Genomic DNA, 230,686 nt, shown 5'->3' on the forward strand with positions numbered 1-230,686 from the left:
CGCTCGCCGTCCACCGCGAGGCGCTCGCCGATGTCGCGCAGGAACGCGATGCCGTACTGCGACATCCTGATGTTGATCGCCGACGAGAACTGCTGGCGGATCGAACTCGCGGACAGCGCCGACGAGGCACACGCGTAAGACGGGTCGCGCTCGATGACGGTAACCGCCACGTCGCGGTCGTCCTGCGTCAGGAAGCAGGCAATCGCGCTGCCGATCACCCCGCCGCCCACGATCACGACCTCCGCCGCCGGCCGCGGCGTCTTCGTTCCGGTATGCATCCCGCTCACCTCGCCGAGTCAGACATCGAAACGCACGCCCTGCGCCAGCGGCAGCCGGTTGCTGTAGTTGATGGTGTTGGTCGCGCGGCGCATGTAGGCCTTCCAGGCGTCCGATCCGGATTCGCGGCCGCCGCCGGTTTCCTTTTCGCCGCCGAAGGCGCCGCCGATCTCCGCGCCCGAGGTGCCGATGTTGACGTTGGCGATGCCGCAATCGCTGCCGGCCGCGGACAGGAACCACTCCGCCTCGTTCAGGTCGCGCGTGAAGATCGCCGACGACAGGCCCTGGGGCACGCCGTTCTGCAGCGCGATGGCCTCGTCCAGCGTCCGGTACGTCAGCACGTACAGGATGGGCGCGAAGGTCTCTTGCTGCATCACCTCGGTCTGGGCGGGCATTTCGACGAGCGCGGGCTTCACGTAGTAGGCCTCCGGGCCGGCCTCCAGGTGCGTGCGCTCGCCGCCGTGGACCCTGCCGCCCTGCGCGCCGGCCCGCTCGAGCGCATGCGCCATCGCCGCGTACGCGCCGGCATCGATCAGCGGACCAACCAGCGTGCCCTCCTGGAGCGGGTTGCCCACCGTCACCGAGCCGTAGATGCGCTTGAGGCGCTCGACGAGATTCGCCGCCACGCTCTCGTGGACGATCAGGCGGCGCAGCGTCGTGCATCGCTGTCCGGCCGTGCCCACGGCCGCGAAGGTGATCGCGCGCGTGGCCAGCTCCAGGTCCGCGCTCGGCGCGACGATCATCGCGTTGTTGCCGCCCAGCTCCAGGATCGCCCGGCCGAGGCGCTCGCCCACCCGCGCCGAGACCAGGCGGCCCATCCGCGTGCTGCCGGTCGCACTGACCACCGGCACCCGCTTGGACTGCACCAGCGCCTCGCCCGCCTCGCGGCCGCCGACGAGCAGGGCATGCAGCCCGTCGGGCGCGGTGCCCGGATGGGCCTTGCTGAACGCAGCGACCGCTTTGCGGAACAGGGCATCGCAGGCCAGCGCGGTCAGCGGCGTCTTCTCGGACGGCTTCCAGGCCACGCTGTCGCCGCAGACGAAGGCCAGCGCGCTGTTCCACGCCCACACAGCGGCCGGGAAATTGAAGGCCGAGATCACGCCGACCACGCCGACGGGATGCCAGGTCTCCATCATCCGGTGGCCCGGGCGCTCGGAGGCGATCGTCAGGCCGTACAGCTGGCGCGACAGGCCCACCGCGAAGTCGCAGATGTCGATCATCTCCTGGACCTCGCCCAGCCCTTCGGACAGAAGCTTCCCGGCCTCCAGCGTCACCAGGCGCCCCAGGGCCTCCTTGTGCCGGCGGAGCTCGACGCCCAGCAGGCGCACCAGCTCGCCGCGCACGGGCGCGGGCACTCCGCGCCAGTGCAGGAACGCCGCGTGGGCGCGCTCGATGGCCGCTTCGCTCTCCTTGGCCGAGACCAGCTTCACGCTGCCGATCAGGGTGCCGTCGATGGGGGAGCGCACCTGGTGGCCGCCCTCGACGCTGGCAGCGCCATCGATGGACAGAGACGACAGAAGTTCGGAAACGCGCATGGTGGGGGGATAGGGGTCAAGTGAGATCGCCGGGCGCGGCGACGGGCAACCAAGGGCAGCGGGAGGAAGAGGCCATCAGGACCCCGCCACGCGAACCGCCTTGCCATCCTGATACGTGAAGACCGTGAAGCCCGGGGTCTTCAGGTTGCCCTTCTCGTCGAAGGCAACGGGGCCGGTCGTCCCGTCGAGGCTGATCTTCGCCAGCGCGGGCAGATACCGGGGCGGCTCGACCGAATCGGCGGCCTGCATCGCGGCCGCGATGGCCATCAGCGAATCGTAGAGATACGGGGCGTAGTTCAGCACCTCGGTGCCGAAGCGCGCCTTGTAGCGCCGCGCGAAATCGCTTCCGTTCGGCATCGTGTCCAGCGCCTTGCCGCCGCGGGTGCAGTAGAGGGTGCCGTTGACGGCGCCGGCGCTGATCTTCGCGACCGCGCCCGTGCAGAGGCCGTCCGTGCCGAGCAGCTTGGCCCCGATCCCGAGCTGCTTCATCTGGCGCGCGATCAGCCCGCCTTGGGCGTCCATGCCGCCGTAGAAGATGACATCGGGCCGCGTGCGCTTGATGCTGGTGAGGATGGCCATGAAGTCGGTGGCCTTGTCGCTCGTGAACTGCTGGCTGACGACGCTCGCCCCCAGGCCCTTGACCCCGTTTGCGAACACCTCCGCGGCGCCCTGGCCGTAGGCCGTGCGGTCGTCGATGATCGCGACCTTCTTCGCGTTGAGCGTCGTCACCGCGAACCGGGACAGCGCGGCACCGACATCGTCGTCGCTCGCGATGATGCGGAACGTGTTCCGGAACCCCTGCTGCGTCAGCTGCGGGTTGGTCGCCACCGAAATGTCGGGGATGCCCGCCCGCGCATAGATGGCGGACGCCGGAATCGCCGCGCCCGAATTGAAGTGCCCCAGCATCGCCTTCACCCCGGAATCCACCAGCTTGTTGGCGACGACCATCGCCTGGCGCGGGTCGGCCTGGTCGTCCTCGGACAGCAGTTCGAAGCGGACCTTCCTACCACCGATCACGAGCCCTTTCCGGTTCAGGTCTTCGACGGCGAGCCGGGCGCCGTTCTCGTTGTCCTTGCCCCAATGCGCGGCGCCCCCGGTCAGGGGCCCGGCGTTGCCGATGCGGACCGTCTGCTCGGCCTGGGCCCACCCCACGGCAGGCACGGCTGCCGCGACGATGAAGACAACCGGCAGCATGGATTGCTTGCAACGAAACCGCATGGAAGACTCCTTTGGCTGATGGGTTCCCGTGAACGGTCGGCAACGGTTCCGGGAAGTTCCGGGGGAGGTGGTGGCACGCGCATCGGCGGTCCGGCCGCTCTGGGTTTTGATCGGGCGAATCGGCGCGCGGCCGGCGCGCGATGCAGCGTCCCGCGCGGAGGCGCACCGTCCGACCCATCGCCCCGGATCGGCCGACCTCTGTGGATCTCGCCGCCGCGCGCTGGTGCGTCAAAGCATAGGAGCCGCGCAATCGACGCACCAAGCGCTAATTGCTCACAACATTGTGCGCATGCCGCAGGTTCACCGGCGATGGCCGATGGGCGATGGTGTGCATCGCGGGCGCCAAGGAAACACCCCGGACGACACTGCCATCGGCACGGCCTTGCCGCTCGCTTGCCGAACAGCCCCTGGGGTGGCCGGACGGCGGACAACGGCCGGGCCGACGGTACACTTTCCGGCGCGAGCCCGACGGCCCCGCTCGCCAGACCTGTTACCCGACACGGCATGATGAGTCATGAGAAAAGACATACCGAACCTCGGGGCGCTGCAAGCGTTCGAGGCTTCCGCGCGGCTCGGGAGCTTCACCCGCGCGGCCGACGAACTGGCGCTCACGCAAAGCGCGGTCGGCCGCCAGGTCGCGGCGCTGGAGCGGCGCCTGGGGGTGCCGCTGTTCACGCGGGTGCGGCGCCGCCTGGTCCTGACGGATGCCGGCAGGGAATACGCGGCCCGGATCCGGCGCCACCTGGAGCAGATCCAGCGGGACACGCAGGCGCTGAGCGCAGGCCGGCAGATGGGGTACATCCTGGAGATCGCCGTGGTGCCGACGTTCGCGACGCACTGGCTGATTCCGCGTCTGGCGGAGTTTGCCCGGCTGCGTCCCGACATCACGGTCAACCTGGCCTCGCGCACGCTTGCGTTCTCGTTCCAGGAGTGTGCATACGATGCGGCGATCTATTTCGGAGACCAGTTCTGGCCCGACACGAAAGGCGCCTTCCTGTTTCCGGAAGGCCCGATGGTGCCGGTGTGCAGCCCGGCCTATCTTGAAGCGCACGACGTGTCGTCCGAAGCCGGCTTCGCGCAGTGCCGGCACCTGCATCTGAGCACGCGGGCCAACGCCTGGCGGGAGTGGTACACCGCCCAGGGCTGGGACTACACGGTGGGGGCATCGCGCGGGCCGCGCTATGAGCTGCACACCATGGTGGTTGCCGCGGCCGTCGCCGGACTCGGCATGGGCCTGGTGCCCAGGCTCCTCATCGGAACGGAGCTTGAGACCGGCCAGTTGGTGGTCCCGGTCGAGCGCAGCCTTGCGGTGACGCAGGGGTACTACTTCGCGTATCCGGAGCGCGTCAGGCCGTCGGATGCCCTGGGGGCGTTTGAGCGGTGGATGTTGTCGGTTGCGCGATGAGGCGGCGTGCTGATTCAGCTGGCTTCCGCGCGCGTTCTGAGTGTTGTCCCAGATGAGCCGACCGATACTGCCCAACTCGATGCGCCAAGCTTCGACGTGGCGGATGTGGACAGCCGTTGCGATCGGCAATGCGCAGCATGGATACTGCCCGGCAAGCCGCTATCCGTTCGCGCTGCCGTGCGAAGTGGATGTGCCTTGTCCGCTTGGATCGTAGCTCTTGAGCGTCCACACGGTGGCCGCGTTCCAGACAGGCCGCTCACCCTTGACGCGCTGCCACAGAGACGGAGTGCCCGCGACGGCAACCTTGGGCATGATCTGGCCCTCGCGGATGAACTGGTGCCGCTCGCTGGTGATGGCGTCCGCTTCGTTGCACTGCCACCAGCCCGTTTGCGGGCAGGTGTAGCCGGTGACAACCGGTTCTACGGACGCGACGGATGGGTCTCGCTGCGGGTAGGCTAGCGTGCGGTCCACGCCGGGCGGTGGTTCGCCCGGTTCGGGCTGGTGGCCCTCGTCGTTCTCCATGAAGTATGGGTCGCTGTATTTCCAGTCCGCCAGCGTCTTGAGATAGGCCCAGTAAGCGACATCGGTGTAGCTCTGGTTCAGGCCCAGCGCCAGGTCCCACGCCATTACGCCGCGCACCACGAACTCGTTTTTTGGCAAGGTGCTGTGATTGGTCAGGTTGTGCGCGGTGTTGACCAAATCCTGCTGCGCTTCGGTCACCGTCTTGTAGACCGGGTAGCGCTTCCCGTACACGTCCACCTCCATGCGCACCACTTCGTAGTTCGGGCCGTACACTTGGCCGTAGGCGGCTACGTCGCGGGCGTCGTCGCCTTTGTCTTGAGGCTCAAGATAGCCTCGGTACTGGTGGAAATTCTTAAGACGGCCGTCCCATCCGGCCAGATTCTCCCAGGCGGCGTCCCCCTTCGTGTTCTGCGCCTGCTCCATGTGCTGCCGCAGCGCTTGGTCCGTCAGCCACGGCACGGTGGGCGCGTTGATGTAGACGGCTTCCTCGGCCTTGTCCGGGGGTGAATAGATGCCATAGACACCCGCGATTTTTTCGGACGGCGGAATCCAGAACTCGGTGCGCTCCCGGCCGATCTCCTTGCCCTCGTCGTCTCTGGTGATGGCAAAGCTCTTGGCGCACATGGCGTAGCTGCATTCACCCTTGCCCGCCTCGATGTTCTCCGCAAACATGCGCACTCGCAAATTGGCCGCGCCCACGCGCCCCTGTTCGGCCTGCGTCAGCCCGCGCCAGCCGATGGAGCGCAGCACGCTCGCGCCCATCACGCGGTCATGCGGGTTGGCGTAGATGTGGAAGTTGCCGTATTCCTCGCTCGTCAGCAACGACATGCGCGCAGGGGTGCAGAGGCACATCTTCTGCTGCTCTTCGTCGGTCATGGCATCGGCGTGTTCGCCAGCCTCCTTGACCACATCGGCTACAGCCTTGAGGGTGGCGAAGCGCGCCGCCTGAGTAACAACGTATTTATCACCGAACTGCGCGCACTCCATCAGGCCGCCAGGTTCATTCAAGCTGAACGGGCTGTTGCACACGAATAGCCCCTCCGGGCCACGCACGCCTTGTTCCTTGAGCATCAGGGTAGCGAGCATCGACACCATGGTGCCCTGGCTGTGGCCGACGATGTTGATGGTTTCGTGTGGGCTGTTGCGGCGGATGGTGGCGATCAGGTGGGCCAGTCGGCTGGCGGCGTGGACGTAGTAGGTGCGCGGCGGGGATTCGGTGAGGTAGCGGTCGGTAATGGTGTTCAGGTGCTGGAAATCCAGCGTGAAACCCTTGTCCTTGCGGAACATGTGCCACAGCCCCGAAGTACCGTTCTGAAACGGGCCGCCGCCCCAGGCGTCGTCCTCGTCCAGTGCTACGGGAAAGTCGCGTAGCTCGGTCTTGTGGTCGTTCCGGTCGCGCGCGCTGGGGCGGCTGTAATCGCCTTTGCGCGCCTTGAAGCCCCAATAGAAGCGGATCACCGGGGACTTGGTGTGCAGATAGTTGCTGTTGGCGGCATTCTGCACGCCGTCGAAGTGGGGGCGCGTGCGCTTCAGCGGTCGGTCGATGCTGTAGGTGTAATTGGGGTCATCTTCTTTTTCGACCGACGTTCGTAACTCGACCTCTGTTCCCCACCGGCCCAGCCGGTCATTAAGGCCCGCACAAAGATGGCGCTCGGCGTCGTTGTACCACTCGCCCTCGCTGTTGACGCCATGCACGAAGATCACGAGGCATGGCGGCGGGTTGGTCTGGCGATACACGGGCTTGCCGTCATGCTCGGGGCCGTCGATAGGACGGCCAAGTTCGAGTACGAGCGGGGTCGATTCGTACCTCAGCGGTACCTCCTTCAACGATTCGACCTTGGGTTCAAAGTGCTTGAACTTGGGGGCTTTCATTAGTTGGCGCTCCGATCTGCGGTGGATGGGTTCTGCTGCGTCTTCTGCAGTTGACGCTCGCGGTTAATCGATGGACGCCAGTGCAAGTCCTCTCTACAGGTGAAATACTCCGCCGGACTCAACGGAAAGGGGAGTTGCGCGCGGGCGACCTTGCGAATGCGGTCGCCTTCGGGCTCATGGGCCTCCTCCCGATATCTCAGCGTGATTTCCTGCTTGACGGGATCAATAACAAACCATCGGGCTCCCCTCCGCTCGTTAAATGCCCCACGCGGTCCGTCACTCCCTCCGCCTCCTGCATAGATATCGTTCCCGACAACAACAACGTCGCCGCTACCACTAACCTGCGGACGGAGTGACTTGAACGTCCGCCCTTGGTCGAAAGAAACGCGAACGGCCGCATCGCTTCTGACGACTACGTAAGGCGAATTGACCACCTTGAACAACCCTTTCGGATTGTGTTCGCTGTTCCCGCCGAACTGCGTGCGGATGCCCAGCTTCTCATCCACATAGAACAACTCCGCCTGACACGGCAGGTTGTACCCTGGCCCCGGATCGTTCTCGATATAGCGGTGGTCGTCGAAGCGATACACGACCTGCTTGGGCGGCCGTGCCATGTTGTTCAGCGTCTTCTCGCTGATCGTGTCACCGAAGCCGACCGACGCGGCGGCTTGGTCAGCGAGTGAGGAAGCGCAACCAGCCAAGGACAGCAGCGCGGAGATGGCGCCCGCCAGCAACGCGCTGCGCATGCCGACACCTTGCCGCCGAAAAAAGGGGCGATTCTTGTGTTCCAACGATACCTCCTTGAGTGGTTTTGAATGGATGCCCATGTTTAACCTCGCCGGGGGCGCCAGCACCGAATGATGTGGTGGTCGAGCGATGCGTCGGGAGCAACCTTCCCGCCCTCAATAGCCGTGCGCGTTTCGTCCTGACCGGGCCGCACGATGACACGGCTATCCGGAACTCTGTTGCCCAACGCATCAACCACCGGCAAGGGTTCGTCAGGCTTCAGCGCTGACGTCACCGCATGCGGTACCACCGGCCGGCTATCCGGCCCCGCGAACGAATGGTTGCCCGCATGCACCTGGAAAGCACCATTGGTGCCGTGCACGATTCCCGCCGCGCTCACGTCGATATAGCTGCCGCCCCCGTTGATGCGCACGCTATCCGTTCCGTTGATGTCCACCCGCTTGCCCTCCATCCTGATCTCCAGCTTCGCCAGGATGTTGATGCCGTTCTTGAGCGCTTGCATGTCGATGTCGCCGCTCGCGGCCACCAGTTTCAAACCGAGCCGGTAGGCAAACAGCCGGATCGCATCCTTGGCACTGGCGAGGAAGCTGCGCCCCGTGGCAATGCTGGCGTGCCCGCCGCTGGTGATCGCGTGATGCGCGTTGCTCTGCTGGTGCGTGCTGCCCGCCGTGCTGCTCTCGATGCCGGCCGGGCTGGCCAGCATCAGGTGCGGTTGCTGGAACTCGGGGAACCGCCCCTGCGTCGGGTCGCCGCCGTTGCCTTTCAGGTCGGCATTCTGCCGGTGCAATTGCTTGGCCACCTCGCCCTGGTCGTCGGCCTGTTGTGCCCCCGCTGTACACGCCGCTTTGGACAAGCGCTCGTGCATGTCATGGGCCACCGTCAGTCGCGCTACCGGTGCACCTACGTCCATCATGTTGCCCTGTCCACCGGGCGAGGCTTCCGTGGTGACTTGCATCCCGCCAGCGGCGCGGCTCGCGCCGTGCCCCTCGGTGTCCAGCGCGAAGCCTTGGCCGCGCGGGTTCTGTCGGCCTGCCGTGCCGTCGATCCGCGTGATGTGCCCCAGGCTCAGCGTGCTATTGAGGTGGTCGCTCCTGAGCTGCGCCTGAATCCTGCCCGCCGTGTCGTCCAGGACGAGGTGGTTACTGCTGCCTCCGGGGTCGTTACCGCCGTCCGGGGTCAGTTCCCGGCTGCGGATGCCCATCAGCGCCCCCTGCGCCGGCAATTGCCACGGCGGCATGCGGTGGGCGTTGTGGACGACGCCGATGATGAGGAAGTGGTCTGGGTTGCCGTCCAGCGTGATCACCAGCACTTCACTGCCCGCGCGCGGCCACGACACCATGCCGGTTTCGCCACCGGCCCAATTGCTCGCCACCCGTACGCGCGCGCTGTACTTGCCTTCCCGGTCCCAGTGGAAACGAATCAGGATGCGACCGTATTCATCAACGTCCAGCGACCCCAGGCCGTTGCGGCCGACCACCATCGCCGTCTGGTGTCCGTCCACCTTCCATTCGATGCTGTTTCGTCCCCGGCCAGGGCGCCAGGGCACCGCGCGCTTGATTGCGGTAAAGCGGTTGCAGTATTCACCCTTGCGGCCGGCAAACAGCGGTGCCTCATGGCCGCCCTGTCGTCCGAGTTCCGCAAGGTAGTTGTTGCTCGCACTGTGGCTGGCTTCCACGATCAGGTATTGGTTGTCCTCCGCGCGCTCCGTGTTGCTGAAGTGCCCGGACAACTCGAACCAGAGGCCGCTCGCCACGCTGGCGTTGTTGCCTTCGGCTTGGTATTGCTGCGCATGCGTTTCGATTTCCTCGCGGCGCAGGTTCAGCAGCCCAATGCCCCTGGGGTCCTCTTTCGGGAAGCCGTAGTGCCCCGCGTATTCGTGCGCTTCCAGCTCCGGGACACTGCCCTGCTTGCGCTGCGTCGATTCCGTATGGTGCTGCGGTTTCGGGTGCTTGAAATCGAATGCGCTCCCCGCGAACAATGCGGCCACCGCTGTCTGTACCGGTGTCCAGCGCTGGATGGCGTTTTCCTCCTGCGGCCCGCCCTCGGCTTGGAAGGGTATCCGCTGGTCGCCCTCCACGGGCGGACACTGGCTGCTTCTGTCGAAGATGACCAGCCGGTGGCCGGTCACGTCGTGTTCGTAGCCGCTGATACAGCCCCGCGCCTCCAGTCTGCGGTAGATGTAGTTGTGATCGCTCTCGCCCTGGCCGCCGCCCTGCACGGCCATGGTGAAGGGCGCATCCTCTCCGGCCACGGCCCAGCGCCATTGCGCCCAGGCTCCATAGTCTTGCAGGATTTCGGCGATCTGCTGATACAGGCTCCGGTCGCGGAACACGCGGTCGTTGATCCGAGCCCGCGCAAACCATAGCCACGGCCGCAGCACCGCCCGGTAAGTCGCCACGCCGGGGTCGCTGCCTACCAGAGAGAATTCCGCCACGTGCCCGGTGAACCAGCGCAGGGTGCCGTCTGGCTTGACCAGGGACACCGCCAGCAGCTTGCCAAGCATGTCCGCCAGCACGAGACCCGCATTGTCGGCCAGCAGGATCAACTCATATTCGAAGTCCAGGCCCAGGCCCTCACGCGCTTCCAGGCGCTCGATCACCATGCGCACGGAGACGGAGCGGCCGCGGTGGTCAGCGGCCACAGGAGCATCATCGTTTGGAAACGACACACCCAGCAGGCGATTGTGCTGCTGGAAAAAGCAAACCTTATGCAGACGCGTTCGGTCTGACTCGACCACTGTTCCACCTCCTGGAAAGTTGCGACACAAGCGGATACAGCCACGGACTAAACGAACGTGGCCGAGGGCGCGAATTCAAGGGGAGGCAACAAAATAACGGGGGGATATTCAATGCATGAAACCCGGATATTCAATCAGCATTTGAATACCCGCCCCGACCGTGAGGAGAAACACCCTCATTTTTTTGCGATCGAACCCCGTTCCTCTTTTTACGGCGGGGCAGCTTACAGAGTGGGGCGCGTTCTCGCAATGGTACTTTTGTACCTATTTCCATGGGGAGTTCAGGACTCAACCACGCAAGCCCCGAAGCATTAACAAACGACAACAAATATCAGCCGATCAACAACAGCGAGCCGCCAGCGAGATACCCCATAACGCTGGAAATCCTGCCCGCATTCACAGCAGCACAACGGGTGTGCGAAGCGACCCCGCAAACAGCACGATGCCGCCATCGGGTATGGCGGCATCGTGCACCCTCAAGCCACTCGAACTAAAACGCGTGCCGCATCCCCACCATCACACCAAGCTGGCTCATGCCCCGCCCCGGCGTGGTGCCGCCGCCGCCACCGCTGACGGTGTATTGCGCGTTGGCGCTGTTCCACAGGTAGCCGGTCTGCGCATACAGCGCGGTGCGCCTGGACAGCGCGTACACCCCGCGCAGCACCGCCATGGTGGCGCTGCGGCCCTGGTCGGTGTTGATGATGCGGATCAGGCCGGCGTCCAGCGTGAGTGCGCCGGTCAGCGGGTAGCTGCCGTTGATGAAGTAGAGATTGGAGCGCACGTCGCCGGCCGCGCTCATGAGTGCGCGGCCGATCCAGCCGATGCCGAGCTTGGCCTGGCCCAGCCTGGCGTAGCCGTTGGCGATGATGCGGCGATCCTTGTCGCTGGCGCTGGTGAAGGGGATGGCCGCGCTGCCGTTGAAGAACGATGCCGTCGCGCCCGTGCCGCCGCGCTGCTCCTCATACGCCCCGGCCACGCCGAAGCTCGCGGCATCGTACTTGAGCATGGCCGAGACCGTGCGGCAGGACGATGCGCTGCCCGCCTGCTCGCCCGCGCAGGTGCCCGAGGCCGGCACTCCCCCGACGGCATCGTGGCCGAATGAATAGGTGGCGCCCACCGTCAGCCCGCCGAAGGTGCCCTTGTAGGCCACGGTGTTGTCGGTGCGGGCGTTGGGGATGTAGGTATCGAGCGAACCGAGCGCGTACTGGCTCGGCCCCAGGAGGTCGGCATCGCCGAGCGACAGGAAGGCCATCGAATACTGGCGCCCCAGCGTGAGCGTGCCGTAGCGGCCCGACAGCCCGACCCACGCCTGGCGGCCGAACAGGCGAGCGCCCTGGCCGGAGGTGCCGGTGTCGGTGTTGAATCCGCTCTCCAGCGTGAAGACAGCCTGCGTGCCGCCGCCCAGGTCTTCCGTGCCGCGCAGGCCCCAGCGCGAAGGCAGCGTGCCCGTGACGGACGGCATGCGCACCAGGCCGTTGCCGCTGCTGCTGGCATGGCTGACGTATTCGATGCCGGTGTCGACCAGCCCGTACAGCGTGACGCTCTGGGCGCCGGCCGCGCCGCTGGCCAGCGCCAGCATGGCCGGCGCGATGCCGCGCAAGATGATTTGCCGCATGGTGCTCCCCTCCTGGAGTCGAGCCGGTCCCGCCCTCCCCTTTTGCCGGCGGGCCGGTGGTGTTGAATGGGTGGAGACGCCGCCCGGAACAGGCGGCGCGATCGATCGGTCGGGCGGTGCGCTAGTCCTGCGCGCGCGGCCGATTCAGCAGCAGCAGCGCGGCCAGCGCGGCGACGATCGTCACGGGAATGCTCGCGCCGATGATGGTGGCCGAGTGGTGCCCCATCGCCAGCAGCTGCCCGGCGAGCAGCGGCCCGGCGATCGAGCCCAGCCGGCCGACCGCCACCGCGGCGCCCACGCCGGTGCCCCGCACCGACGTCGGGTAGTACGCCGCGGCCAGCGCATACAGCACCGACTGCGCGCCGACCACGAACAGCCCCGCCATGAACGCGCCCGCCGACATCGATGCCATGCCGCCGGCCGCCGCCAGCAGGGCCAGCGCGGCGATGATGCCGACGTACATGCCCGAGACCACCAGGCGCGGGCGCGCCGCGTCCATCAGCGTGCCGATGCCCAGCGCCCCGGCACCGCCGCCGATGTTGAACAGGATCTGCACCAGCCCCACCTGCGGGCGGGTCAGACCCTGCGCGGCCGTCAGCGAAGGCAGCCAGTTGAGCAGGAAGTACAGCACGATCAGCGTGAAGAAGTAGCTGATCCACAGCCACGCCGTGGCCGCCACGCGCCGCTCGCCGAACAGCGCCCAGGCGACGGGCGGCGGCTGCACGGTACCGCCGTCGCCCTGCGCGGTGCGCTCGAAGCGCCGCGACTCCCGCAGCGTCAGCAGCAGCGGCACCACCAGCAGCGGGCCGAACCCGCCCACGTAGAAGATGTGGCGCCAGCCGGTATCGCCCGCGCTCAGCAGGCCGACCACGGCCGCGATGGCGCCGCCGAACGGAATGCCGCAGTACATCACGCTCACGGCGGTGTTGCGCAGGCGCGGCGGCACGGCCTCGGCGCACAGCGCGATCAGGTTGGGCATGGCGCCGCCGAGCCCGATGCCGGTGGCCACGCGGATCACCAGCAGGCTGGCGAAATCCCACACCTGCGCGGTGGCGATCGAGAACACGCCGAACAGCGCGGTAGCCAGGATCAGCACGCGCTTGCGGCCGATGCGGTCGGCCAGCCGTCCGCCCAGCATGGCGCCGGGCAGCAGGCCGAAGGTGCCGGCGCTGAAGGCCAGGCCCATCTGCCCGACCGACAGGCCGAACTCGCGCGCCATGCGCGGCGCGGCCACGCCGATCGATTGCAGGTCGAGCCCTTCGAGCAGCGCGACGATGAAACACAGGCCGAGTGTCGTGGCGACGCCGGGGCCGGCCTCGGCCCGGGTCAGGGTGGTGCTTTGCATGGCGTTTCCTTGCGGATGGCGGAAAGGGGAATCGGGGTTGGCGGACATCATGCGCAGCGCAAGCCGGACGCATCGTTGAGATCGCCGGCGCCGGTGCGGCGCGCCACCTTGGGGTAGCGGCACAGTGGCCGGGTGCGGCCGTGGCCGGCGACGTTCCGGTCGGCGCAGCCCAGCGACGGGACGAACGCGGCCAGCGTCATGCCGTGGGCCATGACGGTCTTCATGTTTCTCCTCCTGGTGGGCCGGTCTGTGCCGGCTGGGTCCCGGGTGCGCGCGGGGCCGGCCCGCACGCCTCAGACAGATACCCGGCTCGCGGTGGTCATGCCGCGTTGCGCGGCGGACGCGCTGCGCAGTCCATGGTCGTTTCGGTCTCCTCTCTGGTCGGCGCGCGTGCCGCCTGTGCCTCACGCGCGTCAGGTGTCCATTTAATATCAGGCAACCTGATACAACAAGGAGATTATGCCTGCGGTAAACCCTAGCCGGCCCGCGAGCGGCGCATTGCCCTCATCCGCAGGTACCCGGCCCCTCCACGCTGACATGGCAGCGACCCGCACCGGTGCCGCGCGGCGCACCCCAGCCCGACCGCACACGCTGGCACCTCGCCGGGCGCGGCCCCGAAACCCGCGCCGGCAGCCATGTCTGCCCGGCAACGCGGCCTTCAGTTGCCCCGGCAACCGCCGTTATGCACTGTAATAAAGGCAGGACGTCAGGACATGCAGACCGGCATCCCCCGGCGCTAGAATGACTGGTCGCCGCCGGTTCGGGCGGCTCCGCGCCCCATCTCGCTCCGCAGCACCCAACACCTCCATGTGGATCGTCCAACTCGCGCTGCGAAGGCCGCTGACCTTCATCGTCCTGGCCCTGCTGATCCTGCTGGCGACTCCGTTCGTGCTGATGCGCATGGCCACGGACATCTTTCCGGAAATCGACATTCCGGTCTGCAGCATCATCTGGAACTACAACGGCCTGCCCGCCAAGGAGATGGCCGACCGCATCGTCTCCGTGACCGAGCGCAGCCTGACGACCACCGTCAACGACATCGAGCACATCGAATCGCAGTCGCTCAACGGCGTCTCCATCATCAAGGTCTTCTTCCAGCCGACGGCCAACATCCAGACCGCGCTGGCGCAGATCGTGTCGGTCTCGCAGGCGCAGCTGCGCCAGCTGCCGCCCGGCATCACGCCGCCGCTGGTGATCAAGTACTCGGCCTCGAGCATCCCGATCCTGCAGCTCGGGCTGTCGAGCAACACGCTGTCGGAGCAAGAGCTCAATGACGCGGCGCTGAACTTCCTGCGGCCCCGGCTGATCACGGTGCCCGGCATCGCGGTGCCGTTTCCGTACGGCGGCAAGAGCCGGCAGATCACGGTGGACCTGGATACGCAGAAGCTGCTCGCGCAGGGCCTCACGCCCACCGACATCGTCAACGCCGTCAGCGCGCAGAACCTGATCCTGCCGGCCGGCACGCAGAAGATCGATGCCTCCGAGTACGCCGTGGCACTCAACGGCACGCCCGGCACCATCGCCCAGCTCAACGCGATGCCGGTCAGGACCCGCAACGGCGCCACGCTGGTCCTGGGCGACGTGGCCAACGTGCGCGACGGCTTCTCGCCGCAGACCAACGTGGTGCGGCAGGACGGCCAGCGCGGCGTGCTGCTGTCGATCCTGAAGAACGGCGGCGCCTCCACGCTGGACATCGTCAGCAACATCTACAAGCTGCTGCCGGTGGCGGCCACCGCACTGCCGCAGGACATCAAGATCACGCCGCTGTTCGATCAGTCGCTGTTCGTCAAGGCGGCCATCGAGGGCGTGATCCGCGAGGCGCTGATCGCCGCGTGCCTGACCGCCGCGATGATCCTGCTGTTCCTCGGCAACTGGCGCAGCACGGCCATCATCGCGGTGTCGATCCCGCTGTCGATCCTGTCGTCCATCATCGTGCTGCATCTGCTGGGCGAGACCATCAACCTGATGACGCTGGGCGGCCTGGCGCTGGCGGTGGGGATCCTGGTGGACGATGCCACCGTCACCATCGAGAACATCGAGCGGCACCTGCACGAGGGCAAGGCGCCCATCACCGCCATCCTGGACGGCGCGGCGGAGATCGCGGTGCCGGCCTTCGTCTCCACGCTCTGCATCTGCATCGTGTTCGTGCCGATGTTCTTCCTGACCGGCGTGGCGCGCTACCTGTTCGTGCCGATGGCCGAGGCGGTGATCTTCGCGATGCTGGCCTCGTACGTGCTCTCGCGCACGCTGGTGCCGACGCTGGTGATGATGCTGATGACCGGCCACACCGAAGACGCGAAGAAGCCGGGCCCGATGCGCTACATCTACCAGGCCTTCAACGCCCGGTTCGAGCACATGCGCGGCAACTACGCCGCCATCCTGGGCGGGCTGCTGGAGCGCCGCCGCGCCTTCGCACTCTCGTTCCTCGGCTTCTGCGTGGCCTCGTGCGGGCTCTACCTGGCGCTGGGGCGCGACTTCTTCCCCGACGTCGATGCCGGCCAGATCCGCCTGCACATGCGCGCGCCGTCCGGCCTGCGCATCGAGGAGACCGCGCGCCTGGCCGACGAGGTGGAAGCCGCCATCCGCACCATCATCCCCCGCAACGAGCTGGCCACGCTCCTCGACAACCTGGGCGTGCCCAACTCCGGCATCAACCTGTCGTACAGCAACGCCGGCACCATCGGCACGCTCGACGGCGAGATCCTGATCGCGCTGCGCGAAGGCGAGCGCAAGCCCAGCGCGGAATACGTGCGCCGCCTGCGCGAAGAACTGCCCAAGCGCTTCCCCGGCGTGGAGTTCGCCTTCCAGCCGGCGGACATCGTCAGCCAGATCCTCAACTTCGGGCTGCCGTCGGCCATCGACGTGCAGTTCTCGGGCGCCGACGTGGCGGCCAACCAGCAGCTGGCCGGCATCCTCGCCAACCGCATCCGGCGGATCCCCGGCGCGGTGGATACGCATGTGCACCAGCGCTTCGACCAGCCCACGCTGGCCGTCAACATGGACCGCACCCGCATCCAGCAGGTCGGCCTGCAGGGGCGCGACGTGGCGCAGAACCTGCTGGTGTCGCTCAGCTCCAGCTTCCAGACCTCGCCCACGTTCTGGCTGAACCCGGTCAACGGCGTGGTCTACCAGGTGGCGGTGCAGAGTCCGCAATACCGCGTCGATTCGCTCGATGCCCTGCTGCGCACGCCGGTGGCCGGCGCGGGCGGCGGCGCCACGCAGCCCGGCGGCCCGCAGTTGCTCGGCAACCTGGTGCAGGTGGGCCCCGCCGTGCAGCCGCAGGTGGTGTCGCACTACGACATCACGCCGGTGGTGGACGTCTACGCCGCCGTGCAGGGCCGCGACCTGGGCGCCGTCGCCAAAGAGGTGCAGAAGGCCGTCGACGAGATCCGCCCCAAGCTGCCGCGCGGCGCGCAGATCACGGTGCGCGGGCAGGTGCGCACGATGGAGTCGTCCTTCGTCGGGCTGGGCGTGGGGCTGGTGATGGCGATCGTGCTGGTCTACCTGCTGATCGTGGTCAACTTCCAGTCGTGGATCGATCCGCTGATCATCGTGACGGCCCTGCCGGCGGCGCTGGCGGGCATCGCGTGGATGCTGTTCGTGACGGGCACCACGCTGTCGGTGCCGTCGCTTACCGGCGCCATCATGACGATGGGCGTGGCGACCGCCAACTCGATCCTGCTGATCTCGTTCGCGCGCGAGCGCCTGCATGAAGGCATCGCGCCGATGCAGGCGGCGCTGGAGGCCGGCGCCACGCGCCTGCGCCCGGTGCTGATGACGGCGCTGGCGATGATCATCGGCATGGTGCCGATGGCGCTCGGCCTGGGCGAAGGCGCGGAGCAGAACGCGCCGCTCGGCCGCGCGGTGATCGGCGGTCTGCTGTTCGCGACCGTCTCGACCCTGTTTTTTGTTCCGGTGGTATTCGCCAGCGTGCACGGAAGACTGCAGCGGCGCGCCGGCCGGCGAGGCACTGATCCACGGGGAAGCGAAGGACATGTCTGACCAAACCACCGATACGCATTCCGGACACCTGGCCGAAGGGCCGCCGCACCACGTCGTCACGGTCGACCCGATCGAGCCGGTCGACCGTTCCCGCGCGATGCGGCGCGCGCGCTGGGTGCTGATCGTGGTGGCGGTGCTGCTGGCGCTGGGCGCCGTCCGCACGCTGGTGAGCCGCTACGACAACGCGCACGCGCTGGAGCGCCAGATGGCCTCGCAGGCCACGCGCTACGTGAACACCGTCGCGCCCAGGCCCGCCGCCGGCAACCGCGAGCTGACGCTGCCCGGCACGCTGCAGGGCTTTGTCGAATCGCCCATCTATGCGCGCACCAGCGGCTATGTGCTGCGCTGGTTCAAGGACATCGGCGCGCACGTCGAGAAGGGCGAGGTGCTGGCGCTGCTCGACACCCCCGAGGTGGACCAGGAGCTCAACCAGGCCCAGGCCGCGCGCAACCAGGCCGCCGCCCGCCGCGCGCTGGCGCAGACCTCGCTCACGCGCTGGCAGAGCCTGCGCCAGAAAGACGCCGTCTCGCAGCAGGAGCTGGACGAACGCACCAGCGCCGCCAACCAGGCCCAGGCCGACCTTGCCGCCGCCGAGGCCAACGTGCGCCGGCTGCAGGAGCTGCAGGGCTTCCGCCGCATCGTGGCGCCGTTCGCGGGCGTGGTCACCAAGCGCAATGTCGATGTCGGCACGCTGGTCAACGCGGGCAACGCCGGCGCCAACCGCGAGCTGTTCACGCTGGCGCAGACCGATCCGCTGCGCATCTACCTGTACGTGCCGCAGGCGTATTCGCAGCAGGTGAAGGTCGGCCAGGATGTGGCGGTCACGCTGGCCGAGCTGCCTGGACAGGTCTTCCATGGCGCCATCGCGCGCATGTCGAGCGCGATCGACCCGGCCACCCGCACCATGCAGGTCGAAGTGTCGCTGCCCAACCAGGCAGGCCGCCTGCTGCCCGGCGCCTATGTGCAGGCGCAGATCGCCGGCAAGGCCGCGGACGATCCGCAGACGGCGTTCGTGGTGCCGACCAACACGCTGCTGTTCCGCAAGGAAGGCCCGCGCATCGCCGTGGCCGAGAACGGCCGCGTGAACCTGCGCCCGGTCGCCATCGGCCGCGACTATGGCCGCACGGTCGAGATCCTCTCGGGCCTGCAGGCCGGCGACGCGCTGATCCTCAACCCGGCCGACTCGATCGAGCAGGGCGAGGCGGTCACCGTCACGCCGGCCTCGGCACCGGCGGCTTCCGCGCCGCACGCGTCATGAACACGCCCACGCTGCGCGGCACCGCGCTGGCCGCATCGCTGGTCGCGCTGCTGGCCGGATGCTCGCTAGCGCCACCCTACGCGCGCCCGGCCATGGACGTGCCCGCCCACTGGCAGACCGAGGCCCCCTGGCGCGCCGCGCAACCCGCCGACGACGCGCCCAAGGGCCCATGGTGGCAGCGCTTCAACGATCCGCAGCTCGACCGGCTGATGGAGCAGGCGCTGCACGAGAACCAGTCGCTGAAGGTGGCGGTGTCCAACCTGGAACAAGCGCAGGCGCTGACGCGCGTGGCCCGCGCCGGCCTGCTGCCGCAGGTGACGGCTTCGACCAGCGGCGCGCGCCTGCGCACCTCCGCCGACCGTCCGCTGTCGTCGTACAGCAGCCCCACCATGTCGACCGTGCAGAACGACTTCGTGGTGCGCGCGGATGTCAGCTACGAAGCCGACCTGTTCGGCCGCGTGCGCGGCAACATCGCCAATGCCGCCGCCAGCGAGGAGCAGGCCGCGGCCAACCTGGAGAATGTCCGCCTGCTGCTGGCCGCGCAGGTCGCCACCACCTGGTACAGCCTGCGCGAGACCGATGCCGAGATCGACGTGGTGCAGCAGGGCCTGGCCTTGCAGCGCAAGGCGCTCGATTTCGTCGCCTCGCGCCATCAGGACGGCGTGGCCTCGGGGCTGGATCTGGCGCAACAGCAGGCGCTGGTGGACAGCACCGCCACGCAGGCCGAGCTGCTGCAGAAGCAGCGCACCCAGTACGAGCACGCGCTCGCCACGCTGATCGGCACGCCGGCGCCGGCCTTCCATATCGCACCGGCGCCGCTCGCCGGGCAGCCGCCCGTCATTCCGGTCGCCCTGCCTTCCGATGTCATCGAGCGCCGGCCCGACGTGGCCGCCGCGGAACGCGGTGCCGCCGCCGCCAACGCCTCGGTGGGCGTCGCGCGCGCGGCGTTCTTCCCCAGCATCATGCTCAATGGCGGCGCCGGCTGGGAAAGCCGCGACCTGGCGCTGCTGTTCTCCGCGCCGTCGCTGCTGTGGTCGTTCGGCACGCAGATCGCGCAGACGGTGTTCGACGCCGGCCGCACGCGGGCGCGGGTCGACTTCGCCAATGCGGGCTACCAGGGCGCGATCGCCAACTACCGGCAGGCCGTGCTCGGCGCGCTGCAGGAAGTGGAGGATGGGTTGTCCGGCCTGCAGGCGCTCGATCGCGCCGCGGCGCAGGCGCGCGCGTCGGTGGAGAGCGCGCGCAAGGTGTACGACATCGCCAGCGCGCGCTACGAAGGCGGCCTGGCGACTTCGCTCGATGTGATCACGGCCCAGCAGTCGCTGCTCAACAACCAGCGCACGGCGGTGCAGATCCTGGGCCAGCAGCTGACGACCAGCGTCTTCCTCGTCAAGGCGGCCGGCGGTGACTGGAGCCACCCCGCCGAGCCGCCCACGGCCCGGCGCTAGGCGGTGCGCTGCAGGAAACGCGCGCCCAGGAACAGGCCGCCGAACCAGCTGAGCAGCAGCACCAGCAGGATCGGCGCGCCGATGCCCTGGACAATGCCGCTCGGCACCAGGAACAGGATCGCCATCACCCCGGCCACCAGCGCGACCGTCGCCACCAGGCTGATCAGCAGCGCGCCCAGGCCGGACGCAAGCGTGGGCCGCCGCAGCGGCTGAGCGGGCCCGCGCGGGCACAGTACCGCCATGCGCGCATGTACGTAGGCGGAAGTCCGCTCGCTGTCGCTAGCCTCGGCGTGATCTCGGGTCACCTGCATCCAGGTGGCGGTGTCGAGCATGCCGGAGCTCAGTTCCTGGGCCACCCGGCGCAGCGCGGCACGTTCGCGCGCGACCCCGATGGCATCCGTGAGCGTGACGTTGAGCTGGGGCAGATCGAATGCGGCAGGCGCCGCGGCGGGATCATCGCCGCGCACCTCGTGCCGATAGGTCACGCGCACGGTGCGTGAGCGCACGGCGTACACCATCGTCACAACCGGCCCCAGCACCTGCAGCAGAAACAGCGGCGCCATCACCAGTTCGATGGGCGACCAGGTATTGAAACGCGACACCCACACAACGCCCCCGGCGGCCATCATCACCGCGACCGGCACCTGGAGCAGGCCATACGCGAACAGCACGGCGGGAAACCAGCGCAGGCGCAGAAACGCCACCGTCACCAGCCCCAGGGACAGCGCTGCCCACGTCAGCGCGACGAACGATGTCGCCGAGGCCGCTCTCCAGCCGTCGGCCACCATCGGCGCGATCGCGCTCATCACGCTGGTCAGCACCGGCAGCGTATTGAGCCAGAGCACCGCGAGCAGCCAGCCCCGTACACCATACAGCGGATGCGCCTGTGCGCGTGCCGCTGGAATTGCAATCCATTTTCCGGACATAAAAATCCCCTCGCCTGATGCGAGACAACCCACCGCCGCAAACTCAGGGCAGTTTCAAGTTTTTAGGGGCGTGGATTTTGTCACCAATAGCAAGGCAAACCATCCCCCTGCTAGTACGGGGACGGCCACAAATACGTTCATGACACCCGCAAACCCAATGCCAGCAAGGAACCTCTGGCGAGATTCCTTGTTTTAAATTCTGATATTCGCGACTACCAATGTTGTTTTGAGACTTTTTTTGAAATTTCCAGATCAGGGCCATCGCTATAATTTTGGCCGCTAATTTCTGAGCAACAAGAAATCGCCGCATGCGCTTGCCGGATGGTGGCCGGCATCGGCCCGGGGCGGGCGATGCGCCGCGCGGCAGGACGGGTCGGATCGCCCGTCACCAGTCGAGCTGCGGATCGTTGACCAGCGGAATGGGTGGGCGCTTCTTGGCCTTTCCGTTCTGCATGTCGATCCATTCCACCGCAACGATGAGCCCGTGCCGCTTCAGGAACGCGGCAACCGCTTCCAGTTGCGATGGATCGCGATCGGGGTATTCGCTGAATCGCCCGGAGTCGTTGTTGAGGATCAGGCGTCCCGTCTCGTCCGCATAGAGCATGCCGCTGATGCGCGCCTCCGGTATCCGGCGACCGCCGACGAGCGTCGGATGCCCCAGATGATGCACACCCTTGCCGTCCGGCTTCTGCACGTGGATGTTCCCGATGATGAAGGTGCCATTGACGGACATGTCCCACTTGTACTGGAACTTGCGCGGCTCGTTGCGCAGCCGCGCCACGTCGATCAGCTGGTCAAGGCTGCGGGGCTCTGCCTGCGCATCCTTGGTCAGGCCGCAGTGCTCGATATCGGCCTGGGTCTGGATGCCGGTCGATGTCACCAGGATGCGGGTGGGATTGACCCGGGTACGCCACCAGCCATCGGGCAGCTTCTCCCGTTCATCGGGCTGGATCGCTTTTTTGCCGGACTTGGCGCGCGCCGGCTGCCGGCTGCCATACTTTTCCGTCAGGGTCTTGCCGTGCCGCGCCCGGTACTTCTGCGGATCGAAACCGAAAGGCGCGCGCTGCAGCGACCCGGCACAGGACAGCGTGCGCTCGAGGCGGCGAGGCTCGGCGTCATCGGAAACCGCCATGCGAACCGATGCGGTCCGGCGGAGCGACGGCTGGGTTGGCTCCAATGTATCGGCCCCGGGCTTGAGTCCGGCGAGCGCCGGGGCACGCGATTTCCCGTTCGATGCCGTCTCCGATTTGGGCGGCGACACGCTTGCCGTGTCGCCGCCGTGCAATGCAAACCCCGTGATACGACCGATTTTCAACATACCTGCTTGTTGCGGAGGCCCTCCGACATCAGGCCCGATGATCATTCCGGCAGCCTATCAGCAGGATGTGCATGGACGAAAAGCTGCTTCGTTTTTCGACCCGGCATTTCGGCTGCATCAACCCGCCGGCTGCGCCAGGGGCCTTCGCTGGCGACTGCAGCGCCTCCCGGGCGGGCCCGTGGGGATCCAAGATCGGTCGTGTACGTCAGCAGCCATGCGTTCGGCCAAACCCAGGATTCGATCAAACGAAATTCAGTCAGAAGAAAAATTCATTAGACAGTAGAAACCGCCCCAACTATCACCGTCAATGCTGTTCCACGATCCGCGGACGTGAATCCCGGACGATGGAAGGCAGCTGGGCCATGGCACATGGCACCCGTTCCGCGACCATGGACGCGGAAAACCAACCGAGGGGGGAAGTCGATGCAGATTCAACCGCTGCAGATCCGCGCTTCGTGCGACCGGGCCGTACTGTCCGTGGCCGCACCCAAGCCCGCGCCCCGCCAGGGCAACCGATTCCAAGCCGATTGCGCTGCAGACACCGTGCCTTGAGCCTGTGCAGCGCACAACGCAGTCATTGCTGTCGTACCCGCCAGCGTACCGGTTGCGGCCTTCCGGCATGCGCCAGCCGATCCGGTCTTTCGCTCCGGCCCGTCAGTTCAGTCCATCCACGTAAGCGCCCGCAGTGATTCAGCCGACGCTGTGTCACCGCGAAGGGAGACGTCGTGCGTCCGGTCAACAAGCCTGCAAACAGCACCCACTACAACCCGCCGGCGAACGTCATGTTCGCCGGCAACAACGCCGTCATCCTGCAGAAGATCGCGGCGGTTGTGCCGCCCTACCTCAGCAACTACACGATCTCGCTGTCGGACGCGTTGCTCGCGTTGCTGAAAATCGCCAAGGGGCAAAGCCTGCCCAACATCACGGCCGATGAGCAGAAAACGATCGTGAAGGCAATCGCCGACCGGGTGGCCGACATCTACAAGACCGCCTCGGCGCCCCTCACCCAGGACCTGGGAGACTACTGCTCCTACTGCGGAACGCCGCTGCCGGGTCTGCTGGAAGTCGAGCACACGGTTCCCAAGTCGCCGTACCCGACGTTCGCCACCGACTGGACGAATTTCCTGCTGTGCTGCGGGCCCTGCAATACCGCCAAGAGCAATACGCCGAGCCGCGCCACCGCGACCCCCTGGACCAGCAAGCCCTCTCCGACCGAACAGGAGCTGTACGACGCCATCCGCGACGATCACTACATCTGGCCGGATCTGAACAGCACCAGTTGGGACGACCTGCCCCTGTACCTGGAATATGTCGATCCCGTGACCGGCCAGTGGACGGTGCTCTCCGATCCCTTCGATACGGACGCGAACAACAAACTCACGGGCTACGACGTCGTCAATCACAAGGTGTCCGCAGACCTCCAGATCAGCAGCACGCAACTGCTGAGCAACGTGCAGGTGGCCGTCACCGTCAGCAGCAGCAACACGCACAGTTTGCAGGCGCGGGCGGATGCCATGATCGACCTGATGCAGTTCAACAACGACGTCACAAGCCCGCTGACCGGCACCTACGACCGGCGGGTCATGAACCGCACGCGGGCGTGGTTCTATGCCCTGGAGAAATGCAAGCTGCTGGAGACCGCGACCACGCAGGCGGAGTTCGATCTGCTCTGGCCGCAGGTGCCGATCATGGGCGCGGCATCGGGGTTCTATTCGGTCTGGGTCACGGTCCTGGGCAATTTCGAGGACCCTTCCGGCACCAATTGCGCCAGTCGGTTCGTGACCGATACCAACGGTCCGATGCTCTACCCCAACACCAATACGACCAATCTTCCGTGAGCGAGCTACCCGCATGAGACCTCTAGTCCGGCCTGTTCTGCCCGCTGCGGCGGCAGCCATGCACGCCCCCTCCGGCCTGCTGATGAACGCCTTCGGGCATTTCTGCGCGTTCTGCGAGCGCCCCCTGCTGGATGAATCGTGGGTCTGGGACGCACGCACCGGCCGCTGTGTCGACGACGCGCCCGGTTCGGCCGCGGATTGGACGCATCTCTATCTGCTCGACCGCAATTGCTATGAAGCGCAATTGGCGGCCCCCCCGGTCGATCCCGCCGCCCTGCTGCTGCCGGATCAGCCGGGGGCTTTCGACCCGTCCAGGCCGGACAGCCCGCTGGCCTACACCCTGCAGCGCCTCACGCGCGTCCTCACCGATGAAGCCGGCCGCCACACCGGGCAGGCCGAAGCGGTCGACTGCGTCGTCGTGACCGGCAAGACCCCGCAGGCGCGCGCCACCATCGATCATTTCGCGCTCAACACGGCCTACTACCGGGCGGACGCGCGGTTGCTGACGATTCCCGAGGAAGCCGTCCTGCAGCTCGCCGACCGCAGGATGGAGCAACGCACCCTGGCCTGGCAGCGCGCGGCGGACGTCGCCGGAAAGATGCGGCAGGTGCCACGCGCCGCGCTCGGCTACGCGCTTGCCGAGCAGCTGCGCTTGCTGGTCGGGGCGATGGGATTCTGGTCATCGTGTGTCAGCGCCGCCTTCCCCGTGATCGAGAACCGAGGCGTGATGGGCCAGGTGTTCGTCGAGCCGCCGGAGGCCGAGCGCGCGCCACTGCGGGCGGCCGGCGCGATCAGCGGCATGGCTGCGCGCGAAGCCGCCTTGTTCGGCGGCAACGGGCCTTACCACACCTTCCCCGGCACCCGCGACATCTTCCAGCGGTGACGCCGGCCTGGCGACCGATCCTTGATCCGTTCGTGGAGCAGCGATGACTGAATTGGCACTCTCGGCCCTCGAGCCCGTCCTGCAATCGCTGTACGACCGGCTGGACGCCGCGCATCGCACATCGCCGAACGGCAATGTGCCCTTGAACGGGACGACGCTCGGCACCGACGGCAGCGCCATCCTTGCCGTCCTGCCGGAGGCGTTCGTCACGGCGTCGGTGACGTTCCTGGGCGACGGCCTGACGCTCGACAGCAACCCGGTCGCGCAAACGATCACGCTGGCCGGAACCTGCAGCAGCACCGCCCTCGGCCTGGACCAGCCCGGTCTGCATGCGGTATTCAGCCTGGATGCCGCCACCGGCGCCCTCGCCATGACGATGACGATCGGCGCCGACGACGGGTGGAGCCTCGACCAGAGTTTTCCGCTACTGGCGCAGACCTGGTTTTCCAATATCGGCTATGTGCAGGACACCACGCCACCGCCATGCCTGGTGCTGACCAGCCTCGCCGATGCGCAGCAGCGGTATGTCAAGGGGCTCAATGTGCGGGGCAGCCTCCAGACCGCGCAGTGGCCGCTCAATGCGCTGCCGCGGCTGATCAGCGGCGTATCGCCCACGCTGCAGACCACGGGGTCGGCCGAATCGGTGCACAACGATCAGCAATCGGTCGAGTCGCTCGTCATCATCACGCCGCTGCCGGATTTCAGCCTGCCGGCGACCATCCTGCCGGCCTTGGATTTCCGCGGCAACCGGCTTGCGCTTTACGCCAGATACAGCGTCACCACCAACCAGCAGGACCTGGTGACCGAGCAGTCCATCGACCTCTGTGCGGAAAGCGAAGTGACGGTCAACGGCGTGGCCCTGCCCCTGGCCGTGTACCTGCCGGTGCCGGGCGCCAACTGGGGCGTGGGCCTGGTGCCCGGCGCCCGGGTGCCGATCGGCCGGCTCGCGGATTTTCTGGCGGGGTTCGCCGGGGTCTCGCTCGGCACGGCGCTGCCGGATGCCGTCCGCGCGCTGAACGTGTTCGAGCTCAGGACGATGCAGGTGCGCCTGAATTCCGATCGCACCCGCTTCTCGTCGTTCTCCCTCGCGCTCGGCACCGTGCCGGCCGACGCGTCGGGTTCGGTGTGGAAGATCATCGATGGCGTGATCGAGCTGCACGCGCTCGATTTCAACCTGAACGTCGTGCGCGACAAGCAAGGCGCCCTGCAGATTTCCGGCTTTATCCAGGGGTCGGTCGATCTCGGCGCCAGCCTCCGGGTCAGCGCCAATATCGCCCTGCCGATCGGGCAAGGGCCATGGACGTTCTCCGCGCGCAGCACCCGGCCCATCAATGCGCTCGACGCGATCGGCGGCCTGTTCGGCAGCAACGACCTTGCGCAGTCCCTGCCGGCCGGCCTGGGCGCGCTGGCGTCCTACGTGCTGCAAAATCTGTCGTTCACCTTCGATCCGGCTCCGGAGCAACGCCAGCTCACGCGCGCCAATCTGGCCATTGCGACAGCGCAGCCTTGGGCCATCGTGACCGATCAGCTGGTGCTCGAGTCGCTGTACGTGGATCTCACGGTCGACCATCCGCGGCAGACGGGCATTTCCCCCTATGGGAAGGTCGGCGGCGCGCTGCGGATCGGTTCCGTCTATCTCACCGCGCAAGTGACCCGCGACGGCCCGGCCGCGCCGTGGCTGATCGCCGTCTCCGCCGCGCCGGTACCGCTGCCGTCGCTGGCCGAGATGACCCGGCTGCTGGCCGGCCAGAGCGTGGCCGATGCACTGCCGGACACGCTGGCCGGCAACCGTTTCTCGCTGTTCGGCGTGAGCGTTTCCGCCAACCTGACCACCCGCAAGGTGCAGCAGGTGACGTTCGGGCTGACCACCACCGGAAGCTGGACGGTCATCACCGACATCCTCGTGGTCAACGGCGTCGAGACGTATTTCGAATTCGACTGGACCGGCGCGGGCGGCGCACTGGCGATCACCGGCTATATCAGCGGCAGCGTGGCGTTCCTCGGCGCCAACTTCATGCTGAGCGCGACCAAGCGTGCCGGCGGCTGGGACCTGTCCGCCCAGCTCGACACCAGCACGCCGTTCACCCTGCAGAACGGCATCACCCGTTTCGGCAGCGCGGACCTGTGGAACAGCGTCGCCGCACTGGGCGTGCCCGATGTGTCGATCACGCGCGGCGGCCTCACTTACGCCACGGATACCCGTGACTACGCCCTGCAGGCCACGGTGGACTTTTCCGACCCGAGCCAGAACCGGCCGTGGACGGTGAGCATCGGCATCACCAGTCTCACGATCCGTTCGCTGGGCGCGGATATCACCGCCGTGCGAGCGGGCGACGGCACCGCCAAGGACAAGACGATCTGCGTCACCGGCGCGTTCGACATCGGCAGCGTCGGCTTCAAGGTCCTGTATGACACGAGCAAGGGCGTGGTGGTCGACTGCACCCTGGTCTCGGCCGACCATCCGGTGTCCGCGCGCGATATCGCCAGGTCGCTGCTGGGCGACAGCGCGGTGACCGCGGTGGAATACACCAGCGGGTTCATGCCGCTGGACCAGATCCTGTTCTCGGACGTCCATGCGCAGCTGGTGGTCGGGACGCGCGGCAGCACGTCGTCGTTCCGGCTCTACGGCACCATCACCGTGCAGGGTGCCAAGGTGAATGCCGTGCTGGCGATCCAGCGCGATGCCGCGGTCGGCTGGGGATTCGTGGTCGGCATCAAGGTCGACAGCCACTGGAGCCTGCCGGGCTTCACCGATGTGCTGGGCAGCTTCAATTTCGACAAGCAGACCTGGCTGGTGGCGGTCAGCTCGTTCAACAGCCCCGACTTCGCCTATCCCGCCGCGTTCAATCTCCCCGACTACAAGGGCGCGCTCAAATACCTCAACTTCTACGCGTCGTTCTCCACCGCCAGCACCGACCCGGCCGTCGGGGGCGTGACCAAACTCCTGCCGAGCAAGACCCTGCCGCCTTCGCTCACCGTGGCGGGCCTGGTTGCCGACAAGCTGGCCAATTCGTGGCTCAAGTGCACGCTCTACACCGACGCGGACGGTGTCCCCATCTTCGGCTGGGACACGATGCGGCTGATCAGCGTCGACTTCGTGATCAGCGGCAAGCCGGCCCTGGCGCTGCAATCGACCTTTCTCTACAAGGGCATCTACAACGTCGACCCGAACACCAAGCAGAAGCGCTATCTGCGCCTGCAGCTGTCGACGGGCGTGACATCGACGTATGCCTTCATCATCGCGTCCGGCGAGAACGGCCAGCCGATCTTCACCTGGAACGACGCGCTCGGCCTGGGCGGCTTCACGCTGCAGCTCGACTGGATCAAGCTCGGGCTGGTCTTCACGGGCCTGGGCATCGAGGGCGGCTTCGAGGGCATGGTGAGCTTCAGCAATCCGCCCAGGCAGGACGCGGTGCCCACGCTGATGCGCAACGTCCGGCCGCACCCGGCGGAGGTCGCCGAGACGCGCGGCCGCATGCGGCGCATGCGGGCCGTGCGCGCCTGCGGGCCGATCACGCTGGAGGCCGGCAATCCGGCCATTCCCGGCGTGCCGACCGACCTGAGCGCCTTCTGCGCGGAGCACCAGCCACCCGTGGACGATGCCGCCTACGAGCGCGCATTCGATCCCGACCAGATCATGGTCAAGATGCTGGCGGTCGTTGCGGTCACGGCGGCCAGCGAGGGCGTGCCGGTCCCCAGGCAGCTGGGCGCGCATATCGTCAACGTGACGATTCCCTACCTGCTCAAGCAGTTCGTGCGCATCGACGTGCCGTCGATCATCCAGCCGATCCAGCTGCCGGACGTCTGCTTCTACATCGCCATCGGCGACAGCCCCAGCGTGTTCGAGTTCTACTTTCACGGGGTCATCGTCATCTTCTACTGGCGCGGCGAGGTCGAGGCGCTGTTCCAGCTGCCGCATATCCGGTTTTCCGCCCGCATGGACCCGATCCTGATCGGGCCCAGCGCAAACAATCCGCTGATCGTGCTCGCCAAGGCCAGCAACGATCTGACGCACGGGCCCGACATCCTGGTCGACAGCCAGCCGCCGTCCGGCCAGCCCATGATCCGGGGCCACCTGTACTGCTCGTTCCTGACGATCTTCAATTTCGAGGCGGACATCGAGGTGTCGGCCGGGCCACCGCCGCTGATCCATTTCTCCGTCACGCAGAACCTCGGCTCGCTGCTGAACTACCACCTGACGTTCACCTACAGGGACCTGCTCTACATCCATGCGGAAGGCGGCTTCAGCATCAATCTCTCGACCCAGCAGGGCGCGAACAGCATCAGCGGCTTCTCGGTGACCAAGAACGGGCAGCCATACCGCATGGCCGATCACATCGATCTCACGCGGGTGCAAACCGCCACGGCCAACGCGATCGGGCTGATGATGTCCGCCAACACGGTGTTCACGCTGGATGCGAGCCCGAATCATCCGGTCTTCCAACTGCAGTTCCACGGCGATTTCGAGGTCGATCTCGGCGCGCGCTGCCAGATCACCTGCCGCCTGAATTTCGACTACAACGTCGATTCGAACACGCTGGAACGCCTGCCCGCCATCATCATCAGCCAGCTCGGGAGCAATGCCGCGCAGGTCTTCGGCGCACTGGTGCAGACGGCCGAATGCTTTGTCTGGTTCCTGGAGCAGGGGCTGCTCGTCCTGCTGGAAGCGGCGGATGCGGCAAAAGCGCTGGTGGGCGTGTTCGCGGTCGCCATCGACCGGTTCGTCGACCTGCTCAACACGCTCGGCAACGGGCTGGACACGCTCTCGAACTGGCTGTGGGACATCTTCGGCAGCCACGACTCCGAGCGCAACACGCGAGCGCTGCGCAACAACACCGACAACCGCTATTCCAGCAGCCAGGTCGCCAGCGCGGTGAAGCAGACGCAGGACAAAAAACAACCGAGCAACCCCTACACCGCGAGCGCGCTCATGCGAGACCAGGCCAATGCAGGTTATTCGTCCAGCGACGCGCTGAAGGCGCTGATCCACGTCTTCAGCCAGTACGCGCCCGGCGACATGGCCGTCGCGGCCGGCCGTCTGGCCGCGAACCCCACGCTCACCAGCTATACCCCCGGCGCGGTGGCCGTGGCGCTCAAGGCAAACTACGGCAGCGCGGTCGGCACCGCCGCCCAGATGCGGGCCGTGCTGGCGCAGGTCTATGCCGGGGCCGCGTCGCTGAGCGCGCAGCAGATGGCCAACGCGCTTGCCGCCGCCGGCTATCCGATGGGCGACGTGGCGAAGGTGCTGCACGACAACTATGCGCCGGACGTGCCCACGGCCGCGGCGATGGCCACCATCCTGACCCAGGCCTACCAGAGCCCACCGCCCGGGCCGGACGCGCTGGCCGCCGCCCTCGCTCCGTTCTACGACGCGCCGCCGGTCGGCAAAGCGCTCTTCGATCGTTTCCAGCCGACGTACCAGAACCAGCCGGGCGCGATGGCCACGACGCTGATCAGCGCGTATACGGCGGCCGGCAAGCCACTGACCGTGCAGGTCCTGCTGAGCGCGCTGGCAGGCTGCGGCTACACCGCGACGCAGTCCGCGCCGGTGGCGCACCAGCACTACCCGCAGCAGACCGCGACCGCGCCGGCGATGGCCGCGCTGCTGCGGCAGGTCTGGACCACGCTGCCGGTCGGCGACATGACCGCCGCCCTGGTGGCATGCCAGTACGATGCGACCGACATCGGCCGGGCGCTGCAGCAGTACTACGGCGTGGACGTCGGCACGCCGCAGCAGATGGCGGCACTGTTCGCCGCGCATGGCGTGGCCCTGGCGCAGACGGCCAAGGCGCTCAAGGCGCTGTACAGCGCCGGCATCGCCGATGCCTCGGCCATGGTTGCGCTGCTCAACGCAGCCTATGCCAACCCACACCCGACCGTGCAGGCGATGGCCGCCGCGCTGGCCGGCGCCCCCTATGCGCCAGCGGAATCCGCGCCGGCCCTGAAGAAGGCCTATCCCACGGACACGGCCACCGCCACGCTGATGGCCGGGATTCTCCGCGCCGCCTACGACGGCAGCGCGCTGAGCGCCGCGGTCATGGCGCAGGCGCTGGCGGCATCGCCGTTTGCCGCAACGGACACGGCCGGCGTCCTGCGCACCGACTACCCCACCGAAAGCGGTACCGTCGCACTGCTGGCCGGCCTGCTCAAGAACGCGCCCTACCCCGCGGCGGCCAATGCGGCAGCGCTGCGCCAATCCTTCCCGCAGGACACCCAGCACGCCAATCAGCTCGCGCCCGTGCTGGCGGGCGTGGGCTATGCGCTCGGCGATGTCGCGCCGGTGCTCAAATCCGGCTATCCGACCGAGGCCGGAACCGCCGCGCAGATGTTCACCGTCCTGAGCGCGGCCTTTACCCAGCCGGCGCCCACGGCGGCAACCATGGCCGCGGCGCTTGCCGTGTCGCCGTTCCCGCCCGCCGAGGCCGCGCCCGTCCTGAAGACCCACTATGCCGGCGCGACCGCCACCGCCGCCGACATGTATGCGCTGCTCAACAGCGCTTACCAGGCGCCGGCGCCAACCGCGCAGGCCATGGCGGGAGCGCTCGCGGCCTCGCCCTACGCCGTCGCCGATGTCGCGCCGCTGCTGCGCGCCCGCTACCCGACGGACGCGGGGACCGCGCCCAAGCTGGCCGCCATGCTGAAGACGGTCTACCAGGGGCTGGCGCTGGCCGACTGCCTCAACGGGCTGGCGCATGCCGCCTTCTCCGCGTACGACAGCGCGGCGGCCATGCCGGCCCTGTATCACCCGTTGCCCGAGGCGGCACTCTTTGCCGCCGCGCTGGACGCGGGCTATACCGGGCCGGCGGCGCTCAGCGGCGTGCAGATCGGCGTCGGCCTCGCATCGGCGGCCTACGACGCGGTGGGGCAGAGCAAGGGCATCCGCGCCGTCCGCGCGAACACCTCCGCGGGCCTGATGGCGGCCTACCTGATTGCGCTGTCCGATGCGAAGATGGCCCCGGCCCTGGGCGCGGCCGACAGCAGCCGGCAGGCGGGCGACGCACTGAACGCGGCAGCCACCAAGACCGTGGCGGCGGTCGCCTCGGTCAACGGTGAAATCCTGTGCATCGCGCTCGACAGCACGTATGCGCCGCCCAACCAGGGCATGCCAGCGCTTTGCACGGCGTGCGCCGGCGCCCTCGGCACCCAGGCCGCTGCCGCCGTCGCAACCGGCCTGCTGCTGACGGCCCCGGCCACCACCCCGGCGCAGTTGCTCGACACGCTCGCCGCCGGCTTCAGCGCGGCAGGCAAGGCATTGGACCCGCAGACCGCCGGCGCGGCCGTGGCTTCCGCGTTCGCGGCCATCGGGGCGGCGCCGGCGCAATCCGCGCTGGTTGCCCTGATGCTGGCGAAATACGGTGCGCAGGCCACCCCGGCGCTGCTGGCGCACCTGCTGATCCAGGCCTATGGCACGGCGGCAACCGTGGGGTCGGTGATCGGCGCGCTTGCCGGCGGCTATGCGCAGGCGGGGCTGACGCTGGGCGCCGTGATCGCGGCGGTGGCCGTGCAGCAAGGCTTCAGCCTGTCGGCCAAGGACACGGCACCGACTCTCACGGCGCTGGGCCAGGCGTTCTCGCTCACCCGCGTCCCCAACGATGTTGCCGCGCTGGGTGCGGCCATGAGCGCGGCGCAGTTCGACCTGCCCAGCGTCAGCGCCGCCATGCGCACCTTCTACGGCTCGAACTGGACCGTCTCGGCCTACGCGCGGCTGTCCGAGGTCTACTCGCAGCCGATCTTCCAGACCGCGATCCAGCGCGCCGGCGCCGGCATGACGGTGCAGCAGGCCGGCCCCAGCCTGAAGGGGCAGTACGGCAGCACCTCCGCCACGGAGATGGTCCACGTGCTGGCCTCGGCCTTCACGCTCGTCGCCACCGCAACCGGCGTGGTGCCGGTCGCCCAGGCGATGAAGGCGGCGGGCTACACGCTGGTCGACACGGCGGCCGCCATGCGGGCCCAGTACATGCCCGACTGGACGGTAGCGGACTACCAGAAGGTCAGCCAGGTCTTCACGCAGTCATGAACAACAGTGATCCCACACCCGATCCCAACAAGGAGGCGACGTGCGCAATCCCCAAGTCAGTGAACGCATCGGCCAGTTGATCCAGAGCGGCGTCACCACGCTCAAAGACACGCTGACAGGATGCCGCGTGGCGGGTTTCGGCCCGCTGGAATGCGCGCCGGTCAGCTATGGGCAGTTTCCGTCGACCAGCGCGAACGAGATGGCCAATACCATCGTGCGTGTCTGGCCCTGCCTCTATTCGGCCGACACCCTCACGCAGGCGCTGCAGGCCTGCACGAATCCGAGCACCAAGGCGCCCGCTTTCGATGCGGCCACCATCAGCGCCGCCGTGGCCCAGGCCGTGAGCCTGGCGTGGAGCGCAACGGGGGTCACCCAGGACTTCTGTCACGAACTGGGCCTGTACCAGGGCGACGTGGCCCATATGAAGGCCAACGCCGAGAACGTGGACTACCTGGTCATCTCTTGCGTGCCGGGCGACTACACGCCGTCCGCGGGCTCGGTGCTCGCGGCGCTGCAGGCGATCGGCGTCAACGTTGCCGCGCTGGCGCAGAACAAGGCGGCCGACTATCGCTCCACACATCACTGCTGGATCAGCCAGCCGATCGCCAACCAGGCGTTTGCGCGGCTGGTGGTGTTTGAATCGACCGGCGCCGCCGCGCCCGCCGCCATTCCCGGCGTCTTCGACGGCATCCGGCAGTTCCAGCCCACCGTGCCGGCGGTCCCGGCCGCGGGCATCGTCGTGGCCACCACGCTGCTTTCCACCGGATCGGCCGGTGCCAACCCGAATGCCGTGCTGACGGCGCTGGTCGGCGGCGCCATGTCGGCGATCAACGGCGGCTACAACCTGCTCGGCGTGCGGGTGGTGGTGTTCACGCCGTCCTGGCTGGCCGGCCTGACCACCCAGTTCACGCAGCTCAAGCAGCAGTACGGCCTGCAGTGATCCCCGTTCATCCGCTCTCCCCTCTGGAGGTGCTTTCATGGCAATGACCCTGCTCGACAGCGTGGCGATCGACCACCCCGGCGCCATCGCGCGCAATTTCAACCTGTACGTGGGCGACGTGGCCGACATGACCGGCCACAACGTGGACGTCCTCGCGGTCTCGTGCCTGCCCGGAGACTACACACCCTCGCCCGGCTCGGTCCTGGGTGCCCTGGCGGCGCGGGGCGTCAGCGTGCAGGCCATGTCGGGCAACAAGGCCGCGAACTACGAGCCCGACCTGCCGTGCTGGATCTCCAACCCGGTGTCCAACCCGCAGCCCGGCATCGCGTTTTCCAGGGTGCTGGTCTACGAGCCGGCCAGCCCGGCAACCAACAGCGTGAACCTGGTGTCGGCGATCTTCACGGCGCTGAGCGCGTTCCGGGGCAGCGCCCAGACCTCGGTGGCGATGCCGCTGGTTTCCACCGGATCGGCCGGCGCCGATCCCTCGCTGATCATGCGGGCGCTGTTCTTTGCCGCGGTCTCGTGGGGCTCGCGGGCGGCGTTCCCGCTGTCGACGATCAATCTGGTGCTGTACCAGGGCAACCCGCAGCTGAATGCCCAGTTGCAGGCGCTCTTTGCCGACCTGAAGAACCGCTACCAGCATGTCGACACCATCCCGCCCAGCAACTATGTCAGCCAGGCCAAATCCATTGCCGACAGGGGCGGCTTCCCGTCTTACCTCACCTACCGCCAGGTTTGGGGCATCGCGCTGTACACCACGAATTACGCCTACACCGTCAACCCGGTGCTGCGCGCATCCAACATCACGAACGCGGACTATCAGGCATTGATGCCCGTCTTCGAATGGATCGATTCGGGCCTGGCAAACATACCGAGCTGGGCCGGACAAGCCAACCGCGGCCAAGGCTTCTACGCCGGCGCGTACCAGGAATACCAGGTCGGGAATATCCTTCTGCATCTGGCCTACATGAGCTATTCATCGGGTCAAGGCTTTCCCGGCGCCATGCGCATTCACACCACGAGTGGCACGGCAAAGCCGATCAGCGCGTATTCGGCATTCCCCAGCGAGCAGGAAGTCCTGTTCGGCCGCAGCATGCGGGACCGCGTCACGCAGGCGAACTGGAACGCCAGCCACAACGGCGGCGAGTTCTACACGCAGCAACTGGTCCCGCGCTGGGGTGCATTGTTCGATGAACAGCAGCCGGCACTCATCGCTTCCGAGGCATAACGACAGGAGATCATCATGGCGCTGCCAACCATCAGCCGCGAAGCGGTTGCCAAGGTCCTCGACCTGGCTCCGCACATCGACACCGTGACCGCCATGGCGGGACCGGTGGAGCCCCATCCGGACCTGCGCACCATTGTCGATACGCTCGACGAGACCGGGTTCATCGCCCCCTTCGACTGGCCCGCCGAATTCCGGGATCGCCTGGACGACCTCACCAACGACGATCTGCTGAGGGCGGCAGACCTCGAGACGCTGCGCAAGGTCCTCACCGCGCAGATCCGGCTCAACCGGTTCAGCGAAGGCTACCTGGACGAAGTGGTCAAGCAGGGCAAGTGGGCGACGATCATCGGCCGCCTGCGCTGGCTCTACGACAACAACCGCGTGTAACCGGGCAAACAAGGGAGACGACATCATGAACAAGCACGGAGGCGCACGCCGATTCCTGGCCGCGCTGGCACTGAGCCTGGCCTGCACGGTGTTTCCAACGCTGGCGCTCGCCCAGGCCGCGCCGCCGCTCGATCCGCCGGCCACCGGCGACACGCGGGCTCCGGGCTTCTTCGGCGCACTGTCCGACATCCATTTCAACCCGTTCTATGATCCCGCCCTCGTCGACAGGCTGGCCGCCGCGGAGCCGTCGGCGTGGGACGGCATTTTCAAGACGTCGTCCATCACCGAGCCGGCCGGCCCCGGCAACGACACCGACTACCCGCTGCTCAAGACGACGCTGGACGCCATCGCCCCCCAGGCGCGGAGGCTGGACTACGTGATCCTGCCCGGCGATTTCCTGACCCACGATTTCCGCGAGAACTACATGCTGTACGCGTCCGACAAGTCGGATGCCGCCTACCGCAGCTTCGTGCTCAAGACCATCCGCTACGTGGCGATGGGGCTGAAAGCGCGGTTTCCCGACGTGCCGGTCGTCGCCACGCTGGGCAACAATGATTCATTCTGCGGCGACTACCAGATCGAGCCATCCAGTGAATTCCTGTACGACCTCACGGCCACCATGGCGGAAGCGGCCGGCAGCCCGGCCGGTTTTTCCGCGTATCCCGAGCTGGGCGCCTATGTGATTCCGCACCCCCGGACGGCTCGCCATTATTTCGTGGTGCTGGAAAACACGTTCCTGTCTGCCAAGTACCGGAACACCTGCGGGCTCACTTACACCAATCCGTCGCAAGCCCTGCTGCTGTGGCTGGAATCCACCCTCTATCGCATGAAGCGGGAAAACGCCACCGCCACGCTCGTCATGCACATCCCCTCGGGGATCGACGCCTACAGCTCGACCCGGGCGTGCGGTTTCTCTTCCTCGCCCGTACCCTATTTTGCGGCCGGGAGCGGGGACGCATTGGCAAACATCCTCCAGCGCTACCCGGACCAGGTCCGTGCGATCTTTACCGGCCACAGCCACATGGACGATTTCCGGGTGCTCTCGGACAGCGGCGGCAAGCCCTTTGCGTATGAGCGCGTCATTCCGTCCGTCACGCCCTTCTTTCGCAACAATCCGGGCTACCAGATCTACAGCTACGAGCGCGCCACCGGCGCCCCCCTCGACTACTGGGCCCGCACCTATGCCGCATCGGGCCAGTCGAACACGCGCGCCTGGCGATGGGAGTACGGGTTCCAGCAGGCGTACAACGTGGGAGAGCTCTCCCCGGACAACCTGAACACGCTGGCCGCGGCCATCGCCAAGGACCCGGCAACGCGCGCCAAGTACATCGCGTTCTATACCGGCGGCGCCAACTCCGGAACGATCACCAATCGGAACTGGCCGGCGTTTGCCTGCGCACTCACCAACCTGAGCGCGAAAGCCTTTTCGACGTGTTTTTGCGGGGGAGCACAGTGATGGCCGCGTCCGCAAGGCAGGCTGCCCGCTGCGCCGATGCACCGCCCGTCGCGTTCGAGGCACGCCGGGCGTTCTGAGGTTCCCGGCGGGGCGGCCCGGGCCAGGCCGAACGGCCTATCGGTGGCGGCCCGCACCGCCCCGGCCTCGTCGGTGGATGGATCGCGGTCATGACGGGTGCGACGCCCGTCGTGAACGTTCCATGCGAAGCGGTAGCAGGCGCCGCGACCCGGACGGCTCAGGCAGCGAACGCCCAGCCCCGCAACGGGACCGCGCGCCATCCGGACAAGCGCGACGGCCGCGCGGCGATGGTCTTCAGTTCGACCGCTGGCAAGCCGCCACGCGATTGACGGCAATCGTGCCGCCGCCATCGCTGTGGGCCCAGACCACGTCGCCGCTGCCGGTGGTCACCATCTCCTGGAACGCATCGATGGACAGCGCCGTCTTCACCGGCCCTTCCAGCATCTTGCCCGTGGCGGCATCGGCCACGGCCAGCACCAGCTTGCCGCCGGACTTCCAGCCCATCAGCAATTGGTTCGTGCCGTAGGCCGCCATGTACGGCCGGAACGGATAGGCGGTGTCGAGCGAGGTCGCCGCCGCGACGGTGCTCAGCGGGGTCATGGCCGTCCCGCTGTTGGGCAGCTTCGCCAGCTTGAGCGACAGCTTGCCGCCGGCCGGCTCGATGTAGTTCAGCCAGAAGCCGTTGCCGGCGGGAACCAGGCCGCCCAGCGCGCGCCGTGACGGATCGGTATTGCTCAGCCACTGCAGCGTGTCTTGCCTGGCGGCAGGCGCGGCCATGTGCACGTATTGCATCGCGTTGGGATACGCGTCGCCATGGCAGGCGGCGGCCCATTGCGCACCGTTGTAGCCCGCGCGCACCGACCAGCTATGGCTGCACCCCCAATCCCAACCGCCGGGCACCAGGGCACCCGTATCGGCACGCACGAACTTGAGGGTATCGCCGGCGTGAATGTCCACCTCGCCCGCCACGCCCGGCCGGGCCGTCGACATGGCCGAGCGGAAGTAGACCTCGATGGTCTTGCCGTCGGTCGCCAGCCGCGCGGTATGGCCGTACCACCAGATAAACTGGGCGCCGACGCTGTCGGCATTGGCCTTCTTGGTCAGCGTGGTGCGCGCGATCTGGCTGCCGTTGCCGCGCAGCAGCACGAGATCCATCTTGCCGCAGACCGCGTTGTCCGGCGTGCTGGCGCTGTAGCAATACTTGGGCGAGTAGATGTCCGGATCATCGGCGACCACGGCCAGCGCGAGCCCGCCATTGGCTGTCGCCAGCGCGGCATGCACCTGCAGTCCGTCCACGCTGGGCAGCGATTGGGCGGGCACATCGTTGGCCGTCAGCGTCGACAAGCGGATGCGCTTGGAGACCGTGTCCGTCCAGGCCAGCACGGCGGTGCCGTCGGCGCGCGGTGCGATCACCGTCGGCGTGTATTCATCGCTGGGCGATACGTTGCCGCCCACCGCGACGCGGGTTGCGCGCACGCGCTGATCCAGCGGGTCGCAGGCGGTCGCGGTCTCGGCCGACACCGCCACGCCGGAGCACGCCAGCGCCGCAATGCCCGCCATCCGAGAAAGAACAGTCTTCATGGTCGGTCCTTCTTCGTCGGCAAAGTACTGGGCAAGGTAGTGCCCCGGTATCCCGGACACCCTCAACTTTCCTCAACGGACCCGCCCTCGTGACCCGCCCGACCGACCGCTCCGCGGGCCGGCGTGGCGTGCCGCCGGCCCCGATGAACCTGACCCTGTTGCGAGCTCCCGGCATGCGCCGGCGCGGCGCCGTGCGGCATGCGTCGCACGGTTCCCGTCCGCCATGCCGGGAGGTGAAACTCAGGCCAACCCGCCCTGGCACAGATATTTGATCGACAGATAGTCGTCGAGCCCGTACTTGGAGCCCTCGCGGCCGTAGCCCGATTCCTTCACGCCGCCGAACGGCGCAGCCTCGCTGGCGAGCGCGCCTTCGTTGATGCCGACGATGCCCGCCTCCAGCGCGTGCGCGACACGGTCGATGCGGCGCACATCCTGCGAATAGAAATACGCGGCCAGGCCGAACGGCGTGTCGTTGGCGGCCCGCACCGCTTCGGCCTCGTCGGTGAAGCGGAACAGCGGCACCACCGGGCCGAAGGTCTCCTCGCCGCACAGCGCCATGCCGGGGTGGGCGTCCGCCAGCACGGTCGGCGCGTAGAAGTGCGTGCCAACTTCCGGCAACCGCTTGCCGCCGGCCAGCACGCGGGCGCCGTGTGCGACGGCGTCCTGCACGTGGCGCTCGATCTTGTCGACGGCGCGGGCGTTGATCATCGGGCCGATCTGCGCGTCGGGGTCGGTGGCGGGCGCGACTTTCAGCGCCGAAACCCGTGCGGCCAGCATGGCGGCGAAGCGGTCATACACGCCGGCCTGCACGTAGACGCGATTCGGGCACACGCAGGTCTGGCCGCCGTTGCGGAACTTGGCGGACAGCAGCCCCGCGATGGCCGCATCGAGGTCGGCATCGTCGAACACGATGAACGGCGCGTTGCCACCCAGCTCCAGCGACAGCTTCTTGAGCGTGCCCGCCGATTCGCGCGCGAGGTGCTTGCCGACCGGCGTGGAGCCGGTGAAAGTGATCTTGCGCACCCTGCCGTCCTGCAGCCAATCCGCCACCGCCGCCACGCCGCGCTCGCGCGAGGCGGCGATCATGTTCAGCACGCCCGGAGGCAGGCCCGCCTCCTGCGCGAGCTGGGCCAGCGCCAGCGCGGTCAGCGGCGTGTCCTCCGCCGGCTTGGCGACCACCGTGCAGCCCGCCGCCAGCGCAGGCGCGATCTTGCGCGCGATCATCGCCAGCGGGAAATTCCACGGCGTGATGGCGGCAACGATGCCGATCGGCTCCTTGATCGCGCTCATGCGCTTGCCGCGCTGCTGCTGCGGGATGAGGTCGCCGTAGATGCGCGTGGCTTCGTCGGCGAACCAGGCCACATAGGATGCACCGTACATCACCTCGCCGCGCCCCTCGGCAAAGGGCTTGCCCTGCTCCAGCGAGATCAGCCGCCCCAGCGCATCGGCGTTGGCGACGATGGCCGCATGCCAGCGGCGCAGGATGGCGGCGCGCTCGGCCGGCAGCGTGTCGCGCCACGCCGGGAGGGCACGCGCGGCGGCATCGGTGGCGGCGCGCGCATCGGCGGCGCTGCTGTCGGCCACCTGGGCGATGATGCTGCCGGTGGCCGGGTCGGTGACGGCGTAGCGCGCGCCGTCGGCGCCGGCGCTCCAGCGGCCGTCGATCAGGTTGTCGGTGCGGATCAGCCCGGTGTGGCGGAGCTGGTCGAATGTGAGGGCCATCGGTCGGCTCCTTGAATGCGTCGGATCGGGATCAGGCCAGGTGCGAGGCGATCGCCTCGCCCACCTGCGTGGTGTTGGCCGAGCCGCCCAGGTCAGGCGTGCGCGGCCCGCCCTTGAGCACGGCCTCGATGGCCGCGACGATGGCGTCGTGCGCCGCGCGGCCCGCGCCCTGCCCCTCGGTGAGGAAATCCAGCATCAGCGCCGCCGACCAGATCATGGCGATCGGGTTGGCGATGTTCTTGCCGTAGATGTCCGGGGCCGAGCCGTGCACCGGCTCGAACAGCGAGGGGAACGTGCGGTCCGGATTCAGGTTGGCCGAGGGCGCGAGGCCGATGGTGCCGGTGGTCGCGGGGCCCAGGTCCGAGAGGATGTCGCCGAACAGGTTGGTCGCGGCCACCACGTCGAAGCGCCCGGGCTGCAGCACGAAGCGCGCGGTGAGGATGTCGATGTGCTGCTTGTCCAGCGTCACCTCGGGGTAGTGCTCGGCCACCTCGTCGGCGCGCGCGTCCCACCAGGGCATGCTGATGGCGATGCCGTTGCTCTTGGTGGCCAGCGTCACGTGCTTGCGCGCACGGCTGCGCGCGAGGTCGAAGGCGAACTTCAGCAGGCGTTCCGCACCCTTGCGCGAATACACGGATTCCTGGATCACCACCTCGCGGTCGGTGCCTTCGTACATGATGCCGCCGAGCGAGGTGTACTCGCCCTCGGTGTTCTCGCGCACCACGTAGTAGTCGATGTCGCCGGGCTTGCGGTTGGCGAGCGGGCACGGCACGCCCTCGAACAGGCGCACCGGGCGCAGGTTGATGTACTGGTCGAACTCGCGGCGGAACTTCAGCAGCGAACCCCACAGCGAGATGTGGTCGGGCACGGTCGCGGGCCAGCCGACCGCGCCAAAGAGGATGGCGTCCGCGCCCTGCAGCTGCGCCTTCCAGTCGTCGGGCATCATCCGGCCGTGCTGCAGGTAGTAGTCGCAGCTGGCCCATTCGATGTGCTGGTATTCGAGATCGATGCCGAAACGGCGCGCGGCGGCATCGAGCACGCGCAGGCCTTCGGGCATCACTTCGCGGCCGATGCCATCGCCGGGGATCACGGCGATCCGGTACGTCTTGCGGGTCATGTCGATTACGTGTTGGAAGAGGAGAAAAAAGCGTTATGCCGGCTGCGGCGCCAGGAACTCGCGCGCCAGCTTGCGGGCGCCGTTGGCGAACAGCAGGATGTCGATGCCGGTGGCGACGAAGGTGCAGCCCAGGTCCAGGTAGTGGCGCGCCAGCGCCGGATCGGAGGTGAGCGTGCCCGCCGCCTTGCCCGACGCGATGATCGTGCGGATCGCCGCGTCGATGGCGCGCTGCACGTCGGGATGGCCCGCGTTGCCGCGATGGCCCATCGACGCCGCCAGATCGGCCGGACCGATGAACACGCCATCCACGCCCTCCACCGCGCAGATCGCCTCGAGGTTCTCCAGCGCCGTCACGGTCTCGGCCTGCACCAGCAGGCAGGCTTCGTCGTCGGCAATGTGCAGGTAGTCGGTGCGGGCGCTCCAGCGCGAGGCGCGGCCCACCGCGCTGCCCACGCCACGGATGCCGTACGGCGGATAGCGTACCGCGCGCACCAGCTCGCGGGCCTGCTCCGGCGTATCGACCATCGGCACCAGCAGCGTGCGCGCGCCGATGTCGAGCAGGCGCTTGATGAGGGCCGGGTCGCCGTTGACCGGGCGCACGATGGGCTCGGCGCGGTACGGGGCCACGGCCTGCAGCTGCGCGAGGATGCTGCGCAGGTCGTTGGGCGCGTGCTCGCTGTCGATCAGCAGCCAGTCGAAGCCGGCGGTGGCGCTCACCTCGGCCAGGTAGGGGTCGCTCATCGCCAGCCAGAAGCCGATCTGGCGCTGCCCGGCGGCCAGCGACGTCTTGAAGCGGTTAGGCGCGGGCGTCTGCATTGCTTCGTCCATGCGAATTCGGATTCAGGGTTGTGGTGTTGGGCTCGAAGGCGATGGGTTCGACCTTGCCGAGCAGGAAGAGGTAGTTGAGGATGGCCAGGCCGATCAGCGCGGCGGAGAACACCAGCGCCGGAATGAACGAGCCGGTGGCGCCGACGATGGCACCGGTGACGATCGGGCCGACCACGCCGCCCATGTTCGAGACGCTGTTCTGCAGCCCGGCCACCATCGACACCGTGTTGCCCGGCGCCACGTCCGCCGGCAGCGCCCACACCTGCGAGGCCGCCACCGTGGTGCCCGACTTGGCGATGCACAGCAGGATCACCGCCACCACCGCCGACTGCGCGAACGCCGCCAGCCCGATGCTCGACGCCATCACCAGGCCGATCACCAGGAACAGCTTGCGCGTGGCGGTCAGCGACAGCTTGCCCGACGCATACACGCGGTCCGACGCCCAGCCCGCGAACACCTCCACGAACATCGACACGAACAGCGGCAGCGAAGCCATGAAGCCCATCTCCATCAGCCCCATGCCGCGCTCCTTGACGAGATACGTCGGCAGCCAGGTGATGAAGAAATACGAGTTGTAGTTGATCATGAAGAAGCCGATGCACATCGCCCAGACGTTGCGGTGCGTCAGCAGCTTGGTCCAGGGCATGGCCGGCGCATCGGCGCCGCGCGCGGGCGGCAGGCCCTTCTGGATGTGCGCGAGCTCGGCCGCGTTCACGCCCTCGTGCTCGGCCGGAGAATCCCTGAACACCAGCGCCCACACCACGCACCAGACGATGCCGAGCGAGCCGGCCACGGTAAAGGTGATCTTCCAGTCGAACGTCACCAGCAGCCATGCGATCAGCGGCAGGGCGATCGCGCTGCCGAGCTTGGAACCGCTGTCGAAGATGGCCGCCACGGTGGCGCGCTCCTGCTTGGGGAACCAGCGCGACGTGATGCCGGCATTGCTGGGATACGCCCCCGCCTCGCCCACGCCCAGCGCCACGCGCAGGCCCACCAGCGACTTGAAGCCGGTGGCCAGCCCCGTCACCGCCGTCGCCAGCGACCACCACAGCACCGCGAAGCCCAGCACCTTCTTCTGTCCGAAGCGGTCGGCCAGGATGCCCGCCGGCAGCTGCAGCAGCGCGTACGACCAGAAGAACGCCGACATCACGATGCCCATCTCCACCGCGCTCAGGTGGAACTCCTTCTGGATGTGCGGCGCGGCGGCCGACAGCACGGTGCGGTCGATGTAGTTGATGGCGATCGCCGCCCACATGAGGCCGGCGACGAGCCAGCGCACCTTGGAGCGCTGTCCGCGTTGTGGGGTGTCCTGCATGGTTGGTCTCCTGTATGTGTGATGTCGTTCTGTCGGGCCGCGCGTCGAGGCGTCAGCTCACGATGCCCATATGCCAGGGCACGAATTCATGATCGCCCAGACCGAGCAATTCGCTCTTGGTGCGCTCGCCCGAGGCAGCGCGCAGGATGTGTTCGAAGATATCCTGCCCCATCGCTTCCACCGAGCGCTCGCCGTCGAGGATGCGGCCGCAGTTGATGTCCATGTCCTCCTCCAGCCGCGTGAACATCGGCGTGTTGCTGGCGAGCTTGAGGGTGGGCGCGGGCTTGGAGCCGAACATCGAGCCGCGCCCGGTGGTGAAGCAGATCAGGTTGGCGCCGCTGGCGATCTGGCCCGTCACGGCGACCGGGTCGTAGCCCGGCGAATCCATGAAGACGAAGCCGGCGCGGTCGATCGGCTCGGCGTATTCGTAGACGGCCTGCAGCGGCGTGGTGCCGCCCTTCATGGCCGAGCCGAGCGACTTCTCGAAGATGTTGGCCAGGCCGCCCTGCTGGTTGCCCGGGCCCACCACGCCGTTGAACTGGCCGTTGTGGCCGTGCGTATAGCGCTCCCACCAGGCCAGGCGGTCGAGCAGCTTCTGGCCGACCTCGGGCGACACCGCGCGGCGCGTCAGCATGTATTCCACGCCATGGATCTCGGGCGTCTCCGACAGGATGGCCGTGCCGCCGTGGCGCACCAGCAGGTCCATCGCCGCGCCCAGCGCCGGGTTGGCGGTGATGCCCGAGAAGCCGTCCGAGCCGCCGCACTCCAGGCCGATCTTCAGGTGGCTGGCGCTCACCGGCTGGCGCGCCACGTCGTTCGCCTGCGGCAGCATCTTCCGGATGGCATCGATGCCCGCCTCGATGGTGGCACGCGTGCCGCCGGTCTCCTGCATCACCAGCGTGTGCATCAGCTTGCCGGTCTCCAGGCCCTGCGAGGCCATCAGATCGGCCACCTGGTTGCGCTCGCAGCCCAGGCCGACGATCAGCACGCCGGCCAGGTTCGGGTGCCGCGCATAGCCGGCCAGCGTGCGGCGCAGCACATCGAAATGCTCCGACGGCGAAGACATGCCGCAGCCGCTCGTCTGCGCGAAGGCGACCACGCCGTCCACGTTGGGAAACGGCGCCAGCCGCTGCGGCGTGAACCACGCGGCGATGTTCTTGATGACGCTGGACGAGCAGTTGACCGAGGCCAGGATGCCGATGAAGTTGCGCGTGGCCACGCGCCCGTCCGGCCGCACGATGCCCTGGAAGGTGGCGCGCTGCGCCTCGGGCAGGTAGTCGACGGGGCGCACATCCTGGCAGAAGCCGGGGTCGCGCTCGAAATCGATCAGCTCGACGTTGTGCGTGTGCACGTGCTCGCCCGGCTCGATGTCGCGCGCGGCGCGGCCGATGACGGTGTCGTACTTGCGGATCGCCTCGCCGCGCGCGATGCGGCAGGCGGCGATCTTGTGGCCGGCCGGCACCTGGGCCCGCAGCCGCACCGTCGCGCCGCCCAGCGACAGCGGCTGCCCGAGCGACAGTGCCGCGCGGGCGATCAGCACGTTGTCGGCCGGGTTCAGCCGGATCAGCGGGCCGTTGTCGGTCACGCGATCGGCCTGGGTTGCCTGCAGCATCCTTGCTCCTCCGTGGCTGTCTTCGGTGCAGCCGTTCTTGATGGTGGGGTTTTGATGTTACCGGTTTATGTAACCGGTAACATTCGGGCAATCCTAGACGGCTTTTGCGATAATTGCTAGCCCTCCTTTTCCCTAGCCGGCCGACAACCACCCGTGACCAAATCCTCCAACGCGTCTGTCGCAGAAACCGCGCCCGCCCCCGCGCGCCGCGCGCGCAAAAGCACCGGGCGCATCACATTGAGCGATCTCGCCAGGCTGGTCGGCGTGACCAAGGTCACGGTATCGCGGGCGCTGAACACGCCGGAGCTGGTTTCGGCCGACACGCTCGGGCGCGTGCGCGAAGCCGTGCGCCAGACCGGCTACACGCCCGACCTGGTGGCCGGCTCCCTGGCATCGAACCGCAGCCGGCTGATCGTCGCGCTGATCCCCACCATCGCGGGCAGCGTGTTCCAGGAGACCATCGCCGCGCTGACCACCAAGCTGGCGGCGGCGGGCTACCAGTTGCTGATCGGGCAGAGCGGCTATGACGAATCGCGCGAAGACGCGCTGCTCGACGCCATCGTCGGACGGCGCCCCGCGGGCATCGTGCTCACCGGCGTCGCGCACTCGGCCAGCGTGCGGCAGAAGCTGCAGGCCGCCGGCGTTCCGGTGGTGGAGACGTGGGACATCACGCGCACGCCGCTCGACATGCTGGTCGGCTTCTCGCACCAGAAGGTCGGGCAGGCGGCGGCCCGCTATCTGAAGCAGCGCGGCGCGCAACGCCCCGCCGTCATCACGCCGAACGACCGCCGCGCGCAGGCGCGCGCGCAGGCCTTCGTGAAGGCGTTCGGGAACAGCGCCGGCATCCCCGTGATCGCCGCGGAATCGCCCGCCGGGCTGGGCGACGGCCGGCGCGCGCTGGGCGAGCTGCTCGATCGGCATCCCGACATCGACGCCGTGTTCTGCGGCGCCGACATCCTCGCGCTGGGCGTGCTGATGGAAGCCGGCCACCGGGGCCTTGCCGTGCCGGCACAGCTGCGCGTGGTGGGCTACGGCGACCAGGCATTCGCCCGCGACACCACGCCCGCCCTCACCACCATCCGCATCGACGGCACGGGCATCGGCAAGCTGGCGGCCTCGCTGCTGATCGAGCGCATCGAGCACGGCGACGCGGCGCGCCGCACGGTCGACGTCGGCTTCACGCTGGTGGAGCGGGACAGCGCCTGAAGCGCATGCGACCGTCGCGTCGGCGAACGCCTCCGCCCGGATGGCGGCGCTGCGCAGTCTCCCGGCTCAATCCCATGACATGGAGTAGGGGCGATCCCGGAAAAGCTCCGGCAGGCCCGAGACCTGCTTGAAGCGGAAGACTTCTTCGCTGTCCATCCCCAGTTCCGCGGCGACGTCGCTATCGCTCCACCCCGCGCGCAGCAGGGCGATCACGACCTCGGTCATCGGGCGCACGCCGTGCACGCCGCGCGCGCGGTTGTGCCGGATCGTCGCCGCGATGCGATCGTCGACGCCGCCCCGATCGGCCCGGATCGCCACGATCGGCAGGTAGCCGTGCAGCCGCGCGCGGATCGCCACCGACTCCGTGCCGATGCGCTGGCGATGAAAGCCGTCCACCACCTCGAAATACAGCGGCGCGCGATGCGTGACGATCGGCTGCGTGTAGCCATCGGCCCGGATCGAGCGCTCCAGCAGCGCCATCTCCGGCGGCGCGATCGCGTTCGGGTTGTACGTGTTGCCATGCACCAGGTCCCCCTGCACCCATTGCACGCAGTCGGTCGGCTCATCGCGAAACGGGCTGTGCGCATGCAGGATCCGGCGCAGCGCGTTGAGCGCCGCCACCCTCTCCGGGAGCGGCATGTCACCGAGTTCGCGGAAGAGGGCTTCCGCCCGCGGCAGCAGATCATGGGGTTTCATGCGGCGCTTTCTCCAGGATGACCCAGCGGCCGCGCGTGCCGCTGACGATGAATCCGTAGGGTTGAAGATGTTCGGCGGCCGCCGCGGGCAGGCGCGCGACCGCCGTCGCCTGCAGCTGCTCGATGTGTGCCAGGACCCGCCCGCGCAGTTCCCGGAAGAGCCCGCGCCCGCGCGCCTCGGGCCGCACATAGCCTTGGCGGATGCGCACGACGCCCGGTTGTTCTTCGATGCTGATGAAGGCGAGCGCGCGCCCGTCACGCCGGCACTGGGCCACGAACCAGCGATAGCGCGGGCCGTCGTTCAAGGGATAGCCCCCACACGCCCGCCGGACACCCGGGCTGGCGAAAAACCGCCCCAGGAGCGCGAAGAAGGCGGCTTCATCGTCGAGCGACCGCAGCGTCAGGACATTGCATTCGATGCGCATATCGCCTCCGCCCGTGATGCCATCGCCGTCAGCACATCGGTATCCCCTCGGGCACAGCCGAACGACAGGGAGCGCGCCATATCCTGCTTCAGAAGCGACAGGGCAATGCGCCGCCACGAAGGCTGCTTCTTGCGGTTTTCCAGCGCGGGCAGGCCTGCGTCGGGCCAGCGCGCCAGCGGGTAGCCGCGCTCGCCCCACCACGCGATGAACCGATCGATGCGCCGGCCGTAGACCCGCTGCAGCGGCACCGGCAGGCTGCGCAGCAGGAACTCGCTGTACTGCCGCCACGAGCTGAAGGTCGGCGGCAGGCCCAGGCCACCGCGATACCCCAGCAGCTTCTGCCGCGAATAGCGGGCCGCGAAGTTGGCGCCCGACACGCGCCGGACCACGCGGAACCACGTGCCCGGCTCGATGCGGTGGTAGAGATCGAGGCCCCTGCGCTGATCATCGCCGTAGGGCTGGCAGATGCGCATCTGCGAGTGGGCGACGCCGGCCCGGTACATCTGGTCGTAAAGGCGGTTGTAGGCAAGGCCGCGCTCGGCCACGTAGCGCCACAGGTCTTCGAAGCGCCAGTCGTAGATCGGGAAGAAGGTCACCGCACGGCTGCGCGCATGATCGCGCGCGCTCCAGGGAATCGGCCGGTCGGTGCCCGGCGGCGTCCAGGCGCACTTCTTGAGCTTGGCGCGGCGCTTCACGGCGAGATAGCGGTTGAGCGATTCGTCCGAGCGGATGCCGACCAGGACGGCGGTCGGCGTATCGCGCGACAGCCACGCATTGAAGGCGGGGACGAACGCTTCGAACTCCATCCGGAAGCGGTAGAAGGGAAAGTACGCCGGGTCGCTGATCACCGCCGGATGCGTCGGCATCGGGCGGATCCAGTCTGCCTCGCGGCCCGGCTCCCACGCGCACCAGAAAGGCTCCAGCGCGCTGGACGCATTGCGCAGGTTGATCGGCAGGCACACCCACCATGGGCGCACGTCGTCGCGGCTGAGCATCTCCGTGACGTGATCGATGGTGGCGCGGTATTGCCCCTCCAGGTCCAGAAAGAGCACGTGCAACGGCCCGTGCCCCACCTCCTTCGCCACCTCTAGCGCCAGGTGCAGCGTGACCGAACTGTCCTTGCCGCCGCTGAACGCAACGCAGACCTGCGTGAAATGCGTAAATACCAGCCGGAGCCGCGCCTTCGCCGCTTCATAGACATTGGTGTCGCAGTAGTTCTTTTTCATCTCATCGGGACGACTTGCGCCGTGCGATATGGGAGAACCCGGGGCCCGCCGCGCCGAAGCGGGATGCCGATCGGCGCCCGAACCTTGCCACTGAGCGGCCCACGGGTTCACATGGACTTACCACTGATACGACGCGCCCATGCCGACCGTCGTGCCTTCGCTGCTGTAGCCCACGCCCATCTTGGCCTTCAGGTTGTGCGAGATGCGTGCCGAGGCGCCCAGCGCAACCGCCTGATAGCCCTTGTAGGTCGCGCTGCCGATACCGATCGCGATCGACTTGCCCTGATCGACGTCCGGAATCATCGTCAGCGCGGTCGCCGCTGCGATACCGCTGTAAGCGCCGCGCGCCACCTGGTTGATCCCCTGCCGCACCATGCCGATCTGCTCATCCGTGTACTGCCTGGCCGTCGTTCCCGCCGGCAGATCGCCGACGGCCGCATAGACCGCCTGGCTCAGCTGGCTCACGTTGACCGCATCGGTACCCTGCACACCGGCCGCAACATTGGTGATCTGGCGCTCGTTGCCCGCCGAGCCCACCGACATCGTGTTCGCGCGGTTCGCTACCGAACCCGAGCCCACGGCAACCGCATGATTCGCCGTCGCCTTCGCATTCGCGCCCATCGCGACCGAGCTGTCGCCGCCCGACTGCGCGTTGTGGCCCGTCGCGACCGACTGGTCGCCGCCCGCGCTGGCCGCGGCACCCATCGCCGTGGCATGCGTGCCCTTGGCGCTCGCGCGCTTGACAGCGCGGTCGCCGTCCGCCGCGAACATCGGGTCGTTGGTGTTGCTCACCTTCTGCACGCTGGCAATGGCCGCGTTCATCTGCCTGACGTTCACCGCGTCGGTCTCGGCCGTGCCGGCCGCGACGTTGTGGATCGCCGTGCCGGCCGGCGCGTTGCCGCCGCCCAGCGTCACGTTGCCGTAGTCCGCCGAGCCGTCTGCGTTGGTGCCGTACGTCACCGTGGCGTTGGTCCTGCCGCTGCCGTTGATGATGCCGGCCGCCTTCAGCTGGGCAACGTTCACGGCATCCGTGTCCGCCGTACCGGCCGCCACGTTGGTGATCTGGCGCTCCTTGCCCGCCGAGCCCACCGACACCGTGTTCGCGCGGTCCGCCACCGAACCCGCGCCCAAGGCCACAGCGTTGCCCGCCATCGCCCGGGCATTGCCGCCCATCGCCATCGAGTTCATACCGGCCGCGACGGCCGCGCCGCCGAACGCGATCGACTCGAGGCCCATCGCCTGCGCATCGTCCAGCGTCGAGTTCGCGTGGAAGTACTTGAGCCCGCCGCCGTTCACGATGGTGTTCATCGTGTTCTTGATGTTGGTGACGCTATCACTCACGTCCGTGACGTTCGCCGACAACTTCGACACATTCTGGTTCGTCGTATAGAGCTGCTTGCCGCTCACCGCATCGGTACTCGTCGCCGACAACGTCCCCTCCGCCACACCCGTCAGCTTGCGCGAGAACGTCGTGCTGTCACTCAGCTTCTTGCCGCTGAAGTCCACCGCCTCACCGTCCAGGTCCTTGGCCACCGTGATGTCCTTGCCCGCTGCCGACTGCTGCACCAGACCCGCCGAGCCGCCGCTGATGTTCTTGATGGTGTTCTGCAGGTTCGTGATGTTGGTCGTGGTCGCCGACACGTTCTTGTTCGTCTCGGCCAGGCTCTTGTTCGTGTCCGCCAGATTCTGGTTCGTCGTGCTCAGGTTCTGGTTGGTCGTATAGAGCTGCTTGCCGCTCACCGCATCCGTGCTCGTCGCCGACAACGTCCCCTCCGCCACACCCGTCAGCTTGCGCGAGAACGTCGTGCTGTCGCTCAGCTTCTTGCCGCTGAAGTCCACCGCGTCACCGTCCAGGTCCTTGGCCACCGTAATGTCCTTGCCCGCTGCCGATTGCTGTACCAGACCCGCCGAACCGCTGCTGATGTTGTTCACCGTGTTCTGCAGGTTCGTGATGTTGGTCGTGGTCGCCGACACGTTCTTGTTCGTCTCGGCCAGGCTCTTGTTCGTGTCCGCCAGATTCTGGTTCGTCGTACTCAGGTTCTGGTTCGTCGTATAGAGCTGCTTGCCGCTCACCGCATCCGTGCTCGTCGCCGACAACGCCCCCTCCGCCACACCCGTCAGCTTGCGCGAGAACGTCGTGCTGTCGCTCAGCTTCTTGCCGCTGAAGTCCACCGCGTCACCGTCCAGGTCCTTGGCCACCGTGATGTCCTTGCCCGCTGCCGATTGCTGCACCAGACCCACCGAACCGCTGCTGATGTTGTTCACCGTGTTCTGCAGGTTCGTGATGCTCGTCGTGTTCGACGACAGGTTGCCCTCGGCCGTCGTCAGGCGCGTGTTGGTATTGGCCAGGTCCTTGTTGGTACTCGCCAGGTTCTGGTTCGTCGCATAGAGCTGCTTGCCGCTCACCGCATCGGTACTCGTCGCCGACAACGCCCCCTCCGCCACACCCGTCAGCTTGCGCGAGAACGTCGTGCTGTCGCTCAGCTTCTTGCCGCTGAAGTCCACCGCGTCACCGTCCAGGTCCTTGGCCACGGTGATGTCCTTGCCCGCTGCCGATTGCTGCACCAGACCCGCCGAACCGCTGCTGATGTTGTTCACCGTGTTCTGCAGGTTCGTGATGTTGGTCGTGGTCGCCGACACGTTCTTGTTCGTCTCGGCCAGGCTCTTGTTCGTGTCCGCCAGATTCTGGTTCGTCGTGCTCAGGTTCTGGTTGGTCGTATAGAGCTGCTTGCCGCTCACCGCATCCGTGCTCGTCGCCGACAACGTCCCCTCCGCCACACCCGTCAGCTTGCGCGAGAACGTCGTGCTGTCGCTCAGCTTCTTGCCGCTGAAGTCCACCGCCTCACCGTCCAGGTCCTTGGCCACCGTGATGTCCTTGCCCGCGGCCGACTGCTGCACCAGACCCGCCGAACCGCTGCTGATGTTGTTCACCGTGTTCTGCAGGTTCGTGATGTTGGTCGTGGTCGCCGACACGTTCTTGTTCGTCTCGGCCAGGCTCTTGTTCGTGTCCGCCAGATTCTGGTTCGTCGTGCTCAGGTTCTGGTTGGTCGTATAGAGCTGCTTGCCGCTCACCGCATCCGTGCTCGTCGCCGACAACGTCCCCTCCGCCACACCCGTCAGCTTGCGCGAGAACGTCGTGCTGTCGCTCAGCTTCTTGCCGCTGAAGTCCACCGCGTCACCGTCCAGGTCCTTGGCCACCGTGATGTCCTTGCCCGCGGCCGACTGCTGCACCAGACCCGCCGAACCGCTGCTGATGTTGTTCACCGTGTTCTGCAGGTTCGTGATGTTGGTCGTGGTCGCCGACACGTTCTTGTTCGTCTCGGCCAGGCTCTTGTTCGTGTCCGCCAGATTCTGGTTCGTCGTGCTCAGGTTCTGGTTCGTCGTATAGAGCTGCTTGCCGCTCACCGCATCCGTACTCGTCGCCGACAACGCCCCCTCCGCCACACCCGTCAGCTTGCGCGAGAACGTCGTGCTGTCGCTCAGCTTCTTGCCGCTGAAGTCCACCGCGTCACCGTCCAGGTCCTTGGCCACTGTGATGTCCTTGCCCGCTGCCGATTGCTGCACCAGGCTCGCCGAACTGCTGATGCTCTTGATGCTGTTCTGCAGATTGGTGATGTTCGTGTTGGTGGCGTTCAGTTGCCTGCCAGTCACCGCCTCGGTGCTGGTGGCCGACAGCGTGCCGTCAGCAAGGTTTTTGATGGCGGAATTATTCATATCGACACCGCCGTGAAAGCCGCTGGCTCCCCATACGTCGAGATGGCCACCGATATTCATCGAATCGAGGGGTGTCACTTCGTCATTCATACCAGCACGGAGCGTCGACCCGTAGACGAGAATGTTCGTACCAGGCGATAGTTGACCCAGGCTATTGCCGAATGCTGTGCCCTTTGCCAAATTTTTTGCGGCTTCGTAACCGACCTTACAACCCGAATACCCATCGCCTCGCGCCCAGGCATATGCATCACCCACGCTTCCACAATTCGTTCCCGGATCGTTTTGCAACAACATTTCTGCGCAAGCGTATTGCGGCATGGCGCTGAAAACCACGATCGCAAGTCCGAACAAAGCTGCAGCACCTTTATTCGACCGGCCAGGGGTATCAGCCTTTGGTTTGCCAAAAATGTACGTAACGCCATTATCTGGCGTGCTACCTACTGTCAAAGTTCTTGAAAAAAAGGGGAGATGATCTACAAATATTCTGTTCATTTCTATGCACTCCAAATATGGTGTATTGGCATGCATAGATATTCATTTGTAGCGGTTCAACCTCCCATGATCGGCTGCCCAAAGAAGCATGGGCATCTGCCTAAATTTCATTTCCTTGATATGCGCCCCCGGCTAGATTCACCGGCGTATCATGCCGCCTTGTGCAAGTCACCAGACGGAAAGCGGGGAAATCATGTCCAGAATCAAGGTAGGCATCGCAGATGACCATCCGATCGTCCTCCTTGGCGCAACCAGCATGCTCAAGGATCACCCGGACATCGAAGTCCTATTCACCTGCGAAACGATCGAGCAGTTGTTGAAGCAACTTGCCGAGCACCCGGTGGACGTCCTCCTGTGCGACTACGAATTCGAAAGTGATCCGCAGGCCGACGGCCTGCACCTGCTGCAGCGGCTGCGACGGCTGGTGCCGGACACGCGGATCCTGCTGCTCAGCGCCCATTCCACGCCTTCCATCGTCTCGGCCACCCTCGGCCTGGGCGCATCCGGATTCATCGGCAAGAGCCGTGCCGATTTCGGCAACCTGGCAGCCGCCGTCCGCAAGGTGGCCGGCGGCAGCCTGTATGTGCCAGGTTCGCTGTCCGCGGCCCTGCTCTCCGCCCGCTACGGCAAGCACGGCATGGTGGGCGTGGAGGCCCTCTCCACGCGGGAAGTCATCGTGGCGCAGATGACGGCGGACGGGCTGACGATCGGAGAAATCGCCGACCGGCTCAAGCGCAGCCCCAAGACGATCAGCAACCAGAAGGTCGCGGCAATGAAGAAGCTCGGCGTCAAGAACGACGTTGAACTGGCGGCCGTGCTGCGCGAATTGAGCGGACGCGTGCCACCGGCCTAGCCGCGAATCTCCGGAGCAAGCCATCCCCCGGGGCGGAGCACCAGCGCGACCGGGAAGGCCGCCCGATGGGCCTTCAGCCCACTGACGCGTCCACGTGCGCCAGCAGCTGGTGGCAGCGGATGGCGATCAGCGCCCAATCCGCCCGAGAATAGATGTCCTGGAGGCCGCGCAGCTCCTCGACCAGTGCGTCGGCGCCCAGTGCCATCAGCGCACCCTGCAACCGGTGCACACGCCGGCGCAGCGCATCCATGTCCTTGCCGGCCAGCGCCTGCTCGATGGATTTGCGCTCCTTGTTCCATTCGGTGCGGAAGGCCTGGCGCAGCAGGGCATCGAGCGCGTCCGCGCGCACCGGTTCGGCCACGGCCGGCGTGGGCGAAGCCGTTCGCGACAGCATCTCCTGCCTCAGGATGCGCCTGAGATCGCCCAGCGAGACCGGCTTCTGCAGCAGACTCGAGAACTGCTCGACATCGGCCTTGATCTCCGCCGAGACCGAAGCCGAGGTGGCGATCACGCGCGCCCGCGGGTCGAGCTCGCGCAGCTTGTGCAGCAGGCCGATGCCGTCCAGCCGCGGCATGCCCAGATCGGTGATGACCAGGTCCGCGCGCCGCTCGAGCCACATCTCGAGCGCTTCCACGCCATCCACGGCCACCCGCACGCGCTGGCAGCCCAAGGCGGCCAGCTGGTGCCGGATCAGGGTACGGTTGACCGCATCGTCCTCGGCCACCAGGATATCCAGATCCGCTCCGAGGCCTTCGTCGACGGCCATGGACACCGGCGTCTCGGCCGGTCTCGCGGCGGCGCCGGTCAATTCCGTCAACGCGGCCAGCAGCCCTTCGCGCGTGAACGAGCTGACTTCGATCTTCTGCCCATCGCGGTGCGCATGCAGCGGCCCCTTGGCCGTGACGAATACCGTGCCCAGCAGCGGCACCGTGCCCAGGTCGGCCGCATGCCATGCGCGGCCGTCCGCCTCCACGGCCAGGCGGATATGCAACGGCTCGGCGGCCGAAGCCTCCGCCGGCCGGACGGTCGCCCCCCAGCGCCGCAGGCGCTCGGCCAGCATGCCGCGCCACTGCGAAACCGGGCACAGCAGTTCGACCGATAGTCCGGTCAGCACCGGGGGCGGGGGCGCCGGCGCCCGCGTGTTCTGCGCGAACGGCAGGTCCACACGGAACGCGCTGCCGATGCCGGGCTCGCTGCGCACGCTGATCCGCCCGCCCATCAGATGCGCGAGATTGCGGCACAGGAACAGGCCGAGGCCGGTACCGCCAAAGCGCCGGCTGATGCTGTCGTCGGCCTGCGCCAGCGGATTGAAGATGGTCGACTGCATCGCGGCCGGGATCCCGATGCCGGTATCGGCCACTTCGAAGCGTGCCCAGACCTTCCCGTCCTCCCGTTTCAGGCAACGCGAGGCGATCGTGATCGTGCCCCGTTCGGTGAACTTGGCCGCGTTGCTCAGCAGGTTCTGCAGGATCTGCGTCAGGCGCTGGTCATCGCCGTCGACGACGAGGTCGAGGTCCGGATCGGTGATGCAGTGGAAGGCGACACCGCCCTGAACAATCGCCGCACCGAAGCTGCGCGCGCATCGTTCGAGCACTTCGTTCGGACACATCGGCACCGGACTGATCTGCAGCGCGTTGGCCTCGAGCTTGGTCGAGTCGAGCAGATCGTTGACGAGTGTCAGCAGGGCATCGAACGAGCGGCTGGTCATGTCCACCCATTCCCGCTGCTCCAGGCTGAGCGCGCTGCGCGCCAGCAATTCCAGATGGCCCATCGCGCCGTGCAGCGGCGTCCGGATCTCGTGGCCGACGATGGCCAGGAACATCGACTTGGCCCGGTTGGCCTCGTCGGCGGTCTGCTTCGCCTCCATCAGCAGGATCTCGTTGGCCTTGCGCTCGTTCATGTCCACCAGCCCGAGGAGGACGGCCGAGCGTCCGCCGAACCGGGTCCATGACGACGCCACGCCGATATAGCTGCTCTGCCCTTCGGCGCGCTCCCATCGCACCTCGATGAAGGAGTGCCGTGCGCCCGGCACCGGCTCGGCATCGCGTTCGTGCATGACGTGCCGGTAGAAGCGCAGCCGCTGCTCGTTGGAGACATTGCCCAGCATGCGAACCGCCACGCTGTTCTCCAGCAGGATCGAATCGGTCTCCGGCGAGTAGACACCGATCCCGATCGGCAAGGTATCGATGATGGCCTTGCTGAAATGCTCGGCTTCGATCAGCTTCTTCGCGTCGCTGAGCAGGGGCCGGGTCACACGCAGATCGAAGTAGGCGGCCGTGGCCCACAGCAACCCGAGCACCAGCACGCAGAAGACCATGCCGGCGAAGAATTCATGCTGGAGGTCGGACCACACGTCCTGCCATCGATACGCATACACCGCGATCCAGTCGGGCCCGGCGATACGCCGGCTCACAAAGAAGACGCCATCCTTGTAGAAGGTGGTCGGCTCGGCGCCGGCCTGCCGCGACCAGTCGGCATTCGCCAGAACCGTGTCCAGCAGCCGCCTTTCCTCCAGGTCGGCCGGCAGATCGCCCAGGCTCCGCTGGCCGGTCTGGCTCAGCAGGAAGAACCCCGGCCTGCGGCTTTCCTTGCGCAGGAAGAAGCGCGTGAACTGCGCATCCGGCAACGTGAGCGCGATCGTTAGAACGCGCGCGTTGTCGCGGTACATCGGCACGATGAGCTGCGATACCGAGGCATGCCCGTTGGTCTCGTCCGCCGGATACCACAGCGGACGGCGGCCGCGGACGGCCTCCGGCGCCGACGACGCAATGCGCTGCTCCACGGCGGCGATGCGCTCGCGGATGAAGGGCTGCGGCCCCTGCTCGCGCGCGCTCCGCAGATCGGCCGGACGCAGCGCCGGAAAGGCCGCCAGAAACGTCGCATCCGGCGTGTACAGGAACCCGTCGAGCGTCACGCCCAGCTTCTGCGCATCCATCAGCGGCGCGCCGGAAACGTCGCGCAGCACCCGCAGCGCCATTGCCAGGCGCGCGCCGTCGGCCGGCCTGTCGAGCGAGCTGATCAGCGTGACCGGCGTGGCGGTCAGGTCCGCTCCGGTCACGGTCGCGCCCCGGTCGGCGGCAAGCTTGCCGGCATAGCGCCGTGTTGGCACCACGTCGTTCTGGCGCAGATTCCAGACCCCTTCGTAGAGATCGGCGAACTGCGCCAGCCTTGCGGACAGTCCGTCCACCTCGGTCCGCACCTCGCCGCTCGTCCTGACGAACCGCGCGACCTGCCTGTCGCCGTACTGATCGATGATGCCGCGGCCGAGCAGCAGCACGGCCCCCACGATCGCGATGGACAGCGCGGCCGTGCACCCGTAGAGCACACGCCTGGAATATCGGCCGGTCTTGGTCAGTAGCCTTTGGGGCATATCAACGTGCGAAGCAAGCGGCGGGAAGAAGACAACGGGACATGGAGAAGCGCCGGCCGGCCGAGGCGCGCGGCATCGGCATCACCTCGGCGGCGGCACGCAGCGCTGCGATGGTCCCTGCCTGAAACACTTTTGGGCGATCGCCCAAGCGTCATTGGGCCGACCGCCATCGTCCCGGAGGATGCCGGCCACCACACTGTCGATTATCCGCGAACCCATGTCCGTTCGCATCATCGACCAGGCCTCATATGCATACCGGCAATCCCCAGGCACCCTTCGTCAATATCGAGCACGCGCTGATCGCCTGCGAGAACGAACTGCAGCGCTGCTACGTGAGCCGGCTGCTGCAGCGGCTGGGCATCACGGCCGTATCGAGCGTGTCCACTACCGCCGACCTGCTCGCGCAGGTCCGCGAGCGGCCGTTCAAGCTCTTTGTCATTTCCTCCTGGCTGCCGGGCACGCCGATCCTGCAGCTGATCGACGCGCTGGCCGACAGCGGCCGCGGCGGATACATCATCGTGAGCGGCCTGTCGGACCGGCGGATCCAGCACGCGATCTCCGAATACGCACGGCTGAGGAACGGCGAGAACGTGCGGCTCATCTTCGCCGGTGAACCGCTGCGGCTGTTCGACTTCACCGACATGCTCTGCCTCGCAGGCGCGCCCTCGGCCCGCCACCGCGAGGGCGCGCTGCCGGATGCCGTTGCGCAGCGGTTCTCGGCGCAGGCGATCTTGCGCGCCTATCGCTCCGGCGAGATCTCGGTGTTCTTCCAGCCGCAGTACTGCCTCGCCACCGGCGTGCTGCTCGGCGCCGAGGGATTGGTCCGCTGGCGGCATCCCGATCTGGGCGTGCTGGGCCCGGACCATTTCCTGCCCACGCTGGAAGACCTCGGCCTCGGCCAAGACCTGATCGATCAACTGATCCGCGCCGCCGCCGACATCAGCCAGTCCTTGCAGAAGACGCCGACCCCGCTCAAGCTCTCCATCAACATCCCGAGCGCGCACATCGTCTCCGCGGCCTGGGCGGAAACCATCGTGCAGCAGATCAACGCAGCGGCCGGCACCTGCGCCGGCATCACGATCGAAGTCACGGAAGACAGCGCCCCCGGCATCAGCGACAGCAACATCGCCGGCGCCGTCGCGCACTGGCGGCTGAACGGCATCGACTGCGCGATCGACGATTTCGGCACGGGCGCCTCGACGCTGCGCCGCCTCTGCCTTGCGCCCTTCAATATCCTGAAGATCGATCGCCGCATGGTATGGCGCTCCCGCCTGGCCACGCACGTCTGCCGCATGCTCGAAGCCGTGGTGGACATGGCCCACGGGCTCGGCATGCGCGTGATCGCCGAAGGCATCGAGACGGAAAGCGATCTGGCCCGCATGCGCGGCATGAAGTGCGACGCGGGTCAGGGCTACTACTTCAGCCGGCCGTTGCCGGATGCGGATTTCCGCGCTCTTGCGATGGCTTCGTCCAATAATGCGTTTAGGCAGCGTGCGCCTGTCCTTTCCCACTAGCGCTGCACCGGCCGCGGAGCCCCGTCTTTACAGGCTCGGGAGTTGTGACCCTACACCAGGAAGCAGTACCGCAGAGCAGTAGGGAATCCGGCATGATTTTCACGAATTGAAAAGGAAGACATGCCATGAAGACGAGCAAGTTCACCGAAGCGCAGATAGCGTTCGCACTGAAGCAAGCGGAGCTGGGCACGAAGGTCGAGGAGGTGTGCCGCAAGCTGGGGATCAGCGAATTCGGAGCTACGCCGGATGCGGCAACTCGAGGAAGAGAAAGCGACTCGTCGGCATTGCTTGCACGCATCAAAGAGATTGCGGCCGCTACGGCTATCACCGTGTGCACGTGATGCAGCAGCGGGAGAGCTGGAAAGACAATCACAAACGCGTCTATCACCTGTATCGAGCGGAAGGCTTGTCGCTGCGGCATAAACGCCCCAAGCGCAACAAGTCGGCGCGGCTACGCCAGCCCAAGAGCATTGTCATGGGCATCAACGAAATCTGGAGCATGGACTTTGTATCCGACGCGTTGTTCGACGGCCAGCGCTTGCGCGCGTTGACCGTGGTGGACAACTACACCAGGGAAAGCCTGGCCATCGAAGTCGGCCAAAGCCTGAAGGGGAAAGACGTTGTGCGAGTGCTCGATGCCGTTGTTGCCCAGCATGGCACGCCTCAAACCATCAAGGTGGACAATGGCACCGAGTTCATCTCGAAGGCGATGGACCGATGGGCATACGAGCACGGCGTCGAGCTCGACTTTAGTCGGCCAGGCACGCCCACCGACAATGCCAAGGTGGAAAGCTTCAACGGGCGGTTCCGGCAGGAATGCCTGAATGAGCACTGGTTTTTGTCCCTGGAGGATGCTCAGAGCAAAATCGCCGACTGGCGGCGGCACTATAACGAAAGTCGCCCCCACTCTGCATTGCAGTGGGCGACACCCGACGAATTCGCCCGTCAGGCAAGGAAGAGCGCCTCGATGGACGATTCAACGACGCCGGAAATCTCTACTTCTGGGCGTTACTAATTCCGGTGTAAGGCCACAGGGTAACTTTTTGATCACATATTGACATTTGATGTGCCATTTTGACACCGATGGTTGCATTTTGGCGCCAGTCGCCCTATGCTAGACCTTCCTGAAAAGGGAGGCGTCGATGACGTCTCAGTGGGCCGGTGGCCCTAACAACCCGGATGAGGCTGTCCGCCGAGAGGCGCCAGCGGATATCCGCTAGGAACACAACGAGGTAGGAAATGGCTATCAAGCACGAGAGCGCTCCGGAAGCCACGGCGCGCGGGCGTATTACCGCCCGATTGAGTGCAGACAAGCAAGAGTTGCTGCAGCTGGCTGCAGATCTTTCGGGTAGTACCCTCAACCAGTTCGTTTTGCAGTCCGCGCTGCGTGCGGCCGAACAGGTTATCGAGCACGAAGAAACCATCAAGGCAATCAAGCTGACAGTGGAACAATCCCGGCGCTTCGTTGCGCTACTCGATGAGCCTGCCAAGCCAAACGAGGCCCTGCGGCGCGCGATGGAACGCTTTAGGAAAACCAAACTTGGAACTGCAGATTCGACCTTTAACCTCGAACGACGACCGCAACACGTTTGATTGTGGGAACAGTTCGTTGAACGACTGGCTGCGCAGAACAGCCAAGCAGCATCAAGAAAAGGATTTGTCGCGCACGTATGTCGCGATTTGGGCCGGCGATTCGAAGCGGATCGCTGGCTACTATGCCCTGAGTGCCACGTTGATTCAAACGGAGGGGATGCAGGACCAGAAGCTTCCTCGAGAAGTATCCGCAGTGCTCCTGGGTCGGCTTGCCGTCGACGAGAAAGACCAGGGCCAGGGCCTAGGCGAATACCTCCTGATGCATGCGCTGGAAGCCGCGCTCAAGACAGCAGACATCATCGGCGTTCGATGCGTCGTAGTGGACGCCATTGACGACCCGGCGGTTCGCTTCTATCAGAAATACGGTTTCGTTTCGCTCACGACCCAGCCCATGCGACTGGTCCTAGCGCTGGACACGGTTCGTCAACTTCTTGCGTGACTGGTTGACCAAGCGGCCTCGGGCAGAAGGAGAGCAACCCATGACGACCAATCGATATGAGATTGCCTCGCGATCGGTCCATCGCCTTCGAGATGAACTCGGTGCCATTGTCCACCTTGATGGTTTGAGGCGTGCCATGCTGGGCAACAACGGCATCGAGCACTCGCACAACGTCTTTCCCCTTCAGGCTTTGGCCGACTTCGATGGCCAGGCTTTCCCTGGTGTAGTTGTCCACCACGGTCAACGCGCGCAAGCGCTGGCCGTCGAGCAACGCGTCGGATACAAAGTCCATGCTCCAGATTTCGTTGATGCCCATGACAGTGCTCTTGGGCTGGCGTAGCCGCGCCGACTTGTTGCGCTTGGGGCGTTTATGCCGCAGCGACAAGCCTTCCGCTCGATACAGGTGATAGACGCGTTTGTGATTGTCTTTCCAGCTCTCCCGCTGCTGCATCACGTGCACACGGTGATAGCCGTAGTGGCCGCAATCTCTTTGATGCGTGCAAGCAATGCCGACGAGTCGCTTTCTCTTCCTCGAGTTGCCGCATCCGGCGTAGCTCCGAATTCGCTGATCCCCAACTTGCGGCACACCTCCTCGACCTTCGTGCCCAGCTCCGCTTGCTTCAGTGCGAACGCTATCTGCGCTTCGGTGAACTTGCTCGTCTTTATGGCATGTCTTCCTTTTCAATTCGTGAAAATCATGCCGGATTCCCTACTGCTCTGCGGTACTGTTTCCTGGTGTAGGGTCACAACTCCCGAGCCTGTAAAGACGGGGCTCCGAGAGTTTTGGCTAGTGTTTCGCCAGACATAAATTGCTAGAACTTCCCACTCATCACGATCCGCACCCGGTCGCCCTTCGGGTCAGGCTCGCGCGTCAGGTCCATGCTGAAGTCGATCGCGCTCATGATGCCGTCGCCGAATTCCTCATGGATCAGCGCCTTGAGCGTGGTGCCGTACACGTTGACCAGCTCGTAGAAGCGATAGATCAGCGGATCGGTCGGCACGGCGCTCGGCAGCGAACCCTTGTACGGCACCACCTGCAGAAGGGCGACGGCCTCGTCGGGCAGGTCGAGCGCCTCGCCCACCGGCCTGCGCTGCGGTCAGCGTCATCTGGCCGAGCAGCGCGGCGGTGCTCCATTCCTTGCTGCGGCCGATCGTCTCGGCGAGCCGCGCCCAGCTCAACTGCTTCTTGATCTTCTGCAGGACGATCAGGTCGGTCACGTCTTCGCGTCGCATGGTCGGGCTCCTTCGGTTGGATAAGGGATCGCGCCCGCGCACCTGCCGGGCGCGCGGGGGGCCGCGCTGCAAGAGCAAGGTTGATGCCAATCGCCGGATACCGCGCCGGCCGGGCGGCTTGCACCGGCGCCTGGGTTTTGCGCGCCGCATCAATCGCCCGGTGCCCCCGCATCGCGTTCTGACATCGGGGCTTGCATGTCCTATCTCTATCCAGAGATTAGGGCAAACCCCCAGATTGACAGCGCTGTCAATTTTGCCCATTCTTGCGACCGTCGGCCCGCCGCACGATCGATAACAAACGCCGACACCGCCCTGCCGCAACGCGACAGCCGGTCCAAATCAGGAGACAGTCCATGGAGCTCGAGAGCCGCTTCGGCATCGAATCGAAGCCTGCGCGCCGGCAGGCCGCAGCCGTCAAGCAAACCGCCGGGCGCCTTGGCGCATCGGCCATTGCCGCCGCCGCGCTGGCGCTCTGCGCCGCCAGCGCCCACGCCTACGACGTCACCACCAGCCCCTACCTGCTGGGCGACTGGGGCGGCCTGCGCACCCGCCTGGCCGACCAGGGCGTGACCTTCAACCTAGGCTACGGCAGCGAAGTCGCGCACAACTTCAGCGGCGGCACCGACCACCTGACGCGCTACACCGATCAATGGGTCATGGGCACCACCCTCGACCTCAACAAGCTGTGGGGCTGGAAGGGCGGCACGTTCCAGGCCACCGTCACCGACCGCAACGGCCGCAACCTGGGTTCGGACGCCAACATCGGCAACAACATGCTGATCCAGGAAGTCTACGGGCGCGGCCAGACCTGGCACCTGACGCAGTTCTGGCTGAACCAGAAGCTGCTGGACGACCGCCTGGAGATCAAGGCCGGCCGCGTGACCGTGGGCGAAGACTTCTTCTCGTTCTCGTGCGACTTCCAGAACCTGACCTTCTGCGGCTCGCAGCCGGGCAACCTGGTCGGCAGCTACTGGGTCAACTGGCCGACCAGCCAGTGGGGCACGCGCATCAAGTACCACACCTCGCAAGAGACTTACGCGCAGATCGGCGTGTACCAGGTCAACCCGAACTATGTGAACGACAGCTGGGCAAGCCACAACGGCTGGAAGCTGAACAACCCGAGCGGCACCACCGGCGCGCTGATCCCGCTGGAATTCGGCTGGCTGCCGAACCTGGGCGGCCGCCCCGGCTCGTACAAGGTCGGCGTCTGGTACAACACGTCCGACGGCAAGGACCTGTATGAGGACGTGAACGGCAACCCGCGCGGCATCACCGGCCTGGACGCGCGCACGCGCAACGGTCAATATGGCGCCTATCTCAACCTGCAGCAGCAGGTCACCGGCACGGCCGGCGGACGCGGCGCCACGGTGTTCCTGAACGTCTCGCAGGCCGACCGCAACACCGCGCAGACCGACCACCAGATCTCGGTGGGCGTGCAGTACAAGGGACCGTTCAACCGCCTCGCCGACACGGTCGGCTTTGCCGTGGGTGCAACGCACAACAACGGCCGCTTCGCCGACTTCGTGCGCCAGACCAACGCCCGCACCGGCCAGAACACGATCGCGGGCGACGGCTACGAATACGTGAGCGAACTGTATTACAGCTGGTCGCCCGTGCCGTCTGTGTACTTCCGTCCTAATCTGCAGTACATCATGCATCCGGGCGGCACGAGCCAGAACAAGAATGCGTTCGTGGTCGGCCTGAAGTCCGGCATCACGTTCTGACGTTCCGATTCCGATCGCAAGCAGCAAGCGCAAGCACGCACCGACAAGACCCCTACGCATCACAGGAGACCTTCATGATTTCCCGCGTACTGAACACCCTGGCCGCCGCCGCGGCACTGACCCTGGCCGGTGGCCTGGCCGCCACCCCGGCGTTCGCCAGCAAGGAAGCCCCCGTGATCGGCTTCTCGATCGACGACCTGCGCGTCGAGCGCTGGACGCACGACCGCGACTACTTCGTCGACGCCGCCAAGAAGCTGGGCGCCACCGTCAACGTACAGTCGGCCAACGCCAACGAAGCCAAGCAGATCGCCCAGATCGAAAACCTGGTCGCCCAGAACGTCGACGTGCTGGTGATCGTGCCGTTCAACTCCAAGGTGCTGGGCAACGCCATTGCCAGCGCCAAGAAGAAGGGCATCAAGGTGGTCTCGTACGACCGCCTGATCCTCAACGCCGACGTGGACGGCTACGTGTCGTTCGACAACGAGAAGGTGGGCGAGATGCAGGCCCAGGGCGTGGTCAAGCTGGCGCCCAAGGGCAACTACTTCCTGCTCGGCGGCGCCTCCACCGACAACAACGCCCGCCTGCTGCGCGACGGCCAGATGAAGGTGCTCAAGCCGCTGGTCGACAAGGGCGATATCAAGATCGTCGGCCAGCAATGGACGCCGGAGTGGGATCCGTCCAAGGCGCAGAGCATCGTCGAGAACGCGCTGACCGCCAACAGCAACAACATCCAGGGCATCGTCGCCTCCAACGACGGCACGGCCGGCGGCGCGATCCAGGCGCTGGCGGGCCAGAAGCTGGCGGGCAAGGTGCCGGTGTCGGGCCAGGACGCCGACCTGGCCGGCGTGCGCCGCGTGGCCGAAGGCACGCAGGCCGTGACGGTCTACAAGCCGATCAAGCAGATCGCCAACACCGCCGCCGAGATGGCCGTCGAGCTGGTCAAGGGCACGTCGCCCAAGTTCAACACCAAGCTGAACAACGGCAAGAAGGACGTCGACACCATCCTGCTGACGCCGACCATGCTGACCAAGGACAACCTGGACGTCGTGATCAAGGACGGCTTCTACACGCACCAGCAGATCTACGGCAAGTAAGCGCCGCTTTCATTGCAGTTGAAGTAGGAGGTAGGCCATGGACAACAGCACCCTGTTCGAGATGCGCAGCATCGTCAAGGCATTCTCCGGCGTGCGCGCGCTCGACGGCGTCAGCCTGGCCGTGCGGCCGGGCGAGTGCGTCGGCCTGTGCGGCGAGAACGGCGCCGGCAAATCGACCCTGATGAAGGTGCTGTCCGGGGTCTACCCCTACGGCACCTACGAGGGCGAGATCCTGTGGGACGGCACCCCGCTGCGCGCGCATTCGGTGCGCGACAGCGAGCACGCGGGCATCGTCATCATCCACCAGGAGCTGATGCTGGTGCAGCAGCTCTCGGTGGCGGAGAACATCTTCCTCGGCAACGAGATCACCAAGCCGGGCGGGCGCATGGACTACGACGCCATGCACCGCAAGGCCGAAGAACTGCTCGCCCGCCTGCGCCTGACCGACGTGAACGTGGCCGCCCCGGTGATGAACTACGGCAGCGGCCACCAGCAGCTGTTCGAGATCGCCAAGGCACTGGCCAAGAACGCGCGCCTGCTGATCCTCGATGAGCCGACGTCGTCGCTGTCGGCCAAGGAGATCGAGGTGCTGCTGTCCATCATCGAAGACCTCAAGCGCGGCGGCGTGGCGTGCGTCTATATCTCGCACAAGCTCGACGAGGTCAAGCGCGTGTGCGACACCATCACCGTCATCCGCGACGGCAAGCACATCGGCACGCGCCCGGCCGCCGAGCTGGACATCAACGGCATCATCACGATGATGGTCGGCCGCGAGATGACCTCGCTGTTCCCCAAGGTCGAGCACACCGTGGGCGACGTGGTGCTGGAAGCGCGCAACGTCACCTGCTGGGACGTCACCAACCCCAACCGCAAGCGCGTCGACGACGTGAGCTTCTCGGTGCGCCGCGGCGAGATCCTCGGCGTGGCCGGGCTGGTGGGTGCGGGACGCACGGAGATGGTGTCCGCGCTGTTCGGCGCCTACCCCGGCCGCTCCTCCGCGCAGGTGCTGGTCGAAGGCAAGCCCGTCAAGGTGCATTCGCCCGCCCAGGCCATCGCGCACGGCATCTGCCTGGTGCCCGAAGACCGCAAGCGCCACGGCATCGTGCCGCTGATGGGCGTGGGCGAGAACATCACGCTGGCCACGCTGGCCCAGTACGCGCGCGGCCTGCGCGTCGACAAGGGCGCGGAGCTGATGACCGTCGATCGCGAGATCAAGCGCCTGCGCATCAAGACCGCCAGCCCCGCGCTGTCGATCGCCAGCCTCTCGGGCGGCAACCAGCAGAAGGCGGTGCTGACCAAGATGGTGCTGGCGTGCCCCAAGGTGCTGATCCTCGACGAGCCCACGCGCGGCGTGGACGTCGGCTCCAAGTACGACATCTACCAGATGATCGCCGACCTGGCCGCCAGCGGCGTGGCGATCATCATGGTCTCTTCCGAACTGCCGGAGATCCTGGGCATGAGCGATCGTGTCCTGGTGATCGGCGAAGGCGAGTTGCGCGGCGACTTCGCCAACCAGGGCCTGACCCAGGAACGCATCCTGGCTGCCGCCATCCATGCTGAACCGCGGCTTCGCGCTGCCTGATTGCCATGTCGAACCTTCTGCATACCGAACTCGCCCGCAACGGCGGCAGCGGCCCGCGCCTCGATGGCCGCACCATCCAGCAACTCTTCGTGCGCTACAAGGTGCTGGCCTTGCTGCTGGCCGTGGCGCTGATCTGGATCTTCTTCTGGAGCCAGACCAACGGCACCTTCCTGCGGCCGAACAGCATTTCCAACCTGTTCCTGCAGATGTCCGTCACGGGCATGCTGGCCTGCGGCATGGTGTTCGTCATCATCGCCGGGGAGATCGACCTGTCGGTCGGCTCGCTGCTCGGCCTGCTGGGCGGGCTGGTCGCCATCCTGACGGTCAACCACGGCTGGAACACCTGGGTCTCGGTGGGCGTGGTGCTGGCGGCGGGCGCGGCCATCGGCGCGGCCAACGGCTTCATCACCACCAAGCTGCGCGTGCCCTCGTTCATCGTCGGCCTGGGCGGCATGCTGGCCTTCCGCGGCCTGCTGCAATGGAGCACCGACAGCGTGACGATCGCACCGGTGCCCGACGACCTGGGCAACATCGCGCAGAGCTTCGTGCCGGCCTGGCTCGCGTGGAGCCTGGCCGCCGCCATCGTCGCGCTGTCGGTGGTGCTGACGCTGCGCCGGCGTGCCGAGCGCGCGCGCCTGTCGCTGTCGCTGCCGCCGATGTGGGCCGACGCGCTCAAGCTGCTGGCCATCGCGGCCGCCTCGTTCGGCTTCGTTGCGGTGCTCAATCAGGCCAACGGCGTGCCGCTGCCGGTGCTGATCCTGCTGGTGATGCTGGGCGTGTTCTCCTACGTCGCCACGCAGACCGTGTTCGGCCGCCACGTCTACGCGGTGGGCGGCAACATGGAAGCGACCCGCCTGTCGGGCGTGAACGTGGCGCGCGTCAAGCTGCTGGTGTTCGTCCTGATGGGCCTGATGTGCGCCTTCGCGGGCATCGTCACCACGGCGCGCTCGGCGGCGGGCTCGCCCTCCGCGGGCGTGGGCGGTGAGCTCGATGCCATCTCCGCCTGCTTCATCGGCGGCACCTCGATGCGCGGCGGCTCGGGCACGGTCTACGGTGCGCTGATCGGCGCGCTGGTGATGGCCAGCCTCGACAACGGCATGCAGCAGATGAACGTCGATGCCTCGTGGCAGATGATCGTCAAGGGCGTCGTGCTGGTGCTGGCGGTGTGGATCGACGTGCTGTCCGGCTCCAACCGCGGCTGATGTAGCACCGCGTACCCCCGGGCCCGGATGGGCCCTTCCCGATGGTTTGCGTGACACGGCGGCGCGGCCCGCGCCGGCTGCCGATGGCCCCCTTCATCCCTTTTTTCCCGAACGGAATCCGACATCGTGGCTGCTTCCCAAACCCCCGCTCGCATTCTCGTCACCGGCGTGGCCGGCAACCTGGGCCGCAAGGTCGTCGAAGCGCTCGCCTCCACGCCATGGTGCACGTCGATCATCGGCGTCGACTGGGTCGAACAATCGATGCAGTTCTCGCCGCAGGCCGCGCAGCGCCTGCGCTGGGTCGTCGCCGACCTCACGCAGGCGGACGGCGCGTGGACCGCGCTGCTGGACGAGGTGGATGCCGTCATCCACCTGGCCGCCATCCACTCCACGCCCGACGCGACGTGGGAACAGGCGCTCGCCTCGTATGGGATGACGCTCAACGTGCTGCAGGCTGCCGCCACGCGCGGCGTGCGCCGCTTTGTGTTCGCCTCGTCCAACCATGCGATGGGCGCCTACAAAGACCAGCCGCTGGCCGGCACCATCGGCCCCGGCCGGCTCATCGCCGAACTGGCACCGGCACCGGGCACGCGCTGGCACAACGGCATCGAAGAGGTCTATTCGCTGGCCTACGGTACCTCGAAGGCGATGGGCGAGCGGCTGTGCAAGGCCGTCGCGGCCGTGTCGGGCGGCCGGCTCTCGGTCGTGGCGCTGCGCATCGGCTGGGCGCTGCCCGACGACAACGACCCCAACGACATCAACCACTCCGGCACCGCCGACACGCCGGTGCCCGGCTCGGTGCCCGACGAAGCGAGCCGCATCGCGCTGCGCTGGTTCCGCAACATGTGGCTGTCCAACGATGACCTGCGCCAGTTGTTCATTGCGGCGGTCACGGCCGATCCGGCGCGCTGGCCCGCGCCCGCCATCGTGGTCAACGGCGTGTCGAACAACAGCGGCATGGACTGGGGCCTGGAAACCGGCCGCGCGCTGATCGGCTACGAACCGCAGGACGACCTCTACGCGCGGCTGACGCAGCCGGCCTGAGCCCGCAGACGGCTCGCTCACCGCCGCCGCTTGCGCCTCAGCGCGGCGGCGGGCAGGTGGAATCGCGGATCACGAGTTCGTACTGCAGGCTCTCGTGCTCCGAATGAGGCCGCAGGCCCGGCAGGTGCGGGCGATGAATGGCGATCAGTTGCTCCACCGCCGCATAGGCCATGTCCTGGATGGGCTGGCGCACGGTGGTCAGGCTCGGCCACAGCTGGCGCGACAGCGGCGTATCGTCGTAGCCGGCGATCGACAGTTCTTCGGGCACGCGGATGCCGTGCGCCTGCGCCACCCGCAGCACGCCGGCGGCCATGTCGTCGTTGCCTGCGAAGATGGCGGTCGGGCGCGGCTCGTGCGCGAGCAGCCGCTCCGCGCACGCCATGCCCGACTCGAACGAATGCTGGCCCTGCTCCACCAGCCGCTCGTCGACCGCAATGCCGGCCTGCGCCATCGCATCGCGATAGCCGAACACGCGCGAATAGGCCGCACCGTGGTCCGGGTCGCACACCACGAAGCCGATGCGGCGATGGCCCAGGCCGATCAGGTGCAGCGTCATGTCGCGCGCGGCGGCGCGATCTTCCGTATGGACCGACAGCCCCTTGTGCTCGCGATCGGCCGGCGCGAGGCGGACGTAGTCCACGCCGGCCTCGTCCAGCGCATGGATCAGCGCCGGCACATCCGACACCGGCGGCGTCAGGATCAGCCCGGCCAGCGCGCGCTGGCGCACGCTCTGGATCATCTGCTCGGCCAGGTGCGGATCGCGGTAGTTGCAGGGACTCAGCAGCAGGCTGTAGTCGAGCGCCTGGCAGGCCTCGAGCGCGCCGTGCTGGATGTTGACGATGTAGTTGTCGCTGGGGTTGTCGTAGACCAGCGCGATGATGTCGGCGCGCTTGCTGGCCAGCCGCCGCGCGGCGGGGTTGGGACGATAGTCGAGCACCTGCATCGCCTCGACCACCTTCTGCCGCGTCTTCTCGCTGATGTTCGGCTCGTGGTTCAGCACACGCGAGACGGTCTTGATCGACACGCCCGCGTGCGCGGCAACATCATCAACGGTAACGGCTCCGGCGCCCCTCTTCATGCTCTGGCGGATGTGGTTCTGAAACACGCGGCGGGCCGTACGCAGACGCCCGCCAGTGCTTCGATTCTACCGTCATCCGCCTCGCCGCGAAGGCAGGAAATCACTGAGTCCGCAGACGATCGCGCCCCATCGGCAGGGTCACGATGCCCTGCACCAGGCTCACGCCCAGCAGGATCAGCCCGCCGCCGATCCAGTGGTAGCCGTGGATGGTCTCGCCCAGCATCGCACTGGCCATCAGCGCGGTGAAAACCGGCAGCAGATTCATCATCACCACGGTGCGCTCGCTGCCCAGGCGCGCCAGGCCCAGCATCCACCAGTACATCGCGACGATCGACGCCCCGATGCCCGCGAACAGCACCATCCCGATGCCCTGCTGCGGAATCGCCAGGCTCCGCGCGGTGAACGCCAGCGGCAGCAGCATGACGACGGCCAGCAGCGCCTGCAGGTACAGGTTCAGCCATTGCCCGAACGGCGGCGCCCAGCGGCGATAGAGGATGTTGTACAGCGCATAGGCGGCCGAGCCGATCAGCACCAGCACGTCGCCCCGATTGACGCCCCCGTCGAACAGGCTGGCCGGATGCCCCCGCCCCAGCAGGTACAGCACGCCCAGCAGCGACACCGCGATGCCCGCCACCGCCGGCGCCCCGACCGGCTGGCGGAACACCACGCCGTTGATGATGAGGCCCAGCATCGGGATCAGCGCGCAGATCACGCCGATGTTGGTGGCGCTGGTGCTGTACGCCGCGTAGTACGACAGGCACTGGTACATCACCAGGCCCAGCAGCGCCAGCACCGACAGGCGCGGCAGCCACGGCAGCACGTCCCGGCGCTGGCGCCACAGCGGCCGCGCCCAGAACGGCGTCAGCACGGCGGCCGCGATCACCCAGCGATAGAGCGAAATCGCCGCGGGATCGAGCACGCCCGCGGCCGCCTTGGAGACGATGGTGTTGGCGGCCCACACCAGTACCGCCAGCAAGGGGTAAAACACAGGCACGACGGCCTCCGTTTGCGATCGAAGGTCGCAGTGTAGGACTGTCGGTTTCGGACCATATAATGCAAACCCGACAACCTGACCGATCGAAGCCGACAACGTGAAAGCGCTGGCCGACTACCGCGAAGCCGACCTTCGGGTTCCGAAGGGCGCGCCCTTCTACTTCCGCTATGGCCGCCTTGCCGCCGAGACCGATATCGAGCTCCACACGCATCCGTGGGGCCAGCTCAGCCGGATCAGCCTGGGGCTGCTCGAAATGACGGTGGAATCGCGCCGGCTGACGGCGCCCGCCGAGTACCTGATCTGGGTGCCGGCCAACCTGCCGCACGCCTCGTCGATCCGGCAGGCGACCGACTACATCTCGGTCTACGTGGCCAAGCCGCTCGCCATGCGTCTGCCGGCAACCTCCTGCCTGATTCCGCAGACCCCGCTGGTGCGCGCGCTGTTCGAAGATTTCGCCGCGCGCCGCGTCACCACCGTGGCCGACGACTGGGACATGCGCCAGTTCGAGCTGATGATCGAACTGCTGGCCCGCGCCGGCCACGCCGACAGCTACCTGCCCGACAGCAGCGACCGCCAGCTCGAACCGATCCTGCACGCCATCCGCCTGGACCCGGCCGACGACACCACGCTGCAGGCATGGGCCGAACGCGTGCACAGCACCGAGCGCACGCTCGCGCGCCGCTTCCAGAGCGAACTCGGCATGAGCTTCGTGCAGTGGCGCAACCGCGTGCGCCTGCTGCGCGCGCTGGTGTGGCTCAAGGAAGACCGCCCGGTCCACGACATCGCGCTCGCGCTGGGCTACGGCACGGCGTCGGCCTTCATCGCGATGTTCCGCAAGCAGATCGGGTTTTCACCGCAGCGGTATCGGCGGCAGATGCGGTCGGAAACGGCGGAGCGCAGAGAGCCCGTTTAAAGACGCCGAGCCAATGTCATCCAATCTGCGAACTAGCCAAAACGACATCCCGGCTTGCCTCGGCTTGAAGCGTCCTGCTAGGCAAGCCATTTGAATACTGAGAGGGCCGGAGCAGTAAGAGGAGATCACTGTGGAGGCGACCAATAACGTACAGACGGTACTTGTTCTAAACGACCGGGCTCGCACGGTACTTCCGTATAGTACGGACGCTTTCAAGGTAGCAACCGGACCCAGAAGCCGCGTGCTGAGCCATCACCTGGATGAGCTGGTCGTCTATCCCGACGGTTCGGTATTCCGCCTTGAGGCAATCCAGTTTGATGGTTGATGGGGAGGTAGCCGTCGGCAGCGCTGGTTTGGCTTTGCCAATGGAGGCATTCATCGAATATCCGTGACGTTGAGAGGGCCGGAAAACTTTGCCTACGAGAAAATTCAACGCCAGATACTGGAGTACGTTCAATTCAACCCGGCACGCATCGATCAGTACGTCAAGGAAGGGGCGGATCCCTCAGCAATTGTTGCGCGCATAAAAAGGGCGATGAACTGCAAAGCAGTGTTCGACGCGCTGGAGGTGCCCTCCCCTCAGGACTCGCTGGATTCGTTGAGCTGATGCCGATAGCGCTGAGCTGCACGACCTGCGGTTCTCCGGCCCCCTCTACGAATGATCACCGCGCGCCCTGCCCCTCGCATCGGGCTGCCGCCGCGTCGCCAGCCGAGCGCAGCGGCACCGCACGGAACGCGGCTTGTCGCCACCAATGAGAATCATTATCATCTGCAAAATCGATTGTCAGTGAGCCTTCCCATGCACGGTGCCGCCGTTCTGTTGGGGCTGGCGGCGGCCGGGTGCCTGTATGCCGCCGCCCCCAACCAGTTGCTGTTGCCTCCCGCGGTGGACGGTGCATCCCCGGTGTCGCGCCGCGGTGCGCGCTGGCTGTCGGCCATGGCCGTGCTGCTGGCCGCGCTGGCGGTGCAGCGCTGGAGCCCCGTGCTGGGCGGCCCCGGCGCCGTGGCCGGCACGCTGCTGGTGCTGACGGGCGGGCTGTCGCTGTGGCCCTTGCTAGGGGCGCTCGTGCATGGCCGGCGCGCCCGCCTTAGCCGGGCGCATCCATGAGCGGCATCGGCACCAAGTGGCTCGCCGGCGCAACGCTAGGCCTGCCGCTGGCCGTCGCGCTGTGTGCCCTGCCGGTGCGCTGGCTGCCCGGCGGCTGGGAAGCCGGCGCGGTCGGCGCGCTGCTGGCCTGCGTGCCGCTGTGGGTGGGCATCCTGTGCGCGAGCCTGCTGTTTGCGACCAGCCGGCAGGCCTGGACGATGCTGGCGGCGGGCAACGCGCTGGCCTTCGGCCTGCTGTGGGCACCCCGCCTGATCCACGCCTGAACGCCCACCCCGAATGAAGTCCGCAACGTTACGTCTGTATCAGACGCTGCATACCTGGGTGGGCCTGATGGCGGGCTGGGCGCTGTTCATCGCGTTCTTCACCGGCTCGATCACCGTCTTCCACGACGAACTGCACGCCTGGCAAGACCCGCGGCGCAGCCATTCCGCCGCAGCGGTGCCAGTCGACGCCGCGGCTGTCGACCGTTTCATCTCGGCACTGGTGCGCACCCATCCGTCGGCCGCGGCCGACGCCTATGTGAACCTGCCCACCAAGAACGAGCCCGGCTTGACCGCGTACTGGTTCGAGCAGGGCGCATGGCGCGCCACCACCGACGCCAAGCTCGCCGCCGGACGCACCGCCCCCGAGGACACCGCCCTCGAACCCACCCGCGGCGAGCTGGCGAACTTCATCAACAACCTGCATTACGCGCTCGGCTTTCCCGACGTGGGCATCTACTTCATGGGCGCGGTGTCGGTGCTGTACGGACTGGCGCTGGTATCCGGCGTGCTGCTGCACCTGCCGCGCCTGAAGAAAGACTTGCTGGCCGTCCGCCACGGCCGCAACCTCAAGCGCTTCTGGATGGACGTGCACAACGTGCTCGGCCTGTTCAGCCTGCCGTTCCACCTGATCTTCGCCATGACGGCGCCGCTGCTGTGCTTGGCCATGGTGCTGGCCATGGTGTTCAACACACTGGCCTTCGACGGCAGGTTGCTCGAAGCGGTGCCGCGCATCACAACCGCCGCCGGCACGGTGGCCGCGGCAGGGCAGCCCGCCCCGCTGCTGCCCGCGGCACAGCTGCTGGCCACCGCGCGCAACGCCACCGGCCCGGACTTCACGCCCCGCTCGATCCACTTCCAGCACATCGGCGATGCCCATGCCGTGGCGGAGCTGCGCGGCCGCAGCACGCGCGCGCTCGGCGACTACGGCTCGCTGGCGATCCGCGCCGCCGCCGGCCAGGCGGACAGCGACCGACTGCTCGGCAACCAGACGGCCCATGCGCGCGATGCCAACCACGCCATCTACAGCGTGGTCTACGGCCTGCACTTCGGCACCTACGGCGACGTGGCGCTGCGGCTCGCCTATTTCGTGATGGGCATGGCCGGCGCCTTCGTGTTCTATTCGGGCAACCTGCTGTGGATCGAATCGCGCCGCAAGCAGCGCAACCCCGCGCAGCCGCGCGGGCACAGGCTGCTGGCGCAGGCGACCGTGGGCATCTGCATCGGCTGCTGCGCGGGCGTGATGGCCACCTTCCCGGCCGCCCTGCTATGGCCCGAGCGCGCGGTCACGCTGACGTACTACCCGGTGTTCCTGGGCGCGCTCGCATGGGCGCTGCTGCGCCCGCCGGCGCGCGGCGCGGTGGAGCTGCTCTGCGCCGCCGCCGGCCTCGCGCTGCTGGCGCCCATCACCAACGCCATCGTCACGGGTAACCACCTGCTGCGCACGGTCCTGAACGGCCAGTGGAACCTCGCCGGCTTCGACCTGGGCGCGCTGGCGTTGGCCTTCGGCTTTGTCGCCCTGGCCCGGGCCACATGGCGCCGGGCGCGACATGGCGCGCAGGCGTCGGTGTGGGCGTTGCCGCCGCAAACAGCGCGGCAGTCCTGCGAGCAAGGACGGGATACCGTCGGACAGGCCTGATCCCGCGTTCTTTCCGGCCGCACGGCCGGTGATCCCATGCGGTATTCGCTATCCGGCCCGCATGCCGGGACACCATCGGCGGCGGAGCACAAAACACCAAATACGCCGGGCCATGCGAAACAGCGGTCAGCGCGAGCACCTCTCGCAACGCTGAAATCGCATCAGGATGCCTGCTGCCGAGTGGCTCCATACCTCAATAATGTGATACATGCGCCACTTATAGCACTCCCGCTGGCGTTTGTTAACGTTCGTTAATCTTGGGGGTTTTACACACTTTGACGCGGAATTGACCACGAAAATCGGCACTAAAGTGCCCTTGCGCACCCGTTCTTCGCTAGGTAAGCTGCGCAGCCATAAAAAGGGACGGGGAACTCAAATAATAAAAAGAAGGCGCAGCGCTTCAGGCCGGGCCGATATTCAACCCGTTGAATATCGGCCCGCTCCTTTCACCGCCGCGCTTCGAATCCGTACACCCAGTCACGCCCGCCGAAGCCGTGGCGGTCTGCACTTCACGCGGCAATCCGCCCCTTGAAACGCTTCCTGCCCCACGGGCCGCCGGCAGGCAGGCGGTCGGCCGGTCGGAACAGATGGCGTTCACTGTCTCGCCGCACTGGCGGGAGCCCGGCATTCCGGACATGCTGGAGCAGGATGTCGGCCCGCGCATCGGCAAGGGCAGCCAAAAAGACGTGTACAGCCTGAAGAACGACCCGAATGAATGGTCGGCGACTGCGATTCGACCATCGCAACGCTGCGCGGGACCAACACGGTGGTCGACGATCTCCCGCTCCTGGTCGAGCCATCCAGCGACACGCACATCGGCGACCCGCGGGCCGTCACCATCGGCAACCCGAAAAGCATGCAGGCACGGTGAAAGCGCTGCGTGAGGTCGTGCTTGCAACGTCGTTGTCGTCGAATAACGATGACCACCCGCCATGCAGCCGAATCGGCATCCGGCCCGCGATCACCCCGCCGTACCTTCGCATGGCCGCCCGCGGAACGGGAGAGCCGACATCGCGTATCGATAAGTGCTTCGGGTCCCATCCGGCACCCTGGCCGTAACCCCGCTATGCGGAACACCCCGGCCCACGAAGTCACGCAGAAATGGGTACGGGGATGCGTGCGGCCCGAACACGGCTCACCGCAAACGCCTTGCCTGCGAGGGCCCAACGGAGGGATCGGGGATGGACATGGCTCGGGCAAGCGCCAGCAGATGGACATCCGGGATCCGGCGGCTGATGCGGCGGCTCGCCCCCAGAACAAGTTGCATATCTAACTACAACGACCTACCATTCCCGCATGTTCGACCACTGCCTCTACTTCAACACCTCGGCACTGGCCCGCAAACTGGACCGGGTCTGGGCAGAGGCGTTCGCGCCCTTCGGCCTGACGCCCCCGCAAGGCTTCATGCTGCGCGCGATCGTGGACCGCCCGGGCATGCTGCAGAGCGCGCTGTCGGCTGCCATGTCGGTCTCGCGCCCCACCGCCACCCGCGCACTGGACGGCCTCGAAGCCAAGGGCCTGATCGAGCGGCGCAGGACGGAAGCCGACGGCCGCGAGACCGCCATCTTCCCGACCCCGGAAGCCGTCGGCATCGGGGCGGCGCTGAACGAGGCAAGCGGCGTGGTCACGGCCCGGCTCAAGCGGTTGCTGGGCGGCACGGAATTCGCCGAAACCGTCGCAAAGCTCCGACGTGTGCGCTCGACCCTGGCCTGAGCGCCTTTTTTGTCGCCACATAGTTGCATAGCTAATCAAGAAAGGAGGTATCATGCCGATCCTCAACGTCAAGGTCAGCGCCCGGCGGTCGCCGGAGATGACCCGGAAGATTGCCGCCACGCTGCTGGAACTCACCTCCCGCATCCTCGGCAAGGACCCGAACGTCACGGCCATCGCCATCGACTACGTGGCCCCCGAGGACTGGATCGTCGGCGGACAGACGCTGGCCGCGCAAGGCCGGCAGAGCGTCTATTTCGACATCAAGGTGACGGACGAGACCAACACCAAGGCGGAGAAGGCGCAGTACATCGCCGAGGCGTTCGAGGCCTTCTCCAGGCTGCTCGGCAACCTGCACGAAGAGAGCTATATCTACATACAGGACGTTCGTGCCGCGTCCTACGGCTACGGCGGCAAGACCCAGGAGTACCGCTTCCAGCACACCCGAGATGTGCTCCACGCGCCGCCCGCCGACTGATCGATTTGGGAAAAACCATCATGAACCGCATGGGAGCTTTTTTCGCCGCCAGTTGGGCGGCTGCCGCGCTGCTGTATTTCGGCCAGCATTCGCTACCGCTGACCGTGCTGAGCGGCGTGGTGGTCCTGGCCGGCTTCGACCTGCTGCGGCCCTGAGGCGGACGGCCGGGTCCGGCGTGTCAGCCGCCCGGCCCGCCTCGGCACCTGCGCCGACCACCGCGGGCCCTTGCCCGCGTGCCTGGCCCGATGGCGCGCCAGGTCGATCACTCCGGCCAGTCCGCTCATGGCGGCACCGGACGACGGCACCCTCACGGCACCGCCAGCGCTGACGGTCACGCGTACGCCCGTTGACACCCGCGCAGCGCTCCGATCGCGAGGCGCGAATTGGCTTCACCGGCTAAGCCAGGATGCCAGCCCCGATGCCGGGCGGCAGCCCCGCCGCGAATACCTCATCACGACCGGCCGCACTGTCCTGGCGTCGGCATGCGCGACGACAGGCGCCCGCGCTCACGACCGGCGCAACCCGGGCGCGCCTCGCGGGCGGTTCGGTGCGTCCGGGTGCGCCGGGTCCCGGCGTGCCATCGCCCGCTGCGCCCGCAGCATCAACTGCCGTGCCCCGACGGCGTCGCCGCTGGCATCGAGCACTGCCGCCAGATGCGTGAGCGCCTCGTAGTGCTCCGGATCGAGATACAGCGTCTTGCGATAGAAATCGCCCGCATCGGCATACCTGCCGCGCGCGTGGGCAATCACGCCGAGCAGATAGAACGTGTCGGCCTCGGGCGCGCTCAGGCTGACGATGTCCTGGATGATGTATTCGGCCTCGTCGAACCGGCCGGCATCGGTGAGCTGGCGAGCATCGTCCAGGTCCGGCAGCACCTTGCGCAGCGGCGGCACCGACAACGGTGTGGACAGCGATACCGGCACCGCGGCACCGTGTTGCGGCAGCGCCGCCCCGCCACCGCGCACGGCAAGCGATGCCGCCTCCGGCGCAGCCGGCTTCACGGTCGGCGAACCGGTGACGGCAGGCCGCGGCGCCTGCTGCTGGGACGGCGCGGCACGGGCCGGCACCTTGGCTGCCGGCGGCGTGCGCACAAACGCAAACGCGAGCGGACTCCGCGCCGGCATCATCGCGTGCCGCATCATCGGGCCGGTCTCGGCCGGCCCGACGAAGATCACGCCGCCGTCGGCCAATTGCGCATCGAGCCGGCGAATGGCGTGGTCCTGCGCATCGCGGTGGAAATAAGTCAGGGCATTGCGGCAGAAGATGAAGTCGTAGCGCGCCTCGCCGTCCATGGTCTCATCGAAGAGGTTGCCCTGGGTGAAACGCACCCGCCGGCGCACGCGCTCGTTCAGCTGCCAGCCGTCGGCAACCTCGCTGAAGTACCGGTCCCGGAAAGTGAGCGGATGGCCACGGAAGGCATTGCGTCCGTAAAGCGCGTGCTCGGCCTGGTCGATGGCGCGGCCGCTGATGTCGATGGCGTCGATCGCAAAGCGCGCCGGGGCGATACCGGCATCCAGCAAGGCCATCGCTGCCGAATACGGCTCTTCACCGGTCGAGCACGCCACGCTGAGGATGCGCAGCACGCGCGCCGGCTCGCGCACCAGCCGTTCGCCGGCCAGCCGTGCCAGCTCGGCAAAGGCTTCGCGGTCGCGGAAGAACCAGGTTTCGGGCACCACCAGCGCCTCGATCAGCGCCTGGCGCTCCTCGGGCCAGGTATTCAACCGCAGCCAGTAGGCATCCAGCGCCGCAGCATCGGCGACGGCCGGGCGGCGCGGCGACGATTCGGCCAGCATGGCGCGCGCGCGCTCCAGCACCGCGCGCTCCAGCGCATTGGCACCAAGCGAGGGCGCGTCGATACCGGTCTCGAGCGAGAGCCAGGCTTCGAAGCGGGGATCAACTTCAGTCATGCGAATCAGGCCGGCAACGGAATAGCGGGAAACAGCAGCACGCGGGCACCGTCATCGAGCAAGGCTGGCATATCGGGGCCGCCGCCGTGCCGGGTCGCCGGTGCGCATGGCGTCACGCACGTCCACCAGCCGCGCCATCGGCACGTTCACCGCCCTGCACAAGGCATGGCCCAGCGCCACGAACAGCACGCCGAAACTCGGGACGATCCGGTTGCCGAGCGTGAAGCGGCCGCCGCGAAGCATGCCGGCCAAGACTGCATGGCTGACGCGTGGCGTGGCAGAGACCATGTGGATGCTGATGGAGAAACGGACGACGGGCATCTGTACGACACCCTACGAAGGGGGGAAGCTGCGCAAAAATGCAACCAAGGCTGCGCTGAATAGTAATGGATGACACCCACCTGCGGGAACGAATTCCGTTGAATTTTGTCGCGGCGTGAAGCATTGCCTACCATGCCACGGACCAAAACGATTGACTGCCTGGCGAGGCCGAAGCATCCGCAAACGTTTTACTTGTCGCGGTCACATCCCGCGCACAGCCGTGGCGAAGGTTCGCACCACGTCGGCCGACGCATCGGTGATGGCCCAATAGCCCATGCCCGCGGTGCGCCAGTGCAACAATTGGTAGCCGCGTTCCGTCCGCAACGCCTCGCCGGCATCGCCGCCCGCCTCCGGGCGGACATAGAGATCGACCGGATGCTGCCCCGCACGATAGACCAGCACCGCGACCGGCCGGCCGTCGATGTAGTCCAGCCGCCCGCCGACGAGCGGGAAGCCGCGCGCGGCCAGATCGCCCACCGGCGGCGCGTAGTCGATGCGGCCGTTGAACCACGGCTTCACGGTATGCCGGTCGGACGACTGCACATCGATCTCGCGCGCGCCCAGCAAGGCGCGCACGTGGCTGGCCGTGATGTCGCGCGCCACCAGAGCCTGCGCATCCGGCCGGCCCAGCAGCACGCCGATCCCCAGCGCCAGCACCGCCAGCGAGCCGGCCCCCAGCCCCAGGCCGAACGTCCGGCCCGGCACGCCGGGCGTCATCAGCCAGGCCAGCCCTCGGCGCCAGGCGGAGCGCGGTGGCGCATGCCCGCGGGACGCCGGCATGGCGGGCTGCGGCGCTTCCGCCTGCACGGCCTGCAGGATGCGCCCGGCCAAGCCCTGCGGCGCCGCCGCATAGAGCGCGGGCGCACGCAGCCCTTGCCGCAGCGCGCGCACCATCGCATCGTGACGGGCCGCCGCGACGGCGCACGCGGCACACGTCGCCAGGTGCGATTCGGTGCGCAGGCTGTCGGCCGCGCTCAGTTCGCCGTCGGCGCGGGCGGTCAGCAGGGCGCGGACGTCGTCACAGATCATCATGGTGCTCCTTGGCCGATGCGGCGCCGGGGGCCCGGATCGGCGTGACATTGGTGCGCGCGGACGTGCCATCGTCCATCAGCAGGCGCGCGAGCTGCTGCCGCGCGCGCGCCAGCCGCGACATCACGGTGCCGACCGGCACGTCGACGACGGCCGCGATGTCGCGGTACGGCAGATCCTCCAGTTCGCGCAGCACCAGCACTTCGCGGTAGGCCACCGGCAGGCGGGCCAGCGCGGCCTGCAGGCGCCGCACGTCGTCGGCCCGGGCCAGCAGGGCGGCGGGGTCGGCGCCGTAGGTGGCGAGGTCATCGGCGGGGGGCAGGTCGGCCTCGTCCTGCCACGACTGCGTGTGCGCCTGCCTGCGGCGCGCGCACTCCGAGAACCAGGTGTTGCGCACGATGGCGAGCAGCCACGGACGCCCGTCGCCGCCGCGAAACCCGCCGAACAGCCGGAAGGCACGCAGGCACGCCTCCTGCACGATGTCGTCGGCATCCTGGGCATCGCCGCACAGCCAGCGCGCCAGGTTGTAGGCGGCATCCACGTGGGGCAGCACGGCCTGCGCGAAGCGCTGCGCATCGGTGAGCAGGTCGACGGTCGGATCGAACAGGTCGGGCATGGTGGCCGGAAGGTGGAGTCCCCCCGTTTACCGCGATGCGGTCCAGTTTATTCCCGCCCCGCAAAAAAATCGCGAACCGGCCGCCGCGTTGGAATAAGCCGGCACACCGCCCGGTATGACAGGCAGGACCGGCCGCGCCTGCGCCGGATCGCGAACCCGACACCAGGGGATTTCCATGACACATCATCCCGGGCGACGCCAGTTCATGCGGCTGGCGGCAGTGGGCGGACTGGCCTACGCCTCCGGCCTGCGCGGCTGGCAGGCGATGGCCGCCGCCACCGGCCAGCGCGACGACTTCTATTTCGTGCAGCTCTCCGACTCCCACTGGGGCTTCAAGGGCCCTCCCAATCCCGACGCGCGCGGCACCCTGCCCAAGGCGATCGCCGCCGTCAACGCACTATCGCCGGCGCCCGATTTCGTGGTGTTTACCGGCGACCTGACCCACATCACCGAAGACGTGGACGAACGGCGCCGCCGCCTGGCGGAGTTCCGCGACATCGCCGCCGGCCTCAAGATACCGGTGGTGCACTACATGCCGGGCGAGCACGACGCTTCGCTGGACAACGGTGCCGCCTACAGCGAACTGTTCGGCCGCACACACTACGCCTTCGATCACAAGGGCGTGCACTTCATCGCCGTCGACAACGTGTCGGACCCGTCCGCGCGCGTGGGCGAGGCGCAGCTGGCATGGCTGGCGGCAGACCTGCGCTCGGTGCCCGCGCATACGCCCATCGTGGTGTTCACGCACCGGCCGCTGTTCGATCTCTATCCGCAATGGGACTGGGCCACGCGCGACGGCGCGCAAGTGATCGACCTGCTGATGCCGCACCCGAACGTGACGGTGTTCTACGGCCACATCCACCAGGAGCACCACCAGATGACCGGGCACATCGCGCATCATTCGGCGCGCTCGCTGATGTTTCCGCTGCCGGCGCCGGGCTCGCAGCCCAAGCGCAACCCGATCCCGTGGGATGCCTCGCAGCCCTATCGCGGGCTCGGCTGGCGCAGCATCACGGCGCACGGCAAGCGGGATGCCGCGACCTGGGCACTGGCGGAACAGCCAATCCAGGCCGACGCCCCGGCCAAGACACCGGAGGCCACCTGACCATGCGCCCCACCCTTGCACACGACCCGCGGCGGCGGCTCGCCCTGCGGCAGTTCACGGCGCTCGCCGCGGGCGCGGCGCTGGCCTGCGTCGCCCACGGCGAGGGCCCGCAGGTGATCCGGGTGCACGCCCGCAAATTCACCTTCACGCCCGACCACATCACACTCAAGCGCGGCGTGCCGGTGGTGTTCGAGCTGACCGGCCAGGACATCCTGATGGGCTTCTCGATCCCGGACTTCAGCGTGCGCGCGGACGTGGTCCCCGGCCAGACCGCGCGGCTGGCCCTGACACCCGAGCGCACCGGCACGTTCGAATTCCTGTGCGACATCTTCTGCGGGACCGGGCACGAGACGATGAACGGGACGCTGGTGGTCACCTGAGCGACCGGCCCAAAGAAAACGGGCCGGCGCATCGGCCGGCCCGCATGCCACCCGTACAGGCAGCTCACGCCATCGAACGCGCCGCCAGCGATGCCCGCGCACTGGCCAGGCAGGGCAGCCCCGCCTCACCCGGGCGGGAGTCCCCGGATTCGACCGCGATCTCCTGGCGGGCAGGCGACTGCAATCGCTGCAGCACAGGCGCGATGCGCTTGGCGACCGTATAGGGCAAGGTCTGCGCGAACATGAAGCCCCCGAACGCCAGTGTCGCCACACCGAGCGCGATCAGTCCGACGATCGCAATGGGATCGTCGATGGGCGCCAGCTTGGGCAGCGAAAACAGGCCGAGCGCCAGCACCAGCAGGAACAGGCCGTACAGGATGGTGGCCCAGTATTCGAACATGTCGCTGCGTCGGATGACGACATCGATCCGGCTGCCGTCCTGCAACCGCAGGAAGCGACCGGCCCTGGCGAACTGGCCGGCCCGCAGCTCGCCATTGGAGCGGGCAATCAATGCCAGTACCGTGGAGCGGTAGATCTGGTTGCCGGCAATGCCGGTGGCGCGCTGGACCAGCAGCGCATTCAGCTCCTCCAGCAGGAAGGCCCGGGTGGTGGCATCCAGCCCATCCTGCTTGAGGGCGTCGACAAGAAACCTGCGACGGCGCCCGCTGATGCGCTGGGCCAGGGACAGGATGCTGTTGAGCTTGAAGCCGCCGAGCAGCAGCGCGGCAAATGCCAGCGTCGCCACATTGCCACTTTCCCAAGCCTTGATCTGCCAATCGATGAGGGTACCCATTACGATGAATTCGTCCTGTGCAATGACAATGGTTTGTAATTAGCTCACCATTTTTGTCGGTCCCGATCCCAACGGCAAATATCCATTCGGATGGTATGCCGAATGCGGATTCCATTCTGCGAATGGGCTTTTCGGCGCACGTTAATTCAATGGAAATTAACAAACGGCAACAAAAGAAATTTCTTATTTCTGAATTCAAATTCATTCATTTCGCACGCACAAATTTCCTCGTCAGTCCAGACTAAGAAAAACTAGGCAGATCGGTTGAGCAAGTGCTATCCCCGTCCATGGGAATGTATATAAGATCGCCCTCCTCGCACATACGCATCGCGCGCTGCTCCCGCGGTCCGTCGCTTGATACGGCTTGATCCCATGTTCTGCATCTGCTCCGACAAGTCGATCGACGATATCCTTTCAGCGCAGCGCGATATTCCCCTGCCATTCGCAGACATGCTCGAATGCTATACACGGTGCCTGACCGGATGCGGTTCGTGCGTCGACAGGATCCGCGAGCACGTTAAAGACCATCCGCTCTTCTTCGAAGAAGAGCAACAGGCGTAATCCCATGCGCTTTCCCTGCCTATTCGACGCGCTCGAGCGCGCCCGCTGGAGCATGCATTCCGATATTCCGTGGCATGCATTTGAAGCGGACAAGATCTCCGATCGCCAGTTGCACGGCATCAAGATGAATGCCATTCTCGAATGGTCTTCCATGCCCATGGCGGAAATGTTTCTGCGTGACAATCAGCAGGACACCGATTTCTCCGCATTCATCTCCATCTGGTTCTTTGAAGAGCAGAAGCACAGCCTGGCTTTGCTCGAATATCTGCGACGCTTCGCGCCGGATTACCTCCCGACCGAGGAAGAACTGGCCGCCGTGCGCTTCAACTTCGATCCGTCGCCGGCACTCGACAGCCTGGCCCTGCATTTCTGCGGCGAGATCCGCCTGAACAACTGGTACCACTGCGCGCGCCAGTACCACACCGAGCCGGTGATCCGCGCCATCTATCAGCTCCTGGCCAATGACGAGGCCCGGCATGCACGGGCCTATTACAGCTACATGCAGCGCGCCATGGAACGGAACCGCCTGCAGGCCCAATCGTCCTTTTCGAAGATCGGCGTGCTGATGACCAACCCGAGCATGAACCGGGCCATGCACCCCACCAATCTGCACGTCAACAAGTCCCTGTTCCCGAACGACACGGTCAATGGCCGGTTGCCGGACCCGACCTGGTTGACGCAGTGGCTGGACGAGGAAATCCGCTTCGATGACGAATGGGAACGACGCGTGGAGCGCGGCATTCTCCAGAACCTGTCATCCCTGTTCGGCGAGCCGCTCGACAATCCGCGCGCACTGCGGCAATTCCACAAGTCGCTCGCGGCTTGAATCCATTCCCACCGTCCAGGCCAATCATGGCAACCCAAGCGGATATCGCCTTCCACTACGACGTCGACAACCATTTCTACGGCCTGTTTCTCGACCAGGCCCACCGTGCCTACAGCTGCGCAGTCTGGGACGGCGCGACCACGCTCGAAGAGGCCCAGCAGCAAAAGCTGTCGCGCCTGGCCCACTTTGCCGGCATGGCTGCCGGGCATCACGTGCTGGACATCGGCTGCGGCTGGGGCAGCATGCTCGACTATGCCGTCGGCTTGCGCGGCGCGGCCACGGCCACCGGCCTGACGCTGAGCGAAGACCAGTACAGCTACGTCCTCGACAAGGCCTCGCCCGAGATCACCATCTCGCTGATGTCGTGGCGGGACTTCGCGCCGGCCACGCGCTTCGATGCGCTGGTGTCGATCGGCGCATTCGAGCACTTCGCGTCGCTGGAGGATCGCGACAACAACCGGCACCGGCAGGTCTACGCCGACTTTTTCGCCTGGTCCCGGGCGGTCTCCACCGACAACGCCAGGCTGGGGCTGCAGACGATCATCACCGCACGCGCGCCCGAGAGCCTGCAAGAGGTCCGCGATACCCGCTATCTGCTCGAGCACGTGTTCCCAGGCTCGGCGCTGCCGGGCATGAGCGATATCCAGGCCGGCATGCAGGATCACTACGACGTCTGCGAATGCCGTCACATCGGCCTCGACTACGCCCGCACGCTGGCGCAGTGGCGCCTGCGCCTGCAGGCACATCGCACGATCATCGAGGCCCGTTACGGCGAAGCCCTGTACCAGCATTACGACCACGACTTCCAGGCAGCGGAGCGCAGCTTCCAGGCGGGCGTGGTGAGCCTGGCCCAACTCAGCCTGGCCCCGGTTCGCCGCGCGATGAGCTTCCGCCGATGAGCGACCTCGCCATGGCCAACCCGGCGCCGGAACGCACGGTCATGCAGCACGTTCGTCCGCTACCTTACGAAGCGGACTTCACCGGCTTCCTGAGCAACACCGTGGCGCCGCGGTGGATGGAGGCTCTGCGCATCCAGCGGATACGGACCTGCTTTCCGCACTTCGACAGCGGCGCGCCGCAGCACCTTTGCATCATCACCGAGACCACGGTCCGCTATCGCAAACCCGTCCGGTACAGCGATGCCATCGTCGGCAAGGCCTGGCTGCAATCGGCCAGGTATTCGCGCTGGATCATCGCCTTCTCGTTTGCCTTCGAGTCCTCCGGTCTGCCGGCGTTCGAAGGCCGGCAGGCGGGCACCTTCATCGACCCGCAAACCCATCTGCCGTTGCCCATTCCCGCGAGCCTGCGCCTGCCGGCCGATCACTGACCTTCCGTCCCCCACCTCTGGAACCTTCACCATGAGCAACCCGACCGTCCTCGACCAGATCCGGCACATCATTGCGCAAGCACTCGACAAGCCCGTCGAGACCATCCACGCCGAGCAGTCCTTCCGCCGCGACCTGGGCGCGGATTCGCTCGACAGCGTCGAGATCGTGATGGCCATCGAAGACCAGTTCGCGGTCGAATTCGATGAGGACAGCACCGCCGCCGTCGATACGGTGCAGGACCTGGTCACCTATATCGAAGCCGCGCTGGCCAGCCGCGGCGCGCAGACCGCATGAGCCTGCCGAGCACGGGCATCCAGCAGGCGGAGCGTGTGGGCATCGCCAGGCTGCGTGTCTAGCTGGACCACATCGCATCGCTGGGCGTGTTCGTCCTTCCGGTGACACCACAACTGCTCGGCTTCGCGGTCGTCGCCTTCGATGCGCCGGGCCACGGCGACTCCGACGGCAAGCAGACCGACATGATCGCCTATACCCGGCTGATCGCATGGATGGCCGAGCGGCTCGGTCCGCTGCACGCGATCATCGGGCACGCCTTCGGCGCGGGCAACACCATCTACTCGCGCAGGGTGCACGGTTTCCCCGTCGCGCGGATGGCCCTGCTCGGCGGCTTCTCGGACGGCGAATGGATCATCGACCGCTTCGCCGGGCTGCCGCATATCCCCGCTGCCGCGACCCGGCAGATGAAGTCGATCCATGAAGCCCGCCACCACGGCAAGATCCGGTGGTCCGACTTCAAGCTCGCCCGCATGCTCGGCGAGGCGTCCATCCCGATCCTGCTCGTGCACGACCGCAAGGACATGGAAATCCCCGACGTCCACGCCGAAGCGTTCCAGCGCGAAAGCGCGGGCCGCATCCCACTGCTGACGATCGAGGGCCTGGGCCATCGCAAGATCGTCCGCAATCCGGACGTCATCGCCCGGGTCTGCGATTTCCTGGAGGCCTGACCGGGGTCGCGCGGGTCATCCGATGAAGCGGGCGCGGCCGATGCGTGAAGCGGCACGCCCGGGCGATTCGCGGCCAAAAAAAACGGGGCATCGCGCCCCGTTTCTCTTACACCACTTCCCGCGTCTCCATGAACTGGATGTCCGGAAAGCGCTCCTGCGTCAGCCGCAGGTTCACCTGGCTCGGCGCCAGGTAGACATAGTCGCCGGCCCCATCGACGGCCACGTTGTGGCCGGCCTTGTCGATCAGCTTGTCGATGTCTTCCGGCTTGCCCTTGAGCCAGCGGGCGGTGGCGCACTCGTGCGGCTCGAAGATGGCGTCCACGCCGTACTCATACTCCAGCCGATGCGCCACCACGTCGAACTGCAGCGTGCCGACCGCGCCCAGCACCAGGTCGTTGGAGGCGAGCGGGCGGAACATCTGCGTGGCGCCCTCTTCGGCCAGCTGCTGCAGACCCTTCTGCAGCTGCTTGGTCTTGAGCGGATTGTTCAGCCGCGCACGGCGGAAATATTCCGGTGCGAACGAGGGGATGCCCGTGAACCTGAGCGGCTCGCCTTCGGTGAACGCGTCGCCCAGGCGGATGGTGCCGTGGTTGGGCACGCCGATGATGTCGCCGGCGTAGGCCTCTTCGGTGGTGTTACGGTCCTGCGCCATGAAGGTGATGGCGTTGTTGATGGCGACCGTCTTGCCGGTCGACACCTGCAGCAGCTTCATGCCGCGCTCGAAGCGGCCGGAGCACACGCGCACGAAGGCGATGCGGTCGCGGTGCTTCGGGTCCATGTTGGCCTGGATCTTGAAGACGAAGCCGGTGAACTTGTCTTCGAGCGGCGCGACCTCGCGCGTCTGCGTGGCGCGCGCCAGCGGCTCGGGCGACAGTCCGACCAGCGCATCCAGCAGCGACTGCACGCCGAAGTTGTTGACCGCCGAACCGAAATACACCGGGCATTGCTTGCCGGCGAGGAACAGGTCCTTGTCGAAGGTGTGCGAAGCGCCGCGCACCAGTTCGATGTCGATGCGCAGCTCTTCGGCCTGCGAGCCCAGCACGCGATCCAGCTCCGGGTTGTCCAGGCCCTGGATCATGCCGGCGGTGGCGCCCTTCTCCGTCTCCGCCTTGGGGTCGAACAGCTGCACCGTGTCGTTCACGAGGTGATAGACGCCACGGAAGCTCTTGCCCATGCCGATCGGCCACGTCATCGGCGCGCACTGGATCTGCAGCACGTTTTCGATTTCATCGAGCAGCTCGATGGGCGCGCGGCCCTCGCGGTCGAGCTTGTTGATGAAGGTCAGGATGGGCGTGCTGCGCAGGCGGCAGACATTGAGCAGCTTGATGGTCTGCGCTTCCACGCCGTTGACCGAGTCGATCACCATGACCGCGGAATCGACCGCCGTGAGCGTGCGGTAGGTGTCTTCGGAGAAGTCTTCGTGGCCCGGGGTGTCGAGCAGGTTGACGATGTAGTCGCCGCCGTCGTTGCGGTACGGAAACTGCATCACCGACGAGGTGACCGAGATGCCACGCTGCTTCTCCAGTTCCATCCAGTCGGAGGTGGCGTGACGGCTGGCCTTGCGCGCGCGCACGGCGCCGGCCATCTGGATCGCGCCGCCGAACCACAGCAGCTTTTCCGTGAGCGTGGTCTTGCCCGCGTCCGGGTGGGAAATGATGGCGAATGTCCGGCGGCGCCGGATCTCCTGCTGCAGCGTACTCACGGGCAAAAACCGAAAGGGAGGAATCGGAAAGGCGGCAAGCGCACGTGGCGTGCGCGAGGCGCAAGGCCGGCCGGGAGTCCTCCCAGGCAGCCGATGGACACCCGCGCGATGCGGGCAGCCGAGATTGTACGCCATCGGCATCCTTGCCCAGGATCAAGATTGATGGCGGGCAAGTCGGGGAAACTCCCAGGGAACCGTCCCTGCCGCAAAGGAGACCAAGACAGTGTCGGAATCGTCCGACAACGGTTTCGGAAGGGACGTTATCGAAGTTGTCACATAGCTCCCGTATCGTGGAGGCCGTTGCGAAACCGGCTTGCCTCGCGTGTCGGCCGGTGGTTGCGACACGAAAGGAAGTCAAGAAGCAAGGAGTCAATCGTGCGTAGTCGAACCCCTGTGGATCCCGCGGTGCAGCGCATTCTGGATATCACCCGCAAAGCCTGGCAGCTCGATGCCGAAAGCGTGCGAGCCGCTCGCCGGCAGCGCGCAGCCCATCGCCGCCAGCGGATCCAGGCGCTGCCGCAGGACAGCCTGCGCGCGCTCGCCGCGCTGGCCCTGCAAGCCGAGATCTGGGCCGTGCGCAAGACCGTGGTGACGGTCGGCTGAGCGCTGCCTCGCTCATGCATGCAAGGCCACCTCAGGGTGGCCTTTTTATTTGGGCGAACGGCATGGCGGTCGCTTGCGGCATCCTGACGGCCGGCGCGGCTAGCGGCCACCGTGGCGCGCACCGCCGTTGCCCATGCCGGCGGCAAGCGTCGGATTGAGCAGCGCGGCCTGGCTGGCCGGCCCCTCGGCATCGGCCTGCCGGCTGCCGAAGCGCAGCGCATATTGCCGCGTGACGAGCGCGCCGAAGAAGAAGATCTGCGCCGAGTAATAGATCCACAGCATCAGCGCCACCACCGAGCCCGCCGCCCCATACGACGACGCCACCGCGCTGTTGCCCAGGTACAGCCCGATCAGGTGCTTGCCGAGCGTGAACAGCAGCGCCGTGACCACCGCCCCCAGCCCCACATCGCGCCAGGCCACGCGGGTCTCGGGCAGCATCTTGAAGATGGTGCCGAACAGCAGCGACACCACCGCAAACGAAAACGCCATCGACAGCGCGTTGGCCGCGATGGCGAAGACCGAGCCCGTCCAGATGGCGCCCCAGAAGCGCTCCACCACCGCCAGCCCGGCATTGACGATCAGCGACACCAGCAGCAGGAACGCCAGCACCAGGATCAGGCTGAACGACAGCAGCCGCGAGCGCAGCACGCCCCACAGCCCGGCCTGCTGGCGGGGCGGCACGTCCCACAGTTCGTCGAGGCTGTCCTTGAGCTCGGAGAAGACCGTGGTGGCGCCCACCACCAGCAGCACCATCGCCGTGATCGCGGCGAACAGGCCGTGACCCGAACGCCGCGTGGCCGCCAGCACGGCCTCCACGGCGGCGGCGCCCTGCGCGCCGACCAGGCCCTGGATCTGTCCGAAGATCTCGCCGCGCGCGGCCTGCTCGCCGAAGAACAGGCCAGCGATGGAGATCACCAGCACCAGCACCGGCGCCATGGAAAACAGCGTGTAGAACGAGAGCGCCGCGCCCTTGCTGGCGGCGCGGTGCGCCGACCATTGCTGCACGGCGCCCGCGAGCACGAGCCAGGCGCCCTTGACGATGGAGCGGTCGATGGAAAGCGAGGCCAGGCGCATGGTCGGATCCTTGAACGTCGGCACGTCGGCGGCAGCGCGCGCAGCGTCCGGCTGCCGCCTGCAGCGGTGGTCAGCCCGCGCGGTGGCCGCAAGCGGCGGCGCGGGTGCTAATCGCGCCCGCCGAGCAACCGGCTGATGAGGAAACCGACCCCGAAGGCCAGGCCGATGGTCGCCAGCGGATTCGCCCGCATGCAGGCGACGGCGTCGTCAGCCAGGCGCTGCTGCGCAACGCGCCACTGTGCGCCCCGCGACACGGCGGCATCGACCGCCGAGGCCGCCGCATCGGCGGTGCGGTCGATCGCCTGATGGGCGACCGCCCTGACGCGTTCGGCGGATTCGGCTACGTCGGATTTCGGAAAGGGATCGGTATGGGAAGACGGTTCCATCGCTCAATGCTCCAGGTTGCAGGAGAAGAAGACTGCGTGCACGCTCATCCGCGCCCCGCCACCAGGCCCCAGAACAGGCTGACGACGAACAGCACCACGAAGATCATGAAGAGGATCTTGGCGATGCCGGCCGCCCCGGCGGCGATGCCGCCGAACCCGAACAGCGCGGCGATCAGGGCGATGATGAAGAAGATGACTGCGTAGCGCAGCATGGCAACCTCCTGTGCGGTGTCATTGGCCGGCCGCTGGGCGGGCGGACACACTGCGCGGTGCAGCAAGGCGCGTACCGCCCCGCAAGCCCTCAGGCTTCCGTGGTCTGCGCCTTGCCGTTCTCGCCTTCGCTGTTGCTGCTGCCGTATTCCTCCAGGCGGTTGTACAGCGTCTTCAGGCTGATGCCGAGCAGTTCGGCGGCGCGCTTCTTCACGCCGCCACATTGCTCCAGCGTCGCCAGGATGATCTTCTTGTCGGCGCTCGCCAGCGACGTGCCGACCGGGATCGTCAGCGTGGAGCCGGACGACGCCTGCGTGGTGGATACCTGCAGCGGCACGGCCTCGGTGCTGATGCCGGCGTCGTCGGACATGATGTAGGCGCGCTGCACGTAGTTGCGCAGCTCGCGCACATTGCCGGGCCAGTTGTAGGCACGCAGCGTATCCATCGCCGGCGGCAGGAAGGTCTTCTTGCTGCTGTTCTGCGCGTTGAGCTGGTCCAGGAAATGCTGCGCCAGCAGTTCCACGTCCTTGCCGCGCTCGCGCAGCGGCGGCAGCTGCATCGGGAACACATTGAGCCGGTGGTACAGGTCGGCGCGCAGCTTGCCGTCGGCCACGGCTTCCTCGGGATCGCGGTTGGTGGCGGCGATCACGCGCACATCGGTGTCGATCTCGCGGTTGGTGCCCACGCGCATGAACACGCCCGTCTCCAGCACGCGCAGCAGCTTGACCTGCAGCTCGACCGGCATCTCGGTGATCTCGTCCAGGAACAGCGTGCCGCCATTGGCGCGCTCGAAGTAGCCCTTGTGCTGGCGGTCGGCGCCGGTGAAGCTGCCGCGCTCGTGGCCGAACATCTCCGACTCGATCAGGTTGGGCGAGATCGCCCCGCAGTTGACCGGCAGGAAGGGCTGCTTGCGCCGCAGGCTCAGGTCGTGGATGGTCTGCGCGGCCAGCTCCTTGCCGGTGCCCGATTCGCCGATCAGCAGGACGGTGGCCTCGGTGGGCGCCACGCGGCTGACCTGGTCGTACAACGTCTGCATCGCCGGCGAATTGCCGAGCATCTGGCCAAACAGGCCCAGCCGCCGCAGCTCGCCACGCAGGCTGCCGATCTCGGCCTTGAGGTCACCCGGACGCGGAATGCGCGCCAGGATGGATTTCAGGCGCTGGAAGTTGACCGGCTTGACGAGATAGTCCGCCGCGCCCATGCGCAGCGCCTCCACCGCCGTCTCCACGCTGGCGTGCCCGGTCATGACGATGATCTCGGTGCCGGAATGCGAGGGAATGTCTTCCAGCAAGTCCATGCCGTTGCCGTCCGGCAGGACCAGGTCGATCAGCACGGCGTCGGGGCTGTGGCGCGAGATCTGGATGCGCGCGTCGCGCAGCGAGCCCGCCTGGGCCGTGGTGAAGCCCTCGGCGCTGACCAGTTCGCCCAGGGCGGCGCGTGCGCTGGCATCGTCTTCGACAATCAGGATATGTGGCATCTCGTTTCTGTTGGATGGGCCGGCCGCGAGGGGCCGGCGGTCCCTCTGCAGGGGCGATGTCCGGCGCCGTGTATGCGCGAAGCGCTCCACTGTGCGGCACCAGCCATGCGCGGAAACGACGAGCCTGCGCGCACGACCGACCGGCCATGCTTCTTGCGCTTGGGGTGCAAGACAAGGCACCGATGCGTCACGCTGTGCGGCGTTGCGTCCTTCCGCGGACAGCTTTCAGGATAGATGAGAACGCCATCCCGAAGCCACCCCGGCCGGCAGATGGCAATTGCGCGGCACATATCGCGCGGGGTGCCGGCGCGGCGCGGGTCTCCGGCATGTTTCTTGTCGGCGTTTGGCCGACAGGACAGCCGAACTGTCAGCGCATGACCGACATACAACATGCGCTGCCCGCCATGATAATGGCTCGACTTTTCCACACAATGTGACGGGATGACGACGCGCTAGCCATCAGGAGACCCACCGCTGAATGGCCTCTCTCTCCAGCGCGCCCCGTCGCGACGGACCACGAGGGAGCCATGTCCTTGAGCGAAGCCTTCGCAGACGATCGCGCAGTCACCACCGGGCGCCTGCCCTGCCCTCCCGGGCTGGCAGACCGCGCCGATACCGACGCCATCGACGTGTTCGGCGATGCCGCGCGCCTGACCGCGTTCGCCAATCCCCCCGCTGTCTCCGTATCCGCGCCTGTTGTCGCCGACCCCGACTTCGGCCACCTGTACGGCCATTCAACCGTCATGCGGACGCTGTATGGCCAGATCGGCAAGGTGGCCGGCACGCTGGCAACCGTGCTGATCATCGGAGAATCGGGCACCGGCAAGGAACTGATCGCGCGCACCGTGCACGACATGAGCCCGCGTGCTGACCAAGCCTTCATCGCCGTCAACTGCGGCGCGATCTCGCCCAACCTGATCGAATCGGAGCTGTTCGGCCACGAGAAGGGCAGCTTCACCGGCGCGCTCCAGCGCCACACCGGCTATTTCGAGCAGGCCTGCAACGGCACGATCTTCCTCGACGAGATCACCGAGATGCCGGTGGAGATGCAGGTCAAGCTGCTGCGCGTGCTGGAGACCGGCACGTTCATGCGCGTGGGCGGCACGGAGCCGATCGAGACCCGCGCGCGCATCATCGCCGCGACCAACCGCAATCTGCCGGAGGCCGTGTCCGACGGCACCTTCCGCGAAGACCTGATGTATCGGCTGGCGGTGGTGCCGCTGCACGTGCCGCCGCTGCGCGACCGCGACGAAGACATCGAAGCGTTGGCCCACCATTTCCTGGCGCAATTCAACGCCGCGCACCAGACCGACAAGACCTTCGCGCGCTCCGCCCTGTCGGCGCTGCGCCAGCACCCTTGGCCGGGCAACGTGCGCGAGCTGCGCAACGCCGTGCAGCGCGGCTACATCCTGGGCGAAAAGACGGTGGAGCTCGCCATGCCGCTGGTCTCGCTGCGCAGCCCGTCGCGCCCGTCGGTGAAGGAAGGCGTGCTCAATGTCTCGGTGGGCGTCACGCTGGCCGAAGCCCAGCGCGTCATGATCCTCGCCACGCTGGAGCATTTTCGGGGCGACAAGCGCCAGGCCGCCAAGACCCTCGGCGTCAGCCTCAAGACGCTCTACAACCGGCTCGACCTGTATCACAGCCAGAGCCAAAGCCAGGGCACCGAGGCCGCCGGGCTGCCCGCGTAGGGCGCGCCCGCGGCTCGCGTTGTTCGCCCCCTCGAAACGGTCTTGCCGCCGTCCGCGCTAGCGCGGATGCGCGTGCCTGCGCTCGCCCGGATGCTCGCGGCGGCGGCGCTTGCGCGGTTCGTCGCGATGCGTGCGGCGCGGCACGTGCTCGATCCCACCGTGCAGGCAAGGAACGTCCGCGCCGCTTCGGACGCCGACTGGCGTGGTGACTTCCACTGGCATGGCTGAAGCCCTCCGGTAAAGCCGCGGGCCGCCCGTGCGGCCGCCCGCGACGTTGAGCGTGGCGCAGGCCGACTCACTGCCCCGGCTTGGAGCCGCCCGGCTGCGGGTTGCCCATGCCAGTGGCGGCATCGCTACCGCCCGACTGCGCGCCGGCCGCGGCATCCGTCGCCTTCCCCTCCGCCGGCTTCTTGTGGCGATGCTTCTTGGCATGCGGCTTCCTGTCGCCGCCGGTGCCGGACGTTGGCTCGCCGGTGGCCGAGGCACCCGCCGCAGGGTCGGCGGCAGACGCGGGCGGGGCGGTCCGCTTGCCCGGCGCCCGGGTCGGGGTGCCGGATTCCTGGCTATCGGTAGAGGCAGGCGCCATGGGGGTCTGCGCCAGGGCGGCGGTCACGCCGAGCGCCAGGGCGACGCCCAGCAGGGTTGCGGTCAGAGTGCGTGATGGTTGCATGCGATCTCCTGGTTGCGTGCATGAAGCAAGGTGGCAGAACGGATGGAAGCGCGCTGCCGCGCAAGGCATCGGCAAGGCCGGACCTCCCGCGCGCTTTCCATGCGAGCACAGGTGCAGCAACGCATGTACCTGCCGGGGCGCGCATCCCCCAGCCGCGCCGCGATGCCGGGCCGGCACGCGCAATCGCCCCGTCACGCTGTCAAGCGGCGGAAACAAACCGCATATAAAAACGACATGATCATGTAGAAACGGCGCGCCGATCGCCCACGAAGGCTCGTGGCGCATGCATCCGTCTGCTTGGCACAGCCTTTGCATCGAGAAAGGATCATGCCGGCCGGCATCGCTGGCCCCGCCCAACAAAAAGGAGGCAAGGCGAATGGTCAAAGCCGCTCTCGAAATGCGTGCGAAGCAGCATCTCGCGCTGACGCCCCGGCTGCAGCAGTCCGTGAAATTGCTGCAGCTGTCGGCGACCGAATTTGCACAGGAAATGCAGGAAGCGCTTGCCAGCAACCCGTTCCTGGAAGAAGTCGACGACAACACGGGCGCACCGCCGGAAGCGGCCCGGCCCGGTGAAGCCATGCCCGGCACCGAAGCCGACGGCGCCACCGCCGACCACTCGCCGCCGGACGAGGCGCCCCTCGAGACCACCACCAGCGCCATCGAGACCGACCCCGCCATCGCCGCCTCCGACGAGTTTCCCGCCGACTTCGGCAGCTACACCAGCTACGGCCCGGCCCATCACGGCGACGGCGAAGACAGCGACATCGGCGAATGGGTGCACGCCACGCCCACCCTGCGCGAGCACCTGCGCCAGGAGCTGCTCAGCTACCGGCTCTCCGAGCGCGACAGCCTGCTCGCCCTGACAGTGATCGAAGCGCTGGACGACGACGGCTACCTGCGCCAGACGCTCTTCGAGCTGATGCCGCTGGCGCCGGTCGAGCCCGCGCCCACCGAGAAGGAAATGCAGATCGCGCTGGCGCTGGTGCAGAGCCTGGACCCGCCGGGCGTGGCCGCGCGCGATCTGTCCGAATGCCTGCGCCTGCAGATCGAGGCGCGTCCGGCCGATACGGAAGCCGAGGAGCGTGTGCAGGAGATCGCGCAGGACATCGTGCGCAGCCATCTGCCGCGCCTGGCCAAGCGCGACCTGACCCACATCCGCCGCGCGGTCGGCTGCGACGAAGACGAGCTGCGCGAAGCCTGCGCGCTGATCCGCACGCTGGACCCGCGCCCGGGGCTGCGCTTCTCGCAGGCGCACGCGGGCTATGTCGTGCCCGACGTGATCGTCGCCAAGATCAAGGGCAAGTGGGTGGCCGTGACCAACCCGGCGGTGGCGCCGTGCGCGCGCATCAACAAGGTCTACGCCGAACTCTTCGCGCAGACGCGCGGCCATCACCGCACGCCGCTCGCGCACCAGCTACAGGAAGCGCGCTGGCTGATCCGCAACGCGCAGCAGCGCTTCGCCACCATCCAGCGCGTGGCCGAGGCCATCGTCGCGCACCAGAAGCACTTCCTCGAATACGGCGAGGTCGCGATGCGGCCGCTGGTGCTGCGCGACGTGGCCGAAGAGCTGGGCCTGCATGAATCGACCATCTCGCGCGCCACCGGCAACAAGTTCATGGCGACGCCGCGCGGCATCTTCGAGTTCAAGTACTTCTTCTCGCGCCAGCTCGCCACCGACACGGGCGGCGCCTGTTCGGCGGCGTCCGTGCGGGCCCTGCTCAAGGAGATGATCGAGGCCGAAGACGCGCAGGCACCGCTGTCCGATGTGTCGCTGGCCAAGATGCTGGCCGAGCAGGGCGTGATCGTCGCGCGCCGCACGGTGGCCAAGTATCGCGGCCTGATGCGCATCGCACCCGCCGAACTCCGGCGGCAGGTCTGAGCCCCGGGACAGCCCGTGCGCCGCCAGCCGACCGACCGCGCATCCGCCGTGCCGCGCCATCTGGCCGATGTCACCCTGCTCCGGGCGGCGCGGGGCGGCGGCGTGCCACCACCGCGCGCCACCCCTGCCCGGTAACGAAGATGTCGCGCTACCTGGTGATCGCCATGCACGACGTCACGCCCGCCAATTGGCCGGCGTGCAGCGTGCTGCTGTCGGCGCTGGACGAAGTGTGTCCGGTGCCGAAATCGCTGCTGGTCATTCCGAACTTCCACCGTGGCCCGACCGCGCGCAGCAGCGCGCGCTTCTGCCGCGTGCTGGCCGAGCGCCTGGAGCAGGGCGATGAGCTGGTGCTGCACGGCTATGCCCACCTGGACGAACAGCCGCCCGGCGGCTTCGTCGACCAGCTGATCCGCACGCACTACACTGCCGGCGAGGGCGAATTCTCGGTGATGCCGCTGGGCGCCGCGCGCCGGCGGCTGGAAACGGGCGCCGCCTGGTTCGCCGCCAACGGCTGGCCGCTGCACGGCTTCGTCGCCCCGGCCTGGCTGATGAGCGCGGCCACCTGGCAGGCGCTTGACGGGCTGCCGCTGCGCTATACCACCACGCTGCGGCACTTCTACCTGCTGCATCCGAGCCGGTCGATGCTCGCGCCGTGCCTGACCTACAGCGTGCAGACCGGGCCGCGCCGCCTGGCGTCGCGCTACTACGTGCGCTGGCTGGCCCACCACCGTGCGCACGCGCCGCTGCTGCGGCTCGGCCTGCATCCGACCGATGCGGCCCATCCCGACGTCATCCGCCATTGGCAGGACCTGCTGGCCGCCTGCCTGGAAACACGCCTGCCCGTCACCAAGAACGGGTTCGCGCAGGCGTTTGCCGAAGCGCTGATGGGCAAGCCGGACATGCCCCAGCCAGAGCCCTCGTACTGAAGGCGCGGCGAGCGCCGTGGCCTGGCGCCGTCAGTTCGCTGCCGGGACGATGGCGGTGTCCAGGCCGTCCATCGAGAATTTGACCAGGCCCACATTCGGCGCGAACCACAGCGTTACCTTGCCCACGTTCTCGATCGAGAACGGCACCACGTTGAAGTTCGGAGTCGTGCGCCGAACCGACACGTTCATCCGGCAGGCCTGGCCGTAGGTCGCGCTGCCCACAGTCACGCTTTCGCGGCCGGCGTAGGTCAGCGTCAGTTCCTTGACGGAGTTGGAGGCAAACGACGCGCCCATGGGGTTGGTGCCGCCCGCGCGCTTCTCGAACATCGTCAGCGTGACAGGCGTATTGAGCTTGAAGTCCGCGACGGTCGGCACCACCGGTTGCAGCGTCGGCACCACCAGCGGAGAGAACGTCGCCTTGCCGCCCACGACGGCCGAGCGCAGCTGCTCCAGCGTCATCGCCGCGTAGGTGTAGGCGTAGCGCTGCTGCGGGCCCGTATCGCCCGCCGACGGGAACGTGATGGCGCCGGCCGGCAGGTAGGGCGCGTTCGGCAGCATGTAGAGCGTGTGGTGCTGGTCGCTGTTGAGCACCTGGTCGATGCGGTTGCGCACGTCCAGCGCCGTATAGGACTGGCCCTCGAAGGTCTGGGCACCCAGGCCGGTCACGGTGGCGACGTCGACTTCGACGGGCGCCACGAACGATGCCGTCGCGGTGGCCGTCTTGCCCGTGCCCGGCACGACGAAACAATCCGACCCCAGCGATGCGCTGTCGGCCGGAGACGCAACCCCGCTGCTGCTGGCGGCAACCGAACCGGAACCCGAATCGTCACCGCCGCCGCAGGCTGCCAGCAGACCGACCACCACACACCCAAGCGCAACCGCGCGCAATTGACCCTGCATACTTCCCCCGAAAAGCGTTCTTGTGATTGAAAAAAACGGGCGAGGATACGGGTCGCGCTACACAATGCGCTCACAATTGCGTTGTGATTTTTTATTAATTCAGACATAGACACCATCAACATCACGCCGACAGGCCGCCGATCGCCCTCCCGCGCATCGCCGGGGTCATGCAGGTGAGGCACCGCGCGCGCGATACGACGCCGTGGCGATGGCGAAGCACTCCGCGCACCGCCCACGCCCGCACAGCCGGACCCTGCGCAGGACGGACACGAACGCAGCCAGCACATCGCGCGATTGCGCACGATGCCGATCGGCAGTCCAGCCAAACCCATCCGCCGGGCGCATTGCCAGCCGGGTCTCGGCCACGCGGGCGATCCGCGCGGCACGCGGCTTCAGCGCCTGCGCTCGCCGGTGCCGCCCGACGGAGCGCCCGGCATCTGCCGGTTGCGCTCGATCGCGTCGGCAGTGCGGTTGGCGAGTTCGCGATCGGGATCGCAATGGCCGGCGGCATGGCGCTCGCGCACCACGCACTCCAGTCCCTGCGTGTCGTGCAGATCGGTGTCGAGCAGGCCGCTTTCGATATCGCGCGCGGCCTGTTCGATGGTGTCGCGCGGGCCGGATCCCTGCTCGGCGACGTACTGATCGCGCTCGTGCGGCAGGCACGCGCCATGGACGAACGATTGGACCTCGTGCTCGGGCTCACCGAGCGCCGCCTCCACGCGTTCGCGCGCGGTGGACGCGGGTGCGGCGGCGGGCCTGGTGCCGGAGACTGGCGGATACGCAGCACCCTGTGTGGGCGTGTCATCGCGCGTGAGCGGACTGCGGACCCCGCTGCGTAGAGGCTGGTGCATACGCCCCTCCTGCTGGCGGACTGGTGATGCTGTGCTCACTGCAACCGCCGTGCCACGGCACCGCACCTGCGTATCGTCGAGGCCGCACGCGCAAGCGGCTTGCCCCGCCACGGCTTCGGCCGATCGTGCAACAACCCGCCTGAGCGGATCGCCGTGCGTCGTCACGTAAGGGTTACATGGCCCATGTAACGATTGCCCGCCGGCACGGCCCATACCCCATACCACCGCGCCCGCGAGACAACGCGACGCGCTAGCGGCGCGCCAGGGTCCGCAGCGCCCGCACCAGGTCGCGCGGCGACACCGGCTTCGAAAGATGCTCCTGGAACCCGCTTGCCAGCGCACGAGCGCGATCGTGGGGCTGGGCAAAAGCGGTCAGCGCAATGGCGGGCACCTGCGCCACGCCGGCCGGCAGATGCCGGCGCTCCCATCCGCGGATCCGCTGCAGGATGGCGTAGCCATCCTCATCCGGCAACGCAATGTCGCAGACCACCGCATGCGGCCTGCGCAGGCCGCCCCAGGCCTCCAGTTGGGCGATCGCCTCGTCGCCCGAGCCCGCGCTGCCGACCTCGGCGTGGACCTGCCCCAGCAGCGTCGCCAGCGCCTCGCGGGCATCCTGCTGGTCGTCGATCAGCAGCACGCGCAGGCCGCCCAGCGACGGCAGCGGCCCCGGCCGCACCACGTCCTCGGCGAGCGCCGCCGTCAGCTCGGCACCTTCATGCAGCGGCAGATACACGGTGAATATCGCGCCGTGCTGCTCGCCATCGCTCTGCGCGTGGACCAGCCCGCCATGCAGCTCGGTCAGGCGCTTGACCAGGGCCAGCCCGAGCCCGAGGCCGCCGGTGCGCCGCGTGTGCGAGCCGTCGGCCTGCCGGAACGGATCGAACAGGTGCGGCACGAACGCCGGCGCGATGCCGCGTCCGTTGTCCCGCACGACGATGCGCGCCACTTCGCCCGACACGTCCGCGGCCAGCCAGACGTCGCCGCCTTCCTGCGTGAACTTGATGGCGTTGGACAGCAGGTTCCACACGATCTGCTGGATGCGGTCGGCGTCGCCGTCGATCTCCTCCGTGCCGAGCGACCACGCCTCGTGCAGTGTGATCCGCCGCTCGGCCGCCTGCGCGCGGACGCTGTCGAGCGCGCGCTCCAGCGCCGTGCGCAACGGGAACGGCTGGCGCGTGAGCCGCAGCTTGCCGCTCATCACGCGGGTGGCATCGAGCAGGTCTTCGATCAGCCGCACCTGCTGCGCCACGCCGGTGCGGATGCCCGCGAGCGCGCGCTGGACCGGCTGCGGCCCCTCGGCCAGCTGGTTCTCCAGCACATACGCCCAGCTCTGGATGCCGTTCAGCGGCGAGCGCAGCTCGTGCGACACCACCGCCAGGAACTGATCACGCGCATGCGCCGCGGCCTCGGCCTGCGCGCGGGCGGCCTGCTCGCGCAGCAGCAGCGCATTGCGCTCGCGCTCTGCCTCGGTGCGCTCGCTCACGTCGTAGATGATCAGCAGCGCCGACTCCATCTCGCCATGGCGATCGGCCTCGGGAATCACGCGCGCGTTGTAGTGCGCGACATGCGGGCGCGCTGCATCCGCCTCCAGATGCAGCGTCAGCGCCTGTTCGCCGCCCGTGTCGAACGCGCACTGGGCCGCCGCCTCCAGCGGCCCCGTAATGCAGGCCGGCAGCCCCGAGTCCGACAGCGCCTGCCCGATCAGCTCATCCGACGGCACACCGAACGCCTCCGTCACCGCACGGTTGATGTACACGCAGCGCAGCGCGGGGTCGAGGCGCGCAATGATGTCCGGCGCATTCTCCACCAGCGTGACGAATTCGCGCTGGTGCCGGAAGCGCTCGCGTTCGGCTTCCTTGCGTTCGGTGATGTCTTCGATGATGCAGACCAGGGCGACCACCTTGCCGTCCGGCCCGCGCTGCGGCGTATAGGCGGCGTGGATGAAACGGCGCCCCGGCCCCACGTACGGATATTCGAGCTCCATCTCGAAGTCGACGCGCTGGCCGGCAAAGCCTTTCATCAGATGCGCCAGCACGCGCTGGTAGGCCTCGTGGCCCATCAGCTCGCGCACGTGCCGGCCCAGCACGTCGGCCGCCGGCAGACCGAACCGCTGCGCGTAGGCATGGTTGGCGAAGCGGATGCAATGGTCGGGGCCCAGCTGCACGATCGGGAACGGGATGCTCTCCGCCAGCCATTGCAGCTGGAATTCGGATTCGGTCAGCTCGGCCAGCGTCCGCAGGCGCTGCGTCATGTCTTCGACCACGCCCACGGCGTGCGTCGCTGCCCCGCCCTGCGCCGGCAGGCGGTAGCCGCACTCGCGCACGCGATGCTCGGCGCCGTCGGTACCGATCCAGCGATATTCCAGCGCGAAATCGCGGCCCTGCGCGAGCCCCTGCCATGCCGCCCGCAACGCGGCATGGTCGCCGGAATGCACGTGGGCAAGCCAGTGTTCGCGCGGGCCGCAGAGGGTCTCGGGCGCCATGCCCCACCGCTGGCGCGCGGCGGCGCTCACGTGCAGGCGTGTCCCGTCGAGCAGGTCATCCACCCAGAACACGTCGAGCGGCTCGGTGCCGTACGACCGGCCGGGCGCACTCGTGATGCCGCGCTCCGGCACGAAATGGCTGACTACAGGTTCCTTCATCGCGCCCCCAGAGTGATCGGACCGGTCGAGCCCGGACCCAGGATGTTCGCACAGCCATCATGGCCTGCGGTCCGTCCGCCTTCATGCCAGGCCGGCCAGCCCAACCTCGCTCAGCAGGTTTCATACCCGTGTCCGCTGCGCGCAAGCCGCTGCCCGACGCGCGCAGTCATCGTGCGCGTCGCGGCGATGCGCCTGCTGCCTGCGCCACGCACGCGCCGCTTCAGCCGCGTCCCCACAGAAAAGCGTCCCAGGCACCAGCCGTGCGTGCATCCACCCGGCAGTGACGCGCCGTTCGGGTCGACGCGTTTGCCGGCGATGCGGCTCACGGATGCCGCACCGATCCAACCGCACCGGGCACTCGGCCCATGCGTGCCGGCATGCCGCGACACCCGTGCATTGAGCAGGTCGCGTGCCCGGCCGGCCCGGCCATCGCGGCGCACGGTCCGACGCCGGAGCCCCATGCCCGGCTCGCTATACTTGCGCGATGCCATCCACGCACCCCGCCCCCGACGCGATCGCGCCAGGCCCGCACCCCGCGGCAGGCGCGTCGTCGGCCGTCCATGCCGCCACCGAGGCCGATCTCCTGGCGCACGCCCGGGATCGCGAGCGCGTGCAGGCATGGCTCGATGCACGGGCGGGCGGCGCACGCGCGGTGGGTCCGTCCACGCTGTCGCAATACCGCATGGAAGCCGAGCGCGTGTGCTGGTATGCGCGCGCCGTCGGCAAGCCGATCGCCCGCTGGCAGCGCGAAGACGCCCACGCCTACCTGCGCTTCCTGCAGGATCCGCCCGCGTGGGCGATCAGCGCACGCGGACACGCGCGTGATGAAGCCGGGTGGACACCGCTGCGTGGCCCGCTGTCCGCGCGCTCGCTCCGGCAATGCAGCGTGATCGCCGCGAACCTCTGCGGCTGGCTGCAGCGCAGCGGCCATCTGCGCGCCAACCCGTTCCTGGATGACGACGGCATCGTCATCGCCCTGCCCGATGCGGCCCCGGCGACGCTGCCGCCCGCCCCGCCGCCACCCGATCCCGCCACCGCGCTGTGCGCGCCCGACATGGCGCTGCTGGTCGACGCCGTGCGCACGCGCGTCGCGCTGGGCCGCGAGGCCCGGCTGCGGCAGGCACGCGATGGCTTCCTGGCCGAACTGCTCGCGCACGCCGGCCTGCGCGTGGCCGAGCTGGTCGGCGCACGCATGGGCGACGTGGCCTTGCATGCCGTCCCCGAGGCCCGTCGCGCAGCGGATCCGGCGTTGCCGCCATCGGTCTGGCTGCTCGGTGTCGGTGCCGGACGCGCCCAGCGCTGGCTGCCGTGCGATGCCCTGATGGCGACGCTGCGCGCCTATCGCACCGCATTCGGCCTGTCGCCGCTGCCGCTGCCGGGCGAGGCCACGCCGCTGCTGCTGTCGGTGCGCAAGCGTTCGCCGCGACGCGCCGACGGCACCATCATCGATTCCCCCGCCCTGCGCCGCGATTTCGGCGAGCGCAGGGGCATCGGTTCGCGCTCCCAGCTGCTGCAGATCATCAAGGCCATGCTCGCCGAGGCCGCCGAGCACGCCCGCGCGCTCGGCCACGCGGACGCCGCCGAGCGCCTCGCCCATGCCTCCCTGCGGGGCCTGCGCGGCGCCCACCTGCGCGAACGCCTGGCCTCCGGCGAAGCCGCGCGCGACATCGCGCACGCACTCGGCCTGGCCGCCCTGCCGAGCGCCGCGGTGCGCGCCAGGAAAGCCGACCTGACCTCCAGCATCCTCGACGCTGCCCGCCAGCTCGCCGTTCCGCGCACTTGAATCGTCGTGCCCTGGGCACGCAGAAATGGGTACGCTCCAGGCACCCGGCTCACTGCGGCCGGGTAAAACCACGCGCTTACCATTGCATCAGGACACCCGGCCATCACTCCCGGAAAACCACGCAGAAACGGGTACGCCCCGATTTTGGCGACGCCCTATTCATACGCAGAAACGGGTACGCTCCAGCATTTATTGATCCCGCAGAAATGGGTACGCTCACGTCAGTCCGAAAACAAAAACGCGGACCCGAAGGCCCGCGTTCCATTCGGCCGGCACGGGCTCAATGCCCAGCTTGCAGGTAGAAGAAGCGGAACAGGAAGATCAGCGAGATGATCCAGACGACCGCCGGCACCTCGCGCCAACGCCCGCCGAACAGCTTGAGGCCCGAGTAGGTGACGAAGCCGAACGCCACGCCGTTGGCAATGGAATAGGTGAACGGCATCATCAGCGCGGTCAGCACGGCCGGCACCGATTCGGTCGTATCGGCCCAGTCCAGCTCGACCAGTTCGCGCAGCATCAGGCAGGACACATACAGCAAGGCCGGCGCCGTCGCATAGGCCGGCACCACGCCCGCCAGCGGCGCGATGAACAGGCAGGCCAGGAACAGCACCGCCACCGTCAGCGCGGTCAGCCCCGTGCGCCCGCCCGCCTGCACGCCCGCGGCGCTCTCGATATACGCCGTGGTCGACGACGTGCCCAGCATCGAGCCGGCCACGATGGCGGTGCTGTCGGCCAGCAGCGCCTTGTTCAGGCGATCCATCCGGCCGGCCTTGAGCAGGCCCGCGCGATTGGCCACGCCTATCAGCGTCCCCGTCGCGTCGAACAGCTCCACCAGGAAAAACACCAGCACCACATTCAGGATGCCGACCGACAGCGCCCCCTGGATATCGAGCTGCAGCAGCGTCGGAGCGATCGGGGGCGGCATCGACACGACTCCATGGAACGTATTGCCGGCAACAAAGAAGCTCGCCACCGTCACCGCCAGAATGCCGATCAGGATTGCGCCCTTCACGCGCAAGTGGTCCAGCGTGACGATCAGGAAAAAGCCGATCACCGCCAGGATCACCGACGGCTGGTGCACGTCGCCCAGCGCCACCAGCGTCGCCGGGTTGCCGACGACCAGCCCCGCTCCCCGCAGCGACACGATGCCGAGAAACAGCCCGATACCGGCCGTGATCGCAATGCGGATCGAATGCGGAATCCCGTTGATGATCATCTCGCGGATGCGGAACAGGCTCACCAGCATGAACAGGCAGCCCGACACGAACACCGCCCCCAGCGCCGCCTGCCAGGTGAACCCCATGCCCTTGACGACCGAATAGGCGAAATACGCATTCAGCCCCATGCCCGGCGCCATCGCGATCGGGTAGTTGGCGTACAGCCCCATGATGGCGGTGCCGATCGCCGCGGCGACACAGGTGGCGACGAACACGGCATCGTGCGGCACCCCGGCGTCGGCCAGGATGTTCGGGTTGACGAAGACGATGTACGCCATGGTCAGGAATGTCGTCAGCCCGGCCACCACTTCGGTGCGGACGTCGGTCTGGTGTTCCTCGAGCTTGAAGAAGCGAGCAAGCCAGCTCATGCAGGTTGTCTCCTCTGGTGATGGAACGGCATCGGCTCCGAATCCGTGCACTGGAATGTCCAACGATGCCGTAGCCGACCGCGGGCCTCGTCACGGCCAAGTGACTCCCGTCCTGCCGGAACGTGGTCCTGGCCATTACAAATCATGGAAAACATGGTGCCCGGCAGCGAGCCGGCCCACCCCAGGGCTGCGCATGATGCCCGAAACCCATGTTCCACGCACGCCCGGCGGCGCGCGCCGGCCGGGACGACCAGCCGGGCGGGCCAGCGGGAAAAGCGTACCCATTTCTGCGAATGCGAATGATGGCGCGCATTCGCCGCCCGTTAGCGTACCCATTTCTGCGACCGCGTCCGCAGAAACGGGTACGGATGCATACAATCGGCGACGGTCGCTCGCGAATCTACCCGCCCCCTTCCTGGCGGCGATACCCGCCGCGTACCCGTTTCTGCGACCCCGGAAAAGCGGCAAGCAGCAAAGCGTACCCATTTCTGCGGCGCAGCACGCAGAAATGGGTACGCTTCGACATGCAGCCGACTCCGCAGAAACGGGTACGGTTTCTCCAGTGTCAACGCCCCCACCTTCGCAGAAATGGGTACGCCGGATGCAAGTGTCCATACGCCAAGCCTTTGGGAAACAAGCCTTTTTTCCCGCAGAAACGGGTACGGCACGAGGCCCGGCGGCCCCTCGGCACATCACACCGTCTCCGCACTCGGGCGCTTTCAGCGATGAAAGTTGCGATACGGCTGGACCCCTGCCCCCGCGGTCGCGCAAACAACCTCCACAACAGGCCCGCAGAATCGGGTACGGCCCAAATTTCCCCCGAATAGCTGAAGCATGCGCTTGCTTTCGAGCTATTCCCATATTGATGGGGGCGCAGATCGGGCCGTCTGTCAGTACGACGCAGATTTGGGTACGCTTTGTGCACACGGCGCCCCGCCCGCTTCCGCAGAAACGGGTACGGTCAGCGCGGTAACCGAGGCCTGAACGGCTCCAATTGCGCTTACGCACGCAGAAATGGGTACGCCGATGGCAAAAAAACACGGGCGCCCCCCTGTTGCGACGCTCAAACTGTGGATAACTCTGTGGACAACCCAACGTTGTCCCCGCAGATTCCGGTACGGGGCTTGCGCAGAACCGGGTACGGTTTCGCGCAGAATTGAGTACAAAGTTCCGCAGAATCTGGTTCGCATGCTCGCAGAAACGAGTACGGTTTCGTACCACAAAGTCAGTGGCGACAAGGCTTTGCGGGCTTTGTATACGGTTTACCTGTAGTAAACGTAAAGGTATGTATTACTTGTAGTGAGGAAAGCGCGTCCGTGGACAACCCCGAGGGTTGCCCACCGCCGCACTTCCCGCCACGACGAGCAAAAAAGAGCGAACGTACCCAATTCTGCGTGACAAGCCGGAGACGTTTTAGTAAAAAGTCTCTGAACAATCGCTCACGCATCATGGTTACCAAACGACTGACTCCCACCGGGAAGCCCGACAGCGACTTGCCCGGCCGCATCATCGTGCCCTCGGGGGGCCAGGTCATTGCCACACCGGAAAAATTCCAGCGCCTCTTCGACGAAGCGCAGGCCATGGAACGGGAAGATGCCTGGCAGAGCGGCGAGGTCGGTTTCCTCAGTCGCGCCAGCGTGCAAGTCACCCTCCCCTACCGCGCGCCGAAAGGGTCGCCGCCCGTGTGGACACGCTCGAGCGGCAACATCTCCCTGATGATCCAGCCGGGCTACTTCACCCAGCAACGATCGGAGCGCGCCAGCAATGGACGGCAGCGCATCGTGTCCGAGACCGTTTCCTTCGGCTATCCGTATGGCTCCTATCCCCGGCTGATGCTGGCCTGGATCGGCAAGGAAATCATGGCGAAGAAGAAGCGCGGTGAATTTCAGGGCACCGTCGAAGACCGTCGCATTTCGCTAGGCAATTCGCTGTCCGAGTTCATGTACAACCTGGGCATTCCGATGGCCACGGGCGGCAAGCGCGGCACGATGACGCTCGTCCGCCAGCAGATGATCCGCCTGTTCTCGGCGACCATCGCGATCGTCCAGAACAAGTCCGCTCCCAACAACCAGAACCAAGAACCGTTGTCGATCGATCGGATCGGCTATCTCCTGGCCGATCAGTTGTCGACCTGGTGGGATCCGATGCAGCCGGGCCAAGGGTCAATGTTCGAGAGCTTCGTCGTGCTTTCCGAACCGTTTTTCAACGAGCTGGTGAACCGTCCGGTGCCTGTCGACATGCGCGCGCTGAAAGCGCTTAAGCAGTCGCCGTTTGCGCTCGACGTGTATTCGTGGCTGACCTATCGCTTCTTCACGATCCAGAAGCGGACCGAGATCCCCTGGGAAGCCCTGCAGATGCAGTTCGGCACCGAGACGGAAAGCGAACGCAAATTCCGGGCGCTCTTCCGTAAGGCGTTGAAGGACGTGCTGGTGGTGTATCCGGACGCAAAGGTCGATGCCGACTCTTCCAAGGCGCTGATCCTGCAGCCGTCACGCACGAGTGTGCGCAAGCTCGCCTGACGGCGGCAAGCAGGGCAAAAGAAACGGATACCTCTGCAAAATTGGACCGGAGTAACGCTGGTCCGATAATGGAATGTCATCCGCATGCTTTTCCAACAAGTCCTGCCAGTTGTCCGATAGCCAGTTGGATGGCTGTTTCTGCGGCAAGCGCTTTAGCAGAGCGACAGTGGGGGATGCTGTTTGCTGGAGTGTCCTGTATGTTGAACGCACCACTTCACCTGCAATACTTCAGGACCTCACTGCACGCGAAGCCGCATGAACATCGCTATCAGCTGTCCCGGGCTTGCATCGTCTGGCAGGAACGGTTGCTCGAGTCGTCGCCGCCCAAATCCGGCCGATTGGCATGTGCGGGGCGGGGCAACCAAGGTGAGCAGCCAGTGTGGTGATGCTTTCTGGTGTCATCAGACTCGGTGGCCAAGCGAGGGCCACCCCCATCGTTAGCTACGATCAGACAACCAACCGCGGCCAAGGCATCCAACATGCCGACGAAGGCTCGTAGCACGACAGCAACGCTTGGCCAGCCTGAGCCTCCTGCGGCCGCAAGGTGAACGCTGGGCTCATGTGGTGGTGCGCAAAGAGAAAGATCCGCTGGTCAGCCTTGGCCAGACCAACGATATAGAGCGCTTCTGGCGTTGCTCTAGGAGTGTGCTGTCGGCCCCAACCCGCTTCGGGAGCGCGTCCACCTTTACCTAGGGGAGAGGCTCAGCGCAACCGCCATTGGGACGTAGCTGAGAAACCCTTGCCGCGTAAGCCTTTGCAGGCAGCTTTCATGTTGAAAGCCGGCGCACTCGGGACCAGGTCGGGTGAGTCTGACCCAAAAGAAAAGGGGAGCCGAAGCTCCCCTTTTTCTCGTTTCAGGCGATTGCCAGAAACGCTTATTCCGGCTTGATACCCGAGGCTTGCAGGCCCTTCGGGCCTTGCTTCACTTCGAAGGACACCTTCTGGCCGTCCTTCAGGGTCTTAAAGCCGGAGCCCTGAATTTCCGAGAAGTGTGCGAACAGATCCGCGCCACCGCCGTCCGGAGTGATGAAGCCGAAGCCTTTGGTTTCGTTAAACCATTTGACAGTACCCGTGGCCATGCAAAATTCCTTTAGAAAACTAAAAAACAACTCAACTCATGCAGCCGATCCGGACATCGCGACGGAGAACTCCGGCTGTTCCGAATCCCGCGTTGACAAAGTCTGAGACGACTGTCTAAGCATCATAACCAGTTTGTTCCCCAGTGTCGATGGGCGGTTTTTTTAGAAGACGTGGCTTTTCCGCACTTTCCGAGTAAACACCTAGTCGAATCATTTAACTCACAGTGCGGCAGAGATAACTTTTCTTCATTTTCTTTTTGAAATAAACAGCTGTAGACGTCACGTAAGTCAGCTTGAAATCACAAACATATTTCAAATAATTCATAATTTACCGAGCTTGTGTTTTCTTGCTAACTTCCCTAAGATGGCCGCCAGAGACTTTCAGCGCTGAAAGTGGAGGACCAGTGAGCGCCAAGATCGTGACGGTATTCAATCAGAAGGGCGGATGCGGCAAGACGACGGTCAGCATGCATATCGCTGGAACCCTGGGTGTCCGGGGCAGTAAGACCCTGCTCGTCGACATGGATGAACAGGGGACGGCCACCCGTTGGGCGGCTCAGGCACCCGAAGAGAAGCCTTTTCCGGCTTCGGTCATCGGCCTGGCGCCATCAGGTGGGGCGATGCATCGGGAAGTGCGGAAATTTATCGCGGACTACGACTACATCGTTGTCGACTGCCCTCCGGCCGTTCATTCGCCGGCTTCTTCGAGTGCGTTGTTGATTTCAGACATCGCCATCATTCCAGTCGTGCCCTCGCCGCCGGATCTGTGGGCGGCGGTGGCGGCCAAGGCGTTGGCGCAGCAGGCGCAGGTGACCAACGAAACGTTGCGTGTACGTGTGCTGGCCAACATGGTTCAGCGTCGCGTGTCACTGGCTAAGCAGGCGATCGAAATTCTTGGTGATGATGGTGACATTCCATTGATGGAATCCATGATTGGGTCGCGCTCCGCTTTCCGGGAATGCCAAGCCATTGGCGCGACTGTGCATGGTGTGCCGGGCGCTCGTGAGGCGATCAACGAGGTCGACATCATGGTCAATGAAGTATTGCAGTTGTTGCGGGAGGGGCAGGCATGAGCGCGAAGCTGAAATCGCTCAAGGACGGAATGCTGGCCGGGATCGCCGCAGAAAAGACGAAGGCCGCACCAGTTGACCGCTTCGCATTGGCTGAGCAAGCTATCACCTCGCATCCCCGGGGGCTGCTCGGGCAGCCTGCCCGTCCGGCTTTCAGCGCTGAAAGTCAGGCCGAGACCAGCTCGGAGCGGCGGGTCGTCAAGATTCCGCTCGAACGGCTCCAGGAGAATCCGCTGAATGCCCGACGGATCTATGATCAGCAGATCGTTCAGGAGCGTGCCGCTTCGATCGCGACCCACGGCCAGCAGACCCCCGGCTTGGCCGCACCGGATCCCGCCAAGCCCGGCTGGTATGTGCTTATCGACGGTCACTACCGTAAGCGCGCCCTCGCCGCTGCGGGCAAGGCCGAGATGGAGTGCTTCATCGAGGATGGCCTGTCCGACATCGATTTCTACCGCTTGTCGTTTGTGCTGAACGAGCAGCGCTCGGGGCAGTCCGCACTCGACAATGCGATCGCTTGGCGCCAGCTTCTTGATGATGGAAAAGTAAAAAAAGAAGAAGATATTTGCGAGATCACCGGTGTTTCGGCTGGGACGGTCAACAAGACACTGGCGTTGTTGAAGTTGCCGGAGAGTGTGCTCGAGGTGATGAAGGAGCGTCCGACCGGGATCGGTATTGCGACGGGCTACGAGTTGACGCTGTATTTCAAGAGTGCTGGCGAAGACAAGACCCGCGACCTGGTTCATCGGGTGCTGGAGGAGGGGTTGTCCAGCCGTGATGTCGAGCAGATCCGCAAGGTGGCGCAGGAAGGCCGTACCCGCAAGGTCAAGGAAGTCAGCCGCCAGTACAAGATTCGCAATGATCGCGGCGATCTGCTGGGAACCATCAAGGAATGGGATTCCGGCCGCGTCATGTTGGATGTCAAGCTGGACGACCGGGCGGCACGCGAATCCCTGGTGGAAGCGCTGAAAAGCCGTTTTGGCCTGGACGTGGCGCTGCTATAGCCAGCCGCCAGTCTTCTCTCCACAAAAAGCGCCTCGAAAGGCGCTTTTTTTTATCCCAACTTCGGCGGCCCGGGCGTTTCCCTCGGAAGGCGTACCCATTTCTGCGAAGGCGAAGTGGTTGGCGGCAGAAGTGCGTTCTACCAGCGGCTTTCTGCGGTCACCACCAGGGTCTGAAGTGATGAACGCATGGCTCTAGCGTGGGATGAGATCGCTCGAACTATATCACGAATCCATTTAAATAATGTTCTCTACAAGACAAATATTGATGTTTTTAACCCTTGATGTACACTATCAAAACATCAATCCGAACCAAAATGGCACGCCCTTCCCAACAGTTCTCCAAGGAGCAGCTGCGACAGATTGCTGAGGCCATCCATCAGCTCGATGTTGCGTTTCCGCACGACAACGGGATCTTTCTGGATGAGGTGATCGATGCCGTCCGGCAGATCACCCGGCGTGTCTACGGCGCCCGCCGCTATGCGAACTGGCTGGCGGATGCGGGTGTCGGCCGCAGACCGAGCAACACCACGCTGCAAAAGGCCGTGGATCGCGCCCGCGGCCGGGGGGAGGGCGGTTCGGACGTTCTGGCGGAGACCGTCGAGCCGTGGCCGATTCCTTGGGCGCCCGCAGAAACGGGTACGCATATCGAGCGGCCTGCCCGTCCGACGCTGGATCGGGTCGCTTCCCGTGCCATCGGTATCGGTTCGCCGGGGGCGGGTGCGGAATGGATGGAGGCCCGCATCCGTGCCGACGTTGCCGAACGCGCGCTCGAACATGAAGTGGCGCGCAACCGGCAACTGCAGGCGGCCATGGTCGATCTGGAGCGCCGGCTGGGCGAGGCGCTGGTCTCCGGACCGGTCACGGCGCCCAGTCTGACCGGTGAAACCCTGCAGCGCCTGGAGCAGACCTTCGAGACGGTTTCGCGCCTGGAGGGCGCGGCCAACGCGCTGGCGGGCACCGAGCGCTTTCTGCGGCTGCAGAACGACGCCGTCCGCCAGCAGACGCAGAACGAGGCCGAGCAATTGCGCCAACGCATTCGCGTACTGGAGGCCGAAGTGGCGCAACTGCGTACGCAGATCGAAGCCTATCGGCGGGCGCCGGAGCGGGGGGCCCCGGTGTTGCGAGGGTGGGTGAAGCCGTCATCGTGAAAGACGTGCGCCGGCGCTGACTGGCGTGCCGTTAGCCGGGGCGTCGCGATGTGGCTCGCAGAAATGGGTACGCTTTTTCGACTTTCGGCGCTGAAAGTCTGAACGTCCGTGTAGCGGACTTGCAAAAACCATGTAGGAACGACGTGCCCGCGAGGCTTTCCAGCCCTGCCGATGGCCGTGCCGCCCTGTTTTGCACGGGATCGGGCCGGCGGGCATATGACTTGCTCATGACACAACATCTTGCCGATGGAGTTGTCATGAACGAAAAGATCACCAAGGCCGTGTTTCCCGTGGCGGGGCTCGGCACGCGTTTCTTGCCCGCCACGAAAGCCAGCCCGAAGGAAATGCTGCCCATCGTGGACAAGCCGCTGATCCAGTATGCGGTGGAGGAAGCCGCAGCAGCAGGCATTACCGAGATGATCTTCATTACGGGGCGCGCCAAGCGCGCGATCGAAGACCATTTCGACAAGGCCTACGAACTGGAGTCCGAACTGGCTGCGAAGAACAAGCACGCGTTGCTCGAGATGGTCCAGTCCATCAAGCCGGCTGGCGTCGAATGTTTCTACGTGCGCCAGCCGGAGACGCTGGGCCTGGGCCACGCTGTGCTGTGTGCGCAGAAATTGGTACGCGACGAGCCGTTCGCAGTGATCCTGGCGGACGATCTGCTGGACCATGAGCCGTCGGTCATGCAGCAGATGACGGAGCTCTATGACCACTACCGCTGTTCGATCGTCGGGGTGGAGACCATCGCGCCGCAGGCGTCGCGTTCCTACGGCGTGGTGGCGGGGCGCGAATGGGACGATCGACTGATCAAGCTGGATGGCATCGTCGAAAAGCCGGCGCCGGAGCAGGCGCCATCCAATCTCGGCGTGGTTGGCCGCTACATCCTGACGCCGCGCATCTTCGATCATCTGCGCAATCTCGCGCCCGGTACGGGCGGCGAGATCCAGCTGACGGATGCGATCCAGCGCCTGATGGCCGAGGAGCAGATCCTGGCGTACCGCTATCGCGGGCAGCGTTTCGATTGCGGCAGCAAGTTCGGCTATCTACAGGCCACTGTCGAGCTGGCGCTGCGCCATCCGGAGGTCGGTGCCGACTTCGAGGCGTATCTGTATGCGCGGATGGGCCTGCCGCATGAGTTGCCCGCTGCCGTGGAGGCACCCGCGAGTACCGTCACCCCGGTCAGCAAGAAAGTGTTGCCGCTGGAGGGGGTGGCTGCCTGAGCCAGGTCAGGCCGGCCGTGCGGTTTTTCGCACAACTCGCGCGGCCGATTCCGGAAAACCGCACACTTCACGCTGTTTTGCCGCCGCGCTGCGTTGCCGTGTAAAGCCCGATGCCACGGGACTTTGCGGGCGATCCGCGCGGCGGTTCCGTGCATGGAATGCTTCTTGAATAAGAGCGCCCACCCATCATCCGGCGCGACCGGTCCTCGGCAGGCTGCCGAGGGCCGTGGACAAGGCGCCGCCAATGCTCCAAGGAGACACCATGCATCAGCCCCAGGCCAGCGCGGTCGCGGGTGCGCACGTTCCTGCGCACGACGCTGTCCACGAAGGCGCCCATGACGTCCGCAGGCGTCTGCGCTCCATCTTCTCCGGGTCGGTCGGCAACCTCGTCGAGTGGTACGACTGGTACGTCTATTCGGCGTTTGCGTTGTACTTCGCCAAATCCTTCTTCCCCAAGGGCGACCAGACCGCCCAACTGCTCAATACGGCGGCGGTGTTCGCGGTCGGGTTCCTGGCGCGTCCGGTGGGCGGCTGGCTGATGGGCATTTACGCTGACCGCTACGGGCGCAAGCGCGCGCTGCTGGTGTCGGTCGTGCTGATGTGCCTGGGCTCGCTGATCATTGCGCTCACGCCGGGCTATGCCACCATCGGCGTCGCGGCGCCGACGCTGCTGGTGCTGGCGCGTCTGCTGCAGGGGCTGTCGGTCGGCGGCGAGTATGGCACCTCGGCCACCTATCTGAGCGAGGTCGCCACCCGGGAAAGCCGGGGCTTCTATTCGAGCTTCCAGTACGTCACGCTGATCGCCGGGCAACTGGTCGCGCTGGCGCTGCTGATCGCGCTGCAGCAGTTCGTGCTGTCGCCCGCGCAGCTGGATGCGTGGGGCTGGCGCATTCCGTTCTTCATCGGTGCGCTGTGCGCACTGATCGCGATGCGGCTGCGCTCGACCATGGAGGAAACACAATCGTTTACGTCGACCACGATGGAGACGAAGAAGCGCGGCTCGCTGCGCGAGCTGGCCAAGCACCCGCGCGCCGTGGCCACGGTGGTGGGGCTGACGCTGGGCGGCACGGTCGCGTTCTACACGTACTCGATCTACATGCAGAAGTTCCTGGCCAATACGGTGGGTCTGTCGAAGGACCAGGCGACGCTGGTGTCGGGCGCGACGCTGCTGCTGTTTGCCCTGCTGCAGCCGGTGGTGGGCGGCCTGTCGGACCGTGTGGGCCGGCGTCCGATCCTGATCGCGTTCGGCGTCCTGGGCACGCTGTTCACGGTGCCCATCATGACCGGCATCAGCCAGACCTCGAGCCCTTGGACGGCGTTCTTCCTGATCATGGCGGCGCTGGTGATCGTCTCGGGTTACACGTCGATCAACGCGGTGGTCAAGGCGGAGTTGTTCCCGACGGAAGTGCGCGCGCTGGGCGTGGGCCTGCCGTATGCGCTGACGGTGTCGATCTTTGGCGGCACGGCCGAGTACATCGCGCTGTGGCTCAAGCAGGCCGGCCACGAGCCCTGGTTCTACTGGTATGTGACGGGCACGATCTTCCTGTCGCTGCTGGTGTATGTGTTCATGCGCGATACGCGGGCGCACTCGCGCATCGGGCATTGATCGGCGCGGGGCATGATGAGCGCTGACGGCCACGCCGATCCTGCACACGCCGCGCGCGGACGCAGGCTGCGGCTGGCCGTCGCGCTGGCGATGGCGGCCTGCTGCGCGGCGGCGGGATGGGGCGCCTATGCTCTCGCCCTGCAGCGCTACGTGGCCGCGCGCGCCGAAGAGGCCGGCCAGCGCACCACGTTCTATGCCCAGAACCTGCGCGGCACGCTGGCGCGCTACGAGTCGCTGCCGCGGCTGGCCGCGCTGGAGCATGTGCTGCATGTCGCGCTGACGGCGCCGCATGCGCGCGATGCCGCACTGCGCCGTGCCGCCGACGCCTATTTGAAGGAAGTCCAGGCCGCGGCCGACCTGACCGCCGTCTACCTGATGGACGCCACCGGCCAGACTCTCGCCGCGAGCAACTGGGACCTGCCCTCGTCGTTCATCGGGCGGAACTATGCATTCCGGCCGTACTTTGTCGATGCCATGCGCGAGGGGTTCGGCCGCTTCTACGGCGTGGGCAACACGACCGGCGAGACCGGCTACTTCCTGGCCGCGCCCGTGCGCGAGGGCGGCCAGCCCATCGGCGCGGTGGCGGTCAAGATCAACCTGGATTCGTTCGAGGCGACGCTGGCGCGCAGCGGCGATACCGTGCTGCTGGTCGATCGCCATGGCGTGATCTTTCTGTCGTCGGTGCCCGAGTGGAAGTACCGCACGCTCGGCACGCTGGGCGCGGCGCAGCGCGCAGCGCTGGATGCGACGCGGCAATACGGGCCGCACGCGCTGGCGCCGCTCGATCCGCGGGCCGGGAGCGTACCCTTTTCTGCGGACCAGGTGCCGCAGACGCTGCGCGTGGCGTTGCCCGGCCGCTCGGTGTCAACGCTGCGGGTGCAATATCGGCCGGTCGGCCTGCTCGGCTGGCAGGTTGCCGTGCTGATCGATCCGCGCGACGAGCGGCGGACCGCGCTGGTGGCCGGCGCCAGCGCTGCGTTTGCGACGGCGCTGGCCTTTGCGGTGTGCGTCGCGCTGCGGCTGCGGGCGCGGCGGCACGAGGAGCAGCGCCGTGCCCGCGCCGCGCTGCGAGAAGTCCAGCGCGACCTGGAGACGCGCATTGCCCAGCGCACCGCCGAGCTGACCTCGGCCAATGCGGCGCTCGCCTCCAAGGTGGAGGCGCTCGACACCGCGCAGCGCATCCTGCGCGAGACGCGCGATGCCGCCGTGCAGGCCGGCAAGCTGGCCGTTCTGGGCCAGATGGCCGCCGGCATCACGCATGAGCTGAACCAGCCGCTGACCGCGCTGACCACGCTGTCCGACAACGCCAACCAGCTTGCCGAGCGTGGCCGTGTCGACGAGGTGCGCGGCAATCTCGCGCACATCAGCCAGCTCGCGCATCGCATGGGCCGCATCGTGTCGCACATCAAGGGGTTCGCCCGCAAGGGCGACGCGGCACGCGCGGCCGTGCCGGTGGAGGAGGCGATCCGCCAGGCGCTGATGCTGGTGGAGACGCGCCGCCGCCAGGCGGGCGTGCCGGTGGTGGTCGGGCCGGTGCCGCCCGGCGTGGCGGTGTGGGCCAACGCGGTGCGGCTGGAGCAGGTGCTGGTCAACCTGATCCGCAACGCTATCGATGCCACCGCCGAGGCGCCGCAGCCGGAGGCTGCCGGCGTGCGGGTCACGGCGCAGGCGGACGATGCGCTCGTGCGCATCACCGTGCGCGACGCCGGCCCGGGCATCGCGCCGGAGGTGTTGCCGCATCTGTTCGAACCGTTTTTCACCACCAAGGCGGACGGCCAGGGCCTCGGCCTCGGGCTGGCGATTTCGCTGGCGATCGTTGAAGATTTCGGCGGGCGGCTGGAAGGCCGCAATGCCGACGACGGTGCGGGCGGTGCCGCGTTCGTCATCGAGCTGGAACGTGCCATGGAGCCGCATGCCTGACACCCCTTTCTCTTCCGAGCTGTCGTCCGCCGCCGACCTTGCGCCGGTCTTCCTGATCGAAGACGACGACGTGGTGCGCCTGGGCTGCGAGCAAGCGCTCACCCTGGCGGACCTGCCGGTGCGGCCCTTCGCCGATGCCGAGAGCGCGCTGGCCGCGCTGGCCGCGCAGACGCCGTCCGTGGTGGTGAGCGACGTCCGGCTGCCCGGCCGCGACGGCCTGGCCGTGCTGCGCGAGATGTTGCGGCACGATCGCCAGTTGCCGGTCATCCTGGTCACCGGTCACGGCGATGTGTCGATGGCCGTGACGGCCATGCGTGCCGGCGCGTACGACTTCATCGAAAAGCCGTTCCACTCCGAGCGCCTGGTCGATGTGGTGCGGCGCGCGCTGGAGAAGCGCAGGCTCACCGCCGAGAACCTGCGCCTGCGCGCGGCGCTGCAGGGCCGCCAGGCGTTTGCGCTGGTCGGCCAGAGCCAGACCATGCAGGACGTGCGCCGCCTGGTGGCGGCGCTGGCGCCGACCGATGCCGACATCCTGGTCACCGGCGAGACCGGCGCGGGCAAGGACGTGCTCGCGCGCGCCATCCACGAAGGCAGCCGGCGGCGCGGGCCGTTCGTCGCGCTCAATTGCGCGGCGCTGCCGGAGTCCGTCTTCGAGAGCGAGATGTTCGGCCACGAGGCGGGCGCCTTCACCGGCGCCAACCGCCGGCGCATCGGCAAGATGGAATATGCCGACGGCGGCACGCTGTTCCTCGACGAGATCGAATCGATGCCGCTGGCGCTGCAGGCCAAGCTGCTGCGCGCGCTGCAGGAGCGCAGCATCGAGCGGCTGGGCAGCAATGCCAGCGTGCCGGTCGACTGCCGCGTGGTGGCGGCGGCCAAGGTGGACCTGAAGGCGGCGGCCGATCATGGCGCGTTCCGCGCCGACCTGTACTACCGGCTGAACGTGGTGTCGATCGCGCTGCCGCCGCTGCGCCAGCGCGCCGAGGACATTCCGCTGCTGATGGCGCATTTCCTGCAGCAGGCGGCGTTGCGCTACGACCGCGCGGCGCCCGACTGGAGCGCGCAGGACATGATGCGCTGGCAGCACCACGACTGGCCCGGCAATGTGCGCGAATTGAAGAACGTGGCCGAACGCTTCTGCCTGGGCCTGGACGATGGCCTGGTCGCCTCCGCAGCGAGCCAGCACTCACTGGCCGGCCGCATGATGGCGGTCGAGCGCGCCACCATCGAGGAGGCCCTGCGCGCCACCGAAGGCAGCGTCGCCCGCGCAGCCGACCTGCTGGCGGTGCCGCGCAAGACGCTGTACGACAAGCTGAACCGGCACGGCATCGAGCCGGAGCGCTTTCGCGCCGGCTGACGCCGCTAGCGCAGCGGCGATGCGCCCGGCTTGCGGCCGCCCTGCGGCGGCCAGCAGGTGGCCGCCAGCAACAGGGCGATCACGGTGTAGATGCCTTCTGTCACCACCAGCGGTACCGCATGCACCTGGTACAGCGCGGCGGGCAGGTCGGCCAGCGCGTGCAGCACGATCGCCAGCCCCAGCAGCACGGGGCGCCGCTGCCGCACCGCATGCCATACCACCAGCGTCAGCGCGAACTGCACCAGCATCGCGGCGATGCGCTCGGCCACCGCGCCCGCGGCCAGCCACGGCGAGAGCTGCGCGAGCAGGGCGTGGATCGTTGCCGTCATCGCCTCGGCGCCGCTGGCGGCCAGGCGTGCGTCGAGATCGCCGCGGTTGGCGGCGATGCCGAACATCACCATCTGCGCCTGCGATGCCACGCCCACCAGCCAGGCCTCGATGCCCGCATGGCCGAGGGCATAGGCGACCGGCGTGGCCGCATCGCCGGGCCGGCGTGTGAGGAAGCGCAGGCCGAGCCAGCGCCCGCTTTCCTCGAACAGGCCCGCCATCAGCGTGCCGTAGATGACGAACAGCGCCGGCACGCGCAGCCATTGCGCGGTCACCGGATTGAGCTGCAGCAGATAGACATGCAGGGTGCGTTCGAGCACCAGCACGAACAGGGCGAACACCGCCGCGCCCACGCCGATGTCGCGCCGTGCCAGGTCGAAGCGCCGGCGCAGCCAGAACCAGGCGCCGATCGGGATGCAGGCCAGCGCGATGGCGGCGATGGCATGGGCGGCGAGCGCGGAGAGCGGAACGGTCATGGTGGCAGGCGCGGCGGGAGGGGGCCATGTTACTGCACGCGGTGCCCGGTCAATGCCGCGAAGTGCCCCGGTTTTACCGGTCGGTCGGGCGGACCGGGGGGCGCAACCCGATTGTTACAATATATTCCGGCCACGGCGTCCGCCGCGGGCTTGGGAATCGGGCAGGCAAGGTGATCGTCGTGAAACGCAGTGTGTGGCAGTGGATCTTGGTGTGCGGTGCCGGTCTGGGCACTGCGTGGGCATCGGCGCCGGCCAGCGCGGCGCGCTGGCATGAGTACCTGGCCACCACTTCGGTGTCGGCGTCCATCGATCGCGCGTCGCTGCGCTCGGATCGCGCCGGCCACAGGATGTTCCTGGCGCGCACGGTGCTCAAGCGCGGCGAGCGCCGCAGCCACGGCGCCCGCTACCGGCCGGGCACGGTGATCCTGTCGCGCCAGGAGATCGATTGCCGCCGCCAGCGCATCCGCCTGGTCGACTATGTGGTGCGCGGCCCGGACGGCGCCACGCTCGATTCCGATACCGCCGCCGGCGCACACTGGATGCGCATCCGGCCCGGCACGCTGGCGGCCCGCTCCGCCGGTTACGTGTGCGCGCGCCGCTAGGCGGGCGGGCCCCGGCCGGCCGGCGGCCCGACAACGGCCATCCGTCAAAGCCGTGTGCGGGTGGCGTCACGATGGCGGGCCGGCCGCATCTTCGATGAAACTCACCCTGAAGTCGCAGGCGGCGATCATGGCAACCGCCATCAGCGTGGCGGTGGTGGGCCTGTTCGGCTGGTCGCAGCGCGAGCCGATCCGGCGCGAGGTCATGCGCCAGATCAAGACCCAGCAGACTGCGCTGGTGCGCGAATCCGCCAACAACCTCAGGCAGCGGCTCGACATCTACCTGGGCTTGCTGGAGCGCACCGCCCGGCAGATGACCACCGTGCAAATCACCAGCCCCGAGCAGGAGGCCGCGTTCAATGCGTCGATCGCGCCGGCCGCCGGCCTGTTCGACAGCGTGTTCCTCGCCACCGCCGACGGCACGGTGACCGCGGTGTCGCCGTATCGTGAGGGGGTGATCGGCATCAACATCGCCGACCGCGACTATTTCAAGCAGGTGATGGTGGTCGACCAGCCGACCATCTCCGCGCCGCTGCGCAACCGCGTCGGCGGCGAGCCGGTGGTCACGTTCGCCGCGCCGGTGCACGACAGGGAGGGCCGCATCATCGGCCTGATCGGCGCGGGGCTGTACCTGCTCAAGCCCAACTTCCTGGGTGACCTGCGCGACATGCGGATCGGCGAGACCGGCCGCGTCTACCTCGTGGAGCGCGGGTCGAGGCCGCTCTTCATCGTTCATCCGTCCGCCGACAAGATGCTCGCGCCGCTCGATGCGGACCCCGAGATCGCGGCGGCGTTTCATGCCGATCCCGCCGCGCTGCCCGATTGGGGCGGCGACGTGGTGACCACCCAGGACGTGATCGCCACCGGCTGGACCCTGGCCGCCGTGCTGCCCGGCGAGGAGGCCAGCCGCAAGCTCAATGCGATGCGCGACCGCTTCCGCTGGTCGCTGCTGGCGCTGGCCGCGCTGATCGGGGTGTCGGTGTGGGCGGCGATGCTGTGGCTGCTGCGTCCGCTGGGCCGGCTGCATGCGGCCATGACGCAGCTGTCGGCCACCGACCTGCGCGGGATCCGTCCGGCCGAACTGCCCGGCGCTTCGGCGGAGATCGAAGCCGTCTCGACGGCGTTCCGCAAGCTGATGGACGAAGTCGTGCGGCAGCGCGCCGAACTGGAGGCGGTCAACGATGCCTCGCCGCTCGGCCTGTTCCGCTGCGACGCGGCCGGCCACATGGTCTACGCCAACGAAGCCTGCCGCCGGTTGCTGGGCCTCGCGCATGATGAGGCGATCGCCGGCGCGTGGCTCGCGCAGCTGCATCCGCAGGACCGCGAGGCCGTCACGGCGGGCTGGGCGGATGCCGTGGCGCGTGGCGTCGGCCATCGCGCCGAGCTGCGCGTGCTCGTGCCCGGCCACGGCGAGCGCCTGCTGGTCGTCAACACCGCGCCGGTGCGCGTGGAGGGCCAGGTCGTCGGCCACGTGGGCGCGATGGAGGACATCACCGTGCGCGCCCGCGCCGAGCAGGCCTCGCGTGTGCTGACCCAGATTCTCGACTCCACCACCGACTTCGTCGCCCAGACCGACGGGCAGGGCCGCGTCACCTATATCAACCCGGCGGGGCGCCGCTTCGCGGGCGTCGCGCCGGATGCCGACGTGCGCGGCCGCCGCGTCGATGTGTTCTATCCGGACGACACCATGCAATGGCTGCGCGAGGTGGCCGTGCCGGCGGCCACGCGCGACGGCGTGTGGATCGGCGAGACCACGGTGTTCGATGCGCAGCGCCGTGCCGTGCCGATCAACCACATGGTCATCGTGCACCGCGACCCGATCGGGCAGATCGAGTATTTCTCGTCGATCATGCGCGACATCACGCAGGACAAGGCGGCCAAGGAGGCCTTGCAGCGCAGCCGCGAGACCCTGCAGACCGTCACGGATGCGATGCCCGCGCTCGTCGCCTTCATCGACGCGGACGAGCGCTTCCGTTTCCTGAATGCCGCCTACGAAAAGGCGTTCGGCCGGCCCACCGCCGCCATGCTCGGCCTCGCCGTGCGCGAGGTGCTGGGCGAGGGCGCCTACGCCATCATGCGCGGTCCGCTGCGCCGGGCGCTCGCGGGCGAGACGGTCGTCTTCGAGCACGAGGTGCCCGACCGGGACCGGTACCGCTGCGAGGAGATCAACTGCATCCCGCAGTTCGATGCGGCGGGCCGGGTCGCGGGCGTGCATGCGGTGACGCTCGACATCACCGAGCGCAAGAAGCAGGAGCTGCGCCTGCGCGCGCTCTCGACCACCGACCACCTGACCGGGCTGCTCAACCGCGCGGGCTTCGAGGCGTGCCTGTCGGCGGCGCTCGCGCGGGCATGCGGCGATGGGACGGCCGGCGCGCTGCTGCTGCTTGACCTGGACGGCTTCAAGGTCGTCAACGATACGCACGGGCACGCCGTGGGCGATGCGCTGCTGCGGCGCTTTGCGCAGCGGCTGGCGCGCACCGTGCGCCCCGGTGACGGCGTGGCGCGCTTCGGCGGCGACGAGTTCGCCGTGATCCTGGAGCGGCTGGCGCGGCCCGACGACGCCAGGGCGGTGGCGCGCCACATTCTTGCGGCGTGCAGCCGGCCGTTCCGCCTGGGCGAGGCCGTGGTGCAGGTCGGCACCAGCATCGGCATCGCCGGCTTCGACGCCGGCACGCCGGCGCTGAGTGCCGTGTTCGAGGCGGCCGACGAGGCGCTGTACGAGGCCAAGTCGCGCGGCAAGGGGTTGTTCGTCGGCCTCGATGCCGCACAGTCCGGTGCGTCCGACACCGCCTGAACGGGGCTGTGCGGCGTACGCAGAAACGGGTACGGCCCGCGGCGGCGGATGGCCGAGCCGCCCGGATGCGCTCGCAGAAATGGGTACGCAGAGCTCAGGTGCCCCATGCCCGCGCCGTCGCGCCGCGCCACGGCGATCCCCCGCCGGGGCGGGTGGCGGAGAATTCCCTATCGCACGGTCGTGCGCTTTCCGGTAAAGTCCCGCGACTGACTGCGCGCGCCGCCACCTTGGCGCGTCGCACGAGAGCGCTGTACCCAAGGCGCCTTCGCTTCACACTCCGACGCACTTCCGGCGCGAGCATGCCCGATCCGGCATCGCCCGCCCGGCAGGCCTGCCGCACCTTGCCGACCGTCTCCGGTCGCGGGGTTCCGGGCTGGCGCGGCCGGACGCGATGCAGGGCGCATGCGGGGAAGCGACGGTGTTGGGCCAGTGCATCTTCGAGACGGATCGCAATCGCGACGGATACAAGGAGCAGGTTCACATGCAAAAGATCATCAAACGGCTGCTGGTGACGGCAGCGGCCGCGGGGGCGGCAATGGCGGCGGGCACGGCGTCCGCGGCCCAGGACATCAAGATCGGCGTGGCCGAGGCGCTGTCGGGCGGTGCCGCCCAGTACGGCGCGGCCATCCGCAACGGCTTCCAGCTGGCCGCCGACGAGATCAACGCCGCCGGCGGCATCAACGGCAGCAAGATCGCGCTGGTGATCGAAGACGAGCAGGGCAAGAAGGAAGAGGCCATCAACGTCTTCAAGAAGCTGATCTTCCAGGACAAGGTGGCGATGGTGTTCGGGCCCACGCTGTCCAACTCGGCGCAGGCGGCCGACCCGATCGCGCAGGGCGCCAAGACCGTCGTGTTCGGCACCTCCAACACCGCTGATGGCATCACCAGCATCGGTGACCACGTCTTCCGCAATTCCGTGACCGAAGCCGACGTGCTGCCGGCCACCATCCAGACCGTGGTCAAGAAGGCCGGCGTGAAGAAGGTCGCGGTGCTGTACGGCAACGACGACGTCTTCACCAAGAGCGGTTACGACAACTTCAAGAAGGCCCTCGAAGACCTGAAGATCCCGGTCACCGCCACCGAGACCTTCGCCAAGGGCGACGTGGACTTCAAGGCCCAGCTCACCAAAATCAAGGCGACCAATCCGGATGCGATCGTGCTCTCCGCGCTGATCGCCGAGGGTGGTCCAATCATGGTGCAGGCGCGCCAGCTGGGCCTGAACGTGCCCATCATCGGCGGCAACGGCATGAACTCGGTCAAGGTGTTCGATCTGGCCCGCGACAAGTCCGACAACCTGTGGGTGGGCAGCCCGTGGTCGATCGAGAACCACACGCCCGAGAACAGCAAGTTCATCACCGCCTACACCGCCAGGTACAAGGCTGCCCCGGACCAGTTCGCGGCCCAGGCGTATGACGCCATGCACATCGCGGCCCAGGCGCTGAAGACGGTCAAGTTCAGCGGCAACCTGGAAGCGGACCGCAAGGCCATCCGCGATGCGCTGCCGGCGGTCAGGCACACCGGCGCCACCGGCGCGTTCGCCTTCCGCCAGGTGACGGCGCGCGGCAAGCCGGCCGGCTACGACGCGGTGCAGACGCCGATCGTCAGCGTGACCAAGGCGGGCAAGTACACGATCGAGAAGTAATCTTCGGCACGCTTCGGGCACCGGACGCGGGGCGTAGCTGAACCTACGCCCCATCGCTTTTTTGTGGCGCGACGCCACACCTTCATCAGATTCATCATGCTGGAACAGCAACTCGTCAACGCGCTGTCGCTCGGTTGCGTGTATGCGTTGTTCGCGCTGGGATTCACGCTGGTTTTCGGCATCCTGGGCGTGATCAACCTGTCGCACGGCGCAGTGTTCATGCTGGGCGCCTACGCGGCGCTGCAGGTCGTGGCGCATTTCGAACTGCCGCTGTGGGCGGCGCTGCTGGTCGGCTTTGCCGCAAGCGGCGTGGCGGGCCTCATCATCGATGTGCTGCTGCTGCGCCCGCTGCGCCGCCGCAACGCTCCCCACCTGATCCCGATGATCGCCACCATCGGCGCGGGCATCGCCATCAACAACGCCATGCAGGGCGTGTTCGGCGCGGAGAACCTGCGCTTTCCGGCCGGGCTCGTCTCCGATGCGTCGCTCGACCTGGGCGGTGTTCACCTGACGCCGCTGGAGCTGGGCATCATCGTGCTGTCGTTCGCGCTGATGGCGGCGCTGATGCTGCTGCTCAAGCGCACGCAGCTGGGCCGCGCGCTGCGCGCCATCGCGGAGTCGCCCAAGGCGGCGGCGCTGCTGGGGATCAATGTCGAGGGCCTGTTCCTGCTGACGTCGTTCGCGGCGGCGGCGCTGGGCGGGCTGGCCGGCGTGCTGATCGGCCTGTATTCGAACGCGGTGTTTCCGCTGATGGGCCAGCCGATGCTGCACAAGGGCATCGCGGTCATCATCCTGGGCGGCCTGGGCGACATTCGCGGCGCGATGCTGGGCGGGCTGTTCCTCGGGTTCGCCGAGGTGCTGTCGGTGGCCTACATCGGCTCGACCATGCGCGACGCGGTGGCGTTCGGCCTGCTGTTCCTGATCCTGCTGGTGCGGCCGCAAGGGCTGTTCGGCAAGGTGCTCGAACGCAAGGCCTGAGGAGACCGCAATGGAATGGTTCGATAATTTCTGGTCGGTCTACAGCAACCTGGTGCTCACGCTGGGCATCAATGCGCTGCTGGCGCTGTCCATCTACCTGACGCTGTCGTGCGGCCTGCTGGCGATGGCCAATGCGGCCTTCATGGGCATCGGGGCCTACACCTCCGCACTGCTGACGATGAATGCCGAGATGCCGTTCCCGGTGGCGCTGCTGGGCGGCATGCTGGCACCGGCCGTGGTGGCCGTCATCATCGGCCGGCCGACGCTGCGGTTGTCGGGCGTGTACCTCGCCATGGCGACGCTGGGCTTCGGTGAAGTGGTGCGCGTGCTGATCCTCAACACCGAATCGTGGACGGGCGGCGCGCTCGGCCTGAACGGCATCCCGCAGCTGACCGAGTGGTGGCACGTGGCGCTGGCCGTGGCGCTGACGCTGTTCGTGCTGGCGCGCCTGCGCCGCTCCAAGGTGGGCCGGGCGTTCGAGGCCATCAAGGAGGATGAGACCGCCGCCGGCCTGATGGGCATCAACGTGGCGGGCACCAAGCTGCTGGCCTTCGTGCTGGGCGCGATGATCGCCGGCCTGGCGGGCGCGCTCAATGCGCATCTCACGTTCTTCATCGGCCCGTCGGAATTCGGCTTCGACCGCGGCGTGGAGATCCTGACCATGGCGATCCTGGGCGGCACCAGCGGCCTGACGGGGCCGGTGCTGGGCAGCGTGATCCTGTCGCTGCTGCCGGAGCTGCTGCGCGCGTTCAAGGATTTCCGCCTGGTGGTCAACGGCCTGATCCTGATGCTGATCGTGCTGTTCCTGCCCAAGGGCATCTGGGACCCGGCGCGTTTCGCGCGCTGGTTCGGCATGAAGCGCGGCGGCACCATGCCGGGCGCGTCCGCCGCCTCCAATGAATCGCACTGAGGCCGCCATGCTCAAGCTCGCATCCATTTCCAAGCGCTTCGGCGGCCTGTCGGTCCTGCAGGACGTCAACATCGAGGTGCCGCAGGGCACCATCTTCGGCCTGATCGGCCCCAACGGCGCCGGCAAGACGACGGTGTTCAACCTGATCACCGGCCTGCTGGAGCCGACCGGCGGCACGCTGACCTTCGGCGGCACCAGCCTGGTCGGCAAGAAGCCGCACCAGATCACGCAGATGGGCATCGCCCGCACGTTCCAGAACATCCGCATCTTCAAGGAGATGACGCTGCTGGAGAACGTCGTGGTCGGCATGCATCGGCATCTGGACTATGGCGCACCGGGCCTGCTGCTGTCGCTGCCCGGCTACCGCGCCGCCGAGCGCCGCGCGCGCGATCGCGCGCTGGAGCTGCTGTCGTGGGTCAAGCTCGACCACAAGGCGGGCGATATCGCCGACAACCTCTCCTATGGCGACCAGCGCAAGCTCGAGCTCGCGCGGGCGCTGGCCACCGAGCCGAAGCTGTTGCTGCTCGACGAGCCCGTCGCCGGCATGAACACCGGCGAGAAGGTCGATCTGATGGCCGAGATCGAGAACATCCGGGCGCGCGGCTACACCATCTTCATGATCGAGCACGACATGCGCTTCGTGATGGGCCTGTGCGAGCGGATCGCCGTGCTGAACTTCGGCCGCATCATCGCCGAAGGGCCGCCCGAGGCGATTCGCAACAACCCGCAGGTGATCGAGGCCTACCTGGGCCGCGACGCCGATGACGGCGAAGGCGGTGCGGCCGCGCAGGAGGTGACGGCATGACCGTGCTGCTGGAAGTCAAGGGGCTGGAGGTGTCGTACGGGCACATCGCGGCCGTCAAGGGCATCGACTTCGCGCTCAACGCGGGCGAGATCACATCGCTGGTCGGCGCCAACGGCGCGGGCAAGTCGACCACGCTGCTGGCGCTCTCGGGGCTGATCCCGAAGTCGCAGGGTGAGGTGCGCGGCCAGATCCTGTTCGAGGGGGCGGATGTCACGCAGTGGTCTGCCCACAAGCGTGTGGAGCGCGGCATCGTGCAGGTGGCCGAGGGCCGTGCCACGCTCACCACCATGACGGTGCGCGAGAACCTGGAGCTGGGCGCCTATACGCGGAAAGACCGCAGCCAAATCGCCTCGGATCTGGAGCGCGTGTTCCACCTGTTCCCGCGCCTGAAGGAGCGCATCGACGGCATGGCCGGCAACCTGTCGGGCGGCGAGCAGCAGATGCTCGCCATCGGCCGGGCGCTGATGGCGCGGCCGCGCGTGCTGCTGCTCGATGAGCCGTCGATGGGGCTGGCGCCGATCATCGTGCAGGAGATCTTCCGCATCCTGCGCACCATCAACGCCGAAGGGCTGACCATCTTCCTGGTCGAGCAGAACGTGCGGCAGGCGCTGAAGATCGCGCAGCGCGGCTACGTGCTGGAAACCGGCCAGATCGTGCTGGCCGACAGCGGGCAGCGCCTGCTGGGCAATCCGCGCGTGCTGGAAGCGTACCTGGGCGGCTGAGTCCGCGTCCGGCGCCAGACCCCGGCGCCGGTCTTTTTGCCCCGGAGCGTACCCATTTCTGCGGACGCTTCAGGCACCCGCCAGCGCGTGCTGCTGCGCCTCGAACAGCGCGATCAGCCCGTCGGCCACCGCCCGCACGCGCGGCGAGCGCCGGACATCGGGATGGATCACCAGCCAGATCGACCGCTGCAATGCCGGGTCGCTGACCGGCAGCCGGCGCAGGGGCGTACCCGTTTCTGCGGACACCAGGAAGTGCGGAAGCGCCGCCACGCCCAGCCCCGTCAGCGCGGCCCGGTGGATCGCCGCCAGATCGCTGCAGCGCAGGACCATGCGGCGCGCGCCGGCGTAGGCGGCCAGCCAGCGCTGCTGGGGCATGTGCCGCAGGGTGTCGTCATAGCCGATGAATTCCCATTCCGCCTCGGGGCGCGCCAGCACCTCGGGCGTCGCATAGAGGCCATAGCCGAGATCGCCCAGCGGCCGCGTCGCCAGCGCCGCCGACGTGGGGCGCGATAGCCGCACCGCCAGGTCGGCCTCGTGCGCCATCAGGTTGGTGTTGCGCTTCTCGCCCAGCAGGACCAGGTCGATGCCGGGCCACCGGCGCCGCAGCGCCGCCAGGTTGGGCGCGATGACGTGGCTGGCCAGGGTCGGCGGCGCGCTGACGCGCACCGTCCCACGCAGGCTGCCGGCCCCCGCCGCGACGCGGGCCAGGCCGGCCGCTTCCTGCTCCATGCGGCCGGCCTGCTCGGCCAGCGCGCCGCCCTCGGCCGTCAGGCGCCAGCCGCGCGGCAGACGGTCGAACAGCCGCACGCCGAGCGCCTGCTCGAGCGCGTCGGCGCGGCGGGCCACGGTGGTGTGCTCCACGCCCAGCCGGCGCGCCGCGGCCGACAGGCTGCCTTCCCGCGCCAGCGCGAGAAAGTCGTAGAACAAAATAAAGGTGTCACTACAGGTTGGCGAAGTTACGCCGGCCGTGAGGATGTAGTGACACTCTTATTTACGTTCGAAGCGAAGTAATGGTGTCAATGCGTGTAAGCCAGCATTAAATTCGTCAATTGGCATCCTAGACTTCCACTCCCTTCGTAAGGCCTTGATCTTATGGGGAAAAGTCTATCATTCGATGGCCCGGTCCCTATCCCGCGGCCCCGTGGAGCGCACCGACTGGAGGTCTTCAGTCTCAAACTGGGCCGCCGTGCGTCCTTCTATCGGCGTGCCGCGCTCGATCAATGGCTTCGGCTGGAGGCCGATCCCGAAGTCAAGAGCTTTTGCGAAAGGCCGGGGTTCATCTTGACGGACGGGCAACGGCACCTGGCCGACTTCTGGGTGCGATATGAATCTCGCGAAGAGTTGGTCGTACTCTCGGAGGCCGACGACGAGGAAGGCGCGGCCGTTGGGAAGGGGCGCCAACTGGACGATTCCCAAATCGACATTCGCATAGTGCCTCCGGCCGAGCTTGCTTCAGTGCGCGTGTGGATCGACAACTGGCAACGGATGTTGCCTACGCTTGTGGCGAATCGTGGTTTGCCAGCTGCAAGCCTGATGACGGCGATTCAGCGTTTCGCTACGACGCAACCGAGACAGTTGCTGACCATTGAGCGTGAGTATGCGACGGGGGATCCCGTCCTGGTTCGCACAGCGGTGTATGAGCTGCTGCGCATGGGTCGGCTGTGTGCCCCCATCTTGCATACGGAAGCCTTGTCGCTGCTTACGTTGTTTTCGGCGCCGGGAGGGAAATCTTGATGCGCCGCAAACCGGAGCTCCAGCATCTGGATCTGGCGTCCTGGCCCGCTGTCGCGTGGACAGAACTCACGGACGAGCGTCAGCGGCAGGTACGCACGTCAATTGCGGCGCTAGAGCGCTATGTGAGAGGCGACGCTATCGACGATATTGAGCGATCCACAGGTGTCGATCGGCGCCAGTTGTACCGGTGGCTGGAGCGCGCGCTGCAGACCCATCCAGATGGGAGGATCTGGGGCTTTCGTGCCGTCATTCCTCATGTGCGGATTGCTGAGTATGCGCGCGTCGCGCCGATTGTCCTGCGTGGACAGACAGGCAGTCGCGGCACGGCGGGCGCTATGTCTCAAATGCTGGAGAGCCATCCTGCTCTAGTAAAGTGGCTCCGGGCACAGATCCGTCAACGCAAGATCGTGCTCCACCAGATCAGCACGGATGGCAAACTCAAGACGCGCCTTCGCGGCCTTAAAGCACTGCATGAGGAGTTCCTGAAGCAGTGTCGCTCGCTCGGCCTGAAGGCAACGGACTATCCCCTGTGCATGGACTATCTAGCGATTCGCTCGCTGTCCAATGTGCTCAAGGCGGAATTGTTGCGCTCCTTCGGTCAGGCTGCGCGCGCGGCGGGCGCTTCCCACCTCAAGGGCCTGCCGCTGCACGAAGGGCACGCCGTGTCGCCTGCGGCCGTGCGCCCCTATCAGGTTGTTGAATTCGATGGGCACCGGCTGGACGTTCGGCTCAAGGTGGTCGTGCGTGACCCTCTGGGGTTCGAGCATGAGTTCGAAATGGAGCGGATCTGGCTGTTGGTCATCATCGACGTCTGTACCCGTGCGGTTTTGGGCTACCACGTGGTGCTCGCGCGCGAGTACAGCCGCCACGACGTGATCAAGACGATGGAGAAGGCCCTCGAGCCCCATCGTCCTATGGTCTTTACCCTCCCAAACCTCGCTTACTCCAAGCACGATGGCTTGCCGTCGCAGAAAATGCCCGAGCTCGCCTATGCTTGTTGGGAATGGATCAAGCTCGACAACGCCAAAGCAAACCTTGCGAACGAGACGCTCAGCGCCTTGTGTGAGTTTGTGGGATGCATCGTGGATGCGGGCCCTTATCACCATCCGGATGAGAGGCCCTATATTGAGCGGTTCTTTGCGACCATTGCGCAAGAGCTCTCCTCACGTCTGCCTGCCTATACCGGCTCGCATCCGCGCGACCTGCGGCGTGCGCTGTCCGACCCGAAAGGCAATTTGCGTCTGTACCTGTCGTCAGATGAACTGACGGAATTGGTGGAATATGCCATCGCTAGTTACAACGGCACGCCACACAGCGGCTTGAACAATGCCACTCCGCTGGAAGCGATGGAACGGCTGATTCGTATCCGACAGGTCATGCTCTCCTGGTTGGCCGAGCATCGACGCCGCACGCTGTGCTTGATGCAGACCGCGTGCCGGTGCACGGTGCGCGCGTATCTGAGTCAAGGTGTACGACCCCATATCAATCTGCACGGTGTGCGCTACACCAGCACCACGTTGGCGACAGCAGCGCATCTGATCGGCATGAAGCTGCTCGTTTACTTCAACGTGGAAGACTTGCGGGGTGTGCGGGCGTTTCTCGCCGATGGAGCTGAGTTGGGACCACTGCAGGCGCAGGGCGCCTGGGGCCTGGTTCCTCATGATCTGCGGCTGAGGAAAGAGATCATGAAATGGCGCAAGAAGCGCGGCATGCGCAAGGCTATGGAAGGCAGTGTCATCGAGGCGTTCGTTCAGGAGAAGTTGGCGCAAGCCAAACACACGCGCAAAGCCGCCACGGATCTCGCGCACGTCATCCGCATGCTGTCGACCGCGCCGACGGTCTACACACCCCTGCGACCGAGCGTACCTGTTTCTGCGCTGACTCCCAATGTCGCCGCTGCAGATCAGGTTTCGCCGCCGCCGGCGCCTGGTGTGCCGCGCCGCTTAAAGATTGGTACGGGACTGATTTCATAGCCGGTTGCTCGCAAGGAGGACCATCATGTCTGTTGATCGCCCGCGCCCCGTGGATCCGGCGACGCACCCGCTGGTCACTGGCAACTACAGGATTGCCACCTCGGCGATCCAGGATTTCTATGAACTGGTCACACGATGCCTGCGGTACCGCATTCCGGGCGCGCTCGTCTATGGACCCTCCCGGATCGGCAAGACCCGGGCGATCGAATACGTACGGCTTCTGCTTGCCCGTAACCATCCAAAAATTTCGACCTTCCACGCACAGTGCGAGCACAAGCCGACGCACGCGGAGGGGCCGTTTTTCGCCAACCTGCTCGAAGCTGTCGGTTATCCCGAGCCGCAGACAGGAAACAACACGGCCAAGCGGTTCCGATTGACCCACAAGCTGCGGGAGGCCGCCGCCCGGGCCGGCAGCGGAACGATTCTGCTGTTTTGCGACGAGGCACAGCGCTACAACATCAACGAGTACGAATGGCTGCGCGACGTTCACGATACGCTCGATCGGCAGCAGATCAAGCTGTACACCTTCCTGGTCGGACAGGATGAGTTGCTGGCCAAGAAAGAATCGCTGCAAGCGGCGGGGGCCACGCAGATCATCGCCCGGCTCATGGTTGAAGAGCTGCCGTTCTACGGGATACGCGACGCTGACGATGTCGCGACCTGCTTGCTTGGCTATGACGAGACCTGTTACCCGGAGGCGAGCGCCTGGACCTTCACGAGGTTTTATGTCCCCCAAGCGTTCGACACCAACTACCGGCTCGTCAACGATGCGACTGTACTCTGGGAGGCCTTCAGTGCGGCACATCACAAGGCAAGCCTGCCCTACAAGATGGAAATCCCGATGGAGTATTTCGTGCGCGCCGTCGAGATCGTCCTGAAAGACAGCGAGACCCGAGACGCACCGGGCTACAGCCCGGCGCCGGCATTGTGGGCGTACGCTGTACAGCAATGTGGCTATGTCCAGTCTCGTCATGCGACCGGGCACATCATCGCCGCTGCATAGTTCCCGAAAGAATCGCTTCCCGATTCTTTCGTTTGATGCGAGCCTGCTTTCGCCCGCGCTAGGCTACACCTTTGACCCGAAATGGGTCGATCCCTGCGAGTCGCTGATTTCCATTCTTTGGAAATTCGCGCAGGCGAATCAGCTATCTGGTCACGTTGTCGTGCGTCATGCCGCTTTGTCCTTGCACGCGGATCCATATTCTGGCGTCTTACCGGTGCACGGTGAGGTCAATATCCCCGTCTTGCGCAAGACTTTGCACTTGCCAGCCAAGGTGCTTCTCGGCTCGGTGCTCGACGCGTTTGCCCATCGTTCGTACTGTGAGCAGTTTCGGTTCTGCCGTAAGTGCTTGGCCCGGGGGTACCACAGTACGCTGCACCAACTGCAGTGCGAATCCAGTTGCCCGGCACATCAAGAGCCCCTCCAGACCGGCTGTAGACGCTGTGGCTATGCCTCGCCGTGCGTACTCAGTGCCCGTTTCCTAGAAACGCCGTTCCGATGCGATTATTGTGGGGCAGCGTACAGCTTCAAGACGTTCTCCACGCTAAAGCCTACCAAGATGTGCAAGCAGGACCGGGTCGCTATCCGTCGACGTTATTTCGAGAGGTCTTTTGGGTAGGCGCCGCAATCTATTGCGTAGTACGTTTGGTCGCCTTGCGGCTGCAGTCCGAAGCACCGAGTCGTTGCCATTCGTGTCGTGCGACTATTGGCTGGCGCCACCAATTTCAGACCGCCAATGTCGTAGCTTGCTGCCAGCTGTATCGTTCGCTCAACTCTGAACCGGTACAGGCACCAGCGGGTGCAGCCTCGCACGGGGCCCGGAACGTACAGGGGCGAGGTACGCCGGTCCATCGGCTCAGAGATCAGCCCGCATGGATGCAGCACGAAAAAATGCGTCGATTTCCATCGACGCCCAAAACCGAGCGCTCACAGAGAGACGAGCGCTCAGAGACACAACGATTGTTCGAGCGATGGCTACCGTTTAGTCAAAGCAACGAGACGGGCAAACGAAAACCGCCCTAGCGTCTGGTCCATACACAAGCCGTTTCGCTGACGGGTGAAATGCTGCTTCTCGGGTGCCCACGCGGAGTTGATGTTCTCCTACACGAGCTAACGCCCCTTGACGGGGGTCATCCCGGAGGCTGAAAGGCGTCTCGGCAGCCAACTCACGCTATGCCATCTGCAGTACAACTTTCCCCTTTGCTCGGCCGTTTTCAAGATAGGCAAGTGCTTCCTTTGCTTGACTGAATGGAAACACCTTGTCGATCACCGGGTGAATAGCTCCAGCATCGATAAGTTCCGCTATTTCTGAAAGCTGGTGGCCATCGGGGCGAACAAATAAGAATGAGTAACTTATATCGCTTTTCTTTGCTTTTCTAATTATGCCTCCGCTAAGCAAGCCGAATACAATTTTCATGAGGAAGTTCATTCCTCTGGCCCGAGCGAACGCAGCATCCGGCGGGCCGATTAGCGAGACGACGTTGCTGTTGGGTTTCAATATCCGAAGGGATTTTTCAATTCCATCTCCCCTGACTGTGCCAAGGACGATGTCATATCCTTTTAGAACTGTTTCAAACTCTTGTTTTTTATAATCGATGACTTCATCAGCTCCGAGGTCGCGAACCAGTCGCACATTGCCCGTACTGGTGGTCGTTCCAACCTTCGCTCCCAGGTGTTTGGCCAGTTGAATGGCGAATGTGCCAATGCCTCCGGAACCTGCTGGGATAAATACCTTTTGTCCGCGCTTGAGGCGTGCGCGCTCTTTGAGCGCTTGCCAAGATGTGAGCCCGACCATCGGAACCGAGGCTGCTTCAACGAAGTCAAGGCTCGTCGGCTTCATCGCGGCCGCGCGCTCTGGAAGGACAGCAAATTCGGCGAAGGTTCCGATATTGAGGTCGAAGGTACTCGCGAAAACTGCATCACCTGGCTTGAAGCGCGTCACGCGATTCCCGACATCAACCACCACACCAGCAACATCGCTGCCCATCGTTGTCGGCAGCCTAAATTTCAGGATTGGCTTGAACATTCCTTTCGGAATCATGTAATCAATGGGGTTCACGCCTGCAGCGTGAACCTTAACGAGGATCTCGTCCGGTTTTATCGCGGGCTGAGGAATGTCGGAAAAATCGAGCTGATCGACTTTTCCGTATCGTTTTAAGATTAGTGCTTTCATAATCATTCCCTGAATATTTTTGTCGATATCTTGAGTGGGTGCTAAATCCAGTCCAGGAAAGGCGGCGCCGGCACCCACGACGAATTTCGATCCACTGCTTATGCAAGAGCGGCTTTGTCGCTCTGGTTATGGCTTGTTCGTATCGCCAACGCGCGAGGTTGCCGTATCAGAGGTCGGCCCAAGGCTGAAGGACGACCTTCCCGGTGGTCCGTCGTCCCTCCATAAGCTGATGAGCGAATGGCGCCTGTGAGAGCGGTAATACTGTTCCGACCTGAAGCTTGAGTTTTCCTGTGACGATGAATCCCATAATTTCATTCAGCGTTGACTGGACTAGGTCGGGGAACGCCAAGTAGGCACCGATATAGAACCCGGTCACAGTGCGGTTCGGCACGGTGAGCTGCCAAGGATCGATCTGGGTGCTTTGTCCACTGGACTGTCCGAGAAAAACCATCCGGCCGAATGGTGCAAGGGTGTCAAGCGCTTGGCCGACCACGTCACCTCCAGCCACTTCCAGCACGACGTCTACGCCGCGACCGCCCGTCAGTTGTCGCACCTTGTCAGCCCAGCCGGGCGTGGTGTAGTCGACCGACGCATCGGCCCCGAGACGTTCAGCAATAGCTCGCTTTTCCGGCGTGCTGGCTGCGGCGATGACTTTGCTGGCGCCGTATAGCTTTGCAAGTTGTACGGCGAACGATCCAACGCCGCCGGCAGCCGCTTCAATCAAGACGCTTTCGCCCGCCTTCAGTTGCGCAGCCTTCCGCAGCGATAGCGCGGCGGTCAGGCCGTGACCCACTAGTGCTGCCGCTTGGACGGAATCGATGCCAGGAGGCAGTGGCATGACAAGCGCCGCCGGAACACAAATGTATTGCGCGTATCCCCCTGCGCCTGGGGTCGCAAGGACTGGTGTCCCGACGACTACCGAAGTGACTCCATTTCCAACGGCGACTACAGTACCTGCGACTTCCGCTCCCAATGTGAAGGGCGTAGGGGACGGATCCGGATAGTCGTCCCCACGCCGTCGCATGACGTCCGCGAAGTTCATTCCAACCGCTTCGATCCGGATTAGAACTTCGCCATCGTTTGGTGTTGGGTCAGGGACGTCCTCGTAGGTGAGAACTTCAGGGCCGCCTGTGTTGTGAAAACGTACAGCTTTCATTTGCTGCTCTCCGAATCAGAGGTGTTAGTAGCGCTATGCGCTCTGCTGTAAAAGGTTGTCGCTCAGGTCAGCATCCGCCGTCCTTTGCAAACGAGGGCAAGGCGATCGAATCGCTGCACCAATTTCGCTACGCTTCTTACGAAGCGATGCTCCGCCGATGCACTTGCCTGCGTTATTGGCTGCAATTACCGAGTGGTTGCGATTCGGTAGTCGATGATGTTTCTACGTTTCTATCCCTGTCGTCGAGGATCGCAAAGCTCTTCGCAGTGTTTTGCCAACCGCTGACTTCGGCAGCTCAGAAACAAACTCAACAAACTTCGGTTGCTTGTACGCTGCCAAGCGAGCACGACAGTGTTCGCGGATCTGCTCTTCAGTCAGCTCCGCATGCGGCTCCTTGACGACAAACAAGTGCACCGCTTCGCCTGTCTTGCCGTCGGGAACACCAACGCTGGCTGACTCCAGAACGCCGGGACAGGAAGCGACCGCGGCCTCGATTTCGTTGGGAAACACATTGAAACCGGAGACGAGCACCATGTCCTTTCGGCGGTCGACGATCTTGATGAATCCGTTTGCATCGCATATGGCAATGTCACCGGTGCGTAGAAAACCGTCAGCCCAGAAGGACGTGGCATTGTCTTCTTCACGGCGCCAGTAACCGCGCATGACTTGAGGGCCGCGCACACAGAGTTCTCCTGGCTCCCCGATCGCGACTTCATGTCCGTCATCGTCGCGCAATGACACATCGGTCGACGGCAATGGAATGCCAACGGTCTCCGAGAAGTCCCCAAGATGCAGAGGGTTCAGGGTGACGATTGGGGAGGTTTCCGACATGCCGAACCCCTCCTTGATGTGCTGTCCAGTGAGCGAGTGCCACTTGTCCGAAGTCCCTTTCAGAATTGCACTTCCCCCTCCAAGAGCCAGGCGAAGGGAAGAGAAGTCAATTTGATGGATTCGGGGATGTGCCATCAGGTTGGCGAACAAAGTATTGACGCCCGTGACGATGGAGAAGCGATGTCTCTCAAAAGTCGCGACGAGTGAATCGATATCGCGTGGATTGGCTACGAGTACATTCTTTGCGCCTGCCGAAAAGAAGCTCAGGCAGTTCACCATCAGCGCAAAGATGTGGTACAGCGGTAACGCAGTGATCACCAGATCGCGGCCTTCCCCGAAAATGCGCGGCGCGAAGGACTTGAACTGCAGGATGTTGGCGATGAGGTTGCCGTGCGAGAGAGCAGCTCCCTTGGGGACACCCGTCGTGCCGCCGGTGTACTGAAGATAGATCAGATCATTGTGATTCAGGTCGACCGGCTCGAAGACGAGTCCAGCGCCTGCATCGATTGCGTCAGAGAACCACGTAAATTTGGTCAGCTCCCGCGGCAATGGGCTGCGTGGAGAGGGGCTGTCTCCAAGGTCGCCGGCCTCGGCAACGACGACATGGCGGATCGATACGGACTCCATCGCTTCGACCAGTGTTTTTGTCGCTCCGGAAAAAACGATGACTGTGTCGACGTCCGCATCCGCCAGCTGATGTGCAAGCTCATGCGCCGTGTAGAGGGGGTTGACGTTCACCTGCACTGCGCCCGCGCGGATGATGCCGAACATGGCCACCGGGAAGGCCAAGATATTCGGGGACATCAACGCGACGCGATCCCCCTTCTTGATTCCAAGCTCGCCCTGCAAGTAGGCCGCGAACTGCCGAGACAGACGATCGACGTCCCGGTAGGCGAGTTCGCCACCGAGCGCGACAAAGGCCGGAAGGTGCGCGTATTGCTCCACCGCCTCCTGAATGAGCTGTGCGACTGAACGGTAGCGGCGATGGTCGATCTCGGACGGAATGTCGCTTCCATAGATCTTGTGCCAAATTCTTTCCATGCTGTCCTCGCTGTGACTACCGGTGGGAGTTGCCAAGCGTTGCGGCCGGCAGTTGCTTTTCATTGGCACGACATGCCCGCCGTGATGTCCGTATGATGATTGTCATATTTCTGAGCAAAGGAGTGCCGCAGAAGTAGCGGCATTAATCGTCAGTTGCTGCGTGTGGGGCCCAGTTGACTTAGCGCGGCATCACGCAGGGCCTCGGAAAGCTTGGGGTCGTCGACGGCACGTGCGAGCGTTAATGTGCCGACCATCATGGCGACGATAACGAGGGCTTGCTCATGCGCGCCAGGTTGCCCCCAGTTGGGTAATTGGCGCGTTACGAGGTCAATCATCTCCTTGATCCGCCGCGTGGCAGCTCGCCGAACTTCGGCTGTTTGTCGGGGCATTTCCGAGACAAGCGCCGCAGTACCACAACCGGTTTCCATGCCCTCCAAGTGCTCTTGGGAAAGATACGCTTGGGCCATCGCCCGAAGTGTTTCTTCGGGTGGAGTAGTGGCAGCAACGTGCTCCATCATCGCCACGCTTTCCGACCCTGCGCGGTCAGCCGCTTCGGCAAGCATCGCCTCACGAGACTCAAAATGCGCGTAGAAGCCGCCGTGCGTTAGTCCTGCGGCTTTCATGATATCGGCCACACTAGTGCCGTTGTAACCGCTGCGCCGAATTGCACGCGCGGCGGCTTCCACGATCCGTTCGTGTGTGATTTCCTTTGGGCTTTGGGTGATTCTTTTCATATGATGATTAGCATATTCCAATGCGCCCCGAAGTGCAAGTTGAGGTTTCGTTCCGCCACAACATTCGGAGAGGGCTGATCGGCAAGCTCCGCCGTCCCAGGAACGTCACATGCGGCGCACCGGGGAAGCGCCCACCAATATGAGCGGCGCTAGGAGTGTCAGCTACGGTGTGAAGTCTCCGGCTGTTATCGTGGTCGACCGGCGACATCTTCTAAATTTCCCTTGACCCTCCATGATGCTCGTCATATGATGGGCCTCATATTTGTGAGTCAGTGATTAATGAACCGCTGCCGAAGCCGACGCAAGGAAGAGACACATCAGCGCATCCTCGATGCAGCTGCGCGAGTTATTCGCAGCCGAGGCTACGAGGGGTTCGGAGTTGCTGAGGTGATGAATCAGGCCGGGCTGACGCACGGCGGTTTCTACGCGCACTTCAAGTCGCGAGACGCACTCTTTGTGGAAGCGCTCGAGCGTGCCAGTCGCGACATCGCCGTTGAGGCCGCGCTTGTAACTCGGCAATGGGCTGGCCCGGAGATTAGCGGGTTTCGCTGCCTAGTCGAGGTTTATTTGGCGGATCGGTTTTTGAGCTCACTGGATGGCGGTTGTCCCGTTGCCGCGCTCGCGACGGAGATGCCACGGCAATCGGGATCCGTGCGGCAGGCCTCAGTTGTGCATGTGCAGCAGCTTATTTCGGCGGTGCGCTCCACGCTTGCAGCATCGCATCGTGAGGCGGCAAGTATGGTGGCTGGATCGCTCATCGGTGCATTGCAACTCGCGCGCACGTTGGGGGATAACCCCAAAGGGCGTGCACTTTTGGCGGCGGCTCGAGACTCATTGATTCAGCTCTACGACACGCCGACACAGGCACGCTCGGCTCCTCGGTAGGGCGCCAGCGCTTCGCCATTTTTTCGGGGCGCGCCAAAATATGATGAACATCATAATTGTGGCCGCACCTGCGACTTTGGAGGCGGACTTGAAGATTGGGAACGCAGTTGTGAGCAGACGACCTTCTTGTCGATGTCCAGACCATGCGTCTCCGGCGAAGTCTAGTCGTGATCAGTCCATGTACTGCCCCACGGCCTCGTATCGTCCCGCGTTGAACACGGGATCAGCCGTTTTCGCAAACTTGGTGGCGATCGAATATGGATCTGGATTGCTGCCGGTGTCGGTCAGGAAGGAGCCTGGCCGTCGCAGCGCCGTCTGACATTGGCTGCGAGTTCGGCTCGTCTAGTCGGAACGAATAAACCATAAATTGGAGACAAATGATGAATCTCTGGAGCCCCGGAGCACGCTCTAGTCGCACCGCAAGCCTGAGCTCAAGGTGCAGGCTATGAGCATTTCCTATGACTTCGACTACATCGTGATTGGCTCCGGCTTCGGTGGCAGCGTGTCTGCCTGCCGCCTAACCGAAAAGGGCTATTCAGTGGGTGTTATGGAGATGGGAAAGCGTTGGGAGGCCAAGGACTTTCCCAAGAGCAACTGGGACGCACGACGGTGGATGTGGTTGCCGGGCATGAAAATGCACGGCTTCTACAACATGCGGTTGTTTCGCCACGTCATGGTCTTAAGCGGCAAAGCGGTTGGCGGGGGATCTATTACCTATGCCAACGCGCTGCTAGTTCCCCCTGACAAAGTTTGGGATGAAGGTTCCTGGGCCGACTTGCAAGACTGGAAAAACATCATGCCACGGTACTACGCCATGGCGGAGCGGATGTTGGGCGTGACCGAAAACAAGCTTTTGGGCGAGGCCGACCTGCGACTCAAGAAAATGGCCGAGCTTCACGGTGTAGCCAACACCTTTCACAGCGGCCGCGTCGCAACGTTCTTCGCGCCAAATGGAGAGCCCGGCGGTGAAACCTATCCTGATCCGTATTTTGACGGCGATGGTCCCGAGCGGGGGACTTGCGTTGGATGCGGCGGTTGCATGGTGGGTTGCAAGCACAACGCCAAGAACACGCTCGACAAGAATTATCTCTATTTCGCGGAAAAGCGCGGTGCTCAAGTCTTTGCCGAAACCAAGGTGGTGGACGTGCGCCCGCTCAACGGAAAGGAAGATGGCAGCGAAGGCTACGAGATTTTCACCGAGCGCTCCACCGCTTGGTTTAACAGGCAGCAGCGCAGCTTCCGCTGCCGGGGTCTGGTATTCGCGGCCTCCTCGTTGGGCACGATGGAACTGTTGTTTCGTCTGAAACAACGAGGCTCATTGCCGCGCATTAGCGACGACCTCGGCAAGCGCGTGCGTACCAATGCCGAATCGCTCGTCGGCGTGCGCTTTCCAGCAAAAGACAAGAGCATGTCACATGGCGTAGCTGGTGGTGCAGGCGTCTACATCGACGAGCGAACGCACATAGGAGCAGTGCGTTATCCGGAAGGCTCGGACGCCACTGGCCTCATGATGACCTTGTTGTGCGGCGGACGTGCTGGATGGTCGCGAATTTTCGCGTGGCTGTGGACTCTTGTGAAGCATCCTGTCCAAGCGATCCGCGTGCACAACCCCATAGGGTTCGCTCGGCAAACCGTCCTGTTTGTAGTGATGCAGACAGTTGATGCGTTCATCAACATGCAATTCAAGCGCCGCTGGTATTGGCCGTTCGCAAAGCAGTTATGTACCAGCGGTAACCCGATCCCCACCTTTATCCCTGAGGCAAATGCGTTTGTTGAAAAGGGGGCAAAGGCACTGGGCGGCATCCCTACGGCGTTCCTAACCGAGATTCTGTTCAACATTCCTACGACAGCCCATTGCATGGGGGGCTGCGCAATGGCGAACTCTCCGGAGCACGGTGTGATGGATGCTCAAAACCGCGTCTTTGGTTATTGGAGTTGCCCCTGTAACTCAGGACACGCGAACACCGTTAGGTTGATGACGCGGCAGCACGCCTGAACTCGCGAGGCGAGCGGTATTTCAGGGCTTTGTGCGGGTGACGCTCGTTGTAATGCTCAAACGCAACAGCCAGACGCGAGAGCGCCGTTGGCGCATCGGGCTTGTCCATATAGGCGACGTAATTGTGCTTCATGGTCTTCACGAATGATTCGGCCATGCCATTGCTCTGCGGCGAACGCACGGGCGTGGTCAGTGGCTCCAGGCCCAGCTCGCGCGCAAAGCGGCGCGTGCGGTGGTCGATGTAGGCCGAGCCATTGTCCGTCAGCCATTCGATGGGCTGAGTAGCCTGCGTGGTGCCGAAACGCTGTTCCACCGCAGCCAGCATCACGTCACGCACTACGTCACCGCTATGTCCGCCTGTGGTTGCCGCCCAGCTAATCGCTTCTCGGTCGCAGCAGTCCAACGCGAACGTTACGCGCAGCGGCGTGCCATCGTCGCAACGGAATTCGAAGCCATCCGAGCACCAACGAGCATTGCTCCGGTCCACGGCTACCCGACCGTCGTGTCGCCGCTTGTCTCGACGCACGCCAGGACGGCTCAGCAGCAACTGATGCTCGCGCATGACCCGATAGACGCGCTTGTGGTTGATGCACGGCGCGCCGACTATCTCACGACTGCGTCGCAGCAGCGCCCAGATGCGCCGGTAGCCGTAGGTCGGCAAGTGCGCCACATGGGCCAGGATTTCCTCGACCAGTTCCGTGTCGTCGGTCAGCTTGGCACGGCGACCATCTTGCCAACCGGACGAGCGAACCTGCTTCACCGCCACGCCAGAGCGCGCCACGCCGAGAACTTCGCAGACCGTTTTCAATGGTCGTCCCCCGGCAACAAGGGCGAGCGCGCAATCAGGTTTTTTGACCGACCCCACTCGACGGCTTCTTTCAGGATTTCGACTTCCATCGTTTTCTTTCCGAGTAGCCGCTGCAGTTCCTTGATTTCCTTGATGGCTGCGGCCAGCTCCGATGCAGGCACAACGGTTTCGCCCGCTTGCACTGCCGCCAGGCTGCCTTCCTGGTATTGCTTGCGCCAGCCGAACACCTGGTTCGGGTTCACGCCGTGCCGCCGCGCAACGGCAGACACCGATGCGCCCGGTGCCAGCGTTTCCTGCACGATGGCGATTTTTTCCTGTGCCGTGCGCCGACGACGGCGCTCCGGCTCGGTCAGAACTTCGATGGATTCCACGTAATGACTAGGCTTACTGATAGGCACAAGACTATCCCTTATTTTAAGAGTGTCCTTGTGTCCTCAGATACGTGGGGCCGCTCCAGTTATCAAAACATGCTGATCTGTGATGGCTCGATGCTCAGCGCCAATCTGGGCGTGAACCCGAGTTTGACTATCACCGCTCTGACCGAACACGCAATGTCCCACGTTCCACCGAAAACACCCGCTGCACGCACCTTCTCGAGTACTCCTCATGTCCAGTCAGTCCACATCTAACGCCAGCCTGTTGAACCAGCCCTTACGCTTGCCAAATGGCAGCATCGTTCGTAACCGCCTCGCCAAATCCTCCATGAGCGAAACGCTGGGGACGTACGACAACCATGCGACACCTAAGCTAGTGGAGTTATACCGGCGTTGGGCTGCATCGGGCCTTGGTCTACTTCTGACCGGTAACGTGATGATCGATCGCCGGGCGCTGGGCGAACCCGGCAACGTTGTCATCGAAGATGAATCCGACCTGCTCATCCTGCAGCAATGGGCCCGCGCGGCTACCGATCAAGGTGCGGCTGTCTGGGTGCAACTGAACCATCCCGGAAAGCAGTCGCCCAAGGGGCTGAACGCAAGCAATCTATCGCCCTCGGCTATCCCATTCCGTGAAGACATGGCAGCGTTTTTTGAAACGCCGCGAGAAGCCACAACCACGGAAATCGACGACATCATCAAGCGTTTCGGGCGCAGTGCTGCCATCTGCAAGAAGGCGGGCTTCAGCGGCGTGCAGATTCATGGCGCCCATGGATACCTCATTAGTCAGTTCCTATCCCCTCATCACAACCATCGCACTGACGAATGGGGTGGCACTCCCGAGAAACGTCGCCGTTTTGTAATGGCCGTCTACTCGGAGATCCGTAGCCAAGTCGGCGCAGATTTCCCGGTTGGGATCAAACTCAATTCAGCAGACTTTCAACGGGGCGGCTTCACCGAAGAGGAGTCGATGGCAACTATCCGCGCGCTCGTAGAGGCTGGCATTGACTTGATCGAGATCTCCGGTGGCACTTATGAGGCGCCAGCCATGAGCGGTGCCTTCCAAAAGCCGCAAAAAGCTTCGACGGCAGCCCGCGAAGCGTACTTCTTAGAGTTTGCAGAAAAGGTCAGAGCTGAGGTCCAAGTGCCGCTGATGGTGACCGGGGGCTTTCGCACGGCCGAGGGCATGAACGCCGCGCTCAGTTCAGGCGCACTCGACATCGTTGGCGTCGCTCGCCTATTGGCGATTGATCCTGATGCGCCAGCTGCTTTGCTAAACGGACGCGACAGCTCGCAGCGCGTGCGGCCCATCAAGACTGGCATCAAGCCGGTGGATCGCATGGGAATTATGGAGGTCCTTTGGTATACGCGCCAACTGAAGCGTATCGCGGAGGGGGGTAACCCTCGCCCGAACGAAAGTGCCCTAATGGCATTTCTCAAAAGTTTGGTGAATAGCAGCTGGGGAAACTACCGCACCAAGCGCATGAGAGCTTGATTGCCGTCCCTTTTCCTTTTGATGCTCGCTATGCCGGCCACGCAGCGCGGGCACAAGCAAGAACTTTATCGCAAGTGCCGAATTTTCTTGTCGGGAGTTCCGAGTGGCGGAGGCCACAAAACACTCCTTTGGCAATTACCTAACCTGGAATCAAAGCCATGCATCACCTACTGAAGACAAGTCTGCTCGGATTCGCCTTGGCAGCAACGCTTATTTCAACGACGGGAGCGGCAGCCGACGCTCCGCCGGACGGTCCGAAGATGGCCTCTCCAGCGGAGCAAGAGCAGGCGGTCACCTGGAAGAATGTGCCAACGCAAACCATCAAGGTTGGCGGAGTCGACTTCGCATACCGAGAGTTGGGAAAAAATCATGGCGGCACGCCGGTGGTGTTCCTTACGCACCTGGCGGCCGTACTCGACAACTGGGACCCACGTGTCGTGGATGGTTTCGCGGCGGAACACCATATTGTTACGTTCGACAATCGAGGTATCGGTGCGTCCAGCGGTTCAACGCCGAGTTCGATCGAGGACATGGCCGATGACGCAATCGCTTTCATCAAAGCTATGGGGTTCAAGCAGGTCGACCTGTTGGGCTTTTCGATGGGCGGAATGATCGCGCAGGAAATCGTGCTCAAAGATCCGCAACTCGTCCGCAAGATGATTCTCGCCGGCACGGGTCCCGCTGGCGGTGAAGGTATCAGCACGGTATCCGGCGTAACGTTTTATGACGTTCTTCGTGGTGCTCTCACCCGCCAGGATCCAAAGCAGTATTTGTTCTTCACCCGCACGCCGAACGGTATTGAGGCCGGCAAGGCATTCCTGGAGCGTTTGAAGGAACGTTCGGAAAATCGCGACAAGGAGATCGCCACATCTGCGTTCTTGACGCAGTTGGAAGCGCTGCGTGTCTGGGGATTGAAGGAGCCAGAGGATCTATCAGTTGTCAAAAATCCGGTGCTCATCGTTAACGGCGATAACGATCGCATGGTTCCAACTAAGAATTCAGAAGACCTGGCGCGGCGTCTGCCTAACAGCAGCCTCATCATCTATCCCGATGCTGGCCACGGTGGGATCTTTCAGTACTACACGGAATTTGTTCCTAAGGCGCTGGAATTCCTTGCTCGATAGCCTGAAGTTCAACTTCCCTTTCGCGTGCAAATCATTACTGAGACCGCGAAAAGGGGGATCAAGTTAATTTAAGAATGGGATTTGTCGCCTGACTTCCTCATCCAGTGCGACTCTTTCCCCTTCATACCGGAAGACCGACATGACTTATACCCACCTCACTGCCCCGACGCATTACGTGGAAGTCGATGGCAACAGATTTGCCTACCGCCGTTGGGGTAACAGTACGACTGGTGAGCCGCCATTGTTCTTCCTCCAACACTTCCGCGGTGGAATGGACCATTGGGATCCACTCATGACGGACGGCTTGGCCGCAGGGCGCGAGGTGATCCTGTACAACGGCCGCGGCATAGCTTCCTCTTCTGGAAAGCCACGCACCAGAATTGAGGATATGGCAGATGATGCGGCCGCCGTTATACGTGCGCTCGGTCTTCGCAAAGTTGACGTCTTAGGATTCTCGCTGGGCGGCTTTCAGGCTCAAGATCTGACGCGACGCCATCCTAGCCTTGTGCGAAAGCTGATGCTTCTTGGGACGGGGCCACGTGGAGGCAATCCTGACATGGACCCAGGTGTGATGGATGCGGCGCCGCGTCCGGTACCCACCGTGGAGGACTTCTTGTTTCTATTCTTCGGTCGGTCAGAAGCGGCGAAACAAGCTGGGCTCGACTTCTGGAAGCGTAGGCATGAGCGCGTTGATCAAGATCCGCCTAGTTCACCAGAGGTCACGCAGGCTCAGCTTGAGGCAAACATGTATTACTTGCCGAAGCTCGATCCCGAAGATCCTTTTGTGCATTTGCGGGAGATCAAGCAGCCAACATTCATTCTTAATGGCGTGAATGACATCATGGTTCCGACAATCAACTCCTGGCACATGGCGCAGAACATTCCAAACGCCCAATTGTTCATCTATCCAGACGCAGGTCACGCAGCTCAGTTCCAGTATCCGTCGCGCTTCTTGATGCACGCCACACAATTCCTGAACGAGTAGATTTGACTGAGTAGTCGATTTCGCTCGCTTAAATTTTTTGATGAGACGCTTGAGATAAGATCATGTTCAGGTTCAAAATCGTTCTGTTGGTTCTGGCAAAGCTATTACAACGGGCGGCAAAAAGCAATCCCGATTGCGTGAGTCACGTAAAGGGGAAGGATTTGATATTTCAGATCCGAACGATGCAGGGGAGCGGCCGGTACTTCATGGTAAAGAATGGAGGAATAAAGTCGGCTTCTGGGCTGGCTAAAAATCCGAAATTTACGTTGACATTCAGAGATGGGAGAATTGGATTCTCTGTTCTTTCCGCTAAGGATGGGAAAGAGGCATTTCTCTCCGCGCTGCATCAGCAAGACCTCGTCGTCACCGGTGATTTTATTGAAGTAATGTGGTTCCAAAGATTGGCTGATTATTTGAAACAATAATAATGTAAAAATTTGGCCTCTAAAAAGATGGGTTCCGCGTTATTGGGTTGTGAATCTTATAGGTCGCCAATTTTTAATGCCAACAAGCCTTGGAGGGGATTTTGCTTAATAAATCTGAAGCTATCGGGTTGCAGTATTCGACGAAACAAGCGGAAGCCTTTGAAATGTGGATCCGGCGTTTCGGCGCTGTAACTTCAAAGGAACTCGATCTTGGGCTGTTGATGACCATCCACGAGTGGGTGATGGAAGGCAGGGTGCCAGCCGATCAAAGCGAAGGGCGATAGTGGGACTCAGACGATCGCAGGGGGTCTTCTTCTGTTGGTGCCGATCGTCTTTGCATCTCCGCAAACAGTCTCGCTGCAGAGTTTTGTCATTCAGTTCGATGCGTGAATTGCCGCGGCTCTGCCCGGTGCCGACTGGTGTCGGCGCGGGCTTCGCCAGACCGGTGGTCACCGCGAACTGGTGCATCCTCCGGCAACTTTGCCTGAGCCGGTGTCCGCCTGCACTTCAGTTTCCGCCTGTCGTTTCGGAAGATCGCCAGAGCGCCTCTCGCTGACCCTAAGCATCAGGTCTTGCGCGGCGTTGACTGGGCTCGGACCTACTTCCTGCGATCAGGCAGCCGGCGATGAGAAGTCGGTTCCCCGGAGGAACGGTTATGAAGAGATGACTCGCTGGATATCACGACGCAGCTCGAAATCATTGGAACACCGCGCCGATTGTTCGCTGCCGGTCATTTCAGCGCTGCTGCGCTGCTCTCGTTGTGCGAGAGGAATTCCAATGCCTTGGGTACGAAGTCTGCGTAGTGCTGAAAGATGCCTCCGTGCCCTGCGTCTTGATAAATGATGAGTTGCGCGTTGGGAATGCGGCGAGCCATGTCGTGGCTTAGCGCAGTAGGGACCATGATGTCGTTATCGCCATTGGCGATCAGGACAGGCATCGGCAGGCTGGTAAGATTCTGCGGCTTCTGCTGGCCCCAGGCCTTGATCGCTTTGAGTTGACGGAGGAAAGCGCGAGGTGTCGGCCCCTTGTCGCGACTGTTCTTGCGTTCCTTCAGTCGCTGCAAGAACGCCTTTGCTGCCTGCCGGCCATTGGCCGTGGAGGTAAAGAATAGATAAGTCTTTGGATCGCGCAGCGTCAGCAGGCCCTTAAGTATCAGTGGCCAAGAGATTGCACCCACACGATCGATGCTCTGACCACCTGCGGGACCGGTTCCCGTGAGGATGAGTTTACGCACCAGAGTTGGTGCCTTTAGAGCCACGTCCTGCGCTACGAAGCCGCCGAGCGAAAAGCCGAGCAGATCGACCTGATCGAAACCCATGGTGCGGATCAGTGCGATGGTATCGCGGGCCATTTCTTCCACGGTTACCGGTGCGATGCCACCAGATAAACCAATCCCTCGATAGTCAATGGCAATAACGCGGTGCTTGCGAGCCAAGCCATCGACGATACGAGGGTCGAAGTTGTCCAGCACTGCACCCCAATGGTTGAGCAGAATTAGAGGGACTCCGCCGTGTGGGCCTAGTTCTCGGTAGGCGAATGCTCCTCTCTCTGTCCTGACAATCTTGTTCGGTGCTTCGGCATAGGCCATTGCCGATTGGGTTTCTGGATCGGACTTGGTCATCATTGCCTCCTTTGCGTTTCGTTTTTCATGCGTTGACATTGACAACGGTGCGACCTCGCACCTGGCCTCGGAGTACCGAGTTGGCGATGCCAGGCACTTCGGTCAAACCGATCACCTGTGTCGCGTGTGCAAGTTTGCCCAGATCCAGATCGGTGGCAAGGCGTTCCCATGCCTGCAGCCTGACGTCCTGCGGTGTGTTGACCGAGTCGATGCCTGCTAGGGTTACGTTGCGCAGGATGAAAGGGAGGACGGAAGCGGGTAAGTCTGCACCCTGCGCGAGCCCGAAGGCCGCCACGGCGCCACGGCGCCACGGTAGCGCGTTTGCGCCAGCACGTTGGCCAGTGTGTGGCTTCCCACGGAGTCGATCGCGCCGGCCCAGCGTTCCTTGGCGATCGGTGCGCCAGGCTCCGACAGCGTGCGGCGATCAATGACTTCCGCAGCACCTAGCTCCCATAGGTACTTGGTCTCCTCCAGGCGCCCCGTGGAGGCCACCACCTTATAGCCGAGCTTGGACAGCAAAGCGATAGCGATGGACCCAGCTCCACCACTTGCCCCAGTCACCAGCACATCACCTTTGTCAGGCGTCAGCCCCATGTGCTCGAGTGCGAGCACAGACAGCATTGCGGTGTATCCAGCCGTGCCGATGGCCATGGCATCTCGCGTCGAAAACACGTCAGGCAGCTTGATCAGCCAGTCGCCGCTGACGCGTGCCTTCTGCGCGAAACCTCCGTGATGTGTTTGACTCAGACCCCAGCCATTGGCGACAACGCGGTCGCCCACCGCGAATCTTGTGTCCGACGATGCTTCGACGATGCCCGAAAAGTCGATGCCCGGAACTAATGGAAACTCGCGAATTACCGGGGCGCGTCCAGTGATCGCCATCGCGTCCTTATAATTCACCGCCGAATATTCAATCGCGATAGTGACGTCGCCCGGCATCATGTCGACTTCGTCGAAGTCGACCAAGGTGGTAGAAATTGCATCGCCCGTCTTGGCTGCGAGAAGCGCTTTGAATGTCATGGTCATGGCTCCTTTGATGCATTGGGTTCATCTGTCGACCCCATGCGGATGGGAAAAACTGAGCGACGGGCTGCTCGATCAGCCGACAGGGTGAGATGCCCTGGCACCGCCATCACCGGCGTCGTTAGCGGCTCTTCTTTCATCATGCGCACCGGCAGCGCCACTCCAACGGGTGAAACAAATGCCGCCGGTAGCGCAACGCCGTAACTTGTCGTACTCGGCAAATAACCTACGGCGTGCGTTTCGAGAAAGAAGGGGTGAGTCTCAGGCGTGCGGCAAATAGCGCTCGGCCGCGTGTGCTTGTCGAATGTCCGACATCAATCCTTGGCGTGCGCCATCTAACGCGTCCCAGCGCTCTGCAACATGCAGCGGCGGGATCGTGACCAATTCGCGGCGGTCGAAGCCAACCAGTGCCGCATCGACCAGTTCGTCGACCTCCATCACCTCGGGGAGGCTATTGACGTCAATGCCGGCGCGCTCCCAGATCTCGGTGCGGGTCGATGCCGGAAGCACCGCTTGCACATAGACGCCCTTGGGCGACAATTCCAAGTTCAAGCCTTGCGACAGGAATAGCACGAAGGCTTTGGTGGCGCCGTAGATGGACATGCCGAACTCAGGGGCGAAACCCACAACCGACCCAATGTTGACGATCGCGCCCGCACCGGACTGTGCGAAGCGCGTGGCAACCGCACCAGCGAGCCGCGTCGGTGCCGTGGTGTTGAGTGTGATCAGGCGTTCGATGTCTTCAGCGGTCTGCTGGACGAAGCTGCCCGACTGAGCCATACCGGCGTTATTGATCAGGACGCCGATGCGCGAGTCATCGCGCAGGCGAGTTTCGAGCGCGGACAGGTCGGCGGGGTGTGTGAGGTCGGCCTTTACGACTTCGACGGCCACATTGCATTCTTCGCGCAGACGCGCTGCCAGGGCATCCAGGCGCGACTTGTCACGCGCAACCAGAACGAGGTCGTGGCCACGGCGGGCGAAGCGGTTGGCGTAGGTGGCACCGATGCCGCTGGAGGCGCCGGTGATAAGGACGGTCGGAAGGCTGGTCATGGGTACTTTCCTTTTTTAAGGGTCGTTGTGGCAAGGCGCAGGCACTGGTGTGCTTCAGCCTGAGATGGTCGGGTAGTCGATGTAGCCCGCAGCGCCACCACCGTAAAGCGTGGCCGGGTTGATCTGTGTAAGCGGTGCGCCGGTCTTCAGGCGTTCAACAAGATCGGGGTTGCTGATAAACGGACGGCCGAAGGCGAACAAGTCAGCCTTGCCATCGTTCAGCTGTACGGTGGCAGATTCCAGGTCATACCCGTTGTTGGCCAGATAGGTCTGCTTGAACTGCCGGCGTAGCGCGTCATAGTCGAACGGGGCGATATCACGCGGACCACCAGTCGCGCCTTCGACAACGTGCAGATAGACGATTCCTAGCGCGCTGAGTTGCGAGACGATGTATTCATACTGTGTCTGCGGATCACTGCTAGAGATTCCGTTCGCGGGGGAAACGGGGGAAATGCGCACGCCGGTGCGTTCGGCGCCGATTTCTTTCGTAACTGCGGCGACAACTTCGAGCACCAATCGAGCGCGGTTCTCAATCGAGCCGCCATAGGCATCTGCGCGCTGATTGGCCCCGTCTTTGATGAACTGCTCCAGCAGATAGCCATTAGCGGCGTGGATTTCGACGCCGTCGAAACCGGCAGCGATAGCGTTCGCTGCTGCTTGGCGAAAGTCGTTCACGATACCCGGTAGTTCGTCGAGTTCCAGGGCGCGTGGTTCAGACGCGTCTACAAATCCGTTATTGACGAAGGTTTTGGTCTCCGCGCGGATCGCTGACGGCGCGACGGGTGCCGCACCCCCCGGCTGGACGTCGACATGTGATACGCGGCCCACGTGCCAAAGCTGGACGAAGATGAGCCCACCTTTGGCGTGCACGGCTTCCGTAACCTCGCGCCAGCCATCAATTTGCTCCGGCGTGTACAGGCCAGGTGTGTCCTGATAGCCCTGAGCTTGGGCCGACACCTGGGTAGCTTCGGTAATGATCAAGCCAGCAGAGGCGCGCTGGCTGTAGTAAGTCGGAGCCAATGCGCTGGGCACGAGACCCGCACCCGCGCGGTTACGGGTCAAGGGTGCCATGACAATGCGATTGGCGAGCGTCAATTTACCCAGAGCGTACGGTTCGAAAAGCGTCTTTTCGGTCATGTTGGTTCGGTCTCTCACAGGTAGGAGTGGTATTTATGATGATCATCATAATCTAACGTGTCAACATTTTGATGACGGTTGACATCAATGTATAGTTGGAACACGAGGCAGACACGGATCCACGTAGACGAAACATGAAGGTCACGAAAGCACAGGCGCAGGCCAACCGCGCGCGCGTTGTTGAGACGGCATCCGCCCTGTTCCGGGAGCGCGGCTACGACGGGATTGGCGTTGCTGATTTGATGGCCGCCGCTGGCTTGACTCATGGCGGCTTTTACAAACAATTCGGCTCGAAGGCTGACCTGATGGCAGAGTCGGCTGCCTGCGGCATCGCAAAGACAGCCGAACTCACCACTGGCGTGGATATGTCGGAATTCGTGCGGCTGTATCTCTCCCGAGAGCATCGCGACAGCCGTTCGACCGGTTGCACGCTGGCAGCGTTGAGCGGGGATGCTTCACGTCAACCAGAATCCGTCCGAACTATCTTTGCGGCTGGTATCGAGCGGCAGCTTGCTGCACTCAGTGTTGGGTGCCAGCAGGTGGACAGTGCTGAAGCAGGCGGGGCACGAGCGCAATCTCTCGACATACTGGCGCACGCGGTCGGCGCCCTTGTGATGTCACGTGCCTGCCCGGACGATTCGCTGCTGGCAGACGAAATCCTGTCAGTGTGCCGGGACTCGATCCTCGCGCTACTGAGTTCATCTGCTGCAAGCGGAACGTGTGCAGGCACTACCCGATGATTCCAAGCCGATTCAGGATGAGGTACTACCAATGACCGTGGACCAGACCATTGAGCTTTGGAAGGCAGACGAGGTTGCAATACGCGCCCGGTTGAGAGAAGCCGATGCGGCCCCTCAGGAGCAGGTCGCCGGACGATCTGGCATGGAAATCTTTGAGGCGATTTTTGCTGGCGAGCTTCCACCGGCGCCGATGGGCGAAACACTCGACTTCATTCCCATCCACATGGAGCACGGCGTGGCGGTGTTCCAAGGGCGGCCACAACGTCGGCACTACAACCCGCTCGGCACTGTCCACGGTGGCTGGTTCGCGACCCTCCTCGACTCGGCCGTTGGATGCGCGATTCACACCATGTTGCCGGCGGGCAAGGGATACACCACGCTCGAACTCAAGGTGAACATGGTCCGGGCACTCAGCAGCGATGTGCCGCTTGTGCGTGCTGAGGGGAAGGTGATCCATGTAGGGCGCCAGGTCGCCACTGCTGAGGGACGCATCGTCGGACCCGACGGCAAGTTGTTTGCCCATGCAACCACTACCTGTCTGATCCTCAATTATCCTGCTCCCGCGACAAGAAGCGATCCATGAGCGCGCTCAACGTCATCGCAACATTGCGCTGAAAGTGCTTCCCTTGCTGGCGAGCAAAAACAGTCGACTCCGCAGGCAATAGCAGGGTGGTCGGATTAGCCGCTGACATGCCCCTCATATTTTGCCTGGAGCCTACCATCCTGGCTATTGCGATAATCCTTCTTATCGCAATAGCTTTATGGAAGAACTAAACTGCCTTCCATGAAAACGCGTCTGCTTCCCGTTGATTCTGCGATCGTCGCGCCACTTGGCTTGCCCGATGCCGCCGATCTGGCTGTGCTGCGCGCCTGGCATGCGGGCTTATCGGCGCGCAAGGCTGTCGAACGCTATCTCGGTGAGCGGCGGGCGCTCGGACAATCTTCGCGCGGCGTTCTCGGCCGCATCCGGCGCCAGTTAGCAGCGTTTGCGCGTCAGCGCCAGCGCGAAGACCTGGCGGTGCTGTTCGAGATGCCAGCGGCCGACCGTGCCAAACAGGGCAGGGCAGCCGACCAAGCAATCGAACTGCTTCGCATGCTACCGCTGCCAGCCCCGCTCATCAGCGATGACGTCGGACTGTGGCTGGATGCACGCGCCGTCGCCGCGCTACGGGCCGCGGGCATCGACACCCTTGCGGACCTGACCGTGCGCGTGCCGCGCCGACGCCGCTGGTGGGTGGTCGTTCCCGGGCTGGGGCAGGCCAGCGCGCGGCGCATCGAGGCTTTCTTTGCTGACCACCCGCGTCTGACAGAGCGCGCTCGGACGCTCATCGCTGAGCAAGCTCGCGGAGTGGTGGTGCCCTGGGAGCAACTGCGCTTACCACACGAAGTCGATGGCTCGCGAGGGCAATTCCGGGCGCCACGAGAGACCTGCGTCCTCTCGGCCGACGACGATTACGAGGCTGTCCAGGCATGGCTTTCCCTGCATGAATCGCCAGCGACGCAGCGCGCCTACCGGAAGGAAGCGGAACGTCTCATCTTGTGGGCGATCATCGAGCGTGACAAACCTCTGTCCTCGCTGACTACCGAGGATGCGGTTGCATATCGAAGCTTCCTGCGGCGACCAGCGCCGCGTGAACGCTGGGTTGGGCCCGCACGGCCACGCACTTCGGCCGAGTGGCGGCCTTTCACAGATGGATTGTCGGCGCGCTCGATCGCGTATGCGCTGTCAGTGTTGGGCGCCATGTTTCGCTGGCTGATCCAGCAGCGCTATGTGTTGGCCAATCCGTTTGCAGGTCTGAAGGTCCGGGGTGCAATACGCTCACCCGAGTTGGCCACCTCTCACGCATTCTCGGAAGGGGAGTGGGCACTGGTCCGCACCATCGCTGACGGGCTGGAATGGTCCTATGGCTGGGCTGTACCCGCTGCGCAGCGTCTGCGCTTCGTGCTCGATTTCTCCTATGCTACCGGGCTGCGCGCGAGCGAACTCGTCACGTCGAAGTTGGGCGACCTGGAAGTGGATGCGGCCGGCGACCACTGGGTGAACCTCGTGGGCAAAGGCCACCGTGCGGGCAAAGTCGCGGTGCCACCGCTGGCACGCAGCGCGCTGGATCGGCACCTTGTGGAGCGAAGCTTGCCGGTCAGCGTCGCACGGTGGAATCCTCAAGTGCGGCTCATTGGTGCTGCGGTAGGGGAGTCAGAAACCGGCATCACGACGGCGCGCCTATGGGCCGTGGTGCGGCGCTTCTTCTGGACGGCCGCCGAGATTATCGAACCCGATCATCCGGCGCTTGCGCAGAAACTGCGCCAGGCGAGCCCGCATTGGATGCGGCATACCCACGCGACGCACGCGTTGGCCCGTGGCGCGGAGCTCACGACCGTACGGGACAATCTGCGGCACGCCTCGATCTCGACCACCTCGATCTATCTGCATGGCGACGACGTAAAGAGAGCGCGGCAACTTACGGCTGCGTTTGGGCGACGCTGAGCGTCGTCGTCGGCAGGTGCGATCGGCTGCTGCTCAAGCGAGTTCTTGAATATTCGCTCAATTGCCCATTTTTACTGCGCAGTGAATATGATGCATGGAAGTCATGCGTCTGCTGCGGGCGCCCGGAGTGCGTTTGACCAAGCGGAACGAGTGACTTTATGATCGTTCGCGCAAAGCCCGGATCAGGTCGGCGGTCATGTGCGAATGACGGACCCCGGGCTTCTTTCTTGGGGCCGGTGCTTCGGCCGACTTGGCTCGCGGAGGATGTGATGGCGACGAGCGCGCGTAAAGCGGTGCGACCGACGGTGGTTGCCATGCAAGTGAAGAGCATGGAGGTCATCCTCCGTCACGCAGAAACTACTCGCGTCCAGCCGGCGCAGCGTAGTGAGCCCGCGCCTGTGGTGCTTCGGACGAAGATGCGGGTTGCCAGCAAAGAATCCAATTCGGCGGGCAAGTGACAATTGCCCCAGCTACGTTCCAGTGACGCTCACCCAATACCACACCGCTCTCTAGCCAAGATTCAGGCAAGCGTCGCGTCACACTTCCTCGTGAATTGACATTTTTATCTACGAAGTAGTGACGAATTTATTTCCGCCTACGAAAGTGGCGGACGTCATCCCACTGCAAGGAAGAAGAAGGTTCGCTGCCCGCAGCGCGCACCGGCACCGGGCGCCTGGGCTGAATCGTGCGTTTTTGCACAGAAGCTGGTTGATTTTGATGGATTCCAGCGTAATTCTGAACGGAATAGGCTTGCGATACAACGTGGCCAACCCTTTCCCGCCACACCGGAAATCGAAAAGCGTACCCATTTCTGCGTGGATGTTCGTCGTGCGTACCCAGCGCATCTGGCAGCGCGAACCCGGCCATTTCTCCGGTTTGCGGGTCGCCGGCACCGCCGTTCCGTTGCGCTACGCGGCGGCGGCGGGGCGCGCAGGGCCGGTCCCTGGCCGCCGAGCGGCGTTTTTGGGCGCGGCGCAAGCGATGGGTCCGGCGGCGTGCGGCGCTGGCGCTCTCGCGCGTGCGTCAGGAAAGACCTCGGGTACGCCGCCGTGCCCGTGATCCGATGTCCAACCCACCTCAACCGGAGGCCGGCATGCTGTACCTGATTCTTTTCACCTACCGTGCGCCGCTCGACGTGCTCGACCGCGTGCTGCCCGCGCATCGGGCGCACCTGCAGGTGCACTACGCGAGCGGGCATTTCCTGATGTCGGGCCCGTTCTTCCCGCGCGAGGGCGGCGGCATCCTGGCGCGAGGGGAATCGCGCGAGGCGATCGAAGCCATCGTTGCGCGCGATCCGTTCGTCGTCGAACAGTTGGTGGAGGCGCGGGTGATCGCCTGGGCGCCGAACCGGCGGCTGGACGAGGTGCCCCAGGCGTGGTTGCCCGAGGCGGCGGCCAGTACCCGCACCGATGAGGATGCGGCGGCACGGCCGCTATCATGACGGGCAGTCGTCCCGGGAGCCGCCATGTCCGACACGCCACCGCCTTCGTCCGACCTGCCCCCGCGTCCGCCATGGTGGGTACGCGCTGCTGCGCGGCTGCCGTTCCGGCGCGAGCATCTGGTGCTGGCGATTGCCGGGTTGATCGGTTGCGCCGGGGCCCTGGCGACGATCGCGTTCCGCGAATGCCTGCGGCAGCTGCAATGGTGGCTGGCCGGAGCCGACCAGGGCCTGGTCGCGACGGCGCGGGCGCTGCCATGGTGGGCGCGCCTGCTGGTGCCCACTGCCGGCGGGCTGCTCGCCGGGCTGACGCTGCAATACGGGCTGAAGTGGATTCCGCGCAAGGGCGCGGAAGACTACATGGAAGCGATTGCCGTCGGTGACGGCGTACTGAGCGCGCGGCAGAGCCTGGTCCGCAGCGCGTCGTCGCTGTGTTCGGTGGCGAGCGGCGCTTCGATCGGCCGCGAAGGCCCGATGGTGCAGCTCGCGGCGATGTGCGGTTCGCTGCTGGGCCGGGTGCTGCGGCACGCCATGCCGGTGTCGGTCGAGCATATGCGCCTGCTGGTTGCGTGCGGCGCGGCAGCCGGCATCACCTCGGCCTACAACGCGCCCATCGCCGGTGCCGTCTTCGTCTGCGAGATCGTGTTCGGCGCCATCACCACGGCCACGCTCGGGCCGCTGCTGGTGTCCGCCGTCACCGCCGACATCATCGTGCGCCAGTTCTTCGGCTACGGCGCGGTCTATGCGATGCCGCATTTCGATTTCGTCTCCGGCTGGGAGGTGCTGACGTATCTCGGCCTGGGCCTGGCCGCCGGGATGGCGGGACCGCTGCTGCTCGGCCTGATCGACCGCGCGCGCGGCGCGTTTGCGCGCACCCGCCTGCCGCAGGCGCTGCGACTGGCCCTGGGCGGGCTGATCGTCGGTGCGCTGTCGATCCGCGTGCCGGAGGTCTGGGGCAATGGCTACAGCGTGGTCAACGGCTTTCTGCATGCGCCCTGGCTGTGGCAGACGGTGGCGCTGGTGCTGGTCTGCAAGGTTGGCGCGACCGCCGCCAGCGCCGGCTCGGGCGCGGTGGGCGGCGTGTTCACGCCCACGCTGTTCTGCGGCGCGGCGCTGGGCCTGCTGTATGGCACCGGCATGCATGCGCTGCTGCCCGGTGCCGCGCCGGTGCCGGTCAGCTACGCGGTGGTCGGCATGGGGGCGCTGCTGGCGGCCACGACGCACGCGCCGCTGATGTCGATCCTGATGATCTTCGAGATGACGCTGAGCTACCAGGTGGTGCTGCCGCTGATGCTGGCATGCATCACCGGCTACGTGACGGCCCATGCCACGGGCGCGCCGTCGGTCTATGCGCGGGCGCTGGCGCGCAATCGCGACGACACCTTGCGCTTGCCGCCGGCTTCATCGCCGTAGCGGGATACGCAGAAATGGGTACGCTCAGCCAAATATGAAGGGATGCTGCGCGGGGTGAACGGGGGATCGTGCCGGGTGTGCTTCGTGGGCGGTGGCCTGCGTCACGGCACGGTAGCGTTCTGCCCGCCGAAAACCTGCCGGGCACGCCAAAGCGTACCCAATTCTGCGAGACCGTTTTCCGATCGCGTGCGGTTTTGCGGACCGCGTGCTTGGCTTGGCGCGGGAGACGAGCGCCGCTCGGTATCTCTCGCCATGCCTTCCGGATGTGGACTTTTCATCGAGCACCGGCCGCGACGAGTTTTCGCGTTGCCGGTCTGCTGCAACGCGCAGGGCGGCGGAGTCATCTATCGGGAGGGGGCACGAGGTTCGGCCGCAGGTGCGGTGCCCGAGCTTGCATGGAGGGGGGTGTGATCGCGTCCCGGGAAGCGGGATGGAGCAGGTGCGTTCTGCCGCGTTCGATGGCCGCGGGATGGGCCGGGAGGGGCGTGGGGAAGGGCGGATTGCCGCACCGCATATTGCAGCGCGGCAACCCTGGGGGGACTTATCGGCCGGAGCGCTGGTACAGCTCAGCCATCCTGCCGCAGGCCTCGACATGCAGCTTCAGGGCGCGCTTGGCTTCACGGCGCACGATTTGCCAGAAACGGCTGAAACGGGAAGCGGGCGAGACACGGAGGGCGAGGGCTTTCATGGCAGCTCCTTTTTCGTAGAACCTAGGGAATACCCTGATGCTAGTCGCAATATTGCGATGCAGCAAATTTCGTTGCCGCAATGTCGCGGCGTCGCCACGTCTTCGTGCGTTGGAGGGGGTTGAGGATCACTTTTTGTTGGTGAACGTGCCTTGTCCTGTGTTGAGTCGCTTCACCGCGGCTGTCCTTGCGCGGCAGTGTGGCGCTCACGTTCGACCGCCTGGCCGATCAGGATGTCGTGGCGGCAGGTGACCGCGTTTTGCTGTTGCCGGTGGCGATGACGGTCGGCAGCCGATCGGCACGCAGCGCGTTGATCCTGGATTCGGTCTCGACCGCGTTCCCTGATGTGGCAGTGGTGCGCAGAGCAGGACGATGATCGGCATGCTGACCGCACGGGCGAGCGTTGTGCGCGATGTAGTGGATCGCCTTGCAGATTGTGCTGGTCGCCCTCGTTCTCTCGATCGCGCCCGGTATCGCGCATCCGTGCAGCCCGATGTCATCGGCGCGGCGTCCGTTTGCGCGAGGGCACGCATCCGCTCGCGCGAGACGCACGCAGATTCCCATTCCTGCAGGATGGGCAATCACGATGGCTTTTCATGTTCATGACGGCGAGGCATTCGCGCGAGACGCCTTGCAGGCCATTCAATGCGTCGTGCCTGCGATGTTGAGCGTTGGCGCGGGTCGGGGCGGCGCGCGGGTGTCTGGCGCCTGCGTGTTTTTGGACGGCGCTGCGGCGTCGGTTCGCGACAACGCTTTGCTGGTCCGAATGTGTCCTGCCCAGTCTTCGTTTGCCAGAAGGACAGCGACCCGTTAGAGTCTCTGCCAACTGCATCCTGTTGCACCTGCAGCGCTGGAGCGATCCGGTGACACGGGGCAAGAGGGGCCAGTTATCCGCCGATTCGATCATCGACGGCGGGCCAATTGACGGGCGCGAGCCATCGCGTCTGCGTCAGGAGGCACACACATAATGAAAAATAAATTTGTCGGGGGGCTTGTGCCTACACTCTCTGCTGCTCAAGCAGCATATCCGGTCGTTCGCGCTCGGCGCGCCTGCATGGCGCTGGCGCGTACTGTTCTTGTCGCGGCTGCGCTTGGCGGTGCCTCGCTTGCCAACGCGGAATCGCTTCTCGTACCTGCGTACATCTATCCGTCCGGCTCCGGCGGGGACGCGTGGACCACGCTCGCCACGACTGCGCAGAAGGTGGCCACGACCGTCATCCTCAATCCCAGCAGCGGCCCCGGCAGCGCGCAGGATGCCAACTACGTCGCGGCGATCGCGCAGATCCATGCGGCGGGCGGCAAGGTGATCGGCTATGTATCGAGTGCCTATGCGACCCGGTCGCTGTCGGCGGTGGTCCAGGACATCAGCACGTATCTGTCGTTCTACAGCGTCGACGGCTTCTTCATCGATGAGATGACCTCCGACAGCGATACGACGCATATTCAGTACTACCAGTCGGTCTACAACTACATCAAGGGGCTGTCGAGCGCGTACGCGGTGACGGGCAACCCGGGCACCGGCATCCCCGAGCTGTATGCGAGCCTGCCTGTGGCGGATCAGTTCGTCGTGTTCGAGAACAGCGCCGCGCAATACGCCAGCTATGCGCCGCAAGCATGGCAGGCGAGCTACCCGACGAGCCGGTTCGCCCATATCGTGTATGGCGCGGCCTCCGGGGGGCGGATGCTGTCGATCGTCCAGGGCGCGTCGGCCCTGGGGGCCGGCAGTGTGTACGTCACGCCCAAGAGCTTGCCGGACCCGTACTCGGTATTGCCCAAATACTGGAGCCAGGAAACCGCGGCCGCCGCCGCGAATTGACGCTGGGCCCTGCCGGCCGGTCCGAGCGGGCTGGCCGGCAGGGATGTCTCCGGGCTGAATAGGCCGCGCGGTCTGGCTGGCCCTGCCGCTGAGCGCGCGAAGCCTGTCCGTGGCAGCTGTCATGCGGCCGCGGATGATACGGTCACCGCGGTGCCGGATGCCGCGCGCAGTGCTGGATGGGCGTGACGAGCATGGCAAGGGCATGCCCCGCCTGCGGATTCGCTTACCACGCGGCGCCGCGCGAGGCATTGCTGCGCTGCCGCCGCGGGTGTCCCGGCGCGTCTCACCGTTTGTGCTTCTGGTAGGTCCCGACCAGTTCCGCCTGTGCCAGCACGTGGCCGTGCATGGCGCGCTCCAGCGCGGCCTTGTCCGGCGTGCCGAGATCCGGCAGTTCGGTATCCAGCGCGTACAGCTTGTGGAAATAGCGGTGGCGGCCGATCGGCGGACAGGGCCCGCCGTATCCGGTGCGCTGCCAGTCGTTGGTGCCCTCGCGCGTGCCGGATGGCAGGTGGCTGCGTGCGGCGTCTTCGGCCAGCGCCGCCGTGGCGGGCGGGATGTTGTAGAGCACCCAGTGCACCCAGGTCATGCGCGGGGCGGCGGGGTCCGGGGCATCCGGGTCGTCGACGATCAGGGCCAGGCTGCGGGTGCCCGCCGGCAGGCCGGTCCAGGCCAGGGGCGGCGAGGTATCCGTCCCCTCGCACGTGAGTCGGCCGGGCATCTCGGCACCCGCGGCGAAGGCAGGGGAAGTCAGGGTCAGCGTCATGGGCGGCCTCGTTTGTGGAGCAGCCGCGGTGGCGTACAGGGCGGCGAGCAGGATCGGCAGGAAACGGGTTCGGGGTGGCATGTCTTCATCCCTGTTGTCGCCCGGTGCCGGGACGGGCTGGGTCATCCTCAAGCCCCGGTTCCTTCAACGTAGTGTGCGGCGCCCGGCGCGGCAAGGCCGATCGGCCCGGCGCACCGGATCGCATGTCGCGCGGCGCCCACAAAAAACAGCTTGCGGCATCACGCGCGCGTTTGCTACGCTGCGCCCCGTCATCGTTCCGGAGTGATCTCCATGGACAGTTGTTCCAGTCGACCCTGGGTCGCACGTTGAACGGCTAGACAGTCCAGGCGCGCGGTATCTATCTATCGCCGCCTCACCACTGCCTGGCCGTCATGCACGGCAGGTCGTGGTTCTTGTGCGGGTTCTCCGCACGAGCCCTTTCCTGTATTCGAATTCGATGGTTTGACCGACACGCCCGGATGGCTGCGGCGCTTGCGCGCGCGTCCTGCGGGAGCCGCGGCCGGCTGGCGCCTGCGTCCTCCATGGAAGCGGGCGAGGGAGGGCTGATGCTGTTCTTGCCGATGCTGCAAGACGTCCGGGTGGCGGTGCGTCCACGGGGCCGGGTGCGCCCGCAACCATGCCGGCGGGCGGCGCTGCTTTCGTTGCACGCGCGGGGCGCCCGCGCCATGCCGGAGCCGGATCACCTGGCCTGCCGGGCGGCCGGCGGCAGCGGCGCGTTCCTGGGCGATGGCGCATTGAACCATGCCTACGCGCGCGCACTCGAATGGTTTTACAGCATGCAACCGGCGAAGGGCATCCTGCTCAGCCCCGATGTCCGGTTGATCCAGAACCCCGGCGACAACCGGGATCGCGGTCCGGCGAAATCCGTCGGCCTGCGTGTCCGTGCCGCGTTCTGACGCATTCGCAGGAGGACCCATATGGACAGTCCGAGTCGACCTGATCCACGACCTGATTCCCTCATCTAGGCAAGTCTGCCGCCCGGGTTCTTCCCGCCGCTGACTTGCCGCCCTGGCAAGGCAGCGGTGTCTTCATCGCTCCTTGATGTTCGTTGCCGGAAGGCTTCCGGCATGCGCCGCCCGCGCTCGACGCAAGCGCGTGGCGGCAAGGAGTGTCGCATGCGCAAATTCACGATGTCCGTCCGCCGTTTCTCGTCGGTGGTGCTGCCGTTCACCTCGCCCTTCATCCAGTCGCCGGCCGTGCCGCCGCGCGCGGCGGATCCGGCCGCCGATCGCGCCAGCCGGCAGGCCGGGGCAGGGCAGGCCATGACGCCGCACGACTATGCGCAGGCGGCCGTCCGAATGTCGCGCACGTACTGGTGGTAAGCCGTTTTCTCCGCATCCTTTTTTCAGGAGGTCGATATGACCCAGATCGCTTCAGGCATCGATGCACCACCACGTCGTGCCGCGCTGGACGATGCGCACGTCGGCGATATTCGCGGCGCGCTCGGCACCATCGCCCGGCATGACATCGGCCCGCGCCGAGGATGGCGTGCCCGTCTGCGCACGCTGCTCGCCATCCTGGGCCCAGGCCTCATCGTGATGGTGGGCGACAACGACGCCGGCGCCTTCGGCACGTACGCCCAGGCCGGGCAGAACTACGGCACCACGCTGCTGTGGACGCTGCTGCTGCTGATCCCGGTGCTGTACGTGAACCAGGAGATGGTGCTGCGGCTGGGCGCCGTCACGCGGGTCGGCCATGCGCGGCTGATCTTCGCGCGCTTCGGCCGGTTCTGGGGCAGCTTCTCCGTGATCGACCTGTTCCTGGTGAACGCGCTGACGCTGGTGACGGAGTTCATCGGCATCAGCCTCGCGCTGGCGTATCTCGGGATTCCGCGCCACTGGGGCGTGTGCGTGTCGGCTGCGCTGGTGCTGCTGGCCGCCGCCACGGGCGACTTCCGCCGCTTCGAGCGGTTCGCGCTGGCGCTGGTGGTGGGCAGCCTTGCGCTGATCCCGGTGCTGGCGATGGCGCATCCGCCGCTCGGGCAGATGGCGCGCGACTTTTTCGTGCCGGCGCTGCCCGCCGGTGCGCCGCTGTCGGAGGTGGTGCTGCTGATCATCGCGATTGTCGGGACGACGGTGGCGCCGTGGCAGTTGTTCTTCCAACAGAGCTACGTGATCGACAAGCGCATCACGCCGCGCTTCATCCGCTATGAGCGCGCCGACCTGTGGCTCGGCATCGTGCTGGCGGTGGCGGGCGCGGTGGCCATGATGGCTTTTAGCGCGCAGGCCTTCCACGGCACACCCGAGTTCGGCCGGTACACCGATGCGCTGGGCACCGCCGTCGGGCTGGAGCGGCATGCGGGCCGCTGGGCCGGCATCCTGTTCGCGATCGCGCTGCTGGATGCCAGCATCATCGGCGCATGCGCGGTGTCGCTGTCGACGGCGTATGCCATCGGCGACGTGCTGGCGGTGCGCCACTCGCTGCATCGCAAGCCGACCGAGGCCAGGTGCTTCTACGCCGTCTACTTCGGCCTCACGCTGCTGGCGGCCGGGCTGGTGCTGACGCCGGGCGTGCCGCTGGGGCTGCTGACCAGCGCGGTGCAATCGCTGGCGGGCGTGCTGCTGCCGAGCGCCACGGTGTTCCTGCTGCTGCTGTGCAACGACAAGGCCGTGCTCGGTCCGTGGACCAACTCCCGCCTGACCAACCTGTTCACGGGCACGGTGGTGGCGGTACTGGTGATGCTGTCGGTGATCCTGACGGCCGCGGTGCTGTTCCCCGGCATCGGCATGGTGGAGATCGTGGCCGTACTGGCCGGCGGGTCCCTGATCGCGGCCGTGGTGTCGCTGGCGCTGTGGCGCATCGAACGCCGCGCGAACCATGGCATCGCGCGGCGCCGGATCAGCGTGCTGGACCGCACCCGGTGGACCATGCCGCCGCTGGAGCAACTGACCGCCGCCCGGCTCACGCCGCTCAAGCGGACCTGGATGCTCGTGCTGCGCGGCTATCTCGTGATTGCCGCCGGCCTGGTGCTGGTGCGCATCGCCGGGCTGGTGGCGGGGTGAGGGCGTGCCGTTTGCATGCGTGCGTGGCTGCCGGACGGTCGCCGGGCGGCACGCATTCGGTTCGCTACGGATTGCATCGCTTCGTTTCAGGCGATGGCCGACCAGCATCTGTTGCCTACGCTGCGCGCTTTCATTTTTTGGATTGCACGCAGAAAACGCGATGGGAAATGGTTTTTCAGTGAATCGGCACGGCCCGGTCGTGCCCCAGGATGTCGGCCCGCGGTCGGCTTCAGCGGACGTGGATACGCCTGCCGCAAGTCCGGCGCATCCGGCCAGAACCGCTTCCGGTCCGTTGCTGGGGCTCCGGTCCGCGCAGGCGCAGCACGTCGTTGCGGCGGCTTCCGGTCAGGCGGCCGATGGCGAGATCGGGCCAGCAATCGGGGCGCCGGATCGTTTGCCGGAGCCACGGACGGAAATGGCTCCGCCATCCATGCGGGTCGAGCAGCACCTCCCCGCGGTGGCCGGCGATGAAGCCTCGCGCACCGATGCCGAGCCGCTGAGCGGGGCGCGGAAGCTTCCGCCGGAGATGTGGACAGTGATCGCCCATCGCGATCCGGTTGCGCAGCAGCGGCTGCGCGTGGTCAGCCGTACGACGAGGGCCGCGGCGGAAGTCGGCATCCGGCAATTGATCGTCAAGACCCCGGAGGGCCTCGCGGCGGTCAAGCGCCCAGGCAGCTATCCGAACCTGCGCGAGCTGACCCTCGTCGGCAATTTCTGGGGCAATGACCTGATAGGACTGCCTGCCACGCTGCGCGAGCTGGACCTGAGCGGGTGTAGCGGCCTCAGGGTGACGGGGCTCGATCCGCTGCTTGCGCTGCCGCTGGATCGGCTGAATGTCGGCGGATGCCGGCTGGGTGCCGAGGGCGCGCGGCAACTGGCGAACCATCCGACGCTGACCTCGCTCGACATGCGCGGGAACCAGATCGGCGACGAGGGGGCGACCTACCTGGCCGGCAACCCCAGGCTGACTGTGCTCGATGTCGGCGACAACCGGATCGGCGATCCGGGCGTGATCGCACTGGCCCGCAACACCGTGCTCGCCTCGCTCCATCTTGACGGCAACACGTTCGGCCTGGATGGCATCCGCGCACTGGCCAAGAGCGCCACGCTGACCACGCTGAACGTCGGCAAGAACCGGATCGGACCCGAGGGCGCGGAGGCGCTGGCCGAGCATGCCGCCCTCACGACGCTGTTGATCGAAGAGAACGCCATCGGGGATCGGGGTGCGCAGCGGCTGGCCGCCAACAAGATCCTCACCACGCTGAATGTGCGCAACAACGGCATCGGCCCTGACGGTGGACTGGCGCTGGCCGCGAGCACATCGATCGTCTCGCTTGCCATCGGCCACAACCGCATCGGGAGCGGGGCCGTGCTGGCGCTGGCTGCCAACAGGAAGCTGACCTCGCTTGATGTCGAATACACCGAGATCAGCGCCGTGGCGGATGCGGCCGATGCGCAGGCTGCCGCGGCGGCTGCTGCGGCGGCGGTTGCCGAGGTCGCTTCGGCGCTGGCTGCCAGCACCTCGCTCGTCCACCTCAACGTAGGGACGAACGGTCTTGGCGACGAAGGCGCACGGCGGCTGGCCGCCAGCAAGACGATCAAGACGCTGAACATCAGCTACAACAAGATCCGTCTCGATGGCGCGCTGGCGTTGGCCGCCAACAGAATGATCGCCTCGCTCGATCTGGCCGGGAACGTCATCGGGACGCCAGGTGTAAAGGCGCTGGCCGCCAACACGGCGCTTGCCACGCTGAATCTCCGCCAATCCCAGATCGAGCCCGAGGGGGTGGTGGCATTGGCGGCCAACAAGACGCTCGCCTCGTTGGACGTGGGTGCCAACAAGCTGGACCCCGACAGCTTGCGCATGCTGCTCACGCAGATGAACCTGGCCGTGCTCGATGCCACCTTCAGTGGCTGCGAACCGGGCGCCGGAGCCGAGCTGATGGCGCTGGCGGCCCGTATCGGCGTGACGCTGCGGATTTGAGGGGTGCCAGGGCATCCTCGCAATCGGTGCGACGAGGGTGTCGCCGGCGGCGCGATGCGCGCGCCATAGCCCAGCAGATCCGGGGTATGAACGGCGATGCCGGGCAGCCGGGCGGTCAGCCCGAAGCCATGCAGCGGACCGAACAGCCCGTGAATCATGAGCAGCGGCGTGTCGTGTCGCATGGGGGGCTTCCCACGAAGCGTTATCCGGATGCCGGATTGCGCATGGAGGGTGGGAGACGCTGACGCAGCGGTCGTGCGGCGGTGAGGGGATTGGTCGAATTCAGCGTGGCGCGGACGTCCCGGCCACGGGGCGGGTGTCTCTTGTCGCGCCCGGGAGGCAGCTCGGCGTGGGCCGTCCGGTGGGCGGCTGCATGCGCCGAGGGGTCACCGCCGTGGAGGCGCACAGGTCGGGAAACCGGACCGACCGGTATGCCCCCGGGATGGCGGCGGCGACTGGGGCGGGAGGGATCAGGCGATCAGGAATTTGTCGCGGTTCTTGCCGATCCAGGCAGGTGCGCGGCCGCGGCCGGACCACGTGGCGCCGGTCTTCGGATCGCGGTACTTGGGCGCCACGGTGGATTTGGGACCGCGCTTGCCGCGCTTCGGTGCGAGGCCGATGTCTTCGGCGGTCAGGCCGTATTCCTGCACGATCTGCCGCACGCGCTCGGTGACCTCGTTCAGTTCTTTCTGGCGGGCGGTTTCGAGTTGCTCGTCGAGTTTTGCCTTCTGGGCAAGCAGTTCTTTGTAGGTTGCCATGTGGTTCTTCCGGAAAGATCGTTGTTGTGGGAATAACCGGGCCAAGCGTTGGTTGCCACTTGCGGCAAAAGATCACCGTGAATCGCGCCGACCCGGAGGTCTGAATTTTAATACCATTAGCGAAAATCTGAGCGAATTCGCGCACATAAAGTTGGATAGCCGATGGCCGATTTCACGTTTTTTTCAAATTCGCGGGTCGCCGGGCGCTTTCAATTTGCCTCCGATAGGGAATTCCGCCGTCGTCCTGCTGTGCCCATCAAAAGGTGATCGGTGGCGCTGAACCCGCACGGGAATTGGCTCGCTCAAGCAGCGCAATCCATGTTGGCCCGATGCCGTTGCTGAAACGCATTGCCTTGGTTTTTCCGCTCCCCATACGGTCTTGGGAATCGGCTGGCGATCAGTACGGCATTCCCCGATCGTTCCGGATGCGTTGCAAAGTCTTCGTTGCCGCCGCGCATCCGTTTGGCGATTGGCGTCTTGAAGCGATTCGCCCTTCTGCCCGTGGTGTTATCCAACCACGCCGCTTCGGTGGTCGGCCATCAACTTGAAACGGGTTGTCCGTGCGTTTGCCGGCATTCAACCGAATGCAATCCGGAAGATTGATTGTCTGCTGATCCACTGCGCGCATGGCCCGAATTGCCGGCCGCCGCAAACATGGATTGCCCGCGCGACGTTTGCATTCCGCGGGTATGGATGACGTGGCGGGGGTTGCGTCATGTTCCGTCGACCGCGCGGGGTATGCTGTCGCGCAGCTGTCGGGTCGCGGCGGGTTGGCCGGGCCGGACGTATGGCTACTCCGAGGAGATCGATCCATGAAGAACCTTCGCCTGAGCGCGGCGGGCGCGCTGCTGGCCGCATTGGCATCGTTTGCGCACGCCGGGCCGCTTTGCACGCTGGTGGCCGATGCCGCAACCGGTCGGCCCATCGTGCGGGAGGGGCAGTGCGGCGAGCGTGTCACGCCGGCCTCCACCTTCAAGATTGCGCTGAGCCTGATGGGCTATGACGCCGGCGTCCTCCGGGACGCGCACGCGCCGACGCTGGCGTTCAAGCCGGGCGATCCGGACTGGGGCGGTGAGGCATGGCATGCGCCGGCCGATCCGGCGCGGTGGATGCAGTATTCGGTGGTGTGGTATTCGCAGCGGATCACGCATGCGCTCGGCGCCGAGCGCTTCCGGTCGTACGTGCGGCAGTTCGATTACGGCAACCAGGACGTGGCCGGCGATCCCGGCCACGACAACGGCCTGGACCGCGCGTGGATCCTCTCGTCGCTGAGGATCTCGCCCGAGGAGCAGGTCGGCTTTCTGCGCAGGCTGGTCAACCGGCAGCTGCCGGTATCGGCGCGTGCGTTCGATATGACGGCGCGCCTCACCGAGGTGGCGCGGCTGCCCGGCGGCTGGGTCGTGCATGGCAAGACCGGCGCCGGTGCGCCGGGCACCTTATCGCCGGACGGCACCTGGGATCAGGCGCACGCCTATGGCTGGTTCGTCGGCTGGGTCACCAACGGGACGAAGACGTACGTATTCGCCCACCTGCTGCAGGACGCGCGGATCGAGCCGCGTCCGGCTGGCGTGCGGGCCCGCGAAGCGGTGCTCGATCGGCTGCCGGCGCTGCTGCCGGGCGATGCCGGCTGAGGCGCCGAAGCCCGCGTGGCGCGCGCATCGGCCAAAAAAAACCCGGCGAAGGGGAGCCGGGCGAATGGGATACGAGGTCTGCGTAATCACGATACAAAAGCGTCGCGCCCGGATTGAAAACAATTCCAAAGAGGTGTCCCGATTGGAGGCGACGCTCTAACAATCCGGGGCGATCAAGCGGCCGCCCCGTTTGCGGCTGCGCCTGCCGTCGGGGCCGGTTGGCCGGGGGCGATCAGAACATCGACGGATCGTCGTCGGCGAAGTTGCCGTCGTCGAGGCTGGTGTCCAGCAGGCTGTCGTCGCGCGAGGCCGTGTCGGTGCGGAGCGCGGGCGCGTCATGGTCGTCGTAGTAGTTGTTGATGACCGTGGTCTCGGTCGGCAGCATCCCCATGGCCGGCTGGCCGAGGAAGCCGGTTCCGCTGTTGTGGCGGAACAGGCTCTCGATGCCCTGGAACAGGAAGGCGCCGCCCGCGACGCCGGCGGCCGTGGTGGCGATGCTGCCGAGCGTGCTGCGCACGCCGTCGCCCAGGAAGCCGGAGCGGGATGGCTGCACTGCCGGCACCACGGGTGCGGAGGCCATCGCCGGGGGCGGAGCGCTGCCGGCGTGCTGGCCCCAGGTGCCTGCCGGGTCAAGGAAGGCGCCGGAGCCGGTGGCCTGCGCCGTCTGCAGCCGGGTTTGCAGTTGGGCGATCTGCGTCTTGGCGCCGGCCAATGCCTGGTCAAGCAGCATGGCGCGCTGCACCAGCAGGTAGGCGGCGTCCGGCTGCCTGGCGACGGCCTCGGCGATGCGGGCTTCGGCCTGCGGGTCCTTCGTGCCGGCCTGGGCCTGCGTCAGTTGGGCGAGGAAGCTCTCCAGCGCTTGCAGCTCTTGCGGGGTCATGGCGTGTCTGATCCGGGTGGTGTGCGACGGAGCCAGAGTAGGAAGCGAGGCTTAAGCGGGCATTAAGTGCCGCTAACAAAACCAAGTCATCGAACGCAGGTGGTTGAGCGTTGTTGTTGGCATGGCACGAAAGAAGATCAGCAATGAACTGTGGAAGGCATTGCAACCGCTGCTGCCGGTTGTGGAGCCTTCGACCAAAGGCGGTCGTCCGCGCGTGGATGATCGGGCGGCGCTCAACGGCATCCTGTTTGTTCTGCATACCGGTATCCCGTGGGAAGACCTGCCTAAAGAACTGGGCTTTGGCAGCGGCATGACGTGCTGGCGTCGCCTGCGGGAGTGGCAGGCCAACGGCGTTTGGGAGCGGCTGCATTTGGCTCTGCTCAAGCGCCTACGCGAACACGACCAGATTGACTGGAGCCGAGCCAGTGTCGACGGTGCAACGGTGGCCAGCCCCCGGGGGGCGAGCAGACGGGGCCGAATCCAACAGATCGCGGCAAGCTCGGTAGCAAGCGCCATCTCGTCGTAGATCGGCGCGGCGTGCCGTTGGCGCTGATGGTCACCGGTGCCAATCGTCACGACTCGGTGGTGTTCGAGGTGCTCGTTGACGCCATCCCGAGCGTGCCAGGACTCGATGGCCGCCCGCGATGCCGCCCCGACAAGCTTCACGCGGATAAGGGATACGACTTCGCGCGATGCCGCCGGCATCTGCGCAAGCGGGGCATGACTCCCCGGATCGCTCGCCGTGGCATCGAGAAGAACGACCGGCTCGGCAAGCATCGCTGGGTGGTCGAACGCACCCATGCCTGGCTTGCTGGATTCGGCAAGTTGCGCATTCGTTTCGAGCGTTCTCTTCAGACTCACCTCGCTTTGCTCACCCTGGCTTGCGCCGTCATCTGCGGACGATTTGTTGATCGGTTTTGTTAGCGACTCTAAGGCCGGGCCCGCGCTGTGTAACCGTGCGTAACCCGGTGCCTTCGGTTCGCGCTGTCAGCGGTGTGAGCCCCGGGGCGCCTCCCTGCTTAATTGCTTTACAACTAAACTATTTATGACTAATGTAATCGGGCATCATCCGTGGAGCCCACATGAAGATTGTCTGTATCGGCGGCGGCCCGGCCGGCCTGTATTTCGCCCTGCTGATGAAGCGGCAGGATCCGTCGCACGACATCACGGTGGTCGAGCGCAACCGGCCATACGACACCTTCGGCTGGGGCGTGGTCTTCTCTGACCAGACGCTGGGCCACCTGCAGCGCGCGGACCCCGAGAGCGCCGCGCAGATCCTCGATGCGTTCAACCACTGGGATGACATCGAGGTCCACATCCGCGGCCAGGTGGTGCGCTCCGGCGGCCACGGTTTCTGCGGCATCGGCCGCAAGCGGCTGCTGAACATCCTGCAGGCGCGCTGCGAGGCGGTGGGCGTCAAGCTGGTCTTCGAGACCGATGTGCAGGACGATGGGGCCTATGCCGACGCCGATCTCATCATCGCCAGCGACGGCCTGAACAGCCGCATCCGCGCCAAGTACGCCGCCACCTACCAGCCCGACATCGACACGCGCCGCTGCCGCTTCGTCTGGCTCGGCACGCACAAGCTGTTCGAGGCGTTCACCTTCGCCTTCGAGCAGACCGAGCATGGCTGGTTCCAGGCGCACGCCTACCGCTTCGATGCCGATACCTCCACCTTCATCGTCGAGACGCCCGAAGAGGTCTGGCGCAAGGCCGGGCTGGAGACGATGGAGAAGGACGAGGCCATCGCCTTCTGCGAGCGCCTGTTCGCCAAGTACCTGGATGGCCACAAGCTGATGTCGAACGCGGCCCATCTGCGCGGCTCGGCGCAGTGGATCCGCTTTCCGCGCGTGGTGTGCCGGCGCTGGGTGCACGACAGCGGGCGCGCGCCGGTGGTGCTGATGGGCGATGCCGCGCACACGGCGCATTTCTCGATCGGCTCGGGCACCAAGCTGGCGCTGGAAGATGCGATCGAACTCGCGCGCTGCATCGGCGAGCAGCCCGCCGACCTGCGAGCCGCGCTCGAACACTACGAAGCGGTGCGCAGCGTGGAAGTGCTGCGCATCCAGAACGCCGCGCGCAATTCGACCGAGTGGTTCGAGAACGTCGCGCGCTATGCCACCCTGCCGACCGAGCAGTTCGCCTACTCGCTGCTCACGCGCAGCCAGCGCATCAGCCACGAGAACCTGCGCCAGCGCGACCGTGCCTATCTCGAATCGTTCGAGGACTGGATCGCGGGCCAGGCCGGCGCGCCGCGCGCCCCCGACCGCGCCCCGGTGCCGCCGATGTTCACGCCGTTCACGGTGCGCGGCCTGACGCTGAAGAACCGCGTGGTGGTCTCGCCGATGGCCCAGTACTCGTGCCGGGACGGCCTGCCCGCCGACTACCACCTCGTGCACCTGGGCGCGCGCGCCATGGGTGGCGCCGGGCTGGTGATGGCGGAGATGACCTGCGTGTCGCCCGATGCGCGCATCACGCCCGGCTGCCCCGGCCTGTGGAACGCCGAGCAGCGCGACGGCTGGGCGCGCATCGTCCGGTTCGTGCACGACCACAGCGAGGCCAGGCTCGGCATCCAGCTCGGCCATGCGGGCGCCAAGGGCTCGACGCGCGTGGCGTGGGAGGGCATCGACCTGCCGCTGCCCGATGGCAACTGGCCGCTGATCTCCGCCTCGCCGCAGCAGTATCTGGACGGCGTGAGCCAGTGGTCCCGCGCCATGACGCGCGACGACATGGACCGCGTGCGCGACGATTTCGTCCGCGCGGCCCGGCTGGCGATGGAGGCCGGCTTCGACTGGCTGGAGCTGCACTGCGCGCACGGCTATCTGCTGTCGTCGTTCATCTCGCCGCTGACCAACCTGCGCAGCGACGCATACGGCGGCGCGCTGAAGAACCGCCTGCGCTATCCGCTCGAAGTGTTCCGCGCCGTGCGGGCCGTGTGGCCGGCGGACCGGCCGATGTCGGTGCGCATCTCCGCGCACGACTGGGTGCAGGGCGGCATCACGCCGGACGACGCGGTCGAGATCGCGCGCCTGTTCAAAGCCGCGGGTGCCGACATGATCGACTGCTCGTCGGGCCAGGTCAGCAAGAAGGAGCAGCCGGTGTACGGCCGCATGTACCAGACGCCGTTCGCCGACCGCGTGCGCAACGAGGCGGGCATCGCCACCATCGCCGTGGGCGCCATCTCCGAGGCGGACCACGTCAACAGCATCATCGCCGCCGGCCGTGCCGACCTGTGTGCCGTGGCGCGTCCGCACCTGGCCAACCCGGCCTGGACGCTGAACGAGGCCGCGCGCATCGGCTACCTCGACATGCCGTGGCCCCGGCAATACCGCGCCGGCAAGCTGCAGCTCGAACGCAACCTCGAGCGCGAGCGGGCGCTGGCCGCGCAGGCGGCGGGGCTGTCGCCGCTGGAGCAGGCCAACCGCATGCAGGGGGTCTGACATGGCGACGCTGGCAGGACACCATGCCGTCGTGACCGGCGCGGGCCGGGGCATCGGCGCGGCGATCGCATCGCGCCTGGCCGCCGACGGCGCCGCGCTGACCCTGATGGGGCGCAACGCCGCCGTGCTCGAAGCCACCGCCGCGACGCTGCCCGCCGCCGCCCGCGCGCAGGTGGTGACGTGCGACGTCGCGGATGCGGCGAGCGTGGCGCAGGCCTTTGCGTCGGCGCGCGCGGGGCGCGGCCCGGTGTCGATCCTGGTCAACAACGCGGGCCAGGCCGAGAGCGCGCCGTTCGGCAAGACCACGCTGGAGCACTGGCAGCGCATGCTGGCCGTCAACCTGACCGGCACCTTCCTGTGCACGCAGGCCGCGCTGGCCGATGTGCAGGCCTGCGGCCGCGGCCGCATCGTCAACGTGGCGAGCACGGCGGGGCTGCGCGGCTACGCCTATGTGTCGGCCTACGCGGCGGCCAAGCACGGCGTGATCGGCCTGACGCGCTCGCTGGCGCTGGAGCTGGCCGCGCGCGGCGTGACCGTCAACGCCGTCTGCCCCGGCTACACCGATACCGACATCGTGCGCGAGAGCATCGACCGCATCGTCGCCCGCACCGGCCGCAGCGCCGAGCAAGCGCGCGCCGAGCTGGTCAGGGGCAATCCGCAGGGCCGGCTGGTGACGCCGGAAGAAGTGGCCGACGCCGTGGCGTGGCTCTGCTCGGGCGGCGCGGCGTCGATCAATGGGCAGGCCATTTCGGTCTCGGGTGGGGAGGTCATGTGAGCCGGCCCCGCAAGACCGCCCTGGCCGCGCGCGCCACCGGCCACCACAAGGTGGTGCAGGCCCTCGGCGATGCGCGCATCGGCCTGGAGGCCCGCGCCCACGTCGACGACCACATGGACGTGAAGATCTGGCTGCGCCTGCTGGCCTGCAGCACGCAGATCGAACAGCAGATCCGCCAGCGCCTGCGCGCGCGCTTCAACACCACGCTGCCGCGCTTCGACTACCTGGCCCAGCTCGAGCGCCATCCGGACGGCCTGCGCATGAGCGTGCTGTCGCGCTACCTGATGGTGACCGGCGGCAACGTGACCGGCCTGACCGACCAGCTGGAGAAGGAGGGGCTTGTCAAACGCGAGGCGGATCCGGATGATCGCCGCTCTTTTCGCGTGCGGCTGACCCCGGCGGGCCGCGGCCATTTCGCCACGATGGCCGCCGAGCACGAGCGCTGGCTGATCGGGATGTTCGACGGCCTGGGCGCCGCGAACAAGGACGCGCTGTATGCGCAGCTGGGCAGCCTGCGCGTGCACCTGGCGCGGCGCGAGACCGAACTGAGCGAGCCCGACGCCCTCGACGAACCCGTTTCTTCAACCCGATCCCGACCATGACCGACTGCATCGACCCGGCCCTGCTGGCCGGCAACCGCCGCCCGCTGGCGGGCTACCAGGCCACGCACTTCCTGTGGCGCGTGCAGGGCAGCGTGGCCACCGTCACGCTCAACCGGCCCGAGCGCAAGAACCCGCTGACCTTCGATTCGTACGCCGAGCTGCGCGACCTGTTCCACCAGCTCAAGTGGGCGGACGACGTCAAGGCCGTCGTGCTGGCCGGCGCCGGCGACAACTTCTGCTCCGGCGGCGACGTGCACGAGATCATCGGCCCGCTGGTGCAACTCAAGGCGCCCGAACTGCTGATGTTCACGCGCATGACCGGCGAGCTCGTCAAGGCCATGCGCGCCTGCCCGCAGCCCATCGTCGCCGCCGTGGACGGCGTGTGCGCGGGCGCGGGCGCGATCCTGGCGATGGCCTCCGACCTGCGCCTGGGCACCGCGCGCAGCAAGACGGCATTCCTCTTCAACCGCGTCGGCCTGGCCGGCTGCGACATGGGCGCGTGCGCGATGCTGCCGCGCATCATCGGCCAGGGCCGCGCGAGCGAGCTGCTCTACACCGGCCGCGCCATGCGCGGCGAGGAGGGCGAGCGCTGGGGCTTCTTCAACCGCCTGTGCGAGCCGGCCGAGGTGCTGGGCGAGGCGCAGGCGCTGGCCGCCGACCTGGCCGCCGGCCCGACCTTCGCCAACGGCATCACCAAGACCATGCTGCACCAGGAATGGACCATGACGATCGAGCAGGCGCTGGAGGCCGAAGCCCACGCCCAGGCGCTCTGCATGCTGACCGAGGATTTCTCGCGCGCGTACCACGCGTTCGTCGCCAGGCAGACACCGGTGTTCGAGGGCAACTGACATGAGCGACCTGGACTACCTGCAGTGGCCCTTCTTCGATGACCGGCATCGCGGCCTGGCGGCCGAGCTCGATGCCTGGGCAGCCGAACACATTCCGCACGGCCACGGCGCCGACGTCGATGCCGAATGCCGCGCGCTGGTGCGCCTGCTCGGCCAGGCCGGCTGGCTGCGCCACGCGGTGGGCGGCACCGCGCATGGCGGCGCCGCCGAGGCCATCGACACGCGCGCCATCTGCCTGATCCGCGAGACGCTGGCGCGCCACTCGGGCCTGGCCGATTTCGCGTTCGCGATGCAGGGGCTGGGCTCCGGCGCGATCTCGCTGCACGGCACGCCGGCGCAGCGCGCGCGCTACCTGGCGAAGGTGGCGCGCGGCGAGGCCATCGCCGCGTTCGCGCTGTCCGAGCCCGAGGCCGGCTCCGACGTGGCCGCCATGGCGTGCGCCGCGCGCGCGGACGGCGACAGCTACGTGCTCGACGGCGAGAAGACGTGGATCTCCAACGGCGGCATCGCCGATTTCTACGTCGTCTTCGCCCGCACCGGCGAGGCGCCGGGCGCGCGCGGCATCAGCGCGTTCATCGTCGAGGCGGGCACGCCGGGCTTCGAGATCGCCGAGCGCATCGACGTGATCGCGCCGCATCCGCTGGCGCGCCTGCGCTTCACCGATTGCCGCATCCCGGCCGGCCAGCGCGTGGGCGCGGCCGGCGAGGGCTTCAAGGTGGCGATGCGCACGCTGGACGTGTTCCGCACCTCGGTGGCCGCCGCCGCGCTCGGCTTCGCGCGCCGCGCGCTGGACGAAGCGCTGGCGCGCGCCACCACCCGCAAGATGTTCAACGGCGTGCTGGCCGACTTCCAGCTCACGCAGGCCAAGCTCGCGCAGATGGCCACCGCCATCGACAGCGCCGCGCTGCTGACCTACCGCGCCGCGTGGCAGCGCGACCAGGGCCGCAGCGTCACGCGCGAGGCCGCCATGGCCAAGATGACCGCCACCGAGAACGCCCAGCAGGTGATCGACGCCGCCGTGCAGATGTGGGGCGGCCTGGGCGTGGTCAGCGAGCAGCCGGTCGAGCGCCTGTACCGCGAGATCCGCGCGCTGCGCATCTACGAAGGCGCGACCGAGGTGCAGCAGCTCATCATCGCGCGCGACCTGCTGCGCCATGCGGCCCAGGGCACGGCCCCGGCTGCGGCCGCCACCGCGTCTTGACCCCCGCCCGCGACGGAGAGCCCGCCATGCCCAGCGCCCACCTCGACACCTTCGCCCGCGACCGCCTGCCGCCGCCGGCGCTCCAGCCGGTCTACCGCTTCGATCTGCCGGCGCTGCGGTTCCCGCCCCAGCTCAATTGCGCGACTGAACTGCTGGACCGGCGCGTTGCCGGCGGCGAGGGCGACCGCCTGTGCATCCAGGCGCCGGGCGGCTTGCGCTGGCGCTACGCCGATCTGCTCGAACATGCCAACCGCTTGGCCAACGTGCTCGTCCGGGACATGGGCGTGGTGCCCGGCAACCGCGTGCTGCTGCGCGCGCCCAACAACCCGATGCTGGCGGCCTGCTGGTTCGCGGTGATGAAGGTGGGCGCGATCGCCGTGACCACCATGCCGCTGCTGCGCGCCAAGGAGCTCGGGCAGATCCTGGCCAAGGGCGAGATCGGCTTCGCCCTGTGCGATGCGCGGCTGGCCGACGAGCTGCGCGCCGCCGCCGATCAGGTGGCCATGCCGGTGCGCATCCGCTGCTTCAACGACGCCTCGCCCGACGGCCTGGAAGTGGCGATGGCGCGCCAGAGCGCCACCTTTACCAACGTCGACACGGCGGCCGACGACACCTGCCTGCTGGCCTTCACCTCGGGCACCACCGGCGTGCCCAAGGCGACCATGCACTTCCACCGCGACGTGATGGCGATCTGCGCCTGCTGGCCGCCGCACGTGCTGCGCCCGCGTCCGGACGACATCTTCATCGGCAGCCCGCCGATGGCGTTCACCTTCGGGCTGGGCGGCCTGCTGCTGTTTCCGATGAGCGTGGGGGCGTCGACGGTGCTGCTGGAGAAGGCTTCGCCCAACGACCTGGTGGACGGCATCCGCGCTTTCGGCGCCACTGTGCTGTTCACCGCGCCGACCACCTACCGCAGCATCGCCGCGCGCGGGGACGAGCTGCGCGCCACGCCGCTGCGCCGCTGCGTCTCCGCCGGCGAGGCGCTGCCCGCCGCCACACGCGCGCGGTGGAAGCAGGCCACCGGCATCGAACTGATCGACGGCATTGGCGCGACCGAGATGCTGCATATCTTCATCTCCGCCGCCGACGGCGACGTGCGCCCCGGCGCCACCGGCAAGCCGGTGCCCGGCTATGTCGCCCGCGTGGTGGATGAGCACGGCAACACGGTGCCACCCGGCACGGTCGGCCGGCTCGCGGTGCAGGGCCCGACCGGCTGCCGCTACCTGGCCGACGAGCGTCAGCGCAACTACGTGAAAGACGGCTGGAACCTGACCGGCGACGCCTACGTGATGGACGAGGACGGCTATTTCCACTACCACTCGCGCACCGACGACATGATCGTCTCGTCGGGCTACAACATCGCCTCGCCCGAGGTGGAGGACGCGCTGATGCAGCATCCGGCCGTGGCCGAGTGCGGTGTGATCGGCGTGCCGGACGCGGAGCGCGGACAGATCGTCAAGGCTTTCGTCGTGCTGCACCCGGGCCACGAACCCGGGCCGGCGATGGTCAAGGCGCTGCAGGACTTCGTCAAGCAGACCGTGGCCCCGTACAAGTACCCGCGCGCCATCGAGTTCTGCACGAGCCTGCCGCGCAGCGAAGTCGGCAAGCTGCTGCGCTATCGGCTGCGCGAGGGCAAGCCGTCATGACGGCGCACTTCGAGCGCGCCGCGCGCATCCGCTTCGGCCACTGCGATCCGGCCGGCATCGTGTATTTCCCGCAATACCTGGTGCTGTTCAACGGCTTGGTCGAGGATTGGTTTACCGACGGCCTGGGCATCTCGTACGCCGACATGCTCGGCCCGCGCCGCATCGGGCTGCCGATCGTCAAGCTGCACTGCGAATTCAGCGCCATCAGCCGCATGGGCGATGACGTGCAGCTCAAGCTGCGGCTGGAGCGGCTGGGCAATGCGTCGCTATCGCTGGCCCTGGACTGCTGGGCCGGCGAGCAGCAACGCGTGCGCTCGCAGCAGGTGCTGGTGTTCACCGATCTCAATACGCATCGTGCCATTGCGGTGCCGCCGGATGTGCGGCAGGCGCTGGCCGCGTGCGCCTGATCACGACAACAACCAGGGAACAGATCCATGCAGGTGCTTCTTCCTCCCGGCTGGCCGCGCCCGAAGGGCTATGCCAACGGCGTGTCCGCGCGCGGACGCATGATTTTCGTGGCCGGCATGATCGGCTGGGACGCGCAAGGCGTGTTCCACACCGACGACCTGGCCGGCCAGGTGCGCCAGGCGCTGCGGAACATCGTCGAGGTCCTCGCCGAGGGCGGCGCCGAGCCCGGGCACATCGTGCGCATGACCTGGTACGTGACCGACAAGCAGGCCTACATCGCAGCCTATGCGGAGATCGGCCAGGCCTTCCGCGAGCTGATCGGCAGCTTCAGCATCGCCATGACGGCGGTGGAAGTGTCGGCGCTGGTGGAGGACCGCGCCAAGGTGGAGATCGAGGTGACGGCGGTGGTGCCGGATTGAGGCGAAATGGCGGCAAGAAACAGGCCCGAACGCAACGGGTCGAGGCAAGCTTGGCAGCAAGCGGCGCCTTGTCGTAGACGCCCAAGGTCGTCCACTGACAGTCACGGTGACGAGCGCGAACAGGCACGATTCGATGGCGTTCGAATCCATGCGGGCTCAATCGGTCGATGCAACGTATTGATGGGATCGTTCCGCCGGCGCATCTGCGGTAACGCTGACCTAAAACATCCAACCCCTCAATTTCGCTGGAGCGAGATCCTGAATGGTCCGTGCATCGAGGCATCGCAGGAAGGCGATAAGTGTATCGGCCGTTGGCCAGTGGCGCGTCGGTGGATGCTTCCAGTCGGAACTGACATTCGAGGTTCCCGCCATGGAGGGCAAGAGAGCACAGGGAGGACATTGCGCTACCGGGGCGTAACGGTCGAGGGCGTGAAGATCGACCACCCGGGCCTGCGGCGTGGCATCACGCGCGGCTTGCGCGATGATCGGGCGGAGCAGCGCAATCGAACCCGACATCGGTCATATGAAGGCCGACGGCAAGCTCGATCGGAATTGGCTCAAGGGCGCCCTGGGTGATGCGATGCACAGCGGTGCTGGCCACAACCAGCGCATGATCCTCCGGAAGCTGCGGCTTCTTTACGCCCTTGTTCTGGTTGTCCTGTTGAACTGCTGCGGCCCTGCCATGGCGATGGCATGAGGCCGAGTGGCGGGAAGAACGAATTGTTCAGAGCCGACCTTCGAGCATGATGTTTCTTCGTCGTTCATGTGGGAAACATCAAGGCGGATCGCCCTGGAAGTACCCAGAATCTTGCTATGCCAACGGTGAATCCGATAATTAGCAAGATCAAATTCATTCCATTTCTCAAAATTTTAACTTCCAGAAATAATATCAAGGTAGCCTTCCTTGGCGGACCCGGGCCGACAATCAATTCAGGCATTCCCCGCAAGGAAATGTGATTTGTATCACTGTGCAATATTCACGTGATGCCTGGCGCGATGCTGTATCCGCTTTACCGAAAGCGGCTCTTACTTAGCAATCCGTAGCAAATCAACCTGGAGAAATTAACCATGAGCACTGCGATTGTCAGATCCGTGTCTTCTGCTGCAGTCGTATCACTCTGCATGTGGATGGCCCCTATTCAGTCTGCGCATGCAGAAACGGCATCGCTCACCTGCCAAGGTACGGAGGTCGTGCAGTACAATCCGCCGCTGACTTTCGTACCCACATCTATTACCGCAACCGTGCAAGACAGCTATGCTCCTTGCACCGGTTCCCCGGCCACCCTATCCAGCGGCAGCACCACCATCAGCGACACGGTCGTCCGCTCTTGCGATGTCCTGACCAACTCCGCCACGAAACCGAATTACACCGTGCGCTGGAGCGATGGCACGACTAGCGAGATCTACACGCAAAACGTCGTTGTCCAGCGCCCGGTCGGCGAGGTCGTCCGAATCGAGTCCGGAGCTGTGGTCAGCGGCCGCTTCACGGGGGCCAACACGCTCCGGACCGTGACGTTATTGCAAAGCGACGTCCAAGCCTGCATGACCACGGGCGTGTCTTCTGTGGGTGGTCCCGTCGTACTGCAGATTACCGGCCCCGCGACCTAACCGCGAAGCAGTACGACGCATCGGCTCCTTCGGCTGGATGACGGAGCCGATTCATGTCTGTTGGCGCCGAAACGGTTCCCTCGGCTCACTGCACGGGCAAAGGGTTCAACTCGTACGTGCCGCTTCGTATCAGTGGAAATGCGTGCCCCGCCAGGGCACCGCTATTTCGGTCCGCGCTACAGCGGTTCAATTGCATCGCGGATCAGAGCGACGACCACGATGGCACATTCGCCTTTAGCGGCATACCGCACAGGTGCAATGCAAGCGGACACTTTCGCTAAGCCAGTGAAAGTGTCGCCTGCTATTTCGCGCCGCCCATGCGGGTCGATCTCAGGCCGTTCTCCAATCGCCACCGTCCGGCCCGCCGGTCAAGACAATCACGTCGGACTCCTGGTGCCTCAATGTATGTTTGATCGTGGCGGTCCAGGTATGGGGTTCCTCTACCGGATAGTGGGCGAGCACTTTAAGAGTCGAGCCAATCGATAAGGTCCCCAAAGCGAATTTCTTGGTCTCGTCCGCTTTGACCGGGCCATCGGTGATGGGGCCGAACGGACTGTAGATAGCAATCAACACGTCCCTGTCGGTTCTGTTTTCAACGGAGATGCTGGACATTTTTTTCCCGTTCTGGTGATTGCGTTCAAATGGAACAGATTCTCATCAAATGCGAGCAATAAAAAGCAGGCTATTACCTTCGGTGTCAACGAAGGTAGCGCCTGCTACTGCATGCACACGCTGGTCGATTTCAGGGTGTCTGCCAATATCCGCCGTCAGGCCCGCCGATCAAGTCGATCGAGTCGAAATCCGTGTGCCTCAGCGTTTGCTTTGTCGTGGTGGCCCAGGAATGGGGTTCCTTTACAGGATATTCGGCGAGCAGTTTATAAGTCGAACCTATTGCCCAGGCGCCCTTGTTGAAGGTCCAAGTCTCGCCCGACTTGACCGGGCCGTAGCTTATGATGGTGCCGAACGGTTCGTAGATGGTAATCCACACTTCCTTGTCGGTTTTGTTTGTAACAGCGTAGCCGGCCATATTTGATCTCCTGTTTAAGTGAGAACTTCCCCGTAAAACATGCTCTCGAAAAATTTGAGGCAGCAAGAAAATAAAGAAAGTGATTAAGATGAATATTATTTTCTTAATGGAGGGAAGTATATTTGCGTGGGTCGATTCCATCTGTAGCACAAACGCGCTACATCCTGGCGCCCCCATCCGCTCTTGGGTCGGGCGGGGTAGAAGAATTCAGCACAAGACAACGTCCACAAAGAATTTCTATGTCGCGCCGATCGATAGGCATTAACCTCAAAAAATCTCAAAAACAGTGAGAGCCCGTTTGTGAATTCCCCTAGCCTGTGGTGTAAAGGCGAGATGTAGAAAAAAAGAACATCGAGAACGCTAGGCGAAGCTGGCTCGCAAAACCGAGCGTTACCCCAGTGACATGACGGACGTCGAATGGGCCGCTGTGCAACCGCTGCCGCCACGCGCTGCCGTGCGAGAGGTCGGCGCCGGGAGTGCGACGTGCGGGAGGTGGTCATCGCGCTGCGCTATTCACTGCGAGGTGTGAGGCTTTATGCTCTCTATTCGGGCACCAGGAGTGGGCGGTAGAGGTACTGCGCCGACAGGGTCTGTATGTCCGCTTCTGGCTGCGGATTCAACTGATGCTTCGGCCACTCAACCCTGATCAAAAGAGATATCTGTGACTCGCTATGCTGGTAAGACTGCCATGTTGCGCAATATGATTGTTGCGACGACCGCAGCCATCATCTTTCCTCTCCCTACATTTGCCGCTGAATTCACCTTCCCTCCGGGTAGCTCTGTCACCGGGCGCTCCGTCACACAGTTGTCGACAGAGTGGTGGCAGTGGGCAATGTCGATTCCGCAGGAAACAAGTCCGTTACGCGATTCGACAGGCGCAAACTGCGGGACTGCACAGCAGGGCGCCGTCTGGTTCCTTGCGGGGGGCTTTGGGTCATCAAAAATCAGAAGAACCTGTGTTGTTCCCGCCAACAAGCCCCTGTTTTTTCCGGTAGTCAATATGCTGTACTACCCTGCCAAGGGAAATGACACGTATACGTGCGGAGAGGCAAAGGCGGCGGCGGCGCTCAACAATGAATCCGCAATCGATCTGTTTGTGGAGCTAAATGGCGTAGCGCTTCAAGATGTCAAAAGATATCGCGTCGCCAGCGACAAGTGTTTTGACATTTTCGAACGTATCCAACCGGAGCTGCATCCCTACAAGGCTTACCCATCTGCATCCGACGGATACTGGATTCTTCTCAAACCACTCCAACGTGGGCGCTACACGCTCAAGTTTGGCGGTCGATACAATCGAGAGTCATCCGCCTACGGTCATATGGTCCAGGACATTGAGTACGAACTCATTGCTCAGTGACGGTGATTTAGACGCGATGTTGGTACAGCCTTTTTTGGCCGCCGTTAGCGCTCCGCCGCGAAGCGGAGCGCCGTCCGGGCCACGCCGTCAGGCCCGCAGCGCCATCACGGCTCGTGCCGCAGATACCCTTCCTTGCTCGGATCGGGCATCGTGTACGACACGATCAGCGATACGGCGCACAGGGCGGTGACGTACCAGTAGAACGTCGATTCGCGGCCGGCCGACTTGAACCACAGCGCGACGTATTCCGCCGAGCCGCCGAACACCGCATTGGCGATGGCGTACGACAGGCCCACGCCCATCGCGCGCACCTCCGGCGGGAACATCTCGGCCTTGATCAGGCCGCTGATCGAGGTATAAAAGCTGACGATGGCCAGCGCCGCGGTGATGAGGCCGAACGCCGCGTACGGGTTCGTCACGCTGCCCAGCGCACGCATCAGCGGCACCGTGAACAGCACCGCGCCCACCCCGAACAGGATCATCGACATGCGGCGGCCGATGCGGTCGGACAGCGCGCCGAACACCGGCTGCAGCGCCATGTAGACGAACAGCGCCGCCGTCATCACGTTGGAGGCGGTCTTGGTGTTCATCCCGGCCGTGTTGACCAGGTACTTCTGCATGTACGTGGTGAACGTGTAGAAGATCAGCGAGCCGCCGGCGGTGAAGCCGATCACGCGCAGGAAGGCGCCCTTGTGCTGCCATGCGCCGCGGATCGTGCCGGCGTGCTTGGCTTCGCGCGACGCGGTGCTCTGGGTCTCGTCGAGCGAGCGGCGCAGATAGAGCGAGACGAGCGCCGACAGCGCGCCCACCACGAACGGAATGCGCCAGCCCCAGGCCTTGAGCTCCGCGGTGGACAGCACCTGCTGCAAGATCACCAGCACCAGCAGCGCGCACAGTTGGCCGCCGATCAGCGTGACGTACTGGAACGACGCGAAGAAGCCGCGGCGCCCCTTGAGCGCCACCTCGCTCATGTAGGTGGCGCTGGTGCCGTACTCGCCGCCGACCGACAGCCCCTGGAACAGCCGCGCCACCAGCAGCAGGAACGGCGCCAGCGCCCCGATTTGCGCATAGGTGGGCAACACCGCGATGACCAGCGAGCCGCCGCACATCATCAGCACCGAGATCATCATCGCGTTGCGGCGGCCGTGCCGGTCGGCAATGCGGCCGAACAGCCAGCCGCCGATCGGCCGCATCAGGAAGCCTGCCGCGAACACGCCCGCGGTGTTCATCAGCTGCGTGGTCGTGTTGCCGCTCGGGAAGAACGCCGGCGCGAAGTACAGCGAGCAGAACGCGTAGACGTAGAAATCGAACCACTCGACCAGATTGCCAGACGATGCCCCGACGATCGCGAAGATGCGGCGCCGGGTGTCATGCGGGGCCATCACGGCTTGAGACGCTTGGGCTGCGGGGGTGCTCATGGACGGGCCTGTGGGTGGGGTTCTCGGGAGGCGCGCGGCCCTGCGGACAGCGTGCCCTGTCGCCAACGATTGTAGCGAGCGGCGAGCGGTCGCACCGCCCTGGATTGTCCCGATGCCGGGTGCCGGGCGTTGTGCTTTCCGGCCGCCCGAGCGGTGCTCCGGACGGGCACGGCGTCACGCAGAAACGGGTACGCCCCCGGGCCCACCGGCCATCAGGTCGGCACGGCGTGCAGCCGGATGCCGAGCGCCCGGATGACCTTCAGCACGGTCGCAAAGCTCGGATTGCCGCCCTCGGAAAGCGCCTTGTACAGCCCCTCGCGGGTCATCCCGGTCTCGCGGGCGAGCTGCGTCATGCCGCGCGAGCGCGCGACCACGCCCAGCGCATGCGTGATGAAGGCGGGGTTATCTCCGGCTTCTTCCAGGCAGGCGTCGAGGTAGGCGGCGATGTCCGCTTCGGTCCGGAGGTGTTCGGCCGAATCCCACAGCCGGGTCTTGATGGTGCGTTGGGCCATCGTCATTCCATGTCGTCCACGTCGAGACGGCGGGACAGGTCAATTGCGCGACGGATATCGGTTTCCTGCGTCGACTTGTCGCCGCCGCAGAGCAGTACGATCAGGACCACGCCATGCCGCACGAAGTACAAGCGGTCGCCCGGCCCATGATCGATCCGCAGCTCACGGATGCCGTCGCGGACCGCTTTCATGTTGCCTGGGTGGCCCATCTGCAGGCGGTCGATGCGCACCTGGATGCGGCGTTGCGCAGCCTTGTCGCGGAGGCTGCAAAACCAGTCCGAAGATTTCGGTCGTGCGGATCGTCAGCATGCTGGCATGCTAGTGCCCGCAAGTCTGCGCTGTAAACCATGGTTAACAATTTGTCACGTGCCAGCGATGCCGATCGCTAACGTGTCCCCAGCCGCGCGTTGAAGGCCAGCCGCAGCCCTAGCCCGATCGACGAGGCCGCCGTGCAGAACGCCATCAGCCCGGTCCAGTGTGCGTAGCTCCACGCCAGGCTTGCGCCGTAGGCGCCGGCCGACATGCCGATGAACATGATGGTCATGAAGACCGCGTTGATGCGGCTGCGCGCTTCCGGCGCCAGCGCGTAGATGATGGTCTGGTGTGAGACCAGCGCCGCCTGCACGCCCACATCGAACAGCAGCGTGCCGATCACGATGGCGGGCAGGGAATGCGGGAACAGCGCCATCGCGGCAAAGGTCGCGGCCATCAGCAGCGCGCCGCCCGCCACGATATGGCCCGGCGCCACGCGGCCCGACAGCCGGCCGGCGATGCTCGCGCCCAGGGCTCCGGCCGCGCCGGCCAGGCCCAGCAGGCCGGCCTGCCCGGCCGACAGCCCGATTGTGCCGGTCAGATGCAGCGCCACGGTAGACCAGAACCCCGAAAACGCCACGGCGAGGAACGCCTGCGTGAAGGCGGAGGCCCGCAGCCGCGGATGCCGCGCAAACAGCGTGCCGAGCGAGCGCAGCAGCGTGACATACGGCTGCCGCGTGGCCGGCGCCACCCCGAAATGCGCCGCCCGCACCGCCAGCGCCAGCCCCACGATCGCCGCCGCCGACACGCCGAAGGCCGCGCGCCAGCCGAAGTGGTCGGCCACGATGCCGCTGAACACCCGCGAGCCGACGATGCCGATCAGCAGCCCCGTCATCACCGTGCCGATGTTGCGATTGCGGTTGAGGTCGGTGCTGATGGCGGCCGCGCTGGGCACGAAATCCTGGGCGATGGTGGCCGCCAGGCCGATGACGAAGCCGGCGGCGGCCAGCACCGGCAGGCCGGGCGCGATGCAGCTGCCGATCAGCGCGAGTGTCAGCAGCACGGCCTTCCACAGGATCACCACGCGGCGGTCGTAGCGGTCGCCCAGCGGGCCGAAGAAAAAAATGCCGCTGGCGTAGCCGGCCGCCGTCAGGGTCGGCAGCACGCCCAGCGCGTGCGGCGCGATGTTCAGGTCGTGGCCGATCAGGCCGAGCAGCGGATGATTCAGGTAGATGCAGGCGACGCTGACGCCGGCACCGGCCGTCAGCAGGCGGATCAGCCCCTGGGTGTCGGTGGTGGCGGATTGCGTCGGGGAGGCAGGGGCGGCCGGCATGGGAACCTCGTTGGGGGGCGAGCGCTGCGATGCAACGAAAGCGGCGATGCTAGCAACGATTCACCGGACCTGCAGGCCGCCGGATCGCCCTGCCGGGCGAGAGGTTGATGCCTTGGGGGCTCGGGGTCAGCCCCGCCGGCCGTCGCGCGGGGAGCCCTGTTCGTCTTCCTCGTCTTCGTCCTCGCTGCGGCCGCGGCCGGCGTTGTCGATCCACAGGCGGGCACGGTCTTCGCCCACGCGCGACAGCTCCATGCGGTACTCGTAGCGGTCGGGCCGGTAGAGGCCCTGCAGCAGCTGCACCGGGCGCCCGCTCATCGCGCGCACGATGCGCTGCACGGACAGCAACGGCGCGCCCACGGCGATGTCCAGGTATTGCGCCGTCGCCACGTCCGCCAGGCGCGCCGATACCACCTGGGAGGCCCGGTCGATGCGCACACCCGAGGCCTCGATCAGCCGCAGCAGCGACTGGTTCGTCAGGCGCTCCGGCGTCAGCTTGACGGTCACATCCAGCGGCAGCCAGGTGGTGATGAGCGCCATCGGCGTGTCTTCCAGGTGGCGCACGCGGACCAGCTTCTTGATCGGCGTGCCGGGGGCGACCTCGAGCAGCTTGGCTTCGTCGGGCGGCGCCATCACGTCTTCGAATTCGACCACCACGGCGGACGTCCGCTCGCCGACGTCGATGATGTTCTGCAGCAGGGTCTGGCTGCCGCCGGCCGCCTCCGGATCGTCCGGGCGCACGACGAAGGTGCCCATGCCGCGATGGCGGCGCACCAGGCCTTCCTTGACGAGGTAGTCGAACACGCGCCGCATGGTGACGCGCGATGCACCGAACTGCCGCGCCAGTTCGATCTCGCCGGGCATCGGTCCGTCACCGAACTTGCCTTCGAGAATCTGCTGGCGCAGCACGACGTAAATCTGGTGGTAAAGCGGTACCACGGCATCGGGCATGGCGGTCGCGGTCCGGGCAGGCTGGAGCCGATGAGGGTGTCGAGGGACGGGCGGCGGGCCGCGCCGCAGCGGGCAGGCGGTGCCGGATGCGGCATGGCGAGCCGCGCCGGGAGCGCGGGCTGGCCGCCCGCATCTCCGCGACGATAGGCGCTTTTGCTTAACGTGTAAAGTTGTGAGTCACCCGTTCGAGACGGCTTCCGGGTCGCCCTCGGCAGGCGGGTTTGGGCGGCCGGCGCGGTGCCTGTAGCGCGGGTTGCGCTCCGGCACCGAGTCTTGCGGCGCCACTTGCTGGCCGGCCGCGTTGACCAGTGCCACGTGGATCGGCGTGCCGCTCGCGCGGTCGCGCAGCAGCACCGGGCCTTCGCCGTCGGGCGTCAGGTACCGGTCTCCCCATTGCATCAGGGCAACGATGGCCGGCAGCAGGTCGACTCCGGCGCGCGTGAGCCGATAGGCATCGCGCGCCCGATCGCCCGGTTCCTGGTAAGGCACCCGGCGCAGGATGCCGTACGCCACCAGCGCCTTCAGCCGCGACGACAGGATCGCCGACGAACAGCCGATCCGGCGCAGGAACGCGTCGAACCGCGTCACGCCCGAGAACGCCTCGCGCAGCACGAGCAGCGTCCATTTCTCGCCCACGAGCGACACCGCCGCGCCAATGGAGCACGGCGCTTCCATCGATGCCACCAGCTCGGAAGCGGACGGAACGGGGAACGGTTCGGGCGTCTTCATACGGAAAAGGATAGCGCAAGCTGACTTTACTTGCAAAAGTCAGGATTTCTGCTAATCTGGATTCAATTCCGAAAGCCAGATGGCGATCCCGGCGTTTCGGCCCGATCGATCCATCGCGTGAGGAGACCCCGCATGCTCTACACCATTCACCGCTACCCCGCCCACTGGATCGATCGCTGGACCATGCACGACGGCACGGTCGCCACCGTGCGCCCCATCCTGCCGCAGGACGCGCCGCTGGAGGCCGCGCTGGTCGACGGGCTGTCGTCCGAGTCGCGGTATGCGCGTTTTCTGGTCGGCGGCGGGCACTTGTCCGATGAGATGCTCGCTGCCTACACGCAGGTCGATTATGTGAATCACCTGGCGCTGGTGGTCAGCGTGGCCGACGCCGATGGCGCCGGCGAGCAGTTGATCGCCGATGGCCGCTTCGTGCTGGAGGACGGCGTGGCTGAATTCGCCCTGCTGGTGGCCGATGCGTGGCAGGGCAAGGGCGTCGGCCGGCGCCTGTTTGCGATGCTGGTCCGGGCCGCGCGCGCGGCGGGCGCGCGGGAGGTCTTCGGCGAAGTGCTGTCGATGAACCGCCGCATGATCGCCCTGGCCCGCGATGCCGGCTTCCACGTCGCCAGCGTGCCGGGGGATGCGACGGTCTGCACCGTGCGCCTGGTGCTCGCCGACCACCGGCAGGCCCCGGTGGCCGCCATGCCCTTTCCGTTCGCCGCGATCGCCGGCTGACGCGTTCCGCTTTCGCATGCTTCCAGGCGGAGGCGTGCCTGCAGTGTGTCTCTTTCGCCGCCGTTGAGCGGCTTCTTTTTTTTCCTGAATCATTGAAATAGGTGATGCTCAGGGCAAAAAAACATCGTTTTTCCGGATCGGACGGCTTGCATAGACGGCTTCCCGTGGCGCGCCCTTCGCGCTTCGCATACGCGCACATCCTTTCGCATGATGGTGCCCGGGCTGCATCGGCGGGCGCTAGCATCGACGTTTCCCCGCTCGTCTGGCGCCGCCACCGATCTTTCCATCGGCGCGGTTTCCATTGGCACGCACGTGACAAAGGCGGTGGGGGCCGGGCGAGCCTGTTCAAGGTTGCGCCATGAAATTCTTCTCATTCAGATCGTCCGTCCATACGGCTTCCACTGCCGCTCCGGCTGCGAGGGATGCCGCGTCGTCCGCGAGCGCCGCGCCTCAGCAGCCGGCCAGCGCGTCGGCCGGCTCGGGACGGATCAGCCATGCCCTGCACGGGCTGAAGCGCTGTCTGCGACCCTCCGCCATCAACGTCACGGCGGTGCCGGGCTTCACCAAGACGACCATCGATCCGCTGCCGATTCCCAAGCGGCCGCCGCCGCCCAACCTGCCCAAGGCGCCGAAGCCGGCCGGCCAGCACAAGCTCGACCGCATCGATCGGCAGGTCCACAACCTCACGCAGAAGCTGTATCCGCCGCTGCCGTCGGGCCTGCACGCAGACCCCGAGGCCAAGCGCGCGATCGCCAGCAGCCGGGCGTTTGTCAGTGCGGTCGAAGCGCTGTTCGTGCCGTCGGGTGCGGGCGTGTACGCTGTCCCGGGCCTCCAGACCCTGATCGATGGCTTGGCCGGGATGGCCGAGGCCCAGCCCGATGCCGTCGATACCACGCGCTACGCCGGCATGCTGCAATGCGCCCGTGCCCTGGCCACCGCGACGGGCGGTCGTGCCGACGAAGCGTGCCGGGCGCTCGAACATCTGCGCGATCGCTTCTCGCTGACGGACGGCAGCAATGGTGCGCCCCCGACCCCGGCGCAGATGCACGCCTGGAGCACGGCCAAGCTGCTGGCCCACACGGCCTCCGGCTTCGATGCCCTGCTGGCCTTGCGCCCGACGCTGGCCGAAGTGGATGCGACCCTGCCGGACGACGACAACATGAACGGCCGCATGAAGCGCGAGGGCCTGCGCACGTTCCTGCAGGCGGCCGACCTGATGGCGGCGCGGCTGCCGGCAGGCGTGGTACCGCCGCAGACGCCGCACGCGCAGCTGCAGGACGCGCGCGCGCGCCTGGACGCCGCCGCCGACCGTGCCAGCCTGGCTGGCGACGGTCTGGCACTCAATGCGCTGGTGTGCGCCGCCCAGGTCCATGCCGAGCCGCACGAAGCGGCCCACGCCGTCGACGACCGTGCGCAGGTCGCCGCCTACGTGGCATGGCGCAGCGGCTATCGGGAAGGCGGCAAGGGCTCGGCGCTGGAGCGCTCTCTGGGGCGCATGCACAAATTCACCACTTGGGCCCGGCGCGCCGAACACCGTGCCACCCACCCGCTGGCCGCATTCGATCCGCGCCGCCTGCTGGGCATGCGCAAGTCGCCGCTGACCGCGGCGGCCTACGGCACCGGCGGCGCCAACCTCGGCCTGCTGAACCAGGAAGCGCAGGCGCTGCATGACACCGTCAAGCACGGCATCGAAGCCATGCAGGCGCACAGCACCGCGCTGCGCGCGCTGAACGGCCGCCATGCGCTGTCCACCGAGCAGCGCGGTCTGCTGGTGCTGCGCGAGGCGGTGCTGCAGCATTGGGCGCAGAGCATCGGCACGACGTGGCGCTCCAGCAAGCTCAAGCTCAGCGACCACGACAAACGCGCCATTGCAGACCGGGTGCGCAAGGCGGCGCCCGGCGCGCGCGTCGATGCCGTGCTGGCTTACCGCGAATTCCGCAAGCTCGACAAGCTGGACCTGAAGACCCTGGTGCGCTGGCTGGATGAAGCACGGGCGTTCGATCCGCGGGCGTCCGAATCGCCCACGCTGCGGGCTGCCGCCGACAACATCGTCAAGGCCGGCGACATCGAACGGGGGCGACCGATCAAGCCCCGGGGCACCACCCTGGCGGATTTTCGCGAGGCGCTGACCGGCGCGATCGGCCAGATGCCGCTGGGCAACTACGTGCGCTACTTCGATGGCGCCACCTACGGCGTCAACACCAACATGACCGTCAACCAGCATGAGTTCTCGCACAACTCGCTGGTGCCGTCGATGGGACTGGGGCCGGGCGCGAGGGAGCTGACCGGCCGTCACGCGTTTGTCGAGATCGGTTCGTCGTCCTACGGCGGCGAGGTGTTCATCGGCACGGACAAGCGCTCATCCACCGGCGTCGGCGCCGGCCTCTATGCCGGCTTCAAGGTCGGCATCAAGAACTGGCACCTGTCGGCCGGCTTCAGCGCCGGCGTCGCGCATGCGCACGACCGCAGCGCGCCTGTCGGCGTCATCGTCCGTACGGGATTGACCTACGGCGCTGACGGCAAGGCGACCAGCGCATGGCGCGACAACGTGGCCGACGTGACGCGCTTCCTGTTCCAGACCGCCGCGGAGGGCCAGGCCGCGCGGCCCGTTCCGCCGGACCGGATGTGGGAGCAGTTCTCGGCCCGCTTCTTCCGCACGCCCGACATCTCCGTCAACTGGCGCGACCAGCGCCGCAGCAGCCACACCGTGACCAAGCACGGCAGCGGCGCGGTGCGCGTGGCGGCCGGCGCGGTGCGCGTGGGGCCCGCCTTTTCCGTGGGCCATGACCAGGTGCTGGCCAGCAAGAACGACCGGGTCGACACCAACGGCTGGCTGCGGGGCGTGGAGCGCGCGCGTGCGCGGGCTTCGAACGTGCACGTCAGCGGGTCGCTGGCGGCCGTGGCGCAGGGGGTCGGCCACTTTTCCAACCGCAGCGGCTTTCCCGAATCGGTCACCCTGCCGAGCGTGCCCATCGTCGGGGCCTCCGCGAACATTCTGCCCAGCGGCACGAGCGTGACACTGCGGCGGGTGGATGAGCACGGGCGGCTGAATCCGCGCTTCATCCGGCGGCTGGTCGAATTTATCGATCCGTCCGCCTTCCTGTCGCACATGCAGGCCCGCCTGCCGCAGATCGCGCACTCGGACGCCAGCCGGGCCAAGGTCGGCGCCTTCATGAGTGCGATGCGCGACATGGGGACCCAGGGCAACCTGGCCTACGGCGAGAGCTGGAAGATCCGCCCGGAAGTGACCGAAGTCCTGAACGCCTATACGGACGAGATCCAGCTGATGCTGAAATGCGCAAAGGCGGCGCCGGGCGCGGGCGGGCAGGCAATCCAGCCCGCTCAGGCCGCGCAGACCTATCACGACCTCATCGAGCGCATCTTCGAGACCGTGGAGCGCGAGACGGCCATGCCCCCGGATGAGCAGGCGCAGGCTTTCCGGCAGGCGCTGGCCGGCCTGCGCGACCAGGAGGTCGACCAGATCCTGCGGCTCGCCAACGAGACGATCCGCGTGCTCAAGGATGTGCAGAGCTGGAAGCTGTCGGGCTACTACGCCTACGACATCACCACGCACGGCTACACCGCCGGGCCGGCGATGCTGCTGCAGGCGACGGCGTCCACCTCCGTCGCCGGCGAGCGCGTGCTGGCCGAGCTGGCCGTGCGCGACCTGGAATTGATGGACGATCCGGCGCACGCCGCGCAGGACAAGGACCCGGCGGCCGGCGAGGTGCTCTGAGGCGCGCGCCGCCGATGCCGCCCGGCCGGATCAGAAGGAATACGACAGCGTGCCGAGGATGCTGCGCGGCGTCCCGGGCGTCACCCACACGCTGTTGTAGGAACTGGCGTAGTACGTGCGGTTGAACAGGTTGTTGAGCACCACCGATGCCCGCAGGTGCTTGTCGATCTGCACGTAGCCGTTGAGCTGCACCGTCGCGTAGGCGGGCAGCTGGAAGCCGTCCTGCGTGTCGGCGGTGTTGCCGGCGCGGCGGCCGACGTAGACCACGCCCGCGCCCACGCCCGCCTTCTGCGCGAAGCCCGGGGCGAACTCGTACATCAGCATCGCGCTGCCGTTGACGCGCGGAATGTTGACCAGGCGCGCGCCCGGCGTGAGCACGGTGTCGCGTGTGACCTCCGCATCGACGTAGGCCAGGTTGGCGATGCCACGGAAGCCGCCGCCGAGCTCGCCGTTCCATTCCAGCTCCACGCCGCGGCTGCGCACTTCGCCGGCCGCGCGCGAGAAGCCGTCGTTGGCCGGATCGGCGCTCAGCACGTTGCGCTTGGTCACGCTGAACGCCGCCACCGTCGCCAGCCAGCCCGGGCCGGCCCATTTGGCGCCCACCTCGTAGCCGCGCCCCTTTTCCGGGTCGAAGGCGTTGCCGTTCACGTCGGTGCCGCTGTTGGGGCGGAACGAGTACGCGGTGTTCGCGTAGACGGAGAAGGCCGGGCTCCACTGGTAGACCACGCCCAGGCGCGGGCTGAAGGCGGTCTGCTGCTGGCTGGTGGTGGTGCCGGACTTGCGGTCCTCGATCGACTGGCGGTAGCCGTCCCAGCGCAGTCCGGCGATGACCTTCCAGCGCTCGCCGAGCGCCAGCGTGTCCTGCACGTAGGCACCCTGGCCTTCGTCGCGCTCCAGCGCATTCGTTACCGTGCGCAGGGCCGGGGTGGCCTGGCCGTAGACCGGATTGAAGATGTCGATCGCATACGGCGCGGCGGCCGTCGGCGTGGAGCGCTCCACCAGCTGGTCATAGGTGAAGCGGTAGGCGTCGGCGCCCATCACCAGCGTGTGTCCCACGGCGCCGGTCTGCAGCTTGCCCGTGAGCTCCAGCCGGCCCTGCAGGTCGTTGGTATGGAAATCGACGTGGCGGTAGCGGCGCCACAGCGTGCGCCCGTCGGCCTGCAGGGCGAGCGCTTCCGAGGAGCGGCCATACAGGTCGGTCTCCCGCTGCGCCACGCCGGCATTGACCGACCAGTCCGCATCGATGTGGTGATCGACGGTGAGCTGGTGGCCCAGGTTGCGGACCTCGTAGTCGCCGTCGCGCGGCTCGCCGAGGAAGCGCGAGGCCGGGATCGCGCCCAGCTGGTTGTTGACCGCCACCACGCCGCGGTCCAGCGGCGCGCTCTGGCGCGCGGCCTCCATCTCGTAGTGGACGACGGTATCGGGGCCGGCTTTCCAGGTGAAACCCGGCGCGACCAGGTAGCGCTTGCTGGACACGGTGTCGCGGAAGCTGCCGTTGTCCTCGTGCATCAGGTTCAGCCGGTAGGCCAGCGTGTCGGACAGCGGGCCGGTGGAATCGAGCGTCTCGCGCGTGGCGCCGTAGCTGCCGGCCGACACGCTGACGGTGTTGGCGCTCTTGAACTGCGGCTGCTTGGTGGTGTAGCTGATGATGCCGCCCGGATCGCCGCGCCCGTACAGCGCGGAGGCCGGTCCCTTGAGCACCTCCATGCGCTCCAGGGTGGCGGTGTCGCGCGGCACGCTGTTGCCGCGGTTCCACGAGAAGCCGTTGAGCAGGTAGTCGGTGCCGGCCCAGTTGCCGTCGCCGGCGAAGCCGCGCACGGCGTAGTGGTCCCACAGGCCGCCGAAGCTGTTCTGGCGCGCGACGCCGGCCACCCAGTCGTACAGGTCGTCGCCGCGGCCGGCGGCCACGGTTCGGATCAGCTCGGCATTGACGCTGCTGACCGCAAAGGGAATCTCCATCAGGTCGGCATCCGTGCGCGTGGCCAGCGACGATTCCCGGGCCCGGTAGCCGGACGCCTGCCGCTGGCCCGACGCCGTGGTCGCCGGGAGATCCACTTCCTGTGCCGAGACATTGCCGACGCACGGCAAGCCCATGAGCGCGACCGCGAGACCGGTCGCCCATCTGCTGTTCTTGACCACCACCCCGTTCCTCATTGTCTGTAGTACGCGTCGCCTGATCTCAAATGAGAGTGATTATCACTACCGTTTTGGCGAAAGGCGAGATTGTCGCAATTCCGGCGCGCCCGAATGCTCAAGAAATTTCACGGAAAAGGCGGGTGTCCGGCCGGAGTACGGCCGCCTGCGGGCGCATGGCCAAGCCCTCGGCGGCGGGTCTCGGCGATGCGATGACGGCCGGTTCGGGTGGCGACCGGCGCGAAGCCTATATGCGGCGTTTACGCGGGGGCCGCCAATCTATGCAAGTTTTTGATGGGCCCTTCGCTAGATTGCCTGCCGGACCTCGCGTCCCTTAGCCCCTGAGTCCTTGAGCCGGTGAGCAGCTATGAAGATATCGTTCTGGCGCACGCAGTCCCCCGATCGCCAACATGACACCCCCAGCGTCCGCGCGGACGGCGCGGACAGCGCTGCGCAGGCGCGGCCTGCGCCGGGCGGATGCCTGGAGCCGCTCTCCACCCGGAGGAGGCGGGCGGAGATGGCAGGAGACGCCGCGCCGGTCCCGCGCCCTCGGCCGCTGCCCGATGCCGGCACCCGGGCCACCTCCCTGAGCCGCAAGCTGCAGAGCTGGCTGGGCCAGGACCGGCCCGGCTTGTCTGCGCTCGCGCTCAACCGGATGCCGGATGCGTACGCCATCGAAGCGGCAGGCAATGCCACGGCCGGCTCGACGTATACGTACGATGGCCTGCTCGCGCACGACATCCTGAACCTGGCGGCGGCGGGCCTCGGCATCGCTTCCCGCAGCGCCTTGGCGCAGCGCTACCGCACCGCGCTCGACGCGATGCTGCAGGCAGACGTTGCCGCCCTGAAAAGCGCATGGGCCCGCAATGCGCGGCTGCGCCGCTGCGGCGAGCCATCGGTCGGGCCGGCCGACAGCGCGGAGCCGGCCCCCGACGCGCACTGCCGGGACCGCGACGCTGCACGGGTGGAGAACCTGATCGTCACGCGCGATCATCGCGGCCGGTGGCAATACGATCCGCAGAAGCTGCTGCGCATCGCGCGGGACGACGCGCACCCGGGTGCGCGGCATGCACGCGACGTCCTGATGCTGATGCACATAGGCAGCCAGCAGGGCGTGCGCCGGCGCAACGATGCCGTGTACCAGGCCTGCCTGTCGGGACTGAGCGCGGGTGCGAGCGCGTTGATGATCGCGGGTACCCACGGCGCGGCGCTGCCGGTGGTCGCGGCGGGCTACGCCGTGGCCGCTGCCCGCGAAGTGCTGTGGCTGGGCAAGCCGCTGGCCGAAGAAAAGCAGAAGATGCGCGATGCCAAGGCCGACCAGATGACGCGCATCGTGAGCCGGACATTGAAGCGGCTCGGCACCCGTGACGCGGATCAGGACACCGGCCCCGCATCGGCGGCCGAGTTGGGCGATCTGCCGCTGGAGGCCAGGGCCGGCATTGTCGCCGCCGCGTTCGCGAACGCAGAGAAGCAGGTGGCGGACCGGACCTTCGGCAACGGGATTCCCGGCCGGTGGATCGACCACCGCAAAGCCACGGCGTGCAAGGACGAAGTGCGCGCCGTCGTGGTGGACCACGCCCTGCAGCGGATCGGCGACGCATTGACGCATGAGGCCACGCGATCGGCCGATGCCCTGACCGCATTGCAGGCCATCGCGCAGGATCCCGACCTGTCGCTGTCCGGCCGCGCGCGCAGGCTGGCCCGGCACGTCAAGGCATCTCCCGGCCTGCTGGCGATCCAGACGCTGCTGACCGACATGGGCCTGCGCAGGGGCGAAGCGCTGCACGTCCTGAGCCGCCTCGTCGACGCGGAACTCGCGCGCGCGTCGGGTGGCGACACGATTCCCCTCTTGGGAAACGATGCGGCACGCATTGCCGATCGGATTCACCAGCCGCAGCTGAAAGAGGACCCGTCGCAGGCGGCGCATGCGGCCCTGCATGGCGCGCTGCGCCGTCGCTCGGAGCGGGTGTAGGGCGCCGGGCGCCGCCGGTCTGGCGCCAAGGCAACGGTGCGCGCATCGTCGCAGGGCTGCGGGCGCCGTGTCCCCGAAAGGGGCGGGGCGAGCCGGCGTCGGAAGTGCAGGGCCGGCTCGGCGCCCTGCACCTTGCGGCGGGCCCGGGCCAGATTCGATTGGTACTTGGATAGCGCATCGCGAAGGCTCCCCGGTTGGCGGTGGTTGCGGATCAACGTCGCGGAGGCCGGCCGCACCCGGCGCCCGGATCGGGCAGGGACAGGGCGGGCAGCGTCGCCAGTTCGTCGGCGATGCGGCTGGTTTCTCTGCGCACGCCCGAGTATGGCGTCGTGTCCGGCTGTCGTGCACAGCTGCGCGAGCGCGAATCGGCCGACCGGAACAGCGTGGCCTCCGGTATCGGCAACGATGCGTTGACCAGTCGTTATATCGGTCCGTATATTACGCACCGTCTTCATGGATCCGGGGGAGTTCCGTCATGTCACGTTTTTCGTTGCGCGCATGCGTGCGCGCTGCTGGTCTGGCTGCCGTACTGTCGCTGGGGCTGGGCGCGCAGGCGCAGGCCGCCGAGCTGGTGGTGTCCGCCGCCGCCAGCCTGACCAATGCCTTCAAGACGCTCGCGCAGTCATACGAGGCGCAGCATCCCGACACCAGGGTCGTGCTGAACTTCGGCGCTTCCGATGTGCTGATGCAGCAGATCGTGCGCGGCGCGCCCGCCGACGTGTTCGCCTCCGCCGACCAGGAAGCGATGGACAAGGCCGTGAGCGAGAAGGTCATCCAGTCCGGGTCGCGCCGCGATTTCGTGGCCAACCAGCTGGTGCTGATTGTGCCGTCGGCGAGCGCGGTGCCGGTGCATGCCTTGGGCGACCTGGCCCGCCCGGAGGTGCAGCGCGTGGCGATCGGCAATCCGGCCTCGGTGCCGGTGGGCCGCTATGCGAAGCGCGCGCTGGAGGCCGCCGGCCTGTGGCAGCCGGTGTCGGCCAAGGCGGTGCTGGCGCAGAACGTGCGCCAGGCGCTGGACTACGTGGCGCGCGGCGAGGTCGAGGCCGGCCTGGTGTTCGCCACCGATGCGGCGATTGCGGCCGACAAGGTGAAGGTGGCGGCGCCGGTGCCGCTGTCGGTGCCGCTCACGTATCCGATCGCGGTGACGGCCGGCACGCGGCAGCCGCAGCAGGCCGCCGACTTCGTCGCGTTCGTGCTGTCGCCGGCCGGTCAGGCCATTCTGGCCAAGTACGGTTTCCTGAAGCCGTAATCGCCGATCGCCATCAGGCGGTGGCGGGCTGGCCCGAGGCCTGCGCGTCGGGTTTGCGCTGGCGGTGGATGCGCAGCACCAGGAAGGCGCCCGCCACGCACAGCCCGCCCGAGATCATCGACGCCAGCGTGTAGTTGCCCAGCGAGGCGCGCATCAGGCCCGCGCCCAGTGTGGCGAAGGCCGCCCCCAGCTGGTGCCCGGCGACGATCCACCCGAACACGATGGGCGCCGCCGCCTTGCCGAACACGTCGTTGGTCAGGCGCACGGTGGGCGGCACGGTGGCGATCCAGTCCAGCCCGTAGAAGATCGCGAATACCGGCAGCCCAAAGAATTCGAAGCCGAACGCATACGGCAGGTAGATCAACGACAGGCCGCGCAGCCCGTAGTACCAGAACAGCAGCACGCGGCTGTTGTAGCGGTCGGACAGCCAGCCCGACAGCGTGGTGCCGACCAGGTCGAAGATGCCCATCGCCGCTAGCAGGCTCGCGCCCTTGACCTCCGTCAGGCCGTGGTCCGCGCACATGGCGATGAAGTGCGTGCCGATATAGCCGTTGGTGCTGGCGCCGCAGATGAAGAAGCTGGCAAAGAGCAGCCAGAAGTCGCGCTTGCGCATCGCTTGCATCAGCGTGTGCATGGCCAGCGCGATCGGGTTGGCGCGCGGGCCGTGGTCGGCCTCGGGCGCATCGGCCGGCTCGCCGTAGGTGCGCAGGCCGACGCTCTTGGGCGATTCCGGCAGCAGGAGGCCGACGATCGGCAGCAGCAGCACCAGCGCGCCCGCCACGATCAGCACCACCGGCCGCCAGCCGTGGCGCTCGACCACCGCCGCCATCATCGGCAGGAAGACCAGCTGGCCGGTGGCGGAACTGGCCGTCAGGATGCCCATCGCCAGCCCGCGGTGCGTGGTGAACCAGCGGTTGACCACCGTCGCGCCGAGCGTGATCGCCGCCACGCCCGTGCCGCCGCCCACCATCACGCCCCACAGCAGCACCATCTGCCACGGCTGGCTCATCATGGCCGACAGCGCCGTCCCCGAGATCAGCACCACCAGCGCCCCCAGCACCGTCGGCCGGATGCCGAAGTACTGCATCGACGCCGCCGCGAACGGCCCGGTCAGCCCGTACAAGGCGATGCCGATCGAGATCGCCAGCGAGATCGTGCCGCGGCTCCAGCCGAACTCGTGCTCGAGCGGCAGCATCATCACGCTGGGCGTGGCGCGCGTGCCGGCGGCGCACAGGAGAATCAGGAACACCACGGCCAGGGCGATCCAGCCGTAATGGAAGCGGGGCGCGATGAGGCGGGCGAGTCGCTGCATTGAGGGGTGTCCGGTGAGGGTTGTGAAGCGGTCAGCGCACCGTTCGTTACTGGTCGGTAACAACGTGGTTGCGATGGTAGGTACCGGTCGGTAACATGTCAAGCGGGAAATATCACCGACGCGGCCGGGGGCGGGTTCCGGCCGCCTCGCCAGCAGGAGCATCGATCATGGCAGCACGCGGGCCGCGCGCCCTTTCTTCCACCGACAACACCAAGACGGCCTCGCGCCGCATCAGCGGCGAGGCTGCGCAGGCCAGCCTGCTGGAGGCTGCGCGCGAGTTGTTCTACCAGGAGGGCGTGCGCGCCGTGGGCGTGGAGGCCGTGGTGGAGCGGGCGGGCGTCAACAAGATGAGCCTGTACCGCCAGTTCAAGTCCAAGGACGATCTCGTGCTGGCCTACCTCGCGCGCAGCGCAGAGAATTTCTGGGGCTATTTCAACGCCAGCATGGATGCCCATCCCGCCGATGCGCGCGCGCAGCTGCTGCAGTTCTTCATCGACCTGTCGGGGCGGGCGAGCCAGGCGGGTTACCGGGGGTGTCCGTTCGTCAACGTGGCGGCGGAGTTTCGCGACCCGTCGCATCCCGCGCGGCAGTTTGTCGAGCGCAACAAGTCGCAGCTGCTGGCGCGCCTGCGCGAGCGCGCCGCGGCCGCCGGCGCCATCGATCCGGACACGCTCGCCGACGATCTGGCCTTCCTGATCGAAGGCGCTTACACCGCCAGCCAGACCTTCGGCGCCGGCGCGCCGCGCCTGATGCGCAGCCTGCCGCGCACGGCCGCCACGCTGCTCGCCGCCGCCATTCCCGCGCGCACGGCCGCCTGAGGCATGCCGGGGCCGCGCCGGATGTTGTAGCGGCGTCACGCGTGCGCCGGGCGGGTTCGATGCCGCTACACTCGCGGCATTGCTGCCTCGGCTGTTCCGCCTCGATGACGTCCGCCCAATCTTCGCTGTCTTCCGTTCATCCCGCCCCGGCCACGCAGCCGCTGTCGCTGCCGGCTGCGCTGTCGCAGGCGCAGCGCGCGCTCGATCGCATCGTGCTCGGCAAGCCGCTGCAGATCCGGCTGGCGCTGGCATGCCTGCTCGCGCGCGGGCACCTGCTGCTGGAAGACCTGCCGGGTGTCGGCAAGACCACGCTGGCGCATGCGCTGGCCCGCACGCTGGGGCTGCAGTACCAGCGCGTGCAGTTCACCAGCGACCTGCTGCCGGCCGACCTGATCGGCGTATCGATCTACGTGAAGGATACGGGGGCGTTCGAGTTCCACCCCGGGCCGCTGTTCGCCCAGGTGGTGCTGGCCGACGAGATCAACCGCGCCACCCCCAAGGCGCAGAGCGCGCTGCTCGAAGCGATGGCCGAAGGCCAGGTGACGCATGACGGCGCCACCTATCCGCTGCCCGAGCCCTTCTTCGTCATCGCCACGCAGAATCCGCTCAACCAGATCGGCACGCATCCGCTGCCGGAGTCGCAGCTGGATCGCTTCACGATGCGGCTCTCGCTCGGCTATCCGGACCAGCGCTCGGAGCGCGCGCTCTACCTGGGCGGCGGCGCGGCGCAGGCGATCGAGCCGGCGTTGACCGCCGCGCAGGTGGTGGCGCTGCAGACCGCTACGGATGCCGTGCACGTGGCGCCCGCGCTGGTCGACTACGTGCTCGCGCTGGTCAACGCCACGCGCACCGACGCGCAGGTGCAGATGGGCTTGTCGCCGCGCGCCGGGTTGGCGCTGCTGGCGGCCGCGCGGGCGTGGGCCCTGATCGACGGCCGCGATGCCGTGCTGCCGGAAGACGTGCAGGCCGTGTTCAACGCCGTGGCCGCGCATCGGCTGCTGCCGACCGGCGGCATGCTGTCGGCCACTGCGCTGGCGCAGCGGCTGCTCGATACGGTCGCTATTCCCTGAGCACGCCATGGTGCGTGTCATGCCGCTGTGGAGTGCGTTGTCGCGCGCGCTGCCGGGCCTGCGCTTCGCGCGCGAGCGCGTGCAGCGTTTCCTGTCGCGCCCGCGCCGTCCGCGCGACGGTGCGATCCGTCTCGACCGCCGCCACGTCTACATCCTGCCCACCGCCACCGGGGCCGGCTTTGCGCTGTTGCTGGTCGCCATGCTGCTGACCTCGCTCAACTACAACGTCAGCCTCGGTTTCCTGCTGACCTTCCTGCTGGCGGGCGTGATGGCCTCGGCCATGTGGCAGACGCACCGCAACCTGGTCGACCTGGAGGTGCGCGGCGCGGTGGGCGAGCCCGTGTTTGCGGGCCGCGCCGTCAACGTGAGCGTGGCGCTGGCCAACGCGACCGCATGGGCGCGCGTGGGCGTGGAGACCGGCGCGCGCGATGCGGCATCGGCGGAGTCCTCGCTCGACGCGCACGACGGCACGCTGACGGCGCTGTCCTTCGGGGCGCAGCCGCGCGGCTGGTTCCGCCTGCCGCGCCTGACCGTGTCGACGCGGTTTCCGCTCGGGCTGTTCCGCGCCTGGAGCTATGCCGATGCGCCGCTGACGCTGCTGGTCTACCCCGAGCCGGAGGCCGCCGCGCCGCCGCTGCCGGCCGCCTTCGCGCCCGATCCCGGCGAGGCGGACGACCCGCGCGTCGCCCGCCCACGCCCCGATGAGGCCGCCGACCAGCTGCGGCCCTATCGCCCCGGCGATCCGCTGCGCAGCATCGCGTGGAAGCACAGCGCGCGGCTCGACACCTGGCTCGCCCGCAGCGGCCAGCAGGTCCGCCATGCGCAATGCGTGCTGGCGTGGGATGCGCTGCCGCCGCCGATGGAAGCGGAGGCGCGCCTGTCCCGCCTGTGCGCCTGGGTGCTGGCCGCCGAGCAGGCCCCGGCCGGCGAGGCGCCCGAATACACGCTGGTCCTGCCGGGCCTCGCGATCGGCCCCGCGCGCGGCCCGGCGCACCGCGACGCCTGCCTGCGCGCGCTGGCGCTGTGGGGCAGGCCGCCGGTGCCGGAGGAGGCCGCATGAACGCCGCCTTCGGTTCCGCACGCGCGCTCACACACCGCGAGCACGGCCGGCTGATCGCGCTGCTGGCCCTGGTGCTGGCGCCGCTGCTGCGCAGCCTGCCGCTGGTGACCTGCAGCGTGTTCGGCGTGCTGCTGCTCTGGCGGACCGGGCTGTGGGTCCGCCGCGCGCCGCTGCCCAACAAATGGCTGCTCGGGGTGACCGGCGCGGCGGTGCTGGGCATCACGCTGGTGCTGGCGCTGCGCACCGGCGGCAACATCGGCCGCGACCTGTCGGTGGCGGTGCTGGGGGCCTTCCTGGTGCTCAAGCTGATGGAGTCGCACACCGTGCGCAACGGTATCCTGGTCACGCAGCTGTGCTGCTTCCTGCTGCTGTCGCAGACGCTGTTCGACCAGCCGCCCTGGATGGCGGCCACGCTGCTGGCGTCCGTCGGGCTGCTGCTCCATCACTGGATGGTGCTGCTGCATCCGCAGGCGCCCGCCCGGCTGTCCGTGGCGGGGGTGCTGCTGCGGCTGGTCATGACGGGCCTGCCGTGCGCGGCCGTGCTGTTCCTGCTGTTTCCGCGTCTGGACCATCCGCTGTGGCGCTTGCCGCAAGGCGCGGACGTTGCCACCAGCGGGCTCACCGATCGCATGGCGCCCGGCTCGATCGGCCAGCTGATCCTGTCGGACGATCTCGCCTTCCGCGCCGACTTCAACGGCGTGCCGCCGCCGTCCGGGGCGCGCTACTGGCGCGGCATCGTGCTGTGGCGATTTGATGGCCAGGCTTGGACGGCATCGTCGTTCCGGCAGCGCGCCGAGCCCGCGAGCGTACCCAATTCTGCGGGCGTATCCGATTCTGGGGGCGTACCCGATTCTGCGAACGCGCGGCCCGGTGCCGGCCGGCTCGTCGACTACAGCATCACGCTCGAACCGACCCGCCAGCGCTGGCTCTTCGCGCTGGATCGCGGCGTCTCGATCGACGCGCGGGACGGCCTCAGGCGCAGCATCGACGCGGAGTTCCTGAGCGCGCAGCCGCTGGACGAGCGCATCCGCTATCACGCGCGTTCACGCCTGCCGGGGCCGGGCACGGGCGACGAGGAGGCGCTCGACCCATTGACGCAGCAGCTGGCGCTGGCGCTGCCGCCGGGCAACCCGCAGGCGCGTGCGCTGGCCGCGCAGTGGGCCGGCCTCGCTCCGGCCGAGCGGGTGGCCTCGGCGCTGAAGCTGTTCCGCGACGCGCCGTTCGCCTACACGCTCGAGCCCGAGCCGCTGCGGGGTGAGCAGATCGACGACTTTCTCTTCCGCACCCGCCGCGGCTTCTGCGAGCACTACGCGGGCAGCTTCGTCTTCCTGATGCGGGCGGCGGGCGTGCCGGCGCGCGTGGTGGTCGGCTACCAGGGCGGCGAGGACAACGCGGTCAGCGGCGACCTCATCGTGCGCCAGTCGGACGCGCACGCCTGGGCCGAGGTGTGGCTGCGCGGGCGCGGCTGGGTGCGGGTGGACCCCACCGCCGCCGTGGCGCCGCAGCGCGTGGAGCGCGGCCTGGCCGGCGCCGTGCCCGCCAGCGAATTCCGCTCGCGCCGCGTGCAGGAGCCTGCCTGGCTGCGCAGCGTGCGCTGGGGCCTGGACGGCCTGATCAGCGGCTGGAACCGCTGGGTGCTGGGCTACGACCGCGCCCGGCAGGCCAGGCTGTTCGCCTGGCTGGGGCTGGAGGCGGCCGATCCGCGCGCGGTGCTGTGGGGTGTGTCGGCGCTGTTCCTGCTGGCGGCGCTGCCGCTGCTGTGGCAGCAGCGGCGCCCCAGGCCTGACCCGGTGCAGGCGCAATGGCAGCGCGTATGCGACCGGCTGGCACGCCACGGCTGCGTGCGTGGCGCGGCGGAAGGGCCGATGGCCTACGCGGAGCGTGCCGCCGCCCGGTTTCCGCAGGCGGCCGACGCACTGCGGCGCGTCGCCGCCGGCTATGTCGCGCTGCGCTATGGCCGCGACGACGGCGACGCGCAGGCGAGAGCGCAGCGGCTGGCGCAATGGCGCAAGGACATCGCCGCCCTGCGCGTGCCGGGATAGGGCACAAGGGGCGCCGGCATGGCGCGCGCAGGTCTGGACCACCGGCCGCGTGCGTCGCCGCGCGGTCGCGGCCTGCATCCCGATGCACCGGCACCGACCGGTCGAGGCTGACGATCCGCTGATTGATACATACAGGGAATGGGGGTCTCCCATTTACTGTGCAATGCATTGCAATTCGCGATCAGTATTGCAAGATTTGCAGCATTGTCACGCGAATGTTTTGTCCAGATAACCTGTTCGTGCAATAACTGCACACTGTTTCTGCCCGCGAAGAAACATCGATGCGGCGAGATGGCGCATCTTGAAGCTGATTTCAATCGCATATAAGGAAGACAAAAAATAGCCTGACTAGCACAGTGGAAACGTTTTTCATACCATCGACTGCGTAGCGCTTCCGCTGCACTGCAATGTCACAGCAAGCGCCCACCGACGGGCTCTGCAGGCCGCAGCGGCGAGCCGATTCCGCAGGAGCCTGATCCAATGTATCGACCGAAACGCATGCTCGTCGGGAATGTCGCGTGGGCGCATGAAATCGCCGAGCGTGATCCCCGTTTCTTTTCCCGCCTGGCGCAGGGACAGAAACCCCAGGTGTTATGGATTGGCTGTGCCGATAGCCGCGTGCCGGCCGAAACCATTACCCATTCCAATCCGGGCGATCTGTTTGTCCATCGCAATATCGCCAATCTGGTGTGCCCGGCCGACGACAATACGATGAGCGTGCTGGAATATGCGGTGCGTGTCCTGAAGGTCGGACACATCATCGTGTGCGGGCATGACGGCTGCGGCGGCGTGCGTGCCTCGCTGCTGCCGCAGTCCGATGCGCTGCCGCATGTGAACCGCCGCATCGGCCCGCTGTGCGCGCTGGCCAGCCGGCACCGCGCCGAGCTCGACGCGGTGCCGGACATGGACGATCGCGTGAACCGCCTGGCCGAGCTGAACGTGCTCGAACAGGTGCGCTGGCTGCGCGAGAGCTCCATCGTGCGCGAGGCCGAGCCGGCGCCGCGCGTGCACGGCTGGATCTTCGGCCTGGCCGACGGCCGTATCCGCGTGCTGGGTTCCGGCGAACCCGGCGAGGCGCCGCCGGTTCGCGGCGACATCCTCGAGCCGGCCGAGGCCGAGGCCTAACGCATCCCGTGCGGCTGCGCTGCGCGGCCGCGATTCCTCGATTCATCCGCTGTGCCCGGCGGGCGGTGTTCCGTCCGCGGGCCGGCGTTTGCATGTCCCGCCCCCAACGAAGACACCACCATGCAGACTCCAACACAACCCGCTTTTTTCCCGCGTGACATGCTCGCGGGCACCATCGTTTTTTTCGTCGCCCTACCGCTGTGCCTGGGCATTGCCAGTGCATCCGGCGTGGACCCGCTGGCCGGGCTGATGTCCGGCATGATCGGCGGGCTGGTGGTGGCGCTGCTCAGCGGTTCGCAACTGAGCGTGAGCGGCCCGGCGGCCGGGCTGGTCGTCATCGTCGTGGACGGGATCGCCAAGCTGGGCGGCTTCTCTGCGTTCCTGATGGCGGTGCTGCTGTCCGGCGTGCTGCAGTTCGTATTCGGCATGCTGCGGGCCGGGCGCTTTGCGGCCTATGTGCCCTCGTCCGTCATCAAGGGCATGCTGGCGGCCATCGGTCTGCTGCTGATCATCAAGCAGGTGCCGCTGGCGTTCGGCTTCGCGCGCGCAGACGCTGCGGCGGCAGCCGGCGCCATCGTGACGCCGTTCGGCTCCGTGTCGGCGGCGGCGATGGCGGTGACGGCGCTGTCCGCCGCCGTGCTGATCGGCTGGGAGACCCGCGCGCTGCGCCGGTTCCTGCTGGTGCGGGCGCTGCCGGCGCCGCTGATGGTGGTGGCGCTCGGCATCGGCGTGACGCTGCTGCTCGATGCGGTCGCCCCCGGCGTGGCGCCGCCCGTCGAGCACCGGGTCGGGCTGCCGTCGCTGGCGTCGTTCGGGGCGCTGTTCGATGCGCTGCAGTCGCCGTCGCTCGACGCGCTGACCAACCCCGACGTCTGGCAGCTGGCGCTGGCGCTGGCCATCGTGGCCAGCCTGGAGACGCTGCTGAGCCTGGAGGCCGTCGAGCAGATCGACCCCAAGAAGCGCCCCGCGCCGGCGGACCGCGAACTGAAGGCCCAGGGCATCGGCAACATGATGGCGGGCGTGTTCGGCGCGCTGCCGATCACCTCCGTGATCGTGCGCAGCTCGGCCAACGTGCAGGCCGGCGCGCAGAGCCGCTGGTCGGCCGTGGTGCACGGCGCGCTGCTGCTGGCGAGCGTGTTTACGCTGACCAGCATCGTCAACCTGATTCCGCTGGCGTGCCTGGCCACCATCCTGATCTTCACCGGCTTCAAGCTGGCCAAGCCGTCGCTGTTCGTGTCTGTGGCACGTCAGGGCATGGAGCGCTTCGCGCCGTTCATCGTCACGATCGTCGGGGTGCTGCTGACCGACCTGCTGATCGGCATCCTGATGGGCATCGCGCTCAGCATTGCGCTGGCGATCCGCGCCAACCTGCGGCGCTCGATCGTCATGGCGCGCCATCACGACCATTTCCTGCTGTCGTTCCGCAAGGATGTGTCGTTCATGGGCAAGGTGCCGCTCAAGCGCTACCTGGCGCAGGTGCCCGACTACACCACGCTCATCATCGACGCCAGCCGGGCGGACTACATCGACCCCGACGTGCGTGAACTGGTCGAGCGCTTCATCGAAGACGCGCCGTCGCGCGGCATCCTGATCGAGCGCCATCACTTCGATGCCGCGGCGCCGCAGCCCGCGCGCGCGTCGAAGCTGTTGAAGCTGCGGTTTTCGCGCTGCCCGGCGCGATAAGGGCGGCGGCATCGTCGGCGGCCCGGGGCGACAGGCTTGCCCCGGCGCTTCGCCGGCTTACCATCGGTATCCCTCCATCGGCATCCCGCGGCGATCGGCGGCGCGGGGCCGGCGCGTCGAGTCCGGCGCGCCGTCTCAGTGGCACCTAAGTCTGCCTGCCTAGGCTGTCCTCCAGTACTCGCGGGTTGAGCACCCGCAGCAGCGGCGCGCTCCATGCGGTCCGGACCGGGCGGCGCGCCTTCAATGGAGGCCATTTGGGAGAGCCATATGGATGCACGACCGATGCGCGCACTGCCTGGTGCGCTGAACAAGGTGCCCCAGGTCGCGCTGGGGTTCTGGATCATCAAGATCCTGTCGACCACGGTGGGCGAGACCGGCGCGGATTTCCTCGCCGTCAATGTCGGGCTGGGGACGGCGATCACCGGCGGCGCGATGGCCGCGCTGCTGCTGGCCGCGCTGGGGGCACAGCTGCGCGCGCGGCGCTATGTCCCGTGGCTGTACTGGCTGACGGTGGTGCTCGTCAGCATCGTCGGCACGCAGATCACTGACCTGCTGACCGACCGGCTGGGCGTGAGCCTCTACGTGAGCACGGCGGTCTTCAGCGTGGCGCTGCTCGCCATCTTCGCGATCTGGTATCGGACCGAGCGCACCTTGTCCATCCAGGCCATCGATACGCGTCGCCGTGAGCTGTTCTACTGGGCGGCCATCCTCTGCACCTTCGCGCTGGGCACCGCCGCCGGCGACCTGGCCACCGAGGCGATCGGGCTCGGATTCCAGCGCGGGATCGTGGTCTTCGGCATGCTGATCGCACTGGCGGCGGCGGCGTACCGGCTGGGCGCGGACAAGGTGCTGGCCTTCTGGGCCGCCTACATCCTGACCCGCCCGCTGGGCGCCGCGCTGGGCGATTTCCTGTCGCAGTCGCCCGCCTACGGCGGCGCGGGCCTGGGGGCCATGGTGACGAGCGCCGTCTTCCTCGCGGTGATCGCCGTGCTGGTGGCGTTCGCGCAGCGCGAGGCCAGCCGTGCCGATGTGGCGGTCACCGTGTCCTAGCCGCCGTGCCCGCGCGTTCTCATTCCATCCAGCTAACCGAAGGCGATGCCATCATGATCCGCAAACTGACACCCACGCTCGCAGCAGCTTCGCTCGTTCTGTTCATGGCCGCCGCCGGCCATGTCGTGCCCACGCACTTCAGCGTCATCAACACGGCCCATGCCGCGACGGCGGCGCTCGGCGATCTGGGGGCGTTCCGCGCCATCGCCGTCGATACGGCTGCCATTGTCGACAAGGGTGACCTGCCCGGCGCGAAACAGCGCATCAAAGACCTCGAAGTCTCCTGGGATGCCGCGGAAGCCGGCCTCAAGCCGCGTTCGGCGTCCGATTGGCACCGCGTCGACAAGGCCATCGACCGGGCGCTGGACGCACTGCGCGCCGGCAAGCCGGACGCGGCCACCTGCCGGCAGACGCTGGCCGAACTGATCCAGACCATCGACCAGGCCAGCGGCAAGCGCTGAGCGAGCGAGTCGTCGGGCGGCGGGGCCGGGTCGCGCATCGGCTTTCCGCGCCAGACAGCCCTCTCGACACCCGGACCTGCGGTTTGCCGCGGTCCGGGTGTTTTCCATTCGACGCCGGCCGGATTCCGAGTTCGCCCGGCGACGTCCTCCTCCAAGCCCAGCCTGTTTGAACCGCCCCAGTGGGCGGCCGGTCCGGTTGGCGGCAGATCGCCATTGATAACGCTGTCAAGGGCCCCGGTAAATCCACGTGCCTTGTTTGAATCGACCTTGTTCGGCCACTGGAATTTAGATTCTTTTAAATCTGAATGTCGGTCTGTTGAATTTGTATTTTCTTGGGTGAATACCCTGATAAAAACGATTGCGAGCATTTTTGAGTGCCCGGCGGAAAACGATTGCGGGCATTTTCAATCATCCGTAAATCCTTTGTTCTAAAGGGTTTGTCGGTTTGTGATGGTGGCTTGAATTCATGTTGGTAAATGTTTGCAATCAGGTTTTGAGCGATTCCTAGACTGGCGTCAACGTCGGTCGGAAATCAAATGGTCGGCGATTTCCTGGTTAACCCGGGGGCGGGGAAATATTCAATTCCTGGCAGTCCTCCAAAAATGCTGGAGCCTTGAAATGCAAAAGATCCATCGCGCGACACTGATTTCGGCCACCGTCGCAGGGCTGCTGATCCTGGGCGGCTGCGCAAGCACCGGCTCGGGGGATTCGGGCGGCACCCTCGGCGGCTCCGGCGCCTCGGGCAACGCCACGACGGGCAGCACCGGCAGCGGTTCCGACGGCACCACGACGGGCAGCACGGGCAGCGGCTCCGGCAGCACGACGACGGGCAGCACCGGCAGCGGTTCCGGCAGCACCACGGCCGGCAGCACCGGGACGGGCGCGAATGGCACGGGCACCCTGTCGACGGCATCCACCACCACGCCCACGGGCGCCATCGCAGGCAAGTCCGGTGGCGTGCTCACCGCATCGGGCGGCGCCGTCAGCGATATGGGCTCGACGGTTGGCAGCGCCAACCTGCCGCTGGTGCCGGGCGCCTCGCAGTCCGCGCTGGGTAACGTGGTCACCAACGCGGGTTCGGTGCTGACCGCGGCCGGCACGGGTGTGGATTCCGGTCTGGGCAGCATCGGCACCAACCCGAATCCGATCGGCACCACCGTCGCCAGCAGCGGCAACATCGTGACCGCGACGGGCAATACCGTCACCGCCACCGGCGGCCTGGTCAGCAGCCTGGGCACCGGCCCGCTGCAGCCGCTGTCGCCGGTCACCTCGCCGGTCGGCGGGCTGGTTTCGCAGGTGGGGCAGGCGGTCAGCAGCGCCGGCGGTACGCTGGGCACGGCCCTGTCGACCGGTCCGGTGCAGCAGCTCACGCAGCAGACCAGCTCGGCCATCGTGCCGCTGACTTCGCAGATCACGAGTGCCACGCAATCGCTGGGTGCCACCACGGGCCTTGGCACGCCGACCGCCAACCTGCTGCAGACGGTGGGCGGCGCGGTGGCGAACGTCGGCACCAGCCTGACCAATACGAACACGCCCTTGGTGTCGGGGGTCGGCAACGTCGTGACGGCAACGGGGCACACGGTCGCGGCGCTGGGCGGCACGGTGTCCGGGCCGGCGGCTTCGTCGGGCAGCCCGCTGGCGCCGGTGACCAGCATCCTCGGTGGCACGAGCGGCAGCAGCCCGCTCGCTTCGGTCACCACCATTGCGGGCGGCGGCCTGTCGGTTCCCACCACCGGTACCCCGAGCGCTGGCGTGGGCACCGCTGCCGCGGTCACGGCCCCCGTCACCACGGTGGCCGCGGGCGCGGGCACGTCCCTGACTTCCACCAGCGGGTCGACCGCGCTGTCGCCCGTGACGAGCGTGGTGGGCAGCGTGCTGGGTGGTACGTTGCTGCATCGCTGAGTCCGCTAAGCGGGCCGGTACGCCGGCCCGTTATTCAAGCCATCCGTGCCGCGTGCCGGATGGTTTTTTTTTGGTCATTCCCACCCAAATGGGACCAGCGTTACCCTGGTCCGACGATGAAACGATGCCCCAAGTGTTTCGCTGGCAGGCCGTACAAGCGGTCTGATGGACGGTCCACGTGCCGCGCCTGCGGCAAGCGTTGTAGCTGGACATCCATATGGGATTCGGCGCGGCTGTCCGGATGCACCGAAGCCCATGCGGACGTCCTGCACATGGACGACCGCGCGTCGTACCCGAAGCGCGCCGGCCTCGATGCCGCCGCGCTGAGAACACGGATGAGGGAATTGGATTCGCAGTTCAAGGCGCAGCGCGTGCGTTCCGAGCCGCTCGGCAAGACGCTGAACGGCTTCGCCAGATCGGGGTCGCTGCCGTCCGATCTCTACAGCGAACTGGGCGGTCTGTGCCAGGGCATGCAGGCCACGGAAAAAGAGCTGGCCGCCATCACGGCATTTATGGAGGAACGGGACGGCGGCGGGTGACCCATGGGAGCGCGTGCGTGCAACCAGACGGGGGACAGAATTCCTATAGTGAGTGCACCCATGTGCCCGCTGGAGTGTGCCCCAATGTCAGAGCAACGCAATGCATCGCCCTCGCATCCGCAGGACGCGGTCTACATGCCCGATGGCGTGCGGATCGACAACCCCGATGGCGGCTACACCGTGACGAACCCGAACGGCGTCTCGGTCGACTACCAGCCGGATGGCTCGATCGAAGGACAGATCCCGGTCATCCGCGCGCTGTGTGTCCAGGATATTGCGAAGGTGGTGCGGCACGATATCGCCCGGGTGTTCGACACCGTTTCGCACACGCTGCACTTCGAAGGCGGGGGCGTGCTGTCCTACATGCATGCCAGCAACGGCCGGGGCTACGAATTCAGCGGCCACAATGTGTTCGTGCAGGCGGACAAAGACGGCTGCGTGATCGTGCATGGCACCTGCATGGAATGAGCCCGGTCATGAGCAGCCGGCGGGCGCCTCAAACCGCCCGATCGGCGCCGGCCGGCTGAACCGCCCGGCGCTCCGGGCCAGGCCGGCAAACACCAAGCCAGCGATGCCGGTGTGCCCACTGAGCCGGGTCAGCCCGCACCCGGCACCCGCACCCAGCCCTCCATCAGCACCCGCGCACTGCGGCTCATGATGGCCTTGGTGACGGTCCATTCGCCGTCCGCCCGGCGGGCTTCGGCGCCCACGCGCAGCGTGCCGGACGGGTGCCCGAAGCGCACCGCATGGCGCTCGCCGCCGCCGGCCGCGAGGTTGACCAGCGTGCCCGGGATCGCCGCCGCCGTGCCGATGGCCACGGCGGCCGTGCCCATCATGGCGTGGTGCAGCTTGCCCATCGACATGGCGCGCACCAGCAGGTCCACATCGCCCGCGTCGACGCGCTTGCCGCTGGAGGCGACGTAGTCCCGCGGCGGCGCGACGAAGGCCACCTTGGGCGTGTGCTGCCGCGTGGCCGCCTCGTCCACATGCCGGATCAGCCCCATGCGCACCGCGCCGTGCGCGCGCAGGGTCTCGAACATCGCCAGTGCTTTCGGGTCGCCGTTGATGGCGTCCTGCAGTTCGGTGCCGGTGTAGCCGATCGATGTCGCGTCGACGAAGATGGTCGGGATGCCGGCGTTGATCAGCGTCGCCTTGAGCGTGCCGATGCCGGGCACGTCCAGGTCGTCGACCAGGTTGCCGGTGGGGAACATCGCGCCGCCGCCGTCGCCGTCTTCCTCGGCGGCGGGGTCAAGGAATTCGAGCTGGACTTCGGCGGCCGGGAAGGTCACGCCGTCGAGCTCGAAGTCGCCGGTCTCCTGCACCGCGCCGTGGGCGATGGGCACATGCGCGACGATGGTCTTGCCGATGTTGGCCTGCCAGATGCGCACGGTGGCGACGCCGTTGTGCGGGATGCGGCCGGCATCGACGAGGCCGTTGCTGATGGCGAACGGACCCACGGCGGCGGAAAGGTTGCCGCAGTTGCCGGACCAGTCCACAAACGGCTTATCGATCGAGACCTGGCCGAACAGGTAGTCGACGTCGTGGTCCGGGCGTGTGCTTTTCGACAGGATGACCGTCTTGCTGGTGCTCGACGTGGCGCCGCCCATGCCGTCGATCTGCTTGCCGTACGGGTCGGGGCTGCCGATCACGCGCTGCAGCAGCGCGTCGCGCGCGGCGCCGGGCACCTGCGCGGCCTCGGGCAGGTCTTGCAGGCGGAAGAACACGCCCTTGCTGGTGCCGCCGCGCATGTAGGTGGCGGGAATCCTGATCTGGGCCGGGTGCGTCATGCCGCCTCCTTGGCCGATTCCAGGAAGTCCTGCGCGAAGCGCTGCAGCACGCCGCCGGCCTCGTAGATCGAGACCTCTTCGGCGGTGTCGAGGCGGCACGTCACGGGCACGTCCACGCGCTCGCCGTTCTTGCGGTGGATGACCAGCGTGAGGTCGGCGCGTGGCGTGCGCGCGCCGATCACGTCGAAGGTCTCGGTGCCGTCGATGCCCAGCGTGATGCGCGTGGTGCCGGGCTTGAACTCCAGCGGCAGCACGCCCATGCCGATCAGGTTGGTGCGGTGGATGCGCTCGAAGCCCTCGGCGACGATGGCTTCCACGCCGGCCAGGCGCACGCCCTTGGCGGCCCAGTCGCGCGAGCTGCCCTGGCCGTAGTCGGCGCCGGCGATGACGATGAGCGGCTGCTTGCGCGCCATGTAGGCCTCGATCGCTTCCCACATGCGCGTGACCTTGCCCTCCGGCTCGATGCGGGCCAGCGAGCCTTTCTTGACCTCGCCGTCCACCACCGCCATCTCGTTCCTGAGCGTCGGGTTGGCGAAGGTGGCGCGCTGCGCGGTGAGGTGGTCGCCGCGATGGGTGGCGTACGAGTTGAAGTCGGCTTCCGGCAGGCCCATCTTCGCCAGGTACTCGCCGGCCGCGCTGTCGGCCAGGATGGCGTTGGACGGCGACAGGTGGTCGGTGGTGATGTTGTCGCCCAACACCGCCAGCGGGCGCAGGCCACGGAGCGTGCGCTCGCCGGCCAGGGCGCCTTCCCAGTACGGCGGGCGGCGGATGTAGGTGCTTTGCGCTCGCCAGTCGTACAGCGGGCTGACGCTGGCGGTGGCCTCGCTGCGCTGGTCGAACATCGGGATGTACACCTGGCGGAACTGCTCGGGCTTGACCGAAGCGCGCACGATGGCGTCGATTTCCGCATCGCTGGGCCACAGGTCTTTCAGCGTGATCGGCTGGCCGTCGGGGCCGGTGCCGAAGCTGTCGCGCTCGATGTCGAAGCGCACCGTGCCCGCAATGGCGTAGGCCACCACCAGCGGCGGCGAGGCCAGGAAGGCCTGCTTGGCATACGGGTGGATGCGCCCGTCGAAATTGCGGTTGCCCGACAGCACGGCCGTGGCGTACAGGTCGCGGTCGATGATCTCCTGCTGGATCGTCGGGTCCAGCGCGCCGCTCATGCCGTTGCACGTGGTGCAGGCAAACGCGACGATGCCGAAGCCGAGCGCCTCCAGCTCCGTCTTCAGGCCGGCGGCTTCCAGATACAGCGCTACCGCCTTGGAGCCGGGCGCCAGCGAGCTCTTCACCCACGGCTTGCGCGTGAGGCCGAGCCGGTTGGCATTGCGCGCCAGCAGGCCGGCGGCGATCACGTTGCGCGGGTTGCTGGTGTTGGTGCAGCTGGTGATGGCCGCGATGATGACCGCGCCGTCCGGCATCTGCCCCGGCACGTCATCCCACTGGCCGGCGATGCCCTTGGCCGCCAGGTCGGTGGTCGCCACGCGCGCATGCGGGTTCGACGGGCCGGCCATGTTGCGCACGACGCTCGATACATCGAAGCGCAGCACGCGTTCGTATGCCGCGTGCTTCAGCGTATCGGACCACAGGCCCGCGGCCTTGGCATAGGTTTCCACCAGCCTGACCTGCTCGTCGGCGCGGCCGGTCAGGCGCAGGTAGTCGAGGGTCTGCGGGTCGATCGAGAACATCGCCGCCGTGGCGCCATACTCGGGCGCCATGTTGGAGATGGTGGCGCGGTCGCCCAGCGTGAGACGCGCGGCGCCCTCGCCGTGGAACTCCAGGTAGGCGCCCACCACCTTCTGCTGGCGCAGGAATTCGGTGAGCGCCAGCACGATGTCGGTGGCGGTGATGCCGGGCTGGCGCTCGCCGGTCAGCTCCACGCCGACGATGTCCGGCAGGCGCATCCACGAGGCGCGGCCCAGCATCACGTTCTCGGCCTCCAGGCCGCCCACGCCGATGGCGATCACGCCCAGCGCGTCGACGTGCGGCGTGTGGCTGTCGGTGCCGACCAGCGTGTCGGGAAAGGCCACGCCGTCCTTGGCGTGGATCACCGGCGACATCTTCTCCAGGTTGATCTGGTGCATGATGCCGTTGCCCGCCGGGATCACGTCGACGTTCTTGAAGGCCAGCTTGGTCCACTCGATGAAGTGGAAGCGGTCTTCGTTGCGGCGGTCTTCGATGGCGCGGTTCTTGGCGAAGGCGTCGGGGTCGTCGCCGCCGCATTCCACGGCCAGCGAGTGGTCGACGATCAACTGCACCGGCACCACCGGGTTGACCTGCGCGGGGTCGCCGCCCTGCTCGGCGATCGCATCGCGCAGGCCGGCCAGGTCCACCAGCGCGGTCTGGCCCAGGATGTCGTGGCACACCACGCGCGCCGGGAACCACGGGAAGTCCAGCTCGCGCTTGCGCTCGATCAGCTGCCGCAGCGAATCGGCGAGCGTGGCCGGGTCGCAGCGGCGCACCAGGTTCTCGGCCAGGACGCGCGAAGTGTAGGGCAGGGTGTCATAGGCGCCCGGGGCGATGGCCTCGACGGCCGCGCGGGCATCGAAGTAATCCAGCGACGTGCCGGGAAGGGGTTTGCGGTAGGCGGTGTTCATGGCGTGGGGAAAGGGGGGGCCGGGTCCGGAGGCTCGGTGTGACAAAAGGCGCGGGGGCGATGCCCGCCCCCGTTTGCCGAGCGGCGATCAGCGCTTGCCGAGCGGCACGAACTTCAGGTCTTCCGGTCCGGTGTAGTTGGCGCTGGGGCGGATGATCTTGTTGTCGATGCGCTGCTCGATGACGTGCGCGGCCCAGCCCGAGGTGCGCGAGATCACGAACAGCGGCGTGAACATCGCCGTGGGCACGCCCATCATGTGGTACGACACGGCGCTGAACCAGTCCAGGTTGGGGAACATCTTCTTGACGTCCCACATCACCGTCTCCAGCCGCTCGGCGATGTCGAACATGCGGGTGTTGCCGGCTTCCTTCGACAGCTTGCGCGCGACTTCCTTGATGACCTTGTTGCGCGGGTCCGAGATCGTGTAGACCGGGTGGCCGAAGCCGATGATGACTTCCTTGGCCTCCACGCGGCGGCGGACGTCGGCCTCCGCCTCGTCGGGGGTGTCGTAGCGCTTCTGGATCTCGAAGGCGACTTCGTTGGCGCCGCCGTGCTTCGGCCCGCGCAGCGCGCCGATGGCGCCGGTGATGGCCGAGTAGATGTCCGAGCCCGTGCCGGCGATCACGCGGCCGGTGAAGGTGGAGGCGTTGAACTCGTGCTCGGCATACAGGTTGAGCGACACGTGCATCGCATCGACCCACGACTTGGACGGCTCCACGCCGTGCAGCAGGTGCAGGAAGTGGCCGCCGATGGAGTCGTCGTCGGTCTCGACCTCGATGCGGCGGCCGTTGTGCGAGTAGTGATACCAGTACAGCAGCATCGAGCCGAGGCTGGCCATCAGGCGGTCGGTGATGTCGCGCGCGCCGGGCAGGTTGTGGTCGTCGCGCTCGGGCAGCACGGTGCCGAGCACGGAGACGCCGGTGCGCATCACGTCCATCGGGTGGGCGGAGGCGGGCACCCATTCCAGCGCGGCCTTGACGTTGGCGGGCAGGCCGCGCAGGGCCTTGAGCCTGGCCTTGTAGGTTGTCAGCTCGGCCTTGTTGGGCAGCTTGCCGTGCACCAGCAGGTAGGCGACTTCTTCGAATTCGCAGGCGGCGGCCAGGTCGAGGATGTCGTAGCCGCGGTAGTGCAGGTCGTTGCCGGTGCGGCCGACGGTGCACAGCGCGGTGTTGCCCGCCGTCACGCCTGACAGGGCCACCGATTTCTTCGGCTTGAAGGCGCCGGCCGGGGTGCTGCTGTCTGCTTCGCTCATGGGGTGTCTCCTGAATGTCATGTCGTGGTTTGTCCGGCGGGGGCCCGGGGGCTACTTCTGCGCGGCGAACAGGGCGTCGAGCTTGTCCTCGTACGCGTGGTAGCCGAGATAGTGGTACAGGTCCGCGCGGGTCTGCATGGTCTGCACCGCCGCCTGCTGCGTGCCGTCGCGCATCACCGTCCGGTAGAAGCCGAGCGCCGCCGCGTTCATCGCGCGATACGCGCCGCAGCAGTACAGCGCGATGTCCACGTCCGCGCCGCGCAGTTCGTCCACCGTGAAGAGCGGCGTGCTGCCGAACTCCGTCAGGTTGGCCAGGATCGGCACCTTCACGGCGGCCTTGAAGCGGCGGTAGTCGTCCAGCGTCTTCATCGCTTCCGGAAAGATCATGTCCGCGCCGGCTTCCACATAGGCCACCGCGCGCGCGATGGCGGCATCGAGGCCCTCGGAGGCCGCCGCGTCGGTGCGCGCCATGATGACGAAATCGTCGTCGGTGCGGGCATCGACGGCGGCCTTCACGCGGTCGACCATCTCATCGGCGGAGACGACCTCCTTGCCCGGCCGGTGGCCGCAGCGCTTCTGGCCCACCTGGTCTTCCAGGTGCACGGCCGCCACGCCGGCCTTGATGAACGAACGGACGGTGCGCGCGATATTGAAGGCGCCGCCCCAGCCGGTGTCGATGTCCACCAGCAGCGGAATGCCGACCGCATCGGTGATGCGGCGGGCATCGATCAGCACATCGTCCATGGTGCTGATGCCCAGGTCCGGAATGCCCAGCGAATTGGCGGCCACGCCGCCGCCCGAGAGGTAGACGGCCTTGAAGCCGGTCTGCTCCGCCATCCTGGCGGCATAGGCGGTGATGGCGCCCACCACTTGCAGCGGCTGGGATTCGGCCACGGCCTGGCGGAACCGGGCGCCGGCGCTGGCGGGGTGTCGTTTGCTTGTGCTCACTCTGCGCTCCATGAAGGTGCAGGCCAGGAGCAGGAACCGCGCCAGCCGGGTCGGCCGTGCTAAATGCCTGATTTCCAACGAAACGAGCGCCATGCAGCCTGTTGCGCGATTTCAGATTTGAAACGCCGGATTTCAAATTGGCAACGCCGCGCGCATAATGGCCGGACCCGCTTCCCCGACCGGCCGCCCCGCCATGAGCACTGCGCCCCACCTCGCGTTCCGCCCACGTATCTGGGCCTGCGGCATCAGCCGCCTGAGCGACCTGTTCCTCGATATCGCCGCCGAATACAACGACCGCGCCGAGCTGCGCGTCATCACGCGCGGCTTCGAGGACATCGTCCGCGAGATCGAGGCCGTCGGCGCCGAGCGCCCGGACGTGGTGGTCGCGGGCGGCTCCAACGGCGCCTATCTCAAGCCGCGCCTGTCGCTGCCCGTGGTCGTCATCAACCCGACCGGCTTCGATGTGATGCACGCGCTGGCCCGCGCGCGCCGCGAGGCGGAATCGGTCGCCCTCGTCACCCACGGCGACACGCCCGACGAGGTGCGCCGTTTCGTCGCCGCGTACGGCATGGATGTGGTGTTTGCCGCGTACCAGTCCAGGCAGGACGCCGAGAGCTGCGTGCTGGACCTGCGCGACCGCGGCGTGGGCGCGGTGGTCGGCCCCGGTCTGGTGACGGACCTGGCCGCGCAGGCCGGCCTGCATGCGGTGTTCCTGTATTCGCGCGATTCCGTGCGCGCCGCCTTCGACACCGCGCTGGAAGTGGTGCAGGCCACCCGCCGCGAAGGCCAGCGCCGCCAGCGCCTGGACAACCTGCTGCAACATCTGCGCGACGGCGTGGTCGCGCTCGACGCCCAGGGCCGGGTCGAGGCCATCAACCAGCGGCTGGCCACCGCGCTCGGCATCGACGCCAGGCAGGCCGCCGGGCAGCCGCTGCTCGCCATCGCGCCCAACCTGCTGGGCCTGCTGCCCGACACCGACGGCGACACGCTCGGCACGGTGCGCGGCGTGAGCTACGTCATTCATCGCGGCCCGCTGGCCAGCACCGGCGCCGGCGCGGCCGACGGCACCGTGTTCACCTTCCAGGAATCGCGCGCGGTGGAGCGGCTCGACCGCACGCTGCGCTCCGGCCAGCGCGCCCCGCAGTTCACCGCCCGCTACCGGATCGACGACCTGATCGGCGCGTCCGCCCCGATGGAGCGCGTGCGCGTGCTGGTGCGGCGCTATGCGAGGTCCGATGCGACCGTGCTGGTGCTGGGCGAGTCCGGCACGGGCAAGGAGATGGTGGCGCAGGGCATGCATCAGCTGAGCGCGCGGCGCGACTTTCCGTTCGTCGCCATCAACTGCGGCGCCTTCCCGGAGGCGCTGCTCGAGAGCGAGCTGTTCGGCTACGAAGAGGGCGCCTTCACGGGTGCGCGCAAGGGCGGCAAGACCGGGCTGATCGAGGCCGCGCATCGCGGCACGCTGTTCCTCGACGAGATCGGCGAGATGCCGCTGCCGCTGCAGAGCCGCCTGCTGCGCGTGCTGCAGGAGCGCGAGGTGGTGCGGCTCGGGTCCACCGAGCCGACGCGCGTGGATATCCGCGTGGTCGCCGCCACGCACCGCGCGCTGACGGATGCGGTGGAGGCCGGCACCTTCCGCGCCGACCTGTACTACCGCCTCAACATCCTCAGCATCGCGCTGCCGCCGCTGCGCGACCGGCCCGGCGACGTGCTGCCGCTGGCCGCCGAACTGCTGGTGCAGGCCGCGCGCCGCGAGCCGCGCCTGCTGCTGCGCATTCCCGACACGGAGGTTGCCGCCCGCGCGCTGGCCGGCGTTGCCGACCCGCTGCGGCGCTACCCATGGGCCGGCAACGTGCGCGAGCTGCAGAGCGTGGTCGAGCGGATCGCGGTGGAGCTGGCCGACACCGACGCCATGGACGCCGGCGCCATCACGCAAGACGTGCTGCGGGTGATCGCGCCCGAGGTGTTCGAGGCGCGGGGGCAGGGGAAGAAAGCCGCGCTGAGCTTGCGCGAGCGCAGCCGGGGCGTGGAAGCGGAGGCGATACGCGCCGCGCTGGCGGCGCACGGCGGCGACCGCGATGCCGTGTGCAAGGCGCTGGGGATCAGCAAGACGACGTTGTGGCGGCGGTTGAACGCAGAATAGGAGACCGGGCGATTGATGACTATACGCAAGAAGCGTATAGTTCGTGGCCCATGGATGCTACCTTTATCGAGTTGCCGCCTTTTCAGAGGCTGCGGGAGCACTATCTCTCGGACGACGAGTACCGAGCGCTCCAACAGGAACTGCTGGCCCGGCCGGACGCCGGCGACGTCATCAAGGGGACAGGTGGTCTACGCAAGCTGCGATTTTCGGACAAGCGGCGCGGCAAAGGTAAGCGCGGCGGTCTGCGCGTGATTTACTACCACTGGGATGGAGGCGGCCAATTCTGGATGTTTGTCGTCTACGACAAGGGCGAGGCGGACGACCTTTCCAGCGACGAGCGCAAAGTGCTGGCACGGCTGTTGGAGCAGGAAGTCAAGGCAAGGAGTGAGCGATGAAACGGAACCTGTTTGCTGAGTTGAAGGAGGGGATGGATGCGCTTGCCGCAGAGCGCGAAGGAAAGATGACCCTTCGCAAGGTGAAGGTCCGCGTGCTCCAGCCGCTTGACGTGACAGCCGAAGAAATCAAGGCCGTTCGCGCAGCGGCACATGCTTCACAGGCTGTCATGGCACGTCGACTGCGCGTCAATGTGCGCACCTACCAGAACTGGGAACAAGGAACCGCCAAACCGAACACCCAGGCGGCTGTGTTGATCAAGCTCGTCGAGAAGCATCCGGAAACGTTGCAGATGCTGGAAGCGCTTTAACACCTGCGTTTCGGTTTCCATCGTGCCGCCTTCGGGCGGTTTTCTTTTTGTGCAGGGGGGATTCGAGATGGGGTGTGTACCGCGTCGAGGATCAGCAAGACGACGTTGTGGCGGCGGTTGAACGCAGGCTAGCCTGCGCTCAGTTCGCGTCGCCCGCGTTTGCAGCGGCCGGCGCGGATGCGGCTGTCGGCGCTGTTGCGTCGGTTGTCGCGGCGGGCGTCGGTTCAGCAGGGGCCTTCGACGCCGGTGCAGTCGCTGCAGCCGCAGCGGGCGCCACCGGCACCGGCGGCGCGGGCGGCGTCGGCGCGACGGGCGTCGTCATCTTCATCGGCTCGCCCTGCGGCGTCGGCGCGGGCTCGGGCAGCGGAGCCACATGCTCCTTCTCCGCGGCCTTCACCGTCGCGCGGTCGCGCTGCGTCGGGTCGATCTTCAGGAAATGGTCGACCAGATTGAAGAAGCGTTCGTAGAACACACCGGCCGGAATCGTCTCGCTCGCTACCTTGACCATCGAGTCATCGCTCGAACTGATCGGCAACGACACCGAGCCGAGCACGCTCAGGCCGACGCTCGCCGAGGTGCTGGTCTTCTTCAGCGTGTAGCGGTCCTGCACCGCGTTCACATAAGCGGTGCTCGACGCGCCATCCGCGCTCGCGTCCGCGCAGACCACATGAAACGCGATCACCACGTGCGAGTCGTTGCTCGGCTGGAAATTCTTGCTGCCGTCGATCGTGTCCAGGCGGGGCGAGCTCGACACGTAGCCCTGGCTCAGCAGCGCGCGCCGCGCGGCTTCGCAAGTCGCGTCGGATTTCGCCTGGAACGTGCGCGCGTAGGGGCTCTTGGCCGCGTCGAACTCCTCCTGCTGGTAAAGCGGCGTCGGCGCGGAATTGCATGCCGACAGGAGGGTTGCGATCGCGCACGAAGCGGATAACTGGCGGAAGCGGTAGGGCATGGTGTCGATCAAAAGGGCTCGGCCGTGCGGAGCGCCGGGAAGCCCGGCCGGAGGATGCTACCGCATGTGCGGCACGGGTTTCGTGCGTGCCGGCGGGTTGCGGCGGTTTGGTCTGGCATGGCCGGGCGTCATTATAGTTTCGTCTGATGGCTGGGAGCACCGGGCCTACGCTTCCCGGAGGGCGCGCTATGGTGAGGGATCAGTTGGACGATGTTTCGGTGACGCAGGACGGTCGCATGGCGTATGTGGAACGGGACCCATCACTGCGGCGCGACGGACGAAGTGTTGCTGGAGGTCTGTGCGACGTTACGGACAATCTTCAATAGCAAGACTGGATTGAAGATCATCAGACAACGGCGAGCTTGCCGTTGCAGATTCCCAGGGGGAAGCATTGCGCGGACTATGGGGCAGGGAGGGAACTCTGATGATGGAAGTTTGTGCGGGCGTCGCCCTTGCTGCCGAACCAGGGATATGCCTCGATTAGTCTCGCTGCTTACTCTTGCACGCCTCCAAGCCTCGGAATTGCGGACGCGCACATTCCCGCCACATGCAATTGTTCCAAGCGATGAAGTTACCCTCACTCTTCCCGCATATTGTCAAAGGCGTCTGATTTTCAGCCGGATTTTCGTCGACTTCGTTATTGTTGGCCGGTTGGGGCTGCGGCGAAGGTGGCTCGGGCGTACTCGGTCGAGGGGGCTCTGAACTTCCAGATATTTGGATGACAGCCGAAGGGGCAGATTGTGTTGTTTGAGGTGTAACGGTAGCGGCTCCCTGAGGCGTAGCGATCTCTGGCGTCGATGGTGTTGTGTGGGGTTCCTCGGTGATGGGTTTGTCATGCCTACCAAACAACGTTATTGCTCCGAGTACAAGCGCGATCCCGACCAAAAGGCCGCCTCCCGTGATTCTCGTCTGTACGATCTTTACTTGGCCACTCCCGCACTTGGGGCATTTTAGAGAGATTGCTTTCCCACGTGGGTACCACGTGTACCTGCAGTTCTCGCAGACATTCTGAGGACGCTTTGTCATGTTTGAGGCTCGGCAGGTATGCGTCTTGGCATGCATATCACAGACGTCGGGCTGGAATTATCCTCCGTTTCGATCGATTTCTAAGCGATTTCTCATGGTTGGAATCTCTGCGTGATTGCATCGACATGAGCTATGCTGTAGCAGCGAAAAATTTCGGCGCAATTAACTTATTTGAATTACGAAAAGGCGCCTAGTCCGAAATATCTAAAAGGGGTGGTATGGCAACGCTAATCCCCAGCCTGAATAGCTGTCTGGGACGCATGACTTCCGGCGAAAAGCGGTTTGCCCGCCGGCTCGAAGCCTTTCTTGAGGGCGATTATCTCTGCTGGTACGACGTGACGGTCGGCATCAAGCGGAGGCGGCCGGATTTTCTGATCTTGAATCCGCACCGGGGGCTGCTGGCGCTGGAAGTGAAGGATTGGAAAGTCGGCAGCATTATCCGGCTCGACCCGCAACTGGTGGAGGCGGAATTCGACGGCCGGCTCGTCAAGGATGTGAACCCGCTGCTCAAATCGCGCGAGTTCATGACGGCCACGGTGGACATGCTCAAGCGCGATCCGCTGCTGGTCGAGCCTGCCACCAGCAAATATGCCGGCAAGCTGTGCATGCCCTATGGCCACGGGCTGGTGCTGCCCAATATCTCGCGCCAGGAGTTCGAGACCTCCGGCATGCAGGACGTGATGCCCGGGCGCCTGGTCATCTGCAAGGACGAGATGACCGAATCGGCCGATCTCGAGGCCTTCCAGCAGCGACTGTGGGACATGTTCACCCAGCCGTTCCGCTGCCTGCTCCAACTGCCGCAGATCGACCGCATCCGCTGGCATCTCTTCCCGGACGTGCGCATCGTCAGCCGACAAGGCAGCCTGTTCGAGGCCGATGACGAACCGGCCACACAGGGCGCTCGCCCCGCCATCCCCGACCTCATCCGCGTCATGGACCTGCAGCAGGAGCAGCTTGCCCGCAGCCTGGGCGATGGGCACCGCGTGATCCACGGCGTGGCCGGCTCCGGCAAAACGATGATCCTCGGCTACCGTGCCGAATACCTTGCGCAAGCTTCAGCCAAGCCCGTGCTTGTGCTGTGCTTCAACCGTGCGCTCGCGCAAAAGCTGACCGGGTGGATGGAACACAAGGGGCTGTCGCAAAAGGTGCACGTGCGCACCTTTCACAGCTGGTGCGTGGAGATGGCCACCACCTATCAGCTCGGCAAGCTGTCCGGCCGGCGCGATGAGGACTACGAAGCGCTGGTGCAGAACGTGATCGACGGCGTGAACCGGGGCCAGGTGCCTGCCGGGCAATACAGCGCCCTGCTGATCGACGAAGGCCACGACTTCGATCCCGCATGGCTGCGGCTCGTTGTGCAGATGGTCGATCCGGAGACCAACTCCGTGCTTGTCATGTACGACAGCGCGCAAGACATCTACCAGAAGTCCCGCAAGCTCAAGTTCAGCTTCTCCAGCGTCGGCATCCAGGCGCGCGGGCGTACCACCATCCTCAAGCTCAACTACCGCAACAGCGCCGAAGTGCTGGCCGTGGCCTACGCGTTCGCCAACGACCTGCTGACCGCCGAAGAGGCCGAGGAAGACGGCGCCCCGCTCATCCTCCCGCAAACGGCCGGGCGACACGGCAGCGCGCCGGAGTTCATCCGCCTGCCGAGCTTCAAGGGCGAGCTGGACTACGTGGTCGACCGCCTGCGCGCCAGCAACGAAGCCGGCATGCCTTGGCGCGACATGGCCGTGCTCACATATCGCAAAGCCCAGGCCGCAGAAGTGGTCAGCCACTTGGCAGCAGCCAAGATTCCCGCCCGCGCCGGCCTGAGCAAGCTCGATAACGACAGCGTGAACGTGCTCACGCTACACGGCAGCAAGGGACTGGAGTTTCCGATGGTGGCCATTCCCGGTCTGGGCCAGATGCCCTACGCCAGCCATGACGCCAACGAGCAGGCGCGTGTGCTGTATGTGGGGATGACGCGGGCGATGAATGAACTGGTGATGACGGCGGATCGGGCGTCGGAGTTTGCGGTGCGGGTGGGGGAGGCTTGTGGGAGGGTGGGGGCGTGAGCGATTTGAGAGGTTGGTTGGCGGTACGGTGTGCGGATGCTTTTGCTGGTTGGTTTAAAGATTTGCTGTTCAGTCTGGGCAATCTATTGGTGACAAATTATTTGGTGTTTGTTTGCGGCCAGGAATAGACATCAAGACCGCCGACGCAAATGATCGCTCCAGGTTGCTTACGGCTTGGTCAGGCTCCGAGAGTGGATGACAGCAGCCACCGGAAGAGGCCGCTGGCGGGCTGCCCTGTTGAGTAGCCGGTGCACCTTTGTCTCCGGTCGCTCGCGCCTACGCAATTGGTTGGCGATTCCCGAGCGACTGCTTGCGCCGGAGGAGAGCACCGGTGCCCAACCCGCATCAGACTCTCTGTAAGGCCAAATGGCGGCATGCTACGTTAGGTCTCGTTGGTGGGTGCCTTGCTGACGGTGGAAGCCATTGCCGAGAGTCTGTGGCACGCCGACGCTCCATCTACCGGGATATCTCTCGCTCACCGCGCGCAGCGTGTATAAGCATTGTGGGTAGTTCGTCGATCGAGCGAACGTCAATTCAGGGAGAAGCAATGGCCTGCAAGGTCAGATATCTCAACAGCGCTGGCATCATGCCTCGCGAGATCAAGGGCATTGATGCTTTATCTAAGGCATTTCCGTCGAACTGGCTGCTTTACGTCTCCCTTAACTGCTTCCCGCGCAATCAGTCTCCAATGGAGATTGATGCGGTCGTGGTCATGGACGACCTCATCCTCCTCCTTGAGATCAAGGACTGGAATGGCAAGCTGACCTACAAAGGTGACCGCTGGTTCGTCAACGGGGCGCCGCGCAAGCGATCTGCCGTTGTCCTTGTCGATGAGAAGGCCAAGAAGCTCAAGTCCGTTATTCAAGGGCAGAGTTCGCTAGCCGGTGCGTTCTATGTGGACTCGCGCGTCGTCTTCACGGGCAGTGCCAATGCGGCGAACCTTCATCCGGACGAGCAGGCGCGATGCTTGACCCTGGCGGAGGCGATCGCCATCGGGGATCCAGCCAAGCGCCATTTGTATGTAAAGCGCGGCAAGGTGTCGCTCACCAAGGCATGCAGTCTCGAGGCGGAGTTCGACAAGGTCTTCAACAACACGCAGCTCTTTCAGCGGCTCGAGTCGGATTGGGCAGGCTACACGGTCACAGAGAAAGACATCTTCGTGCACCCGAAGCAAGTCTGGCGCGACCACCTGGCCGAGCGAAGCGACGAGAAGCGCTTGAAGGCAATGGTGCGAACTTGGTCGTTCAACAATTTGCCGGTTGGCCTCAATAGCTCTGAGACGCGCAAGGTCGTGGCGATGCGCGAGACCAACGCGTTCGCCTACCTTCAGGACATCGGCAGCGAACTCATCAGCCGTCAGCGCGTGCTTCGAGAGGTGGCCACCCCCGACGAGGAGGTATCGACCGAGCACTTTGAAGTTCGCCAGATTGCGCCAGGCTGGTATCCGCTTGACCAATACATCGTGCGCAACACGGATGCGCTGAGTGTTTTGGACCGCATCACCATCGTCATGAGCCTGCTGAGCATCGTTGCTGAGCTTCACCGGGCCAACGTGACCCATCGGGACCTCGGTCCTCGGGCGATTTGGGTGGGGGGGCACAGCGACCTGGCGCTGACTGGCTTCATGTCCTGCCAACTGCCGGACAAGACGACGGTGATGGACTGGCTGCAAGACCTGCACGGCTACGCAGGGTTCCTGCCAGAAGACGCCAGTGGCAATCCCAGTACTGGTCGGCAGAGGGACGTCTACTGCTGCGCTTACCTGGCCGCCCAGGTGCTCACTGGCGGGGTGCGAAAAGCCTCGGATATCGAGGCAACCGTCGCGGCGCTACCGCCGGAGCTTAAGAACCTGGGCGACTGGGTGCGCAGAGGGCTCTCCGCTGACCCATTATCGCGATATGCGAGCGCGGCAGAGCTCATGGATGCGTTTGCGGTCGTTGTCGAGGCGGGGCCAGCTGATGGATTCGACCCGACCTTGCTGGATAGGTTTGAGACCACTGACGTCCCGTATGCGCGGTGGCCGGTTTCGGCTGTCGTCTCGTCATCAGGCCAGAAGCAAGTTTACGAGTACATCAACGGGGCCGAAACCGTTATGGTCAAGGTCTGGATGTCGTTGGTGCGCGGCCGTTCCACACAGAGTGATTGCGCGCTGCTGAAACTGCTGTTGAGCGTTGATCAGCTGATTGACGCCCCGCTCAAGGGACTACCGCGGTTCATTGCGAGAGGTCTTTCCCCGGTGGGGGCCTTCGTTGTATATGAACGAAGCGGCGGAACACCTTTGGCGGAGCTGAAGTCACTTCCCGAGAACACAGGGTTGGAACTCGCCGCCGATCTGTTGCGCACGGTCAGCTCGCTACACGAGCGCGGCTGCGAGCATGGAGACATTTCACCTTCCAATGTGCTGGTGAGCGTCGACGATCGAACCGTCTGCCTTATTGACCCGTTTGATATTTCGCAGGTTGGCGACGGAACAGCAAGAACACCGTCGATGCTGCCTGACAACTGGGAGCTCCTGCCGCAGGCAGCAATCGACCGCTATGCCGCCTTGAAGGCGGCTCAGATGCTGCTTGCACTGGATCCAGGCTGTGCCGCGCAGGCGCTTCAGTCTGAGCTCGACGTCGAGCTGAAGAAGCCGGTTATCGAATCGCTTCAGTATGCGCTGGCCAAGGTGTCACAGGCGGTGGAGGCGCTGACGGCCGCTGAGGTGATCGAGTTCCATCTGAAGACCGAACGCCCCACGCACGGCTTCTCCCAGGTGGACAAGCTGTATGTGAGGCACTACATCGAGCAGTCCGGTGTGGTCACCTTTGAACTCACGACCGAAAAGGCTCAGTTGGTCTTGAAGGGCACTGGGATCGAACTGCAGCAGTACTACTTCAGGCAGACCTTCTTCGCGACTCTCGAGCGCGAGTCCCGCTCGGCGCACAGCGATCTCCCTATTAGGGTGACGGTTCAAGAGGGCGGCATCGGCGGCTTTGAGGAGCTCTACGCCTACCTTTGCGGCCACGAGAGATTCATCGTCCTTCCTGTCGAGGAGGATCAACCAGTGCCTCCGACGCAGTTCGAGGTGACATGGCACTGGACGAAGCTGCTCGAAATCGAAGAGGAGTCTCGCGTCGAGATCGCTGTCACCGAGATCCTGGCTCAAAAGGGTCAGACGCTCGTGCTGGCCTACGAGAACCTGGGAAGGGACTTTGACTTCGATGAGGAGGACTCCATCGACGTCTTCGTCGGCAACCGCAAGATTGGTTACGTCGACCTGTCTGCGAGCTCGCTCCCGAGTGCCATCGGGATTGTGTGCGAGCGCGGAAACATCTCGGATGGAGACCGCCTTCGTCTGGCGGAGCGTCGAGAGCAGACTTCGATGGAACGGCGATCGCGGGCTGTCCGTCGCATCCTGGACGGCCGTTCGGTTATAGGCGACCTAGTGGAGTACTTCGATCCGCACAAGAGCGTCCCACCGAAGTCTTTCGACCTTTCTATCGACGACGCGCAGCTTGCAGCCTATGGGCTCAATGCTGGCCAGCAACACGCGTTCCGGCATCTGCTTTCTTCCGGACCGGTTGGCCTGCTTCAAGGGCCGCCTGGCACCGGCAAGACAAGGTTCATCGCATCCTTCGTGCACTGGCTCATCTCCAAGGGAGGCGGCCAGCGTGTCCTCATTGCCAGCCAGTCGCATGAGGCTGTCAACAATGCGATCGAGTCGTTGCTGCGCCTGCACAAGGAACGCGGTGAGACGCGGCCGAGCCTCCTGCGCATTGGCTCCAAGGGTATCACCGACCGCATCCGACCCTTCCACACGTCCGAGCTGCGGGAAAGCTACCGGGTCAAGTTCGATGCAGCCGCCAAGAACCGATTTGGCCAGCTCATCAAGGCGCTGGGCGTGGACCGAGCGTTCGCGGCTGAGCTGTTCGACCTGGACAAGCAGGTCGGAACCCTCGCGCGGCGCTTGAGCACAGTACAGGAGGCCCTGGATGAGGACGAGGGGCAACAACTGGTCGTTGATCGCGAGCGCAACCGCGTGCAGCGAGCAAGAGTCGAGGATGCTTTCAAGGCCGCGTTCAAGTCTGTGGCAGGGCAGGAAACGGACGGCGTGTCGCCCCTTCAGGCTTACGACCAGTTGGTCTACGCGCTGCACCTGAAGCATCCGAACGTCTCCCCGGCGGATGCCAGCTCGGCTCAGCGTGCATTGAAGCTTACCAATGACTGGCTGGCTTCGCTGGGGTCCCCCGGGCGGAACTTCGAAGAGTTCTTGGCCAAAACGCGCAGCGTTGTATCGGCGACTTGCGTCGGTGTCGGGCAGACGCGTATCAAGATCGAGACGCAGGTGTTCGACTGGGTCATCGTTGACGAAGCTGCCCGGTGCACGCCTGGCGAGTTGGCGGTGCCCATCCAGATGGCCAAGCGCGTTCTGTTGGTGGGCGACCACCTGCAGCTGCTGCCAATGATGGACGACCAAATGCTCAGCGACCTCAAGGAGGTTGAGCCGGACGTCTCGTTCGAGGAACTCGCGCGCAGCGATTTCGAGCGCGCCTTTACGTCGACCTATGGCCAGTCCATTGGCGTGCGGTTGACAGAACAGTACCGGATGGACGGCGCGATCTGCGACATGGTTTCGGAATGCTTCTACGAGGAGAGCGGCATCCGGCTGGTGACCTCTGCGGCGCGAAAGTCGGTACTGCAGTCGACCGACTTTGGGGTGCCGTGGTTGTCCAAGCCGCTCGTCTGGGTCGATGCTAGTAGCGAGCACATGAACTCCGAATACCGTCCTGAGGGTGAGACCACTATCCACAACCGCAGCGAAGTTGACGCAGTCATAGCGGTGCTGGAGACGCTAGCGGCGGACAAGGCCTTGGTCTCGGCGCTGACGAAGCTTGACGATGAGACGCCAATCGGTGTCATTTGCATGTATGCAGGGCAGAAGCGTCAGATTGAGCTGGCGTGGTCGCGCCATCCGTTCGATCTGAAGTTCAAGCGCTTGGTGCGTATCGACACGATTGACTCCTACCAAGGCAAGGAGAACGCCATCGTCATCCTCTCCCTGGTGCGCAGCAATCCGAAGGGGTTGCCGGGACACGTGGAGGTCCCGAACCGCTGCAACGTGGCCGTTTCGCGTGCCCAGGAACGACTCATCGTTGTCGGAGATGCGGAAATGTGGGGGCGTAGGGTTGGTCCGAGGTCACCCATGCGCAGGGTCTTCGAGTACATGAAGAGCAATCCTGGCCACGCCACGTTCCTCAAGGCATCGGAGGTTGGATAAACATGGACGAGAACAACACTTTCGAGACGAACACGTTCGGATTCAACCTTCCTTGCCGTCAGTTCGTAATCGCGGCTGAGAGGACGAAGGAGCGTCGGTTGCCCATGGTGGATGAGTTCATCCTGAAAACTCTTCTCGTGGTGAAGTCCATCTCAGCGGATAGGCTGGCGCGCTTCTTCGGCTTTGAAGGTCGGGACCTGGGCATCGCCGTCTCTGATCTCCAGTCGCGCAGCTTGGTCACGTTGGATGGCGACAACCTTAGCTTGCACCCCTCGGCGAAGGAGATGTTTCGAACTTCTACCGAAGACGCGCCGACCATCACGGTTGCAGAGCCGTTGAACGCAGACGTCTGGTTCGATCTGGTGACCAAGCACATGGTGAGCGGCCGAGGACTGCGCAACGTCCAGCACCTCATTCCACTTCCGCTGCGTCAGCAGATCGACGAGGCGGAGGCTCGCGTGGCGTTCTACGATAATTTCCGGGATTACTTGCGCATCGCCCGCAACGATCAGAAGGCGGACCAGTGGAGCCTTTACTCCATCCTTGATGTGCACGCTGGCCGCTACAGTTTTGTCCAGATTGGCGGTAGCGAGCGGCTGACCTTGCAAGGTGCGCCCAGGCTCGAGTCACACTTAAATCTGCGCGAGACCGACTCAAGGGGGCGAGGAAAGCAACTCACAGAGGCGATGTCCATCGAGCTGAGAAAGCTGGACCACGTCAATCCGAGCCAAGCTTCCTCCAACGAGTTCGCTCGTATGTTCAATCACCAGGATTGGTCGCAGTGGTTCCGGGCTGAGGGGTACTTCGACTTGGCCCGCTGGTTTCAGCAGGAGATGAGCAGCACCTCGGACGGCACGGTTCCGCTGGTGGGCTACCCCTACGTTGAACGAAACCGACGAGCCATTACTTCACTGCTTGAGGATGCGCCGTTCGACTTCAGTGGGGACCATCATTGGCAGACTTGGTGGCTCAGGCCCGGCGGTTCGCTGTGGGGGGCAACGGAGGATCTACCGGCGACCCTCGAAGCGCTGCGCGGCGTCATCAGGGCGCGGACCAAAGGAGGGACGCTCTCGTCCGTCGTGATCTCGCCGGCCTCAGTGACCGACACTTTGTCAAAGACGTTCACGCGAGTCTTCGACATGGGTGTCCGCGCGCCAACAAAGAAGGTGCCAACTGCACTTGAGGTGGTCCTCATCGCTGAGCGGGTTGCCGTTGTTTCGGTGATGGTTGCGCTGAGCGAATCGGTGTGCGTGCCAATTGGCTATGCAACCAACGACGAGGCACGGATTCGGCGCATTGCGGAGCTGAGCGGCATTGGTGAGCTGGCCCGTGAAGGGACCCGGTTATGGCCACAACGGGGTCGCTAGACTGCCCGCCATTCTGATCAGCGGCTACTTGTGCAGCCCGATTCGCAGCGACGCGTGCATAGCGCTGAGCGCAAGGCAAATGTGCTCGATCTGATCCAGTGACGCTACTGCCAACGTTGGCTGGGCTTGCATGAGCGGTGGTTGAGCAAGAACGATAGTCACTGACCCGATGTCGGCAATGTGGCAGAGACGGTGACTTCAAGCTCCAGCCGAGGCCGACCGCAACCGCTGCATTTCAGACATTGGTCAGCATAAAGCGAATGGCCGTAATGGGGCAGTCGATAGCAGCCGCTCAGCGAGGACACAGTGAAAGCCCCCTAACTGACGACCTAACTCCCCCCATTTTCGTATAAGCACAGGCGGGACGAAATTCCCTACGCTACTGTCCGGTGCAACACTCAAGTTTCTATCACTGCTGTCATTCACCAGCCCTCATGAGGGGTCTTTGAAGCTGTCCCGGCACTTCGAGCCCAAGGTCCTGCGCTGGAAATGTCAGATCAACAGCCACAAGCTAGGTTTCTCGACGCAGTTGGCGTGTACGCATTGGCCACGCGTAATCCCAACGTTGGGGACGCGCTCCCACGCACAAGCAGATCGCCGTAGAGCGCGTTACGCCAGGCAACCGCCTCCACCCTACGCCGTCACAACCCCCCGCACCAACCGCCGCCGCACCACCACCCCCACAACCCCATCCCCTCCACCCCCCCGAGCCTCATCCAACGCCCCATCCGCCGCCTTGATGAGAACCTGCGGCAACACCCCCTCCTGCCCCCACCCGCTCGCCACCCCAACACTGACGGTGACATGGCCAGCCACCGCCGATCTCACATGCGGAATGGCCAGCGCCGCGACCGCCTCGCGCAGGCGCTGAGCGATCT

180 protein-coding genes and 12 pseudogenes (2 of these 192 only partly in view) are annotated in these 230,686 nt (G+C 66.1%); 117 read left to right on the plus strand and 75 right to left on the minus strand.

The annotated features are described in order from the left end of the window. The 3 genes from GO999_RS21840 to GO999_RS21850 all read right to left on the minus strand — a co-directional run. A protein-coding gene (locus GO999_RS21840; RefSeq protein ID WP_197362239.1) for an NAD(P)/FAD-dependent oxidoreductase crosses the window boundary here: on the minus strand, positions 1–278 show its 5' end (the start). Its footprint begins 919 nt before the window's first position; only the first 278 of its 1,197 coding nucleotides appear in the window; the start codon lies at positions 276–278; its stop codon lies off the left edge, out of view. 18 nt (positions 279–296) lie between these two features. Next, entirely contained in the window at positions 297–1,811 is a 1,515-nt protein-coding gene (gene amaB, locus GO999_RS21845; RefSeq protein WP_211906859.1) for an L-piperidine-6-carboxylate dehydrogenase, read from the minus strand. 75 nt (positions 1,812–1,886) lie between these two features. Next, a complete protein-coding gene (locus tag GO999_RS21850) occupies positions 1,887–3,029 on the minus strand; it encodes a branched-chain amino acid ABC transporter substrate-binding protein (protein ID WP_211906860.1) in 1,143 nt (380 codons plus the stop codon). Positions 3,030–3,543: 514 nt separating this feature from the next. On the opposite strand from GO999_RS21850, the gene GO999_RS21855 reads away from it, so the two are divergent. Continuing rightward, positions 3,544–4,434, plus strand: coding sequence for a LysR substrate-binding domain-containing protein (locus GO999_RS21855; protein WP_211906861.1), 891 nt, complete (start codon positions 3,544–3,546; stop codon positions 4,432–4,434). 159 nt (positions 4,435–4,593) lie between these two features. Here GO999_RS21855 and GO999_RS21860 read toward each other — a convergent pair whose 3' ends face one another. From GO999_RS21860 to GO999_RS21885, 6 genes are all read right to left on the minus strand, one after another. Beyond that, positions 4,594–6,828, minus strand: coding sequence for a T6SS effector phospholipase Tle3 domain-containing protein (locus GO999_RS21860; RefSeq protein ID WP_071015200.1), 2,235 nt, complete (start codon positions 6,826–6,828; stop codon positions 4,594–4,596). Further along, positions 6,828–7,655 carry a T6SS immunity protein Tli3 family protein gene (locus GO999_RS21865; RefSeq protein ID WP_071015204.1) on the minus strand — a complete coding sequence of 276 codons (828 nt, stop codon included), beginning with the start codon at positions 7,653–7,655 and terminating at the stop codon, positions 6,828–6,830. Before GO999_RS21865 ends, GO999_RS21860 begins: the two co-directional genes overlap by 1 nt. Positions 7,656–7,657: 2 nt before the next feature. Then, on the minus strand, positions 7,658–10,312 hold the full coding sequence (vgrG, locus tag GO999_RS21870; RefSeq protein ID WP_211906862.1) for a type VI secretion system tip protein VgrG: 2,655 nt from the start codon (positions 10,310–10,312) through the stop codon (positions 7,658–7,660). 490 nt (positions 10,313–10,802) lie between these two features. Next, a complete protein-coding gene (locus tag GO999_RS21875) occupies positions 10,803–11,927 on the minus strand; it encodes a porin (RefSeq protein WP_211906863.1) in 1,125 nt (374 codons plus the stop codon). Between the two features lie 121 nt (positions 11,928–12,048). Then, positions 12,049–13,272 (minus strand): 3-(3-hydroxy-phenyl)propionate transporter MhpT, encoded by a 1,224-nt coding sequence (gene mhpT, locus GO999_RS21880; RefSeq protein WP_211906864.1) that lies wholly within the window; start codon positions 13,270–13,272, stop codon positions 12,049–12,051. A 47-nt stretch (positions 13,273–13,319) separates the two neighbouring features. Beyond that, positions 13,320–13,496, minus strand: a complete 177-nt coding sequence (locus GO999_RS21885) for a tannase/feruloyl esterase family alpha/beta hydrolase (protein WP_011004842.1) — start codon at positions 13,494–13,496, stop codon at positions 13,320–13,322. Positions 13,497–14,079: 583 nt separating this feature from the next. Between GO999_RS21885 and GO999_RS21890 the strand changes: the two genes are divergently transcribed. From GO999_RS21890 to GO999_RS21900, 3 genes are read left to right on the plus strand one after another with little or no spacing between them, the layout of a single operon-like run. Continuing rightward, entirely contained in the window at positions 14,080–17,274 is a 3,195-nt protein-coding gene (locus GO999_RS21890) for an efflux RND transporter permease subunit (protein ID WP_211906865.1), read from the plus strand. Next, the gene (locus tag GO999_RS21895) at positions 17,267–18,532 is read left to right on the plus strand and encodes an efflux RND transporter periplasmic adaptor subunit (RefSeq protein ID WP_211906866.1); all 1,266 of its coding nucleotides are present in this window, start codon (positions 17,267–17,269) and stop codon (positions 18,530–18,532) included. Before GO999_RS21890 ends, GO999_RS21895 begins: the two co-directional genes overlap by 8 nt. Continuing rightward, on the plus strand, positions 18,529–19,980 hold the full coding sequence (locus GO999_RS21900; protein WP_211906867.1) for an efflux transporter outer membrane subunit: 1,452 nt from the start codon (positions 18,529–18,531) through the stop codon (positions 19,978–19,980). Before GO999_RS21895 ends, GO999_RS21900 begins: the two co-directional genes overlap by 4 nt. Here GO999_RS21900 and GO999_RS21905 read toward each other — a convergent pair. Both GO999_RS21905 and xopV read right to left on the minus strand, forming a co-directional pair. Further along, complete coding sequence (locus tag GO999_RS21905; protein WP_211906868.1) at positions 19,977–20,906, minus strand: hypothetical protein; 930 nt, start codon at positions 20,904–20,906, stop codon at positions 19,977–19,979. The two genes, GO999_RS21900 and GO999_RS21905, sit on opposite strands and share 4 nt — an antisense overlap. 385 nt (positions 20,907–21,291) lie before the next feature. Further along, on the minus strand, positions 21,292–22,224 hold the full coding sequence (xopV, locus tag GO999_RS21910) for a XopV/AopV family type III secretion system effector (RefSeq protein ID WP_249215084.1): 933 nt from the start codon (positions 22,222–22,224) through the stop codon (positions 21,292–21,294). A 725-nt stretch (positions 22,225–22,949) separates the two neighbouring features. Between xopV and GO999_RS21915 the strand changes: the two genes are divergently transcribed. The 7 genes from GO999_RS21915 to GO999_RS21945 are packed head-to-tail and all read left to right on the plus strand — an operon-like array spanning position 22,950 to position 36,973. Beyond that, positions 22,950–24,062, plus strand: a complete 1,113-nt coding sequence (locus GO999_RS21915) for an HNH endonuclease (RefSeq protein WP_211906869.1) — start codon at positions 22,950–22,952, stop codon at positions 24,060–24,062. 58 nt (positions 24,063–24,120) lie between these two features. Next, positions 24,121–24,945, plus strand: coding sequence for a hypothetical protein (locus tag GO999_RS21920; protein WP_249215085.1), 825 nt, complete (start codon positions 24,121–24,123; stop codon positions 24,943–24,945). A 43-nt stretch (positions 24,946–24,988) separates the two neighbouring features. Then, positions 24,989–32,962 (plus strand): hemagglutinin, encoded by a 7,974-nt coding sequence (locus GO999_RS21925; protein ID WP_211906871.1) that lies wholly within the window; start codon positions 24,989–24,991, stop codon positions 32,960–32,962. 40 nt (positions 32,963–33,002) lie between these two features. After that, on the plus strand, positions 33,003–33,902 hold the full coding sequence (locus GO999_RS21930; protein ID WP_016726460.1) for a hypothetical protein: 900 nt from the start codon (positions 33,003–33,005) through the stop codon (positions 33,900–33,902). Positions 33,903–33,939: 37 nt separating this feature from the next. Further along, positions 33,940–35,130 carry an ADP-ribosyltransferase family protein gene (locus GO999_RS21935; RefSeq protein WP_211906872.1) on the plus strand — a complete coding sequence of 397 codons (1,191 nt, stop codon included), beginning with the start codon at positions 33,940–33,942 and terminating at the stop codon, positions 35,128–35,130. 15 nt (positions 35,131–35,145) lie between these two features. Further along, on the plus strand, positions 35,146–35,517 hold the full coding sequence (locus tag GO999_RS21940) for a DUF6508 domain-containing protein (protein ID WP_011004854.1): 372 nt from the start codon (positions 35,146–35,148) through the stop codon (positions 35,515–35,517). A 25-nt stretch (positions 35,518–35,542) separates the two neighbouring features. Next, a complete protein-coding gene (locus tag GO999_RS21945; protein WP_197672502.1) occupies positions 35,543–36,973 on the plus strand; it encodes a metallophosphoesterase in 1,431 nt (476 codons plus the stop codon). A gap of 312 nt (positions 36,974–37,285) precedes the next feature. On the opposite strand, the gene GO999_RS21950 is transcribed toward GO999_RS21945, so the two are convergent. The 6 genes from GO999_RS21950 to GO999_RS21975 form a co-directional block, all read right to left on the minus strand. Beyond that, positions 37,286–38,572 carry a hypothetical protein gene (locus tag GO999_RS21950; RefSeq protein ID WP_165592171.1) on the minus strand — a complete coding sequence of 429 codons (1,287 nt, stop codon included), beginning with the start codon at positions 38,570–38,572 and terminating at the stop codon, positions 37,286–37,288. Positions 38,573–38,812: 240 nt separating this feature from the next. Beyond that, positions 38,813–40,294, minus strand: a complete 1,482-nt coding sequence (locus tag GO999_RS21955) for an NAD-dependent succinate-semialdehyde dehydrogenase (RefSeq protein ID WP_028862000.1) — start codon at positions 40,292–40,294, stop codon at positions 38,813–38,815. 31 nt (positions 40,295–40,325) lie between these two features. Beyond that, positions 40,326–41,411, minus strand: a complete 1,086-nt coding sequence (locus GO999_RS21960) for a tartrate dehydrogenase (RefSeq protein WP_165592170.1) — start codon at positions 41,409–41,411, stop codon at positions 40,326–40,328. Between the two features lie 33 nt (positions 41,412–41,444). Next, positions 41,445–42,239: a 4-hydroxy-2-oxoheptanedioate aldolase gene (gene hpaI, locus GO999_RS21965; RefSeq protein WP_020830578.1), complete on the minus strand. Its 795-nt coding sequence runs from the start codon at positions 42,237–42,239 to the stop codon at positions 41,445–41,447. After that, a complete protein-coding gene (locus GO999_RS21970) occupies positions 42,208–43,554 on the minus strand; it encodes an MFS transporter (RefSeq protein ID WP_058907984.1) in 1,347 nt (448 codons plus the stop codon). The genes hpaI and GO999_RS21970 overlap by 32 nt, the downstream gene beginning before the upstream one ends. Before the next feature lie 52 nt (positions 43,555–43,606). Continuing rightward, positions 43,607–45,166 (minus strand): D-arabinonate dehydratase, encoded by a 1,560-nt coding sequence (locus GO999_RS21975; protein ID WP_058907983.1) that lies wholly within the window; start codon positions 45,164–45,166, stop codon positions 43,607–43,609. 231 nt (positions 45,167–45,397) lie between these two features. Between GO999_RS21975 and GO999_RS21980 the strand changes: the two genes are divergently transcribed. Beyond that, on the plus strand, positions 45,398–46,372 hold the full coding sequence (locus GO999_RS21980; RefSeq protein ID WP_408004896.1) for a LacI family DNA-binding transcriptional regulator: 975 nt from the start codon (positions 45,398–45,400) through the stop codon (positions 46,370–46,372). 66 nt (positions 46,373–46,438) lie between these two features. Here the strand turns inward: GO999_RS21980 and GO999_RS21985 are convergent, their stop codons facing one another. From GO999_RS21985 to GO999_RS22000, 4 genes are all read right to left on the minus strand, one after another. Then, on the minus strand, positions 46,439–47,068 hold the full coding sequence (locus tag GO999_RS21985; protein WP_019719814.1) for an IbrB-like domain-containing protein: 630 nt from the start codon (positions 47,066–47,068) through the stop codon (positions 46,439–46,441). Next, the gene (locus GO999_RS21990) at positions 47,055–47,492 is read right to left on the minus strand and encodes a GNAT family N-acetyltransferase (RefSeq protein WP_011004864.1); all 438 of its coding nucleotides are present in this window, start codon (positions 47,490–47,492) and stop codon (positions 47,055–47,057) included. The genes GO999_RS21985 and GO999_RS21990 overlap by 14 nt, the downstream gene beginning before the upstream one ends. Further along, a complete protein-coding gene (locus GO999_RS21995; RefSeq protein ID WP_019719813.1) occupies positions 47,468–48,718 on the minus strand; it encodes a phosphoadenosine phosphosulfate reductase in 1,251 nt (416 codons plus the stop codon). Before GO999_RS21995 ends, GO999_RS21990 begins: the two co-directional genes overlap by 25 nt. A 117-nt stretch (positions 48,719–48,835) precedes the next feature. Continuing rightward, the gene (locus GO999_RS22000) at positions 48,836–52,432 is read right to left on the minus strand and encodes a YadA family autotransporter adhesin (RefSeq protein WP_249215086.1); all 3,597 of its coding nucleotides are present in this window, start codon (positions 52,430–52,432) and stop codon (positions 48,836–48,838) included. A 685-nt stretch (positions 52,433–53,117) separates the two neighbouring features. Between GO999_RS22000 and GO999_RS22005 the strand changes: the two genes are divergently transcribed. Then, a complete protein-coding gene (locus GO999_RS22005; protein WP_011004867.1) occupies positions 53,118–53,777 on the plus strand; it encodes a response regulator in 660 nt (219 codons plus the stop codon). Between the two features lie 73 nt (positions 53,778–53,850). Here GO999_RS22005 and GO999_RS22010 read toward each other — a convergent pair whose 3' ends face one another. After that, on the minus strand, positions 53,851–57,147 hold the full coding sequence (locus GO999_RS22010; protein WP_071014462.1) for a hybrid sensor histidine kinase/response regulator: 3,297 nt from the start codon (positions 57,145–57,147) through the stop codon (positions 53,851–53,853). A gap of 248 nt (positions 57,148–57,395) precedes the next feature. Here GO999_RS22010 and GO999_RS22015 point away from each other — a divergent pair, with 248 nt between their 5' ends. The 4 genes and pseudogenes from GO999_RS22015 to GO999_RS22030 all read left to right on the plus strand — a co-directional run bounded on the left by GO999_RS22015 (position 57,396) and on the right by GO999_RS22030 (position 60,693). Then, positions 57,396–58,661, plus strand: a complete 1,266-nt coding sequence (locus GO999_RS22015; protein WP_211906874.1) for an EAL domain-containing protein — start codon at positions 57,396–57,398, stop codon at positions 58,659–58,661. Positions 58,662–58,786: 125 nt separating this feature from the next. Next, a pseudogene (locus GO999_RS22020) lies at positions 58,787–59,676 on the plus strand (IS3 family transposase). A gap of 224 nt (positions 59,677–59,900) precedes the next feature. Then, positions 59,901–60,254, plus strand: coding sequence for a type II toxin-antitoxin system TacA family antitoxin (locus GO999_RS22025; protein ID WP_016722246.1), 354 nt, complete (start codon positions 59,901–59,903; stop codon positions 60,252–60,254). Beyond that, entirely contained in the window at positions 60,202–60,693 is a 492-nt protein-coding gene (locus GO999_RS22030; RefSeq protein ID WP_248172344.1) for a GNAT family N-acetyltransferase, read from the plus strand. Before GO999_RS22025 ends, GO999_RS22030 begins: the two co-directional genes overlap by 53 nt. A gap of 73 nt (positions 60,694–60,766) precedes the next feature. On the opposite strand, the pseudogene GO999_RS24885 reads toward GO999_RS22030, so the two are convergent. The 3 pseudogenes from GO999_RS24885 to cynS form a co-directional block, all read right to left on the minus strand. Next, positions 60,767–61,175, minus strand: a pseudogene (locus tag GO999_RS24885) (DDE-type integrase/transposase/recombinase); the annotation flags it as partial. Positions 61,176–61,217: 42 nt separating this feature from the next. Beyond that, positions 61,218–61,359: pseudogene (locus GO999_RS25135) on the minus strand (transposase); the annotation flags it as partial. 146 nt (positions 61,360–61,505) lie between these two features. Next, positions 61,506–61,926 (minus strand): annotated as a pseudogene (gene cynS, locus GO999_RS22045) (cyanase). 353 nt (positions 61,927–62,279) lie between these two features. Here cynS and GO999_RS22050 point away from each other — a divergent pair. From GO999_RS22050 to GO999_RS22070, 5 genes are all read left to right on the plus strand, one after another. Beyond that, complete coding sequence (locus GO999_RS22050; RefSeq protein ID WP_111375120.1) at positions 62,280–63,650, plus strand: carbohydrate porin; 1,371 nt, start codon at positions 62,280–62,282, stop codon at positions 63,648–63,650. A 74-nt stretch (positions 63,651–63,724) separates the two neighbouring features. After that, positions 63,725–64,744: a D-xylose ABC transporter substrate-binding protein gene (gene xylF / locus GO999_RS22055; protein ID WP_011004878.1), complete on the plus strand. Its 1,020-nt coding sequence runs from the start codon at positions 63,725–63,727 to the stop codon at positions 64,742–64,744. A 37-nt stretch (positions 64,745–64,781) separates the two neighbouring features. Further along, a complete protein-coding gene (locus tag GO999_RS22060) occupies positions 64,782–66,326 on the plus strand; it encodes a xylose ABC transporter ATP-binding protein (RefSeq protein WP_019719806.1) in 1,545 nt (514 codons plus the stop codon). A 5-nt stretch (positions 66,327–66,331) separates the two neighbouring features. After that, positions 66,332–67,528 (plus strand): sugar ABC transporter permease, encoded by a 1,197-nt coding sequence (locus GO999_RS22065; RefSeq protein ID WP_064478206.1) that lies wholly within the window; start codon positions 66,332–66,334, stop codon positions 67,526–67,528. 126 nt (positions 67,529–67,654) lie between these two features. After that, entirely contained in the window at positions 67,655–68,572 is a 918-nt protein-coding gene (locus GO999_RS22070; RefSeq protein WP_029240580.1) for an NAD-dependent epimerase/dehydratase family protein, read from the plus strand. 37 nt (positions 68,573–68,609) lie between these two features. Here GO999_RS22070 and GO999_RS22075 read toward each other — a convergent pair whose 3' ends face one another. Both GO999_RS22075 and GO999_RS22080 read right to left on the minus strand, forming a co-directional pair. Beyond that, on the minus strand, positions 68,610–69,650 hold the full coding sequence (locus GO999_RS22075) for a LacI family DNA-binding transcriptional regulator (protein WP_016726476.1): 1,041 nt from the start codon (positions 69,648–69,650) through the stop codon (positions 68,610–68,612). A gap of 100 nt (positions 69,651–69,750) precedes the next feature. Further along, the gene (locus tag GO999_RS22080) at positions 69,751–70,644 is read right to left on the minus strand and encodes a DMT family transporter (protein ID WP_011004883.1); all 894 of its coding nucleotides are present in this window, start codon (positions 70,642–70,644) and stop codon (positions 69,751–69,753) included. Positions 70,645–70,741: 97 nt separating this feature from the next. Here GO999_RS22080 and GO999_RS22085 point away from each other — a divergent pair, with 97 nt between their 5' ends. From GO999_RS22085 to GO999_RS25010, 9 genes are all read left to right on the plus strand, one after another. Next, on the plus strand, positions 70,742–71,557 hold the full coding sequence (locus GO999_RS22085) for an AraC family transcriptional regulator (protein ID WP_071012893.1): 816 nt from the start codon (positions 70,742–70,744) through the stop codon (positions 71,555–71,557). 388 nt (positions 71,558–71,945) lie between these two features. Continuing rightward, positions 71,946–72,164 (plus strand): hypothetical protein, encoded by a 219-nt coding sequence (locus GO999_RS24890; RefSeq protein ID WP_016722255.1) that lies wholly within the window; start codon positions 71,946–71,948, stop codon positions 72,162–72,164. A 192-nt stretch (positions 72,165–72,356) separates the two neighbouring features. Next, positions 72,357–72,665, plus strand: a complete 309-nt coding sequence (locus tag GO999_RS22095; protein ID WP_011004885.1) for a hypothetical protein — start codon at positions 72,357–72,359, stop codon at positions 72,663–72,665. Next, on the plus strand, positions 72,662–72,928 hold the full coding sequence (locus GO999_RS22100; protein WP_011004886.1) for a hypothetical protein: 267 nt from the start codon (positions 72,662–72,664) through the stop codon (positions 72,926–72,928). The genes GO999_RS22095 and GO999_RS22100 overlap by 4 nt, the downstream gene beginning before the upstream one ends. 13 nt (positions 72,929–72,941) lie before the next feature. Continuing rightward, positions 72,942–74,564 carry a PepSY-associated TM helix domain-containing protein gene (locus GO999_RS22105; RefSeq protein WP_211906875.1) on the plus strand — a complete coding sequence of 541 codons (1,623 nt, stop codon included), beginning with the start codon at positions 72,942–72,944 and terminating at the stop codon, positions 74,562–74,564. Between the two features lie 715 nt (positions 74,565–75,279). Continuing rightward, positions 75,280–75,435, plus strand: coding sequence for a hypothetical protein (locus GO999_RS22110; protein ID WP_211906876.1), 156 nt, complete (start codon positions 75,280–75,282; stop codon positions 75,433–75,435). A gap of 425 nt (positions 75,436–75,860) precedes the next feature. Then, positions 75,861–76,277 (plus strand): MarR family winged helix-turn-helix transcriptional regulator, encoded by a 417-nt coding sequence (locus GO999_RS22115; RefSeq protein ID WP_011004889.1) that lies wholly within the window; start codon positions 75,861–75,863, stop codon positions 76,275–76,277. 52 nt (positions 76,278–76,329) lie between these two features. After that, complete coding sequence (locus GO999_RS22120) at positions 76,330–76,752, plus strand: tautomerase family protein (RefSeq protein ID WP_011004890.1); 423 nt, start codon at positions 76,330–76,332, stop codon at positions 76,750–76,752. A 20-nt stretch (positions 76,753–76,772) separates the two neighbouring features. Further along, positions 76,773–76,907: a hypothetical protein gene (locus GO999_RS25010; RefSeq protein WP_011004891.1), complete on the plus strand. Its 135-nt coding sequence runs from the start codon at positions 76,773–76,775 to the stop codon at positions 76,905–76,907. A gap of 351 nt (positions 76,908–77,258) precedes the next feature. On the opposite strand, the gene GO999_RS22125 is transcribed toward GO999_RS25010, so the two are convergent. From GO999_RS22125 to GO999_RS22140, 4 genes are all read right to left on the minus strand, one after another. Then, positions 77,259–78,659, minus strand: coding sequence for a CheR family methyltransferase (locus tag GO999_RS22125; protein WP_211906877.1), 1,401 nt, complete (start codon positions 78,657–78,659; stop codon positions 77,259–77,261). Between the two features lie 51 nt (positions 78,660–78,710). After that, positions 78,711–78,947 carry a hypothetical protein gene (locus tag GO999_RS22130; protein ID WP_249215087.1) on the minus strand — a complete coding sequence of 79 codons (237 nt, stop codon included), beginning with the start codon at positions 78,945–78,947 and terminating at the stop codon, positions 78,711–78,713. Positions 78,948–79,181: 234 nt separating this feature from the next. Next, positions 79,182–80,012, minus strand: coding sequence for an anti-sigma factor family protein (locus tag GO999_RS22135; RefSeq protein ID WP_052328829.1), 831 nt, complete (start codon positions 80,010–80,012; stop codon positions 79,182–79,184). Continuing rightward, a complete protein-coding gene (locus GO999_RS22140; RefSeq protein WP_019719799.1) occupies positions 79,999–80,625 on the minus strand; it encodes an RNA polymerase sigma factor in 627 nt (208 codons plus the stop codon). The genes GO999_RS22135 and GO999_RS22140 overlap by 14 nt, the downstream gene beginning before the upstream one ends. A 175-nt stretch (positions 80,626–80,800) precedes the next feature. Between GO999_RS22140 and GO999_RS22145 the strand changes: the two genes are divergently transcribed. Together GO999_RS22145 and GO999_RS22150 are read left to right on the plus strand one after the other, a co-directional pair. Next, complete coding sequence (locus tag GO999_RS22145; protein ID WP_011004897.1) at positions 80,801–81,730, plus strand: metallophosphoesterase family protein; 930 nt, start codon at positions 80,801–80,803, stop codon at positions 81,728–81,730. A gap of 2 nt (positions 81,731–81,732) precedes the next feature. Next, entirely contained in the window at positions 81,733–82,110 is a 378-nt protein-coding gene (locus GO999_RS22150) for a cupredoxin domain-containing protein (protein WP_011004898.1), read from the plus strand. Between the two features lie 64 nt (positions 82,111–82,174). On the opposite strand, the gene GO999_RS22155 is transcribed toward GO999_RS22150, so the two are convergent. Beyond that, positions 82,175–82,903, minus strand: coding sequence for a hypothetical protein (locus tag GO999_RS22155; RefSeq protein ID WP_011004899.1), 729 nt, complete (start codon positions 82,901–82,903; stop codon positions 82,175–82,177). Between the two features lie 372 nt (positions 82,904–83,275). Here GO999_RS22155 and GO999_RS22160 point away from each other — a divergent pair, with 372 nt between their 5' ends. The 6 genes from GO999_RS22160 to GO999_RS22185 all read left to right on the plus strand — a co-directional run bounded on the left by GO999_RS22160 (position 83,276) and on the right by GO999_RS22185 (position 86,580). Then, the gene (locus GO999_RS22160; RefSeq protein ID WP_016722265.1) at positions 83,276–83,464 is read left to right on the plus strand and encodes a (2Fe-2S)-binding protein; all 189 of its coding nucleotides are present in this window, start codon (positions 83,276–83,278) and stop codon (positions 83,462–83,464) included. Positions 83,465–83,468: 4 nt separating this feature from the next. Further along, positions 83,469–84,290: a ferritin gene (locus GO999_RS22165; protein ID WP_071012905.1), complete on the plus strand. Its 822-nt coding sequence runs from the start codon at positions 83,469–83,471 to the stop codon at positions 84,288–84,290. Between the two features lie 26 nt (positions 84,291–84,316). Next, positions 84,317–85,189, plus strand: coding sequence for an SAM-dependent methyltransferase (locus GO999_RS22170; protein WP_016726486.1), 873 nt, complete (start codon positions 84,317–84,319; stop codon positions 85,187–85,189). Beyond that, positions 85,186–85,617: an acyl-CoA thioesterase gene (locus GO999_RS22175; RefSeq protein WP_211906879.1), complete on the plus strand. Its 432-nt coding sequence runs from the start codon at positions 85,186–85,188 to the stop codon at positions 85,615–85,617. The genes GO999_RS22170 and GO999_RS22175 overlap by 4 nt, the downstream gene beginning before the upstream one ends. 31 nt (positions 85,618–85,648) lie before the next feature. Continuing rightward, positions 85,649–85,912, plus strand: coding sequence for an acyl carrier protein (gene acpP, locus GO999_RS22180; RefSeq protein ID WP_011004904.1), 264 nt, complete (start codon positions 85,649–85,651; stop codon positions 85,910–85,912). Between the two features lie 86 nt (positions 85,913–85,998). Further along, positions 85,999–86,580, plus strand: a complete 582-nt coding sequence (locus tag GO999_RS22185; RefSeq protein ID WP_071012910.1) for an alpha/beta hydrolase — start codon at positions 85,999–86,001, stop codon at positions 86,578–86,580. A gap of 106 nt (positions 86,581–86,686) precedes the next feature. Here GO999_RS22185 and GO999_RS22190 read toward each other — a convergent pair whose 3' ends face one another. After that, positions 86,687–88,282: a peptide chain release factor 3 gene (locus tag GO999_RS22190; RefSeq protein ID WP_019719793.1), complete on the minus strand. Its 1,596-nt coding sequence runs from the start codon at positions 88,280–88,282 to the stop codon at positions 86,687–86,689. A gap of 375 nt (positions 88,283–88,657) precedes the next feature. On the opposite strand from GO999_RS22190, the gene GO999_RS22195 reads away from it, so the two are divergent. After that, positions 88,658–88,885 (plus strand): hypothetical protein, encoded by a 228-nt coding sequence (locus GO999_RS22195; RefSeq protein WP_014632186.1) that lies wholly within the window; start codon positions 88,658–88,660, stop codon positions 88,883–88,885. A 99-nt stretch (positions 88,886–88,984) separates the two neighbouring features. Here GO999_RS22195 and GO999_RS22200 read toward each other — a convergent pair whose 3' ends face one another. The 4 genes from GO999_RS22200 to GO999_RS22215 form a co-directional block, all read right to left on the minus strand. Further along, on the minus strand, positions 88,985–89,959 hold the full coding sequence (locus GO999_RS22200) for a YihY/virulence factor BrkB family protein (RefSeq protein WP_028854726.1): 975 nt from the start codon (positions 89,957–89,959) through the stop codon (positions 88,985–88,987). 107 nt (positions 89,960–90,066) lie between these two features. After that, the gene (locus GO999_RS22205) at positions 90,067–90,345 is read right to left on the minus strand and encodes a membrane protein (protein WP_011004910.1); all 279 of its coding nucleotides are present in this window, start codon (positions 90,343–90,345) and stop codon (positions 90,067–90,069) included. A gap of 44 nt (positions 90,346–90,389) precedes the next feature. Next, on the minus strand, positions 90,390–90,557 hold the full coding sequence (locus tag GO999_RS22210; RefSeq protein ID WP_016722274.1) for a DUF1328 domain-containing protein: 168 nt from the start codon (positions 90,555–90,557) through the stop codon (positions 90,390–90,392). Positions 90,558–90,646: 89 nt separating this feature from the next. Beyond that, complete coding sequence (locus GO999_RS22215) at positions 90,647–92,032, minus strand: sigma-54-dependent transcriptional regulator (RefSeq protein WP_014632190.1); 1,386 nt, start codon at positions 92,030–92,032, stop codon at positions 90,647–90,649. A 527-nt stretch (positions 92,033–92,559) separates the two neighbouring features. Between GO999_RS22215 and GO999_RS22220 the strand changes: the two genes are divergently transcribed. Together GO999_RS22220 and GO999_RS22225 are read left to right on the plus strand one after the other, a co-directional pair. Further along, positions 92,560–93,720 carry a sigma-54 interaction domain-containing protein gene (locus tag GO999_RS22220; RefSeq protein ID WP_058907741.1) on the plus strand — a complete coding sequence of 387 codons (1,161 nt, stop codon included), beginning with the start codon at positions 92,560–92,562 and terminating at the stop codon, positions 93,718–93,720. A 72-nt stretch (positions 93,721–93,792) separates the two neighbouring features. Then, a complete protein-coding gene (locus tag GO999_RS22225; protein WP_211907218.1) occupies positions 93,793–93,948 on the plus strand; it encodes a hypothetical protein in 156 nt (51 codons plus the stop codon). Positions 93,949–94,015: 67 nt separating this feature from the next. Here the strand turns inward: GO999_RS22225 and GO999_RS22230 are convergent, their stop codons facing one another. After that, entirely contained in the window at positions 94,016–94,390 is a 375-nt protein-coding gene (locus GO999_RS22230) for a hypothetical protein (RefSeq protein ID WP_165858693.1), read from the minus strand. Between the two features lie 376 nt (positions 94,391–94,766). On the opposite strand from GO999_RS22230, the gene GO999_RS22235 reads away from it, so the two are divergent. Together GO999_RS22235 and GO999_RS22240 are read left to right on the plus strand one after the other, a co-directional pair. After that, on the plus strand, positions 94,767–96,269 hold the full coding sequence (locus GO999_RS22235; protein ID WP_016722279.1) for an RNA polymerase factor sigma-54: 1,503 nt from the start codon (positions 94,767–94,769) through the stop codon (positions 96,267–96,269). A gap of 140 nt (positions 96,270–96,409) precedes the next feature. Then, a complete protein-coding gene (locus GO999_RS22240) occupies positions 96,410–97,195 on the plus strand; it encodes a DUF2334 domain-containing protein (protein WP_058907740.1) in 786 nt (261 codons plus the stop codon). A 30-nt stretch (positions 97,196–97,225) separates the two neighbouring features. Here GO999_RS22240 and GO999_RS22245 read toward each other — a convergent pair whose 3' ends face one another. The 3 genes from GO999_RS22245 to GO999_RS22255 all read right to left on the minus strand — a co-directional run bounded on the left by GO999_RS22245 (position 97,226) and on the right by GO999_RS22255 (position 101,587). Further along, positions 97,226–98,095, minus strand: coding sequence for a hypothetical protein (locus GO999_RS22245; RefSeq protein WP_058907739.1), 870 nt, complete (start codon positions 98,093–98,095; stop codon positions 97,226–97,228). 392 nt (positions 98,096–98,487) lie between these two features. Continuing rightward, entirely contained in the window at positions 98,488–98,946 is a 459-nt protein-coding gene (locus GO999_RS22250; RefSeq protein ID WP_020425359.1) for a hypothetical protein, read from the minus strand. 250 nt (positions 98,947–99,196) lie between these two features. After that, positions 99,197–101,587, minus strand: coding sequence for a hybrid sensor histidine kinase/response regulator (locus tag GO999_RS22255; RefSeq protein WP_211906880.1), 2,391 nt, complete (start codon positions 101,585–101,587; stop codon positions 99,197–99,199). Between the two features lie 484 nt (positions 101,588–102,071). Between GO999_RS22255 and GO999_RS22260 the strand changes: the two genes are divergently transcribed. Next, entirely contained in the window at positions 102,072–103,370 is a 1,299-nt protein-coding gene (locus tag GO999_RS22260) for an integrase (protein WP_172833521.1), read from the plus strand. A gap of 280 nt (positions 103,371–103,650) precedes the next feature. Here GO999_RS22260 and GO999_RS22265 read toward each other — a convergent pair whose 3' ends face one another. After that, complete coding sequence (locus tag GO999_RS22265; RefSeq protein WP_211906881.1) at positions 103,651–104,955, minus strand: NCS2 family permease; 1,305 nt, start codon at positions 104,953–104,955, stop codon at positions 103,651–103,653. 1,448 nt (positions 104,956–106,403) lie between these two features. Between GO999_RS22265 and GO999_RS22270 the strand changes: the two genes are divergently transcribed. Next, positions 106,404–107,474 carry a replication protein RepA gene (locus GO999_RS22270; RefSeq protein WP_038938013.1) on the plus strand — a complete coding sequence of 357 codons (1,071 nt, stop codon included), beginning with the start codon at positions 106,404–106,406 and terminating at the stop codon, positions 107,472–107,474. Between the two features lie 875 nt (positions 107,475–108,349). On the opposite strand, the gene GO999_RS22275 is transcribed toward GO999_RS22270, so the two are convergent. Then, positions 108,350–108,553, minus strand: coding sequence for a cold-shock protein (locus GO999_RS22275; protein ID WP_011003323.1), 204 nt, complete (start codon positions 108,551–108,553; stop codon positions 108,350–108,352). Positions 108,554–108,957: 404 nt separating this feature from the next. Between GO999_RS22275 and GO999_RS22280 the strand changes: the two genes are divergently transcribed. The 7 genes from GO999_RS22280 (at position 108,958) to GO999_RS22310 (ending at position 117,881) form a co-directional block, all read left to right on the plus strand. Further along, positions 108,958–109,626, plus strand: coding sequence for an AAA family ATPase (locus tag GO999_RS22280; protein WP_011003324.1), 669 nt, complete (start codon positions 108,958–108,960; stop codon positions 109,624–109,626). After that, positions 109,623–110,627, plus strand: a complete 1,005-nt coding sequence (locus GO999_RS22285) for a ParB/RepB/Spo0J family partition protein (RefSeq protein ID WP_011003325.1) — start codon at positions 109,623–109,625, stop codon at positions 110,625–110,627. The genes GO999_RS22280 and GO999_RS22285 overlap by 4 nt, the downstream gene beginning before the upstream one ends. A gap of 314 nt (positions 110,628–110,941) precedes the next feature. Then, positions 110,942–111,775, plus strand: a complete 834-nt coding sequence (locus GO999_RS22290; RefSeq protein WP_043897976.1) for a DNA-binding protein — start codon at positions 110,942–110,944, stop codon at positions 111,773–111,775. 257 nt (positions 111,776–112,032) lie between these two features. Beyond that, positions 112,033–112,998, plus strand: a complete 966-nt coding sequence (gene galU / locus GO999_RS22295) for a UTP--glucose-1-phosphate uridylyltransferase GalU (RefSeq protein ID WP_080705231.1) — start codon at positions 112,033–112,035, stop codon at positions 112,996–112,998. Between the two features lie 262 nt (positions 112,999–113,260). Beyond that, positions 113,261–114,604 carry an MFS transporter gene (locus GO999_RS22300; protein ID WP_011003328.1) on the plus strand — a complete coding sequence of 448 codons (1,344 nt, stop codon included), beginning with the start codon at positions 113,261–113,263 and terminating at the stop codon, positions 114,602–114,604. Between the two features lie 12 nt (positions 114,605–114,616). Next, a complete protein-coding gene (locus GO999_RS22305; protein ID WP_211906882.1) occupies positions 114,617–116,524 on the plus strand; it encodes a sensor histidine kinase in 1,908 nt (635 codons plus the stop codon). Then, on the plus strand, positions 116,517–117,881 hold the full coding sequence (locus tag GO999_RS22310) for a sigma-54-dependent transcriptional regulator (protein ID WP_016726499.1): 1,365 nt from the start codon (positions 116,517–116,519) through the stop codon (positions 117,879–117,881). Before GO999_RS22305 ends, GO999_RS22310 begins: the two co-directional genes overlap by 8 nt. Before the next feature lie 5 nt (positions 117,882–117,886). On the opposite strand, the gene GO999_RS22315 is transcribed toward GO999_RS22310, so the two are convergent. Beyond that, positions 117,887–118,684: a YhfC family intramembrane metalloprotease gene (locus GO999_RS22315; protein ID WP_211906883.1), complete on the minus strand. Its 798-nt coding sequence runs from the start codon at positions 118,682–118,684 to the stop codon at positions 117,887–117,889. A gap of 170 nt (positions 118,685–118,854) precedes the next feature. Here GO999_RS22315 and GO999_RS22320 point away from each other — a divergent pair, with 170 nt between their 5' ends. From GO999_RS22320 to GO999_RS22350, 7 genes are all read left to right on the plus strand, one after another. Next, positions 118,855–119,286: a surface-adhesin E family protein gene (locus tag GO999_RS22320; RefSeq protein WP_020425357.1), complete on the plus strand. Its 432-nt coding sequence runs from the start codon at positions 118,855–118,857 to the stop codon at positions 119,284–119,286. Positions 119,287–119,380: 94 nt separating this feature from the next. Beyond that, entirely contained in the window at positions 119,381–122,077 is a 2,697-nt protein-coding gene (locus GO999_RS22325; RefSeq protein ID WP_211906884.1) for a sensor domain-containing diguanylate cyclase, read from the plus strand. A gap of 481 nt (positions 122,078–122,558) precedes the next feature. Continuing rightward, positions 122,559–123,719 (plus strand): ABC transporter substrate-binding protein, encoded by a 1,161-nt coding sequence (locus tag GO999_RS22330; protein WP_211906885.1) that lies wholly within the window; start codon positions 122,559–122,561, stop codon positions 123,717–123,719. A gap of 96 nt (positions 123,720–123,815) precedes the next feature. Further along, the gene (locus GO999_RS22335; RefSeq protein ID WP_020425356.1) at positions 123,816–124,697 is read left to right on the plus strand and encodes a branched-chain amino acid ABC transporter permease; all 882 of its coding nucleotides are present in this window, start codon (positions 123,816–123,818) and stop codon (positions 124,695–124,697) included. A gap of 10 nt (positions 124,698–124,707) precedes the next feature. Further along, entirely contained in the window at positions 124,708–125,607 is a 900-nt protein-coding gene (locus GO999_RS22340; protein WP_211906886.1) for a branched-chain amino acid ABC transporter permease, read from the plus strand. Positions 125,608–125,614: 7 nt separating this feature from the next. Further along, positions 125,615–126,412 (plus strand): ABC transporter ATP-binding protein, encoded by a 798-nt coding sequence (locus GO999_RS22345; RefSeq protein WP_211906887.1) that lies wholly within the window; start codon positions 125,615–125,617, stop codon positions 126,410–126,412. Continuing rightward, a complete protein-coding gene (locus GO999_RS22350; protein WP_011003338.1) occupies positions 126,409–127,134 on the plus strand; it encodes an ABC transporter ATP-binding protein in 726 nt (241 codons plus the stop codon). Before GO999_RS22345 ends, GO999_RS22350 begins: the two co-directional genes overlap by 4 nt. Before the next feature lie 69 nt (positions 127,135–127,203). Here the strand turns inward: GO999_RS22350 and GO999_RS22355 are convergent, their stop codons facing one another. Continuing rightward, positions 127,204–128,061: a LysR family transcriptional regulator gene (locus tag GO999_RS22355; RefSeq protein WP_249215088.1), complete on the minus strand. Its 858-nt coding sequence runs from the start codon at positions 128,059–128,061 to the stop codon at positions 127,204–127,206. Positions 128,062–128,226: 165 nt separating this feature from the next. Between GO999_RS22355 and GO999_RS22360 the strand changes: the two genes are divergently transcribed. The 3 genes from GO999_RS22360 to GO999_RS22370 are packed head-to-tail and all read left to right on the plus strand — an operon-like array spanning position 128,227 to position 131,844. Next, positions 128,227–128,868 carry a hypothetical protein gene (locus GO999_RS22360; protein WP_211906888.1) on the plus strand — a complete coding sequence of 214 codons (642 nt, stop codon included), beginning with the start codon at positions 128,227–128,229 and terminating at the stop codon, positions 128,866–128,868. Further along, on the plus strand, positions 128,868–130,841 hold the full coding sequence (locus tag GO999_RS22365) for a TnsB C-terminal domain-containing protein (protein WP_211906889.1): 1,974 nt from the start codon (positions 128,868–128,870) through the stop codon (positions 130,839–130,841). Before GO999_RS22360 ends, GO999_RS22365 begins: the two co-directional genes overlap by 1 nt. Before the next feature lie 25 nt (positions 130,842–130,866). Then, the gene (locus GO999_RS22370) at positions 130,867–131,844 is read left to right on the plus strand and encodes an AAA family ATPase (protein WP_211906890.1); all 978 of its coding nucleotides are present in this window, start codon (positions 130,867–130,869) and stop codon (positions 131,842–131,844) included. A 1,168-nt stretch (positions 131,845–133,012) separates the two neighbouring features. Here GO999_RS22370 and GO999_RS22375 read toward each other — a convergent pair. The 5 genes and pseudogenes from GO999_RS22375 to GO999_RS22390 form a co-directional block, all read right to left on the minus strand. Continuing rightward, the gene (locus tag GO999_RS22375; RefSeq protein WP_211907205.1) at positions 133,013–134,014 is read right to left on the minus strand and encodes an NADP-dependent oxidoreductase; all 1,002 of its coding nucleotides are present in this window, start codon (positions 134,012–134,014) and stop codon (positions 133,013–133,015) included. Between the two features lie 166 nt (positions 134,015–134,180). Next, positions 134,181–134,852: a quinone oxidoreductase family protein gene (locus GO999_RS22380; RefSeq protein ID WP_249215133.1), complete on the minus strand. Its 672-nt coding sequence runs from the start codon at positions 134,850–134,852 to the stop codon at positions 134,181–134,183. 48 nt (positions 134,853–134,900) lie between these two features. Next, positions 134,901–135,170: pseudogene (locus GO999_RS25060) on the minus strand (alcohol dehydrogenase catalytic domain-containing protein); the annotation flags it as partial. A gap of 222 nt (positions 135,171–135,392) precedes the next feature. Continuing rightward, positions 135,393–137,042 (minus strand): AMP-binding protein, encoded by a 1,650-nt coding sequence (locus GO999_RS22385; RefSeq protein WP_211906892.1) that lies wholly within the window; start codon positions 137,040–137,042, stop codon positions 135,393–135,395. Between the two features lie 149 nt (positions 137,043–137,191). Further along, positions 137,192–137,776: a TetR/AcrR family transcriptional regulator gene (locus tag GO999_RS22390; RefSeq protein WP_111395597.1), complete on the minus strand. Its 585-nt coding sequence runs from the start codon at positions 137,774–137,776 to the stop codon at positions 137,192–137,194. Positions 137,777–138,055: 279 nt separating this feature from the next. Here GO999_RS22390 and GO999_RS22395 point away from each other — a divergent pair, with 279 nt between their 5' ends. Both GO999_RS22395 and choxAB read left to right on the plus strand, forming a co-directional pair. Then, entirely contained in the window at positions 138,056–138,661 is a 606-nt protein-coding gene (locus GO999_RS22395; protein WP_111395596.1) for a TetR/AcrR family transcriptional regulator, read from the plus strand. A 445-nt stretch (positions 138,662–139,106) separates the two neighbouring features. Next, positions 139,107–140,591 (plus strand): annotated as a pseudogene (choxAB, locus tag GO999_RS22400) (cholesterol oxidase); the annotation flags it as partial. A gap of 37 nt (positions 140,592–140,628) precedes the next feature. Here choxAB and GO999_RS22405 read toward each other — a convergent pair. Continuing rightward, a protein-coding gene (locus GO999_RS22405; protein ID WP_197362529.1) for an IS3 family transposase occupies positions 140,629–141,827 on the minus strand; the annotation gives its coding sequence in 2 pieces (ribosomal slippage) (positions 140,629–141,512 and positions 141,512–141,827; 1,200 coding nt in all). A gap of 96 nt (positions 141,828–141,923) precedes the next feature. Between GO999_RS22405 and GO999_RS22410 the strand changes: the two are divergent. From GO999_RS22410 to GO999_RS22430, 5 genes and pseudogenes are all read left to right on the plus strand, one after another. Continuing rightward, positions 141,924–142,094 (plus strand): annotated as a pseudogene (locus GO999_RS22410) (cholesterol oxidase); the annotation flags it as partial. Next, the gene (locus GO999_RS22415; protein WP_211906894.1) at positions 142,072–143,334 is read left to right on the plus strand and encodes an NADH:flavin oxidoreductase/NADH oxidase family protein; all 1,263 of its coding nucleotides are present in this window, start codon (positions 142,072–142,074) and stop codon (positions 143,332–143,334) included. The pseudogene GO999_RS22410 and the gene GO999_RS22415, both read left to right, overlap by 23 nt. Positions 143,335–143,492: 158 nt before the next feature. Continuing rightward, positions 143,493–144,458: an alpha/beta fold hydrolase gene (locus GO999_RS22420; RefSeq protein ID WP_211906895.1), complete on the plus strand. Its 966-nt coding sequence runs from the start codon at positions 143,493–143,495 to the stop codon at positions 144,456–144,458. Between the two features lie 139 nt (positions 144,459–144,597). Beyond that, positions 144,598–145,443: an alpha/beta fold hydrolase gene (locus GO999_RS22425; protein ID WP_211906896.1), complete on the plus strand. Its 846-nt coding sequence runs from the start codon at positions 144,598–144,600 to the stop codon at positions 145,441–145,443. A 62-nt stretch (positions 145,444–145,505) separates the two neighbouring features. Further along, complete coding sequence (locus GO999_RS22430; protein WP_111395325.1) at positions 145,506–145,868, plus strand: SCP2 sterol-binding domain-containing protein; 363 nt, start codon at positions 145,506–145,508, stop codon at positions 145,866–145,868. 730 nt (positions 145,869–146,598) lie between these two features. Here the strand turns inward: GO999_RS22430 and GO999_RS22435 are convergent. The 4 genes and pseudogenes from GO999_RS22435 to GO999_RS22450 form a co-directional block, all read right to left on the minus strand. Then, positions 146,599–147,489, minus strand: a complete 891-nt coding sequence (locus GO999_RS22435; protein WP_111395335.1) for an alpha/beta fold hydrolase — start codon at positions 147,487–147,489, stop codon at positions 146,599–146,601. Between the two features lie 25 nt (positions 147,490–147,514). After that, positions 147,515–148,509, minus strand: a pseudogene (gene acuI / locus GO999_RS22440) (acrylyl-CoA reductase (NADPH)). A gap of 264 nt (positions 148,510–148,773) precedes the next feature. Then, positions 148,774–149,562: an SDR family NAD(P)-dependent oxidoreductase gene (locus GO999_RS22445; RefSeq protein ID WP_111395327.1), complete on the minus strand. Its 789-nt coding sequence runs from the start codon at positions 149,560–149,562 to the stop codon at positions 148,774–148,776. A 54-nt stretch (positions 149,563–149,616) separates the two neighbouring features. Next, positions 149,617–150,699: an alkene reductase gene (locus GO999_RS22450; RefSeq protein ID WP_211906897.1), complete on the minus strand. Its 1,083-nt coding sequence runs from the start codon at positions 150,697–150,699 to the stop codon at positions 149,617–149,619. Positions 150,700–150,833: 134 nt separating this feature from the next. Between GO999_RS22450 and GO999_RS22455 the strand changes: the two genes are divergently transcribed. The 5 genes from GO999_RS22455 (at position 150,834) to GO999_RS22475 (ending at position 156,775) form a co-directional block, all read left to right on the plus strand. Beyond that, positions 150,834–151,439, plus strand: a complete 606-nt coding sequence (locus GO999_RS22455; protein ID WP_211906898.1) for a TetR/AcrR family transcriptional regulator — start codon at positions 150,834–150,836, stop codon at positions 151,437–151,439. A gap of 31 nt (positions 151,440–151,470) precedes the next feature. Then, positions 151,471–152,022, plus strand: coding sequence for a PaaI family thioesterase (locus GO999_RS22460; protein WP_211906899.1), 552 nt, complete (start codon positions 151,471–151,473; stop codon positions 152,020–152,022). A 201-nt stretch (positions 152,023–152,223) separates the two neighbouring features. Beyond that, on the plus strand, positions 152,224–153,924 hold the full coding sequence (locus tag GO999_RS22465; protein WP_211906900.1) for a site-specific integrase: 1,701 nt from the start codon (positions 152,224–152,226) through the stop codon (positions 153,922–153,924). Positions 153,925–155,017: 1,093 nt separating this feature from the next. After that, entirely contained in the window at positions 155,018–155,365 is a 348-nt protein-coding gene (locus tag GO999_RS22470) for a YciI family protein (RefSeq protein ID WP_028853915.1), read from the plus strand. A 24-nt stretch (positions 155,366–155,389) separates the two neighbouring features. Next, positions 155,390–156,775: a ClcB-like voltage-gated chloride channel protein gene (locus GO999_RS22475; protein WP_011003341.1), complete on the plus strand. Its 1,386-nt coding sequence runs from the start codon at positions 155,390–155,392 to the stop codon at positions 156,773–156,775. A 541-nt stretch (positions 156,776–157,316) separates the two neighbouring features. Here GO999_RS22475 and GO999_RS22480 read toward each other — a convergent pair. Then, positions 157,317–157,463: a hypothetical protein gene (locus GO999_RS22480; protein ID WP_011003342.1), complete on the minus strand. Its 147-nt coding sequence runs from the start codon at positions 157,461–157,463 to the stop codon at positions 157,317–157,319. 197 nt (positions 157,464–157,660) lie between these two features. Here GO999_RS22480 and GO999_RS22485 point away from each other — a divergent pair, with 197 nt between their 5' ends. Both GO999_RS22485 and GO999_RS22490 read left to right on the plus strand, forming a co-directional pair. After that, the gene (locus GO999_RS22485) at positions 157,661–157,837 is read left to right on the plus strand and encodes a hypothetical protein (protein ID WP_021156136.1); all 177 of its coding nucleotides are present in this window, start codon (positions 157,661–157,663) and stop codon (positions 157,835–157,837) included. Positions 157,838–158,515: 678 nt separating this feature from the next. Next, positions 158,516–159,277, plus strand: coding sequence for a spherulation-specific family 4 protein (locus tag GO999_RS22490; protein ID WP_016722297.1), 762 nt, complete (start codon positions 158,516–158,518; stop codon positions 159,275–159,277). A 283-nt stretch (positions 159,278–159,560) separates the two neighbouring features. On the opposite strand, the gene GO999_RS22495 is transcribed toward GO999_RS22490, so the two are convergent. Continuing rightward, on the minus strand, positions 159,561–160,040 hold the full coding sequence (locus GO999_RS22495) for a YbhB/YbcL family Raf kinase inhibitor-like protein (RefSeq protein WP_211907206.1): 480 nt from the start codon (positions 160,038–160,040) through the stop codon (positions 159,561–159,563). Between the two features lie 542 nt (positions 160,041–160,582). Here GO999_RS22495 and GO999_RS22500 point away from each other — a divergent pair. The 4 genes from GO999_RS22500 to GO999_RS22515 all read left to right on the plus strand — a co-directional run bounded on the left by GO999_RS22500 (position 160,583) and on the right by GO999_RS22515 (position 165,047). Next, positions 160,583–160,957: a carbohydrate porin gene (locus tag GO999_RS22500; RefSeq protein WP_165592159.1), complete on the plus strand. Its 375-nt coding sequence runs from the start codon at positions 160,583–160,585 to the stop codon at positions 160,955–160,957. 219 nt (positions 160,958–161,176) lie between these two features. Then, positions 161,177–161,383 carry a hypothetical protein gene (locus GO999_RS22505; protein ID WP_019719769.1) on the plus strand — a complete coding sequence of 69 codons (207 nt, stop codon included), beginning with the start codon at positions 161,177–161,179 and terminating at the stop codon, positions 161,381–161,383. Between the two features lie 36 nt (positions 161,384–161,419). Beyond that, a complete protein-coding gene (locus GO999_RS22510; RefSeq protein WP_211906901.1) occupies positions 161,420–163,063 on the plus strand; it encodes an Nramp family divalent metal transporter in 1,644 nt (547 codons plus the stop codon). A 415-nt stretch (positions 163,064–163,478) separates the two neighbouring features. After that, positions 163,479–165,047 carry a leucine-rich repeat domain-containing protein gene (locus GO999_RS22515; RefSeq protein ID WP_211907207.1) on the plus strand — a complete coding sequence of 523 codons (1,569 nt, stop codon included), beginning with the start codon at positions 163,479–163,481 and terminating at the stop codon, positions 165,045–165,047. A 470-nt stretch (positions 165,048–165,517) separates the two neighbouring features. On the opposite strand, the gene GO999_RS22520 is transcribed toward GO999_RS22515, so the two are convergent. Next, positions 165,518–165,805, minus strand: coding sequence for an H-NS histone family protein (locus tag GO999_RS22520; protein ID WP_011003350.1), 288 nt, complete (start codon positions 165,803–165,805; stop codon positions 165,518–165,520). 812 nt (positions 165,806–166,617) lie between these two features. Here GO999_RS22520 and blaOXA point away from each other — a divergent pair. Next, positions 166,618–167,436, plus strand: a complete 819-nt coding sequence (gene blaOXA / locus GO999_RS22525; protein WP_211906902.1) for a class D beta-lactamase — start codon at positions 166,618–166,620, stop codon at positions 167,434–167,436. 232 nt (positions 167,437–167,668) lie between these two features. On the opposite strand, the gene GO999_RS22530 is transcribed toward blaOXA, so the two are convergent. After that, complete coding sequence (locus GO999_RS22530; RefSeq protein ID WP_016722324.1) at positions 167,669–168,316, minus strand: DUF2076 domain-containing protein; 648 nt, start codon at positions 168,314–168,316, stop codon at positions 167,669–167,671. Between the two features lie 121 nt (positions 168,317–168,437). Here GO999_RS22530 and GO999_RS22535 point away from each other — a divergent pair. The 12 genes and pseudogenes from GO999_RS22535 to GO999_RS22590 all read left to right on the plus strand — a co-directional run bounded on the left by GO999_RS22535 (position 168,438) and on the right by GO999_RS22590 (position 179,263). Then, a protein-coding gene (locus GO999_RS22535) for an IS5-like element IS1421 family transposase (RefSeq protein WP_086004752.1) occupies positions 168,438–169,240 on the plus strand; the annotation gives its coding sequence in 2 pieces (ribosomal slippage) (positions 168,438–168,765 and positions 168,765–169,240; 804 coding nt in all). Between the two features lie 158 nt (positions 169,241–169,398). Beyond that, positions 169,399–171,756 (plus strand): bifunctional salicylyl-CoA 5-hydroxylase/oxidoreductase, encoded by a 2,358-nt coding sequence (locus GO999_RS22540; protein ID WP_211906903.1) that lies wholly within the window; start codon positions 169,399–169,401, stop codon positions 171,754–171,756. A gap of 1 nt (position 171,757) precedes the next feature. Further along, positions 171,758–172,531, plus strand: a complete 774-nt coding sequence (locus GO999_RS22545) for an SDR family NAD(P)-dependent oxidoreductase (RefSeq protein ID WP_011003354.1) — start codon at positions 171,758–171,760, stop codon at positions 172,529–172,531. Beyond that, entirely contained in the window at positions 172,528–173,133 is a 606-nt protein-coding gene (locus tag GO999_RS22550) for a MarR family winged helix-turn-helix transcriptional regulator (RefSeq protein ID WP_011003355.1), read from the plus strand. Before GO999_RS22545 ends, GO999_RS22550 begins: the two co-directional genes overlap by 4 nt. Then, positions 173,130–173,981, plus strand: a complete 852-nt coding sequence (locus GO999_RS22555) for an enoyl-CoA hydratase family protein (RefSeq protein WP_019719763.1) — start codon at positions 173,130–173,132, stop codon at positions 173,979–173,981. The genes GO999_RS22550 and GO999_RS22555 overlap by 4 nt, the downstream gene beginning before the upstream one ends. A 1-nt stretch (position 173,982) precedes the next feature. Further along, positions 173,983–175,182, plus strand: coding sequence for an acyl-CoA dehydrogenase family protein (locus tag GO999_RS22560; RefSeq protein ID WP_019719762.1), 1,200 nt, complete (start codon positions 173,983–173,985; stop codon positions 175,180–175,182). 26 nt (positions 175,183–175,208) lie between these two features. Next, entirely contained in the window at positions 175,209–176,828 is a 1,620-nt protein-coding gene (locus GO999_RS22565; protein ID WP_211906904.1) for an AMP-binding protein, read from the plus strand. Beyond that, a complete protein-coding gene (locus GO999_RS22570) occupies positions 176,825–177,235 on the plus strand; it encodes an acyl-CoA thioesterase (RefSeq protein ID WP_016722332.1) in 411 nt (136 codons plus the stop codon). Before GO999_RS22565 ends, GO999_RS22570 begins: the two co-directional genes overlap by 4 nt. Before the next feature lie 27 nt (positions 177,236–177,262). Further along, positions 177,263–177,655, plus strand: coding sequence for a RidA family protein (locus GO999_RS22575; RefSeq protein ID WP_016722333.1), 393 nt, complete (start codon positions 177,263–177,265; stop codon positions 177,653–177,655). Positions 177,656–177,668: 13 nt separating this feature from the next. Continuing rightward, positions 177,669–177,800: pseudogene (locus tag GO999_RS22580) on the plus strand (IS5/IS1182 family transposase); the annotation flags it as partial. A 260-nt stretch (positions 177,801–178,060) separates the two neighbouring features. Continuing rightward, a pseudogene (locus GO999_RS22585) lies at positions 178,061–178,352 on the plus strand (IS5/IS1182 family transposase); the annotation flags it as partial. Between the two features lie 371 nt (positions 178,353–178,723). Beyond that, positions 178,724–179,263: a hypothetical protein gene (locus tag GO999_RS22590; protein WP_223259726.1), complete on the plus strand. Its 540-nt coding sequence runs from the start codon at positions 178,724–178,726 to the stop codon at positions 179,261–179,263. A 330-nt stretch (positions 179,264–179,593) separates the two neighbouring features. On the opposite strand, the gene GO999_RS22595 is transcribed toward GO999_RS22590, so the two are convergent. Beyond that, positions 179,594–179,875, minus strand: a complete 282-nt coding sequence (locus GO999_RS22595; protein ID WP_019719760.1) for a hypothetical protein — start codon at positions 179,873–179,875, stop codon at positions 179,594–179,596. 130 nt (positions 179,876–180,005) lie between these two features. Further along, positions 180,006–180,290: a hypothetical protein gene (locus GO999_RS22600; RefSeq protein WP_011003391.1), complete on the minus strand. Its 285-nt coding sequence runs from the start codon at positions 180,288–180,290 to the stop codon at positions 180,006–180,008. A gap of 370 nt (positions 180,291–180,660) precedes the next feature. On the opposite strand from GO999_RS22600, the pseudogene GO999_RS22605 reads away from it, so the two are divergent. Together GO999_RS22605 and GO999_RS22610 are read left to right on the plus strand one after the other, a co-directional pair. Continuing rightward, positions 180,661–180,812, plus strand: a pseudogene (locus GO999_RS22605) (IS5/IS1182 family transposase); the annotation flags it as partial. Positions 180,813–180,951: 139 nt separating this feature from the next. After that, positions 180,952–181,647 (plus strand): hypothetical protein, encoded by a 696-nt coding sequence (locus tag GO999_RS22610; RefSeq protein WP_226951834.1) that lies wholly within the window; start codon positions 180,952–180,954, stop codon positions 181,645–181,647. Between the two features lie 104 nt (positions 181,648–181,751). On the opposite strand, the gene GO999_RS22615 is transcribed toward GO999_RS22610, so the two are convergent. From GO999_RS22615 to GO999_RS22640, 6 genes and pseudogenes are all read right to left on the minus strand, one after another. Beyond that, positions 181,752–183,065, minus strand: coding sequence for an MFS family transporter (locus tag GO999_RS22615; protein WP_028861301.1), 1,314 nt, complete (start codon positions 183,063–183,065; stop codon positions 181,752–181,754). Between the two features lie 212 nt (positions 183,066–183,277). Then, entirely contained in the window at positions 183,278–183,583 is a 306-nt protein-coding gene (locus tag GO999_RS22620; protein WP_019719757.1) for an addiction module antidote protein, read from the minus strand. After that, a pseudogene (locus tag GO999_RS22625) lies at positions 183,580–183,886 on the minus strand (type II toxin-antitoxin system RelE/ParE family toxin). The gene GO999_RS22620 and the pseudogene GO999_RS22625 overlap by 4 nt, the downstream one beginning before the upstream one ends. Before the next feature lie 76 nt (positions 183,887–183,962). Beyond that, positions 183,963–185,162 carry an MFS transporter gene (locus GO999_RS22630; protein ID WP_011003397.1) on the minus strand — a complete coding sequence of 400 codons (1,200 nt, stop codon included), beginning with the start codon at positions 185,160–185,162 and terminating at the stop codon, positions 183,963–183,965. Positions 185,163–185,288: 126 nt separating this feature from the next. Further along, on the minus strand, positions 185,289–186,110 hold the full coding sequence (locus tag GO999_RS22635; protein WP_011003398.1) for a GntR family transcriptional regulator: 822 nt from the start codon (positions 186,108–186,110) through the stop codon (positions 185,289–185,291). Between the two features lie 177 nt (positions 186,111–186,287). Further along, positions 186,288–186,839, minus strand: a complete 552-nt coding sequence (locus tag GO999_RS22640; RefSeq protein ID WP_011003399.1) for a winged helix-turn-helix transcriptional regulator — start codon at positions 186,837–186,839, stop codon at positions 186,288–186,290. 132 nt (positions 186,840–186,971) lie between these two features. On the opposite strand from GO999_RS22640, the gene GO999_RS22645 reads away from it, so the two are divergent. Together GO999_RS22645 and GO999_RS22650 are read left to right on the plus strand one after the other, a co-directional pair. Further along, entirely contained in the window at positions 186,972–187,571 is a 600-nt protein-coding gene (locus tag GO999_RS22645; protein ID WP_064478235.1) for a GNAT family N-acetyltransferase, read from the plus strand. Between the two features lie 358 nt (positions 187,572–187,929). Then, positions 187,930–191,307 carry a hypothetical protein gene (locus tag GO999_RS22650; protein WP_211906905.1) on the plus strand — a complete coding sequence of 1,126 codons (3,378 nt, stop codon included), beginning with the start codon at positions 187,930–187,932 and terminating at the stop codon, positions 191,305–191,307. A 30-nt stretch (positions 191,308–191,337) separates the two neighbouring features. Here the strand turns inward: GO999_RS22650 and GO999_RS22655 are convergent, their stop codons facing one another. Then, complete coding sequence (locus GO999_RS22655) at positions 191,338–193,461, minus strand: TonB-dependent siderophore receptor (RefSeq protein ID WP_408004891.1); 2,124 nt, start codon at positions 193,459–193,461, stop codon at positions 191,338–191,340. Positions 193,462–193,957: 496 nt separating this feature from the next. Here GO999_RS22655 and GO999_RS22660 point away from each other — a divergent pair, with 496 nt between their 5' ends. Beyond that, positions 193,958–195,412: a transcriptional regulator gene (locus GO999_RS22660; RefSeq protein ID WP_211906907.1), complete on the plus strand. Its 1,455-nt coding sequence runs from the start codon at positions 193,958–193,960 to the stop codon at positions 195,410–195,412. 475 nt (positions 195,413–195,887) lie between these two features. Then, entirely contained in the window at positions 195,888–196,661 is a 774-nt protein-coding gene (gene modA, locus GO999_RS22665; RefSeq protein ID WP_011003423.1) for a molybdate ABC transporter substrate-binding protein, read from the plus strand. A 13-nt stretch (positions 196,662–196,674) separates the two neighbouring features. Here the strand turns inward: modA and GO999_RS22670 are convergent, their stop codons facing one another. Continuing rightward, positions 196,675–197,973, minus strand: coding sequence for an MFS transporter (locus GO999_RS22670; RefSeq protein WP_011003424.1), 1,299 nt, complete (start codon positions 197,971–197,973; stop codon positions 196,675–196,677). A 167-nt stretch (positions 197,974–198,140) separates the two neighbouring features. Between GO999_RS22670 and GO999_RS22675 the strand changes: the two genes are divergently transcribed. The 11 genes from GO999_RS22675 to GO999_RS22725 all read left to right on the plus strand — a co-directional run bounded on the left by GO999_RS22675 (position 198,141) and on the right by GO999_RS22725 (position 210,191). Next, the gene (locus tag GO999_RS22675) at positions 198,141–198,791 is read left to right on the plus strand and encodes a TetR/AcrR family transcriptional regulator (RefSeq protein WP_011003425.1); all 651 of its coding nucleotides are present in this window, start codon (positions 198,141–198,143) and stop codon (positions 198,789–198,791) included. Between the two features lie 104 nt (positions 198,792–198,895). Then, positions 198,896–199,861: an AAA family ATPase gene (locus tag GO999_RS22680; RefSeq protein ID WP_011003426.1), complete on the plus strand. Its 966-nt coding sequence runs from the start codon at positions 198,896–198,898 to the stop codon at positions 199,859–199,861. Positions 199,862–199,880: 19 nt separating this feature from the next. After that, a complete protein-coding gene (locus GO999_RS22685; protein ID WP_072633764.1) occupies positions 199,881–200,921 on the plus strand; it encodes a DUF58 domain-containing protein in 1,041 nt (346 codons plus the stop codon). Further along, a complete protein-coding gene (locus tag GO999_RS22690) occupies positions 200,918–202,963 on the plus strand; it encodes a transglutaminase TgpA family protein (protein WP_211906908.1) in 2,046 nt (681 codons plus the stop codon). Before GO999_RS22685 ends, GO999_RS22690 begins: the two co-directional genes overlap by 4 nt. 480 nt (positions 202,964–203,443) lie before the next feature. Continuing rightward, on the plus strand, positions 203,444–204,088 hold the full coding sequence (locus GO999_RS22695; protein ID WP_028853947.1) for a carbonic anhydrase: 645 nt from the start codon (positions 203,444–203,446) through the stop codon (positions 204,086–204,088). Positions 204,089–204,208: 120 nt separating this feature from the next. Beyond that, the gene (locus tag GO999_RS22700; protein WP_021154986.1) at positions 204,209–205,771 is read left to right on the plus strand and encodes a SulP family inorganic anion transporter; all 1,563 of its coding nucleotides are present in this window, start codon (positions 204,209–204,211) and stop codon (positions 205,769–205,771) included. A gap of 267 nt (positions 205,772–206,038) precedes the next feature. Further along, a complete protein-coding gene (locus GO999_RS22705) occupies positions 206,039–206,821 on the plus strand; it encodes a COG4705 family protein (RefSeq protein WP_011003431.1) in 783 nt (260 codons plus the stop codon). A 53-nt stretch (positions 206,822–206,874) separates the two neighbouring features. After that, complete coding sequence (locus GO999_RS22710; protein WP_011003432.1) at positions 206,875–207,282, plus strand: hypothetical protein; 408 nt, start codon at positions 206,875–206,877, stop codon at positions 207,280–207,282. Positions 207,283–207,900: 618 nt separating this feature from the next. Continuing rightward, complete coding sequence (locus tag GO999_RS22715; protein ID WP_211906909.1) at positions 207,901–209,184, plus strand: collagen-like triple helix repeat-containing protein; 1,284 nt, start codon at positions 207,901–207,903, stop codon at positions 209,182–209,184. A 272-nt stretch (positions 209,185–209,456) separates the two neighbouring features. Continuing rightward, positions 209,457–209,723 (plus strand): hypothetical protein, encoded by a 267-nt coding sequence (locus GO999_RS22720; protein ID WP_019719744.1) that lies wholly within the window; start codon positions 209,457–209,459, stop codon positions 209,721–209,723. A gap of 84 nt (positions 209,724–209,807) precedes the next feature. Next, positions 209,808–210,191: a hypothetical protein gene (locus tag GO999_RS22725; RefSeq protein ID WP_011003435.1), complete on the plus strand. Its 384-nt coding sequence runs from the start codon at positions 209,808–209,810 to the stop codon at positions 210,189–210,191. Positions 210,192–210,319: 128 nt separating this feature from the next. Here the strand turns inward: GO999_RS22725 and prpF are convergent, their stop codons facing one another. The 4 genes from prpF to prpB form a co-directional block, all read right to left on the minus strand. Next, complete coding sequence (gene prpF, locus GO999_RS22730; protein ID WP_211906910.1) at positions 210,320–211,510, minus strand: 2-methylaconitate cis-trans isomerase PrpF; 1,191 nt, start codon at positions 211,508–211,510, stop codon at positions 210,320–210,322. Further along, a complete protein-coding gene (acnD, locus tag GO999_RS22735) occupies positions 211,507–214,104 on the minus strand; it encodes a Fe/S-dependent 2-methylisocitrate dehydratase AcnD (RefSeq protein WP_118872528.1) in 2,598 nt (865 codons plus the stop codon). Before acnD ends, prpF begins: the two co-directional genes overlap by 4 nt. Before the next feature lie 87 nt (positions 214,105–214,191). Beyond that, entirely contained in the window at positions 214,192–215,355 is a 1,164-nt protein-coding gene (prpC, locus tag GO999_RS22740) for a bifunctional 2-methylcitrate synthase/citrate synthase (RefSeq protein WP_211906911.1), read from the minus strand. A 51-nt stretch (positions 215,356–215,406) separates the two neighbouring features. After that, positions 215,407–216,303 (minus strand): methylisocitrate lyase, encoded by an 897-nt coding sequence (gene prpB, locus GO999_RS22745; protein ID WP_020425352.1) that lies wholly within the window; start codon positions 216,301–216,303, stop codon positions 215,407–215,409. Positions 216,304–216,496: 193 nt separating this feature from the next. Here prpB and prpR point away from each other — a divergent pair, with 193 nt between their 5' ends. From prpR to relB, 3 genes are read left to right on the plus strand one after another with little or no spacing between them, the layout of a single operon-like run. Beyond that, on the plus strand, positions 216,497–218,446 hold the full coding sequence (prpR, locus tag GO999_RS22750) for a propionate catabolism operon regulatory protein PrpR (RefSeq protein ID WP_211906912.1): 1,950 nt from the start codon (positions 216,497–216,499) through the stop codon (positions 218,444–218,446). A 50-nt stretch (positions 218,447–218,496) separates the two neighbouring features. Then, complete coding sequence (locus GO999_RS22755) at positions 218,497–218,841, plus strand: hypothetical protein (protein WP_028861315.1); 345 nt, start codon at positions 218,497–218,499, stop codon at positions 218,839–218,841. After that, the gene (gene relB, locus GO999_RS22760) at positions 218,838–219,149 is read left to right on the plus strand and encodes a type II toxin-antitoxin system RelB family anti-toxin transcriptional regulator (protein WP_020425351.1); all 312 of its coding nucleotides are present in this window, start codon (positions 218,838–218,840) and stop codon (positions 219,147–219,149) included. The genes GO999_RS22755 and relB overlap by 4 nt, the downstream gene beginning before the upstream one ends. Positions 219,150–219,288: 139 nt before the next feature. Here relB and GO999_RS22765 read toward each other — a convergent pair whose 3' ends face one another. Then, positions 219,289–220,098 (minus strand): DUF2242 domain-containing protein, encoded by an 810-nt coding sequence (locus GO999_RS22765; RefSeq protein ID WP_043885575.1) that lies wholly within the window; start codon positions 220,096–220,098, stop codon positions 219,289–219,291. A gap of 1,286 nt (positions 220,099–221,384) precedes the next feature. Between GO999_RS22765 and GO999_RS22770 the strand changes: the two genes are divergently transcribed. The 3 genes from GO999_RS22770 (at position 221,385) to GO999_RS22780 (ending at position 229,808) form a co-directional block, all read left to right on the plus strand. After that, on the plus strand, positions 221,385–223,181 hold the full coding sequence (locus tag GO999_RS22770) for a DEAD/DEAH box helicase (protein ID WP_249215089.1): 1,797 nt from the start codon (positions 221,385–221,387) through the stop codon (positions 223,179–223,181). A gap of 547 nt (positions 223,182–223,728) precedes the next feature. After that, entirely contained in the window at positions 223,729–228,441 is a 4,713-nt protein-coding gene (locus tag GO999_RS22775; protein ID WP_211906914.1) for an AAA domain-containing protein, read from the plus strand. A 2-nt stretch (positions 228,442–228,443) separates the two neighbouring features. Then, entirely contained in the window at positions 228,444–229,808 is a 1,365-nt protein-coding gene (locus GO999_RS22780; protein ID WP_211906915.1) for a hypothetical protein, read from the plus strand. Between the two features lie 633 nt (positions 229,809–230,441). Here the strand turns inward: GO999_RS22780 and GO999_RS22785 are convergent. Then, positions 230,442–230,686 carry the 3' end of a GGDEF domain-containing protein gene (locus GO999_RS22785; RefSeq protein WP_249215090.1) on the minus strand. It continues 1,120 nt past the right edge of the window, so the window shows 245 of its 1,365 coding nt (coding positions 1,121–1,365); its start codon lies off the right edge, out of view; its stop codon occupies positions 230,442–230,444.

The organism is Ralstonia nicotianae, assembly GCF_018243235.1.
In the GTDB taxonomy this organism is placed as follows: domain Bacteria; phylum Pseudomonadota; class Gammaproteobacteria; order Burkholderiales; family Burkholderiaceae; genus Ralstonia; species Ralstonia nicotianae.

Coding starts and splice junctions, on each gene's coding strand:
- amaB (WP_211906859.1), bottom strand. CDS start 1,811: ATGCGCGTTTCCGAACTTCTGTCGTCTCTGTCCATCGATGGCGCTGCC.
- GO999_RS21850 (WP_211906860.1), bottom strand. CDS start 3,029: ATGCGGTTTCGTTGCAAGCAATCCATGCTGCCGGTTGTCTTCATCGTC.
- GO999_RS21855 (WP_211906861.1), top strand. CDS start 3,544: ATGAGAAAAGACATACCGAACCTCGGGGCGCTGCAAGCGTTCGAGGCT.
- GO999_RS21860 (WP_071015200.1), bottom strand. CDS start 6,828: ATGAAAGCCCCCAAGTTCAAGCACTTTGAACCCAAGGTCGAATCGTTG.
- GO999_RS21865 (WP_071015204.1), bottom strand. CDS start 7,655: ATGGGCATCCATTCAAAACCACTCAAGGAGGTATCGTTGGAACACAAG.
- GO999_RS21875 (WP_211906863.1), bottom strand. CDS start 11,927: ATGCGGCAAATCATCTTGCGCGGCATCGCGCCGGCCATGCTGGCGCTG.
- mhpT (WP_211906864.1), bottom strand. CDS start 13,272: ATGCAAAGCACCACCCTGACCCGGGCCGAGGCCGGCCCCGGCGTCGCC.
- GO999_RS21885 (WP_011004842.1), bottom strand. CDS start 13,496: ATGAAGACCGTCATGGCCCACGGCATGACGCTGGCCGCGTTCGTCCCG.
- GO999_RS21890 (WP_211906865.1), top strand. CDS start 14,080: ATGTGGATCGTCCAACTCGCGCTGCGAAGGCCGCTGACCTTCATCGTC.
- GO999_RS21895 (WP_211906866.1), top strand. CDS start 17,267: ATGTCTGACCAAACCACCGATACGCATTCCGGACACCTGGCCGAAGGG.
- GO999_RS21900 (WP_211906867.1), top strand. CDS start 18,529: ATGAACACGCCCACGCTGCGCGGCACCGCGCTGGCCGCATCGCTGGTC.
- GO999_RS21905 (WP_211906868.1), bottom strand. CDS start 20,906: ATGTCCGGAAAATGGATTGCAATTCCAGCGGCACGCGCACAGGCGCAT.
- xopV (WP_249215084.1), bottom strand. CDS start 22,224: ATGTTGAAAATCGGTCGTATCACGGGGTTTGCATTGCACGGCGGCGAC.
- GO999_RS21920 (WP_249215085.1), top strand. CDS start 24,121: ATGCACGCCCCCTCCGGCCTGCTGATGAACGCCTTCGGGCATTTCTGC.
- GO999_RS21925 (WP_211906871.1), top strand. CDS start 24,989: ATGACTGAATTGGCACTCTCGGCCCTCGAGCCCGTCCTGCAATCGCTG.
- GO999_RS21935 (WP_211906872.1), top strand. CDS start 33,940: ATGGCAATGACCCTGCTCGACAGCGTGGCGATCGACCACCCCGGCGCC.
- GO999_RS21940 (WP_011004854.1), top strand. CDS start 35,146: ATGGCGCTGCCAACCATCAGCCGCGAAGCGGTTGCCAAGGTCCTCGAC.
- GO999_RS21945 (WP_197672502.1), top strand. CDS start 35,543: ATGAACAAGCACGGAGGCGCACGCCGATTCCTGGCCGCGCTGGCACTG.
- GO999_RS21950 (WP_165592171.1), bottom strand. CDS start 38,572: ATGAAGACTGTTCTTTCTCGGATGGCGGGCATTGCGGCGCTGGCGTGC.
- GO999_RS21955 (WP_028862000.1), bottom strand. CDS start 40,294: ATGGCCCTCACATTCGACCAGCTCCGCCACACCGGGCTGATCCGCACC.
- GO999_RS21960 (WP_165592170.1), bottom strand. CDS start 41,411: ATGACCCGCAAGACGTACCGGATCGCCGTGATCCCCGGCGATGGCATC.
- hpaI (WP_020830578.1), bottom strand. CDS start 42,239: ATGGACGAAGCAATGCAGACGCCCGCGCCTAACCGCTTCAAGACGTCG.
- GO999_RS21970 (WP_058907984.1), bottom strand. CDS start 43,554: ATGCAGGACACCCCACAACGCGGACAGCGCTCCAAGGTGCGCTGGCTC.
- GO999_RS21975 (WP_058907983.1), bottom strand. CDS start 45,166: ATGCTGCAGGCAACCCAGGCCGATCGCGTGACCGACAACGGCCCGCTG.
- GO999_RS21985 (WP_019719814.1), bottom strand. CDS start 47,068: ATGAAACCCCATGATCTGCTGCCGCGGGCGGAAGCCCTCTTCCGCGAA.
- GO999_RS21990 (WP_011004864.1), bottom strand. CDS start 47,492: ATGCGCATCGAATGCAATGTCCTGACGCTGCGGTCGCTCGACGATGAA.
- GO999_RS21995 (WP_019719813.1), bottom strand. CDS start 48,718: ATGAAAAAGAACTACTGCGACACCAATGTCTATGAAGCGGCGAAGGCG.
- GO999_RS22000 (WP_249215086.1), bottom strand. CDS start 52,432: ATGAATAATTCCGCCATCAAAAACCTTGCTGACGGCACGCTGTCGGCC.
- GO999_RS22005 (WP_011004867.1), top strand. CDS start 53,118: ATGTCCAGAATCAAGGTAGGCATCGCAGATGACCATCCGATCGTCCTC.
- GO999_RS22010 (WP_071014462.1), bottom strand. CDS start 57,147: ATGCCCCAAAGGCTACTGACCAAGACCGGCCGATATTCCAGGCGTGTG.
- GO999_RS22015 (WP_211906874.1), top strand. CDS start 57,396: ATGCATACCGGCAATCCCCAGGCACCCTTCGTCAATATCGAGCACGCG.
- GO999_RS22025 (WP_016722246.1), top strand. CDS start 59,901: ATGGCTATCAAGCACGAGAGCGCTCCGGAAGCCACGGCGCGCGGGCGT.
- GO999_RS22050 (WP_111375120.1), top strand. CDS start 62,280: ATGGAGCTCGAGAGCCGCTTCGGCATCGAATCGAAGCCTGCGCGCCGG.
- xylF (WP_011004878.1), top strand. CDS start 63,725: ATGATTTCCCGCGTACTGAACACCCTGGCCGCCGCCGCGGCACTGACC.
- GO999_RS22060 (WP_019719806.1), top strand. CDS start 64,782: ATGGACAACAGCACCCTGTTCGAGATGCGCAGCATCGTCAAGGCATTC.
- GO999_RS22065 (WP_064478206.1), top strand. CDS start 66,332: ATGTCGAACCTTCTGCATACCGAACTCGCCCGCAACGGCGGCAGCGGC.
- GO999_RS22075 (WP_016726476.1), bottom strand. CDS start 69,650: ATGAAGAGGGGCGCCGGAGCCGTTACCGTTGATGATGTTGCCGCGCAC.
- GO999_RS22095 (WP_011004885.1), top strand. CDS start 72,357: ATGCACGGTGCCGCCGTTCTGTTGGGGCTGGCGGCGGCCGGGTGCCTG.
- GO999_RS22100 (WP_011004886.1), top strand. CDS start 72,662: ATGAGCGGCATCGGCACCAAGTGGCTCGCCGGCGCAACGCTAGGCCTG.
- GO999_RS22105 (WP_211906875.1), top strand. CDS start 72,942: ATGAAGTCCGCAACGTTACGTCTGTATCAGACGCTGCATACCTGGGTG.
- GO999_RS22110 (WP_211906876.1), top strand. CDS start 75,280: ATGGTCGGCGACTGCGATTCGACCATCGCAACGCTGCGCGGGACCAAC.
- GO999_RS22115 (WP_011004889.1), top strand. CDS start 75,861: ATGTTCGACCACTGCCTCTACTTCAACACCTCGGCACTGGCCCGCAAA.
- GO999_RS22120 (WP_011004890.1), top strand. CDS start 76,330: ATGCCGATCCTCAACGTCAAGGTCAGCGCCCGGCGGTCGCCGGAGATG.
- GO999_RS25010 (WP_011004891.1), top strand. CDS start 76,773: ATGAACCGCATGGGAGCTTTTTTCGCCGCCAGTTGGGCGGCTGCCGCG.
- GO999_RS22125 (WP_211906877.1), bottom strand. CDS start 78,659: ATGACTGAAGTTGATCCCCGCTTCGAAGCCTGGCTCTCGCTCGAGACC.
- GO999_RS22130 (WP_249215087.1), bottom strand. CDS start 78,947: ATGGTCTCTGCCACGCCACGCGTCAGCCATGCAGTCTTGGCCGGCATG.
- GO999_RS22135 (WP_052328829.1), bottom strand. CDS start 80,012: ATGATGATCTGTGACGACGTCCGCGCCCTGCTGACCGCCCGCGCCGAC.
- GO999_RS22140 (WP_019719799.1), bottom strand. CDS start 80,625: ATGCCCGACCTGTTCGATCCGACCGTCGACCTGCTCACCGATGCGCAG.
- GO999_RS22145 (WP_011004897.1), top strand. CDS start 80,801: ATGACACATCATCCCGGGCGACGCCAGTTCATGCGGCTGGCGGCAGTG.
- GO999_RS22150 (WP_011004898.1), top strand. CDS start 81,733: ATGCGCCCCACCCTTGCACACGACCCGCGGCGGCGGCTCGCCCTGCGG.
- GO999_RS22155 (WP_011004899.1), bottom strand. CDS start 82,903: ATGGGTACCCTCATCGATTGGCAGATCAAGGCTTGGGAAAGTGGCAAT.
- GO999_RS22160 (WP_016722265.1), top strand. CDS start 83,276: ATGTTCTGCATCTGCTCCGACAAGTCGATCGACGATATCCTTTCAGCG.
- GO999_RS22165 (WP_071012905.1), top strand. CDS start 83,469: ATGCGCTTTCCCTGCCTATTCGACGCGCTCGAGCGCGCCCGCTGGAGC.
- GO999_RS22170 (WP_016726486.1), top strand. CDS start 84,317: ATGGCAACCCAAGCGGATATCGCCTTCCACTACGACGTCGACAACCAT.
- GO999_RS22175 (WP_211906879.1), top strand. CDS start 85,186: ATGAGCGACCTCGCCATGGCCAACCCGGCGCCGGAACGCACGGTCATG.
- acpP (WP_011004904.1), top strand. CDS start 85,649: ATGAGCAACCCGACCGTCCTCGACCAGATCCGGCACATCATTGCGCAA.
- GO999_RS22200 (WP_028854726.1), bottom strand. CDS start 89,959: ATGCGCCTGGCCTCGCTTTCCATCGACCGCTCCATCGTCAAGGGCGCC.
- GO999_RS22205 (WP_011004910.1), bottom strand. CDS start 90,345: ATGGAACCGTCTTCCCATACCGATCCCTTTCCGAAATCCGACGTAGCC.
- GO999_RS22210 (WP_016722274.1), bottom strand. CDS start 90,557: ATGCTGCGCTACGCAGTCATCTTCTTCATCATCGCCCTGATCGCCGCG.
- GO999_RS22215 (WP_014632190.1), bottom strand. CDS start 92,032: ATGCCACATATCCTGATTGTCGAAGACGATGCCAGCGCACGCGCCGCC.
- GO999_RS22220 (WP_058907741.1), top strand. CDS start 92,560: ATGTCCTTGAGCGAAGCCTTCGCAGACGATCGCGCAGTCACCACCGGG.
- GO999_RS22230 (WP_165858693.1), bottom strand. CDS start 94,390: ATGCAACCATCACGCACTCTGACCGCAACCCTGCTGGGCGTCGCCCTG.
- GO999_RS22235 (WP_016722279.1), top strand. CDS start 94,767: ATGGTCAAAGCCGCTCTCGAAATGCGTGCGAAGCAGCATCTCGCGCTG.
- GO999_RS22240 (WP_058907740.1), top strand. CDS start 96,410: ATGTCGCGCTACCTGGTGATCGCCATGCACGACGTCACGCCCGCCAAT.
- GO999_RS22245 (WP_058907739.1), bottom strand. CDS start 98,095: ATGCAGGGTCAATTGCGCGCGGTTGCGCTTGGGTGTGTGGTGGTCGGT.
- GO999_RS22250 (WP_020425359.1), bottom strand. CDS start 98,946: ATGCACCAGCCTCTACGCAGCGGGGTCCGCAGTCCGCTCACGCGCGAT.
- GO999_RS22255 (WP_211906880.1), bottom strand. CDS start 101,587: ATGAAGGAACCTGTAGTCAGCCATTTCGTGCCGGAGCGCGGCATCACG.
- GO999_RS22260 (WP_172833521.1), top strand. CDS start 102,072: ATGCCATCCACGCACCCCGCCCCCGACGCGATCGCGCCAGGCCCGCAC.
- GO999_RS22265 (WP_211906881.1), bottom strand. CDS start 104,955: ATGAGCTGGCTTGCTCGCTTCTTCAAGCTCGAGGAACACCAGACCGAC.
- GO999_RS22270 (WP_038938013.1), top strand. CDS start 106,404: ATGGTTACCAAACGACTGACTCCCACCGGGAAGCCCGACAGCGACTTG.
- GO999_RS22275 (WP_011003323.1), bottom strand. CDS start 108,553: ATGGCCACGGGTACTGTCAAATGGTTTAACGAAACCAAAGGCTTCGGC.
- GO999_RS22285 (WP_011003325.1), top strand. CDS start 109,623: ATGAGCGCGAAGCTGAAATCGCTCAAGGACGGAATGCTGGCCGGGATC.
- GO999_RS22290 (WP_043897976.1), top strand. CDS start 110,942: ATGGCACGCCCTTCCCAACAGTTCTCCAAGGAGCAGCTGCGACAGATT.
- galU (WP_080705231.1), top strand. CDS start 112,033: ATGAACGAAAAGATCACCAAGGCCGTGTTTCCCGTGGCGGGGCTCGGC.
- GO999_RS22300 (WP_011003328.1), top strand. CDS start 113,261: ATGCATCAGCCCCAGGCCAGCGCGGTCGCGGGTGCGCACGTTCCTGCG.
- GO999_RS22305 (WP_211906882.1), top strand. CDS start 114,617: ATGATGAGCGCTGACGGCCACGCCGATCCTGCACACGCCGCGCGCGGA.
- GO999_RS22310 (WP_016726499.1), top strand. CDS start 116,517: ATGCCTGACACCCCTTTCTCTTCCGAGCTGTCGTCCGCCGCCGACCTT.
- GO999_RS22315 (WP_211906883.1), bottom strand. CDS start 118,684: ATGACCGTTCCGCTCTCCGCGCTCGCCGCCCATGCCATCGCCGCCATC.
- GO999_RS22325 (WP_211906884.1), top strand. CDS start 119,381: ATGAAACTCACCCTGAAGTCGCAGGCGGCGATCATGGCAACCGCCATC.
- GO999_RS22330 (WP_211906885.1), top strand. CDS start 122,559: ATGCAAAAGATCATCAAACGGCTGCTGGTGACGGCAGCGGCCGCGGGG.
- GO999_RS22335 (WP_020425356.1), top strand. CDS start 123,816: ATGCTGGAACAGCAACTCGTCAACGCGCTGTCGCTCGGTTGCGTGTAT.
- GO999_RS22340 (WP_211906886.1), top strand. CDS start 124,708: ATGGAATGGTTCGATAATTTCTGGTCGGTCTACAGCAACCTGGTGCTC.
- GO999_RS22345 (WP_211906887.1), top strand. CDS start 125,615: ATGCTCAAGCTCGCATCCATTTCCAAGCGCTTCGGCGGCCTGTCGGTC.
- GO999_RS22350 (WP_011003338.1), top strand. CDS start 126,409: ATGACCGTGCTGCTGGAAGTCAAGGGGCTGGAGGTGTCGTACGGGCAC.
- GO999_RS22360 (WP_211906888.1), top strand. CDS start 128,227: ATGGGGAAAAGTCTATCATTCGATGGCCCGGTCCCTATCCCGCGGCCC.
- GO999_RS22365 (WP_211906889.1), top strand. CDS start 128,868: ATGCGCCGCAAACCGGAGCTCCAGCATCTGGATCTGGCGTCCTGGCCC.
- GO999_RS22370 (WP_211906890.1), top strand. CDS start 130,867: ATGTCTGTTGATCGCCCGCGCCCCGTGGATCCGGCGACGCACCCGCTG.
- GO999_RS22375 (WP_211907205.1), bottom strand. CDS start 134,014: ATGAAAGCACTAATCTTAAAACGATACGGAAAAGTCGATCAGCTCGAT.
- GO999_RS22380 (WP_249215133.1), bottom strand. CDS start 134,852: ATGCCACTGCCTCCTGGCATCGATTCCGTCCAAGCGGCAGCACTAGTG.
- GO999_RS22385 (WP_211906892.1), bottom strand. CDS start 137,042: ATGGAAAGAATTTGGCACAAGATCTATGGAAGCGACATTCCGTCCGAG.
- GO999_RS22390 (WP_111395597.1), bottom strand. CDS start 137,776: ATGAAAAGAATCACCCAAAGCCCAAAGGAAATCACACACGAACGGATC.
- GO999_RS22395 (WP_111395596.1), top strand. CDS start 138,056: ATGAACCGCTGCCGAAGCCGACGCAAGGAAGAGACACATCAGCGCATC.
- GO999_RS22415 (WP_211906894.1), top strand. CDS start 142,072: ATGTCCAGTCAGTCCACATCTAACGCCAGCCTGTTGAACCAGCCCTTA.
- GO999_RS22420 (WP_211906895.1), top strand. CDS start 143,493: ATGCATCACCTACTGAAGACAAGTCTGCTCGGATTCGCCTTGGCAGCA.
- GO999_RS22425 (WP_211906896.1), top strand. CDS start 144,598: ATGACTTATACCCACCTCACTGCCCCGACGCATTACGTGGAAGTCGAT.
- GO999_RS22430 (WP_111395325.1), top strand. CDS start 145,506: ATGTTCAGGTTCAAAATCGTTCTGTTGGTTCTGGCAAAGCTATTACAA.
- GO999_RS22435 (WP_111395335.1), bottom strand. CDS start 147,489: ATGACCAAGTCCGATCCAGAAACCCAATCGGCAATGGCCTATGCCGAA.
- GO999_RS22445 (WP_111395327.1), bottom strand. CDS start 149,562: ATGACCAGCCTTCCGACCGTCCTTATCACCGGCGCCTCCAGCGGCATC.
- GO999_RS22450 (WP_211906897.1), bottom strand. CDS start 150,699: ATGACCGAAAAGACGCTTTTCGAACCGTACGCTCTGGGTAAATTGACG.
- GO999_RS22455 (WP_211906898.1), top strand. CDS start 150,834: ATGAAGGTCACGAAAGCACAGGCGCAGGCCAACCGCGCGCGCGTTGTT.
- GO999_RS22460 (WP_211906899.1), top strand. CDS start 151,471: ATGACCGTGGACCAGACCATTGAGCTTTGGAAGGCAGACGAGGTTGCA.
- GO999_RS22465 (WP_211906900.1), top strand. CDS start 152,224: ATGAAAACGCGTCTGCTTCCCGTTGATTCTGCGATCGTCGCGCCACTT.
- GO999_RS22470 (WP_028853915.1), top strand. CDS start 155,018: ATGCTGTACCTGATTCTTTTCACCTACCGTGCGCCGCTCGACGTGCTC.
- GO999_RS22475 (WP_011003341.1), top strand. CDS start 155,390: ATGTCCGACACGCCACCGCCTTCGTCCGACCTGCCCCCGCGTCCGCCA.
- GO999_RS22480 (WP_011003342.1), bottom strand. CDS start 157,463: ATGAAAGCCCTCGCCCTCCGTGTCTCGCCCGCTTCCCGTTTCAGCCGT.
- GO999_RS22490 (WP_016722297.1), top strand. CDS start 158,516: ATGGCGCTGGCGCGTACTGTTCTTGTCGCGGCTGCGCTTGGCGGTGCC.
- GO999_RS22495 (WP_211907206.1), bottom strand. CDS start 160,040: ATGACGCTGACCCTGACTTCCCCTGCCTTCGCCGCGGGTGCCGAGATG.
- GO999_RS22500 (WP_165592159.1), top strand. CDS start 160,583: ATGGAAGCGGGCGAGGGAGGGCTGATGCTGTTCTTGCCGATGCTGCAA.
- GO999_RS22505 (WP_019719769.1), top strand. CDS start 161,177: ATGCGCAAATTCACGATGTCCGTCCGCCGTTTCTCGTCGGTGGTGCTG.
- GO999_RS22510 (WP_211906901.1), top strand. CDS start 161,420: ATGACCCAGATCGCTTCAGGCATCGATGCACCACCACGTCGTGCCGCG.
- GO999_RS22515 (WP_211907207.1), top strand. CDS start 163,479: ATGGCTCCGCCATCCATGCGGGTCGAGCAGCACCTCCCCGCGGTGGCC.
- GO999_RS22520 (WP_011003350.1), bottom strand. CDS start 165,805: ATGGCAACCTACAAAGAACTGCTTGCCCAGAAGGCAAAACTCGACGAG.
- blaOXA (WP_211906902.1), top strand. CDS start 166,618: ATGAAGAACCTTCGCCTGAGCGCGGCGGGCGCGCTGCTGGCCGCATTG.
- GO999_RS22530 (WP_016722324.1), bottom strand. CDS start 168,316: ATGACCCCGCAAGAGCTGCAAGCGCTGGAGAGCTTCCTCGCCCAACTG.
- GO999_RS22540 (WP_211906903.1), top strand. CDS start 169,399: ATGAAGATTGTCTGTATCGGCGGCGGCCCGGCCGGCCTGTATTTCGCC.
- GO999_RS22545 (WP_011003354.1), top strand. CDS start 171,758: ATGGCGACGCTGGCAGGACACCATGCCGTCGTGACCGGCGCGGGCCGG.
- GO999_RS22555 (WP_019719763.1), top strand. CDS start 173,130: ATGACCGACTGCATCGACCCGGCCCTGCTGGCCGGCAACCGCCGCCCG.
- GO999_RS22560 (WP_019719762.1), top strand. CDS start 173,983: ATGAGCGACCTGGACTACCTGCAGTGGCCCTTCTTCGATGACCGGCAT.
- GO999_RS22565 (WP_211906904.1), top strand. CDS start 175,209: ATGCCCAGCGCCCACCTCGACACCTTCGCCCGCGACCGCCTGCCGCCG.
- GO999_RS22570 (WP_016722332.1), top strand. CDS start 176,825: ATGACGGCGCACTTCGAGCGCGCCGCGCGCATCCGCTTCGGCCACTGC.
- GO999_RS22575 (WP_016722333.1), top strand. CDS start 177,263: ATGCAGGTGCTTCTTCCTCCCGGCTGGCCGCGCCCGAAGGGCTATGCC.
- GO999_RS22590 (WP_223259726.1), top strand. CDS start 178,724: ATGAGCACTGCGATTGTCAGATCCGTGTCTTCTGCTGCAGTCGTATCA.
- GO999_RS22595 (WP_019719760.1), bottom strand. CDS start 179,875: ATGTCCAGCATCTCCGTTGAAAACAGAACCGACAGGGACGTGTTGATT.
- GO999_RS22600 (WP_011003391.1), bottom strand. CDS start 180,290: ATGGCCGGCTACGCTGTTACAAACAAAACCGACAAGGAAGTGTGGATT.
- GO999_RS22615 (WP_028861301.1), bottom strand. CDS start 183,065: ATGAGCACCCCCGCAGCCCAAGCGTCTCAAGCCGTGATGGCCCCGCAT.
- GO999_RS22620 (WP_019719757.1), bottom strand. CDS start 183,583: ATGACGATGGCCCAACGCACCATCAAGACCCGGCTGTGGGATTCGGCC.
- GO999_RS22630 (WP_011003397.1), bottom strand. CDS start 185,162: ATGCCGGCCGCCCCTGCCTCCCCGACGCAATCCGCCACCACCGACACC.
- GO999_RS22635 (WP_011003398.1), bottom strand. CDS start 186,110: ATGCCCGATGCCGTGGTACCGCTTTACCACCAGATTTACGTCGTGCTG.
- GO999_RS22640 (WP_011003399.1), bottom strand. CDS start 186,839: ATGAAGACGCCCGAACCGTTCCCCGTTCCGTCCGCTTCCGAGCTGGTG.
- GO999_RS22645 (WP_064478235.1), top strand. CDS start 186,972: ATGCTCTACACCATTCACCGCTACCCCGCCCACTGGATCGATCGCTGG.
- GO999_RS22650 (WP_211906905.1), top strand. CDS start 187,930: ATGAAATTCTTCTCATTCAGATCGTCCGTCCATACGGCTTCCACTGCC.
- GO999_RS22655 (WP_408004891.1), bottom strand. CDS start 193,461: ATGAGGAACGGGGTGGTGGTCAAGAACAGCAGATGGGCGACCGGTCTC.
- GO999_RS22660 (WP_211906907.1), top strand. CDS start 193,958: ATGGCAGGAGACGCCGCGCCGGTCCCGCGCCCTCGGCCGCTGCCCGAT.
- modA (WP_011003423.1), top strand. CDS start 195,888: ATGTCACGTTTTTCGTTGCGCGCATGCGTGCGCGCTGCTGGTCTGGCT.
- GO999_RS22670 (WP_011003424.1), bottom strand. CDS start 197,973: ATGCAGCGACTCGCCCGCCTCATCGCGCCCCGCTTCCATTACGGCTGG.
- GO999_RS22675 (WP_011003425.1), top strand. CDS start 198,141: ATGGCAGCACGCGGGCCGCGCGCCCTTTCTTCCACCGACAACACCAAG.
- GO999_RS22680 (WP_011003426.1), top strand. CDS start 198,896: ATGACGTCCGCCCAATCTTCGCTGTCTTCCGTTCATCCCGCCCCGGCC.
- GO999_RS22685 (WP_072633764.1), top strand. CDS start 199,881: ATGCCGCTGTGGAGTGCGTTGTCGCGCGCGCTGCCGGGCCTGCGCTTC.
- GO999_RS22690 (WP_211906908.1), top strand. CDS start 200,918: ATGAACGCCGCCTTCGGTTCCGCACGCGCGCTCACACACCGCGAGCAC.
- GO999_RS22695 (WP_028853947.1), top strand. CDS start 203,444: ATGTATCGACCGAAACGCATGCTCGTCGGGAATGTCGCGTGGGCGCAT.
- GO999_RS22700 (WP_021154986.1), top strand. CDS start 204,209: ATGCAGACTCCAACACAACCCGCTTTTTTCCCGCGTGACATGCTCGCG.
- GO999_RS22705 (WP_011003431.1), top strand. CDS start 206,039: ATGGATGCACGACCGATGCGCGCACTGCCTGGTGCGCTGAACAAGGTG.
- GO999_RS22710 (WP_011003432.1), top strand. CDS start 206,875: ATGATCCGCAAACTGACACCCACGCTCGCAGCAGCTTCGCTCGTTCTG.
- GO999_RS22715 (WP_211906909.1), top strand. CDS start 207,901: ATGCAAAAGATCCATCGCGCGACACTGATTTCGGCCACCGTCGCAGGG.
- GO999_RS22720 (WP_019719744.1), top strand. CDS start 209,457: ATGGACGACCGCGCGTCGTACCCGAAGCGCGCCGGCCTCGATGCCGCC.
- GO999_RS22725 (WP_011003435.1), top strand. CDS start 209,808: ATGTCAGAGCAACGCAATGCATCGCCCTCGCATCCGCAGGACGCGGTC.
- prpF (WP_211906910.1), bottom strand. CDS start 211,510: ATGACGCACCCGGCCCAGATCAGGATTCCCGCCACCTACATGCGCGGC.
- acnD (WP_118872528.1), bottom strand. CDS start 214,104: ATGAACACCGCCTACCGCAAACCCCTTCCCGGCACGTCGCTGGATTAC.
- prpC (WP_211906911.1), bottom strand. CDS start 215,355: ATGAGCGAAGCAGACAGCAGCACCCCGGCCGGCGCCTTCAAGCCGAAG.
- prpR (WP_211906912.1), top strand. CDS start 216,497: ATGAGCACTGCGCCCCACCTCGCGTTCCGCCCACGTATCTGGGCCTGC.
- GO999_RS22755 (WP_028861315.1), top strand. CDS start 218,497: ATGGATGCTACCTTTATCGAGTTGCCGCCTTTTCAGAGGCTGCGGGAG.
- relB (WP_020425351.1), top strand. CDS start 218,838: ATGAAACGGAACCTGTTTGCTGAGTTGAAGGAGGGGATGGATGCGCTT.
- GO999_RS22765 (WP_043885575.1), bottom strand. CDS start 220,098: ATGCCCTACCGCTTCCGCCAGTTATCCGCTTCGTGCGCGATCGCAACC.
- GO999_RS22770 (WP_249215089.1), top strand. CDS start 221,385: ATGACTTCCGGCGAAAAGCGGTTTGCCCGCCGGCTCGAAGCCTTTCTT.
- GO999_RS22775 (WP_211906914.1), top strand. CDS start 223,729: ATGGCCTGCAAGGTCAGATATCTCAACAGCGCTGGCATCATGCCTCGC.
- GO999_RS22780 (WP_211906915.1), top strand. CDS start 228,444: ATGGACGAGAACAACACTTTCGAGACGAACACGTTCGGATTCAACCTT.